Below are 230,686 nucleotides of genomic sequence, written 5' to 3' on the forward strand. Positions count from 1 at the left end.
TTGTAGTTGACTTTTGCCATTGTTTTACCTTTTTGGGGTTGCGCAATGAATATAGTAGCTTATGCTACCCTCTTATTAAACTCCTGCATGGTCCAGTTCTTCTCGTCTTTTTTGCCGCTTGTAGCGATATAGGCGACCGCGATAACCCGCTGGACCCGGGGGCAGAAAACTATGCAGGTTTAATCATGTCCAGCGACAGTTTCCCAATCTCTAGTTCTGCGGAAACCCCCTCCAGTGCAAGCGATTGCATAGGGGATGATTGCTTTGTGGACGTTTCCAGCAGCGCGAACGGAGATCTTTTTGAAAACTCCTCATCTTCGAGTATTCGAAATGTCGGAAATTCGTCGTCGTCAGTAAAGTCTTCAAGTTCAAGAGTCACGGCGTCCGTTTTGAACTGTGGCGACATCTGGTGCGGGTCAACGGCAACGGATGGCTTTTCGACAATCACCGCAACGGATGGAACGGTAATCGGTACAAACTGGTTTTATTATGATGACGAGGGCAATAGCGGCAATTCCTATTTTGACTGGCCTGCTACAGTTGAACTGGATGCGTCCGTCGGGTACAAATGGGAAGGCGTTGTTTTAGCCTGTAACGGGATTTGCGGTACGGCCAATCTCAAACCGGGCTACGAGTTTCCGTATGTGGGAATTGGAATTATCACACAGGACAACAGTACGGTAGATATCTCCAGTTGGGGTGGCATCTGTGTTTCTTACGAATCAGACGAACAGATAAACGTGGCTATCCACCCCGATGAAGCCGAACAGGAAAAAATGCAGTGGGACGACTACCGATTCACGGTTCCTGCGGGTTCGCATACCATAGATATTCCTTGGAGTAAGTTTTCACAGAGTGGATATGGTCCATCGTATAGCATTACGACATTGCTAACAAAAGTGCAGTCCATTGTTTTTGCGTATCAAGATTTGGGTACGGTATCTACCCATTTTAATATTGTGGGTGTCGGCAAAATGGGAACGTGCAATGATGTGAAGTCTTCAAGCAGCATGGAACCGCCGTCGTCCAGCAGCAAGGACGAACCAAAATCTTCCAGCAGCGAAACACCTGTAACATCTTCAGCGACGCCTACGCAATCATCAAGCAGCGCTGAAGCTCCGGTATCTTCTAGTAACACGGAACAGCCGCCACAGTCGTCTTCTGGCAATACGGAACCACCCCCGCCGTCATCAAGTAGCAATGATGAGCCAAAATCTTCCAGCAGCGTTGCCGCCTGGACCTGCGGCGACTCCACCATAACGCGCGGCGACCGTGAATATGCAACGGTCCTGATAAACGAACAGTGCTGGCTTAAAGAAAACCTGCAATACGAGCCGAGCTCCGGATTAACCCTTTGCTACGGTGGCGTTGCTGCAAACTGCGAAACATACGGACGACTGTATGATTACGAAGCGGCAGACCTAGCTTGCCCCACAGGCTGGCGGCTGCCGACGAAGACGGAACTTGAAGACCTGGCCGAATATTCCGGTGCCGATATGTACGATGCGGGAGCGCATTTCAAGGCAAACAGCGGCTGGACCGGCGAAAACGGCGACGACCTGCTCGAATTTACGGCACTCCCCGGCGGCAAGTGCAACGAGGAACAGACCTGTTCTAAAATCGGCACATCTGGCTACTGGTGGACATCTACCGAAAAAGTCAAGAATACGAGTCATTACGCACTTTACTTGAATGGTGACGGCAGTTCGTTTACCGCCGCGAACATCATGGACAACGACCAGTACATCTCCGTGAGATGCGTGAAGAAATAAGTTTAACAAGGAGCGACCCTATGAAATCCACAAAGAACACCCTGATGTCACTCTGGAGCCGTAAGGCGATAGAGTCCAAAATGATTGTGACGATTGCTTCCGTCGCATTCCTTCTCTCCGCTTGCGGTGAGAATACCACGACTGAAAAAATCGTCGAAGTCGCGGGCTCTGGCGTTGAAGTCGTGACCGATGTCTCGCAACTCCCACCGTGTTCTGCAACGAACGAGGGCGAACTGGTGTGGGTGAAGGGGGAAACGACCCCACGTATGTGTTCTGCTGGCTTGTGGTATGCCATTGCCGAAGGGAGCGTGGCTGCGACTTGCTCCACGGAACCCCTGCTTGATGGCAGTGGCGTGAAGATTCTTTGTGGTGGCGATTCCATTGGCGTTGTGCTCAACGGCAAGGATGGTGCGCAAGGTATCCAGGGGAAGCCGGGCGTTCAAGGCAAGCAGGGTGTTGCCGGTAAGGAAGGTGCGCCGGGTGCCGATGGTGCGCCAGGTGCCGATGGCAAAGATGGCATCGACGGTGTAAACGGAAGAGACGGTGCCGATGGCAGAGATGGCGTTGACGGTGAAAACGGAAGAGACGGTAAGGATGGCAATGATGGTGCGCCGGGCGCAGGCTGCTCGATGGAGACGATTGACGAACTGTCCGTGCGCGTAACCTGTGGCACGGAATCGACAGTCCTTTATGTCGGCGAATTGCCCGATACCACTGGGCAGGGCGAGGTTGTGCTCGACTCCGAGAAGATTGCGATTTCGCTGGATGAAGTTTCCGGCGTGACGCAGAAAGGGCCGTTTCTGATGGGTTCCAAGGTGCTTGTGCGCGAGATGGAAGATGGTCGCACGCTTACTCAGACCGGTAATTCATTTAATGGCAAGATTCTGAACGACAAGGGTGAATTCAAGATAAACGCCCGCATGCTCGTGAGCCAATACGTGATGCTCGAAGCGTCGGGCTACTACCGCAACGAAGTGACGGGCGAAAACTCGAATTCCGAACTGACCCTGTTTGCGATTACCGACGTGAATGACCGCAATATAGTGAACGTGAACCTGCTCACGCACCTGGAATACGAGCGCGTGGTTTACCTGGTGACGCAGAAGAAAATGAAGGTCCGTGCGGCCAAGAAACAGGCGCAGAAGGAAGTGTTTGGCTTGCTTGGCATTGATGCGACGGACTTCAGTAACTCCGAAGACTTGAATATTGCAGGGGCAAGCGACGAAGATGGAGCTTTGCTTGCGTTCTCCCTGATGTTCCAGGGCGACCGCTCCGTGGCGGACCTTACTGCTCTCTTGCAGACGGTGGCGAACGACATGGAAAAGGACGGGACATGGGACGACGAAAATACCCGCATGAAGATTGCGGAGTGGGCTGCCGATGCCGACAGCGCCGGACGACTCGCTACAATCCGTAACAATGTGAAAGGCTGGGGGCTTTCTAGCACTGTGCCGAACTTTGAACAGTACGTGCGTAGTTTCTGGTATGCGGAATACGGCCTTGGCAGCTGTACAACCGATAGCGTAGGCGTAGTGAAGGCTGCAACGGCAGGCAAACAGCAGTATTCGAGTACTCGCTATGTTTGCCGCAACAATGGTCGCTGGGAAGTGTCGGGCGACTTCGAGAAGGACACCTACGGCTGGAAAGACTCGACCGACGGTGCACTCAAGAATGGCTCTGTGACAGGAACAAAGTATGTATTCGACTCCACGGGTTCGTACAATGGCAGCATGGGTTGGCGAATTGCGAATGACGTGGAACAACTGTATGGTGGCTGCCGCAAGGCTGTTTATGGTGAAATTCGTCGCGATACGCGAAACGGCGGTTTCTTCCAGTGTCAGGAAACGAGCCACAGGTGGGAACTGGTGAACAACAACCTGCTTATCGATACCCAGCAATGGACCGAAGGCGAGGACGGCTATGCCAAATGGGGAGACTCCATCGGCGTTGTGACATACGGAAACAAGATTTGCTACGTGTATGATACAAGTGCCGCTTACAATGGCTGGCGTAAAGGCAACGACAACGATTGCACCTTGGGCCTTATGGGGTGCACGGCAGGCAGGGCTGGGCGCATGAACGAGGCTACGGATGGCAACTTCTACAACTGTGCGAATAACATCTGGACCAAGGTTTCGGACCGTGTGCAATACAATACCACCGGCTGGGCCTGCCTTGACAGCAACGCGGGCGAAATGAAACTAGGCCTTTACAATACGAATGTTTACTTTGTGTGCGACGGAAATGCCTGGCGCGAAGCGAAAAACGATGAGGAACTTTCTTGCAGGAACGATGGCCTGTGTGTCGCATGTACCGAGAATAGCCAGGGTGTGTTCTGGAAGCATGGCGGAAATCAGCTTGTTTGCGATGCAAAGACATGGCGCACGCCGAACTGTGCGGAAATTGCGACGGAAAGCCTGTGCACGGCAAACGACAGTGCCGTGGTATGGGAATGTGAAGACTTGGGCAACTTCAAGATAGACTACATCTGCTCGCAGGACCCTGACCAAAACAATAAACTTGTATGGCATCCTGTGCGGCATCCGTTTGAATATACTCTTGCCGATTGGAACAAGAAAAAGGCTGAATACTACACGGCAGAGAAACATCCGAACGCCACTTACGGAGCCGATTTTACGGACTCGCGTGATGGCAATGTTTACAAGACCGTTGTTATAAACGGCTTTAGGATGTTTGCGGAAAATCTTCGTTATGTGGACAGTAGCGCAAACGTGACCTTGAAGGGACAAACGATATGCTATGACAATAAGTCAAGAAATTGTGGCATCGGTGGAGCCTTGTATATGTGGGCCGCTGCACATGACTTGGACAAGAAGTGGAATAATGCCGAAGCAAGTAGCTTGATAGGTCTTCAGCATCAAGGAATTTGCCCAGAGGGTTGGCATGTCCCGAGTAGTATGGAATTTGTACTTACCATATCGGACGCAAAAGCAAGCCAAATGAGGGGATTTAGCGTGTTTGGTGAAGCGACTGATGCAAACGGATTCTCGGCGATGCCAGGAACAACCACCCGTCAAGTTGAATTGTATTATGGTTATAGAGATGCTCGCTTTTGGACGATTGATGGCCCTTGGTGGACTATACAAGCAGAAAAGAGTGCCAGAAGGGGGCGTTATGATTTCAACAACCATACAGCTCCAAGTTCTATTCGTTGCTTTGAAAATTATGCAGGGGCGCAGCCTATAGACTTGTATGAAAACGATAGTCGCTTAAATCAATGGAAGTCGTTGTATTATTCAAGTGAAACTAATCCAGATGCGGCCTATGCGGACGACCTTGTGGATGAACGTGATGGAAATGTATATAAGACTGTGGTGATTGACGGAAAACGCTGGATGGCAGAAAACCTGCGATATGCGGATACCCTCTCGACACCCAACTTAAAGGGGAAAATGAATGTTGTTAAGCCGTTCGTTAATGGTGTCGCTTATACTTGGCTGGCAGCGATGAATCTGGCTGAAATGGACCATAATCCGTCTAGTACCCAAGGAATTTGCCCGAGCGGTTGGCATATCCCTGACACCACCGAATGGCGTGCATTGGAAAACTTCGTGGGAACAGCAGGATCGCTACAGATGAAACATGTGCCGGTATGGAAAGATGCAACGGACAGGGTAGGCTTTTCGGCGTTCACATTGTATTTTGATTATGATGGTTTCTACTATTCCCGCGAAACATATTTCTGGCTTTCAACGGCTCATGACAAATACGACGATGGATATTATGCCGAAATAGGCGTTGATGAGATCAATGTAAGAAATAGTTCTGTTAGAGATCTTCGGTACATCCGTTGCGTCGAAGACACCTCCACAGAACCCTAACCAAAGGAGCAAAACATGACACCGCTATTCGTCATTCTCGTTGCTGTGGCATGGGTCGGCATTCTCGTTCTTCTTGTTTACGGGAAGGACGGTGTCTCCATGGATTTCAAGCTGCTTTCGGATATCTGCCACGACGACTTCGACGGAAGGCTTGAAAGTGCCCGCAAGCGGAATGACGAGTTCGTGCAGATTATGCGCGATGCCGATGCGAAAGTTCCAAAGGAACGGAACTTCTTCGGTTGGCGATTCTCCAAGGGAGGGCAGTCGCCTACGGATACGCTCCTTTCGGAAGCCCGCGAAAACCTGAAGAACTCGTTCGACCTTCGAGGTCAGGAAAACCAGTCCGTTTTCTCGATGACGGCGGTTTTCTTGGGCATGGTGTCGGCATTTATCTACCTCGCAAAGCAACTGATGTATATGGATTGCATTGGGTTCTTTGTGCTGTTCCTTTCGGTTGCGTTACCTGCGCTGTTCTGCATTGTCGTATCTGCGACCTTCTTGCTGGAATCGTTCAAGCTTACATACAAGATTCCCGATTCCGCCGATGACGGCGTAAGGTTTCTGTTGCAGGGCAAGGATGCCGATGGTCGAAAAATTCCCGATTCCGAAAGCCATGACCTTGCGTCCGAAATCAAATACAGGCTCATTGCCGAAAGTGCCGCTCGCTCGCTTGTCAACAGTGACTCAAATAAACTAAAATCACATTGCTGGGCCGCTTCACGCAAGTACATGAAAGTCGGCGGCATTTTCCTGCTCGCCATGCTCATAACCGCAGGGGCGTTTAAAATAAACGTTTCCCCTTCTGGCGAAATGCTCCGGCAAATTTTCGGCTGGTGCTAGCCCGATTTTACTCTTCCGCAACTTTCCATTCGCCGAGGGTGCGCCTTTCGGCGTCAAAGCTCACGCCAATCTTGAAGAGCCTTTTCGGCATTCCGTCCAAGGCTTGGTTTGCGGTATAGGGGATTAAATATCCTTTATCATCAATCTGTTTCAATGCGTCGTCTGCGGTGCCGTTCTTGTTTAATTTGAACTCGAACATATAGACCGCATCGGCAGTCTCGACAACGGCGTCGCTGCGGCCCTTAGAGAACTTCCGGCGCGAATTTACGCTGGAATAACGTCCGCAGAACCCTAATCTACGTTGTCACTCCGTAGTGCACGGCTTTCTTTTTCTGCCTGAATCTTCTGCGATTCCTTCAGCACTTCGTCCAACGTGAAATCTTCTTGCGTAAAGAAGAACGTATTCTTGCCAAGGTCCTTGAGTGAAGCCCCGAAGTGGTAGGCCGTATCGTCGATGAAAAGGAATCGGTCGTGCATTCCGTAACTTGGCAAAACTTGCATCGGACTGTCAGGATATTGTTCGTTGTAAGTGGCTAGGTCCATTTCAAGGACTTTGCTTTTGTCGTAGGTGTAGATTGTCACGGAAACGCCCTTTTCACGCTTGAGCATCATGGTCAACGTTTTTTCGGTCACGTACCTGTCGACAAGGACGATTCTTTTCTTTGCCTGACGAATCAGGTTACAGACAAATACATAGGCATCGAACTCCTGGTTGTTGTAGAAAAGGCCCTTGGACTTGAGCTCGCCACGGTCCATTGCCTCGAAAAGTTCGTCAAATTTACGGTCATGGTCAAGCAGATGCTCGTCATGACCAGTCAAGCGGCTGTCCTGTTCCAAATCCTTCGCTTCCACGTTTGAAAGCCGGTTGATAAGACCGCCGTTACCCATCATAAGGTGACGCAATTGCACGAAAGCCCGCATGATGGCGATATTGACCTTGATTGCAGACTCGCTTTTTAGAACCGAAGACAGCATCGCCACCCCTTGTTCGGTGAAGGCTAAAGAGCGGTATTTTGTGTGTTTTCCTTTTAAATTTTGCCCCTTTTTTTCTAAGGACGCATTTTGCGACCTTAGAAATTGCGATTCCTCTAAAGAGAGTTGTATGCAAAAATCTTCAGGAAAACGCTCAATATTGCGCTTTACCTGCTCATTTATACGCTTCGTTTCCACCCCGTAAAGCGTCGCCAAATCACGGTCAAGCAGAACCTGCTTGCCCCGAATGACCTGAATCATCTTTCCAACTCCCGACTCCACAAGCGGGTTAGGTGCGAAATCATCCGTTTTTTCTCTGTTTTTGCCCATATTTCCTCGTTTAAACAAAAAAAAGACCGCACCCATATAATCCTCAAATACGAGAATTGATGATTATATGAATACGGTCGTTGGCAGGTCTTGCCCGCCCACTATGTTTGCAGGGTAGAATATACAAAAAAGATGTGCAAGAAGACAAGGGGTAGACGTGGGGGAGAATTGATTGAGCGAATAATGAGTTTTCGTGCGGCAGATAATTCAGCAATCATTGCTTGCTAAATTTAAAAACGAGATTGCAAAGATTCAGCAGGCGCGGCTTTACGCTCTAGGCGTTCGCCTAATGTTTTTCTATATTTTCGCCTAATGAAATTACCTGTCGTATGCATTATCGGGCGCCCGAACGTGGGCAAGTCCTCGCTTTTCAACCGCATCCTGGGGCGGCGTGCCGCTGTCGTTTCTGACCGTGACGGCGTTACCCGCGATAGGCATTACCAGACGGCGAACTACAAGGGCCACGAGTTCACGGTGGTCGATACGGGCGGATTCTTGCCCGACGATTCCATCGACGTGCTGGCCGATAGTGTCCGTGCGCAGATTTTCAATGCGGTCGAGGAATCCGACCTCGTGCTCTTTATGGTCGATGTCCGCGTGGGCATTACCAAGCTCGACCAGCAGTTTGCGCGCCTTATCCGCAAGCTCGACAAGAAGGTGATCCTTGTGGCGAACAAGAGCGAGCAGCAGGGCGACCGCCAGGAATGCTACGAGTTCCTCAAGCTCGGTTTTGGTCAGCCCCGCACCATCAGTGCGCTTACGGGCTATGCCTGCCTCTCGCTCCTGGACGAGGTTGTCTCGATTCTCCCGACGCCGGTGCGTGGCGAACGCAAGGAAGAACGCCCCATCCGTTTCGCGATTCTCGGCCGCCCGAACGCAGGCAAGAGCACGCTGTTGAATCGCCTGCTGAACGAAGACCGCGCGGTGGTCTCCGACATTCCGGGTACGACCCGCGATTCCATCGACTGCGACTTCATTGTCGATGGCCAGAAGTTCGTGGTGACCGATACGGCGGGCCTCCGCAAGAAGGCGAAGGTCGAGGACGAAGTCGAAATCTTTAGCAACATGCGCACGCTCGAAAGCATCCGCCGCTCCGACCTCTCGGTACTGATGGTCGATTGCACCCGCGGGCTCGAGGTGCAGGATTTCCGCATCATTACCGAAATCCGCAAGGCGGGCAAGGGCCTGGTGCTCGTGCTCAACAAGTGGGATATCTACCCGGACAAGACGGAAAAGTCCTTCGACCGCATGGTGAAGGAAATGCTAGAACGCGAGCCGATGCTCGAGTACGTGCCGATTATCTCTGCAAGCGCCAAGGAAGGCCAGCGCGTGAACCGCATCGTACAGGCTATCCAGACTGTGTATGCGAACTGCCGCCGTGTGCTGGGCCGTGACCGCGTCGCCGAAAGTTTTGCGAACTTCTTGCAAGAGAAGGCGCCCCCGAGCCACAACGCCCGCGTGGTGTCGCTTACCCGTGCCTGCCAGGTGATGGTGGAGCCGCCCGTCATCGCTATCGAGACGCGCACGCCCGAACTGGTAGACGAATCGTACAAGCGCTACTTGCTCAAGAAGTTTTACGAGGAATTCCAGCTGCAGGGTGCGCCCCTGCGCCTGAATTTCGACCAGAAGTTAACCCTCAGAAAGGATGAAGAACTTGAACAGTTTACTGAGTCTTCCAATAGCGTACTTGCTGGGGTCGATCCCCAGCGCGATATGGGTAGCAAAGCTCGCAAAGGGAAAGTCGTTCGACATTAGGGACTACGGCTCCAAGAACGCGGGCCTTACCAACACGTTCCGAGTGCTCGGCTGGAAACCGGCGCTCCCCGTGGTGTTCATGGACTTGCTCAAGGGCTTCTTTGGCCCGTGGATTGCCATGCGCATGTGCGAATCCCAGGTCGCTGCCGGTGGTGCGGACTATTCCCACTGGGTTCCGCTTGTCGCGGGTATCCTCGTGATTCTCGGGCACAGTTTCACCTGCTTCGCGGGTTTCCGCGGTGGCAAGGGCGTGCTTGCGGCGCTCGGCGTGTTCCTCGCGCTCTGTCCGATTACCGCTCTCTCGGCTTTTGGCGTGTGGATAGTCCTCACGGCTTCGACAAAGTACGTTTCGGTGGGTAGCATCGGTGCGTGCGTCGCGCTCGGCGTTTTTGCCGTGATGGGGTACCTCAAGTTGCCCTTCCCGCCCGACGATATCAACCTCGGGCTCATGATTACCTGCCTTCTGGTGGCGGTTTTCGTGATTGTGAAGCACAAATCGAACATCAGGCGCCTTTTGAACGGCACCGAGAACGGTTTTGGCAGCAAGCGCAAGAAAGCGAAGGCATAAATATTGTAGATTGTTATAAGAATGATTGTCAGTGTCATTCTGAGCGCAGCGAAGCGGAGTCGAAGAATCTAAAAAGACCCATTCGACTTCGCCACGAAGTGGCTTCGCTCAGGGTGACACGCAAGAGATTAGGAAAGATAATATGAAGGTTACAGTTTTAGGTACTGGTGGTTGGGGCCTGACTCTCGGTCAGGTGGTCTATGAAAATAAGTGCGAAGTTTCGTTCTGGACAAACTCGCAGGCCGAAGTTGACCTGCTTTCGACGGAACATCAGTACAAGGACAAACTCCCCGGCGTAATCTTCCCGGCGGATTTCAAGTACACGACCGACATGAATGCCGCTCTCGACGGCTGTGACATGGTGCTCATCGTGGTGCCGAGCCAGTTTATGGGCGGTGTCGCGAAGAATCTGGGCAAGTGGACTCCGGCGAAGGGCAAGGAACCCATCGTCGTCTGTGCCACCAAGGGCATTCTCGAAGGCACGAACCAGCTGATGAGCGAAGTGCTGCTCTCGAACGTGCCGTGGCTTACCGAAAACAAGATGGTCGCCTTCAGCGGGCCTTCGCATGCCGAAGAGGTTAGCCGCCATATCCTTACCGCGATTGTGGCCGCCTGCGTGAACGAGGAATCCGCGAAACTCGTGCAGAAGGTGATGAGCTGCTCTTACCTGCGCGTTTACAGTTCTACCGACATCGTGGGCGTGGAACTCTGCGGTTCTGTGAAGAACGTGATTGCGATTGCCTCCGGCGTGCTCTACGGGCTCGAGGCGAGCGGCAAGTACAAGATTGGCGACAACACGCGTGCAGCCCTCCTTACCCGCGGCCAGGCCGAAATGTGCCGCCTGGGCAAGGCTCTCGGTGCAAAGTCCGAAACGTTTGCGGGCCTTGCCGGCATGGGCGACCTTATCGTGACCTGCCTCTCGCAGCACAGCCGCAACCGCTACGTGGGTGAACACATCGGGCGTGGCGAAACCATCGAGCAGGTTCTCGCCGGCATGAAGATGGTGGCCGAAGGCGTGCCCACCTGCAAGAGCACCAAGGCGCTTGCCGACAAGCTCGGTGTCGAGATGCCTATCGTGAACTCCGTGCATGCGCTCCTCTTCGAAGGCAAGAAGGTCGACGATGTCATCAAGGACATGTGGGGCCGCGAGCTCAAGGAAGAAGTCTGGGGCTAAACCCCTAGAAACGGATTGATGCGCCGAAGTGGGCGGCAAACCCGCTTCTGAATATTCCGCCGGATTCAAGTCCGGCGTTTTTGTTTTTTGCGGGCGTGGTTCCTTCCGGCGGTACCGTGCTGGCGCTTTTCGGAGGTTCTGTGCGCTCGGTATAATCGGACTTGAACGGGACGATTTGCGTCGCGCTGGCGAAAAGCGAAAGATTGCGGAGAATTCCCTGGGGTTCGCGCTCCAGCGTAATCCCGAGCCCGGCGACGAGCCCGTAGCTCTCGAGCATCCACGACATGGAATCATTTTGCGCGCTGTATCCTATGAACGATGTCGTTGAAGATGTCCTGTTGACTTCGATTTCGTCGTAGGTGTAGTATCCGTGCAAGTCGATGCGCGGGAAAACCTTCGTGTGCGTCGTGATGTTGAATTGCGGGTTAAAGTGCCCTCCCAGCGTAACTGCGGAAAGGTCGACGTCCGCATCCACCAGGAAGTTCTTCTGCAAGAACGAGAACGAAAGCGTCTGCATGATGGACACGGGAAGCAGGCGGTTCGGGGCGAACGTTTCGAAGAACCGTTTCTTGTTCTGCTCCATGTGGATATCGGCTTTGATGCCGCGTGCATCGAGCCCGAAGGTCTCCTTTTCCCACTGGACACTGCCGTAATGCAGGCTTACATCTAGCGGGACGAACATGAAACGCTTGGTGCTGTTGTCGCGCCAGGTGTTCCCGAAAATGTTCACGTCGGCAGAAGCTCCCGCATAGTAGAAATCGAGTTTGCTCGTTTCGAAATGGTGCGCGTATTGGGCGTTCCAGAGCCAGATGCGCGAGGAATCCTTGATAAAGTATTCCCGCTTTGCGTTGTACGGAGTCGTGCCGATGTGCTGCAGGCCTGCGGCAAGTTCGTTGCCTGCAAACCTTGCTCCGGCAGTAAATCCCTTGCGCAGGTATTGCGAATTCCAGTCGCCTTCGATCAGGTGGACCTCGTCGTTTTCGTTTTCGGATTCCCAGCGGATGGTCGCAAGGTCTGGAGCACCGCGCTCGACAAGTGCTGCCGCGTACAGCGAAGAATCCGCAGTGTGTATGGTGACGCTTGATTTTAGCGCCGGCAGGCTGCTTGCCGCTACGGAGAAAGTAATGTTCCGGAAGTTGGCCTGGATGCCCGCTGAACCGATTGTGCGGTTGCTGCTTAAAGAAAGTTCCCAGCCGTCTTTCCAGAGCCCGTCTATGCGGTAATGCGTGAACGAGGCGAAAACGGAATACTTGTCGGCATGCGCCGTGTCCGCGACATTGCAGAAAGTACCGCTCAGTTCTTTGGTATCGGCATCCAGCAAAAAAAGCCCGCCACAATGGGCGAGGCCTTTTGTATCACCATACGCCAATGGCGTTGCAAGGAGACTTGTCAAGCCTATGGCGCATAGCGATTTAAAGAAAGCATTCACTGCTGATTAATCGATGGCGAATTCGTTTTCTTGTTCGTCCCAGTATTCTTCATCTTCGTAGTATTCATCGAAGTCGTCGTCGATGGCGCCCTTGATGAATTCATCCCAGAAGGAGTCTACGGTCATGTCGGGGAAGATGCCGCCGAACGTGACATCGGGGAAGATGATAATCTTGCGGAGGTCTTCGAAGGTGTACTTCTCGATTTCGGAATCGACCATCTTGCCGTTGAGGAGGCCCTGGATAGTTTCGGTCTTGTTGCCGTCCTTGTCGGTAAAGTACCCGAAGTTGGGGACCTCGTTCTCGTAGAAGGCGACGGCGTACTTGATGGTGCCCTTGTCGTCCTTGCACATTCCTGCGGGGAGCGTCACATCGGGAATCTTCCATTCGGTTTTTGTTATTGGCTCGTCGCTATTAATCATGGTCCAGGGGTCGCCTTCCACGTAGCTGTTGACGACGAACTTGATCTTGCAACCGTCAGCATGGTAAGTGATTTCTGCCTTGATGCGCTCAGGTTCGTAGACATCCATGAAGATTGTTCCCGAGGTCTCGTCGTCTTCCCACCCGCTGACTTGGTTGCTTTCTATGTCGGGATTGAACTTGTAGTATTCCTGAGCCACGTAACCCTGCATGTACCTCTGGGCATAGGCTTCGTATTCCAAATTTTCGGACCAGTAGAAACCGCCGTCCGGGTTCACCCATTCGGACTTGTCGTTCACCACGTGGTACGGCAAGAACTTCTGGATGCCGTCGGTATTCTCGAACCACTTGTAAGGCACGAACTTGATGGTCTTGTCTTTGCCGTAGTGAATGTCGAAGCCGGTACGGAGCTGGGTCTTGATGGTGCTCAGGGAATCAATGATTTTCTGGGCGTCGGCGGTGCTCAGGTCGGCTTCTTCGCCGTCACCCACAATGTAGAGGTCGTTCTCCTGGGTTTTGAGGCCGTTCTTTGCTTCTTCGAGCCCGTACTGCAGGCCGAACTGCACGTAGCTAATCGCGCTGTCGATCATGTTCGGGATGTTCTTGTATTCTTTTTTCCAGGAATCATGGATGCTTGTAAACTTGCTGTCTTTCCCGATAAACTTGAACAGACGCTCGAAACCGTGGTTGTCGTAGTAGTTTACCTTGGCGCCTAATTCCATAAGGGAATCAATCCAGTCGTATTTGCCGTTCTCGTCGATGTTGAGGTTAATGCTGGCAACTGCAGTGAGTGTTGCCTTGGCGGCGTACAGTGCGGCTAGTACCGGTGCGAATTCACCGCGGTCGAGTTCAACGTTGCGTTCGTCGATGTTGTAGGTGCAGGTGAACGCGTCGTCGTTCGCGATGTTCGTCATGTAGCTGATGGCGGAATCCAGCGACGGGATGGCGGTTGCGATGGCGGCTTGCACGTCGCTCACCAAAATGCCGCGGAGTTCGTCGGTGGAATGGAAGGCGAGGTTGAAGGAAACCTCGGAAGAACCCATCATGTTGCGCGAGAAGAGCGATGCACCGGGCTTACCCGTGCGGGCGAGCAGCGTATCGACCAGGTTGTTGATTTTCTTGTTGTTCGCAATATCCGAGATGATGGATGCCGTGTAGGCGAGCTGCGCTTCGCAGTTGCCGGGATATTTTTTGAGGATTGCCTCGACGGAGGACTTTGTTGCGGCGCTCATTTCTTGAGCCTTGTTCAGGTCGCCATCCCCGAAGGTGGAATAGACATCGGTGAGGTCGCTCTTGATTTTCTCAATTGTCGCCTTGTCCGCTTCGTCCGTAATTTCTTGGCAGCCGGCGGTGACTTCGACCTTGGTTTCGATGGGGTCGCTGGATATGTCCTTGCTTTCGGGACTGCTGCTAGAGTCGTCGCCGCATCCGGCGAGAATTGATAGGCAGCCAAGTGTAAGGATTGAGAGTAATTTGACTTTGTTCATAAAAAAGATTCTCCTTGTTTCCATGAAAATATAAAAAAAGAATTGAATGTGCCACTAATTTTTTATGTGACGTAAAAAAAATTGCCGATTGACGGCGCGTTCAAGGCGATAAAAAGGTTACTTACGGATTTTTAGGAGCACGATTGCTCCCTGGGCTGCCTGGAATAGCAGTGGCAGGTAACTGAGCAGGGTGGATGCAAGTACTACGTCGGCAGGGATTCCGAGAAGCCCCGTGTAAAGGCTGACCTGCACGTTCTCGCGGATACCGATTCCGTTTATGGATATCGGGAGCATGGTAAATGTAACCATGATGGTGGTGAATACCGTTATGACGGCGATATCGACATCAATTCCTACGGCACGGAAGTAGGCGTAGTGGATAATGATGGTCACAATCTGCAACCATACGGAATCCAGTCCCGATAACCAGAACGCCTTCGGGTGGCTCCGGTAGATGGCGAAAGCCTGTTGCAACTTCAGCAGGAACGGAACTTTTTGAACAAGTTTGTCTGGAATTTTGATTTTATCCAGAAACAGGCTCCCGACAATGATAACCAGGGCTAATATGGCAACTGCGCTTACGGTGATGGTGTAATGGGCTGGAACCTGGTAGCGAATCAAGACGAACGGGATTGCGATGAAAAAACTGAGGAACATCGCGATCAGCCCCATGACACGGGATATCGCAATTGCCGCAACGGAGTTCGCCGTGTTCCCGAATTTGCGCCCGAATGCGACCGTCTTGACGGCGTCGCCACCGAACCCGCTGGGGAGCAGGTTGTTGAAAAAGTAACCTAGCGCAATGTAGGCGTAAAAAGTGCGAAATTTGACTTTTTTCCCGTCCTCGAGCAATAAACCGCGCCAGCGGTTTGCCTGGATAGCCATGAGAACGACGGTTAAAAACAAAATAAAGAGCAACCAGGGGAGTGCCGACGGCTTCCAGTTCGAAATTGCGTCAAAAAACGGGATTTTGTTCAGGATATATGCCAATCCCCCGACGGTAACGATGACTTTTATCGCCGTAAAAAGCATTTTTGTCATTTTTTTTCGATTGTCGGGTTGCATAAGCCTAATATAAAATATTATATTCAGTTGTAGGACCTTCCCATGAAGGGAAAGGAGGAAATAATGAAAAAATGGATTATGGTTCCTGCCGTGGCTTCGATGGCGATGGTTGGAATGTTCGGATGTTCGTCGGATTCGACGGACTCTAAATCTCCGGTTGCAATAGAGGGCGTGGAAGGGGCGTCCGGCGAGATTGCTCTTGTGAGTGCTTCGGATGCGAAGGCTCACATGGCTATGTTCAGGCGTTCTGTTGTGGATTCCTGGCAGTTTGAATCAGCTGAATCCGATAGCGCTTCTACGGGAGTCGATTCTGTTCTCCAGAACACGAACTTCGCAGTTGATGCTGATGTGACGGTCGAAGACGATTCTGTCTATACGGTTGCTTCTGCCGGTGTCGACGGCAAGGGCTTTGCCTGGATGGTCCAGGTTGAAAACGGTGCCGTCGTTTATTCCTGGCGCGAAAATGCCGAAAGCGAATGGCAGAAGTTCAAGACCGAAAAGCGCATTGAAAAACTCGAAAAGAACAATATCCGCGTCGAACTTGCGGGTAAGGTCGTTGTCATTTTTGTGAACGGCAAAATCGAAGGCGCCTTCCGCAACGAAAAGTTCGGCTCCTTCACGATGGAAGGCTTGTTCACGGTTGGTTTCGACAAATTCGATATGGGGAAGTGCCATTGCCATAACGGCCATGTGGAACAGGTCGATGTGGAAACGGTCAACGAGATTGAGGATACCCCGATTGATTCTATCGAAGTGGTTGAACCGGTTGAAACGCCTATCGATACTATCGCCGGCGGGAGCGACCCTGTTCCCGAGACGGTCTGGATTGCCGAATGGGACTTCAATGATGCCGAGAATGTCGGCCTCGACGTGACTGGTAACGGCCACAACGCGACCATCGGTGAAGGTTCGGTGGCTTCCACAGATGGAATTGCCGCTTTTGACGGCAAGTCTGGCTTTACCGTGGCCTTGGCCGACGATATCAAGATTAACGAGTTTGTTGTCGAGGCTCGCGTGAAGCCGACTCAGTTCGGTACCATGCAGAACATCATTGTGGCCGAGCCCCCCGGACGTGGTGTGGATGGCTGGCAGCTTCGCATTGACGAGGGTGTGCTGACGGTTCACCTGCGTGATGACGATCTCAACGGTGACGACTGGAATATCTTCCCGGGCAAGCGTATGACTCTTGGCGAATGGAATGTCATTCGTATGGAACGCAGTGCCGATAGTGTCAAGCTTTTCCAGAATGGCGAACTTACCGTTGCTGCCGCCTATACGGGTAATCTGACTCAGATGCGCTACGACTGGAGCATCGGTTTCGATGGTATGCAGCAGGCTTTCCACAACCGCTACTTCATCGGCGAAATGGACTATGTCCGCTTTGGAGCCTTTAACGGCTTTAGCGCAGGCGTGTTGCCGGTGAAGTCCAAGAGGCTTCTTGTGGCTTGGGAATTCAATGAACCTACGTTTATTGGCCTTGACCGCATGGCAAACAACTCTACGCACGATTTGGTGGGTAGCCCGAAGGTTGCCGATACGACGGTTGCGCTTGATGGCAGGTCTGGCTTGGAAGTTGGCCTCTCGAAGGTGTTCCAGCGCAATACGTTTGCGATTGAAACCCGCGTAAAGCCGACCCAGTTTGGTGAAATGCAGAATATCATTGTTGCCGAGCCTCCTGGACGCTATGGCGATGGCTGGATTGTCCGCCTCGACAATGGCGTGCTGACGGTGCATTTCCGCGACGAGGATACTGACGGCATTACCTGGAATATTCTCAAGGGCGAAAAGCTTGCTCTGGATGAATGGACCGACATTCGCGTGGAACGTGGTGCCGAATCCATCAAGGTGTTCCAGAATGGCGAACTGACGGCTGAAGCTGAGACGACGGGTGATATCTCGCAGCTCGGTTACGACATCGGTATCGGTTTCGATGCCATGAGGCAGGCCAAGCACGACCGCTTCTTTGAGGGTGAAATCGACTTCATCCGCTACTACGGGCTGTAATACCTTGTTAGACGTTTATTCTATATTTGAAGGGACCTGTTGGTCCCTTTCTTTTTTGGATAGTTATGAGCATAGATGTCGGCATAATCAATTATAATGGCGGTGAGGAACTTACTGCCTGTGTCAAGAGTCTGCTTGCGCAAACCGAACCGGTGCGCGTTTTCGTGTTTGACAATGCTTCTGCCGACAATTCTGTTCAACTCCTGAGGGAACAGGAACTTGAATGCAAGATTATCGAGAGTAAAAAGAACCTGGGGTATGCAGGCGCCTGCAACGGACTTTTGGACAACATGGATTCTGAAATCCAGGTGCTTTGCAATATGGACCTGGAATTCGACCCGGCTTGGGCAAAAAACTTGCTTGCGTGTTTTGAACGCCACCCGGAAGCGGGCTCGGTCGCAAGCCTCGTGATGGAAAAGAGCGGGGTAGTGAATGCGGTCGGCGTGCAGTTCGGCGCGGACCTTTTCGCAAAAAACGAAGCAAGCGGGTTGAATATTTCCGAAGCCGATGTGCGCGAGAAGGAAGTTTTTGGCTGCTACGGCGCAGTGATGAGTTTCCGTAAGGCGGCTGCCGGGGCTGCCGGCAAGATGGACGCAAGCTTCTTCCTGTTCTTTGAGGAAACGGAATGGTATTTCCGCCATAACCTCGCGGGGTTCAAGACGGTATTCTGCCCGGAGGCGAAGGTCTATCATGAACGCTCGATGACGACAGTGCGCTATTCCCCGCGCAAGTTGTTCTATTCCGAGAGGAACCGCTTGCGTACTGCGATTCGCTTGCTGCCATTTGCAGATATTGTGAAGTTGCCGTTCCGCGGGTTCGTGCGTTACCTGAACATGGCGAAGGGCGGCGTTCCCGGGCAATCGGGTGACGGGAAAAAACTCTCGAAGGTTGCCATTTGCGGGGCGCTACTAAAGGCTTGGTTGCAGGCATTGGCAATGCTCCCGCAGGAACTTTGTATTCGCAGGAAATACCGCAAACAGTTCGGCGATGTCGGCGCGAAGGTGCGTGCTATTCTTGAGATGTACCCGATTCGGCCCTGAAGTGGTCGTACATCTTCTTGAGCGTCGTGCGGATGTCGGTGCCTTTCCAATACTTTTTCACGCGGGAGTTGTCTGCGCAGAGGTATGGTGTTTCTACCGGACGAACCTTCTCGGGATCCACGACGATATCAATCTGCACCGGTGTGAGCTTCAATATCACGTTTTTGAGCAGGTCCTCGATTTTATTCGCGATGCCGGAACCCACGTTGTAGATGTCGAACTCGTTCTCGTTCTCGAGCAGCATGCGGTAGACATGCACGACGTCTTCCACATCAGAGAAATCGCGCCAAGCGCTCAGGTTGCCCACGAGAATCTTGCCGGGCTTGCCCGACTTGTCGATTGCGGCGACCTGCTTCACGAAACTCGGGAGCGCAAACGTAGTTGTCTGCCCGACTCCAGTGTGGTTGAACGAGCGCGTGCACACTATTTTTATCCCGTATTTCTTGCGGTAGAGCTGCGCGAAATTTTCCTGTGCAATCTTCGAGATGCCGTAGGGGTTGCTCGCTTCGAGCGGGTCCGTTTCCTTGAGCGGGGATCTGCCTTCGGGAATGGCGTATTCCTCGGCGCTCCCGATTAAAAGAGTCTTTGCCTGCGGAGCATGCTTGCGGATTGCTTCCAGCAGGTTGAGCGTTCCGTTCACGTTCACGTTGATGGTATCGGCGGGGCTTTTCCACGAGGCTCCCACCGAACTTATGGCGGCGAGATTCACGACGGCGTCGGGCTTGGCGCTTTCAATAAGCGCTTCCACCTGGCCTGCGTTCTGCAGGTTCACTTCGGGAAGGTCCACCTTCACGGTGGAATGTCCTGCGGATTCAAGTTCGCGGGCTAAGTACCTGCCGACGAATCCCGATGCCCCGACGATGACGACCTTCATCAAATCTTTCCTTCGGCAAGGAGCTTGATGTCGCTATCCACCATGCGCTTGACCAGTTGTTCGTAGCTGATTTCGGGTTTCCAGCCGAGAACCTTCTTTGCCTTGCTTGCATCACCGATAAGTAGGTCTACTTCGGCAGGGCGGAAGAATTGCGGGTTCACCTTCACGACAACCTTGTCGGTGCCCTTAAGTGTGGCGTATTCGTTTTCGCCTTCGCCGTGGAACTCAATTTCCATTCCGGCGGCCTTGAAGGCGAGTTGTACAAATTCGCGAACCTTGTGGGTTACGCCTGTGGCGACTACATAATCGTCGGCCTGTTCCTGTTGAAGCATGAGCCACATGGCGCGTACGTAGTCGGCGCTATGGCCCCAGTCGCGGCTGGCATCCATGTTGCCGAGTTCAAGCACGTCTTGCTTGCCGGCCTTGATCTTTGCGACGGCAATGGTGATCTTGCGGGTAACGAATTCGGCACCGCGGCGTTCGGATTCGTGGTTGAAGAGGATGCCGGAGCAGGCAAACATACCGTAACTTTCGCGGTAGTTCTTGATAATCCAGTGCCCGTAGAGTTTGGAAACCCCGTAGGGGCTGCGCGGGTAGAACGGTGTCGTTTCGTTTTGCGGAACGGCCTGCACTTTACCGAACATTTCGCTGGTGGATGCTTGGTATACGCGCGTGTCAGGCTTGCAGAGGCGAACCGCTTCCAGGAGCTTGGTGACGCCGATGGCGTTGATGTCGGCGGTAGAAAGCGGCGTTTCCCACGATGTAGTCACGAACGATTGAGCGGCAAGATTGTAAATCTCGTCGGGTTTCGCGATTTCCATGGCGCGCAGGAGCGATGCGGAATCGGTCATGTCACCAAAAATGAATGTAACCTTGCCCTTGAGGTGCTCGGCGTTGTTAAAGTCGAGTTTGCTCTTGCGGCGGACAAGTCCGTAAACTTCGTAACCCTTCTCGAGAAGGAATTCAGCCAGGTACGAACCGTCCTGACCGGTAATGCCTGTAATAAGTGCGCGTTTCATATGGTTAAATATAAATAAATATGAAATTACTAAATTGCGGGTATGGCTTTTGTTCATTTGCAAGTTCATTCCGAATTTTCCGTATTGAAGTCTTCTGCTCGCCTTGATGGCATTTTGGCTGCGGCCGCAGCCGAAAATGCCCCCGCCGTAGCCCTTACAGACCACGGCGCCATGTTCGGCATTCTTGAAATACAGACGCGCGGGAAGGACATGAACAAGGCTCGCAAGGAGAAGGGCCTCCCTCCGGTAAAGACTATTTACGGCTGCCACGTGTACGTGGATTCCCCGAGTGCAAGTGTGAAGGACCCGACCACTTATGAACGCCTGACCCTGCTTGTCGAAAACGAGAAGGGTTATTACAACCTGCTCCGTATTGTGAGCTACCGCTATGAGGAAAGCGACCGCTGGGCGGAAATTCCCTCGGTCCCGCTGGATGTAGTGAACCAGCACAAGGAAGGTCTGATTGCCATTGCGGGCGATTACTTTAGCCGTTATGGACAGAACGTGACATCGGGTCGCGAAGCCCAGGCTCGCGAGTACATGGACAATCTTGACAAGATTTTTGACCGCGACCATCTTTACCTGTCCGTATGCGATAACGGAATCCAGCAGCAGCGTGGTGTGAATGAATTCAATGTGAAGTTGGCGCAGGAGATGGGCCGCGAGGTTGTGGCGGTTGCCGACGTGCACTATATTAAGCCCGAAGATGCCACCGCGCACAAGGTGCTGCGCTGCATTTCGCTCAAGTGCACGCTGAATGACTTTACGGATGCGCGCTTCCCGACCGACCAGTTCTATTTCCGTACCGAAGAAGAAATGGTCAAACTCTTCGGGCATATCCCAGGGGCTATCGAGAATACGGTCAAGATTGCCGAGCGCTGCAACTTTACGGTCAAAACGGGCATCGGCGATGAATTCTGGCCCCGGTTCAAGATTCCGGAAGATTTCCTTGCATCCGAGGAATACCAAAATATTAAAGCAATCATGAAGGCCGAATACGATGCGGAGTACCCGGAAATTCATGAACGTGAACGGTTGGGGATAATCAAGGATAAGGCGAAAAAATTGATAGCCGCCTATTGCGCCGAAAAGGGCGTCGACGAGAAATCCTTGACCGATGAGGAAAAGGCCGAATTCCAGAACCAGGCTTCGCAGGAACCCTTTACCGACGAAGACAACAAGGCTTGGGAAAAGAATACGCACCGCTGGTGTAAACCGGGTGGCGACGCCGATATCTACATCACGCACCTGTGTAACGAACGCCTCAAATGGCGATTCCCCGACGAAAACTTCAAGTTCCCCGCGCGCGAGACCGATGTGGCCAAGCGCATGTACAAGGAATTGAACTGTATCCGCAACATGAACGTGGCGGGCTACCTGCTTATTGTGTGGGACTTCATCAACTGGTCGCGTGATAACGGAATTCCCGTAGGCCCGGGACGTGGTTCCGCTGCAGGCTCGCTTGTTACCTACATCATCGGCATTACGGATATTGACCCGCTCAAGTTCGATTTGCTCTTTGAACGATTCCTGAATCCGGAACGCGTGAGCATGCCTGATATCGATACGGACTTTGCGGATAGGGACCGCGGGCGCGTTATCCAGTACGTGACCGACAAGTATGGCTACGATTGCGTGGGACAGATTATTACCTACGGTATGCTCAAGTCGAAGGCGGTGATTACTGACGTTGCCCGCGTCTTGGGGCTCCCGCCTGCCGAGGCAAAGCAGATTACAAAACTGTTCCCGCAGAGAACGCTGAACTTTAGCCTTGAACAGGCCTGGACAGGTAAAAAGAAAAATAAGAAAGGGGGAGAGGATCCTCTTGAAGACGGCTATAGCTCGGAACCCCTGCAGGCGCTCGTCAACAGCCGCGCCAGTTACCAGAACCTCTGGGAAATTGCGAAAAAGTTGGAGGATTTACCGCGCCAGACGGGCGTGCATGCCTGTGGTGTGGTGATTACGCCGACTCCGATTTACAACCTGGCTCCGCTTTACCGTGCCGCCCCTGGCGATACGCCTGTGGTAATGTACGACAAGCACTACGCCGAAGACATCGGGCTTTTGAAGATGGACTTCCTTGGCCTGATTAACTTGTCCATCATTCAGGACACGGTGAGCATGGTCAAGAAAAACCGTGGGATAGACCTTGATATGGGCCATATTCCACTGGATGACAAGGAAACGTTTGACCTGCTCGGCAAGGGCATGACGACAACGGTGTTCCAGTTTGAATCTCCGGGTATGCAGAAATACCTGCGCGAACTGAAGCCGACGCGAATTTTTGACTTGATCGCTATGAACGCCCTGTACCGCCCGGGGCCTATCGACCAGATTCCGCACTTTATTGCACGTAAGAACGGCAGGGAAGAAATTGACTGCTATCACCCGGATTTGGAACAAGTTCTTGGTGAAACTTACGGCGTGATTGTGTACCAGGAACAGGTGATGAAACTTGCCCAGATTTTGGGCGGCTATACCCTGGGTGGTGCTGACAATATTCGCCGTATCATGGCGAAGAAGATGCCCGAAAAGATGGCGAAACTCGAGCCGGAGTTCTTCAGGAAGTGTGAAGAACGTGGTTACGACCATGCGGTTATCGATAAGATTTGGAAGGCGGTGCTCCCGTTCTGCGGATACGCGTTCAACAAGAGCCATGCCGCAGCGTACGCCTACGTGGCTTACCAGACAGCATACCTCAAGGCTCATTACGGTGCAGAATACATGGCTGCATCGATGACCTCAAAAATGGGCAAGACCGAAGATATCGTGACGATTATTCAGGAAAGCAAGCGCCTAGGAATCAAGGTGCTGACTCCCGATATCAATACGTCGTACGGTGTTTTTACGGCGAATCCCGAAGGCCAGATTCTGTACGGGCTCGCGGGTATCCGTAACGTTGGGCTTGCCGTAGTTGAAGATGTTGTTGCCGAGCGCGATAAACATGGCCCCTATAAGGATATTTTTGATTTCTGCAAGCGTGTCGCGGAATACCAGGGTTCGTTCAGCGAAAAGCATCCGCCTTTGAGCAAGAAGGTGCTGGAATGCCTTATCATGGCGGGTGCACTTGATTCGTTGCCGGGTAGCCGTGCTGCGTTAATGGCTACCGTCGACCGTGCCATAGAGGTTGCCGCCAAGCATCAGGAAGACAAGTCGATGGGGCAGATGTCCTTGTTTGACTTGGGGGGCGCTGGCGGTGCGGGATTGGAAAATACTGCAGAAGTCCTTGAAGAAGCGGAACCTTGGGGCGATATGGAAATGCTCGACAAGGAACGCAATGTGCTGGGCATGTGCCTCTCGGGGCATCCGCTGGATGAATTCCGCCCCGAACTGAAGGGATTTACGACTGTTTCGCTGAATTACGATGACCTGCGGAAAAAGGTCGGGTCGCGCGTGGCGGTCGGCGGCGTTGTCACGCAGATGCGCTCTATTGAGACAAAACGTGGCGATACGATTGGAATCGGCATGATGTGTGATTTCCATGGGGATGTGGAACTCTTCTTCAAGAAAGATGACTGGGAACGTTTCCGCGACAAGATTTCCGAAGGCGATCGCATTTTGGTGAAGGGTGAACTTGAATTCAAGCGTGACAAGGAGCGCAAGCCTACCGAGGAACTGCAGATTACTGTGGAAGAGGCGATCCAGTTCGACACCGTGCGCAAAAGCATGGTAAATTTTGTCCATATAAGCATGGAATCCGGAATGATAACGGAGGAATTCCTCCAGAAATTGGAAGAAGGCCTGGCCGGTTTTGAAGTCTTTGAAGAAACAGAGCACGGGTGCCGCCTGGTATGCCATGTGGAAACGCCATCGGGCTTTGAACATATAATAAAGTTGAACAAGTACAAGGTCTACTATACGGTGGAACTGCTGAATTGGCTCCGCCAAGATATGGGACTCACGAAGATTTGGGCATCTCCGAAAGAGAATCGGTAAAATGCAGGCCAGACCGTTCGTTCTCTTTTGCGCGGGTGAAGATTCCGGCGACGTGCTAGGCGAAACCCTTGTCCGCCCCGCAGTAGAAAGCGGAATGAACGTTCTTGGAGTAGGTGGCCCGCGCATGCAGCGTGCGGGCCTTGTGCCGGTAGGGGACTACGAAACCTTGCCCGTATCGGGTTTCGGTGACGTGCTCCCGCGGGTCTTTCGCCTGAAGAAAATATTCTCGCATTTGGAATCGCTCCTGTGGGAAGATTCCTGCGTAGCGCTGGTTTGCATTGATTATCCCGGGTTCAACATGAAGTTGTGCCGCAAGGCGCTCGCTTTAAAAAAGCCGGTCTTGTATGTGGCGCCCCCGCAGGTCTGGGCCTGGAAAAAGCACCGCGCCCGCCGCTTGAGGGGCGCGAAACTGGCGGTGCTCTTTAATTTTGAACGGCGTGTTTATGAATCCCTCGGGCTGGGTGCCGAGATTCTGGAGCACCCCTTCTTGCGGGCGGTGGGCGCGAGTGCAATCAGCCCGAAAGTGCGCGAAACCCGCCCGAATGACTCTGACGCGCGCGAAACCCGCCCGAACCAAGACGTAGTCGTATTGCCCGGTAGCCGCGAGTCGCAGGCTCTCCGCAACTTGCCCTTCTTTATGGAGGTCGTATCGCGGGTACACGCGCTTCACCCCGAAAGGAACTTCGTGCTTGTCGCATCCCGCGAATCGCTCAAAACGCAGTTTGAATGTGCGGCGGCAAAATTGTCCCCTGCAGGGAGTGTCCCTGCCTGGTTGCGCATTGATGTTGCCCCGCAAGAAGCCCGCGAACGCGCTACCTTCTACGCCCGCCATGCAGCTGCGCTCTGCATGCCGGGTTCTGCCACGCTGGAACTTGCACTTTCGGGCGTACCGCTCGTAGTTGCCGATGTGCTTGACCCGCTCACGTATTTCATCGGGAAACATTTCGTGAAAACGGATTATTTTGCCCTACCGAACGTGTTGCTCGGGCATTCCGCATATCCGGAATTTTTTTTCACGCGGGGTGCATCCCGCAAAAAAGATAATGCCGAACGTGTTGCGGAAGCTCTCCGGAAGGCACTCGAAAATCCGCCACGCTCGACGGTAGCAGACCTGGTAAAGACCTTCGCCGCTTCAACGAGCGCCGAATCGTTAATGACGGAATTTCTTTGCGAGTTCGTCGAGCGTGATACGCATTAGCGTAGGAGCGCCGTAAGGCGACTTCAGCGGATTTTCGGTCGCCATCAACTGCCCCACAAGCATCGCCATTTCTTCGGGCTTTAGCTTGTCGCCCGCCTGGTACGCGTTCGTCTTGGACCAGGCCTTTGCAAGAGTATCCTGTACCACCGAAGCGTCGCCCTTGTCGCCGCTTTCGGCGCAACTATCCAGGAATTCGTGAACCGCCTTTACGGCTCTAGATAACTTGAGTGCGCTCGGAATAGCTCGAATCTGGAAGGTGTCACCGCCGAAGGGCTCTACGAAGAATCCCAACTTGCGCAATTGCTCGTCGACGCTGGCAAAGATTTGCTTTTCGATCTTGCTGAATTCAATCAGTTCGGGGAAAAGCAGTTCCTGGCAATCAAGGTCTGCGCCCTTTTGTAGAATATTGAGCGCCTTCTCGTACAAGATGCGCGAGTGCGCCGCATGCTGGTCTATAATCAGCAGGCCTTCCGCGTCTTCGCCCGCAATGTAGGTGTCCGCAATCTGGAACAGGGTAGGAGCCTTCCACGGTTGCGGTTCCGGCTCTGGAACGGGGACGTTCCCTTCACTTGGTTCCAATGAAATGATTTTCCCCGCCTCGGGTTGCGAGAACAGGTCCTGCACGTCATCCGAAACATCGTAGCGGGTTGCCTTGCGGGTCTCCTGTATGCCTTGCTTGTAATTCGGAGCGACTGGCTTGTAGAGGGGTTGCGCGAACGAATTGTCCGGCAAATTTTGTGTATCGCCCGCCGAACTGGGAGGCGTGGTTGCGCTTACGTTGTTTGTACTTGGGGTGTTGAATTCTCCGCTCAGGTCAATAAACGGGGAATTTGCCTCCAAGTCCTTCTGGAACGTATCGCGAATGGCGTGGTTCACCACCAGGAATACGAGGTTCTGGTTCGCGAATCGCACTTCGCGCTTTGCCGGGTGGACGTTCACGTCGAATTCGGTATCGGGCATGTCGAGGAACAAGACCGTTACCGGCTTGCACTGCGCCCCGTAGGGCTCGTAAGCCTGCGAGACCGCTTTCCCTATCATTTTGTTTTCAATCGGGCGGTTTCGCATGAACAAAAACTGGTGGTGGCGTTTCCCCTTGGTTTCGGTCGTGGGGGAGATATATCCCGTAACATGGATGCCCGCCTCGGTATAGTCGACCGGCAATAGGCTCTTTGCAATCCCGGAGCCTATTGCCTCGGCAAGTCTCGAACGCAGTTCTCCGGGGACGCCTATGAACACGCTCTTTTCGCCCACCTTGTAATCAAAGCGTATCTCGGGGTGTGAGATGGATGTTTTTATGATTACATCGAGAATCTTTGTTCCCTCGGAGGTTTCGCTCCCGAGGAAGGTCCGGCGCACAGGCGTATTGAAAAACAGGTCTTCGATAAGGAATGTGGTGCCATGGCCTGCGGCGTAGGGTTCTTCGCTTTCGACTTGCCCGCCCTTGAGTATAAGCCTTCCTCCGTCGCCGTCTTCGGTAGAGGTCGAAATGGTCATTTTCGAGATGGCGGCAATCGATGCGACGGCTTCCCCGCGGAATCCATTTGTTTGCAGGTGGAACAGGTCGTCCGCCGTATACAGTTTGGAAGTCGTGTGCCTCAGGTAGCACAGGTCAAGGTCTTTCTTGCCCATGCCTTTGCCGTTATCTACAACGAGAATCTTCTTTTTGCCGCCTTCTTCGATTTGCACCTGTATACGGGTGGCCCCTGCGTCGATGGAGTTCTCTATAAGTTCCTTTACAGCCGACGCCGGACGCTCAATAACTTCGCCCGCAGCGATTTTATTGATTATTTCATCCGGTAAAAGGTGTATTTCAGCGGGTTTCATGGCACAAATATAGCCAAAACCATTATTTAGTGCTTGTTTTTTTGTTAAATTGTCATTGGATTCCGGTTAGGGGGTCTAACAAAAAGCGAGGTTAGAATAGTGATTTCGAATTTCTTCATGCAACTGATTCACATTGAACTGTTGACTTCATATTCTGTGAAGGATTTGCTCACGCTTATGCGACGTGACCCGAGGTTCGATGCCAAGTTGGTGAACGACCTGTTTTTTGAAGGTTCCCTTATCGATGAAAATTCGCACCGCTTTATTGCCGATAATATCGTTTCGTGGCTGTATGAGCGTGGCGAAAACCCGGATGAGTTTATTGAGCGGATTGTAAAGCGCTGTGCTGATTTTGAGGCTGTTCCGGCCCGTAGCGTGTTGCGCACCTACCTGCCGTTCGTGTCGCAGTTCTACCAGACCAAGGACGTCCGTGCGCTTTGCCTGGAAACTATTCCGAAGCGTTACCCGTTCCTCACGCACGCCTCTATTCTCAAGGATTCGACCGAAAACGACATGAGGAATATGTTCCTCGCCTTCCGGTTTGAAACTCCGGGTGCGCTAGTCTCGAACCCCATGCGCTGGATTCTCGGCATGTTCCGTGTAGGCCCGCTCCTCCTGAACACCCCTGCATATGAATACATGGAATACGAGGCTACCCAGACTTCGTTTATCGAGGCCCTTGAAGGCCGCGTCGAAGCAGAAATGAAGGATGGCAACGTCTACATTGGAAACAAACTTGTGGGTCGGACCGCCACCTTCGGTGAGTGCCTCGACAAGCTTGGATTTGAGTGGGAAAATACGCCTGAACGCGATGTGGGCTGTGTGCTCGCCCTTGAAGACCTGCGTGACGAAAAGACGAATTCCGTACTGCTCCGTAAGGGCTGCTACTATGGTACGCCGAGCAACATCCTCGATGTGCGGTTCAAGGCGAACGTGATTACCTCGGAACCGTTCCTCAAGTTGATGAGCACTGTGGTGAAGCAGGAATTTGATGCCTGGAAGCCGGTGCAGAAGGCACAGGAACAGCTGCTTGGAGCCATGAACGATTCCGTGGAAGTGGTTTACTACAAGAGCGACGACTCCATTTCGGTGAACCGCAAGCACCTGATGCGCAATGTGCCCGCGAGGATCCTGCGCAACTTGCTCCGCGAATACACCGCGACCGGCCGCGAAGAATATGAAAACCGCGAATTCAAGCGTGATCCGTCGATTTGCATGGACCCGCTCCGCCCGAACTTCGAAAGCCGCCTGAACCGCGTGATTGCGCATATCAACGGCACCGACGAGAAGGATGGCAACAGCGAGGGTGTCAAGAAGTACTTCGAAATTGAACGTCACCGCCGTGGTGGGTTCAGGTTCCTCCCGAAGTGCAAGATTGTGTTCCGCGAAGAATAATTTTACAAAAAAGTTTTGAAATCGCACTGAACTTTAGTTATATTTGTAAACGTTGGGATGGTTGAAAGGTAAATCCTATCTCTTTCCATCATAGCTCCCCTCCTGATGGGATTAAGGTTCCGGAAACCGCTCAATATTTTCTCCTTCTTAGGAAAGGGCCCCTCACGGGGCTCTTTCTTTTTTTTCGTAAAATGAAAAAAAGAAAAGCCCGTGAGACAAGTTTTGAAATGCTTGTATAAACTGCTGCTGGGAGGGGCCCCAGCTCGGAGTGGACGCCTACTCCCCAAAGAGGATAACTCAACTAAGCCACTAAAGTGGCAAGTTTCGTATAGGCGTCCGTGGCTGCACTCGGTCATGCCGGCCTGCAAGCAGACCGTCGCGACCCTCGTTTGCGCACTACTGCGAAGTCCGCTAAACTCAAAAAAATAGCCCGCATCGCTGCGGGCTATAAACGTTTTATACCAGAAATCCTAATAACCAATAACTAATGACTAATGACCAATGACCAATAACCAATAACTATTTATTAATGGCAGCCAAAAACGCGTCCTTCTTTTCTTGGAGGAATTCCTTGCTGTTGTACTTGCGGATGCGGCGGAGAGCCTGGTCACGCAGCTGGCGGACGCGCTCGTGCGAGATGTTCATGGATTCGCCCACTTCGCGCAAGGTCTGCGGGGCTTCCTGGTTGATACCGAAGATGCCGGTGATGACCTTCGCTTCGCGTTCGGGCAACTGTTCCATCAAGTCGCGGGCGAGCATTTCGACGCTCTGGATTTCGGAATCCGCTTCCGGGTTCGATGCTCCGGTATCGGGCAGAACTTCGGCGTACGTCGCCTTGGAGTCTGCCTTCAGCGGGCTATCGAAGGAAACGCCGCGCTGGCCAATCTGGATGAGTTCGCGAATTTCTTCGTTAATCTCTTTACCGCGGGACTGCTCGTGCAAAGCCTTGCGCACGCGGAGGTGCTGGTTTGCCGGCAGGCGGATGAGGTTACCCTGCTCGTTGATGGCGCGGGTAATGTAAGCCTTGATCCACCACACGCCGTAACTGATGAACTTGAGACCGCGGGTGTGTTCGAACGACTCGATGGCGCGCACGAGGCCCATGGCGCCTTCGCTCACTAGGTCCGGGAGCGGAATGGGGCAGCCGCGGTACTGGATGGCGACCTTCAGCACGAAACGCATGTTCGCGGAGATAAGTTTTTTGCGGGCTATCTTGTCACCTTCTTTTGCTTTCTGGAAAAGAATCTGCTCTTCTTCACGGGAAAGGGGAGCGGTCCTTCTAATATCTTCAAGGTAACGCTTGAGTGTGGTATCGGTGGAATCTATATGCATTTTATTTCCTTGCCCCTTAAATATCGCTTTTTTTATTAGCAAGTAACGTGCCAAAAGTGTAAAATTTTCGTGGGTTTTCAAAAAAATGTTTATTTGACGCGAAAAAAGACGGTTTAGGGACCTGTTTTTGACTATTTCTTGTTCTGTTTTCTAGAATTTAGTTATAAAATGTAACAAATGTCACGAATTTTGTAAATAGGGATGGCGGTAAATAGAGCAGAATCTATCTCATACAATACTCTCCTTCTGTTCTATTTTCGTATATTTTGCCCGTTATGTCAATTAAAGAACCCGATCAATCCGTATGGAACCGTTTTTGGCAGCGTAAAAACGACATGGACAAGGTGTATCCCTCGTCTCCGTCGGTGCTGAATGCTATTAAGAAGAACTTTAAGCTCCAGGGGCTAAAAATCCTGGAGGTGGGTGCGGGTACGGGTCGAGACAGTGCGGAACTTGCGAAGCTGGGGGCGGATGTCTACGTTCTCGACTTTGCCGAAAACAGCCTCAAGATTGTCGATGCGCTCCGTGCGCGTGAAAACCTTTACGATAACTTGAAACTCGTCCGTGGCGATGCGTTCAAGGCGCCCTTCCCGGACAACACGTTTGATTTGGTTTTCCATCAAGGGCTGGCCGAACACTTCAAGGATTCGCTCCTGCTCATCAAGGAAAATTACCGTATATTGAAACATGGCGGGTGCTGCCTTTGCGATGTGCCGCAGACGGTGCACCCCTACACGGTCATCAAGCATATCCTGATTGCGGTGGACAAGTGGTTTGCCGGCTGGGAAAAGCAGTTTACCATGGGACAGTTGAAAAAGCTCATGGTCGATGCCGGGTTCAAGTGCGAATATGCCTACGGCGACTGGATGCGCCCGAACCTGTTCTACCGCATGCTTCGCGAACTCGGGTTCAAGCTCGGGGTAGAACTCCCGAAGTACCCGCTCAACGGCACCGCGTACCAGAAGGCGAAGGATGCTATCCTTGATGCGCTGAAGTCTGTTCCGGTGATGCACTACACGCAGCTCTCTATTGGAGTCATTGGCCGCAAACCCTAATTTATGGCGCTCAACCCCAAAATAAAGTCGGCGCTCGTTTTTGCGCTCAAGCTCACGGTGACGCTTGTCCCTGCGTACTTTGTGTACCGGAACATCGTCGGTTCGCCGGATTGGGACAGCGGTGACTTGTACCGGTTGTTCTCGGCCAAGAGCGTTCTGCCGTTCGTGGTGGCGCTGGTGTGCCTTGCGGTTTCGAACTTCACGGCGTGCCTGCAGTGGAAACTTTTGCTCGAACGTCAGGGCGTTCACCTGGGCTATGCCCGCCTGCTCAAGCTCTACTACGTGGGCTTGTTCTTCAACAATTTTATGCCGGGGAACGTTGGCGGCGACGTGAAGAAGGTTTACGATATCCGCATGCAGGGTGGGCAAGATACGGTAGGCGCGGGCCTTACGGCGACATTCTTTGATAGGTTGTTCGGATTGTTCTTTGTGACGTTGTTCGCGCTTGCGATGGGGGCGCTGTTCTTTGTGCACGACGATGCGCAACGAGCCTTCGTGTGGCCGTCCATCTGGATTTTCCTCGGGTTTTGCGCCATGTTTGCGGGCCTTTGCAGCAAGCGGCTCGGGCACATTGCGACCAACCTCATGTCGCGCTTTTTGCCCAAGAGCGTGGGTGAGAGGCTGGTGCGCATGTTCGAGAGGTTCCGGCATTTCCGTTCGGTAAAACTTTGGGCGCAGATTTCGGCGTTGTCTTTTGCGACGCAGTCGCTTCGCATTCTGGTGCATTTCTTTTGCGGTATCGCCGTGGGCGTGGAACTTTCGGTTTCGTGGTATTTCTACTACATTCCGCTGGTTGCCATCGTGAGCGCTCTCCCGATATCGATTGGCGGGTTCGGCCCGCGTGAACTCCTGGCGCAGTCCCTGTTTGCCCGTGCCGGGGTGGCGAGTCTTGAATCGGTTGTCATCCAGTTGCTCGCATATTTCGTGAGCCTGGTCTTGAGTTTATTTGGCGCGTTCGTGTTCCTGTTGGGAGGAAACGCGAATAGTGCAGGCTGTCAGGACAAACAATCCTGATTTGATTTAGGTAGGGTGCAGGGGAAATAGCACCCAATCCATCGAGGTAATTATGGATGCCGAAGGCATCTTGCGTGGCCTGAATGCAGACCAGCGCGCGGCCGTATTGCACGACCACGAAAAAAATGCACAACTTTTGATACTTGCGGGAGCGGGGTCGGGTAAGACTTCCGTGCTTACCAAGCGAATCCAGTACCGCATTGCGATGGGCGTGAATCCGGAAAACATCCTCGCGCTCACGTTTACCGCAAAGGCGGCGTCTGAAATGCGGGAACGCGTGCAGAAACTTTTCCCGGGGGCGCCTGTACGGCTGTGTACGTTCCATTCGCTTGCTCTCTACATGCTCAAGCAAAACATCGGGGGCAAGTTCGCCTACGAGATGGTGGGGCTTAAGAAACCTCCCGTACCGCAGGATAGCCCCGCGGAAGACTTTGTGGAAAACCTGGTGCGGCAGAAAATCCCGGCGAAGGAACTCGACCGCGAACGCCTCTTTGACGATGCGTTCCCGTCGTCGCTCAGTTCTAGGCTCGACAAACTGCGCGCCTCCGTACTCGAAACCGGGCAGGTCGTATTCGAGGACCTCATTTACCTTGCGATTCGCCTGCTTGAAAATCATGAAGAGGCCCGTGCATATTTCCACAGGCAGTGGACAGAAATCCTTGTCGACGAATACCAGGACATAAACCCCTCGCAGTACCGCATGGTGAAGGCGCTCCTGGGTGACAGGAAAAGCCTGTTCGTGGTGGGCGACGACGACCAGGCGATATACGGGTTCCGCGGTGCAGACATCGGGAACATCAATCGCTTCTGCGACGACTTCAAGGAGAGTACCTTGATTCGCCTGGAGTGGAACTACCGCTCGACCTCGAACATATTGCACCTCGCTAACGCGATATTCGAGAACAAGCCTCTCCGGCTGCGGAAGGTCTTGCGCGCGGGCAACCCGAACGGCTCGGGCGGAAACCCGCTGTTCAGGGAAAACCGTGAACCCGAGGTGTGGGTGTCGGAAAACCCCATCGAGGAAATGATGAAGATTATCTGCAAAATCAAGGAACTGCGTGAAGCGTACGATCTCGCTTGGAAAAACTTCGCGATTCTCGTGCGTTATAACCGCCAGCGTGCCTATTACGAGGAAGTTCTGCGCGATGCGGAACTCCCGGTGGCGGGGAACGAAACCAGCGATGGGGAGGAGGTGGAAGACGGTATCCATATAGAGACAGTTCATGCATCCAAGGGTTTGCAGTACGCCGTGGTGTTCTACGCGGGCATTGCCGAAGGGCTTACTCCGGGGGAATGTACTGGCAGTGCAAAACAGCGCAAAAAGCAGTTGGACGAAGAACGCAGGCTCTATTATGTGGGCGTTACCCGTGCCGAAGCATACCTGATTTTGTTATATTGCAAACAGCGGTTTTGGAAGGGCAGACTCCGTAACTACAGAAAGTCCCGGTTCCTGCCCCGAAAAGACACCCTTATTCCGGAATTGAAAATGCCTGTTATTTTGTTCAAAATATACGTTGTCGTTGTGGTGCTTTCGTACATGTTTATCCACATTCTGGCTCTGCCGTTCGTGCGCATTGCCCATCGGGGTCAGATTGGCCTCTGGATAGACAAGAAAATCCAGAGCTTCGGCAGGTTCTGCATGAAGGTGCTCCGCATTGACCTTTCCATCGAGGACCAGGCAATCCTTTCGAAGGTGGACTGGACCCGCCCTGTCTTTGTGATGGGGAACCACAATTCGTATGCGGATATCCCGATTATCTTCCTCGCAATTGAACGCACCATCGGGTTTATCGCGAAGACGGAACTGCACATGATTCCCTTCCTCAACTTCTGGATGAAGGAAATCGGCTGTGTGTTCGTGAACCGCGAGAAGGGTGGCGGTGCCGCACTTATCCGCGAGGCGATGGCTCACGGTCGCGCTCCGAGGCTCTTTATATTCCCCGAAGGAACGCGTGGCAAGGACGAAAACATGGTGCCGTTCAAGAGCGGCGGCTTCAGGCTGGCGCTCGAGGCGGAAGCGACGATTTTGCCTGTGTTTATCAAGGGCTCCGGATTTGCGTGGGAACACCGTAAGGATGCAAAGCGCAAGAAGGTTTCGGTGAAGGTACTCGAACCGCTCGACGTGAAGGCGATGCTTGCCGAAAACGCGAAACTTGATGCCCGCAAGGACTTGATGCGCATTGTTCGTGAACGGATGGAAGCGGCGGTATGATAGGCGTTTTCGATTCGGGATTTGGCGGGCTTACCATACTCCGCGACCTGAAGAAGGCCTTGCCGGATTATGACTTTCTTTACCTGGGCGATAACGCGCGGGCGCCTTACGGGTCGCGCAGTTTCGAGACGATTTACCGCTATACGCTGGAATCGGTCCGCACGCTGTTTGCCCGCGGTTGCCCGCTGGTGATACTTGCCTGCAATACGGCGTCGGCGCGGGCGCTTCGGAGCATCCAGCAGCAGGTGCTGCCGTTCGAGTTCCCGGACAGGCGGGTGCTGGGCATTATCAGGCCCACGACCGAAGAGATTGGCAAGTTCAGCAAGACGGGCCACATCGGGATTTTTGCTACCGCGGGTACGGTTTCCTCGAACAGTTACGGGATAGAAATAAGCCACTTCTTCCCGGACATGAAGGTGACACAGCATGCCTGCCCCATGTGGGTGCCGCTGGTGGAATGCGGGGAGGCAGGTACCGAGGGGGCGGCCTTTTTCGTGAAGAAGGATGTCGACGCCCTGCTGGCACAGGACCCTGAAATCGATACGGTGCTTTTGGCCTGCACGCACTACCCGCTTTTGGAACGAGAAATTCGTGCCGCACTGCCACCGCAGGTTCGGCTCGTTTTCCAGGGCGATATCGTCGCGGGCAAGACGCTTGACTACCTCAGGCGCCACCCGGAGATGGAATCCAGGCTCACGAAGGGCGGAAAAACGACGTATTTGACCTCGGATACTGCCGAATTTTTCGAAAAAGGGGCGTTTTTGTTCGGAATTGACAGAATTTCGGCAGAATCAGTAGTCCTGTAACTTATAAAAATGTACATTGCAAATGTAACTAACGAACCTATTTAGGTCCGCTTGTGTTTTTTTTATCATAGTGAGTAGTAACATGCCGAAGACACAGATCAATCTCGAAGGTTGGCAGGACTACCGTGGCAATGCCGCCGGAAGCCTGCTTTACGTGGAAACCAGCCGTCAGTCCGAAATGCCGGTGCGCGACCAGCTCAACGAAAATGAAAAGGGTTTTCTTTACGAGCCGAACTACGAAACCAGCACTTATGGCCTCATGAGCTGCTACAATGTGAAGAACATCAACGCCATTGTGCGTGCCAAGAGCCGCTACATCCTTTTCGGCACCCGCTACGAAGGCCTTAGCGATTCCGAAAAGCGCAACAAGTACCTCATTATGGGTTACATGCGCATCGACAAGATCAAGGACGTGCGTACCCGCCATATCCAGCGCTTCATGTCTAACCCGGAACTTCAGGAACCGGAATGCATGCAGATGGAACACAACTGGGCAGTCTACGGCCCGATGCATTTCGTCTCGATGGACGATTCCTTCCTCGTGACCGACGAAATTCTGAAGGAATGGGGCTACAAGGGTCATGCGAGCCGCCAGCTGAAGGCCGTGTTCCAGAAGGAACACCTGGACCAGATCCTTTCGTACTTGGATTCCAAGGAAGACAAGATTGACGAATATATCGCCATCGTCGACGAATTCAAGGAAGCCCTCGAAGAAGGGTAATACGTTACTTGCGTAACGAAAAAAAACGGCCGCAAGGCCGTTTTTTTTGTGTGTGTAGTGAGAGATGTGTGATGTGTAATTATTCATTACACATCATCAATCATCCATTATCAATTTATTTAACGGTCTTCACGGTCGATGCATTCGTCTTCACGATATACATGCCCTTCTTGAGGTCGAGGCGGAGAGTTCCGTCCGCGTTCAGGGCCTGACCCTTGATCCCGCTCCAGAGGAGGTTGCCGTTCAGGTCGAACACCTTCGCTTCCTTGTTCAGGTCGCTTGCGGCGAAGTTCGTGCGCATACCCTTGATGGCGGAACTGCCTCCACATCCGGTAGCCACAATCTTTGCAATGTAGATGCCGGCGTTGTCGCTGTTGAACGAGAGCTGCGTGGAGCCGAAGGGGGCTCCGGTCGAGTCAATTTCGTTTGCGAGCGGGACGGATACTTCGGCCCAGGAGCCCGCGGGGGCAGAGTTGCCGTACTGGTAGTTGCTCCAGGTGCTGCCGCCCGCGCCGCCGATGTTCACGGAGGCGTCTTCGGCGTCGATGCTACGCATGGTGAACACGAGGTCCGTGCACTTGGTAAGCGGTTCCTTCACTGCTGGTGCATCGGGAATGGTGAAGAGGGCGTGCTGGTAGCCGCAGTCATCCTGCGCGCAGCCTGCGAGCGGAACCTTCACGTACTTGGAAATTCCGTCGAGCGCGGTCGTCTCGAAGGTGACCTTGCCGAGGGTCTCGTCGCTCTTCCAGCCCGCTGCGGAAGTTTCGTTCGCGTAGTCCACAATCACGAGAGAATCACCGAAGTTCTGGTTGGGGTCAATGTACGGGTCGTCGATGGGGGAGTCTTCGCACTGGAGCGCTGCCGTGTTGCTCGTGGTGAATACGACCGTGGTGATGGACTTTGCCGGGGCGTCGATGATGGCGCCTGCGGTGACGGTCTTGCTCTTTTCGCCGCTTTCGGTAGACTGCACGGCGTAAACCGGGTTGTAACCGTTCACGGAGAAGTTCAGGTTCTGTGCGGAACCCTTGTTGATGGCGATGACGGAGATGGAATCGCAGTCGGCGCTACGGAAGGCGACTGCATAGATGTCGCTACCGTCGGCGGTGCTGCTCACGACGCGCCAGCCCGGGTTCACGAATTTCGAGTAGTGGCGCATGGCGTGGTATTCGGGGTTGATGTAGAGCTTTGCCTCGGTGCAGCTGCTCCAGCCTTCGCCCGGGCAAACGCCGATGAGTTGGCCGTTCTGTTCACCCCAGAAGAGTTCCCAGGCGATGTAGGCGTTCAGCTTGCCGCTCGTAAAGCCGACCTGCATAATATGGGCGAGGCCGAGCATGTCCTGCTCGCGCACGGCGTTTTCCATGGTGCAGAATTCCGTCATGATGATGGGCTTGTTGTCGCTGCCATAGTTCTTGCCGATAGCGGTCATCGCCTTGCGGAAGTTCTCCGGGTTCAGGTAGTTGGTTCCGGAGTTGTCGTTGCCGTCACCCGCATGGTACAGGTGGTAGGCGTAACCGTCGAGGTTCTTGTCGTCGAGCGCCTTCGCGTACTTTTCGAAGTTGCTGTAGCCGATGCCGAGCGGTTCGGGGCCGATAATCTTCGGCGGGTTCGCTAGCGTGCTGATGGAATCGCGTACGGCCTGGAGTGCCTGCTTGTAACCGGCTATTTCGCCTTCGGTGGGGTCGAACAGAGTTTCCTCGTATTCGGCTTCCATGTCGGGTTCATTCTGCAGGCTGATGTAGTCCGGAGTGATGCCCGCGGCGGCGTATGCCTGCAGGCTCTTTTTCCACCAGCCGGCGAATTCGCTGTAGACGAACTTGCCGTACGGGTCGCTGCTCGAAGTCTTGAGCGTGTTTTCGCTTTTGGAATGCTTCTGCCCGTTATCGCTTCCGTTCACGCTGCCGCTCGGTTTGAGGTTGCCCGGAGCGGACCAGCTGGACATCTCGATCTTGAGGCGGTTGCCGAGGCGCTCCTTGCCGGCCTTCACGATGGCGGCATCGTCTGCAATGCTCTTGGAGTCTTCTTGCTTCCAGTTGCCGATGCGGAGCAGCGAGAGGTTGAGTCCGTTAAATGCCGTGTCGTAGAAGTCCTTCTGCATCGAAGAACTCATGGCGGTAATCCAGCTTTGGTAGTAGGCAGCGCCCGCACCAAATCCGACAATCTTTTGTGCCGTGCTGGCGGGATCTACCGTGATATTTGCGGCTGTCGCAAGCGATGCCGCAGCAAGGGCGACCGAGGCCGCCGTCAGGGATTTCTTAAACATACACACATCCTTTTTTTATAGTCAATAGTCATTGGTCTATGGTCATTGGCTTTTTTGTCGCGGCTGAGTCGCCTAATTACCAACTAACAACTAATGACTAACAACTAATAACTAGTAAGCTCCTTCGCCCTTGAACACGACCTTGAATGTCTTGAGGATAAGCTTGAAATCGTCTCCGAGCTTGCCGTCGCGACGGATGTAGTCGTTGTCGAGTCGCATCTGCCCTTCGAACGAGATGTTGCTTCGACCGCTTACCTGCCAGATACAGGTGAGTCCAGGGGTCACGGACAGGCGCATGCGGTGCCAGGGTTCGTATTCCGCCACCTCGGAAGGAATCGGCGGGCGCGGACCCACGATAGACATGTCGCCCTTGATAATGTTGATGAGCTGCGGGAGTTCGTCGAGGCTGAACTTGCGCAGCACGTGTCCGAACGGGTAAATGCGCGGGTCGTTCTTCATCTTGAACGTCTTGCCGCCAGTCTCGTTCTGGGCCATCAGTTCCTTTTTGCGCTCTTCTGCATCCACGTACATGCTTCGGAACTTGTACATGGTAAACAGTTTGCCGTTACGCCCCACGCGGGTCTGCTTGAAAATGACCGGCCCCTTGTGGTCGCTAATCTTGACTGCTGCGGCACAGAACAGGAGAATGGGGGAAAGGACTACCAGGGCTAGACTCGAGCAGGTGACATCGACAAGGCGCTTGATGGCGTGCCGGTACTTAATCTTGTGCGGGTGCTGCCAGATATGGTCGAGGTTCAGGCGCTCGAGCGAGAAGAAGCTTCCGTTGGTGCTGTTGAACTTCTTGAGGGCTTCGTCCATTTCCAGGTTGTCTTTTTCCTGGAGCCCGGTGTAGATGTATGCCTGGAATATGGGGCTCTTGGGCTTGTGGCGGAGAGCCTGGATAAGGCCCGCGTCGTTCAGCTTGTGGAGGATTTCCTTGCGGATGGATTCCAGCGTGTTCATGTCGGAATTCAGGAGGATAATCCCGATACCGCTCTCGTCGGTCAGGTACCCGAGCACGTCGATGAAGCGGAGGTGCGAGAACATGGTGAGCACGCTGATGCGCCAGGTCTTTTCCACGATGCGCGAGGGGCGGCCCCAGCCAAAGAAGTCGTACTGGTGCGAGTAAACCTTGATGAACAGGAAGGGCCTGCGGGTGCGGTTCGCCCTCAGGAATTCCTCGTTGAGGCGCGTCCTGAAGAGACGTGCCGGATAGACAATGTTCTTGAGCCTTTGCTCGTTAAGAATGTCGCTTATCGCCGGATTGGATATTTCCTGTTCCATGTAAAAAAATATAGTTATTTTGTGCTCCGGATAGGGTATGGAATCCGCAAGGTGGCTGTAGGCTACTAGCGTAAAATTCTATATTGTGTCTCCGAAAAAATCAAAAAATGGAGACGCAATATGCTGCGTATTGGCTTAATTGGTACTGGAACCGTCGGTGGCGGTGTCATTCAGATTCTGGAACAGAAGATTGCCGAGTACAAGGAAAAACTCGGTGTCGAACTCGAACTCGCCTGCATCTGCGCGAAGTCCGAGGAAGAAGTTGCCCCGTACAAGGCGAAGGGCTACAAGGTGTCTACCAACGCCGACGAGATGATTGCCGGTGACGGTATTGACGTGCTTGTGGAACTTGCCGGTGGCTACAACATGCCGCGCAAGTGGATTCTCGCTGCCCTCAATTCGGGCAAGCACGTGGTGACGGCCAACAAGGCCCTCCTCGCGAAGTACGGCCACGAGATTTTCCCGCTCGCTGCCGAAAAGGGCCTGCACGTGCTGTTCGAAGCAGCCGTGGGCGGTGGCATTCCCATTATCCGCAGCCTGCAGGAAGGCCTGCTCGGCTCTACGGTGGAACACCTGAGCTGCATCATCAATGGTACCTGCAACTACATCCTGAGCCGCATGGCTGACGAAGGCCTGGACTTTGACGTGGTTCTGAAGGACGCCCAGAAGCTCGGTTTTGCCGAAGCCGACCCGACCTTTGATATTGAAGGTATCGACTCCGCCCACAAGACTGCCTTGCTCGCTAGCCTCTGCAGCGGCAAGCGCGTGGACTTCGAAAAGATTCACGTGACCGGCATTTCGAAGATTACCGCCCAGGATATCGCGTTCGCCAAGGAACTTGGCTGCTGCGTGAAGCTCCTCGGCATCTACCACCGCGACGGTGACCGCGTGGATGCCCGCGTGCATCCGTGCTTTGTCTCTAACGAGAACCTGCTTTCGAACGTGAACGGCGTCATCAACGCGGTTTACCTCAAGTGCGACAACCTGGGCGAAACGGTCCAGACTGGCGCCGGTGCTGGCCGCCTCCCGACCGCATCCGCCGTCGTGGCCGACCTCGTTTCCCTGGCCCGCTCTGTGGATACGGGTAGCCGCAAGGCGCTCCCGATGGGCTGGTTCAACGTCGACAATTCTGCGACTCTCGTGCCTATCTCCGAGACTAGCGCCCGCTACTACCTGCGCTTCACTTCCCGTGACGCCTGCGGCGTGCTCGCGAAGATTACGAGCGTCTTGGCCGAAAATAACATCTCCATCGAGACGATTATCCAGAAGAACGTGAAGGACCCGGGCAAGGTCTCTATCGTGGTCATCACCGAAAAGACGCAGGACTGCAAGGCCTCGAAGGCGGTGGACGCCATCGACGCCCTGCCCGAAATCGTCGAAAAGAGCCAGGTTATCCGCTTCCTCGCCTAAGGCGTGGTTTCTGAAACCTGAATTTTGTAGTTTATTGGCGTATGTTCCGTGCAACTACATTGGAGCGCATCCTCCTAGTCCTTTCGGATTTTGTCGCTGTGTCGATTTGCTTTCTCGGCGCGTTCTGGGTGCAGTTCCATAGTGGTTGGATTGTCGACAAGTTCGACCCGACTAAGACATTCGACCAGTACTGGACCATGGGGCTTGCCCTCAATATCGGTTGGCTCGTGCTGTTTACCTGCGCGGGCCTGTACCGTTCATGGTTGCTCCTTTCGAGAACTCACCAGATTCTGCGTGTACTTCGTGCCGTAGTCATCGGTGTGGTGCTTATCATCATCGGGCTTTTCGGTACGGAGTTCCTGGGGAAGGTTTTCACGAACCAGCCTCTGAACGAAGGCTACCTGTATGGCTCCCGATTCCCGTGGATATTTATCTACGGCGGGCTTGCGATGGTGCTTGTGGCCGGTTTCCGCATGTTCATTTACTTCTGCTTGCGTGGCTTGCTCCGCTTGGGTTATGGCGCGAACAACATCCTGGTGCTCGGCGCGACCGAGGCGGGCCGCAAGGTGGCCGAGGACCTCAAGAACACTCCGGCGCGTGGCCAGCGGGTGGTGGGCTTTGTGGATGAACGCTACCAGGTCATATCGCACGACTTTGCAGGCTTCCCGGTCTTGGGCAAGTATTCCGACCTTGCCGCCCTCGTAAAGAAGTACAAGGTTACGGGTATCGTGATTGCGCACGAAAGTTCTTCCCCGCAAGAAATTATGCGCGTGCTGGTGTGGATTTGTGAACTTCCCCTGCATATCTATATTGTGCCGGAGCTCTACCCGGTGGTGAACGGGCAGTTCAAGGGTAACCTCGTCTATGGGTTTGAACTGCAGGAACTTTTCGCGTTTACCATGCCGCCCTGGCAGGTGCGGGTGAAGCGCATTATCGACGTGCTGTTTGGCGCGTTTCTGGGTTTTTGCTCCCTGCCGGTTTGTTTGCTCGCGGCTATAGCCATCAAGTTGGAAGACCACGGACCGGTTTTTTATTCGCAGGAACGCATCGGCCTGTATGGCAAGCCCTTTACGGTCTACAAGTTCCGCACCATGCGTACCGATGCCGAAAAGTTCGGCGCCCAGTGGGCAACGAAGGATGACCCGCGCATTACGAAGGTGGGCAAGTTCCTGCGCAAGACCCGTATTGACGAGCTCCCGCAGATTCTTTGTGTATTGAAGGGCGACATGAGCATGGTGGGCCCGCGCCCTGAACGTGCCGTGTTTATCAGCAAGCTTCGCGAACAGATTCCGTTCTACATCAGCCGCCTCAAGATGAAGCCGGGCCTTACGGGCTGGGCGCAGGTGCGTCACCATTACGATACGAGCATCGAGGACGTGCAGATTAAACTACAGTACGACATGTATTACTACGAGAACATGAGCCTGCTCTTGGATTTCCAGATTCTCGTGCGGACGGTCTACGTTGTGTTGACCGGTAAAGGAGCGCAGTAAAATTCGGAATTCGGATTTATGAATTAGGAATTAATTTATACTTTTTCATTTTGAACTTCGAATTCTAAATTAACCTTGACCGATCTTTTAATTAACCTTAACTCCGAATTCCTAATTCCTAATTAACTATGTACGGCGATAACTCGACTCCCAAATTTCCTACCGAAGATGCTCTTACGATGATTCGCCTCGCGCTTGCCGAAGACGTGCGCACGGGCGATGTGACCAGCGAATGGACCATCCCTGCCGACCAGAAGCAGCATGCCCGCCTGATTGCAAAAGAAGATGGCGTGCTTGCGGGCCTCCCGGTGATTGAACTCGTGTTCCAGGAACTCAAGGCAAACGTGAAGGTAACGCTCCACAAGAAAGATGGCGACGTGGTGAAGAAAGGCGACCTGATTGCCGAAATGGACGGCACGACGCACGAACTCTTGACGGGCGAGCGTACGCTCCTGAACTTTATCCAGCAGCTTTCCGGCGTGGCGACTGTCGCGCATACCTTCCAGGAAGCCCTGAAGGGCGGGAAAACCAAGGTGCTCGATACCCGCAAGACGGTTCCCGGTTTCCGCACGCTGCAGAAGTACGCCGTGCGCGTCGGTGGCGGTTCCAACCACCGCATGGGCCTCTTTGACATGGTGCTGGTGAAGGACAACCACATCGCTGCTGCAGGTGGCGTGCTCCAGGCGCTTGAAGTCGTGAAGAAGAACAACACGCAGGGCCTGATGGTCGAAATGGAAGTCGAAAACTTCGATCAGCTGCGCGCACTCCTGAATAAGGGGGTAGACGTCATCATGCTCGACAACATGAGCAACGAGATGATGGCCGAGGCCCTCAAGATTATCAAGGAAAGCGGTGACAAGTGCCTGGTGGAAGGCTCGGGCAATATGACGCTCGAACGCGCGAAGGAAATCGCGACACTCGGCCTCGATTACATCTCTGTCGGTGCGCTCACGCATAGCGTGAAGGCGCTCGATATCTCGATGCGCATTTAGTTTTTTGATTTGCACATGAAAAAGAGTTTGGATAAACCTGCACGGAAGTCGAATCGCGAAACTTTTAGCTTCGTCGTGGATGTGGGCAACTCCCACACGGTTTTGGGTATTTTCAAGGGCGACAAGGTGGTGGACCACTGGAGGCTTACTACCCGCAAGGAAACGACGAGCGACGAAGTGATGAACCGCATTGGCGGACTTGTGCGCTTTTCGAAAATCAAGCCGGCAGAAATTACGCACGTGGGCCTGTCGACGGTGGTGCCCGCGCATGAGCGCCCCTGGATCAAGGCCTTGCAGACGCTCCTCAAGCGCCCGGTGCAGGTGGTAAGTTCCAAGAACTGCCTCGGTTGCCCGATTGCCTACCCGAACCCGGCGTCGCTCGGTGCCGACCGCTTGTGCAACATTATCGCACTCCGTGACCGTGGCTACAAGGATGCCATCGTGGTGGATATGGGCACGGCAACGACATTTGACGTGATGAAGGACGGCGGCTTCGCTGGCGGTATAATTATTCCGGGCATTAGCGCGAGCCTCGACGTTTTGACCGAGAAGGCGGCGCGCCTGTTGCCGGTAAGCATCGAGTGGCCGGAACACGTTATTGCAAACAATACCGACGATGCCATCCGCGCGGGTCTTCTGTATGGTTTTATGGCGGAACTTGAAACCTTGGTGGCAAAGATCAAGGACGAAATGGGCAAGAAGAAGGTTCCTGTGTTTGCGACGGGTGGCTGGGGCCGCATGGTGATGGGGCACAGCAAGGTGATTGATACCTACGACCCGTACCTGACCCTGAACGGTGTGCGCCTGGTGGCGTTGCATGGCAATTCTGCCGCAGAACTGGAGCGAGACTCCGACGAGTAATTAAAGAGAGGTCCCTATGCGTTGCTTAGTTACCGGTGGTGCAGGATTCCTGGGTAGTCACTTGTGTGAACGTCTGCTGAACGACGGTCATGAGGTGATTTGCCTTGACAACTACTTTACGGGCCGTATGGTGAACGTCGCTCACCTGCGCGATAACCGGAACTTCGAGCTCATTCGCCACGACGTGACGGAACCGATTTTGCTGGAAGTGGACCGCATCTTTAATCTCGCGTGCCCCGCGAGCCCCATTCATTACCAGTTCAACCCGGTGAAGACCATCAAGACGAGCGTGATGGGTGCAATCAATATGCTTGGCATGGCGAAGCGCGTGAAGGCGCGTATTCTGCAGGCCTCTACCAGCGAAGTCTACGGCGACCCGGCGGTACACCCGCAGACCGAAGACTACTGGGGCAACGTGAACCCCATCGGTATCCGCAGCTGCTACGACGAAGGCAAGCGCGTTGCTGAAACGCTCTTTATGGATTACCACAGACAAAATAACGTGGACATCCGCATCGTGCGTATTTTCAATACGTACGGCCCGCGCATGCTTATGAACGATGGTCGCGTGGTGTCAAACTTTATTGTGCAGGCGCTCAAGGGCGAAGATCTCACGATTTACGGCGACGGCAGCCAGACCCGCAGTTTCTGCTATGTGGATGACCTCATCGAAGGTTTTGTGCGCATGATGAACCAGGACAAGATTATTGGACCCGTGAACATCGGGAACCCTGGCGAATTTACAATGCTTGAACTTGCGAAGGAAGTGCTTGACCTTACCGGCTCCAAGAGCAAGATTGTGTACAAGCCTCTCCCGGGTGACGACCCGAAGATGCGTCGTCCGAATATTGATCTTGCGAAGTCTGCCCTCGGTTGGGAACCGACAATCCCGCTGCGCCAGGGTCTCGAGAAGACGATTGTCTACTTCGAGGAACTGCTCAAGTGCGAACGCTAGCAGTTTGCAGATACTAGGACTTGTCATGCCCGGCCTAACCGGGCATCTTTATTTCTTTTAATAGGATTACTTACAGCCTACTACTTTGCAGATAGGGCAGTTTTCGGGCTTGTGACCCATTGCCTTGCAGTACGTGCGCCCAAAGTAGATAATCTGCAGGTGGCGCTTTTCCCATTCTTCCTTCGGGAAAATCTTCTTGAGGTCGGCCTCGGTCTGTTCCACGCTACTGCCGTCCGATAGTCCCCAGCGCTTGGCTAGGCGGTGGATGTGCGTATCGACGGGGAAGGCGGGAATCTTGAAGATGTGGCTCATCACGACGCTTGCTGTCTTGTGGCCTACGCCGGGGAGTGATTCAAGTTCTTCGAAGGTGCGGGGGACTTCGCCGCCGTATTTCTCGACGAGCGTTTTCGACAGGTTGTAAATGTTTTTGCTTTTCGTGTTGAAGAATCCGCACGGCTTGATGATTTCTGCAATCGCGTCGATGCCGAGCTTGACCATGGCGGCGGGCGTTTTCGCTTTTTTGAACAACACCTTCGTTACCTGGTTCACGCGGATGTCGGTGCATTGCGCGCTCAATACGACGGCGACAAGCATCGTGTAGGCGTTTGAGTAGTCCAGCGGAATCGGCGGGTTCGGGAAGAGTTCGTCCAGCTTTTCGCCGATGAACTTGATCTTGTCCGTTTTTTTCATGTCCTGCGCCTCCTTTCGTCTTTCGTCTGTAGCGAGCCGCATTGCGACGCAGCGTACTTTCGTCTAGTTTAGTCGCAGTCGCGCGTGAAGTCTTGTTGCATGTTGAAGCTGGGCATGTCGTCGGTCGGGTGGCCGACTTCGACGGCGGGGACGCCTGCGTATGTCGTGTGCGGGGGAACGTCGCAGAGCACCACCGCGCCCGCGCCAATCTTCGCGCAGTCGCCGATGTGGATGTTGCCGAGCAGCTGGGCGTGTGCACCGAGCATCACGCCGTTCCCGATTTTCGGGTGACGGTCGCCGGTCTCGTTGCCGGTCCCGCCAAGCGTCACACCGTGCAAGAAACTCACGTTGTTCCCGACAATTGCTGTTTCGCCGATGACGATGTTTGTAGCATGGTCAATCAGCAGGCCATGCCCAATTTTTGCGGCCGGGTGGATGTCCATGCCGAACTTGCGGCTCACGATATTCTGGAGCATCTTGGCGGGGAACGGGCGGTTCTCTGTCCAGAGGGCGTGTGCCACGCGGTAGGCCTGCAGGCCCTGGAACCCCTTGAACAGCAGGAGCGGTTCGAGGTAGCTGGTGCAGGCGGGGTCGCGGAGTACGGTCGCGTTCAAGTCCTTGCAGGCGGAAACGAGCAGTTCGGGGTACTTGATGTACAGCGCGTTGAACATCTTCTCGAGTTCCGCACGGTCGATGACTTCGCCCGCGAGTTGACAGGCGAGCGTTACGGATAGCATATCGGCAAAGTTCTTGCGGTTCAACACCTGCTCTTCGAGCATGAGCTTCGAGAGCGGTTCGTTGGCGGCTAGTTCCGAGGCCTCGTCGCGGAGGCGCTTTTCCATTTCTTCGACTGTCATAGCGAAAGCAAATATAGAAATTTGCGGGGGCAGGCGGGCTAGTCGACGAGTTTCAGGAGTGCGCGGGCCGGGATGTGGAACCATCCGGGCCTGAACTCGAGTTCGTAGCAGGCCTCGTAAACGGCCTTCGCTAGAATATACGGGGTGGCTGCGCGCTCGAGGGTGTCAAGGTCGATTTGCGCATTGCCTGCATCTACGTGCGCGGCTTGCGCGTAGCCTTCGAGGAAGGCCTTTTCGCATGCGGTGCAGTCGAACCCGGATGTTGCTCCCGCATACTGGAAACTGCGCAACATGCCTGCGACATCGACAAGTGGGGAGCGCAGTGCCCTGCGGTATTCGAGACTGCGGGTAGGTTCGCCTTCAAAATCGAGAATTTTGAAGGCCGGCGCGCTTGATGCCTGCTTGGCTAAAGACTGCGCGGTCGTTGCGGCGGATACCAGCACCTGCCCCAGGTGGTAATCCCCGTGGATGCGCTGCGGTGTGAACAACTCGCTGCCGGTTGGCGCTCCGAACGCATCTTTCGCCATGCGCTTGAGTTTCGGCAAAGTCGCTTTCACCTTTTCGGCGAGTTCGCGCATTTCATTGCCTGCGGAAATTTCTGTGTCTGCCGCATCTGTCGCGCCCGCCGCATCTGTTGCGCCTACGACCATACGGTTCAAAAGATGTTCCAGCTTGTCAAATGGAATTTCGGGATTTTGCGCGGGCGTGCCCGGGAGTCCCCTGAGGGCGTGGTGCATCTTCGCGGTCGCTGTCCCGAGAGCCTCGGCGCACGGCGCGTCCATCACGCTGTTGAAATACGCCCACGCATCCTGCATGCCGGTTGCACGTTCCTCGAGAATCCCAAGGGTGTAGTGTTTTCCCGTGGCATCTGCGTAGTAGCATGTGCCGTAGAGCTGCGGGCTCACACCGGAGCGTTTGCGGTCGAGTTGCTCCATGATTTCGACCTCGGGATGTATTCCCGGTAAAAGCCTGCGGTACAGCTTGAAAAAAAAGTGTTCGGAAGCGAATGCGGAATTGCTCTGCTCGGCATCGAGCGGGGCTATATCGAAAAGCTCGTGCAGGGAAACATCTACGGGGAAATTCTCTGTCTGCATGAACATAAACTCGCCGGACGTTCCTCTGTATCTTGCCTTCTCGCAAGAAAACACGTCGTAAAAAAAGTCGGCAGTGCGGGTCTCGTCTTCAATGATGGCGTAGAGGTCGGGCTCGCAGTTTTCGCTTGCGGCAAAGTTCACGCGGACGATGGAGAGAATCGTTTCCCCGATGGCGACGCGGTCCACGGTCTCGATGGATTCGATCTTGCGGCCCTTGCCCATGAACCAGCGCTTGCTTGCGATGTCTTGCATGCTAAACATGTGCAAAATTATAGCAATAAGCGTGAGAACTTGCCTGAAAGATGCTCCGAATTTTACCGCGGGGCATATAAATGCGTTTGAATCTTTTGTTTTATACGCCCCTTCAGTTGCTATTTAAGAGCAAAGAGGCTTCATCTGGATTGTTTTTGCATTCGGGGGCATATAAGAAGGGGATAATCCTTGTTTTTATATGCCCCAAAATCGCATCCTGTGTTAAAAACGAATTAGTTTTTATGTAAAATCGCAAAAAGGGGCGTATAAAAGGCGCGTGTTTGTTCCTTTTATATGCCCCGCGCTTTTTTCTTCAGCCAACAGGGGCGTATAAATGCATTTTTTTTGCGATTTATATGCCCGCCAGCCTATTTCCGTGCGGTCAGTGCGCTAAAGTACCCCTGCGAGCGGAGAGTCGCGAGAACTTTTAGTTTGTTTGCAGTCGTTTCTGCGGGCAACCCGTCAATAACGTACTGCGGAATCCGCTTGAGCGGCTTGAACTGCGGGGGCACATCGCTGTAATCGCACAGTTGCCATGCGCAAAGCAGTTTCCCGACGAATTCGTCCCACGGGAAAACGTCGGCAGGGGCAAGGTAGAAGCGTGCGGGCTTCTCGAAATCGCGGGCGTCTAGCAGGAGCGAGCCGTCCTTATAACATGCAAGAAGCGCAGCCTGCCTCTCTTTCATCTGGGTGGCGGGCTGCGCAGGAATAGTCAGAACGAGTTGCATTCGGCGCAGGCGTTATGCGGCGAGAACTTCACGCTGGATCTGGGAATACTGGTAGCCAGAAATGGATGTGATTTTGAGAATCAAATCCCGCGCGAGTCCTGCACGGATGAGGGCCCTAGCGTAATTCAGCTTGTTCATATCGGGAGAAGTCATAGGAACCTCGAAATAGATTGTGGAACTTATTTTCTAGTCAGAAAATAGTTTATTTTTTCAAAAAAAGAAGAGTGTTTTGAGCAGGTTTTTTGCGAGTGTAAGTTTGCTCACATTACACTTTTTTGTAGCGTTTTTGTAATTAATTGTGCGATAATGAGTTACAAAAAAAATGCTGTTTTTTGCGGAATTTAGCCGTATTCAAACTTTCGTGATTTTTGTCACGCTGATTTGTTTCGGTGTCGTCTAAATCTCTTTGAGCACTGGAAAAACCTTGCGGTATTTTAGCAGGGATTCCATGTCGAGCGACGCCGAAATTACACATTCTTTACCCGATTCCGCCTGCGCGATAACTTCACCTTGCGGGTTGATAATTTGTGAATTTCCTGTGTACTTTCCATCTGGCGAAACGCAGTTCACTGCGGCGACATACGCCTGGTTTTCGATGGCGCGAGCCTTGAGCAAAGTGTTCCAGTGATTGATTCTTGCTTCGGGCCAGGCGGCTTGCACCGTGAAGAGGATCGCTCCCGCCTTTACGGCATCGCGGTAGAGTTCCGGGAAACGCAGGTCGAAGCATATTGTCGGCGCGATGGTCCATTCGTTGATTTTGAATAAATTAATATTGTCGCCTGCGCAGAACTTTCCCTGTTCCATAAAGAATGGCTTGCGCTTGTCGTAATACGCATATTCGTCGGCGTTGCACGGCATATATACGCTCGCGTGATTCGTGAGCGGCGCCGTCCTAATATCGCAAGCATTCTTGACAGAAATCCCTGCACCCATGACCGCACATCCCGTGCGGACTGCTAGTTTGTACAAAAACTGCGCAGTCTCGCCTGCGCTTTCGCTTGAAAAATCCTCGGCGGCGCTTTCCGGGTGCAGCGGAAGGTAGCCTGTGGCGAACATCTCGGGCAACACGATGAGTCCCGCATTGGCTTTGCCTTCCAAAGAGTCGGCCTCCATGCGGATCCCTTGCGTGAGCGCCTCGACCTTGGCGAAGTTTTTCGCCTTGTCGTTCGGCGCGACTTCCATTTGCACTAGAAAAATCTCAAGCATACCGCGAGAAATATAAATTTTCCCGAACTGCAGCGTGTTTCCGGTGGTCGCACCACCCTATAAAATTCTAATTTAGTACATATGAGATTCCGTTCCCTGCTCCTTATTGCGCTGTTCCTGGTGACATCCCTTTTTGCGGCGACGCCTACGCCTGTCGTGGGTGTTGTGCTCGAGATGGGGTCTGACCTCCCGCTTGATGGCGTGCAGATTACCTACCGTTCGGGCAAGAAACTTGCAAAGACTTCTTCGGATGGCCGTTTCGAGTTTACCGTAGATTCCAAGAACGCTTCCCTCGTGTTCCAGAAAGAGGGCTATGACAGTGTGTACGTGGACCTGCAGGATTATGCGGATTTGCTCGATATGGTCGTGACGCTTTCGAGCGACTTGCGCGACTTGGGCTCGAGTACGATTGTCGGTGGCGGTGAACCTGTGAAGTGGGAACCGGAACGCAAGGTGTCGCTCGACAAGCTCGAAGATGCTGCCGGCATGCGTTTTGATATTACGGAACACCTGAGCCAGATGCCCGGTATTTCGGGCCAGAAGGATTTCAGCAGCGCTCTCTATTACGAGGGTTCCCGCGCGGGTGACGTGGCGTACCACCTCGGGCGGCTTCGCATACCCAACATGCGTCACCTAGATATCGGTTTCCCGGGCAACCTTTCGGTTGTGAACCCGCACATACTGAGCGGCATCGAGATTCACGACCACTACGGTAGCGGCCCGATTGGTCAGGGACTTGCGACCTCGGTGCAGTACATTCCCGAGCAGACGAAGGGCGAGTGGGGGCTCAAGGGCTCTGCGGGCCTTACGCTCCAGGAAATCCAGTTCGATTCCCCGTTCCTGTTCTGGGACAGTTTCCGCTTCGCCTTCCGCAGGCTCGATGGCGACATGCTCAAGAACTTGGGCGAGAAGTTCTTTACTGAATTCAAGAAGCGCGATGGTGACTGCGCGAGCGATTGCCGCGTGAAGTCGTCGGACCCGTTCGACCTTACGGCGATGGATTTCTACACGCAGTTGAATGGCTCTGATTCCATGGGCAACACGTGGGCGCTGCGAGCCCTCTACAGCATGGACGAATATTCCATAAGCCAGGATACCTCGACAGCGTACGATGAGGTGAATTCGGTCGATATTATCAGGGGCGAACAGACATACCTTGTCGTGGGTGCGGAATACGCCTCCAAGTTCGGCACGAGCCTGCATGCGGGTGTTGTGCGCGAGTACCTGAGCGATACAATCCAAGATACTACGGGTTTCAGGAGCAACGCCTCGACGAAGGAGATGGCCGCGTTTATTGATGCCTACGAGCAAACGCATACGACCTTCAGCGTGGGCGCCGACAAGCAGTTTAAGACCAAGTTGCTCGGTTCTGCCGTGAGCGGGGCGCTGCTTTACGAACATCATCTCCTTGACCGCAGTTACATTGACTTTGGCGGGTCGCAGCCCGATGACTACCAGACGGGCGTACTTTCGGGAGTGAGCCGTTTTGACTGGAAGGGCGACTACTCGCAGACGATATTCTCGCTTGGTGCGGTAGCCGATGCGATGGACCACAATGCACGCCCGACGGTGTCTGTCGATTTCGAGAAGAACCTGACCGAAAAGGATACCACGTACTGGCGAGTGTTCGGTAATGCCGCGTACCGTAGCGACTGGAAGCACCTTTACGATGACGGTGACCTTACGGGGCGCCTTGAGACGGGTGCGTCTGCAAAGCTTGGAATGGGCTACAATTCCAAGTACTTGCTTGCGCAGGCGAGCGGCTTTGGCCGTTACTACTTCGACCCGGTGATGCCTCTCCCCAAGGCTTATGCGCAGTATAAGGATATTACGCCGGTGGATTATGCCTGGGTGCTCGGCGCGAATGCCCGTATGGAATGGAAGACCTCGCACCACTTCTCGATGGCGACGAACGTGAGTTCCGTCTACGGTGAATACGAACTGGACGAGGGCTCGCTCCCGTGGGAAGCGAACTCCAGGCTGGATATCATTTCGCACTTCAGGTTCTACCCGCGCAAGGATTCGCTGTTCTCGATTATCCTCACGCACCATGCCGCGTTGCACCGCCCGCTGTACTATTACCGGATAACGCCGTCAGACCCGATGACACGCGAGAACGGAACCCGCATGCTTCGTGACCTGAACGAATTTACTGACATGTTCAGGACGGACATCCGCGTGAATCTTGACATCATTCGCGAGAAGGGTTTCTTCCGCAAGTCGCGCTTCTACCTGGAACTGGACAACGTCTTTGCGAATCTCGATGTGAGTGCGCTGAAGTTCCTCGGTTCCGAGAATGCGCGTGAACGCTCGTGGGTCACGCAAGATAACGACAAGAACTCGGAGAACGGCTTCAGGCTAGAACCCTTCATGGCGAAGGGCATGGGACTCTACTTCCAGTTTGGCGTCGAAGTCCAGCTGGGAATTTAGCGGCAATGAAAAGTGGTTTTTCGGTGTCGTCATGTCGCAGCCGAACTTGTTCGGCAAGGACATCCATTGCGTTTCTTTTAATTGCGGTTTTATGGGGGGCTGCCTTTTGCTTTGCCCACGAGACAGACATACCCTTTGAACCCAAGAAGCCGGAAAAGCCGCTGCGGTTCTGTACCGCCGCCAAGCAGTGGGTGGAATACGCGAGCAAGGATACGAACCTAGTCGAAATCACGAACATGAAGGGGCTGCGCATGGACCTGCGTTACGGGACTTTTAACAACGTAACGGGGCATGATATGTACTGCGGAATCCAGCGGGCGTTCGTGCACCGCGATGCCTTGCCGAAGTTGAAGCGTTCACTTTCACTTATCGCGAAGGAACTGCCCGGTTACACGCTCGTGATATTCGATGCGGCGCGCCCGATGTACGCGCAATCCGCGCTCAAGCAGGCGGTCGTGGGCACGCCGTATACGAACTACGTGTCTTCGGGAAAGACGGGCGGGCTCCACAATTACGGCCTCGCGCTGGACCTTTCGCTGGCTGATTCCACGGGCGTTTTGCTCGACATGGGAACAGATTTCGATTCGTTCGAGCGCTGTGCGGGCGAGGTGGGCGAGGCCGATGCCCTCAATAGCGGGCGACTCACGCAACAGCAGGTCGATAATCGCAAGCTCTTGCGCAGCATCATGAAGCGTGCCGGCTGGGTTTCGCTTTCAAGCGAATGGTGGCACTTTAACGCCTACACGCGGGCCTATACCAAGGAACACTACCCGCTGTTCCCGATGTAAACCGGCTATTGAATGGCTCGCCTATAATACGGGTTACTTTATCGCCATTGCCGCGTTTAGCAACTTGACGGAAACGCCTTTTGACCGGAGAAACTGGGCAATTTTTTTCTTTTCGGTCGCAAATTTCCTGTTAGCTCGTGCTTCTCCGCGCTTTTCTCCTTCAGCGCGCCCTTCCGCGCGTCCTTCAGCGCGTCCTTCCGCGCGTCCTTCAGCGAGTCCTTTGGCACGCCCTTCTGCAAGACCTTTCTCTAGTCCTTCTGCGCGGCCCTTGTTGCGTGCGTAGCTCATGCATGCGTTGTATTCATCCCTGTCAATCATACCCGTCGCGACCTCCGTAATAAACCTTGCCTTCGCCTTGCTGACCAGTAACTGCCTGTAGACTGCCCTCACGACCTTGTCTACGCCGTGCGGCATGGCATTTGCTGTCGGCATGTTCCTGAATAGTTCTATCCACTGGTTTTCCAGTGATTCGCCCTCCTGTGGGACATACCGGGTCAAGTCTATGATAATATACTTTTTCTTAGGATAGACCGTCAAGGGGTGGGGCTTTCCCACGTCGGCAGTGCGGAAAAGCGCCAGTTCTTCGCGAAAATGCCTGCAGAACGGCACCCTGAAGTTACAGATCCATATGGAATACACCGTCGGCATGAGGTAGGGGTGTTCTTCCCGCTGTTTCACGGTTGCCTCGGCATCCATCGCAATTTTTGCGTTGGCAGAAAGCAGCATGGAGTATAGCTCGATGCGATCTAGGAAATCCTCTTGAATTGCACGTTGCATCTCTACGTCGATGAACTTCCCGCACATTGTCCTTGCGTGTATGTCGAAACTGCCCGATTTCTCGTTGCCAGCCTGGTTTCGCAACTTGACTGTCGGCTTGAGGTGGTCGACGGACTTTATCCTGCGATCCCCTTCAAGGTGCAAGACCGCATTCAAGAAGTGGATGAGGTTCTTCTTGTTCTTGAAGATTTTCTTGAATACAGGGTCGTATGTCGGATCGAAGAATTTTTTCTTGCGGATCTCCGCTTCCTTCTCTCTAATTTTCTGTTGGCGAGTCTTTTCCATGCCCCTATAATTGCAAGAAGCGTGCCAATCAAGAAATGGCGAATTTGTACGAAAAACGGCATTCTCAGGAAGTGCGACCTGCTGATTAATCGCTTAAATCACTGATTTATGGATTTTAATCAGTAAGGGGCAATGTCTTGATGCTGGCGCGCTTGAGGCGGTCGTTCAGGGCGATGCCGATTCCCTTGTTGGGTATCGGGTCCACAAGAATCAAATCGTAATTGGGCGTATCCAGGTCGTGCATGTAGGCGTATAGCCTTGCGGTCGCCTCGGTCATGTCACCCGTTGCAGACAAGTTCACTGTGGCAGGAATCGCTCCGGCCTGGTTCCCGAACGCGATGCGCGCAGTATGCTCCGGCAGTTTGTAACCTGCGGGCACTTCTCCGAAATAGAGCGGCACCTGCGGGCGGTAATGCGTATCGCACTGGCCCGGCGCCTGCATGGCCTGCCCGGGCTTGCTTGTGGATTCCTTGACGGCGACTTCGCCGAGCACCGCCTTGAACATCTCGGGCGTAATCGCCCCCGGGCGGAGCACTGTCGGCACATCTCCGGCAAGCGAGATGATGGCGCTTTCGACCCCTACGGAGCACGGCCCGCCATCGACGATTCCCGCGATGCGGTCCGCAAGCTGTGCGGCTACGTGCTCTGCGGTCGTTGGGCTCACGTGCTTGAACAGGTTTGCGCTCGGGGCTGCAAGCGGGAGTCCCGATTTCTTGATAATCGCCTGCGCTACGGGGTGGCTCGGGAACCTTACCGCCACCGAGGGCAGCCCGCTCGTGCAAAGGTCGGGGATGCAGTCCTTCTTCGGGAGGATGATGGTCATCGGGCCTGGCCAGAAGGCTTCTGCCAGCCGGTATGCGCTTTTGGGAATGTCGCGGGCGACGTTCTCCAGTTCCGCGATGTCGGCAATATGCACGATAAGCGGGTCAAACGTCGGGCGCTCCTTGGCGGCAAAAATCTTCGCAAGCGCTTCGGGGTTGTATGCGTTCCCCGCAAGCCCATAGACGGTCTCTGTCGGGATGGCGACGACCTCGCCGGCCTTTAGCAGGTCGGCTGCTTCCGAAACGCTTGTCCAAGGAGGGAATTTCATTGCATTCCCAAAAATAGAAAATGGATGGTTGTTTTGCCATCCATAAAATATTGTAGTGATGTTTGCCGGGCGCGAGCCCTAGTGCTTTATGCCGGGGTGCTCGGTGCTGCAGGTTCGTCCTTGCGGCCGAAGGCAAACACCTTGTCGCATGCTCCGTTAAAGCGCTTCCAGATCTTATCGGACTGTTCGCGGGGAACCGCACCGACTTCCTTCCACAGTCTGCGCAGGTGCTTCACCTTGTTCATCGCGGCGGCGACGGTGGCCTCGCTCAGGTCGGTGAGCAGGTCTTCGGCCTGTTCGCACAGGAGCTGCTTCTTCTGGAGGTTGTTCTCGCGGGCCTGTTCCTGGATGTCGAGCTGGTCGCGGCGGCGGGTAAAGAAGTCGTCGCAGGCGCTACGGAATTCCTTGTGGATTTCGGAATCCTCGACGCCGCAAGATCCGAGTTCGCGCCATTCCTTCTGAATGTCGCGTACAGCATCGGCGAGCTGGTTAGAACCTGCGCTTTCGGCGAACTGCTTCACCTTGCCAATCAGTTCCAGCTTGCGGGCCTTGATTTTGTCGAGCTGCTTCTTGAGGCCTTCGTCGCTTGCTGCCATGGCGGTAATGAACAGGTTCATCTTGGAATTGTACCGCTCGTTGATAGCCTCGACGGATTCCTTCGGCACCATGCCGATGGCCTTCCATTCCTCGCGGATGGCCTTGATGGCTTCGGTCGTTTCTGCAGTTACGTTGTTTGTATCCATCGCGTCGAGCTTGTCGCAAAGGGCGACCTTCTTCGCTAGATTGGCCTGCTTCTCGTTGTCCATTTCCTCGAAGTGGCTTCGCTTCTTGTCGAAGAATGCGTCGCACGCACTGCGGAAGCGGGTCCAGATTTCCTCGGACTTGCTCTTGGGCACGGGACCGGTGGCCTTCCAGGCATCCTGCAACTGCTTGAGCTTGTTGGAGGTCGCGTTCCAGTCGGTAGATTCCTTGAGAGCCTCGGCTTCCTCGATGAGTTTCAACTTCTTCTCGAGGTTCGTCTCGCGGTTCTGGTCTTCTTGCTTGATGCTTTCCTTGTACTGGGCAAAGAATGCGTTCGATGCGGCCTTGAACCTTTCGATAAGCGCGTTCAGGCTTTCCTTGGGCACCATGCCGATGTTCTTCCAGTTTTCCTGGATTTCCTGCATGGCCTTGTACTTGTCCTTCCAGAAGATTGTGGTGTCGGCGACCAGGTCCTCGATCTTCTTGCAGAGTTCCTGCTTGCTTTCGAGGTTCTTCTGGCGTTCGACTTCACGTTCTTCGATAAACTGCGAGCAGTTGTCGCGAATCTGGGTAAACAGGGCCTGGAACTTGTCGCGGAATTCCGCGAACTTCGCAGGGGAGACGGGGCCGATGTTCTTCCACTTGTTGCTGAATTCGCGCAGCTTGTTGAGCACGTCCTGGCTACCGGGTTCCTTGGCGAGCATTTCCATCTCTTCGAGGATGCCTGCACGGTCCTTCTCGTTGTGCCAGGATTCCCACTGGCGCATTTCCTGGAAACGCTCGGTAGCGCTCTTGTACTCGAGCCACAGGTCGTGGTACTTGAACTTCTGTTCGCCCACGATGTTCTTCCATTCGGCGAACGTGTCGCGGAGCTTCTGGCTCAGGTTCTTGAAGTCTTCGTTCTCGTCGAAGCCCTTTACGCGCTCGATAAGCTTGCGGAGCTTTTCGGCGTTTTCTTCGTAGCGCTTCTGGGCGGTCTCTTCGAAGGCCGCAATCTTTTCCTTGAGCTTGTTGCGCAGGGCGTTGTAACTCTGGAGGTTCAGGTCGGAACCTTCGAGGAGCGGGAGCTTTTCCCATTCGCGCACGATGGAGTGCACGTGCTTCTGGGTCGTTTCCGAAACTTCGGAATCGGCGATGGCCTGCAGCATGTCAAGCAACTGCTTGCGGGCCTTGTCCTCGTCGGCGGTGTCAACTTCCGTTTCGGTAACTGCGGTGTCGGCCTTCTTGAGTTCCTGGCTCTTGAGGAGGGCGAGATTGAAGCGCTTTACCGATTCTGCATCCATGATGGACTTCTTCTCGTTCCATTCGGCAACGATTTCGGCGATGCGGTCTGCCTTTTCGCTTGCATTGTCAGAGGCGATGATGCCCTCGAATTCTTCAAGGAGGGCAGAAAGCTGCTGTTTGCTCGCCTCCTTCTCGGCATTCGCCTTTTCGGCGGCAGCGCGTTCGGCATCGGCTTCGGCGAGGAACTTCTTGTAGCTTGCGTAGATTTCGTCAAGGGTTGCCTGCTTGTCGCCCATGCCGAGGGTTTTCGCCTCGTTCATCAGGGCTTCGAACTGGTCCTTGACCTCTTGCGGGTTCTTTTTGCCGGCGAGCGAGTGCGCCTGCTGGATAAGCGCGTTCCTCTTGCCGTTGAGCAGGGCTTCGGCCCTCTTGCCGCCGTCTTCGACTTCCTTCTTGGCGCGGATCTTTTCGATGGCGATTTTCCTTACAGAGGAGTGCTTCGAGCTCTTCGAAATATCCGTGAGCGAGGATTCCGATTCAATGCGGTCCACTGCGGTCTTTGCAATTTCTTCCTTGGCATCCTTATTGGCGGCGTACGTGAGCACGTTGACCTTGCCCGTCTTCTTGATGAGTTCCAGGCGGAGCTCGGAGTTGGGCATGGATTTTGCAAGTTCTTCGGCATAGCGGGTGTCCTTGATGTCGTCTACGTACTTGAGTACTTCCGCGTTTGCCGGTTCACGATAGTCCTTGAGCATCTTGGTGACTTCTTCAAAATAACGCGATTCAGCCAAGCGACGTACACCTGCCTCGCTGTCCTTCTTCGAAATTGCCGAAAGGGACGGAATCAGGGTAAGTTTTTTAACGGCTGCGGTTCTAACGCTACTATCTTCATCCGAAAGGGCAATGCGTTCCAAGGTGCTCTGTTCGCGAACGTCCATGTCTTCGACAGCTTCGAGTCGCTTTTCAGGGTTGGAATTCTGCCATTTCGGTCTCAATGCATCCAATAAGCTCATAGGAATCTCCAGTAAGTTGGCGGGCCTTGATAAGGTCCGTGTATCATAATCTAAATAAAAAGATTACAAGTGGTTTAAGAAAATCTTGTTTTTTTGGCAAATAAACGGGTAGAAACGGGGTGCAGTTTACCTATCTTTGGGGGTAAAATGGCAAAACGCATACCCAAAACGGAAGCGCCCGAGCAAATTCGAGTGAAACACGCCCCGGAAACCCTGGAGCGGTTCTGCGAGGTGTATATCCCGCAGGCGCCCTCCGTCTATACTTACGGAGTTCCTTCCGGGCTGTTTGCCGGCCCTGAAATCCGGCGGGGGAGCGTGGTCTGGGTGCAGTTTGCCACCCGCAAGGCACCGTCGCTTGCGGTTGTCGCGAAGGTGCATACGGAAAGGCCCGCGTTCAACGTGCGGTGCGCCTACCCGCATGCGTCGGGCTACGTTTTTAACGAGCGGTACATGGAATCGCTCGAATGGGTGGCGCGTTACTATATAAGCACGCCGATGAAGGCGCTGGACGTGTTCTGGCCTGCCGATTTCGGGAAGTATCTCGATGCGCTTGCGGCAAGGCAAGCGGAGGCTGGCGAAGTTTCGGGCGAGGAAGGTGCGGCTGCCCAGATGCCCGCGCGCCCCGACGTGCCTCCGCTTACCGACGAACAGCAGGTGGCGCTCGACTCGCTCGTGTCCGACCTTTCGGGTACGGGCTTCCGGGGCTCGCTCTTGCATGGCGTGACCGGTTCGGGCAAGACGCGCGTGTATCAGGAACTAGCCTACGAGGCGTTGAGCCGCGGGTTGCGCGTCTTGATTCTCGTTCCCGAAATCGGGCTCACCCCGCAGACGGCGGGCCGGTTCGAGGACTTTTTGCGGGTGCCCGTGCACGTGCTGCACTCGGCGCTCTCCGCCCCGAAGCGGCGCGAATCCTTCGTCTCGATTCTGGAAGGGAGCGCGCGCGTGGTTCTCGGGACCCGGAGCGCGATACTTGCACCGTTCGATTTCGATGTCGTGATTCTCGACGAGGAACACGATTCCTCGTTCAAGCAGCAGGACCCCGCCCCGCGCTACCATACCCGCGAACTCGCGTTCCACCTGGCCTACAAGTACGGGGCGCTCGTGGTACTCGGGAGCGCGACCCCCTGCATCGAAACTTTCCATAACGCAAGTACAGATAAATTAAAATACCTCAAGTTGCAGAAGCGCGCGACGTCGGCGAGCCTGCCCGAGGTGAGCATCGTCGATATGGGGAAGGTCCGCCAGCAGAAGGGGATCCTCATGTCGCCCGATTTGCGCGACGCCCTCGTGAAGTGCGTTGCGGATGGCGACCAGGCGATTGTGCTCATGAACCGTCGCGGGTATTCCAAGGTCCGCATTTGCGGGGAATGCGGCGAGACGCTCTACTGCAAAAACTGCCATGTGCCGCTCGTTTACCACAGGCAGTACAATTCCCTGCTGTGCCACTACTGCGGGCTGCTTTACCCGGTGAACACGCCGTGCCGTGCCTGCGGGGCCGAAACATACGAGTTCGTGGGCGGTGCCATCGAAAAGCTCGAGGAAGAAATCCTGGAGTGGGTGCCGGATGCAAAGATTGTGCGCATGGACCGCGATACCACGCAGAACGTGGGCTCGGTCGAGAAAATTCTGGAATCGTTCCGGAAGGGCGAATACAACATCCTGCTCGGCACGCAGATGGTCGCGAAGGGCCACGATTTCCCGGGCGTGAAGCTCGTGGGCGTCGTGGGTGCCGACAGCGGTTTCGGGATGCCCGATTTCCGCAGTACGGAGAGGCTGTTCCAGTTGCTGAGCCAGACGGCGGGGCGTGCGGGCCGTGCCGGGGGTACGGGTCGCGTGCTAATCCAGACGCAGAACCCGAACGAGCCGGTGATGAACTTCGCGCTCCACCACGATTTTGCGGGCTTTGCCGAGATGGAAACCCGCGATCGCAAGGATGCATTCTATCCGCCGTTCTGCAAGATGGTGGAGGTCTCCTTCGGGAGCCGTGACGAGGGCGCCCTGCGCGATGCTGTCGCCCGCGTGGAAGCGCTTTGCCGCGCCGAAAAGAGCCTGATGGTCATGGGCCCGGTGGATGCGTTTATCCCCGTGGTGCAGAACGTTCGCTGGGTAAAACTGTACCTGAAGTCGAACGACCTCTCGGCGGTGCGCCGAATCCTTTCGCCTGTCGTGAACGCGCCGAAACCCGTGTTCCCCGGCGTGGATATCAAGGTGGAAATCGAATAAAGAAAGGGTCCCGGTAAAAACCGGAACCCTGTTTTGAAATTGCGCGCGATGTATTAGCCGCAGTAGAAGTACGTCTTCACGAGCTTCTGCATGGCGGTCTTGGACTTCGTGACCTGGGCGCGGAGCGTCTTGTCCTTGAAGGCCTTCAGCTGGTCGATGATGCCGTCGATCATGGCGGGGCTGAACACGCCGAATTCCTCGTACACCTTCCTCTGCTTGGCAAGGCAGTCGGCAGATGCCCAGCAGCTGTCGGGCAGAGTGTCGAGCTTGCTCAAGAGCTTTGCGTTTTCCTTCTTGTGGATGTTCACGTTCACGTAGGTCTGTTCGGCCACTTTCAGGCCGTCCTTGAGGCTAAGCCCGTAGCGGCAGGCGACGCAGAGGCCGGCCATGAGCAGGTACACGTTGGCACTGGCATCCGGGGAGCGCATTTCCACGGTCTGCTTCTGGTGCGTGTCGTAACTCGTGCCCTTCTCGTTCGGGTTCGCGATTTTGCAGAGGTCGGTCTTCGATGCCCAGCCGAGCGGTACGCGTACCAGCACGGAGCGGTTGCGGTCACCCCAGCACACGTTGGTCGGGGCTTCCTGGTGGGGCACCAGGCGCAGGTAAGATGTCGGGTTCTGGTTGCCGAACGCGGTAATGGACGGGGCGAGCTTCATCATGCCGGCGATGGCGCGGCGGGCGGTTTCGCTGATGACTCCGTTCTTGAGCATCTGGTTGTTGCCGTCCTTCATGATGCGCATGTGGATGTGAAGGCCCGAACCCGCCTTGCCAACGGTAATCTTCGGGGCGAACGTCACGTCGAGGCCGAGCTGTGCGCCGAGGTTACGGATAATCCACTTGGCGATGGTGAGCTGGTTGGCCGCGTCTTCTGCCGGGCAGGGGAGGAACTCGATTTCGTTCTGCTCGTAGAGCTTGCCGTCTTGCGTGAAGTTGCCCACTTCGCTGTGGCCGTACTTGATCTGGCCGCCGGCCTGCGCGATGTAGAGCATGCACTGCTGGCGGAACTCGTTGAACTTCGCGAACGGTGCGGATTCGTGGTAGCCCTTCTGGTCCACTGCCGGGAATTCGCCCATGTCGTCGGCAATCACGTAGTATTCCAGTTCGCCCATGGCCTGGAATTCCATGCCGGTCTCCTTCTTGAAGGCTTCGCATGCCTTGTGGAGCGTGTATTCCGGGGAGGATTCGAGCGGCTGTCCGTCCTTGTTGAAGAAACTGCAGAGCAGGCAGAGAGTCGGGAGTTCCGCGAACGGGTCCATGAATGCGGAGGAGAATTTCGGCACCACGTAGAGGTCGGAAGAAGAGGCTTCGATGTAGCTGAACAGCGATGAACCGTCTACGCGTTCGCCGCAGCTGAGGATTTCGTCTAGGTAGTCGGCATCGTTGATGACGAAGTTGAGGGTCTTGAGACGGCCGTCTCCGCCTGCATACATGAAGTTCAGGTGGCGGATGCCATTGTCGAAGATGTACTTCTTGATGTCTTCCTTGGTGAATTTGTCGCGGGGCTTCTTGAGGGCCGTGACGAGAGCGTTGGCAGAATAAGCGGTAGATGCCATTTATTTTTCCTTTTTTTTGATGTTTTTTTTTCACTTTTTGGAAATAATACTGTCTACAATCTACCATTTTTCTTACAAAAAAGAAAACACTATATGAAAAAAATTTCCATATAGTGTAAAATTACGTCATTTTGTAATTATTTACGCTAAAACGCCGAAATTGCCTACGAGGGAGAACCCCTCCCTAGTCGTTATTTTCTTTTCTTTTTGACCTTAGGCGGCGTGTAGTTGCTGCCAATCTGGCCGCCGTTGTTCTGCTTGCGGGCCATGTCGCCCACCTTCTTGAACATTTCCTTCATGTCGTCGTACTGCTTGAGCACGGCGTTCACGCGCGAAATCTCGGTGCCCGAACCCTTCGCGATGCGGTTCTTGCGGCTTCCGTCCAGAATCTGCGGCTTCTTCCTTTCCTTCGGGGTCATGGAGCTGAGGATGGCTTCCACATAAACTAACTGCTTCTCGTCAATCTGGTCGAGCGGTAGTTTGTTCAAACCCGGGATGAGCCCGAGGATATCCTTGATGCGGCCGAGCTTCTTGATGGTGCGGAGCTGGTTCAGGAAGTCGTTCAGGTCGAACGTGTTGTTGAGAATCTTCTTCTTGAGGTCCTTCGCATCCTTTTCGTCAATAACCTGCTGCGCCTTTTCCACGAGGCTCACCACGTCGCCCATGCCGAGAATGCGGCTCGCCATGCGGTCGGGGTGGAACAGCTCGATATCGGGGAGCTTTTCGCCCACGCCGATAAAGCATATGGGCACGCCCGTCATCTTCTTGATGCTGAGTGCCGCACCGCCGCGGGTGTCGCCGTCCATCTTCGAGAGGCACACGCCCGTAAACGAGAGGCGCTGCCAGAAGGTCTCGGCCACGTTCACCGCTTCCTGACCGATCATCGCGTCGGCCACGAACAGGATTTCGTCGGGGTGGACGGCTTCCTTCGCCTTCTCGAGTTCCTGCATCAGTTCTTCGTCAATTTGCAGGCGGCCTGCGGTATCGTAAATCACGAGGTCGAAGCCGTTGTCCTTTGCATACTGGTAACCGTGCTTGATGATTTCCACCGGGTCGCCCTGGCCTTCTTCGTAGACCGGGATGCCGATAGACTTGCCGAGCACCTGCAACTGCTTGATGGCTGCAGGGCGGTACACGTCCGCTGCCACGAGGAGCGGCTTGCGTTTTTTCTTGCTGCGCATCCAGAGGGCAATCTTGCCGGCGAAGGTTGTCTTGCCGGAACCCTGGAGGCCCGCCATCATGATGCCTACCGGAGCGGGGCCGGAGAGGTTGATTTCCTTGGTTTCGCCACCCATGACGGCCACAAGCTCGTCGTGGATGATTTTCACAATCTGCTGACCGGGGGTCACGGAATTGAGAACCTCGCTACCGAGGGCCTTTTCCTTGACGGCCTTCACGAAGTCGCGGGTCACGTTGAAGTTCACGTCTGCTTCGAGGAAGGCGCGGCGCACTTCGCGCAGCGATTCGGCGACGTTTTCTTCGGTGAGCTTGCCCTGCCCGCGCAGGTTCTTGAGAGTAGATTCTAGAGAGTCGGTCAGCTGTGAAAACATAGTGAGCGCAAATATAGAATATTAGACGAAAGACTATAGACGAAAGACGATAGGGTTGCCGGTATAAATGCTAAATTTGCCAGCCATGAAGCCGTTAAGTGAGCGCACAGAGACCTTTACCGATTCCGTTATCCGCAGAATGACCCGCATCGCGAACGCTTGCGGGGCGATAAACCTTTCGCAGGGTTTCCCGGATTTCGACCCGCCGGAGGCGCTGACGAGGCGCTTGGCCGAAATTGCCCCTGTGGGGCCGCACCAGTATGCAATCACCTTCGGTGCTCAGAATTTTCGCGAGGCGCTGAGCGACAAGCAGTTCCGTTTTGGCGGATTGCGTTACGATCCGCAAACGGAAATCGTCATTACCTGCGGTAGTACCGAGGCGATGATGGCCTCGATGATGTCGGTCTGCAACCCCGGTGACAAGGTCGTGCTGTTCTCGCCTTTTTATGAGAACTATTCTGCCGACACTATACTCTGCGGGGCGACTCCCGTATATGTGCCGCTTTCCCCGGTGGATCTGAGCTTCGATGCCGACGTCCTGGAAAGCGCCATGAAACAGCCGGGCGTGAAGGCTCTCGTGCTGTGCAATCCGGCGAACCCGAGCGGGAAGGTCTTTACCCGCGAGGAACTTTCGGTAATCGCCTCCCTGGCAGTGAAGTATGACCTGTACGTGATTACGGACGAAGTGTACGAGCATATCATCTACGCGCCTCACCGTCACACGTATATCTCGACGCTTCCGGGAATGTTCGAACGCACCATCGAGTGCAGTTGCCTGAGCAAGACTTATTCAATTACTGGCTGGCGTCTCGGATACGTGCTTGCCGCGGCCCCCGTGATGGACCGCGTCAAGAAAGTCCACGACTTTTTGACGGTCGGCGCCGCTGCCCCGCTCATGGAGGCCGCCGTGACAGCACTCCGCTTCGATGATTCGTACTACGCGGGCCTGCAGGCGCACTATACGCACATGAAGCAGCTGTTTACGGATGGTTTGCGGAACCTGGGGCTCCGCTTCTCCGAACCGCAGGGTGCTTACTTTGTCCTAATTGATATTTCTGAATTTGGATATGGCACGCGCAATTCCCGTGCTGGGTCAAACGTTCTTCTTGATGGTGGCAAGTTGCCCGACGAACAGTTCTGCATTGACATGGCGCAGAAGGTGGGCGTTGCCGCGGTGCCGGGTTCCAGCTTCTTTCGGGAACCGGTGGACCACCTGGTGCGCCTCCACTTTGCCAAGAAGGACGAGACCCTCTACGAGGCGCTGAATCGTCTTGAAAATCTTAAAAATCTGAAGCGATGATTGCTTGGGCGGTTTGCCCCAGGGAACCGCTAAAAAATAACCGGTATACAAAAATTTCAAAGGGTAGGTAAAGTAACTTTTATTGACATTTTGTGTACGAAAAATATAAGCAAATAAAAATAATGAAAACATATGAGTGTGCGATTTTCTGTTAATTTTCTATTTTTGGGCCATGAATTACAAGAATGAAGAAGTTTTCAACCGTGCGTTCCGAAAATTGATGCTTGAATTGCGTAAGAACATGCTGTGCTCGCAGACGGCCCTTTCGAAATGTGTAGGTGTTACGCGGCAGGCGATATCGATGATGGAATGCGGCAAGCGGTTGCCTTCGTTGCAAGGCTTTTGCGAACTTGCCCAGGGGGTGGGGCTGACTCCGGCTCAGCTCATGAACTGGCTGGAACGGATTTGCGAGGTGGAATCCAATGCTGCAAGGCCAGATGTCAGGAATATAAACATGGCTTTGGAGTATGTGAGAAACGCGAAAGAGAGCGCAAACTCGGCAAAATGCGTATAATTTTGAAACGTTGCTACAGAGTGTTTTATTTTTAAACACTCTTTTGCCTTCTTTTAGGCGATTTGAGGCGCCTTTTTACCATATAAATACAAACATCGTGCCTAAAACTAGGTTTGGCACACCTTTTGCTAATAATTGGGCGAACAAAAATAGTCCAGTTTGGACCAAGGTTTAAACAAAGGGCCCCGCGAAAGCGGCCGTCCGCAAAAAAGGAAAAGTAAAATGATCAAGCCTTTAGCAGATCGAATCGTTGTCAAGCCGGCAGAAGCCGAACAGAAGACCTCCTCGGGTCTCTTCATTCCGGATAACGCCAAGGAAAAGCCCATGCAGGGCAAGGTCGTGGCCGTGGGCCCGGGCCGCAAGAACGACAAGGGCGAAATCGTCCCGATGGAAGTCAAGGTGGGCGACGTGGTGCTCTACGGCAAGTACAGCGGCACTGAAGTCACTGTCGATGGTGAAAACTACCTCATCGTGAAGGAACCGGACGTCATCGCGACGCTCTAATCAAAAAAGTTTATAAAAAAGGAAAAACAAAATGGCAAAGCAACTCAAGTTTGATGTGGCGGCTCGCGAATCCCTCATGAAGGGCGTGGACAAGCTCGCCAACGCAGTCAAGGTAACTCTCGGCCCCAAGGGCCGTAACGTGATGATCGCCCGCTCCTTCGGTGCCCCGAACGTGACGAAGGACGGCGTGACTGTCGCTAAGGAAGTGGAACTGGAAGACGCCTACGAAAATCTCGGCGCCCAGATGGCCAAGGAAGTCGCGAACAAGACTTCTGATGCCGCCGGTGACGGTACCACCACCGCTACGGTTTTGGCCCAGGCCATCACCCGCGAAGGCCTCAAGAACGTGGCCGCCGGTGCAAACCCGATGGACATCAAGCGCGGCATGGACGCTGCGGTTGACGCCGTCATCAAGGAAATCGGCAAGATGGCCGTGAAGATCAACGGCAAGGAACACATTGCCCAGGTCGCTACCATCTCCGCGAACAACGACCCTGAAATCGGTGACTTGCTCGCCAACGCCATGGAAAAGGTCGGCAACGACGGTGTGATTACCATCGAAGAATCCAAGACCGCCGACACGGTGCTCGACGTGGTGGAAGGTATGCAGTTCGACCGCGGCTACCTTTCTCCTTACTTTGTCACCAACACCGACAGCATGGAAGTCTCCCTCGAGAATCCGTACATCCTGTTGTACGACAAGAAGATTTCTACCATGAAGGATTTGCTCCCGATGCTCGAACACGTGGCAAAGCAGGGCAAGTCTCTCCTCATCATCGCCGAAGACGTCGATGGCGAAGCTCTCGCAACGCTCGTCGTGAACAAGATGCGTGGTACCCTGAAGGTCGCCGCCGTCAAGGCCCCGGGCTTCGGTGACCGTCGCAAGGCCATGCTCGAAGACATCGCTATCCTCACTGGCGGTATGCTGGTTTCCGAAGACACGGGCGCAAAGCTCGAAGATGCTCCGGTCACCGTCCTTGGCCAGGCCAAGTCCATCACCATCACGAAGGACAACACCACGATTGTGGAAGGTGCCGGTGATGCTGCCTCCATCAAGGGCCGTATCGGTCAGATCAAGAAGCAGATCGAAACCACCACGAGCGACTACGACCGCGAAAAGCTCCAGGAACGCCTGGCCAAGCTTGCCGGCGGCGTTGCCGTCATCAAGGTCGGTGCCGCTACCGAAGTCGAAATGAAGGAAAAGAAGGACCGCGTCGACGACGCCATGCACGCAACCCGCGCTGCCGTCGAAGAAGGTATCGTTCCGGGTGGTGGCGTTGCCCTCATCCGTGCCGAGAAGGCCATCGACTCCCTCAAGTTCGATAACGACGACCAGAAGACCGGTGCTGCCATCATCCGCCGCGCCATCGAAGAACCGCTCCGCCAGATCGTGCAGAACGCTGGCCTCGAAGGCTCTGTGGTGGTGAACAAGGTCAAGGAAGGCAAGGACGCCTTCGGTTACAACGCGAAGACCGACACCTACGAAGACCTCATCAAGGCTGGCGTCATCGACCCGGCTAAGGTGACCCGCACGGCCCTCAAGAACGCCTCCTCCATCGCCTCGATGATCCTCACGACTGACTGCGTGATCACCGAGAAGAAGGAACCCAAGCCGGCTGCTCCGGCCATGGACCCGGGCATGGGTGGCATGGGCGGCATGATGTAATAAAGGTCGCTGAGCTTGTCGAAGCGCCGATAAAGATTCTCCTCCTAACAAAAAGCACTCGGTTCGAAAGAGCCGGGTGTTTTTTTGTTGCAGCGCTGATATATACTTGGCTTCGGATATGGCTTGCACGCTCACACGATCACTTCGTTTAAGTGTTCGCTTAGCGAGCCATATTCCTCCGCCAAAAATATGCGAGGGCTCCGGCAGAAATTTGTTTATTGCTATGACGCAAAAAACGGGACGTGTATACCGGGAGGAAAACCTTGTGACTGTTAGTCCCTGCGGTTTTCCTTTAAACTGCAGTTCTCTATTTAGGGGGAGGGATGCTTGAACGAGTTTTATATTTTGTTGCAGCGCTGATATATACTTGGCTTCGGATATGGCTTGCACGCTCACACGCACACTTCGTTTAAGTGTTCGCTTAGCGAGCCATATTCCTCCGCCAAGAATAAGTGAGGGCTCCGGCAGAAATTTGTTTATTGCTATGACGCAAAAAAACGGGATGTGTATACCGGGAGGAAAACCTTGTGACTGTTAGTCCCTGCGGTTTTCCTTTAAACTGCAGTTCTCTATTTAGGGGGAGGGATGCTTGAACGAGGTTTATATTTTGTTGCAGCGCTGATATATACTTGGCTTCGGATATGGCTTGCACGCTCACACGATCACTTCGTTTAAGTGTTCGCTTAGCGAGCCATATTCCTCCGCCAAAAATATGCGAGGGCTCCGGTCCTCCGGGGGAATGCGTTGCGCCGTTTGGCAGACCAAACTGGTTGCAGTTTGTAATTTGGTCTGCTGAAATTTCATTTGTCTGTAACAAAAGCATTGGTTTTGTAATTGTTGGGCAGACCAAAACGGACGCACACCTTTATTTGGTCTGCTGAAATAGCTTTTGCTTGTGGTAAAAGTATGCGTCTTTTTCGTTTTGGGCAGACCAAAACGGACGCATACCTTCATTTGGTCTGCTGAAAATGGAATTTACACTTGGTGAGAGCTTCTTTTTGCTGTAAATCGCGCTGCAGCACTTCGCACTTCTCGCGTTTCCTGTTTGATGCCTTGCTTATCGCAAGGCATCTTAGACAAGGGAAGGCTCCGCCCTCCCTAACACCCTCCTTTCCCAAAAGCTAATGACTATTGGAGGTCGCGTTGCAGGATTTCGCACTTCTCCCTTTTCCACTCTTCAAATGTGTCGTCGGCGATATGCTGCTTGGCTTCGCGCATCAGGTGCAGGTAAAAATGCAGGTTGTGGATGCTCGCTAGCGTGAACCCGAGCGATTCTCCGGCGTGGTGCAGGTGGCGCAGGTACGCGCGGCTAAAATTACGGCAGCAGTAGCAGTCGCAATTCGGGTCCACCGGCTTGTCGAATTCCTCGGCATGGCGCGCCGCCTTGTAGCGCAGCACGCCTTCGCTCGTAAACAGCATGCCGTTGCGCGCGTTGCGGGTTGGCATCACGCAGTCACACATGTCCACGCCGCGCTCGATGAGCTCCAGCAAGTTCCACGGCGTGCCCACGCCCATCACGTAGCGGGCGTGGTCCTGCGGCAGAATGTCGGTGCAAAAATCCGCAATCTCGTACATCGTCTCGGTGGGCTCGCCTACGGAAAGGCCGCCCATCGCAAAACCGTCGGGCCCGAGTTCCGCAATGCGTTCAATCGCCTGCTTGCGCAAGTTCTTGTGCATGCCACCCTGGATAATCCCGAAGAACTGCTGGTCGTACCCGTGGATGGGCAGGTGCTCCTTGAGCCATTGCATGGCTTCCGCGGTCCACTTGAGGGTGAACTTGAGGCTGTGTTCCGCCTCCTTCGCCGTACTCGGGAAGGGCGTGCACTCGTCGAGCGCCATGATGATGTCTGCGCCTATTTCGCGCTGGGCGTTCATGACGCTTGCGGGGCTAAAGAAGTGTTTTGAACCGTCAAGTATGCTCCTAAACTCGACGCCCTCCGGTGTAATCTTGCGCAAATCCTTCAGGCTCCATACCTGGAATCCGCCGCTGTCCGTGAGCACCGGGCCATCCCAAGCCATGAACTTGTGGATGCCGCCCGCCTTCGCGATGCGGGGCGTGGTGGGGCGCAGGTATAGGTGGTAGGTGTTCGCGAGGATGATTTCCGCCTTGATGTCCTTGAGCTGGGCGGGCGTGACCGCCTTGACTGTCGCCTCGGTGCCCACGGGCATAAAGATGGGGGTCGTCACGTCGCCGTGGTCGGTGTGGACCACGCCGAGGCGTGCCTTCGATTTCTTGGAAGTTTTCAGGAGTTCGAAACGGTTCATGGTTTGCGCATAAAGATAGATTTTTGCGGGCCGCCTGCGGGGCAAAATAAAAACCGTCGGGCTTGTACCCGACGGTTTTTAAGACTTGTAACCTTTCGATTAGAAGTTGAACACGGTCTCAACACCGAAGCGGAGAGCGGTGTCGTCATCGTTGTCGCCTATAGGAATGTCAACCATACCGAAGGCGGTGATGTCGAGGTTCTCGACCGGAGTCAGGTAGAGACGGCCACCGACGTCGATGGTCTTGGTGTCGTCGCGATCGTCGTCGAGGGTGTTGGTGTGGAATTCAACCGGGATACCGAACTTCATGAAGCCACCGACCTTGAGGGCGGGTTCTGCATACACGAAGAAGTATTCAGGAATTTCGGTAGACCAAGCATCACTAGCCGGAGCGTCGGTGTCGCTGATGAATGCGTAGAAGAAGGTGGTCTTGATCTGGAACATGGCCACGTCGAAGCTGGGTTCAGCCAAGATAGCGTGGGCGGTAGAGGTCCAATCCTGACCGTCGACGATGTCTTCGTCATCCAGGAGGTAGTCAGCATGGAAACCGTACACAGCGCGGAAGCTGAAGCCACCGATGTTGATGCCAGCGTCGATACCGGCATGCAGTTCGTTGTGCTGTTCCTGCTGGTAGCTCTTGTAGTCGAAGAACGGACGCAGGTGCTGACCGGCGTAGTCGAATTCGTATGCCACGTGAGCATTGTAGACCTTGCAGCCTTCATCTTCGGCCGGGTCGCCCCAAGCGCAGCGGTCGTTAGCGCCACGGCCAAAGCCGAAACCGAGTTCGAGACCGGCGAGGTCAATCTGCAGACCGCGAATGTCGTGTTCCTTCATGCCGGCGGCATTGTACTGCGGGTCATCGTAGCCGTAGTAGGCCTTGAATGCACCTTCCGTGAAGGTGAGGTCACCGAACTTCACAGCAAAGAAGTCGGCGGGCTTGTACTGGACGAATGCGCCGTTGTAGCCGACACCCGGATTGTCGATCGGGCCGTCAGCTTCGAGACCGACGTGTGCAGACCACTTGTCGTTGAACTTCACGTCGATATTGAAGTCGAAGGTGGTCCAGTAGCTGTGGTTGAAGTCGTCGTCGTTGAGGACGTCGCCAGAGTAAATATCGAATTCGGCAGAACCGGAGAACTTCACTTCCATCTGGGCGGCGGAGGTTTCTTCGTTCATGCTGGCCTTGAGCATCGCGAAAGCGTTGCCGGCAGCGTTAGCAACTTCACCCGGATTGGTGTTTTCGGCCGGCTTGGCATCTTCGGCCTTAGCTTCTTCAGCCTTCTTGGCTTCTTCAGCAGCCTTAGCTTCTTCAGCCTTCTTGGCTTCTTCGGCAGCCTTAGCTTCTTCGGCCTTCTTGGCCTCTTCGGCAGCCTTGGCCTCTTCGGCCTTCTTGGCTTCTTCAGCAGCCTTGGCCTCTTCGGCCTTCTTGGCTTCTTCAGCAGCCTTAGCTTCTTCAGCCTTCTTGGCTTCTTCGGCAGCCTTCACGGAATCAGCCGGGGCGGCAGCCTGTTCTGCGGGAGCCGCAGCCGGAGCGGCGGCAGGAGCCTGGGCAAACGCACCAGCGGCAGCGAGGCCGAGCACGATTGCGGAGAGCGTCATCTTCTTCATTTGTGTCTCCTTGGAAGAGATTGGTTTTGTGTTAACAGGTGTAAATTTAGTTAGGTTTGCCCCCCTTTGGCACATATTTTCTCAAAAAAAATGAAGAAATGTATTATTTTTGTAGCATTTTGCAGTTATGACGTGTTTTATGTCACGGAAAGTGGCAAAATGCATTTTTTACAATATGTATATTTGCTCGTAACTCGTTGAGTAGGTTAGAGATGCGTGAATCTTCCGACAGGCTGGAGTGGATTTCTTTTTTGCAGGTTTTTGCCATCATCCTGGTGGTAATCGGGCACTCTTTTTACCATCACGAGGACAACATCGTGTATGAGTGGATATACTCGTTCCACATGCCGCTTTTCTTCTTTATTTCGGGCCACCTTCTGCACGTTTCGGTAAAGCGTTCCGGCAAGCCCTTGGGCCAGTACTTTGGGCTGCGCGCCCTTGCAAAAAAGGCGAGGCGGTTGCTGTTGCCCTACTGGCTCATCAGTTCGCTCGTATTTGTCCCGAAGGCGTTTCTCGGGAATTTCGCGGGTCGTGAGGTCGATTTCTCGTGGGCGGGGTACGCGCACATGCTCTTCTACCCGAACGACAACGTCATTTCCATATACTGGTTCCTGCCGACCTTGTTCCTCGTGTTCTGCATTGCGTATGTGGGCGGGAAGGTTTCGCTGGTGCTAAAGTCGCGCTACTGGATTCTGCCGGTGCTGGTTGCGTCGTATTTTCTGGCGATATTTTTCCCGAGATATTCTTTAGAAATCCTGAACTATCCCGGAGTTATCGCCTTCCTGTTCTATTTCGTGATGGGTTACGCTTTTGATGTGGAATTCGTGCGTGCGCAATTGCTGAAGGATAACCGCGTGAAGCCAGTCCCTGCGATGGCCTTCGGCGTAGTGATGTGTATGGCGTTCTACGTGTATCCCGGGCATGACTGGAACCATCCGTTCTACGGATTTACGGGAATCATAATGAGCCTGTGCCTCGCGGGGCTTTACTGCCAGATGGGGCTGCGCTTCTTTAGGCCATTCTACGGTTCAACGTATGCGATATACCTGTTCTCGTGGTTTTTCCAGGTGGCAAGCCAGCAGGTGTTTCTTTCGGTTACGGGGGCGCACTGGGGGGTCGGGTCTGCGCTCGCCATGGTGACCGGATTCTTCGGGCCGTTCACGATATTCAAGTTGTGGGCGTGCCTGTCGGCTCGTATTGCCGCAAAGCGCGGTACTGCGGGCCGCTAAACGCAATTGTTCAGGTAAAAAGAAATCCCAGTCTTGCGACTGGGATCCTTTCTGCGGTCGGACAGACTTGAACTGTCATGGGATCGCTCCCACTAGCACCTCAAGCTAGCGTGTCTACCAATTCCACCACGACCGCGTGGTCCTTAGCGGAACGGCAACAAATTTAGATTGATTTGTGCCGTTTGTAAAGGGGTAGGGGTGAAAATTTTTGAAAAAAATCAAAAATTAAACGCCCGCGACCAGCTTGTCGAACACCTGCCCGCGCACCTTGTAGTTCTTGAACAGGCCAAAGCTTGCGCAGGCGGGGCTCATGATGACGGTCCCGCCCTTGCCTATGGCTAGGCTGTCGGCAAAGGCTTCCTCGAGGGTGGGGAAGATTTTTGCCGTGATACCCGCGGAATCGAGCCCGGCCTGCTTCAGGGAATCAAGCATGCGTTCGGCGGTGGCGCCGATGAGGGCGATACGCTTGAGGTTCGGGCGCTCCTTCACGAGGATGTTCGAGAGCTCGGTAAAGTCGGCGTTCTTCTCGGAACCGCCGAGGATAAGCGCGAAGGGGCGCGTCATACTGGCAGTCGCGGCAATCGTCGCGTCGGGGCGGGTGGCGTAACTGTCGTTGAAGAATTCAATCCCGTTCTTTTCGCCCTTGAATTCCATACGGAAGGGGAGGGTTTCGTAGGTCTTGAGCGCCTGGAACGCGTCGGCCACCCGAATCCCGAGTGCCTTGCACGCGAGGGTCGCCGCCGCCATGTTTTCCAGCTGGTAGATGCCGCGCACCTTGCAGTCCGCAAGGTACAGCTTCTTGCTGTCGATGGCGAGGGTGGCGCCTTCAATCACGGCATCCCCGTCACCGGCACCGTCGCCATCGGCGTGGCATACGGCATACTTTGTGCCGGCAGGGCTTTCCCCCGCAATTTTTGCCGAGGGTGCGGCATCCTTCAAGTACACGCAGGTCCCGGCACGCTTCTGCCAACGCACCAGGTTGGCCTTCGCGTCCCGGTATTCTTCCACGCTCTTGTGCCAGTCCAGGTGCTCGGTCGAAACGCGCAGAACAACGCCCACATCGGGCGAAAGCGAGAGAGTCATCAGCTGGAAACTCGAAAGTTCGAGAATGCTAATGCGGTCGGGCGTCTCTGTCTCGAGCAGGTCGAGTGCGGGCACGCCGAAGTTTCCGCCAATTTCGTTCTCTACGCCGCATTTCGTCAAGATGTGGCTAATCATGCTCACGGTCGAGCCCTTTCCGAGCGTTCCCGTTACGCCTACGACCTTCTTGGATTTAGTTTGTTCTAAAAACAGCTGGATCTGGCTCGTCATGATGCCGCCGTTCATCTGGAACTTGAACAGGTCCTGGCTCATGGGGTAAACGCCCGCGGAGCGCACGACGGTCACGCAGTCCTTGAGTCCGTCCAGGTAGCCTTCACCGCTGAATGTTTTTACGTTCACTCCCGCGGGAACTTCCGGCAAGTTTACCGGGTTCTTGTCCATTACGACTATGTCCTTGATGCCACTGCGAACCAGGTAATTGAATGTGCTCTGGCCCTCGACTCCAAAGCCGAGAACGCCTACGGGTGCGACCAATGTGTTCTGCATATTAGATACCTCTGGAGAAAAAGGTAGAAAAGGGTGTGTAATTTGAAATGTGTGGTGTGAGGTGTGTAATGAGAGTTGTTTAATATGAAATGAGGAATGTGTAATGGCTAATTCCAAATTCTACATCTCTCATCTCGCACTCCACATTTTCATTACGCCTTCGGCGCAATGAAAAATCCACCCCGCAAAAATGCAGGGCGGACTTCAATATGCGGTCAGGCTGGCTAGGCCCTGGGGCCTGCCTGCCAAACTTATTCAGCAGCCGGAGCCGGGACTTCGGTGGCCGGTGCGGCCGGAGCGTCAGCAGCGGGGGCTGCAGGTGCATCGACTGCCGGAGCGGCGAAGTCACCCGGGAGAGCCGGGACCGGAGCCTGCTGTTGGGCTGCGTTTTCGCGAGTCGCCTTCTGCATGGCAGATTCTTCGACCGTAACGTTCTTCTTCGCGGTGATGAGGCCGAGAGCGAACACGACGATGAAGAAGATGACAGCTACGACACGGGTCAGCTTCTGGATGAAGGTGGCAGCACCTGCTGTAGAGAATGCCGACTGGGAGGTCATGCCGCCGAGCCCTGCGAGGCCGCCCATCTTGTCGTTCTGCACGAGAACGAGGAGGGAGAGGAACAGGCAGAGGAACACGTGGATGACGATGAGAACCCAAAAGAGTGTTGTCATGGTGACGATTCCTTGGTTGGTTGAAAATTACTTGGCTTCGGCAGCGTCGATGATTTCCTTGAAGGTGTTGGCCTTGAGACCTGCACCGCCAATGAGACCGCCGTCGATGTCCTTCTGGGCGAGGAGGCCTGCTGCGTTGGCGCCCTTCATGGAGCCACCGTACTGGATGCGCATGCCTTCGGCAACAGCTTCACCGTAGATTTCCTTCACAACGGAGCGAGCGTAGGCCTGGGTGTCCTGAGCCTGTTCGTCGGTAGCGGTAACGCCGGTACCGATTGCCCAAACCGGTTCGTAAGCGAGAACGCACTTGGCTGCGTCTTCGGCAGAAACGTCCTTGAAGGCGCCCTTGATCTGGAGGCCGAGGACTTCCTTCAGGATGCCGCCGTTGCGCTGGTCGAGGGTTTCGCCAATGCAGATGATCGGCTTCAGACCGGCTTCGAGGGTCTTCTTGACCTTGAGGTTCACCGTTTCGTCAGTTTCGTGGAAGTACTGGCGCTGTTCGGAGTGGCCGATGATGATGTATTCGGCGCCGATTTCCTTGACCATGTCAACGGAGACCTTACCGGTGAATGCGCCCTGGTCCTTCCAGTGGATGTCCTGGATGGCGAGCTTCACGTTGGTACCCTTGATGACGTCGGCGACCTTGGCGGCAGCGAGGTAAGTCGGGGCGATGACCACTTCGGTCTTCTTCACGTCCTTGACGGCTTCCACGATATCCTTAGCGAGCTGAATGGATTCGCTAACGGTCTTGTTCATCTTCCAGTTACCAGCAATGATATACTGACGCATAATTAACTCCTTGAGAGGTTTAAAATTTAACGGGCGTAAATGTAGAAAAATTTATGGATTTGGGTAGGTAGGGTGGTGTTTTTAGGCTCCGAATATGCTATTTGTTGTCAAGTTCTAGCAAAAGGGAATCCAAGCGGTGAGTGTAGAGTTCGGCTCCTTCATCGCAAAGGTGCTGGGAGTCTTCGTTCATTCCATTGGCGTAGTCGTGCAGGCCGCCCTTGTTTTCGTCGAACAGAACAAAATTCGAATATGTTTGTTCCATCTTGACGAATTCTCCGATTAGAGAATCGGCTATATCGCGGTTCATGCCCAGGTAACCGAACATGGCGGAATTCCTGTATGCAGGAGACTGGGGGAGGATTGTCCCGATGACTGTTACACCTCGTTTGGCCGACTCTTCGATGATGGTCTTTAGGGAATTCATGGAGCCTGCGAGGATTTCTTGTCCGGGATCGCTAACGGTTGCACCAAAGGCTGCTCCTGGCCACGATTTTGAGCAAGTAGTGTGCAATTGGCCTCTAAGCTCAATAATATGGTCGGTACGATTTGATGACGGGTAGAGTATTCCGTCCTTCGCAGCCTCGTATAAAGGTGTAAGATCTTCTTCACCTACCCAGTAATTGTGGTTCTTGTCATATACAAATCCAGGATACAACAGGTACTTTGCATTGGCGTCGTTGTCGGCGAACCAGTTGTCGTCTTTGGCAGACGGTGTTTTCCACCAAAAATCCAAATCGAGAGAAACGACCAGATACTTCATTTTCTTGTAGTGGGGCATAATGTACTTCATCAGGAGGTCCTTGGACATGTGGATTGTACATGATGCAAGGCCCAAGTTTACCGCAGTGAATTTGCTGCTCAGTTTTGTGGGGTAAACCGCGTTTAGAGGGCGCGAAGACCCTATGACGACCACATTGGCGGAATCGGCGAACTGCCACAAGAGCTCCATCTTGTATCGTATGATGAAATCCTTGAACTGCGTGTAGCTGTACACATATATTCCGGCACTGTCGGGGTCCAGAACCAGGCTGTGCTCGCCTGAAGAACTTGTCGGGGCAATCTCGCTTGATGAACTCGTTTCTGTAAATTCACTTGAAGAACTGGTTCCAATATCTTCGCTCGAAGAACTTGTTAGGACAAACTCGCTTGAGGAACTGGTTTTGACATTCTCGCTGGAAGAACTGCTTTCAATATATTCGCTTGAAGAGCTGATTGGGGCAATCTCGCTGGAAGAACTTGTTTCGACATTCCCGCTTGAAGAGCTTGTCTGGACGCTTGTGCTGGATGATGATGCTTTGGGCGTTTCGCTTGATGAACTGGAAGATTGTTCTGCGACAAGGGGCGTAGAACGTTCTACCCAAAGAACCGGATGCCACAATTCATCGCTTTCAACAAGTTCAACAATTTTTTTCGTTTCCATGTCTATCAAGACGATTTTTTTGTGGGATCCGTTTTGGTCCGAAAGTGTTGCCACCGCCGCATTCTTGCCGGTCACCCATTCCGTATGGTCATAGGAATAGCCTGCCGGAGCAGCGACTGCGTCTACTAGATTTCCGTTGCTGTTCATTACAAGAATTTGTTCGTGAGTGCCGTATTTTTGGCCGACAAACTTTTGACCTGTAGAGCTTCCGAAATCGAGGAATAGAGTCCGGTTCGAACCATCGGTGGCAAGAGAAACGTTGCAGGCCTGCTCGTTGTTGTACCATACGTCATATTTAACCTTGTCGGGGTCGTCCCAGGTGGCAACGCGCAAGAGCTTCGAGCCTGTTACCGCAAGCCCCTCTGTTACGCCTCCGTTAAAACTACCCTTTAGCAATAGCCGTGGCGTGCCGAACTCCCCCCCTGCGAAGGGAACAATCCATGTGCTGTACCCTGCCCAGGTCAAGGAATCCTTGTTGCTTCCGGCGTCAGACACGTACACTAAAGCGGTATCGCCTGGTTCTAACACCCTGAATCGCGGAATGGCGGCGCTTTCAACGGGGAGCTTTATCTTTTCTGAACATGCGGAATCCAGGCGGCAAACATAAACTTCTGATTTTCCGGATATTCCTTCAATCTTGGTGCTGAATGCGATGTAATTGCCATCGGGAGATACGTCAGGGTGGAATGCGCCTGCGTCATCTTCAATTTCAATTGCCCTAGAAGCATTCTTGGTGTAATCGATAAAAGTCAGTTTGCCGGAAACGTCGTTTCTGAATACGAGCTTCGCCTTTGCCCTTCTGGCGTTTAAAGTTCCCAAAATGGATTCTATGGTAGCCACGATGTTTATCTTGACCGTGTTCACGGCTCCAGATGGATCTAGCCAAAGCGGTTTGTCGATGGCTCCAAGCACCAACCTGAAACCTACATAGTCGGCGCTGGAATTCATCGCAATGGGGTACACATCCCGACGAGTGTTGATGTTGATATCGTTGGGAGACAATCGGCAGTTTCCGCCCTTTATAATGTTTTCTTTTAAACTGTTGGGAGATGAGGCTCCAACATAGTTTGTCAGGGTGGTGTCCTTAAAATCCGCAAGCCATCCGTCTACCCATTCGGCGACGTTCCCTGTCATGTTGCAGACTGCATCTGGGTTTTCTTCAAGTTTGACGTGCAAACTGTCTAATCCGGGGGCGGTGCAAACCTCGTGGGGAATAGATGAAGAATTATCTGCATTCCAGGAATTTTCGACATCCCAGAATTTTTTTGCGACATACACCCACTCGGCTTCCGTTGGCAGTCGGTAGCCAAAAACCTCGTAGTGAGTGACTAGTCCTTCAAGGAAAACGCAACTTCCTGTGGGAGTGAAATTGGAATTTGTGTAGGTATATACGGTGTCGAGCCCCTTGCTTTTGCTTAATGCGTTTGCGTACAAAACGGCATCGTAGAAATTGACATTGACCTGCGGAAGATTCTTTTCGTTTTCCGGTATATCGCCACCCATGAGTGCTGCGTACTGTTCTCGGGTCACTTCGGTGCGGCCAATGTAGAAGTCGTAGTCCAGTTGGACCTCCATCGTGACGTTAGACTCGTCAGAGGCGTCCGTCAAGGATACCGTCTTGGGGCCTTTCTGCTTTACAAAACCTTCTATGGAGTATTCTGGTTTTTCGGAAGAACTGGACGATTCGGAGGAACTGGATGATTTCTGGTCTTCGTCAATATCTTCCGAAGGGCTGGAGAATTCCTGTTCATCATCGATGTCATTGTCGCTTTCACTGGATTTGACATTGGAACAGCTCGTCCAAAGGCCGAATGCCAGCAACCAAAAAAAGCAGAAAAAAACTGTCTTTCTCATTTCTATAAATTGCGCTAGTGTAGGCCAAAAATAAAAAAAGAGATTGATTTATATCAGTCTCTTTTTTGCAGAAATGCAGTGGTAAAGAATGTTAGTTGTAGTTGCTGGAACGGCTGGAAGTCGGTGCCGGAGAGCCACCGTAGCGGTCGCCTTCGATCTTTTCGAGGATCCATTCGTTCTCGTAGCCCTTCAAACGTGCCTGGTCGGGGTGCTTCCAGATGAGGCGCGTGATGAGCTTGCCTTCGGCGGTGTAGTATTCCCACACGCTGCTGGTGTCGGTCTCGACTTCGTGGTCAGGAGGGCCCCAGAGCAGGTTCACCATGTCGTTGGTCATGCCTTCTTCGATATAGCCCTGCTTGAACACGTCCTTGAGGCGCTTGTCGATACCCATGCTTTCCTTCGTGACGAAGTATTCGCGTTCGTATTCGTTCTGGCCTACGCCACGTTCGATAAGGATGGGGGACGAAGTCTTGTTTGCGCAACCCCAAAACAGCAGGCCACAGAGGGCGAGTGCACACAGATGAGAAAGTTTCATAGGGACTCCTATAAGATTTTGTGTCCACAAAATAAGAATTTATCGGGCAAATAGATGAAATATTTTTTAGATTTTACAATGAAATGAAGTTTTTTGGCCGCCATACGAGGATTTTTGCCCTTTTGCTGCTTTCTGCGGTCTCGTTTTCGTTCTCTCTCGGGTTCGACGCGAGTGTCAAGCAGGGCTTCCGCTATGGCCCGAACCTTTCCTGGAGCGTGATGGGGAATACCCCCTTCGTGTGGGGGCAGTGGCTCCCGCAATTGGAAGGGTCGCTCCGCTACACGTGGCTGGAGCCAATCGGACTGCTCGACTACGGTGCGCCGATGGAAAAGTCGCCTACATTCCTCCGGATGGAAGGCGCCCTTGAACTTTCCCCGTTCTTTGCGGGCTATGAGGCCGGCCTCGGGTTACGCCCCTTCAAGACCAACCCTCAGGTGGAGGTCGGGACAATCTACCGCAGCTACCTTTATCTGCTGAGTAACCAGGAAATGGTGACCGTCGATGCCGTAGAGGGTGGTAGAATCGCTGAAACCTGGAATGCCGACTACATTGTCGATAACGTCTGGGGCGAAGATGACGAGTTTGACTACGCACAGCTGTTTGACCTCTATGTGAAAATCGAGTATTTCCTGCCCAAGAATTCGTTTATCGGGTTCAATATGCACTATATCCTTTCCGATATAAGTACCGATTTCGAAGGCAAGAGTTACGACTACAAGATAAATATGCCCGTGTTCAGCCGCGATTTCGTGCTGGACTTTGAACTGTACGGGATGTTCAGTTTCAACAAGAATATTGCGGCCCTGTTTGAAACATCGTACTACCGGACGGGCACGCTACGCAACGGGAATACCGTGGAAAAAGAAGCGCTGAGCTACATGATGGCGAAGATAGGCCCGCTTTTTTCGTGGAAAGACGGTATGCGGAGCCTGACGTTCGAACTCGGTTTCTGGAAACGCAAGGAAGACCGTTTCTACGACGGCAACCTGGGGCAGGAATTCATTGCTCAGCTGAAGTATCAGGGCTACTTCTCGTTCCCGATCCGCCAGAACGTGCGGTAGTCGTGGCCTGATTTCAAGATGCTTTCGCGCAGGGGGTCCGTGTCGATTTCCTCGACCGGGTAGACGGAGCGCACCCAGAGTTTGCCGCGGTAGTTGAGGCCCGCGACCGTGATGAGCGAGGGAAGCGTGATTCCCGAATAGTCCTTCCAGTCGTCAATGCGCAGTTCGCGCTTCTCTTTTGCTGCCCCCCGCATGGTAATCAGGTGCGGGCTTGCAAGCGAGTCCAGAGTGACGCTCCACCACATGTTCGAGTATGCGGGCGAAAGAATATTCGGCTTCTGGATGCTCGAGTCCTTGCACATAAAGTACCCGTGGGCAAGGAGTTCGAGGTCATCGTACTTGACGGGCGTGTTCGCGATGTCTTCTTTCAGGTGGTGCATCGCCATCTGCCGTTTAATCTTGGGTTCCGAGAATTCAAGATACCTGCCGGTCTTGCTCGTGATGTACTTGAAGGAGGGCCTGTTCGGGATATGTACGAAGAACGTGTCCAGTTCCTTTGTCTCGTGGTGGCGCCACTCCAGGTCTATCCTCGCGCGGGAATGTTCCGGGTTGATGAACCAGCCCTCCAGGTTCACAATCATGTCTTTGTCGAGAAGCTTGTGAGGGCACAAATCCTGCGCGTGTGGTGCTACGGCCAGCACGAGGGTCGTAAGCGCTGTCAGGATATGCGCGAAGGATAAGTTCATGCGTCTAAAATAACAAAATTTTTGCGTGTGGTATGGTTGCGGATTTTTTGCAGGCGGTTTGTAATAAAAAAACTCCGTGCGCAAAAAAAAATCCGTGCCCTCACAATGGCTGAAGGAGGACACGGAGTTTGTTTCTCAACAGGAAGAATTTTTGTAGCGGGCGAGGGTCCGCTTTTTAGCTGCTAGCCTTCTTCGACGGCGTTGATTTCGCCGTCGTCTTCGGCCTCGAGGGCTTCGTTCTCGCCGAGCTTGAAGAGTTCAACGTCCTTCATGCTTTCGCGGATCTTCTGCTCAATCTCGTTGCAGAGTTCCGGATTGTCCTTCAGGAAGAGGCGGGCGTTTTCGCGGCCCTGGCCGATGCGTTCGTTGTTGTAGCTGAACCACGCGCCACTCTTCTGGATAATGTCGAGTTCGCAGGCGAGGTCGAGGATGGATGCCTCGCGGGAGATGCCGCAACCGTAGAGGATGTCGAATTCGCACTGGGTGAACGGGGCCGCGACCTTGTTCTTCACGACCTTCACGCGGGTGCGGTTGCCGATGACCTCCTCGCCGTCCTTGATGGCGGCGATGCGGCGGATGTCGATACGCTGGGTGGCGTAGAACTTGAGGGCGTTACCGCCGGTAGTGGTTTCGGGGTTGCCGAACATCACGCCGATCTTCATGCGGAGCTGGTTGATGAACAGCATGCAGGTATTGGACTTCGAGAGGATGCCGGTGAGCTTGCGGAGGGCCTGGCTCATGAGGCGGGCCTGCAGGCCAACGTGGTTGTCGCCCATTTCGCCGTTGATTTCGGCCTGCGGGACAAGTGCTGCCACGGAGTCAATCACGATGATGTCGATGGCGCCGGAACGCACGAGGGTCTCGGCAATGTCGAGGGCCTGCTCGCCCGTATCGGGCTGGGAAACGAGGAGGGATTCGATGTCGACACCGAGCTTGCGGGCGTAGACCGCGTCGAAGGCGTGTTCTGCGTCGATGAAGGCCGCAACGCCGCCAAGCTTCTGGGCTTCGGCGATGGCGTGCAGGGTGAGGGTCGTCTTGCCGGAGGATTCGGGGCCGTAGATTTCGATGATGCGGCCGCGGGGGAAGCCTCCCACGCCGAGCGCCATGTCGAGCTGGATGCAGCCGGACGGGATTACCGGGATTTCTTCGACGGGCTGGCTGCCGAGAGCCATGATGGAACCTTTACCATAATTCTTCTCGATCTGGGCGATTGCCGCTTCGACCGCTTTTGCCTTGTCGGCGGAAAGGTTGCTGGTGGGTGTCGTGTTCTTCTTTGCCATATTGGACTCCATTTTTTGTTTTTCTTGTCTAAATATACTATTTAGTGTTCACTTGTGCAAGTGCTTTTTTGTTTATTTAACAAAACAAATAGCCTGCACAACACCATATAAACGGATTTGAGCCTTATTTTGAGCCTATCCCCTGCGAAAATTTTACAAAAAGCCTCGTTTTGCACCGAGTTGTTACCATTTTTCCACGAAATTGACATCCATACGGTGCCGACGGGCTTGCCGGGTTCTGCCCCGCCGGGGCCCGCGATGCCCGAGGTGGAAACAGCCCACTGGCAGCCGAACTTTTCGAGCGCACCCGCGGACATCTCCCTTACGGTCTGCTCGCTCACTGCCCCGAACTGCTCGAGAGTCTCGTGGCTTACCCCGAGGAGCGCTTCCTTGACATCGTTCTGGTAGGCGACGATTCCGCCTGCAAGTACGGCTGAAGAGCCCGCTTCGTTCACGATGCTGCTTGCGACAAGCCCGCCCGTGCAGGATTCCGCGGTTGCCATCATCTCGCCGCGGGCGATAAGCTTTTCCTTGATGGCGTGGACCAGCTCGGCGATAGCCTCTTCAAGAAGGTTCTTGTCGATTTCCATACCTTCGATATTCGCTTCGTTGATGGTCTGTACGCTATTCATTTTCATACTCCGTAATATAGAATTTATTTGTGTCAAAAAATGACATTACAAAAGAAAAGTGAAATTTTTTTGCAAAATATAATTATCATGAAGCTCCAGTGCATGCCCCTTCCCGCGAACCATCGTCAATCATCAATCATCAATTATCAATTATCAATCAACTAATTACTATATTTCAAACAAATGTTAAACCGTCTGCTTGCCATATTCCTGTTTGCGTGCCTCGCCTTTGCGGGCATGGCCGTGGCGCAGGCCGATTCGACGGTTGCGGCAACTGTCCCGGCAGATACGTCGGCTGCTGAATCGGCGGAGGCGGATCCTGGCGAGGTGGCAGAAGAAGTGCCTGCCGATACGGCGTTCCAGTGCGACCCGCTGGTAAAGGGCAAGACGGGCATACGTTCCATCGACACGCTCCCCGTGAACGAATGGGACATCCCGACAAAGCGCAACTCGCTCGGGCTTACCATGCTCCTGAGCCTTTTCCCGGGCGGCGGGCAGTACTATACGGAACACTACGTGCGCGGCGGGTTCATTACGGGTATCGAACTCCTCCTGGTTTACGAGGTCTATTTCAACAAGTCGTGGCAGAAGGACCGCGTGCTGGAACAGGCGCAGCCTTTCCGCGATACCGTGTCGATGTATTCCAAGCTTATCCGCGAAACGCAGGACCGCGACAGCATTGCCTACTATCAGGGCAAGCGAAACGAGTATGCGAACCGCGTGCGTGAAAAGAGCGACAAGAAGATGGAGCAGGAAGACCTGCGCTACGCCGAGAATGCGTGGCTGTTCGGCCTTCACTTGTACGGAATGATGGATGCGTTCGGCATCTGGTACAACAATAATTACCGGAGCGTGGAACTCCGCGATATGAAAACTGCCCTGCTGCTCGGGCTTATCCCGGGGCTCGGCCAGATGTACAATGGCGAGTTTGGCAAGGCGGGGTTACTTTATATGGGACTCATCGGCGCGGCGGCGAGCATCCGCACCTCGCAGAACATGGTGGAATACTACCTCGACCGCAAGCACTTTCTGGAGAAAGAGAATTCCTCGTCCGAGGAACTTGACCGCGTGACCGAGCGCGTTACGTATTACCGCAAGAACAGGAACCAGTATATCTGGGGTGTAGCGCTTATCTACCTGTATTCTTTGGGCGATGCGGTTGTCGATGCCCTGCTGAGCGACTTCGATAACCCGATGCACTTTGCGCTGTTGCCGAACCTTACCGGTGGCGCGCAAGCCCTCTTTACGCTTGATTTTTAATTGTCGCCCTCGTCGTGACTTCGTCACACCGCAGTCGCGGAGCGACAAGAGTGTCTAATCATTCATGGACACACTTGTGCCTTCGGCACTTCGGTGTGACGAAGGCTGAAACATCAATCCATCACGAGCGGCGGCATCTTGATGCCTTCGTGCACGGTCGTGAATTTCCCGCGGAAATGCCCTTCGCTGTTGCGCGTGAACTTAAATCGCGTGACCATCGCGTAGCTGAACATCCCTTCGACAAAGACCTCGTCCGGAAGTCCGCACGCGAAGTGCTGGAGGGCTGCGATTACGCCCGCGTGGCTTACCCACAGGTATTCGCCGTTGTCGTCGAGCGTGTCAAGAAGTGACTCTACGCGCTTGTCCACGTCGTGGAAACTTTCGCCCGTGGGAAACCTGTACCCACGCCAGTCGCTTTTCCAGGCGGCCATCTCGTTGCGGGGGACGGCGGTGAGCTTCTGGCCTTCCCACGTGCCGAAGTTTATCTCCATGAGCCTGTCGTCTTTCTCGATGTTAAGCCCGGTGGCCTCCGAAACCTTCTCGGCGAGTCGCATGCACCGCAGGAGCGGGCTGCTGAAGAGTCGGGTCGGGTAGGCGCCAGCCTTCAGGTAGTCATCGATGGCGCTTTTCGCCTCGTCTTCGAATGAGGGGGATACGTCAAAGTCGAGTCGCCCGTAGCAGACATCTTTCGGGTTGTAGGGCTTGGTGTGTCGAAAAGTCCAAAGAATCATTGCTGCTTCGTCATCCCTGCGACCTGTGGTGAGCGTCGCCGAACCAAGGCGGGGATCTTTAGTTAAAAAAAGTGCAACCCGAGGGTTGCAAAAAAAAAGAAATCCTAGGCGACCTGAGCACATAAAAATTCACAAGTCCGTTGCTGCTTTCGCCCTGGCGAGTTGCCCGCAAATAGTCATTGCGCAGGGCCTAGGACCCTAAAATATAGTAAAATAAGCCATTTTTTGGAAGCCGGGATAGTCCAATTTGGAATGAAAAAAGCCCGAAAGGGGGCGTTTTTTGCCCCGAAATTGCAAAATGATGCGATTTAGACAACGGTTTGACTGAATTGGTAAAAATATCGTTACCTGTTATGTAAAATTCTGTATATATTACTTATGACGGATTGTAAAAAATTCGTTTCTTGTTGTATTCGGAGTTGACGATTTGATATAACGAACCCTGTTTTTTCAGGAGGCGATTATGTTGAAAGGGATGATAAATAAAGTTTACTTGGCCGTGGCCGTGCTCGGCCTGTTTGGCGGTGCTTTCGGCGCAAAGGTCGCCCCGCTGTATTTCGAAAGCCTCGGAAATTCGGCCGCGGAAAATGCCGATTCCCAGCAAGAGTACTGGGAAGGTTTGATGAAGTACAAGCTGTGGGGCTCTGAAGGATTGACGTTCAATAAGCATACGGTGCATATTGCGGATAAAAATGGCTATAACGGCACTGCAACGGGCGATATTTCCTTTTTCAACGGAGCTCATCATGTGGGCGGGCCGCTTCTTTCGGGAAAGGGGTTGCATCTCTCGGATGATGGCACGACTCCCAATAATGATACCCTGAGTGGAGGCCCGGTAAGGGTTCTTGGTGATTTTGCAATTGCAGATTGGGCGGCAAATTCTGGTCCGGTTTCTGGAGCCATCTATGAAGGACCTTATTGCGTGCAGGGCTCTATCAGAACACGTTCTTCGCAGGCTTACGATAATACACTGACCAACTGGGCTGCAATGGTCAAGGGCGGTGTCTATGGAACGTCGGGTGTGGTTGCTGCGGATGCTGCGACTGCCGATTCTACTTACACTTATAATGTTGAGGATCCTGAAACGGGTGACCTTGTCCCTGTTACGGAATACTACAAATATGTGGCCTATCCGTTTGCGGTGGGCACGTACCAGTCTTGCCCGGTGGAGGTCCCTCCGGTAGATACTCACTTGCGTGTGCCTCTTTGGCCTGAACCTGCAGAATGGGCTCCTGGTATCAATATGTCCAATGGTATTGACGAAGTTGCCTATATCCATGTTCCGCCGGAAAGCGCTTATATTAACGAATATGGCACGTATGACCTGTATATTGAAAATATCTATATGCACAACAGCGCACACAAGTACTTGTACGTTGTAATGCCGCATGGTGGTCGCCTTACAAGAATCTTTGTGCGCGATGGTTTCAATATTCAGCCGAGTGCAAACAGCGCGGTGATTCAGGTTGTCTATGTCGATAGGAACGCCGTTTACAATACGACCACCAAAGAGTGGGATGTGAGCGCTCTTGTCGATAGTAACTACATAAGCAATGCGAAATATGCTGGTAACCTGATGTTCTATACAAATAAGGATGTTCACTGGAAATCTATGGTCAAGCCGAGTTACCAGGGAACCTTCATGACGACAGGTAAGTTCACCATTGAAAACCACTTTACGCTCGCAGGCCAGCTTGTGGCTAATAACCTGTGGTTTGAATCCGACATCGTGGGCGATTTCCGCTATGTGCCGTTTGATCCTCCCATACTGAAGATTGACCCGGAAGTGCTCCAGAATGGCGCCTTCCCCGAAAACAATGACGATGCGGAAATCCCGATATCGCTCGATACCGTTACGAACACGTCTGTCGACTTTAACTACTGCTTCGATTTGAATCTTTCGACGGCGGAGTTGGCGGACTTCCAGAGGACATCGAAGGCACCGTTCCCGATTTGCGAATGGACCGAAACGATATGGGGTAATTACACTTATGCAGATGATGGTACAACCAAGTTGGATAGTGAGGTGGTGAATGTTATTGTCCATCATGACTCCGGCTATGTGGTTATCCCTGCACATCGCCTCACTCCCTATGATGCGAATAAGGCATACTTGAACGTGTTTATCGATGGCATCGGAGAAAGTGAAGAATACCTGCACATGAAGATATTCAACCTTGCTGGTGCGGTACTGGAAGGCAATGAACGTGAGGGTCACTTTACGTTGACCATTGTAGATGCGAATAACCCGCCGGTTGCTGGTGCTTCTAGCGTGACGGGTACCGAAGACGTGGCATACACTTTCAAGAAGAGTGACTTCGCGTACTCTTCGAGCAAGGGCTACGCGGAAACGGGCGTAGTTGTGGCCACGCTCCCGAACAAGGGCACTTTGACTTACAAGGGCGGCAATGTTACCGCGGGCCAGTTCATTCCGGTGGATTCCATCGGCGACCTCAAGTACACGGGCAAGAAGGATGATTTCGGGACTCCTGCTACCACGTTCCAGTTCAAGGTTCGTGACGAGATGAACTCCACCTCGGGTGCCGCTATCATGACGGTAAATCTTGCTGCGGTAAACGATAAGCCGAGTGCTACGGCGAGCGAATTTACCATTGTCGAAAATTCGGCGGTCGGTGCAAAAGCGACTGGGTCGCTCGTCGTGAAGGACGTCGATGACAACGCGTTCGTCTATACCTTGGTGGGCGGCGCGACCGACATATTCCAGATAAACTCTTCTACGGGCGAGATTTCTGTCAAGAAGGCCGTTCTCGACCACGAGACGAAATCGACATACACGGTGACGGTGCATGTGCGCGACATGGCTTCGACGACGACGCTTGCCGATACGCTTTCGTACAATGTCGCTGTGACGATTCGCGTGACGGACGTGAACGAAAAGCCTACCATTGTGGATGCGAACCTCAAGGTTCCTGAAATCTGCGATTCCGGTACGGTTGTCGGTCCGGTTGTCGCTACGGAACGTGATACGGCTGCTGCGTTCACGAAACTTACTTACACGATTGTCGAGAGCGGCGTGCCGTTCGTGATGGATTCTAACATCGTCAAGGTGAAGGATCCGAGCAAGCTGGATTATGAGACGGATTCCGTGCTCACGTTCCATGTGGTGGTGAACGACGGTCAGTACACCGATACTGCGGTCGTGACGGTGAAACTCACCGACGTGAACGAACCTCCTCACTTTGGGGACAACATTCCTGTGCTCACAGTGGACGAGAACGCTCCTGCCGACACTCATGTTGGTGTTGTGACAGCAAGTGACGTGGATGGTACGGAAAACCTGACGTATTCCATTATCGATGAAACGGGTACGTTCAAGATTGTTCCTTCTACGGGCGAAATCAAGGTCATTGCCGATAGCACCATCGACTTTGAAACCAAGTCCACGTACACGGTGAAGGTGGTGGTGACTGACAAGGATGGCCTTACCGATACGGCTACCGTGACCATCAAGGTGAATGACGTGAACGAGGCTCCCTCTATTGAGGATGCTGTGTTCGCAATTGACGAAAATCCCAGGAAGGGCGATTCCGCGGGGGCTGTCATCGCGTCTGATCTCGACACTGCGGCGCAGTTCCGCGTACTCACTTACGAGATTGTAGAGACGAATGTGCCGTTTGAACTCGATTCCAACATCATTCGGGTTAAAGAACCCGGCAAGCTCGATTACGAGACGGATTCCGTGTTCACGTTCCATGTGTTTGTTACCGACCAGGACGGCCTTTCTGATACCGCTACCATTACGGTGAACCTCAACGATACGCCGGAACCGCCGAAGTTTGACGACAAGACTCCCACGTTCGCTGTTGACGAGAACGTTCCTGCGGGTACATTTGTGGGTGTCGTGACCGCATCTGACGTGGATGACGACGATACGCTCACCTACAGCATCGGCGATCCGACCGATACCTTCATTATCGACGAAGTTACCGGCAAGATTACGGTGAAGGCCGACAGCACCATCGATTACGAGACGAAGAACGAGTACACGGTGACCGTGGTGGTGACCGACAAGTACGGCTATACCGATACGGCGACGGTGACTATAAAGGTGAATGACGTGAACGAGGCTCCGGATGTTCCTGACCAGACCATCACGGTGAAGGAAGATGCCGTTGTGGGCAGCGACGTGGGCAAGATTGCGGCTTCCGACCCGGATACCGCGAAGGCGTTCAGCACGCTGACCTACGAACTGGTGGAAGAAAGTGAACAGTTTAGCGTGAAGGAAGACGGTACGGTCGTGCTCAAGAAGGAACTCGACTACGAGACGGATTCCGTGTACGTGATCAAGGTGCGCGTGACCGACGGAGACCTTGCTGATACCGCCCTCGTGACGGTGAAGGTGGGCAACGTTGTCGAGAAGACCGAGCTGGAAATCACCCGTGCCGAGACGAAGGATTCCGTGTGGCTCAATCCCGATACGCTGTTCATCAATACGACTGACCTTTGCATCGAGTGGAAGGCCGACGGCAAGCTCATGGGCCCCGATTGCGACCTCGATCTCCATGAGGGCGAGAACGTTATCGTGAAGGAATACAAGACTCCGGGCAAGGATGTGCCGGGCGTGGATACGCTTATCGTGTTCGTGAGCAAGCAGAGTCCTGTCGTGACGGTGACGGCGGTTGTTGACGACGGCAAGAAGCCGAACATCTTCACGATTGTGGAAGAACAGCAGACAGCCGATACGGCGTTCTACGTGAATTCCAAGAAGAACGACATTCTGGTGAAGGTGAAGGATCCCGTGTCCGGCGCAAAGGATTCGTTCGTGGTCAAGCTTGACCTCGATACGATGAACATCCCGGCGAAGACGTTCACGAGTACGCTCGAGGGCTTTACCGGTGCGGGCCTTACCCTGAACGAGAATCCCGCTTCTGGCGCATCGCACACGCCTGTCAACGACGACAAGGTGGCGGTAAGCTACACCGAGGTTGTGAACGGCCAGGAACTCACCGTGACCTACTACACCGACAAGGACGGGAACATCATCGAAAGTGCCGACGGCGTGAAGGTGATGACCGTTGCCTACGTGACCGAAGTCAAGGGCCAGAAGGTCGTGATTTCGTACAACGTGGATGCCGTGACGGGCGAGGTTGTGAAGACTTCCGGCGGCTACGCGAAGCCGGAAAGTTCTTCCAGCGGTTCGGGCAAGTCTAGCGACAAGTCCGGCAGTTCGGGCAAGTCCGGTGACAAGGATGAGGGCAAGTCCGCTACGTTCGAGAACGCCGTGGTGTTCACCGTTACCTACGACTATGTGGACGAAGCCGGCAACACGGTTACCGTTGCGTACGGCGTGGATGCCGAGGGCAACCTCGTGAAGAACGAGGACGGAAACCTCGGTTACGAAGTGAGCTACACCTACACGAACAAGTACGGCAACTCTGCCACGCAGTCCGTGTTCATCGTGCTCGACCAGGTCCCGCCCAAGGTGGAAATCCTCTTCCCGCTGGAAGGCGACGTAATCTACTCGAACTTCGTGGACGTGAAGTGGACCGTGGATATCGGCGACGGCCGTGGCGCCGTGGTGCAGGACACCCTCATCACTCAGGGCCTCGTGAAGGGCGGCAACGCCATCGTGCGCTTCTACCGCGACAAGGCGGGCAACGAGGCGAGCGATACGGTGCGCGTCATCATGAAGAACGCGAAGGATGTGGATATCGCTATCGAGCAGGCGGTAACCGAAATCACCAAGGACAAGGTGGCTGAGTACTACGCGACGCACGAGCCCGCGGAAGGCGAGACCTACGCCGTTACCATCTACAATTCCAAGACCGAGAAGGAAGTGGAAACCCTCGTGGGTGGTGGATACAAGACCAAGACCGGCAGCGGCGAAGAACCGTACCCGGGACTCCCGGGACACCTGGGCCCGACTCTCGGAATCGAGACGAAGGTGCCCACGATAAATGCTGTGGGCGGCCTTGCTACCCTCGACGACATCGTCGGATCCGACGGCCTTGTGCCGCTTGAGGGCGTCGATGCCGAAGAGAGCGAGAAGGTGACCGTGGAAGAGTACGTGCAGCAGTACTGCTCGACGGAATTCGCGGAGAATGTGGGTGCCGACCTCTCGAAGGCGAACCTGTACTCGACAAAGATGTACGTGAAAATCTGGATTTACACGAGCCTCGGGCAGTTCGCTGACTACTACGCGTTCACCCAGGACCTGAACAATCCGGAATACGTGAACGACGCTGGCCTCCTGACCCTGTACTTCGAAATGAAGCCGGATAAGGACGGCAATGTGCGTGCCGAGTCGGGTAGGCTCTATGCGACGGGCGCGTACGTGTTCCGCACCGAGGTCGAGATGAAGTCGACGCTCCGCTGCTCGCTGCCTCCGTTCGTGAAAACATCTGGCGGAATGGAACCCGAGAAGCCCACGAACAAGGTCGGCTCGGCACGTACCGTCAAGGAAGACCTGCTGAAGAGCTTCGGCTACAAGCGCCCCAACATGAAGTAAAAGATTAGGGAGGGCGTAAAGTCATCCCCGCTATAGCCAAATGTCATCCCCGGCTTGACCGGGGATCTTCTACCACGGCCAACTCTTTCGGCCTTGTGGTTAATGTCATCCCCGGCTTGACCGGGGATCTTTTATTATACAGAGTCCTCTTCCTGCAAAAAATGTAAAAGTTCACGTTTGTAAATGAAAATTTTACAAAAATATGTGAGTTGCGTCACATTCGGGATGTGGTGTCCCGAAAATCGGTCCGAAATGTTCCATTTTTTTTGCATTCACTCTTTGAATGTAAGGTTTTTTTTAGTATTTTTACTCTTGTGTGGGGATTTGGTCGTAACCTTATCCTGTGGTGGATAATATGAAGAAGAAAATACTTGGAATTGTAATATTCCTAATTGGAATATGCGCCCCGTATGCCCTTGCTAAGGCAAGTGTAGCCCCGTTGCAGTTTACGGGAGTGTCTTCGGATTTGCAGCAAGATCGATGGGATTCCCTGATGAAGTATAAAATCTGGGGAACCGAGTACATTTCTATTCGAGAGAATGTGTCCATCTCGGATAGTATCGGTTATAACGGAACTACCGGTGATTTAACATTCGAAAACCAACTTCACCATCTTGGTGGGCCCACAGTTGTAGGTGGGAATATGACTTACACTAATGGGTCTTACGATACTTTGTCTGCGGGTCCTGTTCGTGTTATGGGCAATTTAAGAATTTCGAATCAGGATAACAATAGGATGCAGGGGGACTGGTGTGTAAAGGGTAGCATCACTCAACAATATAATAACGGCTCTCTTCAGGCGTGGGACAATCTTGTTACAGGAAAGGTCTATTCAGATGAATACACTCTGCCCAAATCTGGTGGAAGCTATTCTGCTTGTCCTAGTGATGTTCCTCCTTTGGAAGATTTGTTTGTGCCCACTTTGCCGACTCCGGGAAGTTGGGGCTCCTCGTTTATGATGACCTCAAATTATCAGGATGAAGTCAAGTATATCCATGTGCCTCCTGATTCCGTGGAAAGAAATGCTTATGGTACTTATGACATGTACATTACTGAATTCCGTGCAGGGGGCTCAACGGGGAAAAAATTATATGTGGTAATGCCTCCTGGTGGAAAACTGACTCGTATCTTTTCAAGGGACGGTTTCCTGTTTGATAATTCTGCAAACGATATGAAAATTCAGGTTGTATATGTTGCGGAAGGAACAAAGTTTGAAGGTGGCCAATGGGATTTATCAAATACGAATGATTTTTCGTATTTGAGCAATGCTGAATATTCTGGCAATCTCCTTTTCTATACGAGTAAAGATATCCAGTGGGATTATTGGAAGGACGCCTCGTTCCAGGGAACATGGATGACAACGGGTAAGTTGACTGTTGGTGGTCACTTTAAGTTGGCTGGTCAGCTTGTTGCAAATCAATTGCAATTCCAGGCGGACATTAAGGGTGATTTCAAGTACATGCCGTTTGATCCGCCTTGGATTGACATCAACCCTGAAGCGCGTAGCTGGGGAACGGTTTACGAGGGTGTTTCTGGTCCGCAGCCTCTTTCAATTGTCTTGAACGAACCCCCGACTACGGATGTCAGTTTCAAGTACTGCTTTGTTTTTGATGGTGACCAAGCGAACAACAAGGATACCGATCCGGATTCATTGAATGCTTGGGCTAGCCTTGCTGACGTTGTTACAAGTGCAATTCCGGTGTGTAATGGAACGTCCGTATATGAGACGGTTGAATTCCCCAAGGGACACACAGTACCAACGAAAACTGTTACTGTATCTGTCCAGAATGACCTTGTCGAAGAATGGACTGAATTCTTCAAGATTCGAGTGTTTGATATGGTGGGTGCGGTTCTTCCGAACAAGAAACGTGAAGGTGAGTTCCTTATCGAAATTGATGATGACGATAAGGCTCCTAAGGGTAAAGACACCGTCTTTGTTGGTGTCGAAGATACCGAAAGTCCGTTTGTGAAGTTCCCCGCGACAACAGGGAATGGAGCTGACTTGGATGAATTCCAGGTGAAAATAGAATCGTTGCCTATGAAGAATGGCAATGTTGTCGGAACGCTAATCTTTGATGGGACTGTTGTCGATGCCGATGCTATAGCGGCAGGCTTGATTATTTCAAGCGAAGATATAGGCAAGCTTGTTTATCTTGGCGAGGAAAACGCTTTTGGAGACAACAAGGCTTCGTTCACCTATAGGATCATCAGCAAAGATGTTTCCGCAGTTGCCGCCAACACGGTAACAATCAATCTGCAGGCTGTGAACGACAAGCCGATTGCTCACGATACGGTTTACACGATTAACGAAAATGTCGCTGCAGGTACGGCTGCTGCAGGCAAGATTCGCATGGAAGACGTTGACGATACGCAGTTCACTTACGCCTTTGATACGAACGATCCGAAGTACACCACCGTCAACAGCATATTCGCTATTGATGCAACTACTGGTGCAATTACCGTAAAGAACGCCGGCCTGGACTACGAAGCTCTGAACGCCGATACCACGATGGTAATCAAGGTCATTGTGACTGATGCAGCAATCACGACCAGTGGTTCGGGCAAACTTGCCGATACTTCTATAGTGACTATCAAGGTTGTCGATGTGAATGAGGCTCCGGTTGTTCGCGACACGGCCTTCACTGTGGATGAAAACGTTCCTGCTGGTACCGAAGTCGGTACATTGGAAGCGTCTGATCCTGATATTAGGAATCCGCATTTCGGTACGCTGAGCTTCACCATTGATGAAAATTCGAACAGTAGCACTGCGGACGATGTTCCGTTTGCAATTGACAACGATGGAAGAATTACGGTTACCGCTGATGACGCTCTTGATTTCGAAACGAAGCCCACTTGGGTAATTCATGTGACTGTTACTGACGGCTTCATCCCGCAGACGGTCGAAGTGGTTATCAATCTCAATGACCTGAACGAACCTCCGCACGTTGACGATATCCTTGACCAGTACAACGTTGTTGAAAACTCTGCAAACGGAACGCCTGTCACTTCTCCGTCTATCAAGATTACGGATCCGGATGCTGGCGATGGTCAGAGCACTTTGAGCGCAAAGATTGAAGGCTTTACCGCTTCCGATAAGATTGCGGAACAGCTCTTTAAAGCGACTGTTGCTACTGCTGAAGATGGCTCGTTGAGGATCATGATTGCTGTGGAGAGAAGCGACTTGCTTGACTACGAAGCCCTCCTTGCTGATGGGGCCGATACGGTAAGTTACGACATTCGCCTTATCCTTACGGACCGTGAAGGTGGTACAGGAAGCTTTGCCGACACTGCGTTTACCACGATTTATGTGACCGACGAAAACGAAAGGCCGACTGCTCAGGATGGCAACTTTACGATTGCCGAAAATTCTGATGCCGGTACGGTTGTTGGCCAGGTTGTTGCCTCTGACCCGGATACGGCCCATGCCGCATACGGTACGCTCTACTACAGCTTTATGACGGAAACGACTCAGTTCGTTATTGACGAGGCTACGGGCGTGATTACGGTTGCGGAAGGTGCCGTTCTTGACTACGAAACGACTCTTCCGGATCACAAGATAACGCTCCTTGTGGAAGTTACGGACCGTGGCACTGAACCGCAGATCGCAACAGTTGTCGTGACCCTGACCGATGTCAATGAACCGCCGATAATTATCGATGACGGCCTGGACTACGAGGTGGTTGAAAATACTGCTCCTGGTACAGAAATTGCCCGCTACGAAATCAAGGATGTGGATGCCATCGATGCAAACTTTGCAACGTCTCTGGTGGTTTCCTTGACGGATAACGCTTCGCACACTGTTAAGGCTCAGAACCTGTTTGAGACTGTTGTCAAGACTGAAGGCGGCAAGACCTATGCTGTGCTTCAGGTCAAGAGCGACCTGGATTTCGAAGATGTCTTTAACAAGAATGCTGATTCCTTGTTCAACGTGACCATTACGTTGAAGGACCAGCAGGGTGTTGCCGGTTGCAATACGGTAACTCTCCCGAAGAAGATTACGGTACGTGACATCAACGAAGCTCCTGTGATTCTTGAAACCCCGACTTACACGGTCAAGGAAAATTCCGCTGCGGGAACTTCTGTCGGCAAGGTTGATGCTGACGATGAAGATATTTGGTCTGAACTGACCTTCAAGCTGGTGAACATCCAGGGCGAAGGCGATGTGGCAAGCCTCTTCAAGATTGATAACAACGGTAATATTACGGTCGCTGCGAACGCCAATCTTGACTACGAGACCAAGAACGAATATAGGGTAAAGGTTGTCGTGACGGACAACGGCTCTTCGAAGGGATTCACGGATCTTTCCGATTCCGTTATCATTACCATCCAGGTAACCGACGAAGACGAAAAGCCGGGCTTTGACGACAAGTACCCGACATTCTCCGTGTACGAGAATTCCAAGGCTGGTACGGATGTTGGTACTGTTTCTGCAACGGATGACGACTGCAAGGACAACACTTGTGCAACCTTGACCTACACGCTCGTTGCCGATACGGTTGCTGCGAACGCGAATGACTATAAGGAATTCAAGATAGATGCCTCTACGGGCAAGATTACGGTTGCCAAGGACAGTACGCTGAACTATGAAGTGGATAGCCTCTACTACGCCCTCGTCGTGGTTTCTGATGGGACGTTGAAGGATACGGCCCGCGTGACCATCAAGATCAAGGATGCGAACGACAAGCCTGTAATCGAGAACAAGACCCTGACGGTTCCCGAAAACTCGCAGGCTGGCACTGTGGTCGGTACTGTTCCGGCAAAGGATGAAGATAAGTGGTCTAAACTTACCTACAGCCTTGCCGACGTGAACACGAATGATCAGGTGGCAAAACTGTTCACGGTCGATAATAATGGCGTCATCAAGGTTGCCAAGGATAGTACGCTCGATTACGAAGACCGTAACGAGTACCAGGTGCTGGTAATCGTTACCGATAACGGTTCAGACAAGGGCTTTGAAAACCTCTCTGATACGGCTATTGTAACTATCAAGGTCGGTGATGAAAATGAACCTCCTGAGTTCATTGACGACGGCAAGCCGAGCTACAAGGTTGCAGAAAATACTGCCGCTGGCACGGAAGTTGCTCGTTACGAAATCAAGGACCCGGATGCAGCCGACGCGAATTTCGCGACGACCCTGAAGGTCTCGCTTGCGGATGATGAACAGAACGCCATCCTGGCGCAGAACCTGTTCAACATCAAGGTTGAAACTAGGAATGATTCCACCTTCGCGGTGATTCGTGTTGCCAGTGTTCCGGACTTTGAAGCGATTAAGGAAGCTAACGGTGATACGCTGTTCAACGTGACGCTTACCTTGAAGGACCAGAACGGAGCCGCTGGTTGCAACGAGGTTACGCTCGAGAAGAAGATTTACGTCAGCGACGTGAATGAAAAGCCGGATGTTAAGGATGCCGAATTCGCTGTTGACGAAAACTCCAAGAAGGGAGATTCCGTTGGCGTGGTTGAGGCCAGCGATCCGGATAAGTTCAACCCGGACTTCGGTACGCTCTACTACTCGCTGCTCGATGCGACCGCCGGTTCTACACCCGGTGCCGACACGCTGTTCAACATTGATAGTACCGGTAAGATTACGGTTGCGGAAAATGCAACGCTCAATTACGAAGAAACTCCGGTTATCTACGTGAAGGTTCGCGTGACGGATAAGGAACTTTCCGACACGGCACTTGTTACCGTCAAGCTCAATGACGTTGATGAAAATCCGAAGATTATCATCGATGACGATGACGACGGTGACGACGATACCGATTCTCTCTGTGTCGCGTTCTGCGATACGACCAGCCGCGGCCACACCGACGATAGCACCCTTACCGTGTTTATCAACGAGAACAGTGCAGACGGCGCTAAGGTGTTTGCCTACGTGGTTTCGGACGAGGATGCCGGTGACTTGGCTAACCTCACGCCGAGCCTGAAGGATAACAACGGGACTGGTGTGGATAGCCTCTTCAAGGCCGCGATTGTGGTCGAAGGCGGCAAGACCAAGCTGGCCGTTATTGTGCCCGATGGTTCGAAACTTGACTTTGAAAAGGTCAAGCCGCTGCACGAGGTGACTGTGTATGTTACCGACCCGGATGGCCTGCAGGATTCTATTGTCCGCAGAATCCAGGTTATCGACGTGAACGAGGCTCCGACTGTTGAAGATGCCGTGTTTGCCGTGGAAGAAAATTCCAAGAAGGGCGACTCTGTCGGTGTCGTTGTGGCTAGCGACCCGGATGTGCTGAACCCGGAATTCGGTACGCTCTACTACTCGCTGCTCGATTCCACTGAGGGCGCGGCAAGCAAGTTCAATATCGATAATACAGGAAAGATTACGGTTGCCGAAAATGCCGGCCTCAACTACGAACAGGATTCCGTGTTCTACGTGAAGGTCCGCGTTACGGACAGCACCCTTTCCGATACGGCCCTTGTGACCATCAAGCTCAAGGATACCGACGAAACGCCGAAGATTATTGTTGACGACGATGACGATGGCGACGACGATACCGATACGCTCTGCATTGCTCATTGCGATACGACCAACCGCGGCTCGGGCGACGAACATGGCAAGAACATCTTGACCGTGGGCGTCAATGAAAATTCCCCGACGGGTACGGTTGTTATGGAATACTTCGTGTACGACGAAGATGCCGACGATGTTGATTCGCTTGTCCCGTCGCTGGGCCTGATTGGTACCAACGTGACTACGGGCGTGACTGTCGACGACATCTTTGAAATCAACAAGGTGAAGGATGGTGACCGCTGGAAGATTGTCGTGACGGTCAAGGATTCCGACCTTCTCAACTACGAAGAACTCCGTGCCGCGCAGTCCAGCAACGATCCGGAACCGCAGTACACTGTGGCTGTGATTGTCTCGGAACCGGATGGCCACAAGGCTGAACTGAAGGATACGATTATCCGCGTCATTGAAATCCGCGATATGAACGAATCTCCGCTCTTCACTGTGGAAACATGTGAAATTGCCGAGAACAACCAGATTGGCGATTCCCTTGGCCGCGTTGAACATCCGAGCGATATCGACTCGATGTCCAGGATTGTCGACTACTACGACAACCGCTTCAAGCTGGTCGGTGGCGATACGGCGCTGTTCGACCTGAGGTACGACGAGCCGATTGACGGCCGCCCGAACATCACGCTTGTGGCTAAGGTCGTGTTTGACTGCGAATCGGAACCGTACAAGGACAAGTGCGGCCTGGATAGCGCGTTCCACGTAGTGATTGATTACTTCGACAAGAACGATACGACCATCAAGATGACGAAGGATGTGCCTATCAAGCTTATCGACGTGAACGAGAAGCCGAAGATCACCACGGATTCTGTGGATGTCAAGGAAAATGTGGAGAAGGGCACCGTTGTTGATACCATCAAGGCTACTGACCCCGATGTGTACGACTCCGTGCTGACCTACACTCTGGTCGAAGACAAGAGCGGCTGCTTTGATGTTTCTGAACGTGGCGTAATTACGGTCAAGGTGGACAACTGCCCGGCTCTGGATTACGAGAAGAACCATGAACTCCCGATTACGGTGAAGGTAACCGACAACGGTACCGACGGCGAAGGCGATAATACCTTGTCCGATACCAAGACGATTATCGTGAAGATTACCGACGTGAACGAGAAGCCGGATATCCCGGACCAGACCATCACGGTTTCGGAAGATGCGAAGATTGGTACCGAGGTGGGCGAAATCGAGGCGACGGACCCGGATACCTCGAAGGCCTACGGTACTTTGACCTACGAGCTCGTGGAAGAAAGCGAGACGTTCGAGGTCAAGGAAGACGGTACGATTATCCTCAAGGATTCTCTTGACTACGAGAAGGATTCTATCTACACCATCAAGGTGCGCGTGACCGACAGCGAACTTTCGGATACGGCGACTGTCACTATCAAGATTGGCAACGTCATCGAAACGCCTGAAGTCGAGATTACGATTGCCGAGACGGTGGATTCGACCTGGAAGAGCCCGGATACGCTCTACATCAATACGACCGACCTTTGCGTCGAATGGGAAGCCCGTAACAAGAAGAGCGGCGCTACGCTGAAGGATACTACCGAATGCATGCTGCTCGAAGAGGGCGAGAACATTATTGTCAAGAAGTTCGAAGACCCGTCGATGGACTTCCCGGGCTACGATACGCTCGTGGTCTACGTGAGCAAGGCTACTCCGATTGTCTCTATCCGCAAGGCGGAAGACGATGCTAGCGTGCCGAACATCTTCACGGTGGTGGAGGAATCTGCGCAGGCCGATACGGCGTTCTATGTGAACGAACGCAAGAACGACATCATTGTTACGGTAACGGATCCGGAGTCTGGCTCTAAGGAAACGTTCACCACGAAGATTGAACTCGATACCGTGAGCGTGCCGAAGAAGACCTTTACGGGCACGATGTCCGAGATTACCGACTTTAGCCTTGCACTTACCGACAATCCCTCTTCGGGCACGAGCCGCACGCCCGTGAACGGCGAGAAGGTTGCCGTCTCTTACACGGAAGTGGTGAACGGCCACACGGTGACCGTGACCTACTACACCGATGACAAGGGCGAGATGATTGCCAATGCCGATGGCGTTGTCGAGATGACTGTTGCTTACAAGGATACTATCGGTGGCCACGAGGTGACGATTTCTTACCAGGCCGACGCTGTAACGGGCGCTGTCATCAAGACTTCTGGCGGCTACGCCAAGCCGGAAGATTCTGCTATCGAAAGCAGCAGCTCGGGCAAGGGCGGCTCCTCTTCTTCGGGCAAGGATGACAAGTCCAGTTCTTCGAAGGGCGGCGATAAGAAGTTCGAAAACGAGGTGGTTTACACTGTGTCTTACGAGACGGTTGACGAGGCTGGCAATGCGATGACGGTTTCTTATGGCGTGGATGCCGAGGGCAACATCGTCCGTAACGAAGACGGCAACATCGGCTACCTGCTGACTTACACCTACAAGAACAAGTTCGGCAATACCGGCACGCAGTCGCTGTTCATCGTGCTCGACCAGGTGCCGCCGAAGGTCAAGATTCTCTACCCGACCGAAGGCGAGGTCATCTACTCGAACTTTGTCGACGTGAAGTGGACCGTGGATATTGGCGACGGCAAGGGCCCGATTGTTCAGGATACCCTCGTTACGCAGAGCCTTAACAAGGGTGGAAATGTAATCGTTCGCTTCTACCGCGACAAGGCTGGCAACGAAGCTAGCGATACCATCCGCGTTATCATGAAGAACGCGAAGGACGTGGATATCGCTATCGAGAAGCCGGTTACCGAAGTCACGCAGGATCTTGTGGCCGAGTACTACGCTACTCACGAGCCGGAAGACAACCAGACCTTCGCTGTAACCATCTACAACCCGAAGACGGACAAGGAAGTCGAAACTGTCATCGGTGGTGGGTTCGATAACAAGCCGGGTACCGGCGATGAACCGTATCCGGGCCTCACGGGCCACCTTGGCCCGACTCTCGGAATCGAGACGAAGGTGCCTACCGTGAATGCTGTGGGTGGTCTTGCCACGCTCGACGACATCATCGGCAAGGATGGCCTTGTACCGCTCGAAGGTGTTGAAGCCAACTCCAGTAAGAAGGTCAGTGTTGAGGAATATGTTCGCGACTACTGTACCGACGAGTTCGCTGAGAATGTTGGCTCTGACCTTTCTCGCGTGAACCTCTACAAGACCAAGATGTATGTGAAGGTCTGGATCTACACGACCCTGGGCGACTTTGTGGACTACTATACGTTCACTCAGGAACTCGACAATCCGGACTACATGAGCGATGCAGGCCTCTTGACGCTGTACTTCGAAATGAAGCCGGATAGGGATGGCAACGTTCGCACTGCTTCGGGCCGACTCCTGGGTACGGGCGCGTATGTCTACCGCACTGAGGTCGAGATGAAGTCCACGCTGCGCTGCTCCGTGCCTCCGTTCACGCAGAACGCAAAGGGTGGCTGGGAACCGGAAAAGCCGTCCAACAAGGTGGGCTCGGCACGCTCTGTGAAGGAAGACATGCTGAAGAACTTCGGTTACAAGCGCCCCGAAAAGAAGTAACCTTGTCTTCGTGAAAATACTCCCCGCCTCGTGCGGGGATTTTTTATTATTGGAAATATGCTTATAGGTTGCCATCTTTCTAGTGCTGCAGGTTTCAAGGCGATGGGCGAGGACGCCCTCTCCATAGGGGCCAATGTGTTCCAGTTCTTTACTCGCAACCCGCGCGGCGGGAGTGCGAAACCTTTTGACAAGGCCGATGCCGACGCGCTGGTGCAGTTGATGCGCGAAAACAAGTTCGGGCCCGCGCTTGCGCATGCACCCTACACGCTGAACCCGTGTGCGGCGGACCCGGGGTTGCGTGACTATGCCCGCGACGTGATGAAGGACGACTTGTGGCGCATGGACCACTTTCCGGGAGCGATGTACAACTTCCACCCCGGGAGCCACGTGAAGCAGGGGGTCGAAAGGGGTATCGAGCTGATTGCGGAACACCTGAATGCGATACTGCGACCGGACCTGAAGACGCTTGTGCTCCTCGAGACGATGGCGGGGAAGGGGAGCGAGGTTGGCCGGACCTTCGAGGAATTGCGCGCGATTATCGACCGGGTGGAACTTTCGGACAAGGTCGGGGTTTGCCTCGATACCTGCCACGTGCACGATGGCGGCTACGACATCGTGAACCGCCTGGACTGGGTGCTGGAACAGTTCGACAAGGTAATCGGGTTAAAGCGCCTGCACGCCATCCACCTGAACGACAGCAAGAACCCGCTCGCAAGCCACAAGGACCGTCACGAGGTCATCGGTGCGGGCTTTATCGGGCAAGAAGCCCTGGTGCGCGTGGTGAACCATCCGGCGCTCCGCGACCTGCCGTTCTACCTCGAAACCCCGAACGAACTCCCCGGTTATGCGAAAGAGATTGCCCTGATGCGTTCTTTTTCGTCATTCTGACGCCCGAAGGGCGGAAGAATCTAGGTCTGGATCCTTCGGCTCCGCCTCAGGATGACGATTTAAACAAAAAAACGCATTTTTTTGCAAAAAATCCCCTTGACAACGGGCGAGTAAAATCTATATTTGGGGGCGTCTAACAGACGATGCTTCATAGCTCAGTTGGTAGAGCCCGCGACTGTTAATCGCGTTGTCCTTGGTTCGAGTCCAAGTGAAGCAGCTTAGAACCCCGTTCGAAAGAGCGGGGTTCTTTGTTTTCTTTTCTTGTCATCCCCGCTATCATTCTTGTCTTCCCCGGTTTAGTCGCGGCCCTCCTTTTTGTATATTTCATCCTATGTTCAAGAAGTTTTTTATCGCTATTCTCGCTGCTGCTGCTTTCACGCTCGCGGCTGACCCCGTCACTGTCGAAGCCCGCCTGACCGAAATCCCGGGCAAGATGCCGAGCAACGACCTCTACAGCTACGTGTACGTGTTCAAGTACAAGGTGCAGAAGGTGGTTTCCGGCAAGCTCGACGCGAAGGAAATCTTGGTGGGCGTGTACAACCCGCTTATCGCTCGCGGCAAGGTCAAGGACAAGATGGCCGACAAGAGCAAGGGCAACGTAGGCGAGTTCAAGGCGAAAGCCAAGCATACGCTTAAGATTGTGCCGCTTGAGGGCAACTGGGATGGCGCCGTGGAAGACGAGTACTTTGACGACGAATCCCCGCGCTACCTGGCCATCGAGGTGAATGAATAAATAGGGGTCAATAGTCATTGGTCAATGGTCATTGGTTCTTATAATCGCGGCTATGCCGCCTAACTTTAACCAACAACTAATGACTAGTGACTAATAACTACTTATGGTTTTCTCTTCCCAGATTTTTCTGTTCTACTTTTTGCCGACTTTTTTGGTCGGGTACTTTGTGCTGTTCCGTGCCGGGGTCAAGCATTCCGGCCTGAACTTCTTCATCACGATTTTCAGTTACATCTTTTACGGCTGGCTCGAGCCGTGGCTCGTATTCCTGATGTTCGGCTCGACGCTCGTGGTTTACGTGAGCGGGCGGTTCATCTCTGCGCCTGGCGCTAGCAAGCGGCAACGCAATTTGGCGCTCCTTGCGGCGATTGTCGTGAACCTCGGTGCGCTCGGGTTCTTCAAGTACTATATGTTCGGCATGGGTGTCATCAACGATGTGGTGGCAAAGCTTGGCTGCGAACCGTTCTCGGTGATGACGGTGCTTTTGCCGGTGGGCATTTCGTTCTATACGTTCCAGTCCATGAGCTACGCGATTGACGTGTGGCGTGGCACCGCCCCTCCGGTCAAGGACTTCGTGACGTTTGCCTGCTATGTGGCGTTGTTCCCGCAGCTTGTGGCGGGCCCGATTGTGCGTTACAATACGGTCGCAGAAGAACTTGCGACCCGCACGCATACGCTCGAGAACTTCGTTCGCGGCATCATGTTCTTCAGTTTCGGTTTTGCGGAGAAGATTTTCCTTGCGAACCAGGTGGGCATCATCGCCGACCGCGTGTTTGCGGCAGACGCTCCGGGCGTACTCAATACGTGGTGGGGTAGCCTTGCCTACATGTTCCAGATTTACTTCGACTTCTCGGCGTACAGCAACATGGCAATTGGCCTTGGCCTGATGCTCGGGTTCCATTTCCCGCGCAACTTCAACGGCCCGTACCGCTCGGGGAGCATTACCGAATTCTGGAAGCGCTGGCATATTTCGCTCACGAGTTGGTTCCGCGATTACCTCTACATCGCCCTCGGTGGAAACCGCGTGGGCAAGAAACGCCTGTACTTTAATTTGTTCATGGTCATGTTCCTGAGCGGCGTGTGGCACGGCGCGAACTGGACGTTCGTTTGCTGGGGCCTGTACCATGCCTTCTTCATGATTGTGGAACGTGCGAACAACAAGAACGCGCTTTACTACAAGGCGCCCCGCGTGGTGCAGATTCTTATTACGCAGGTGCTCGTGCTGTTCGGCTGGGTGCTGTTCCGCGCCGATAGCATTGGCGAGGCGTGGCGCATGTGGAAGGCGATGCTCGGGCTTATGCCGGTGAGCGGCGCCGACGCCATCCTTACGGCCGAAATCTTCACGCCCACGTGCATCGTGTTCATGGCCGTGGCAGCCCTGCTTTCGTTCTGGAAATTCCGCAGTTTCGACTGGTGCAACGAGGTGAAACCCTGGAAGGCTGCCGTCGCGCTCGGGCTCTTTGTGCTCGCGACACTTGCGCTCTTTACCCAGAGCTACAACCCGTTCCTTTATTTCCAATTTTAACACTTCGCGGCCAGCAACTGTCTAGGGTGTTGCCCCGCGTTATGTTATATTTTCATTGGTATTTTGGGATAAGACTGCATTTGGAGGATAAATGAGGCGTTCTTTTCTTGTTTCTTTTGCGATGTTTCTTGCTGTTGCGGGACTCTCCTTGATGGCATGCGGGGACGATGAGAGCAGTTTTGCCCCGCGCGACGACGAGTCGTCCAGCAGTATCGAAGACGTCACACCGCAGTCGAGCGAAGACGAGACAAGTGTGTCCAGTAGCTCTGCCAAGTCTTCTTCTTCAGTCAACGCGAAGTCGAGCGAATCAGCGAAGTCTTCTTCTTCCAGCGTCACACCGCAGTCGAGCTCTAGTGCGAAGTCCAGCAGCAGTGTGAAGTCTTCCTCGAGCGTCGCGTCTAGCAGTTCCGCGAAGTCCTCTTCCAGCGTCACTCCGCAATCGAGCAGTAGTGTGAACTCCTCCTCTAGCGTCACTCCGCAGTCGAGCAGTAGTGAGAACTCCTCCTCCAGCGTCACTCCGCAGTCGAGTTCAAGTGTTCCCAGTAGCAGCGGCTATGTCCCGTATGACCATATGGCTGATTTGGGTGATGCTATTCGTATCAAAAGCAGCGATTACAAGACCTTTGTTGATGAACGCAATGGTCGTAGCTACTACTACATTACGATAAACGGGAAAAACAAAAAAGGCGAGGCCGCTTCTGTGACCGTAATGGCAGAAAACCTCAATATCGGCAAGATGGTTGGTATTACAAAAGATCAGGCAAACGATACGTTAATCGAGCGTTACTGCTACGATAGGGATACCACAAATTGCGACCGCTACGGTGGCCTCTACCAGTGGGCCGAGATGATGCAACTGCCGAGCCGCTGCAATACCGAAAGCTGCGCCGATTTGATCCAGCCGAACCACCAGGGCATCTGTCCGGATGGCTGGCGGCTTCTGACTCAGGACGATTTTTACATTGTGCTTCATGCGGACAACAATAAGCACGGAATTCAAGACGCTCGAGCAATATCATTTGGGGGCTTTAATTACAGCGGCTATTCCCTCGTCGGTGCAGGGTATATTTGGGATCGAAGATTAACGCGTATAGGTGAGGCTACATATTGGTATTATCCCGACGAAGGTTCTTATTCTAAAAATGGTGAAGTAATTTCAACAGCGTTTGCCGCTGCAACATCTCGTTCGGGAGAGTACCTAACTGAGCAGGAAACGTACAAAACTCACGGTTTCTCCGTCCGCTGTACTAAGCTAGAGGAATAATCAACATTTTTGAAAATAATTACAACGCACCCCGAGGTGCGCTGTAATTGTTTTATCCCAAATGGAATTTTCTTCAAATTCCACACAAAAAGTTTTAACTAAAAAGGCGAAAATCATGTCCAAGAACGTCAAGTCCAACAACAAGAACACCAAGAAATCCGCTTCCAAGTCCAAGAAGTCCACCCGCAATATCTATAAAATCGAGTCTCTCGAACCGCGTTTGATGATGGACGCCGAACCGCTCGATTCGGCCCTCGAGCCCAACCTTGACATGGAGCAGTTCGACTCGTACGTGGATCAGATAAGCAATCTTTCGGATTCCATCGGTGAGAAGGCTGTCGAATCTCTTGGACAGTTCGACAAGATTGATTTTACCCAGTTTCACCTGGCGGACAAGGCTAATGCTGCTGTTTTAAACATCTTCCTGCAGTTTAATACGATACCCGCAATTCGCGAAGGCCGAAGTGACTAACTGATGCGACCGTTCGCGCTACACTCTGGTTTTTATACTCTGGTATGCGCTCACTCTCGCCACCACGCCTCGTTGATACAAGGCGCTTGTGGCTCACACACGAGGCTTTCGCAGTACCCGCTTCGAAACGTTCCCGCGATAAACAGTCTTATTCCGGAGCCTCTCTCATGATTCTTTGCGGAGAGAGGGCGTTTTGCAAAGCAAACACTTAAACGAAGTGAATGTGTTTGCGTGCGAAATGTCCCTCGAAGCAAACTATATTATGAAAAGCGTTTATGGACCCTATCGTCGTTTCACTCCTCCAGGGTGACAGATGAAGGTATGGAATTGGAGATCCCCGGTCAAGCCGGGGATGACAATTGGGGTTCAGAATGGCAATTGGGGCTGGGAACGCCCAAGAAAATGAAAATCCGGCGTGTTTTTTACTATCTTACCGGATATGAGTGAAAACCCGCAGAATGTAGAAGAGGCCGAGGAAGTCGAAGAAGAACTTCCGAAAGTGGAAAGCAGCGAGGACCTTGCCCGCATTATACAGGCTATCGTGTTCGCTTCGCCCGACATTGTGACGCTCAAGAAGTTGCGCGAGATTCTGGGCGACTTTCTGGATGCCCGTACCGTGTCGGATGCGCTCATTGCTGCGAACGATTCGCTGAACAAGATTAATTCCCCGTTCGAGATTGTGGAGCAGGCGGGCGGCTACCGTTTCCGCACGCGTGCGAAGTACTACCCGTGGGTGCGCAAGCTGTTCCCCGAGGCGAATGCGCGCCGCCTGAGCCAGGCCGCACTCGAGACCCTCGCGGTGATTGCCTACCAGCAGCCCATCACGAAGGCCGCCATCGAGCAGGTGCGCGGTGTGTCTTCTGTGGATGGCCCTATCAGGAACTTGCTCGACAAGGGCTTTATTGCATTGGGCGCGCGCGCCGAGACTGTCGGCAACCCCTATACGTACGTGACGACCCAGGAATTCATGAAGTATTTCGGCATCAACCGCATTCCCGAAGACCTGCCGCGCCTGCGCGAGTTCAGCGAACTCCTGGAAGCGGGCACGCTCGTGCCGCAGTACGCCAAGCAGGAATCCGAACCTACGGAACCTGTGCCTCCGGAAGATAACCCGGAACAGATTGAACTTTCGATGGGAGACCTGTAATGGCTGTCACCCCGTTGATGCAGCAGTATTACGAGATCAAGAAACAGAACCCTGGCTGCATTTTATTTTTCCGCATGGGCGACTTCTTCGAACTGTTCGAGGACGACGCCGTCATAGCATCGAAGATTCTTGGACTTACGCTCACGAGCCGCAACAATGGCGCCTCGGGTGCGACTCCCTTGTGCGGGTTCCCGCATCATGCCGCCGACCGCTACGTGCCGAAGATGGTGGCGGCGGGTTACCGCATCGCGATTTGCGAGCAGGTGGAAGACCCGAAACTCGCGAAGGGTATCGTGAAGCGCGATATCGTGGAGATTATCAGTGCCGGCACCGCGATGGACGAGTCGAACCTGAACGCGAAGGAGGCGAACTACCTGTTTGCCTACGTGCCTGCGGGTAACGATGCCGCGTTTGCCGTCGCCGACGTGACGACGGGCTACCTTGCCGTATGCAGGAGCAGCGTGCAGGCTTTCGAGTGCGAGTTCAGCCGCCGCATGCCCAAGGAAATCGTGGTGCCCGAGGGTGTCGAGATTCCCTCGAGCATTATGGACATGGTCAAGGCCGACAACGTGCTGGTGACGCAGATTCCCGAGTTCATGTTCGGGGAGGAGCAGAGCCGCGACGTCCTGTTTAGCCACTTCAAGGTGGAATCGCTGGTGGGCCTCGGGCTCGACGGCCGCGAATGCGAGACGGAAGTCGCGGGTGCCCTGATGGCCTACCTGATGGACCAGAAGAAGTCCGAACTTTCGCACTTTACGACGCTCGAGATCTTGAATCTCGACGACTACATGACGCTTGACCCGAGTACGCTCAGGAACCTGGAACTTACGCGCCCGCTGAATGCGGACGACTACTCGAGCACGCTCTGCTCGGTGCTGGACCACACGGTGACCGCGATGGGCGGGCGCACGCTCAAGGACTGGGTGAGCCACCCGCTGATTTCTGTTTCGCGCATCCAGGAACGCGAGGAGGCTGTTGCGGAACTGGTACAGAACCCGGTGGCGCTTGACGAACTGAAGGAATCGCTCACGAGCATCCTCGACATGGAACGCCTGATGGGGCGCGTGGGGAGTGGGCGTGCCAACGCGCGCGACCTTGCGGGCATGGGCCGTTCGCTTTCGCAGGCATCTAAGGTGGCCGACGTGCTCGAGGGTCTGCGGGCACCGATTTTTGAAGGCCTGCGCGAGACGCTTGAACACGCGCGCGGCCGCGGCGAGGAACTGTTGGCGCAATTCAACGAGGACTTGCCTCTCACGGTGCGCGAGGGCGGTATGATACGCCCTGGCGCGAACGCCGAACTCGACGCGATGAACGAGGACATCAAGGAAAAGCGCGAATGGATTGCCTCGCTGGAAGGCCGCGAGCGCGAACGCCTCGGAATCCCGAGCCTGAAGGTCGGTTACAACCGCGTGTTCGGCTACTACATCGAGATTACCAAGGCGCAGATGGCGAAGGCGACAAGCCCCATCCCCGAGGAATATATCCGCAAGCAGACGACGGTGAACGGCGAACGCTACATTACGCCCGAGATGAAGGAATGCGAATCCATCATCAGCAACGCCGAGGTGAACATCCACGAGCTCGAATACCGCATATTCTGTAGCCTGCGCGACCGCGTAGACGGCTGGCGTGCCGAACTCCAGGAAATTGCCGACGCGGTGGCGAAGGTCGATACGCTCTACAGTTTCGCGCGGGCGGCCCGCAAGTACAACTACGCGTGCCCCGAGGTTTTCGAGGGCTCGGGTATAGAAATCCGCGGCGGTTTCCATCCGGTGATTGTCGCCGTGAACCCGGATTTGGACTTTATCCCGAACGATGTTTCGCTTTCGCCCGATGGCACGCGCCTGATGCTCATCACGGGCCCGAACATGGCGGGTAAGTCGACTTACCTGCGCCAGACCGGGCTCATCGTATTGATGGCGCAAATCGGCTGCTTTGTGCCGGCGGAATCTGCCCGCATTGGGGTAGTGGACCGCATATTCACTCGCGTGGGGGCGAGTGACCGCCTGAGTCGCGGGCTCAGTACCTTCATGGTCGAGATGATAGAGACCGCAAATATATTGCGGAACGCGACTCCGCACAGCCTTGTGCTGCTCGATGAAATCGGGCGCGGCACGAGCACCTTCGACGGGCTTTCCATCGCCTGGGCGATTGTGGAGACCCTCCACGACGAGCCCGCACGGCAGGCACTGACCCTCTTCGCGACGCACTACCACGAACTCACCGGGCTCGTGGAAAGCCTCGAGCATGCGGGTAACTTCCAGGTGGCCGTGCAGGAGAAGGGCGACAAGCTGGTGTTCCTCCACAAGATTCTCGCGGGTGCCTGCGACTCGAGCTACGGCATCCATGTGGCCGAGATGGCGGGCCTCCCGAACAACGTTGTCCGCAGGGCGAGGAAGATTCTTCTCCGGCTTGAGAAGGAAAAGATTGACCCGAGTGACGGCGCCGTGAAGAAGAAGCAGAAGGAACACCCGCAGCTTGATATGTTTGCACCGCCCGACGAGAACACGCAGCTGTTGAAGGACGAAATCCGCAGGCTCAAGCCCGAGGAAATGACCCCGATGCAGGCGCTCCAGCGCTTGATGGAACTGAAGGAAGCGTACGGGAAATAGAACTTGGTCAATAGTCAATGGTCATTAGTTTTTAGAAAGGCGTCGAAGCCGCGATAATTCAACTAACAACTAATAACTAATGACTAACAACTAATAACTAAAGATGATAGACTTTGCTGCCATAATGGAACATGCCTTCGCGAACCGTCCGTACCTTTCGGACGTTCACGGCATAGAGCATTGGCACCAGGTGGAGGCCAACGGGCTCCTGCTTGCTGGCCGCGTTGCCGGCGTGGATGTCGAAGTCGTTCGCCTCTTTGCCATATTCCACGACAGCAAGCGCTTTGACGATGGTCACGACCCTGAGCACGGCGCACGCGGTGCCGAATTCGCGAAGGAATGCCGCGAGGCTAAGCTCTTCGAGATAGAAGACGAGCGCTTCGAGAAACTTTACCATGCCTGCAAGTTCCACACGCACGAACCGAAAAACGACGACCCGACCATCGCTTGCTGCTACGATGCGGACAGGCTCGACCTGGGCAGGGTTGGGATTCCGCTCGACCCTGAAAAGATGGCGACAGGTTTCGGGAGCAGGATTGCGAAACAGTCTTTGAAAGATCGCGTGTCGGTATTTGCCATGCGCGAGTGGATAAAAAATTTAAACTTGCCCTGAGAGGAATAATATGCGTTTGAAAGTTATTGCCTGCCTTCTGCTTGCCCTTTTTGCAAGTTCGTTTGCCGCCCCTTCGGCCAAGACTACGGCAAAGGCCCAGACTGGTAAGGTGGCTGCACCTTCCGAAATCAAGCCGCTCCCCCCGGCTGTGGCCGATTCGCTCAACTGGTTTGCCGCCCGCGAGATGGGCGGGGCCAACATGCCGTTTACGCGTGCGCACCTTGCGAAGGTTGCTGCCGGGAGTAACCGCGTGGCGCTCGTGTACTTTGCCACGTGGTGCGTGCCGTGCCGCGCCGGTATGAAAAAGCTTGTAGAATCTCGGCAGGAACTCGAACAGAACGGGGTGAAGGTTATCCTCGTGAATGCGGGTGAACGCGAGGAGGCCAAAATCAAGAAGATGGTCGAGACTCTCGGGGCTACGGTTTTCCCTGTGGTGCTCGACCCCTACAAGCGCCTTTCGGAAGGTATCGGGCTCATAAAGGAGGGCGAAAATATCGCGCTCCCTATGACGCTTGTCGTGGACAATGCAGCAAAGCCTGTGTTCATGATTGGGCAGGAAGGCTCGGACTGGCCGTCTGTTCTCTGGACAAAATAAGCCTTGGGGCTTGAAAAATCGCTTGTAAATTCTAAATTTACCTCCACGAAAAACATATGAATGCAATGGGCTCAAGGTGGGCCCTCTGGAGCATAAATGGCAATTAACTACCTGGATCTCCCTATCGGACGCAAGTACCCCTACGAGGTCGACTGCGTTGTGGAAATCGGCAAGGACACCAACCTCAAGTACGAATATGACGAACGCCTGCATGTGTTCCGCCTGGACCGTTGCCTGCTCAGCTCGATGAGCTACCCCTGTACGTACGGTTTTATCCCGAGCACGAAGGCCGACGATGGCGACGCGCTCGATATGCTTATCTACAGCCCCGCCTCGATGATGACGGGTACGGTCTGCACCTGCCGCGTGATTGGCGCGCTCGACATGACCGACGGTGGCAAGAAGGACTACAAGGTGCTGGGCGTGCCGGTGTTCAACCCGCGCCCCATCAAGGACATCGGCGACGTTGACCAGATGTTCCTGCGCATCACGAAGAACTTTTTCCAGAACTACAAGGAACTGGAAGGCAAGGACGTGCAGATTGGCGACTGGCAAGATGCCGCGTTTGCCCGCGAGCGCGTGATTGCCGCCCACAGGGCCTACTTCCAGAACCAGGTGCAGGTCCCGGAAACCTTCTACCAGGAACCGGAAAGCGCCGAGCATCTGCCTCCCGAGGAACTGATTTAGCCATTGTGCCGTTTGTCGGCGTAAGACGGAATTTTATCCGTTTTTTCGCGTGGATGGCGTTTGCGCTTATGTAAAAAAGAATATATTTTAGTTAAACAATAAATCCGAACCTTTTAGAAAGGAGAACAAATGAAGAAAATCGTTTTAGCCGCCCTCGCTGCGACTCTCATGCTTTCTTCTGGCGCATGGGCTGGTTTTTCCATCCATGTAGATAACAACAAGAAGAGCGAACGTCGTAATGATCCGCCTCCTCCGCCTCCTCCTCCGCGTGAACGCCTGGAATGCCGCTTCGAGAAGCCGGATTGCCGCCCGCGTGACCGCCACTACCGTGTGGACTACCGCAACCGTCGCCCGATGGTTGAAGGTGAATGCTACCGCGGCGATGCCGACGGCCGTTGGGACTACTACTGCAACGACGGTACCCGCTGGATGACTATTGACTTCCGTCGCAACCGCCCGGGTCGCGTGGATTGCCTTGACCCGCGCCGTGGCCGTTTCTTTGATGCCCGCGACGTGCGTGAATGCGTCCGTATCCACGACCGCTAGTCTAGTCTAAAATTTTTGGACAAACGAAAAACCTTCCCCCGCGGGAAGGTTTTTTCTATGTACCGGCAGGGGCCGTCATACGAGCCTTGCCCTAATTTTCATGCACCGAAGGTGCGCATGCTCTAACACACTGACACGTAGTTTAACATAAGCAAGGTGTGTTTGAGCGTGTCGGGAGGGTTTTAGGGAGGGGCCGCCATACGAGCCCCTCCCTAATCTCAAAAGCTTTTCCCGAGTATAGCAGAGACGTTCTTCAAGATGCCTTCCGCCACGTCGGGCTTGTTCATCGAGTAAACGTGCACGTTTGTAATCCCGTTCGCGTACAGGTCGATAATCTGGTCGCTCGCGTAGATGATGCCCGCCTGCTTCATAGCCTCGGGGTCGCTCCCGAACTTGTCGACCAGCGACTTGAAGCGTTGCGGCATAAAGGAGCCCGAAAGCTTGATGGCGCGTTCCACCTGGTTCGCGTTGGTGATGGGCATAATGCCGGGGAGCACGGGGCAGTTCACGCCCGCATCGCGCAGCTTGTAGAGGAAACTGAAGAACAGGTTGTTGTCGAACACCATTTGCGTGGTGAGGAAGTCCGCTCCCGCGTCGACCTTTTCCTTGAGGTGCTTGATGTCTTCGGCCTGGTTCGCGCTCTCGGGGTGCTTTTCGGGGTAGCAGGCCGCACCGATGCAGAAGTCCGCGTCGGCAGCCTTGAGTTCGCGGATGAGTTCCACTGCGTAGTGGTAGTCGCAGTTGTCGCGGCCCTTCTCGATGAGTTCCGGGGTGAGGTCGCCGCGGAGCGCCATCACGTTCTTGATGCCCGCCGCCTTCATGTCATCGATGCGCTGGTGCACCGTCTCCTTGCTGCTCGAGACGCACGTGAGGTGGGCGAGCATCGGGATGTTGAACTTTTCCTTGAGGTTCTTCGCGATATCGAGGGTGAAGTGGCTCACGCCGCCGCCTGCACCGTAGGTGACGCTCATGAATGCGGGGCCGAGGGCCGCGATGGATTCTGTTGCCGCCTTCACGTTTTCGAAGCTCGTTTCCTTCTTGGGCGGGAACACTTCAAACGAAAGGCTCATCTTGTCTTGCTTGAGGATGTCGATAATCTTCATATAACCTCACATTTTTAAACTTTTCTTGTCCGGACCACCATGCGTAGTCTATGCGAATATTTGAATATATGCAAATATAGATAAAGTACCATAAAATGTGCGTGTAATTTTTTAAAAATATACAGATAAGATTATTACAAACTTATATTTTAGGCATGATTAAATCATACAAACTCTCTCTCTGTCTTGTGGCAGCCCTGTCTGCCACGGTTTTCTGGGCCTGCAAGGATGAACCCGACCCCCGCACGGTTGCTGACAATAAGTCCGAAGCGGTCGATACAAGTAAAATCAAGGCGAAGGTGCGCAAGGTTCTTGGCGAAACGGACCTGCAGCGCAAGAATACCGAGAAATGGAGCAAGCTCCGGTTTGGCCAGGTCGTCTCCGAAAAGGATCGTATCCGTACCGGCGCAGAATCCGAGGCTGTCATGGCTATCAACGATGGTTCCTCGCTGTGGATTACGGAACTTTCGGACGTAGTTCTCGATGCAGAGATTTTTGACTCGCTCAATCACCAGGTATCTGTTCGCGTGAATAACGGTGCGGTGCTCTTTGATGTGCAGAAGCAGCCTACTGGCCGTACGGTCAACTTCACTACCGGCGTGGCGACGGCTGCCATCCGTGGTACGGCGGGCTTTGTCGCAAGCGTCAACGGCCAGATGGTCACATCGCTTAAGCAGGGCCTGGTCAGCGTGAACAGTATCGCGGGCAATACGGGCGAGGTCGTCCAGAACCAGACGCTCATTGTCGGCAAGAACGGCGTCATCAAGAACTTGAACCTGAAGAGCTCGGGTACGAAGGCGCTCTCCATGGAGCTTGCCAACGTGAACATCTGGGGCATGGGCCCTGAATCGGAAGAGTTCGAGAAGGCTCTTACCGACTTCGATAACGATTACGAAAAGCGCAGGGAAGAGTTCGCGAAGAAGGTGAACTTCAGGGCGAACCCGCTTCCTGACACCCTCATGCTTCCGAGCGTGACGTTGCAGGCCCGCGTGAACCCTGGTATCGTCGTTACCGTGATGGGCGAATCCGATACGGTGCCCGAAAGCGGTATCTACCAGCGTACGGTGGAATGGGCTGACGATTCTTACGGCCCCAAGCGTTTCTCGGTTACCTGTAGCGAAGGCGATATCGAAATTGAGTGCTTCACGTGGAAGTCCAACTACACGCCTCCGAGCAAGCCTGCGGGTGACGATGCCTCTGCGGGTGAGGCCAACGCGGATTCCATCGCTGCAGCAGAAGCCGCAGCTGCCGCTGCCGCCGAAAAAGCCGCCGCGGATAAGGCTGCTGCGGAAAAGGCCGCGGGCAAGAATGCTGCCGGCAAGAAGGCCGACCAGGCCGATGCTTCGTCCGCAAACGAAAAGAAGACCACCAAGAGCGTGAACGTGTCGCTGAAACTTGTCGGCGGGAAGACCGAAAGGAAGCACCTTGACCTGCCTGCGAGCGAGTACAAGACGAACCTCAAGTTCTCGCTTGCCGGCATCACGGATGCGGATATAAGCGAGATTGCTAGCGTTACCGTGAAGCGCAAGGGCGAGGTGGTCCAGTCGTTTAACAATATAAGTGGACTTAACTACGAAGTCCCCGTCTCTATCAAATTGAACACGATTGCGAAGTTCGATATCGAAATTGCCCTGAAGAGCGGCAAGAAGATCCGTACGACCAAGACCTACGAAGTGTTCTGCTTACGCCGCAACCACAGCGCCAAGGCGCGTAACTGCGTGCAGTACGACAAGGTCGATGGCGGTGGCTGTGATGAAAGCCATGCCGAAGAATACGAAGCAGTCAAGGATAATGGCACCTTGAAGGAAGACTAGCCAAGAAGAATTTATACAAAGGGATAACCATGAAAAAGAACATGATTCAACTGAAAGGATTGATGGGCGTGCTTGCGGGTGCTTGCTTGCTTGCTGCCTGCGCTTCGAACCCGCCTGCCAAGGAAGACAACACGGACGAGATTCGTGCCCGCGCCGATGCCGCCCAGCGTGAAATTTCGCGTGAGACGGGTGAGGTCGTTGCTGACGATGCTCCGGCTGCCGCCGCATCGTCGGGTACGGCTGCTTCTGCTGCCGAAGACGACGGAATCATTGTTTCGACCGTGAATTTCAAGACCCGTCCGACGGTGCTTGTTGCCCCGGCGATGGGCGCGAAGATGGCGGGCAGCATCGACGTGATTCGCAGGAATCCGCTTGCGAAGACTGCGATGGAAGTCATCAACGCCTACCTCACCAGCCGTGACTACACGGTCATCGGGCTCGAAAGCCAGTCCCAGCTCGACGAGGTGGTGCAGCTCCAGTCCGATATCGCGGGCAACAGCGAAGACCTGGCCTACGTGGCCGGCCTCTCCGTGGGTGCAGACATCAACATCACCTATGCGGGCAGCATCCAGGAAGACTACATCGTGATCGACCTGAACGCGAGCGAGGCCTCTACCGCAAACCTCCTGGCGAGCGAATCGATTCGCCTCAAGGATAACGGTGAAAGCCAGCGCGTGCTCGTGCAGAAGGCAATCCAGCTTGCCATCAAGAAACTCGAGAACAAGGTGCGTGGCCGCCTTGCCGAAGAGCAGGAAAAGGGTGCGCTCTACAAGGTCGTGGCCCACCTGACGGGCGACTTTACCGACGACCAGGCCGAAGAAATCTCGAACATGGTCTCCATCAAGATGAGGAAGAAGTTCAACAAGATGCAGGTGATTTCGATGAGCCGCAACACCTACGACTTGCTCATCTACGTGGACCCGAACAAGTACGAGGACGCCCAGATGGTTTACGGCGAGTTCGTGGAAAGCCTCGAAGGCCTGGCCAAGGTGCGCAAGCAGAACATCACCAAGAAGCTCATTATTCTCGAAATCCAGTAATCACGCGGGAGCGGAATTATGAATAAACTATTTACCGCGTCGCTGCTGTCGCTTGCAGTGTTTGCATCTTACGCGAATGCAGAAATACTGACTTACACGGCAACGTCCAAGAAGTCCCAGAAGGAAGCGGACATGCTCGCTCTCGAAGGGCTTGCAAAGCAGTTGCGTACGAAGGTTTCAAGCGAGTTCGCGACCGAAGTGAAGGAAGATGCGAAGGGCAACGTGACGTCGACTGCCAAGAGCACCAAGAATACTTCGACCAACATGGTGCTCAAGGGCGCGAAGGTGACCCCGGGACCCAAATCGGGTGGCAAGTTCCAGTCTACCGCGACAATGGATACCGAACAGATGGCATCGAAGATTCTTGTGGATATCGAATCTATCCGCAAGGAGATGCACGCGAAGGATTCCATAATCCGCTTGGACATGGTGGACGGTGACTACCGCAAGATGGGCGTCGATATGCTCGCGCTCGAAAAGCTGGCTGACCGCTACAACGAGAACCTCGAGGACCTGAGCTGCGTGCAGAAAATTCCCGATAACCTCCGGCTCGAAAGCACGATTGGCGAACTGACGGAATACCTCATCTCGGGTATGGAAAGCCTCAAGATGGAAACGGACCTCACGAGCGAAGCCCTGATTGTGACGGTGACGGACTTCAACGGCCCGGTGGTCGGGTTCCCGCTCGCCCTTACACAGGATAGCCGTGATATCGCTCACGAGAAAACGAACGAGGAAGGCGAGGCCGTGTTCTCGCTCGCCCAGGTGAAGAAACTCCACCCGAGCGGCGATGTGACCGTGCATGCAGACCTCTCGTTCAAGTACGTGCGCAAGTCCGCGGTGATTTCCAAGTCGGTGCATTACACCTCCGACGTGGCTGCCTGTGCCTACACGCTGGAATGCGTTGGCCCGACCGAGGCCTGCGGTGCGCTGCGTGGACATTTGATTGCATCTGGCATCTCGATTTCGGACAAGGCGAATCTCCCGAAGATGAAGGCTACGATTACCTCTGCCGACAAGATTAACTCGAGCAAGACCCTCTGCACGTCGCGCATTACGCTTGCGATTGAGGCGGGCAAGCAGTCCATCTCCGAGCAGGCTCAGGGCGTTGGCCGCGACGAGGGCATCGCCCAGGCGACCGCCGTGAAGAAGGTAAATGCGACCCGCCTGCACGATACGTTCGGGAAGGCCTGCAAGTAGTACCAAACACTCAATAAATCGCTACATCTGGTCCCAGTTCTCAGGTTCGAGCGGTTTATTTTCGTGGGCGCCTTTCGGCGCCGTTTATTTTATAATACTTAAGACGACGAACGAACGGTAAAAAAAAAGATCCGGTCATTCGACCGGGTCTCTTTTGCGTTAAAACCGCTTGGGCAGAGATTACTGCTTTTCGATTTCGGCGTCGAGTTCGGCGTAGGCCTTGTTGGCGGCAGCGCGGATCTTGTTGGCGACAGCGTCGTCGTACTGGCCGGCAGCCTGGAGGCTCTTGATGAGTTCTTCGACGAGGTTGGCGTCGAGAGTCATGATGCCGTAGATCTTGAAGTGACCGTCTTCGGTGGTTTCAACCTTCACGTCGACGAGGGTAGCGCCGCTCATGTGGGTGTTCACGACAGTCTTGGAGGTGGACTGGAAGTGTTCAGCAACCTGGTCGTTCACGTCTTCCTTGAAGTTCTTGATGAGAGCCTTGGTCTGGGCGTCGATTTCCTTGGCGAGGTCAACACGGGCATTCTGGTCGGCCTTTTCCATGGCAATCTGTTCATCGGTAGAAACACCGATACCCATACCGGCAGGAACGTGGTCCTTCAAGTAGGCTTTCTTCTTCATCTGCATTTCGACGAGAGCGCTTGCAGACTTTTCCTGCGGGGTCGAGCTACAACCGATCATGAGGAACGCGGCAAGAGCGGCGACGATCAACTTCTTCATAATAAACTCCTTGTTTAAGTTGTCCCCGTTATTGGGGTTGAATTGAAGTCTGTAACAAAAATATCTTAAAGAACGGATAAAGTCAAGATGAAAAAAAGATTTCTTACAAAAATATGATGAAAATCAAATTCTGGGGGTTAAATTGGCGAAATTTGCGTTTAAACGAACTTTCCAAGGGCGATAATTGCCGCAGTCCTGGCGCGCAGACGAGTGTTTCCGAGATTGATGAGTGTGGTCTTCCCCCGCTGGTATGACTTTATTCGTGAAATTTCTTTGTCCGAAAAGCCGCCTTCGGGGCCTACGAGCAGGGAGGTCCTTTGATCGAGGGTAGGGGCGTTTTTATCTCCGTTAATATCGCAGAGCACCAGGTCGCCTTCGTAGGTATCGAGCCAGCGGTCAAATTCGATGGGACCCTCGATTCGGGTCAGCCACGGCTTCTTGGATTGCTTGAGGCTGACGAGGCTCTTGAGTTCGGCACGCCGGACAAGCTTGTGCAGGTCGGAATTCTTGGGCTCCTGCGAAAAGTCCGTGCGTAGAAAGTAAATCGTGTCAATTTCTGTCTGCGCTGCATGGAACACGACTTCTTCGAGGGCGTCGTCCTTGAGGCATGCGATGGCGAGGTTCAGTTTCGGGCGTTCCCTGGATACGGTGTCGAACTTGTCGATGCGGACTTCGCAGGCCTTAGGGTCGGCTTTCACGATGGTCGCGTCGGCAAAGTGTCCGAGCCCATCGCAGAGTTCGAGCGTGTCGCCTGCGGTGGCACGGCATACCCGGACGGCGTGGCTGCTCTCGTTTTCGTCGAGCGTGAATGTGCCTACACCTATTTGCGGGCAGTAAAAACGGCTGTCTGGGGTTCTCATGGCATAGAATATAAAACTTTTTGCGGGTGTTTGCTACATTTATCGCATCGTGAAACACAAACCGGTAAAGGCAGTCGTATTTGATCTGGATGGCACGCTCTACCTGAGCGGACGCCCGTACCCGGGTGCGGTCTATGCGGTAAAACGCGTGGCCGCCCGCGTGCCGGTTTATTACCTGAGCAACAACACGAGCAAGTCGCCCGTTTTTTACGAGAACCGCCTGAACGTGATGGGGCTCCCGCTTCGCGACGATTCCATCATCTCGGCGCTTTACCTCTCGCTCGACGCGATTCACGAGAAGGGCATCAAGAATGTGTATTTTTTTGCGAACCCCGAAGTCTACGAGTGGTTTGCTGCACAGGACCCGAGCCTGAACCTGCAACCGTCGGTAGAGGATACGGAACTCGTTCTTGTTGCCTACCACAACAGTTTTGATTACCGCGAACTGTGCGAACTCAGTTTCCGTGTGCAGCGCGGGATTCCGTTCTGGGTGACGCACACCGACTTCGTGTGCCCCGATGCGAACGGCCCCGTGCCCGATATCGGAAGCTTTATGGCGCTTTTAAAAACGGCATACGGTGTAGAACCGGAGCGCAGTTTTGGCAAGCCGAACCCCGCGATGCTTGCGGGCGTGCTCAAGCATTATGCTCCCGAAGAAATCCTCTTCGTGGGGGATAGGCTCTACACGGACTTTGAACTGGCCAAACGCGCGGGTTGCAGGTTTGTACTGCCCCTGTGTGGCGAGACCAAGCGTGCCGATGTAGAAAAACTCGAGACCAAGCCCGAGTTTATTGTGGAAAGCGTCCGCGATATCGACTTCGACGCCTTTCTTGACGGCCGCGCCTAGGCCTGTTCTTGTTAGGCCTTCTGGCTGCCCGCCTTCTTGCTCTTTACGAAAGTGAATACGCCGAGCCCCACAAGCAGTATTGCCGCGAGCAGGCTCACCTTGATGCAGGCGTGGAACGGCTTGCTCCGGTATTCCATGCGCACTTCGGATTTGCCCTTCGGGATTTCGACGGCGCGTAGCGTGCCGAACGCCTTGTAGACCTTCGCGGGCTTGCCGTTCACGGTCGCGTTCCAGTAGGGGTGGTAGTTGCCTGCGACGACCATGAAGCCTGCGCGGTCGCTTTCTACCTGGAATACCTGCGTGTCCATCTTGGGGCTTGCGACAAGCTTTGCATACCCGTTTGCAATGCCACCTTCGCCAGCATGTTCGGGCGTTTCGGAGAGGATGACCTTTTCGCGGTAGGCATATCCGTTCCGGAGGGATTCGATTGCCTTCGCGTCGTCCATCGTTTCGGACTGCCCGTAGATGTAGGCTTCTCCCATGGCCGTCTTGATGGGCATGTACGTGGTACCCTGGCGGCTATCGAAGATGATGGCGCCCACGTTCATGAGGTCGAGGAACGGGTGGGCCGCATCGGGATTGTTGATGTTCAGGAGGTAGTTTGCGTTCTGCTGGCCGCCGCGGAACTCGCGGTAGGTCGCAAGTTCGTTATCGTGGAAACCGTCGGCATTGCGCATGTGGTACTGCGGGAACACGTTGCCACCGAGAGCCTTGTCGTGCGAGAGCGAAAGCACGCGCGGAATGTTGAGCGAATCGGCCTTGTAGGGAGCCTTGATGGCGGCAACGACACCGTTGTTCGGCTGCAGGTATTCGCCCGCGGGCACGTTCTGGATGAACGCCGCGTTGATGAAGAAGAGGTCTACCGCGGCGGCGACAGCGAGAATGCCTGCCTTGTACGCGATGGAACCGTTCCACTTGAATACGGCGAGAGTCGCCCCTGCAATCACGAGAATCAGGATGAATCCCGGAATCACGGTACCTGCGGTAGCGTTCATCACGATTTCGTTCAGCGGCTTGAAGTAGGGTGCAATGACCGGATCGTTGAGCAGGTTCTGCGCGCTTGCGAAGAATAGCCCGACAAGTACGGAGCATACGAGGAGGCTTGCCTGCACTATGCGCGGGGTGCCGGGAAGCTTGTCCTTAAAGGCACCGATGAAGTTGTCGAACGAAAATTCCTTGCCCTGGTCGTCGATGCTCATGATTCCGAGGCATGCGATGGCGTAGAGCACGCTTGCGACGAGTCCGAACGGCCCGATGAAGAGCGTCCAGTTGTAGCGGGCGAACACGAAAATCACGAGGAGAATTGCGAACATGGCGGAGCCGTGCAGGAGGGCGCGCATGTTGCGTGCACGGTCGGCCGCGTCGTCGGAGATTGCCTTGAGCACGGGGCCCGCCATCATCACGAGCAGGAGCGGGAGCCAGAACATTGCCATGCCCGGTGCGCGGAAATTCTTGACACCCGGGAGAATCGCGTACCAGAGCTTGAACAGCGGGGAATGCGCCCCCATGCCGTAACTGAGGGCGACGACTGCGCCCGTAAGCCAAAACGCGGCCCAGCGGCGTTTGCCCGGCAGGAAGAGGCAGAGGAACCCGAGGAAGGTGAGAAGTGCGCCCGCGTTGTTGTGGTCGAGTTTGAAGCTGTTGTGGCCCCAGTAGAACGGGCTTCCGTGGCTTCCCATTTCCGCCATCTTGCGGTAATCCTGCATGGAAACGTTCACGAACGAACTGCCCTCGAGATCTCCGCTCTGCGGGTTCTGCTCGTAGACGTCTACCCCGATGAATCCGGGAAGGACCATCTGCGCGAGTTCTTCCTGGTGGAGTGACCAGCTGGCGGCGTGCCCGATATTGGTATGGTCGCCTTCGCCGCGCACGGACTGCGTGGTAGTGTACAGGTAGGGCGGTACCAGCTGGAAGCAACTGAGCGCAAGCCCGAAGGCGAGGCCGGCGGCGGCGAGCCCGATGCGCTTACCGCGGGTCTTGAACGAATCGCAGTGGAAGAACGCCTCGTACAGCGTGTAGAAACCGGCGCCCCACAGGAACAGGTACGTGAGCTGCAGGTGGCTCCCGAGAATCATCCACGCGATGCTTGCCGCAAGCACGATGAGGTAGGGGAGGCTCCCGCAGCGGACCACCTTCCTGATGGCGAGGAGGGCGAGCGGCGCGATGGCGAATACCATCATCTTGCCGTCGTGACCGCCGTAGATGTACGTGAAGTATTCCGGAGAGAATGCGTAGAGGAACCCGAGGAGGGCGCCCCACCAGCGGTTGCCCGTGAGGTTCCAGGCCAAAAGCATGGCGCTCATGAATGCGACCCACACGGTAAGGATAAACTTGAAGCCTACCGCACGTGCCGGGTCCATCAGGAACTGTGTCCACACGAGCGGGTGGTAGGCATCGGCGAAAAGCGCGTCGATGGTGGGGACGCCACCCAGGCGGCTATCGTCCCATTCGGTGACGATGGCGTTCTCGGCACGCAGTATGCGGCTGCCGATGCCGTTCAGCTGGTCGCTGTTGAGCATGAGTTGCGAGTCGTCAAAAGCGAAACCGCGGAAAACGATGAGGAGAATTGCGAAGAAAAGCGCGGCCGATACCGCAAAGAAAACGGGCTTCTTGTTCAGGAAATTCATGCGTGGAAATATAAAAATACCGCAGGCGTGTATGCTTTGCGGTATGGCGAAAAACGTCGAACCTGCGGCTCGACTGCGCTATGTACATCTTGGCTAGTCGGCGGTGTTTTCGTCGACCTTGTTGTACTTGATGAGGCTGTAGATACCGAATGCGGAAATCACGCATACGGCGACGAACACGACAATCTTGATGATTTTTCCCATAATGACTTCCTGTTTAATTCCTATTCTAAAATACCTTTTTTTAGGTAAAAAGCAACTGTTTTTTCAAAAAAATGTTTAATCCTTCGTCAAAATCATGCAGATGACGGGGAGTTTCTTGTCCACCTCGTTCTCGCTCGGGATGATTTCGCTTTCGAGAATCTTGCAGTTGAATTCCTTCATGAAGAACTCGAGCTGGCCGCGGTCAAAGCCCAGCCAGATGTGGCCGTGCGTGGTACGGAAGGATTCTTCCTTGTGCTGTGCGAGGTCGAGGAAAGCGAGCGTTCCGCCCGGCTTGAGGATGCGAACAGCCTCCTTTAGGGCGAGTCGCGGGTCTGTCGCGTGATGGAGCACCTGGCTCATGAGCACGAGGTCGGCGTAGTCGTCGGGGAGGCCTGTCTTTGTCATGTCGGCGACTTTCGGCGTGATGTTCTTGATGCCTTTCTGCTTCAGGATTTTCGTAAGCCCGCTGATGACCTTCGGGTCGTAGTCGAGCGAGGTGACGTTCTTGCAGCGGCTTGCGAGCATGAGCGAGAGGTCGCCGCCTTCGCCGCAGCCGATATCGACCGCGTTCTCAAAAGGTATCATCAGCTTGCTGAACAGGCTGATTTGCGCCTTGAGGCTTCCGCCCGCCTGGTTCAGCTTGTGGATTTGCCCCTTGGTCTGGTCGGTGCGTTCTTCGAGCACCTGTTCGGCACGGCAACGCAGGATATCTTTGTCGGGAAGTTCGCCGTAGGCGTCGCGGATTACGGAAAGCACGCGGTTGCTGAGCAGGAGTTCTTCGCTCAGGCGGTAGTAGGCCTTGATGCCATCGCGCCTGTCCTTGAGGAGGCCGCAGGCGGAAAGCTTCGAGAGGTGGCGGCTCGCGTTGCTCTGGTGGATGTCGAGAATATCCTTGATTTCGTTGACGGTAAATTCCGCAATGTCGAGGAGCATCAGAATCTTGAGGCGCATCTCGTCGGAAATGGCGCCGAACAAATCCATCGTCGGGGTAATCGGTTCGCGTTGCATACGCTATGCAATATAATTATTTAACTTTGGATTGTGCCGGTTCGGATTTCGAAAATCATTTTTTTTGCGTTGATGGCGCTGGCTGTGGCTGGCGTGGCCGCTCCTTCGGGTGAACTTGCGCCGATGCCTTCGGGTGAACCTGCCCCGATGCCTGCTGATAAGGGTGGCGCCGGGACCCGCCACTACGTGCTTACGCTCGAAAAAGACCTGCCGCTCACGTTCTTTGCCGCCTTCGGGAGCATCTACGGTAATTACAGGCTTTCGCACATGTCGGTGACGGCCCGTGAGGACTTGCCGGCGCGTGAAGATCTTTTGCCCTGGGACCGCGCTGTTATGGGCCGCTACAACAAGACGGTCGATGACGTGAGCGACTGGTTTGCCGTACTCGGGGCGATGCCGCTAGCCCTGGGGGCTGCGTCCTGGTACCGGGGCGATGCCTGCGGGCGCGACCTTGCCGTATATTCCCTTATGTTTGCGCAGGCGCTTGCCTTGCAGAGTGCGCTCAACCTTACGTTTCGGTCCATGAAGTTCTGGCCGCGCCCTTACATTTATGCCGAGGATGGGGCGGGGGCGCGGGCCGCGGAAAGTGCCGAGGGCGAGGCCTACGGGAGCTTTTTTAGCGGGCATGCCTCGGCGGCGTTTACAGTGGCCGTGTTTACGGGCGAGTGGTTCTCGGAAATGTACCCGAATTCAGCCTACAGGCCGCTTGTGTGGGCGGGAACGCTCTCGCTGGCTGGCTTTGTGGGCGCGCTCCGTATCGCGGCAGGCAAGCACTACCCGAGTGACGTGGTCGTGGGGGCGCTCGCGGGTACCGGGATAAGCCTTGCTGTCATAAGGCTACACAAAAAATCGGTACGATTTGGCCCGGTTGCTCTTTCCGGGCTCTGGGCCGGGCCCGCCTCCGCCGGCGCCGCCTTCGCGTTTTAAAAGCGTCCACTCCGAGCTGGGGCCCCTCCCGCGTGTTTTTTATACCTGTTTTTTTCTTGGCAAAAAAACAGTTTTTTTTTCAAAAACGTTCCTTTTTTCATTTGCTTATATATATTATGGAAAAAGGTTTGTTACCCTCAGAGGTGTATTGATGTTTAGACTTGTTGGCCGTGTGGCTGTGGCCTTGCTTATTGTTGCAGAATTTTCGCTTGCGGATACCGTAATCAAGGATAACCGCGACGGCAAAATGTACAAGACTCTTGCGTCGGGCAATTTGAACTGGTTTACCGACAATCTCTCTTACAGAAAACTGGCCTCGTTTACTGATAAAGGCGGAGCGCCGTATTACAAGCAGTCGACCTGGAAAGCTGCATGCCCGGTCGGGACCCACGTGCCCGATATTCAGGAATGGACCCTTTTTGCGAAGGATCGCTTTACCGGCCCCCGTAAGCTTTCGAACGTGAAGTCCTTTGCGGGCAAGACGCGCGGTTTTTACGGCAACGAAGATGCAAAGAAGATTCAGGGTAAGGATGCCGCCTATTTTGCGGTGAGTGACCCCAATGGCGTGCGCGCGATGATGCTCGACGTGAAGCGCGGTAATGCGAAAATGGTGGAACTCCCGGCGGGTGCAATCACTACGGTGCGTTGCGTGAGCGAGAGAAACTTCTACGCCGAAAAGAACGTGGACGAGAAGAAGATGATTCTTACCGACCCGCGTGACGGCAAGAACTACAAGGTGGAACTCCGCGACAACAGGCTCTGGATGGTGACGAACCTCAAGTTCAGCCTAACGAGCGCAAGGCAGTGCCTGCTCGAAGACACCACGTTCTGCAAGAAGTTCGGGCGTTTCTACAACTACAACGACGCCAAGAAGGCATGCCCCGCGGGCTGGCACCTGCCCGATGACGGCGAGTGGCGCGACTTTCAGAAGGACCGTGAAAAGCTCAACTGGGAAACCATCGGTCGCGGCGGTTGCAAGGACTGGGACGGTTACTGCAACAGCGAACTGACCGGGCACTACTGGTCCTCGACTTCCATTATGAAGAACACCGGACGTTCCTGGGAATTCAGGCGGCAGGCCAAGAGCATTGACCGTACCGACCAGAATGTGCAGAAAGGTCTTTATGTTAGATGCGTAACGGAGCTAAACTGATGAACAAAAAAACTAGTTTGTTTAAAATGTGCGCTGCGATTGCGGTCGCGGCTTTCTTTACGGCGGGCTGTTCCGACGATTCCTCGGCGAGCTGTGCCGGGAGTTGCGTCGATAGCGGCGATACCATAGATATTCCCATTCCGGGTGGTGATACCGAGGGCGGTACCGGCGACGGTTCCGAATCGACCGAGGCGAAATCGAGTTCGAGTGTCAAGACGCCCGCGAGCAGTGCGGGCGAAACGGCTCCCGAAAGTTCATCTGCCGGTGAGTCGCCTGCGGCATCGAGCACCGCAGAACCTGTATCAAGTGCAGCAGAGCCGGCTTCGAGCGATAGCAAACCCGCAAGTTCCGAGACGGCATCGGAAGACTGGCGCGACTACTGCCTGGAGGTGGTAAACGCGAAGCGCGCGACGGAAGACCTGCCGCCCCTGGTGCGCGCGACGGAAGAACGCGAAAAATGCGTGGTGACGCAGGCTGCAGACGACATGGCTGCGAACAAGGGCCACGCGAATTTCGGTGACTGTGGCGAGTTTGCCCAGAACTCTGGCCCGAACGTTCAGACGCAGTACTACAGTACCGAGAAGAAGATTGTCGATACCTACGTGAACATGATGTGGGATGACGAGAAGAAGCTCGTGACCAGCGGGGAACGCGACCCGGACAACAAGGACGACTACCCCTACATCGGGCACTACCTGAACATGAAGAACACGAAGTACAAGTCGCTCGCCTGCGGGATTGCCTACAGTACGGACGGCAAGAAGGCGTGGTTCAACATGAACTTTTATTAAGCTCTAAAAAGGAGCCCCTTTGATATTCCGGTATAAAATTCATGCGGGAGGGGCCCCAGCTCGGAGTTGCGAAGGCCGCACGGGCCCCTCCCTGCACCCTTCCCATCCTTGGCCGACGCCTTCCACATGTTAAACTACATCGTTTATCTCAGGCAAGGCCCGTTTATTTCAAATACTAGATGTTTATAGAAAACAAAAAAAGGCCCCGGCGATTGCCGGAGCCTTTTAAGTTTTTGTGGCTTAGGGAGTAACCGCGAGCGGTCTGTTAACCTCTCTGGTTAACCTTGTCGCCGTACTTCTTGATGAGTTCTTCCTGGATGTTGCGCGGCACCGGAGCGTACTTTGCAAATTCCATGGTGAACTCGGCCTTGCCCTGAGTCATGGAGCGAAGGTCGGTAGCGTAACCGAACATTTCGGAAAGCGGAACTTCGGCGGTGATGGTCGTCGTGCCGAGTTCTTCGCTCGTACCGGTGATGGTACCGCGACGCTGGGAGACGTTACCCACAACGTTGCCCTGGAATTCGGTCGGGGTGGCGATTTCGACCTTCATGATCGGTTCAAGAATCTGGGGGCCAGCCTTGGCGAAAGCTTCGCGGAAGGCCATACGGGCACAAATCTGGAACGCCATGTCAGAGGAGTCCACCGGGTGGAACGCACCATCCTGAACTTCCATTTCGATACCCACGACCGGGAAGCCGATGAGGGAACCGGCCTGCATGCAGCTCTGGAAGCCCTTGTCGCAAGACGGGATGTATTCCTTAGGAATACGGCCGCCGACGACGGAGTTCACGAAGTTGTAGACCTTTTCCTGGTCGCCTTCGACAGGCATCGGGCGCATCACGCCGGACATCTTAGCGAACTGACCCGAACCACCGGTCTGCTTCTTGTGGGTGTATTCGAACTTGGCTTCGCGGGTAATGGTTTCGCGGTAGGCCACCTGCGGAGCACCGGTCTGCACGTCGACCTTGTATTCGCGGCGCATACGTTCGATGTACACGTCGAGGTGAAGTTCGCCCATGCCCTTGATGATGGTTTCGCCGGATTCCTTGTTGACTTCGACCTGGAAGGTCGGGTCTTCCTTGGTGAAGCGGTTGAGGGCCTTCGACATGTTGTCGAGGTCGTCGCGGTTCTTGGCTTCGATAACAAGTTCGATAACCGGGTTAGGAACGTGCATGGAAGTCATGTTGTAGTGGTTCTTGCCGTCGGTGAAGGTCGTACCGGAAGCACAGTCGATACCGAACAGTGCAACGATGTCGCCGGCGCCGGCTTCGGTGATGTCCACCATTTCGTCGGCGTGCATACGCACGAGACGGCCCACGGACACCTTCTTGCCGGTGGCCATGTTGGTGATCATGTCGCCCTTCTTGAGGGTGCCCTGGTACACGCGGACGTAGGTGAGCTGGCCGTAGCGGTCGTTCACGAGCTTGAACGCGTAGCAGACGAGCGGTGCGTTGTCTTCGCTCTTGAGCACGACTTCGGCTTCGTTGTTGTCGAGGTCGAGGGCCTTGTTTTCAACGTCGGTCGGGCAGGGGAGGTAGTCGATAACACCGTCGAGGAGCTTCTGCACGCCAATGTTCTTGTGGGCGGAACCCATGAACACCGGGGTGATTTCGAGGCGGATAGTGGCTTCGCGGATGGTCTTCTTGATGAGGGCCTTGTCGATCTGGTCCACACCGTACTGGCCTTCCATGGCCTTTTCCATGATTTCGTCGCTGTAGTCAGCGCAGCAGTCGATGAGCTTTTCGCGGTATTCGTTAGCCTGGTCGACGAGTTCGGCCGGGATTTCCTTTTCGATCATGTCGTCGCCGTTGGCGCCTTCGAAGTAGTAGGCCTTCATTTCGACGAGGTCGACCACGCCCTTCAGTTGGTCTTCGAGACCGATAGGAATCTGCATCACGCAGGGCTTGTGGTTGAGCTTTTCCTTGAGCATCACGGCCACGCGGAGCGGGTTTGCACCGGAGCGGTCGCACTTGTTGACGAACACGACGCGCGGCACATGGTAGCGCTTCATCTGGCGGTCAACGGTAATAGACTGGGACTGGACGCCTTCCACGCCGGTAAGAACGAGGATAGCACCGTCAAGCACGCGGAGAGAACGTTCCACTTCGATAGTGAAGTCCACGTGCCCCGGGGTATCGATGATGTTGATGGAGTCCTGTTCACCGCTCTTGGTGTGGGTCCAGTTTGCGAAGGTGGCGGCAGACTGAATCGTGATGCCGCGTTCGCGTTCAAGTTCCATGGAGTCCATCGTGGCACCGACGCCGTCTTTACCACGAACTTCGTGGATAGCGTGGATACGCTTTGTGAAGTAGAGGATACGTTCGGTAAGGGTAGTCTTACCGGAGTCGATGTGGGCAGAAATACCGATATTTCTGTGCTTTTCTATGTTTTTCATATTTTATTCCACTAATGGAGTTGATGTTTTAAAGTTTGCGCCCAAAGATAGAAAAAAATACCCCCGTTCTCAAGGGTGCGGGGGGCTGCTAGAGGCTTTACAGGGGCTATTTACTGCTTTTGGGGGCGTTTGCTGTGCTTGAAAACTTCGTATATGCCTACAAAGACGCATAATGCGGTTCCAAACCAATCGTAAAAGGACGTATAAGTCATCCAGGGACCGTAATTCATAAGGTAGCGCTGGGCAGCCCGGGTGGTGAATTTTGCCGATTCGAGGTTTTCGGCGAGGCCGCTTACGTTTATAGTAATATAGGAATGAGCGAGGACCAGCTGCAGAATCACGATATAGACGGCTGGCTTCACCGTGAGGTTCGCATCGTCGAGCGCCTTCCCGAGGGCCGGGAGGAGCAGCGGGACGAACGTGGCGATGTGCCTTGCCTCGCTATCGAGGGCAAAAAACACGAAAGCGAGCAGCACGAGCGCATGCCCGGGTGATTTTTCGGCGAAATTCCGGGTAAAGCCTTTCGCGAGGGCGAGAATGACCGGGATGAGCGCCCCCCAGTACACGACATGGCCAGCGAGGCTTATGAGCGGGTACTTTAGCGGGCGGACAATTATCTGGAGCAGGAACAGTTTGCCGTCGAAGAAGAACTCGTTGTTCGTGAACATGCGGAGCAGGAGGGAAACCGCGATGATACTGATTGCTACGCCGGCGAAAGCCTTCGGGCTGAACGCCTTCATGTAGGAACGCGCCGGATAGGGTAGGGTCGGAATCTTGAGGCAAACTGCAAAGAGGGTTGAAATCAGGGTGAACAGGACCAGGCTTATGGCGATGTTCCGCGGGCTAGGCGCGGTGAGCAGGAGCCCCTCCAGGTTTGCCTGCTTGTGGAATGCATAGAACAGCAGCACCAGCGCTCCGGCAACAAGCCCGTAGGCAATCGGGAGAATCTGGAAAATTTTGGGGAACGGAGTATCGAGGAGCCTCGGGAGGAACGCCTTGCCTGCAGGCGGTGTCGCGGTAGATGCGCCCAGCCGATGCGGAAACAGCAGGAGGAGCGCCATCACGTAGGTAATGGTGGGCCAGGTGACAAGCCCGAGAAGCGAAACGGCGAAGGCGCCTCGCTTGCTCCCCTTTATAAACAGGTAGTAGCTGGCAAACGCGATGGTGATGGCGTAGGGGTCAGTCTGGAAGGGCTCGTAGCCGTAGCCCTTGAGGGTCGCGAAGTTCAGGAAGAAAAGCGCGAATAGGATGACCGTAGTGATGGGTTTCCATTTCAGGAACTGCGCGAACTTGAAGAACAGGAACAGCTGGAACGCGAGATTCACGAAGAGCAGCACGTACATTCCGACAATCATGTGCGCATTGTCGAGCGGAATGCCTGCCAGATTGTAGACAACGTTCATCAGGCAGAAGGGGAAAATGCGCTGGATGCGGAAACTGTCGTAGCCCGCAGTGAAGAACGTGCCCGTGAAGTCCCGGAAGACCTCGCGGTAGAATTCCCCGTCGAACCCCGCGCCGTCGTTAACCGGGATGGTCTCCCCGAATACGGAAATCGCAACGAGGACCAGAAGGACTATCGTCAGGAGGGCGAGGGTCGCCTTTGCGGCGAGGTTCTTTTTCGCGGATTCTTTCACGACTATTAGGAGTCTGCGCCCTGTTCTTTGGAGCCTTGTTCTGCGGCGCTATCGGCGTCAACGACTTCGGCATCGGCGATGTCCTTGCCGTCCTGGTCGGCGAGCGCCTTGAAATAGGCGATGGCGGTCTTGCCGACTTCCTTCGTGTCTAAGTACGCGTACGCACCGTTCCCGATGGCGCCTATCGCGGGGATTGCCCGCAGGAGCGACTTGCTTACGAACTTGGAAGAAATCTTGATGCCGATTTTTTCGACAATCTTCTTGAGGGCGGTGGTGGAAAGCTTCTGTACCACGATGCGGCTCCCGGTACGGACAGCGATATCGCGCAGGAGCTGTGCCGCACTGTGCCGGAACAGGCACCAGACCATCGCCTCTCGGGTCAAGAGGGCAATTTTCCCGTAGCTTGCGGCGATATCTGCAACGAGCTGCGCCTGTATGCGCCAGATGGCGGCAATGTCGGGAATGGCTGTGAGGATGCCCGTGAAGCCAGCCGGGATAGAGAGCGTCGCGCTGATGGTCGCCGCCTTGAACGCCGCCTGCTGGGTGAGCATGTTCGCGCGGTTCTCGGGGTCGATTGCCGAAACGTGCAGGGAGTCCGGAATGTTTGTAATCAGGTCAAAAATGATATTGATGGCCTTTTCCTTCAGTTTATCCATGGTCTCGTTCTTGCTTTCGGACATACGGTACTCCTGTTTCTTGGAATTTTAACAAATCTTTTGGATTATGGCAAAAAATGCCGCATAAAATGCGGCAAAGAACAGTTCGTAAAGGCGAAAACGCACTCTAGAACAGTATTTTCGCGAACCTGCCGGTGATGCCTGCAAGTTTTTCGCCGCTGTAGTCGGCGATGGGGAAGCGGAGCACCTTGTTGCCCAGGGCGTACTTGATCATCTCGTTTATCCAGGCGCGTTCGCAGGTGATTTTCTCGAACACGAGCTCGGTGCCCTTTTCGCCCTCGTCAAATCCGTAGTAGCCTCTGAACAACGTTGTCTGCGATTCTCCGCGGAGGGTAATCCTTACTGTAGCGATACGCGATTCTGCGTCAATGGAGACTTCGTCGACTTCACCGAAACGCTGGACCGTCTCGTTCTTGCGGATGAACGATTCAACGGCCCTGTCGCGTATGTTACTGAGGATGGACATTAGCGCGGAAGCGTGAGAATCTCGATTCCGTTCTTTGTGCGGACGATGGTGTGTTCCCACTGGGCGCTGAGGCTGCCGTCGCGGGTGACTGCCGTCCAGCCATCCTTGAGGGTCTTGGTGCCCGGACGGCCCACGTTGATCATGGGTTCCACCGTGAACACGTTGCCCACCTCGATGTAGGGAGTGCGTTCGGAATTGCGGAAATGGAGAACGGTCGGTTCCTCGTGGAAACCGCGCCCGATACCGTGCCCGCAGTAGTCTTCCACCACGCTGAAGTCGTGCTCGTCGGCGATGTCCTGGATGGCGCAACCGATGTCGGAGAATCGCGCACCCGGTTCGCCTGCCGCGCGGATACCTTCTTCCATGCAGAACTTTGCCGTATCGACGAGTTCCTGCGCGAGGCTAGAAACCTTGCCGACGCAGAACATGGCGGATGTATCGCCGTGGTAGCCCGAAAGGATGGTCGTGATGTCGATGTTCACGATGTCGCCGTCCTTCAGGATGGTCTGTGCGTTCGGGATGCCGTGGCAAACGACCTCGTTGATGCTGATGCAGGCGTAGCGCGGGTAGCCGTGGTAGCCCATGCAGGCCGAAATACCCTTGTGCTGGCGGGTGTAGTCGCCGATGAACTCGTCGATTTCGAGAGTGGAAACACCCGGCTTGCACATTTCGCCCGCGCGGATAAGCGTTTCGGCGGCAAGTGCGCCGGCATCGCGGATGAGTTCGATTTCCTTTGCGGATTTAACCTTGATTTTTGCCATTTTATGCCTTCTTCCATGCAAATCGGTCGACGAGGTATGCGAGCAGCATCTGGTCTTCCACGGGGCCGTTCGCGAGTTCCTTCACGAGCGGGAGCATGCGGCTGATGCGTTCGGTTGCCTTCTGGCCTCCGAAGTGGTTCTTTTCCTGTTCGAGGCTCACGCGGGTGCGGTCGCTCACCTTCTTCGCGATTTCCTCGTTCGTGAGCGGTTCCATCTTGATGAAGTTGATGCCGAAGTCCGCCGCGGTCTGCTTGATTTCGATTTCTTCGACCGGAGTGATGAGCGAGATGCAGAGCCCGCTACGGCCGGCACGGGCGGTGCGCCCGCTGCGGTGCACGTACACCTCGTGGTCGGCCGGGTGGTCATAGACAATCACGTGGGTCACGTGGTCCACGTCGATACCGCGGGCGGCAACGTCGGTGCAGATGAGAATGCGGAGCTTCTTGTCGCGGAAGGCGTTCAGCGTCTTTTCGCGCATGGCCTGCGCCACGTCGCCACTGAGGGCGCCCACCTTGAATCCGTAGCCCGAAAGCACCTGTTCCAGGTAGCTCACGTCGCTCTTCTTGTTGCAGAAAATCATGCAACTGTCGGGGTTGTAGTATTCCAGCACCTTGATGGTCATGGAATCCTTGTCCATCACGTCGCAGGGGTACCAGCGGTGCTCCAGGTTGTTCGCAATCACCTTGTCGTAGCTGAGCGAAAGGAATTCGGCGCTCGGGCGCTGGAACTCGCGGGCGAGGCTCTTCACCGTCTGCGGGATGGTGGCACTGAACATGGTGCAAGAAATCATCTTGGGCAGGTACTTGCGGATTTTCTGCATGTCGGGGTAGAAACCCATCGAGAGCATTTCGTCGGCTTCGTCAAGCACGAGGTCGCGGATGTCGAGGAAGTCGACGTTCCCGCGCTGCACGTGGTCCATGAGGCGGCCCGGGGTGGCGACGATGATATGCACACCGTTCTTGAGGGCCCTGAGCTGCGGTTCGTAACTCACGCCGCCGAAGATGGCGACCGAGCGGATGCCCGTACCCTTCGCGAGTTTCTCGATTTCGTCCTGCACCTGGATGCAGAGCTCGCGCGTCGGCACGAGAATCAGGGCCTGCGGGAATATGTGGTCACGAACGATGACCTGCAAAAGCGGGAGCACGTAGGCGCCGGTCTTGCCCGAGCCCGTCTTGGACTGCACCAGCATATCGCGGGCGGCGAGCATGTAGGGGATTGTCTTCCTCTGGACCGGCATGAGCTGCGTCCAGCCGTGTTCCGCGAGAACCTTCTTCTGTTCTTCGGGGAGCATGTCAAATGTGTAGTCGGGGAGCTTGTGTTCCGGTTCGATGATGTTGACCGGGGTAAGGAACGGATTTACTTCTTCTTTCTTTTCTTCTGCTATAATATCGCTCATAGTGGGCACAAATTTAGTAAATGGCGAGCGCCGCGATAAAACAATTTATTGTTTTATCATGGCCGAGCCTAGCTAAATGCACTCCAAAGGAGTGCAAATTTAGCAATTTTTAAAGACTCCAGTGGTACTCTAGCCCGAGGCTTATGAACCAGTCTATGGTAGAACCGCCGATAACTGTGGGGGCTGCGGCCGCATCGGGTGTCGGGTCTACGTACATGTCGCGCCCGCGGCTTGCTATACCCGTGCGGATACCTACGCCATAGTGGCCAAAGAATACGAATTGTGCTCCGCCACCGATAAGCCCGCCCTTGTAGGCCTCTTCAAACTTGATGCGGACATTGTATGCCTTCGAGGGCTTGTCGACATCATCCTTGAGGGCGATGTCTTCCACAAAGAAACTGTATTGGAACCCGAGGAAGGCGAACAGGTCGATGTCGAGCCATTTCTTGATGTTGTAGGACCTCGCGAACATCGCGTTGAGCCCGATTTCGTGCTGATAGAAATCCCAGTGGTCGAGTTCCTCGTAGACGGTGTCGCGCGGGTCGGTCTTTACGCTGTGCTTGGCGAAGCGGTAGATGAGTTCAAGCCCGATGAACCCGTACCAGATGCCACCCACGTATGCGGAAAGTAGCGGGTCATCATCTTCGATAAAGTTCCAGAGGCTTACCGAGTCCTTGGTGATGCGGTAGTTGCGCACCTGGCTCTTGGTGTGGCTTTCGGTCCAGTCGTCGGGAGTGAGCGGGATGTGTGCCTGCGAGTAGCCAATGGAAATGCCCGCCCATGCACGGAAGTTGGGGACTTCCTTGTAGAAGTCGTCGGGCTCCTCGAGCATCTTCTGGCGTTCTTCCTTCGATAGCCTGCGTTTTGTCTTGCCACCAAAGAAGGTGGATGCAATCTCGTCGCCGAGCGCAATCTTGTCGTTCGTCTTGTTGACGCTCCCTGCAACCTTCGGGTTTGTCGAGGTTTCGTCAAAAATGGCAACGCTAATCGTGTTCCCGTTGTCGGCAAGATACAGCACGATGTTGTCTTCGATGGATTGCACTTTTGCCATGAGGGCGGGGTGCCGGATATGCAGGTATTCCTCGTTCAGCTTGGGGTCGATATTCTTCTTGAGCCAGACCGCATAGTGCATGGCGATGGAATCGCGTTCCCATTCACCGAACAGGCGGCACTTGGGTTCCCCGATGCTCGGGTTGTTGCGCTTGAGCGAAAGGCAGAGTTCTTTCGGGTCAACGGGGCTCTCGCTTTCCGGAGTCCATATCAGGATGTCGGGATTCTGCCACAGGGTCGGGCGCTTGTTGAAATAGATGTTGCCCGCAAAGCTCGTGGCTGCAATCGCGAAAATGCACGCTATGACGAGAGAGAACTTCTTCATTTCTGGACTCCCTCATACAAATTAATGCGAATTTTCTTTGCGGCTTCGGCAGCCGCTGCGCGCAGGTCTTCCATCGTGAGTTTTACGATGGGGCGCTGGATTTCGTCCACGGCGCTGAACAGCGGGCGCTGATTCTCGTTATCCCAGAGTGTGTACGAAAGTATGACGCTCAGGTTCTTCGACGTCTTCTTCTCGGCGCTTTCCTGCCGGATGAGGTCGTAGTCGTAGAAGACTTCGCGGTTGATGTCGGTCCCGATGATGAATTCGTGTACAATCAGGATGTATGGCGGAATGTTGCCCTGCGCATCCTTGACGCTCACGCCCTGTTCCGGGAAATGCCCCTTGATGAATACCTTGTCGTCGAGCTTCTGGCTTTCTTCGGGGAACTTCGAGACTGCGGTGTCGGAAATCTCCTGGAGTGCAGGGTAGGCACGCCTCATCTCGTCAAGGAAAACCTGGCGGGAGTACGAGGTCAACTGCACCTGTGCACTTTCGGGAGCGACTTCCAGTTTTTTCGCAAACCACTTCGAACGCGTGAGGATAAACGCGCTGCTCGTTCCGGTAATGGAAAGCGTGCTGTACGGCACCTGCCGGTAGAGCGGGTGGGCCTTGCTCCAATGGTAAGATGGCCCGCACCCGGTAAGGATGCAGGCTACCATACAAACTAAAGCAATACCCCTAAACAACTCTCACCTATTGCCTGTGGGGCTACTTCGCGCCCCATTTTTCGCGGTAGGCGTGCACGCGTTCGAGAATGCCCTCGGGTGCGTTAATCGCCTTGCGGTTCTCTTCTTTTTCGAGGAATGCGATGATGTCGTTTATGTCGATGATGGAGTGTGCCTCGATGCCGTATTCGTCTTGCACGGTCTGGAGTGCGGACTTGCCGTTCTCGAGTTTTTCCTTGCGGTCGACAGAAATGAGGAGGCCGATGACGTTCGCGTTTTTAATCTGGGAAAGCGCCTGCATCGTTTCGTTCACGCTGGTGCCCGCGGTAATCACGTCCTCGATAATCACGACGTTCGTTTTTTCGGCATACTTGTAGCCGACGAGCGAACCGCCTTCACCGTGGTCCTTGACTTCCTTGCGGTTGTAGGTGAACGTGAGGTTCTGGCCATACACGTCACTGAGCTTCATGGCGGTGGCGGCACAGAGCGGGATGCCCTTATAGGCCGGGCCGTAGAGGTTCTGGGCCTTGCCGTTGAAGTGGAGCATGTAGGTGCTCGCGTAGTATTCGGCGAGTTTCGAGAGTGTGGCCCCAGTGCGGAACTCTCCGGTGTTGATGAAATACGGGGTCTCGCGACCGCTCTTGGTCACGAAGTTGCCGAACTTGAGGGCGCCGGCTTCAACGAGAAAATGTACGAATTGATCTTTAATGTTCATGAAACTAATTCCTAATTCCTAATTCCTAATTCCTAATTCCGAATTCTCAATTACCCCGCTGCCCCGGTCAGGAGCGCGAAGATGCTGGAGAACACGTTCAGGTTTTCGGTCAGGACTTCAATTGCGATAAGGGCGGCGAGAACCACCACGCAGAGTCCGATGTAGAAATAGAACGACTTCTTGAAGCCCTTGATCTTGAGCTTGAAGATGAGCCAGATGACAAAGCTCAGGATGGCGCTGAAAATCCATGCGGCAGCGCCGTTCAGGGAAACGAGCCTGCTCACGCCGAAGGTGAGGGCGATGCCCGGCATAAAGAAGAAGCAGATGCACAGCACGCAGAGCAGCGCGAAGCCAACGTAGTGGGCAAAGCCGCGTTCACGCTGCACGATAACCTGGGTCTGGGTGACGGAGGGGGCTTCGGTGCCTGTCGAATCGGCCGGAGTTGCGGCTTCTTCGACCGGTGTGGCCTGTTCAACCGGAGCGGATTCCTGGACGGGAGCGCTTTCGACGGCAGCGTTTTCAACGTTTTCGTTATTGAGTTCTTCGGACATGGTTGTCTCCTAGGTTTAAAACTTAAAGAATGAACGTGCGGCCGGCATACACGAATACGCGGTGTTCGAGCCAGAGCTTGAGGGCTGCAGAAAGCGTGCGTTTTTCAATATCCTTGCCGAGTTCCACCAGTTCATCGATGCTGGCCGTTTCGGGCACGCGCTGGATATCCTGGCAAATGATGGGGCCCTGGTCCAGGTCTTCGGTCGCGAAGTGGGCCGTTGCACCGATAATCTTCACGCCCTTGTGCCACGCCTGGTGGTAGGGCTTTGCTCCCTTGAATGCGGGTAGGAACCCGTGGTGGATGTTGATGATGCGGTACTTGAATTCCTCGGTGAAGGCTTCGCTCAGAATCTGCATGTAGCGGGCGAGAACGACCGTGTCTGTCTTGGTTTCTGCGATGATTTCGCGGAAGCGGTTCTCGGGAATGCTCTTGTCCGGGTTGCTCGGCACGTAGTAGAACGGCACGCCGAACGTGCCCCCGACGGGGCCGAGGTCGGGGTGGTTACCGACGATGCAACTGAATTCGCAGGGGAGGTCGCCGTCGCGGTGCTTTAAAAGCAGGTCGTACAGGCAGTGGTCCGTCTTGGACACGAAAATGGCCACGCGCTCCGTCTTGGAGGTGTCGAAGAGTTTCCAGTTGAGTTCCAGGCGCGGGGCGAGCGTTTCCAGGTGCTTGTACACTTCCTGAATGTCCGCAGAATCCATGTCGAATACGGCGCGCAGGAAAAACGTCTCGATATCTTTTGCGGTATGTTGCTGGAGGTCGATAATGTTTGCGCCCGCCTTCGCGAGGACTTGCGTGGTGCCGGCGATAAGTCCCTTTTGGTCGGGGCAGTGAATTTGCAGTATATAACGGGTTGTAGCCATGCCTAAAATGTAGATAATTGTGCCTGAATCGCCTGTGCATTTATCTAAAAAATGCTAACATTGTTTGCAATATCAACCATTTAAAAGCAGGCAGAGAATGTTCTGTTCCAAAACAAAGTTTTTTGTATGTTTCGCCGTCCTTGCAGGAATGGCGTTTGCGGCTCCTCCCAAGACATGGGATGCAATCTACAAGGCGGAAGGCGAGGGTGACTACACCGCGGTAAAGATTGTGGGCAATATCCGCATGGGCAAGTACACCAACTACAAGGAAATTCAGCCCGTGTCGTTCAAGGTCGAAGACGGCATGTTCTCGTTCTCGGCTTCGGGCAACATGGTGGTGCCCGCAAACAAGATTGAGAAGGAAAACTTCTACCAGCAGTGCGACAAGTCGAAGGAAGCCTGGGTCTCTTACTTCAACAAGCCGATGACATTCGGCAAGGAAGAACAGATTGTGCATATCGCGGGCGTTGACCTTGCCTGCGGTGACGATGCATATGCACTGAGCGACTTACGTATAAAGTTCACGAACCCGAAGGCTCAGGAATACTGGGCCGCGAACATGGAAAAGTACGAGAAGTACAAGCGCGAACAGGTGGCGGAACTCCGCCGTGCCGAACAGCAGCACCACGCCGATATCCGCAGCATGTCGGGCTCGTTTACCGACCCGCGCGACGGCCAGACCTACCGCACCATCAAGGTGGAAGGCCGTGAATGGTTCGCGCAGAACGTGAATTACGAAGTACCGGGCCATTCCTGGTGCTACGAGGACAAGGAAAACTACTGCACCCGCAGCGGAAAGCTTTACGACCTGGAAGGCGCCCGCAAGGCATGCCCCGAAGGCTGGCACCTGCCGCGTGACCGCGAATGGATGGATATGATCGTTGGGCTTACCAAGTGCTACGAGGGCGTGGACAAGTGCGGAAAGTTTGCGGAAAAAATGAAGGCGACTACCGGCTGGCACGGTGGTGGCGGTACGGATGAATACGGTTTCTCCGTATATTCTTCGGGTTACCGCAAGGTGATTGGCAAGTCTATCGTGCGCTATGAAGAGATGGGCGAGTATGCCGGTTTCTGGAGCGCGCAGAACGGCCGCAACGAAACAATCTGGCTCTGGTCCATGGGCCGCATGAGCGACCAGATGGTGCGCCAGCTCGTGCCGAACAATTCGAAGAACAACGCCTACTCCGTCCGCTGCATCAACGGAAATTGACACTTTAGTGTCATCCTGAGCGAAGCGCAAGCGGAGTCGATATACGAAACTAGGAAACTTGTTTCCTTAGTTGAGTTAGGTTCGAAGGAGCAGGATCTAAAAAAGAGAGCCTAAAAAGGCTCTCTTCTTGTATGTATCAAAATGCGTCGCGCCGTAGGGCGGGGCGTATATTACATCTGCCTAATCGGGAAGAGCCCGAGCAGGTCGAGCACGTTCTCGAGCACAATCTGCGTGGCCTGAACCAGGAACAGACGGGACTTTTCTTCGGGGCTGCCGAGCACGCGGTCTTCGTGGATGAACTTGTGGGCGGCTTCTGCGATTTCGAGGGCGTACTGGGCGAGAACGCTCGGTTCGTCACCGGCGACGGCATCCAGAATCTTCTTGCCCTTCTTCGACAGGATGTTGATGAGGCTGTAGGCCGCATCGTCACCAAGTTCGGCGAAGTTCACGTCCTTGATTGCGGTTGCGAGGTCCGCGCGTTCAATGCCTGCCTTGCGCATGATGCTGCAGAGGCGCACGTGGGCGTTCTGCACATACGGACCGGTATCGCCTTCGAAGCTCATCACGGCATCCCAGTCAAAGCGCACATCCTTCAGGCGGCTGTTCTTCAAGTCGTTGAAGGTAAGGGCGCTAATGCCAATTTGGCGGGCGATGAGTTCCTTGTTTTCGAGGTTCGGATTCTTCTCGTTGATGAATTCGAGAATCTTCTTCTGGGCGGCTTCGATGACGTCGCGCAAGAGGCTTGCGGTACCCGTGCGGGTCTTGCCCTTTTCCCACTTGCCGTCCACCAGCTGCAGAATCACGCCGAACGGAATGTGGTACATGTCCTTGTACCATTCGCGTCCCATCTTCTTCAAAACGTGGAACACCTGCTTGAAGTGGAGCGCCTGTCCGAGGTCCACCACGTAAAGGCACTTGTCGAAGTTGTATTCCTTCTTGCGGTAGCAGGCGGCGGCGAGGTCGCGTGTGGCGTACAGGGTGGAGCCGTCGCTCTTGCGGATAAGGCAGGGGTTCAGGTCGAATTCGTCGAGCATCACCACGTCCAGATCCTGGCTCTTCACCATCAGGTTCTTTTCGCGGAGTTCGTCGAGAATGGCCGGAATCTTGTCTTCGAAGAAGGATTCTCCGGTGTAGTGGTCAAAGCCCACGCCCATCATGTCGTAGATGCGCATGAGTTCCTTCAGCGTTGCGGCGCGGAAGGCGGTCCAGAGCTTGCGGTAGAATTCGTCGCCCTGTTCGAGCTTGGTGAATGCGGCGCGCGCTTCGTCTTCGAGGCCAGGCTCTTCCTTAGATGCCTTGGAGAAGGCTGCATAAAGGATGTTCAGTTCCTTCACGGTAAGGCTATCGAGCGTGGCGTCATCCGTCGGGCGGTTCTCACGCAGGTACATCACGATGAGCTTGCCGAAAGCGGTACCCCAGTCGCCCAGGTGGTTGATGCGTTCCACCTTGTAGCCTGCGGCCTTGTAGATGCGGGAAAGAGAGTTCCCGATCATCGTGGAGCGCAGGTGGTGGAAGGCGAGTTCCTTGCCGATGTTCGGGGAACTGAAGTCGATACACACGACCTTCCCGTTCGGGGCGGCGTGCCCGTATTCCAAGCCCTTCGCGGCAATTTCTTCGAGAGTTGACTTCGCGAGGAATCCGCGGTCGATGAAGAAGTTCAGGTAGCCGTTCACGGCTTCCACCTTCGAAAGGCCTGCGGGGAGTTTCACCTGTGCGGCCAAATCTTCCGCAATCATCTTCGGGGCCTTGCGCATCACCTTCGCGAGCGAGAAACACGGGATGGTAAAGTTGCCGTGGCTGGTGTCAGGCGGCACGGAGATAAGCTTGAGTGCGGCTTCCTTCTCGAAGGAACCGGTGGCGGCGAGCGCTTCTGCGATTTCTTGCTCAAACGAGTTCATCTTCACTGCTCTTCTTCTTGGTGGTCTTCTTCACAAAGTCGTTTTCGTCGAGGGTTTCAATCTTGCCGTCGGCGTACAGGCGGTCAAGCGAAATCTCGCTCCTCTTTTCTTCTTCGAACAGGTGGACCATCAGGTCGAGGCCCGCGTCGAACACTGCCCAGCGCACGCCTTCCTTGTATTCCACGCCTACAGACGGGAGCTTGTTCGCCTTGAATTCCTTGCGCAGTTCGTTCAGAATCGCCTGCATCTGGGCTTCGCTCTCGCAGGTCGCCACAAGGAAGTAGTCGGTCACGTCCTTGACTCCGCGGAGGTCCATCAGCTGCACGTTCTGGGCGCGAAGTTCAAACAAAATGCTTGCGCCGACTTGTACGGACTGGGGAAGTTCTTGCTTCTTAGTTGTCATCTGTTTCTTCCTGTTCGGGTTTTATTATTTGTTCAAAATCCTTGCCGATGTAAACGGCCACGTCGACTACCGCCCTCTTGCTCACGACGGTAAGCACGTTCTTTGTCTTGAGGGTCTGTGCCAGCGCCTGTGCGCCTTCCCATTCGGGGTTGCGGAGCACGATGATGGTCTCGTCGTTATTCTGCAGGCGGTCGTTGCCGAAACTTACCACGTCGAAGCCGTTCTCGCGCAAGAAGGTGCGCATCTTTACGGCGGCACCCGGTATCCCGCAACTGTTCAGGACTTCGACATCGCCCTTGTAGGTGCGTTTTTCCTTCACGACGACCTTCTTTTCTTCGCAGCCCGAAAGCAGCAAAACGCTTATTGCCAGCGCGGCAAAAACGAGCGGGCGCAATCCCTTTCTAAAGATGTCGTGACGTGGTAAATGCACGCGTCAAAGATAGAAATTTTCAATAGGGCGAACCTTCTACCTGCAATAATAACCCGTTCTCCACGGGCATCCGTAGTAGTAACGGAGCGGGCCGTACGCCTTCCGGGCGTCGTTCTCGTTCACGAGCATCAGCTGGATGTAGGAATTCTCCGTGGGCTTGTATTCCAGCGCTATTGCGGGGAGCACGAATTCTACCTTGCCCTGGCGCACGTCTTCTTTTGCGATGGGCGCTCCGGAACTGAAATTCGCGTACAGTGGCATCCATAACCCGAAATCGGCATACAGGTGAAGGTCGGGTGTGAATTCGTAGGCGAGGTGGGCGAGGTAGCTCTGCTGGGCAAAACTGCCGAATGGCCCGCTGGTAAAACTTGCAGAATAGGTGAACCCTACGCTCAGGGCCTGGTCTATCGAGGATTTGCGCAGCAGGCGTTCTCGCGGGAAGTACGAGCGGTTCCAGGGAATGCCGTCGTCGGGAATCAGGTAAACGGTGTCGATAATCGAATCGCCGGCGGTGCCTGCTAATTTCGCAGTAGTGTCGCGCTCGGCTACGGCGGAATCAGCCTTTGCAGGAGTCTCTGCAGAAGATAAAACTGCTAGTGCAAATATGAGTGCGAATATCAACCGCATACAATGAATATAGCATTTAGGGCGGTCACTAGTCATTGGTCAATGGTCGTTAGAAAAGGCTTTTTGAAATAAAACAATCGGGTGGCGAAGCCACGATTATAAAACTAATGACTAATAACTAAAAACTAATGACTAGACGATTTCGTTCTTGGCGTTCACGTGGATAACAGTGGGCTTCCACGTCTTGGCTTCGTCTTCGCTCATGGTCGCGTAGGCAACGATAATCACGAGGTCGCCGGGCTGCACGAGGCGAGCTGCGGCACCGTTCAGGCAGATGACGCCCGAACCCGCGGGGCCTTCGATAACGTATGTGTCGAGGCGGTTCCCGTTGTTCACGTCGAGCACGCCCACCTTCTCGAAGGGGAGAATGTGCGCGGCATCCATCAGGTCGCGGGCGATAGTGATGGAACCCTCGTAATTGAGGTTCGCGTCGGTAACCGTGGCTCTGTGAATTTTGCTTTTGAGTAATTCTAGCTGCATGATGCGCTTAGAACTTGACCTGGAATGCTCCGAGCACGCCCTTTTCGGGGGTCGGGATGATTCCGAAACTGAAGCGGTTTGCGTCGGGGTTGCTATCCCACTGCGTGCCGAAGAATGCGTCGGCGAACGACCAGATGTGCGCTGCTGCGACACCGAGGAGGCCGTACCACCAGGCGGAGCTGCCGTCAATAAAGAGGTAGGTGGTGACACCGACGCTCGTTACCCACAGGGCGTCCATCCAGATAGCCTTCGTGGCCTGGCTGGATTTCCACTGGTAGTAGCTGGGGAGGAGCAGAGATACGTATGCAAGGCTCTGGTTGCCGGAACGGTGGCGGTAGGAACGGTCGATATCGGCATCTTCCATGCCTTGAGAGCGCTGGGAGAGCCAGTCTTCTTCACTTACGCCGAGCTTGTTCCAGGGCTTCTGGAGGTATTCGGATATGCGGACGCCGAGTTCAACGAGTCTAGTGAGCTTGTCGCGGGTGATGCCCTCTTCCTTGGCCTGCTGGAATTCCCATTGGGTCAGTCCGAGGTCTTCGTAACGGAAACCTTCCCACTGGTCACCGGAGGCCTTGGCCTCGCCAGCGGGTTCGTCGCTTGCAGATTCGTCGTCCCCGTATGAGTAGGACTGCTCGGTAGAATCGTCATTTGACGGTTCATCGTCGAACTGTGCGAAAGCCATCGCACCGACAAAGAACACTGCTAGAACAATCTTGCTCCAAATAGACATGTTTTACCTACTCCTATCCGTAATGCCGGGGGAGGGAATCGAACCCTCACACTCTCGCGAGTACCGGATTTTGAGTCCGGCGCGTCTACCAATTTCACCACCCCGGCTTAGGGGTAACACAAATATAGCACAGTTTTTGCCTTTTTTGTAGGGAAAAAGGCGATATTTGCTCAAAATAAGCGAATTTTCAGGCGAAAACGTGCCGATGCGTTGCATTATTTTTTCAAAATGGGCCTGAATTCGACGTTGAGCGGCGTGAGTTTGCTCGCTCCGAAGTCGACGGCCTTTTCCTTGGTCTCGAACTTGCCGGTCTGTACCAGGTAGAGCGTCTTGGTTTCGCCTACGCGTTCTTCGATGGTTCCTTTGATGCCCTGTTTTTTGAGGTTGTTGACCAGGAGTTCTGCGTTGCTCTTCACGCCGAACGCACCGAGTTGCAGAATCCAGTATTCTTTTTCTGGGGCGGGTGCGGCTGCGGGAGCGTGCTTTTCAGGTTGGACCGCCGGTGCCGGTGTCGCCTTTGCGGCAGTGTCGGCGGGGGCAGTTTTCGCGGGTTCTGCCGCGGGTGCCGTGGTTGCGTCGTTGGCCGGTTGTGCTGCTGCCTTCGGTTCAGTTGCGGGTTGCTCGGTTGCTGAGCCGGTCGAAGGGGTCGGATCCGGCGTTGGTGTCGAAGCATCCACGGCGGGCTCGCTCAGGCGCTTGCAGGTTTCGTCGAGGGTCGGGTTCTTCACCTTCGACTGCACTACGGTGCAAACCTTCTGCAGAACTATGGCCTGGTGCGGCTGGGAAGTCTCGATGGCGTGGATCAGGGCCTCGGCGGCCTTCTCGTTACGGCCCATGTACAGCTGGAACTGCGCCTTCGTCATCATGAGGTCGGCGTATACGGCCTTTTGCGGATTCGTCTTCTTGATGAGGCTGTCGAGCCTCTTGCCTGCGGTGCTGAATTCCTTTGCGGCGCCAATCTGCGAGAGCGCGAGAACGTTCCACAGGTAGCATTCCGTGCGGGTGGAATCGGGCTCGTTGGGGCATGCCTGCTCAAAGAGTCGCGCGGCATCTTTCCACTTGCCGGCCACGTACGCCTTCTGCGCATCGGCAATCGTAACGGTCGCCAGCGAATCGGCAGGGGCATTTGCTGCGGGTTGCGCAAGTGAACTTGTACTGCAAATCAAGAACAAAATAGCGGCAATCCCGCGAACATTCCAAAACTTCATCTTCATTACCTCACACCACAATTATCCATCATCAATTATCAATTACCAATTTCCCTCGAATCGTCCATCCGCGGATGTCGTCCAGCTTCACTTTCACGTAGTCGCCGGGCTTCACGATTTGGCCAACTTCCGGCTTGAACACCACCTTCTTGAAGTTGTCTGTGCGGCCCCGCAGTTCCGTCTCGTCGCGCACGGAGTTCTTTTCTACCAGCAGTTCCTCGGTGCGGCCCAGCATCATCTGGTTACGCTTGAGCGTGATGGCGTTCTGCAGTTCTACCAGGCGCATGTGGCGTTCCTGCTTTTCTTGCTCGGTGAGCGTCTCCGCTTCCTTGTACGATTCCGTGCCCTTGCGCGGGCTGTAGATGAACATGAAGGCGGAGTCGAACTGGCAGGTTTCAAAAGCCTTGAGCGTCTGTTCGAAATCTTCTTCCGTTTCGCCCACGAATCCGCAAATTACGTCCGTCGAAATCCCGTAGAACGGGTCCTTGCTTCGCAGCTGTTCGATAATCGAGAGATACTGCTCCATGTTGTGCTGGCGGCGCATCTTCTTGAGCATGGCGTCGGAGCCGCTCTGGATAGGGATGTGCGCGTAGTGGCAGACCTTCGGGTTGTTCAGCAGCACGTCGATGAGCTCGTTCGTGTAATGCCTCGGGTGCGGGCTCGTAAAGCGGATGCGTCGGATGCCACCGATTTCAGAAACCTTCGTAAGCAGGTCCGCAAAGTTCCCGCCTTCGGTCTTGTAGGCGTTCACCGTCTGGCCCAGCAGCGTCACCTCGGTAATGCCCCTGTCGGCCGCCTTGCGCACTTCGGCAAGCACGTCTTCCATGTCGCGGTACTTTTCCGGCCCGCGCAGGTATGGCACAATACAGTAACTACAGCGCTTGTTGCAACCGCGCTGGATGGCGACGAAGGTGGTGAAGTCGTTCTGGAGTTTCGCGTATTCGCCCAGGTAGTTCTCGCTCAGGTCCTCGTCGATAAACATCTTGTGGTGCGTCTGGTGCAGCGGACTTTTGGCATCGCCCAGCAACAGCTCCGGAATTTTCTTGTACTGGTCCGGCCCCACGATGTAGCTCACGTTCGGTAGCCTCTTCAAAAGTTCCGGCCCGCGATTCTTCGCCATGCAGCCGCATACCACGACTTTCACATCGGGATTCTTTTTGCGCAAGTACTTGAGCTTGCTGATGTTGACGATGGCGGTTTCCTCGGCCTTCTCGCGCACGCTGCAGGTGTTCACGATGATAAAGTCGGCATCTTCCTGGTTGCTCGTCTCGACGCAACCGCACATGTCGAGCTCCTGGGCAATCATCGCCGAGTCATACTCGTTCATCTGGCAGCCGTAAGTGGCCAAGTGGTATTTTTTCATGCGGGTAAAGATAGAATTTTTAGACTTCTAGCCCTGCCTGCACCATGTATTTTTGTGCGAATGCGTTTGCCTCGTCGTCCTTCTGCTGGTTCTTGTTGCCGTAATAGACGTTCTTGATGAAGATGTCCTTCTTGCCGTGGAGTACGATGTGGCCGAGCTCGTGGAAGAACGTGAACCAGAACGCGTTGCGGTCCTTGAAACGGTCGTGCAGCTGGATTACGGGGATGTCCTTGTACCAGCGGGCCATGCCATGAATTGGCGCCGACTTGAAGTTCTGCGCGTAGAGCACCTTGATTCCGAACTTTGCGCCCAGTTCCTGCAACTTGTGCATGCCGTCGTCAATGAAATCTTCGCCCACCTTCGGCTTGGGCAATGCCTTCTTGCGGCGTAAATCTTCCCACGCGGCAACGTCTTTTTTGGCCAGTTCCACGAATTGCGGCATCGCCTTCTTGATGGCGGAACGCACCTTCTTGTCGTTCTGCTTTTCCATCTTGATTTCGTCGGCGAGGATTTCGCCGCGGCGCATCCACACGGAGGCCGCGTACGGGTCTTCGGTTTCGGCCAGCGAAATGCGGAAGGCCACCTTCAGGCGGTTCTTGTAGTAGTAATTTTCCCACGCCTTGGGGCTAGCCACCCCGAAGAACTTGAGGATGGGCGACACGCCGTCTTCCTTGTTGTTGAAGTCCTTGATCCATGTGCGCGGATTGAGTTCCCCGATAGGGAAGAACTTGCGCCAAACAACACTTTTCTTGAGGGATTTCTTGATTTTTTCTCGCCAGAGATCCCGTTCGTACAGCTTTTGTGCTTCTAGCCAACAATACTGAGGAATTCCTGTACCAAATTCAAGGCTGTAGGCCATTTCGACCGTCACCCTGCACTTGGCTTTGAGCAATTCGTTCACCGTCTTGGGGGTGTAGCCGATTCGGGCGGCGAAATCGTTAACATCCACATTCATTTCTTGAAGTTTTTCTTCAAGAATTTCTCCAGGGGAAGTTGCTCCCCACAAAATGAGTTCTTTTTCTTCTGCCATATTATTCCTCTCTATTTATGATAATCTACAATTTCTACGACTTCGGCCTCGGTAACTTCAGCCCAAATAACAACTTTGTTCGGTTCTGCGCCCCAAATAATCAATCGGTATGGTTGATCAAGGTCGCATGCCCATTGGCCCTTGCGGTTGCCTACGAGTTCATGGAAATGTCCTGGAAGCGAAGGCAGAGCGGCAAAATTTTTAGCTAAGTGCAAGGAGAAGATTCGATTCCTGTAGCATTTAGCCCGTTTTTTGCCCATTCGCCGTATTGCATAAGCCTCATCCATTGTGCAAAGTTCTAAATCCTTATCTCTAAACTCAACTTTCAAGAAACCTCCGCCGTTAATCAAAAATCTCTTTTTTTAATATAATAAAAATTTTTAAGAAACGCAAGGGGTGCCTTATTTTTACAAAAATGACCAAAATCATGATGCTCCTGGGCCTGAACCAGGCATGGAGCATGAGCCAGGGCAAGGTGAACGTGGATATCGCCGAACGCGTGGTGATGACCCCGTACACCGCAAAGAGGCTCGCCATCATGCTTGCCGCGACGCTCAAGGCCTACGAGGCCAAGTTCGGCACCATCGATATCGGCGTGCAGACCGACGCATCGAAGGCTCCCGCAGCCAAACCCGCCGCCAAAAAGGCTTAAACTTTAATAATTTTGGGATAGAAGGAACGAAGAGTATGTCTATCGATAGAAAAGCACCATTGAGTAGATTGGTTGGGGCTGTGGCAGCATTTGCCATGGCTTTTGCGCTTGCCGCCTGTGATGATGACGAGAGCAGTTTCGTGCGGCCCGGGGATGACTCCTCGTCGAGTGTCTGCGAGGACTGCGACGATGCCAGCAGCAGCTCGGTAAAGTCAAACTCTTCGTCCAGCGCGAAGTCCTCTTCGAGTGTCAAAGCGAAGTCAAGCAGCTCCGTGCGCTCGTCATCCTCGGCTCCGGTCGAGGATCTATCTAGCAGCAGCGTGCGTTCGTCATCCTCGGCTCCGGTCGAGGATCTGTCGAGTAGCAGCGAGACAAGTGTGTCCAGTAGCAGTGCAAAATCTTCCAGCAGCTCTGCAAAATCCAGCAGCAGCGCGAAGTCTTCCTCCAGCGTCACGCAGCAGTCCAGTAGCAGTGAATATGTGCCGTTTGACCATTCGAAGACACTTGGATATCAAAAATTTGAAGAAGATGGGTATAAGACTTTCACTGACCCGCGCAATGGCCGCAGTTATTACTACATAACGATTTATTCGGAATATAAGGGATATTCTGTTACCGTGATGGCCGAGAACTTGAACATTGGCGATATGGTGCCTGGCGAAAATGACCAGAACGACGATTCCAAAATCGAACGCTACTGCTACAACAATGATACCACCAGGTGCGACGAATTCGGTGGCCTATACCAGTGGGCCGAGATGATGCAGCTGCCGAGCCGCTGCAATACCGAGAGCTGCGCCGACCTTATTCAGGAAAACCACCAGGGAATCTGCCCTGATGGTTGGAGGTTGTTTACGTATGATGATTATTGTGTTGTGATGGGGTATGAGGATATCAATAATGACGGCGTAAAGGGGCTGCGCTCTACATATGGTTTCAGCGGAACGAATAGCAGCGGATTCTCGCTGACCGGCGCCGGCAAGAGAACCAAAAAGGGGGGGGTTGAACGCTTAAAAAAAGTTGCTTATTGGTTCTATCCACAAGAACATGAATATAATGAACGGTTATATGTACACAATGGCTATATTGCTGCAGATTTAGCCGATGCTCCGCAAGCAAATGATGGAGATGAAAAAGTTTTTGGATTCTCTGTCCGCTGTACTAAGCTAGAAGAATAATCAAAATTTTTGAAAATGATAACAACGCACCCCGAGGTGCGCTGTAGTTGTTTTACCTTAAACGGAATTTTTCACGAATTCCACACGAAAAGTTTTAACTAAAAAAGGCCAAAATCATGTCCAAGAACGTTAAGTCCAACAACAAGAACACCAAGAAATCTGCTTCCAAGGCAAAAAAGTTCACCCGCAACAATTACAAGATCGAATCCCTCGAACCGCGCCTGATGATGGATGCCGAACCGCTCGACCCGGCGCTCGAATCGAACCTTGATATTGAACAGTTTGACTCGTATGTGGAGCAAATCGGGAGCCTCTCTGATGCCATTGGTGGCAAGGCTGTTGACGCCCTTGGACAGTTCAACAAGTTTGATTTTACCCAGTTCGGTTTGGCGGACAAGGCCAATGCTGCCGTTGAATTTGTAAGCGATTCCGCGGAACAACTCAAGTCCGATTTTGCAGACAAGGTAAACAATACCCTTGAAAAAGCCCTCAAGGACCTTGAAAAGAAATATTATGCAGATGAAGTAACGATGGATGAAGGAAAAATCAAGCTTGCCGACTTTGTACAGGATTATGTTGCCGAAAAAGCAGAAGGTACCGGCCTGACTTTCGCTGTAGAAGGCTCCAAGCTAGTTGTCAATTACGACATTGAATACGCGAAGAACGTCACCGGCATGGGCTTCGACTTGGCCGATGGAAGACTTGATCTTACAAGCGAAGGAACTGCCCTCAATACGTCGGCCAAGCTCAAGGCCGTTATCGATTTGGACAAGGGCGGAAACGGAATAATCTTGGATGAAGCCTCCGACGTGGGCGATTTTATCGTATCCGTCGAAGAATTGAAGGTGTCCGTGGACAACCTCGGCATGAAGGCCAAGTTCATGAACATTGTGCTTGAGGAGGTCGATAAGGATGGAGAAGAAGGTCCCGAGCTGAGCATTAGCTACGCTTCCGGTTCAGACGTCAGCCAGAGTGTCAACCTGGAATTCGGCCTTGTTAACTCCGGTGAATTGCCATTTGGATTCAAGGATGGCGAACTGCTGACTGTCGCGACTGTTGAGGGAGAACTGGCGACGAATATCCCGGATATCCAGATGATAGGCAATGGATTGAGCGGCTTGTTTAGCGGAGACGTTCTCAAGAACCTGCCTTTTGTCAAGGAATCCTCCTTTACTATAGGCGAACAGCAGTTCAACTTGCCACAGTTAATCGAAAAAATCAATGACCTGTGGACCAAGGTGTCCATCGCGTTGACCAGTGCTGTCGAACCGGTGCAGTATTTCAAGGACAGGGTCCAGTTGAATTTGAACACACTAAAGTCAAACCTCCAGACAACCCTTGGTGAAACGTATGAGGAATGGGCGGGACTCCTGGATAAATTGATGGTGAAGGCTGCTGGAAATGGAAATGAATTCTATTCGCTTATCGGCGATCCGACAGAAGCCTTGCATTTGATGAATCTGAAGAATGGTACGGAGCTTTCCTTCGTGATTGCTCCGAAAAGTCTCTCGTTGGATTCTCTTGATGTCGGGCTCACGACTTTCGAGAGCCTTTCTGCGGATTTTGCCCTTGCGTTTAATGTGAAGGTGAATGTCAAGGAAGATTCTTCGATTTCTTTTGCCGCAGTCTCTTTGGATGAATGCTCTTTGAAAATGGGTGCGCCTTTGCCGGAATCCATGTGGGATTCAGTCCCGGTACAACTGAATGGCGCAAAATTCAACTATGACGTGAAAGTCAATGCAGCCGATACTCTGGAGCAGAACATCTCTTTCGATTATGATAGCGTCGATTTGGTCGTTGGCGAAAATAAGTTGTACAGTTCCTCTAGCGGCTCGATTATATGCGCAAATCCCGGTACGGATGAGCAAAAGTGGAGCTTCAATCTAGATACGGGGATAATTCGAGACCTCCCGTTTGTCTTTGAGAGCGAAGATGCCTTCAAGAACGGCAAGAATCCAACTGTCCGCTTCGACAACGACGGCCTTCAAGGGAATAACAAGTTACTACTGCATAAATAATTTTTTATGGAGGGGTGTTCTGATTTGAGAAACCTGGATAAAAAATTTATATTTCTCGTTGTAGGAGAATTTCATGATTTGTCCGAAATGCGGTGAAGAATACGAAGATGACATGCAGTGTTGCTTGTGGTGCGATGCGCCGAATCCGAATTATGGTCGCGTCGAGGAAGCCGAACGTAAAGTAGGTTCTGTCCAGAAACGGAATCAGGGTGAAATAAACGGCTTTGATTATCTTGAGCATTCCGATGAGGTGGACTTTGCGCAAAGAACCTCTGGTTATGTTGTGTTTAAAATTGCCAAGTTTGAATTTGTTAAAACCGTTGTGGGAATGCTCTTCTGTCTTGGTCCATTTTTGTTTTCTGTTGCGGCGATGTTCTTTGTCGAAGAGCTGAAGTCTTTCTGGCCGTTATGGTTGCTTGTGAGTGTGTGTTTTGCTATTTGTATTTTCGTTTTGTCAAGAACGGTTCTTGCCGTAAAATGGTATAAGGATAAATTCGTTTTAAAGACACTCTATGGAGAAACAGAACTCTCGTTTGATAAATCGGTGTTTGCGGAGTTTGGATACGAAGACGACAAAGGCTTTAGCGTTTGCCTGAAAAAGGGAAAATGGAGTTTTGTACTTCGTGAAAAGGCGTTTCCAGAAGTTACAAAGATGTTGTGCAGAATTTACGACGAGTTAAATCCGAAAGACCTTGTGTTGGGCGAAAATGGTTCGGTTTATGCGGAATTCAAACCGCTGAAGCGCCCCGTCGCCATGGGCTGGTATATCGCCGCCTTTCTTTTCAATATTTTTATAGGTCTTGGTGATATTTTGGTTTCGGACTCGGGCAATGCTGCGTTCGCTTTTTTATTTGCCGCCGTAGTCCTTATCTGTGCGTTTTATCATTTGAGTGATGTTTTTAAAATTCGGTGGTACAAGGACAAGTTTGTGCTTTGCACCCGTTTCGGAGAAAAGGCGTTCTCGTTCGACAAGTCGGAACTGCAAAAGACCAAGCGCGATGAAAAGGGCGCTTTGAAGTTCTTTTTCAAGAAAGACCGAGGGTCTTTTGTTGTGGATGAACGCGTCTTTCCCGAAGTAGCGGCAATGATGAAAACGCATTACGGCGTGGAGTGATTCTGCGATGTCCCTGTTGCTTGCCCTTTTGTTCCTAGCCCTATTTGTGAGTGCGATTGTCCGTGGGCAGTTCTCTTACGGCAAGGCGGATTACAGTTTCCGGGAGCACCCGGTGCAGTTTGTAATCGTACTGGTGTTCATCTTGGGCGTGTCGGCACTTTGCTTTTACCGTTTCTTGGTCGAAATGGAATTCTTGCGGTAAAAAGATTCCTATATTTGGCTCCGCCATGCTTCATCACAAATCCCTGATTGTTTTTGACCTGGACGGCACGCTGTTCAATACCCTCGGCGACCTTGCCGTGGCGGTGAACTATGCGCTGCGCCATTTCGGCCTGCCGGAACATGACGAACAGCGGGTGCGGACCTTTATCGGGAACGGCTCCATGAAGCTGATCGAGCGGAGTATGGGGGAGGCGGCCCTCCCGGAAATCATTGCCCGCACGGGCGTTACAGTCGAAATGGTTCACAAGGTCTATTCGGATTTTTACTGGGAACACTGTACTGAGCGCACGCTCCCGAATCCGGGCGTTGTTGAATTCTTGCGCAGTACGACTGCCCGTGTGGCCATGCTTACCAACAAGCCGGAGCGCCCGACATTCAAGTTGCTGGAATATTTCCACCTTCGCGACCGCTTTGAATTCGTGCTCTGCGGCGACACCACGCCCGAACGCAAGCCTAGCCCCGCGGGCCTGCTGAAAATCATGGAATCCGCAGGGGTTTCTCCCGCCGAAACGGTGATGGTGGGTGACGACCAGCCCGACATTCTGGCCGCCCGCAATGCCGGTGTCGACTGCATTACGTTGTTCTGCGGGTTCGGAAAGCCGGTGAATTTGCTCCCGCTTGCCCCGGAGAATGTGGTCGAAAGCTACGCCGAAATGTGCGAATTACTTTGTTCTTTAACGCGTTGATGCTCTTGTTTTGGGGCGCGCCTTCGCACAGCCTTGTAAAAAATTGTATAGTTGTGCTTGGTATGCTTTATAAGTTTTTATGCCTCGTGACATTCGTATTGGTGATGGCTCTCGGCCTTGTCGCCTGTAGCAATTCTTATAGTTCCTTTGCGGATGTTTCGGAAGAAAATTCTTCGTCAGAAACCTTTTCGAGTTCATCGTTTGTAGTTTCGTCAAGTTCCGTCTCTTCCAGTTCTACAGTAAGTTCGTCAAGTTTTTCTGATTCCTCGGATGTTGTTTCGTTTACGGCGCTTGTGACGGATACTTTCGAGGTGTTTGCCTTTGGGTCGTTGAATATCGATATTGTCGCGGATTCGTTCTTGACCAAGTTCGATTACGGGGACGTTGTTTCGGTGATGGTGCCTGGGTACGATACGCTGGACGTTCCCGTGGTTGCGAGCTATGGCGATGTGTTTCCGGGCGAATTCTTTTTGTATGTTTCCTCGGGACTGAATTATCTCAAGCTTGAAGCCCGTTATGGACAGATGGCGGAGGTCATTGGTCTCGGGCGTGGTGCAGAATTCCCGATAGAAGTTGCCATCCGGATGAAGGAGAAGGGCGGATATGCGGAACATCTGGGAAACTTGAATTCACTTGCAATTTCCTATTCCATTGAGGCGTATCCGGAGCTTTCCGTCGCGGACTTTGCGAATTTCAGGATGGTGCGAACGACGGGAATGGGCGAGGGTCGGCTTTACCGCTCGTCGAGCCCGGTGGACCCCTCGATTGGGCGCAATAAGTATGCGGATTCACTTGCGGCGGTCGCGGGAGTCAAGACCTTCGTGAATCTTGCTAATAGCGAGGAATATGCGGAATCGTACAACGGCTTTGCGCAGTCCTATTATGCGACGCGGAACGTTGTTTACCTTGATGTGCTGCCGGGCTTTGCGAACACGCCGTTCAAGGAGGGCTTCGTGAAGGGGCTCCGCTACATGGTAGAACATGATGGCCCGTACCTATGGCACTGCACGTACGGCATGGACCGCACCGGGTACTCGATAGCCGTGCTAGAGGCCCTGATGGGAGCGACCGCCGAAGAAATCAAGGCGGATTACGCTGCGACGCACAAGAATTTCTACAGCGTGAGTGGCGGCAGGCAGGTTGCCTTGACCGCGAAGCAGGCGGAACTCATTCAGGCGATAATCGTGAGGCTCATGCGGAATGCATACAAGGTGGAGGGAGTCGACATCTCGGATTTCGAGAATGCTGATTTGGCGGCCGCCACCGAAAAGTACCTGCTCTCGCTTGGCTTGGAACAGCATGAAATTGATTCGCTCAGGGCGCGACTGAAGTAAGAATGTTTTCGGGATGGAATTCCTTCGCAGACAATGGCCCGCATAGATTGTGTTTTGCTATATTCTTGCCTATGATTTCAAGAATTTTTAAACCGGCATTCATCGCGGCGCTCGCTTTTGCCGCGGCCTCCTTTGCCGACGAGGCCATCCGCTTTGTTCCCGAGGTTTTCCCGATGGGCGAGGTTGCTCAGGGCGACCAGAAACACTACGTGCTGCAGGGCGCGAACACCACAGGTGCAGAGATCGTGCTCGAAAACGTGTTCGGGCAGGGCATCGGCATGTCGAATTTCAAGTTCCCGCAGAAAATTGCCCCGAATGCGACCGTCACCATCGAGTTCGATATGGACTTCGCTGGCATGGAAGGGAAAATTGACCCGACGGTCGTGCTTGTTGCCGCCGGCGGTAAGCCCTATACGGCGAACCTTTCGGGCGTGGTGAAGGCTCCCGTGTTCTTCGGCGAGAAGCTTTTCGATGCTGGTTTCTACAAGGCGGGCGAAAAGCGCGAATGGACGTTCTACGTGTGGGAGACCGACAAGAAGGCTCGCCCCGATATAGAACTTTCGCCCGAGTCGGCGAAGCAGTTTGCGATGAAGTCTAAACCCGTGATGCTCAATGTCGACAAGCTCGACAAGATCAAGGAAGGCGGCAAGGTTCCCGGAATCAAGGTGACTCTCTCGACGAAGGGGCTTACCCGCGAGGGCTGGGAATTAAAGCAGAAGAGCATCCGGAAGATAGTCTCCTTCAAGAGCAAGAAGTACCCGAAGGCGACTCCGGAAGTGCTCATCGTCGGCTACTGGAACGAGTAGTCCGGCCCCGAAATGGCGAAAATTTTGCCTTTTTCGGGCTTTTGCCTTGAAAAATGCCCCGAGTTTAACTAACTTTGGCATACTCTTACGAGAGACCTCGGGATGTAGCTCAGCCTGGTAGAGCGCTTGAATGGGGTTCAAGAGGTCGCTGATTCGAATTCAGTCATCCCGATAGAAAACGCCGCTGTTTCAGCGGCGCTTTTCTTTTTTGCCCTACGACTCCGGTTTCCAGACAATCACCTTGTTGCGCCCGGTTTCCTTGCCTTCGTAGAGCGCGCGGCCCGCCATCTGGATGCTCTTGTCTACCCCGAGCGCGTGGTCGTATTGCGCGACGCCGAGCGTGATGGTCACCTTGATGGAAAGTTTCCCGAATATGACGGTCGTGTTCTCAATTGTCTTGCGGAAACGCTCGGCGACAATCTTCGCCCCTTCGAGGTCGGTTTCCGGGAGCAGCGTGAGGAATTCCTCCCCGCCGTATCGCGCGAGCACGTCGTACTTGCGTAGCAGGTTGCGGATTGTGGCCGAGACGTGCTTGAGAACCTCGTCGCCGCAGGCGTGCCCGTAGGTGTCGTTCACGTTCTTGAAATGGTCTATATCGATGAATATGAAGCAGAAAGGTTTCTTGGAGCGGGTCACGCGCTGTATCTCGTTGTCGATGGTCCGCAACATGTCGCGCCGGTTCGGAAGTCCGGTGAGTTCGTCGGTCCGCGAAATCAGGTCGAGTTTCTTGTTCGCTTCCTCGAGTTCCTTCGTGCGTTCCTGCACTTCCTGTTCAAGCATCTCCCTATGCGCGTTCAGTTCCGCAATCTGTCGCTTGATGGTATGGTGCATTATGTTGAAGTGCTTCGCGAGGATTCCTATTTCGTCTTGCCTGTTGCCCACGTCGATATCCGGAGCTTCCATGTCGCCTTCCGAAATCTCTATGGTGTGCTGGACGAATCGCCCCATCGGGAGCACCAGCTTGCGGTAGAGCCAGAAAGAAATGAGCAGTATCGCGATAAGCGCCGTGGCGAGCATGACCTTGCTCACGAGCAGGAGCGAAGCCACCTGTTCGTCGATTTCGGACTTGGGCTGCAGCGACAGCAGGCCGAAATCGTACGAGGCGTCGTACACGTAGTTTGCAAGGTAGGCCTGGTTATCGGAGAGCGTGTAGAACTTGATTCCCTTTGTCTCGTCTGCCTTCGGGTCGAACCCCTTGATTCCGATTTCTGCAATCTTGTGAGGCTCGGTAAGCCAGGTCTCCAGGTCGGGGTGGAACAGTATTTCGCCTTCGGAATTGATGACGATGTAGTACCCCTTCTTGCCCACCTTGCTTTCGGAAAGGATTCTCCAGAGCCTCTGCGCCGAGAAACTGGCCACGAGACTCCCGTTGCCCTTCGCGTTGTCCGAGACGACTGTCGCGAAAGCGCGCTTGGGCCGCATGTTGTCCGAGTCACGGTACCAGCCCGAAATAAACGGCCTGTGCGGTGTAATCTTGCTGAAGTCTACGGGATACTTGGTGGGGGCAGACGCAATCATCGCGTTGTCGCAGATGAGGCTGTCGTTACGGTCGAACAGGGAAACTTTTTCGCCCGATATGAATAGCGGGGAAATGTTGTAGCTCTTGAGGTAGCTGGTCGATATGGCCGGGTCCATGCTCTTGATTTCGGATGCCTTGGCGAGCAGGGTAAGCTGGTTGCCGAACTGGAACAGCTCGTTGTGGAGGGTCGACGACATCTGCTGCAGGTGGATGATGTTGGTCTCGTCGGCGGACTCGAGCGTCATCTGGGTCTGTCGCTTCGCGAAATAGTACGTGCCGCCGATGGTGACGACCGCCATTGTGCTTACCAGGAGCAGCAGGCTCTTGACGATGATGCTCTTGGAGAGTTTTAGGATTTTCTTTTCGCTCATGGTTCTAGTTTAACTTTTTCTCTTGCGCGTGTACGAAAAAAGGAAACTCAGGACTAGTACAAAGAAGAATATAAAGAAGGTCGGGTTGACTCCGTTCCCTTCGGCCTGCCCGGCCTTTTTGTCGGAGGTGTCCCTTGGGGCGCCCTTGTTCATCGCCTTTGCCCAGATTTCCTGGAATTCGGCGTAGGTCGTCGTGCTTGTAGGCGTATAGCCGAGCTGGTTATTGATGGTATCCGAGTAGCTCTTGAATATCTGGTAGAGTTTCTCCTCGGAGTAGGGGACGGGGAGTTCCAGGTGGTCCCATACGGCGCTGAACATGCAGACGAGCGACTGCTCGACTTCGCCCCATTCGGGGAGTGCCGGGTAGGTCTTGCCGGTTTCTAGCTGCGTTACGAGGCTCTTGTACGCTTCGTCTTCGGCCCAGGATGCAAGAACCGCCTTGGATGTGGGTAGGAACCCGATTTGCTTAGTGTAGTCGTCCAGGCTGTTGTCTTCGGTCAGGTAGAGCAACAGCTTGGCAGCTTCCTTGTTCGTGCTTTTTGTGGGAATGGCGAGGTTTGATCCTCCGATAAAGCTCACGCTGCCCGTGGTTCCCTTCGGGAAAGGTAGCACAATTACGCCGTCCGCCCCGATACGCGAATTCGAAAGCCCGCCCTGCGAACTGTGGATGCGCGTCTGCATCACGACTTCTGCCGTACTTACGATGAATGCAAGCTCGCCGTTGTTGAACTGCTGCGCGATTTGCGCGGAGTTCGCTTGCAGCGCGTCGGTAGAGACCAGCGAGTCGACGACGAACGATATGTACTTGGCTATCCCTTCGAGCGTTTGCGGTGCAAGGATGTTCGAGCACCACTTGCCGTTGTTGTCCTTCTTGACAAAGGAGCCGCCGTAACTCCACACCCAGGGGGCGAAGTTGTGGGGAATGTTCCAGTCGCTCTTGCCGGGGAGCGCGTAACCGCGAATCTTTGCACCGTCTTCGAGGATTTCCTTGCCCTCGTTCACCTTGCGGATGGCGTTCGTGAAACCCTTGTAGCTCTCGATGTCGGCGGGCGAAATGCCGTACTTTTCCATGATGCGCTTGTTGCCGAGCACGGGGCGGATGTCTATGAACCACGGAACGGAATAGATGTTCGTGTCGGAATCGATGTGCGACGTGTACCACGAGACGGGCACGAACCGATTTGAATCAATCTTGTCGAGGTAGGCGTTCAGGGGCTTGATTTCGCCGCGTGCGGCAAAGTACGGGACCCACGTGGACCCGAGCTGCAGTACGTCGGGTGTGCCGTTCCCGGTTTCGAGCATGGTAGAAATGCGGTTCCAGGCTTCTCCCCAGTCGAGCACGGTCACCTTTGTCGGGATACGAGTCTTTTGCGTGAACTTTTCGAGCTGTTGTTCCAGTTTCTCTTGCGGGGTGGCGCCGTTGGGCATAATCCAGATGCTGAGCGTATCGGCGGCGATGGCCGGCGAGAGCGATAAGGCAAGTGCGAGAGCCGTACCTTTAAGGGAAAAATTCATACTCCTATCCTTTTTTTTTCGGGAAAGCCCCGATAAATGCGTGTACCCTTGTTCAAATTAAATAAAATTTTGTACTTTCTTCGCAAAAAATTCGTAAAAAGGGGAGTGTTTATGCTTGTTGCTTGCGGGATTGCAGAACGGGAAGGGAAGTTGCTTGTGTGCAAAAGGCCTTCGGGCGTGCCTTACGCGGGTGCCTGGGAGTTCCCTTCCGAGGAACTCGCGGAAGGGGAAACTCTTGAAAATTGTGTAAAAACGGCGTTTTTTGACCGTATTTCGGCTGTTTTGGCCGAGAATCGTGCCATTTTCGCGTTCAATTCTGCGTGTGTGCCCGGGTGCCGGCTTTTTACATTCAAGGTAAACTTTTTTGAAACAAAAATGAGCCTAAATGGCTACGAAGATGCCCGTTGGGTGCGAAAAGAGAAACTTTGTAGGCTTCGGCTGCACCCCGACAGTGTGATAATAGTCAAAGAAATTGAAAATTTTTCGTGAAAATTCGTGCAGAAACATATTTTTTATTTATATTTCTGCTCAGTCGTAATTACGATAAAACCAAATCCTTAAGGAGTAAAAAAATGAAAAAAGGTATCGCTGCTCTCGTTTGCGCTGGCATGATCACCCTCACGGGCTGCTATGGCAGCAACGCTTGCTTCGAAAAGCTTCACAAGTGGAACGGCACGCTTGGCAACAAGTGGCTCAACTCCATCGTTCACTTCTTCCTGCAGATTTTCGGTGTGTACTGGATTTGCCTTGGCCTCATCGACGGCCTCGTGCTCAACACCATCGAATTCTGGACTGGCTCCAACCCGCTCGCTGCTGGTGACTCCTACTTCGAACAGGATGCCCAGGGCAACTCCATCGCTGCCGTGAAGAACGCCGATGGCTCCATGAGCGTCGAACTCACCTCTGCTGCTGGCGAAAAGGCTAGCCTCACGCTCCAGCGCGACGAAAACGTTGTCCGCGCTCTCGACGCCGAAGGCAACCTCGTTGCTCAGTACGACATCGCCAAGTAATTTCTACTTCGGAAATGTTTTGGGACCCTGGCACCTGCCAGGGTTTCTTTTTTATAACCGCTCGTTCGTCGTCTTGGGTTGAGAACCTCCGGTTCCTCACTCGCTCTTGCCAACACGGCACGCTTGCGCCGTGCCGCTTATGGCTCACATTATACTGCTTATTGGCCTGTTTTTTAATAAAAAGTGCAATTTTTGCGTTGTAAACCGCTTTTTTCTTGAATTTTAATGTATTTTGGGGGTATGGCAAGGCGTTTTGCAAAAGTTGGACGCTTGGTTGCGGTATTGCTTACTGCAATCTGTTTCTGCGCGTGCGTCGAGGATGACGTGAACCGCGGGAACGAGGCGCTCCGCATTGGCGACTACGACCGTGCCGTGGCGAACTTCTCGAAGGCGCTCGACATGCAGCCGGCGAATCGCGACGCGCGCTATGGCCTTGCGCTGGCCTACTATTCCATTGCCGAAGAGAACGAACGCCTGAAGGTCCCTGTTCTTGAAACCTGGCAGCGCACCGTGAACGAATTCCGCATCCTTTCGCGCGTGGATTCTAGCGGGCGCATTTCCGGAACGTATTCCACGAGCCTGTTCTACCTGGCGCGCGCGACGCTTGCAAGCAACGGACATGCCGATGTGCTCCCGCTACTCGACAAGTCTATCGCTCTCGATAGCGCGAACTACTTCAGTTACAACCTGAAGGCGCTTGTGCTCGGGAATCTCGGGCGCACCGAGGAAGCAAAGAAGATTTTCGTCTTTATCGTGACGAAGAACCCGAAGTTCGCCTCGGCCTACTTGAACCTGGGCAATATCTACTGGACCGAGGGCGACATAGAATCCGCGTGGGATATATGGTCGATGGGGCACGAGGCGCTGCCCGAAAATGCGGGGCTTGCGCGCTGGACGGCTGTTGCAGAAGATTCACTCAAGGCTCTTGCCATTGCGGGTGAACTATGAGCGTGCTTGCCGGAGTGAACCGTTGTGCATTGTTGCACGAGGGTGGCGAGGCTCAGGTCTACGCGCTTGAATCGGATGGCAAGAAGTATGTGCTCAAGTGGTATGCCGATGGCGTTCAGATTGATTCCCGTGTGGTAGAAGCTCTCCTGCGCGAACGCATTCCGGGCGTCTACCGCCTGATGGAAGCGGGCAAGAAGGCGGGCCGTCACTACCTGGTGTACGAGTTTATCGAAGGCGTTTCGGTTGCGGATCTCGCGAGCAATCCCCCTGCGGGCAATCTCCCTGCGGGCCCCTTCGCAGCAAAGGATGGTTGCGTTCCCGCGCCGGTAGCAATTTCGCTTGTACGTAACCTGGCGCAGTCGCTCGCGCAACTTTCAAAAAACGACGTTCACCACGGGGACCTGAGCCCCTCCAACGTGCTCGTGACGGCGGACGCTGCTCCGGTGCTTATCGACTGCGGGATAGTGGGCCCGGGTGCCCTCGCGTATGCCGCGCCCGAACGCATCCAGGGCAAGCCTGCCACGGTAAAGAGTGACATGTACAGCCTGGGGCTATTGCTCTACCGGCTTGTTGCGGGCGAGGACCTGCTGCACTGCGATTGCTTCGATGGCTTTGCACAGGCCGCGGCGGAAATAGATGCGGTGGATGTGACCGCGCTCCTCTACGGCAAGGGAATGGATGCGGAAATCCTTTCCACACTAGCTCCCTTGTGGAAGGCAACGCTACGTGCCGACCCTGCCGAACGTGCCGAAGATTTCGAGGAACTCGACGAACTGTTTGAGATTGCCTTTGACGCCGCCTCCCGCGGGTCGGTCACCTGGGAAACCATTCGTGATGCCTTTACCAAGAACATTGCCGCGAAAATCGGAACGAATTGTCGCGACGCGGGTGCGGAATGCGGCTTGCCTCCCGAATTTGCAGTGACGAAGCCCACAGGTCACCGCAAATTCGCTGTTTTTGCGGGGGTATTAGGATTTATATTGTTTGTGTTGGTATTGTTTTTCGCGCTTGCTCCCAGGCAACCGTCTATCGATGAGACTGGTGCGAAGATACTTTCCAACTCGAGGTCTCTCGAAGGCGCAACCGGGCTGGTTGCAGATTCTTCGGGCGATGCGGGCCGGATTTCGGGCGAGGTGCTGGAATCCCTGCCTGTGCCGGAACAGCCCGAATGACGTAATGGAGTAATTAGGTATGAAGACAGAAACGATGCTTGCAACGGAAAAGATGCTGGACGTGGTGAAGACCCTCCTTGACGAGGAACAGCCCGAAAGTCTTTTCTCGAAGATTCTTGAAGTGGCGAAAAGCGTGCTCCGTGCGGATGCCGCTGTGTTGGATATTTCGGGCGAGACTCCCCTCCACTTTTCGAACCCGGAGCAGGTGAGCATTTCTATTTCGGCGGTGAGGCAGGCGAAGAGCGAACGGCGGGCGGTGGTGTGGAACCAGCTCGACGACGATACCGCAGACCTTTCGAAGTCTATTGTGCAGAACCAGCTCACGAGTATCATGGTTTCCCCGTTCCGCACTCCCGATAGCGAATCGGGCTACCTGTACCTGCAGCGCGCCGCACGCGAGGAACCCTTTACCGAAGAAGACAGCGCCCTGTTCGATTCGTTCGTGGCGGTGTGCGAAAAGTTTGCCTTTGCCGCCTACGACCGCCTGCGCGACAAGGAATCGCTCGATGTTTTGAAGAACGTTGTACGTAAGGACGGGATTGTCTATTCGAGCAAGGCCATGGCAGACCTTGTCGCCCTGGCCGAAAAGCTTTCTACGCTTCCGCTACCCGTGATTATCCGCGGCGAAACCGGTACGGGCAAGGAAGTGTTTGCACGCTTTATCCATAACCACAGCCCGCGTGCGGAACGCCCGTTTATTGCGGTAAACTGCGGGGCCATTCCCGAAAACCTGATAGAATCCCTGCTGTTCGGGCATGCGAAGGGCTCGTTCACCGGGGCGATTGATACCCGCAAGGGATTTTTCGAGGAGGCTGACGGCGGCACGATTTTCCTCGACGAGATTGGCGAACTGCCGATGAACATGCAGGTGAAGCTCCTGCGCGTATTGCAAGAAAAGCATATTACCCGCGTGGGCGATAACCGCGAGATTCCGGTGAACGTGCGCGTGATATCTGCGACGCATGTGGATTTGGAAGAGGCCGTGCGTGAAAAACGTTTCCGCGAGGACTTGTACTTCCGCATCCAGGTGATGCCGCTCCAACTGCCGCCCCTGCGCGAACGTGGCCAGGACGTTATTTTGCTTGCAGAAGAATTTATCAAGCGCTACGGTGCCGAGTACGGCCGTGGCAGGTTCAAGATGAGCCGCAATACCGAAAAGGCGCTGCTCGGTTACCACTGGCCGGGCAACGTGCGCGAACTCGAGAACCGCATCCAGAAGGGCCTGGTGCAGGCGGTTCACGGCGTTATACAGCCCAAGGATATCGGGCTCGACGAGGTGCAGAAGGAGGCGAAGGAAAGCCCCCGCACACTCAAGGAAGCCCGCGAGACCGTGGAACGCGAGGTCATTGGCCGCGCCCTGCAGGATAGCAATGCGAACCTGACTCTTGCCGCGACAATCTTGGGCATCGACCGCAAGGTGCTGCGCGAAATCATGGAACGCCTGGGTATAAAAAAGGAAGATTTCAAGAATTAAGGGTCTGAAAACCAAAAAACGGAACAAAAAGTACTATAGGAGCAAAAAGTCTCGAAATTTTACTTTGGGTGAACGCGAATTTTATGTATATTATTTGCTAGAATGCTCGAAATGAGCAGTAAATAAAGCCCAAAGGAAAACTGGCACGGTTTTTGCTAAGTAATGAGTATGAAACACGCAACTTTCATATCGATTATAGGCCTCGCGGCGACGCTTTCGTTCGCCCAGGGCTTTGCAGCGCCGGAATCCAGTGTTCCGACCCCTGCCGAAAGTGCGGAAATTTCTAATCAGACCCCGGACTTAGGCGCTAAAGAAAGCGCAGAATGGCAAAAAATGCGTGCAGAACGCAAGCAGGCCCGCGAACAGATCCTTTCCAAGCTGAAGGAAAGGTCCAATGTCGAAAAACAGGGCATTCGCCAAGACGTTTCGAAAAAACGGAACGAAAAATCTCGCTTTGAGGGAAAACCGCAAAAGAATGAACCTCGCGAGCGTCAACCGTTTTACGATAGACCCGATTCTCCGAATATGAATCCGATGCGAGGTAACACTCCGCCTGTACTGCCGCCCCCCTGGTGGTGGCAGCCTCAGCCGGTACCACCTCAGCCGTAATGCGGTCCCTGACATTATTCCTCGTGTTGTTAGCGTCTGCGCTTTTTGCGCAGACGCAACAAGACATTTATAGGCAGGCGCTTGAAGCCGAAGAGGCGGGGGACGTTTCCAAGTCTATTGAACTGTTCGAGAAGGCTCGCGATGCGGGTGGCGAGTACACCGAAGAAATCAGCGAAATCCTGGAAGCCTACGAGGAGGCCCTGGGTGGCGATGCGGATACTTCGGAGGTGTCTTTCCGTTTCTTGGGCAACTTGGGCTTTTACGGTCTGCACTATGCCGAATATGGTTCTACAAAAGACGTTTCCGAAAATGGCGGCGACTTGTTCGCCTCGGTAAGCGGGTACTTGGATTTTTCTACGGGCAACTGGATTCATTCCTTTGGCGTTGCGTTTGTTTCGGATTGGTTTGTGACGAACGAAGACATGCCCGTGCTCGATACAAACGACTGGACAATGGCTCCGGGGCTGGAGTATTCGCTTGTCGGGCAGCGCCTGCTCCTGGATATCGGGGTGGATTTCAATATTACGAGCGAAGGGGATTTCAATCCGGCGGGTTACGGCTGGGTGGAATTTGACATCGCGCGATATACGGCTCAGCGTTTTGGGGTGGCGGGATCCATTTACTACAGGAAGGATGGCCCGGCGACTGCGGGCGTGTTCGGTTCCTGGCACCGCTCCGAAACCCAGGGGCTGAACGGCTCTGCCTACCTGGGTGCGAAATACGAGGCCGACTACCTTCTCGACATTCTGGATTATGTCGGTAGTTCGCAAGAGGATTGTGAACGCGATGCTTGGGGCAACTGCATTGACCAGACATTCCCGACAATAAATTTTGAAGAGGTCGTGGCGAAGTGTGTGGCCGAAAACGGGGATTCGCTCTGCTGGGATCCGAACGTGTTCCAGCCGTATATCGATGCCGCGTATGCCGAACTTGACCAGACGGAAGACCTTTCTTTTGACAGGTACTGGAGCCGCTGGATTGGCCCCTCGTTCCAGTTGAGGCTTTCTTACTTGTTCAAGACGAAGATTTCCGTAGAGACGAAGTTTGACTTGTTCTATGCGTTCCTGGTGGATGGCGCCTCCGCGGAATACGAGAAGATGGGTAAGTTCTCGGGGAAGTGGGGGCTCGTGTTCAACTGGAACCCGAACTGGCTCACGCTTTATTTGGGGGCGGAGCAGACGTACTTGCGGTACGTGCTGCCGAATTCGCTCAAGGACTATTTCCCCGAGACATGCCTGCTGACCTCGCTTAAGGCGGGAGTAAAAGTGGAGTTTTAAGAAAATAAAAAAGGCCGGTTTATACCGGCCTCTTTTGCGTGGAGATAGTGGGAGTCGAACCCATGACCTACAGATTGCGAACCTGTCGCTCTACCAACTGAGCTATATCCCCGATTGTGTGCCAAATATATTTTTTATTGACTGTTTCGTCAAGCGAAAACGGGGGTAAACCGCAAATTTTTTGCCCTGGGGGAGGCTCGACCTTGCGTGGAGGTTCAGGCGCTGGCACCTGCGTTACAGAAGGATTATCTCGCGCTCGAGGGTAATCCCGAACTTTTCGCGGACCTTCTGCTGCACGAGTTCTGCAAGTGCGGAAATATCCTTTGCGGTTGCGCCACCGGCGTTCACGATGAAGTTTGCGTGTAGCGTGCTGACTTCGGCGCCGCCGATGCGTGTGCCCTTGAGGCCTGCCGCCTCGATGTAGTAGCCGGGGGCGATTTGCGTAGGCGTGTCTGCGGCGCCTTGTGCGAGCCTCTTGAAGGTGGAACCCGCGTTGGGCATGTTGAGGGGCTGTGTCGCCTTGCGTTTTGCCATGCATTCGGCAAGTTCCGCCTCGAGACGCGCGACGGTTTGCTCCTGCGATTCTCCGGTGGGATTGTTGCCCGCGGTGGCGGGGTCGAACGCGAACGTCGCCGAAAGGATTGTTTCTGCGGAACCATTCCGGGCAAGTTCCTGGAATAAACTGTGCCTGTACCCGAAGGCGCATTCACCTGCGGTACGCACTCGCGTGTTGCCTGCGGTATCGAGGCTTGTGACCTGCGTGCAACAAGTCCCGATTTCTTGCCCGTACGCGCCCGCGTTCATGTAGATGGCGCCCCCGAGGGTCCCGGGGATTCCCGCGAGCTTGTGGATACCGGAAAGCCCCTGCTTGAGAGTCGCGCGGGCGAATTTCCCGAGCGGGCACCCTGCACCGACCCGGTAGGTTCTGCCGTCTGGCGAATCGATGGCCGAAAATTCCCCCGCAAGCGTTATTATAACGCCGGCATATCCCTCATCACTTACGAGGACGTTCGTGCCGTTCCCGAGAATAAAGTGGGGCATGTTGCCCCTGCGGGCAAGCGCGAGCGCCTCTTGCAGGTCGGCTACACATTCCGCTTTCACGTAGTAACGAGCGGGCCCGCCCACGCGGAATGAGGTGTGTTTGCTCATCGGTTCGTTTTCAAGAACGTGCATGCCGTAAATATAGTTACTATTATTCCTGCAAATGACCAGCGAAGAACTGAAACAATTCAAGGCGTCGCTTTCCATTACCTCGGTTGCCGGGGCTCTGGGCATCGATGTCGAGCGGGGCAGGTTCCACTGCTTTTGCCCGCAACGGCATGCGAACGGCGACCGTACGCCTTCGGTCTCGATATCCGAGGACCGCGGGCTGTTCCGTTGCTGGGTGTGCGATGATATCCGTGGCGACGTGTTTGACCTGGTGCAACAGTACAGGGGCTGCTCCTTTATGGAGGCGCTCGACTGGCTCAAGGAAACCTACCCGTTCCTGTTGCCCGGTGGAAAAAGGGCACAGGAAGGTTCCCCGAAAAAACGCACGGTGCAGGCGGTGAATGCGGTAGAGCGCAGTTCCCGCGTTCAGGAATCCCGTGGGCAGGAATCTCGCGAAGAGGACTTGCAGCCGCTTCTGGAAGAAAAACCCAAGGAACTCATTCCCGAGGACGAACGCAAGAAGGTGGTGCTCTCGTTTTTAAAGATGCTTGCGCCGGTGGACGGTACGCCTGCGGCGGCCTACCTCATGAAGCGTCGCATATACAAGCCTGTGTGGGATAGGATGCTCCTCCGGACCATTACCGACTACAATGCGCTGAACCGTCAGCTCAAGGAAACCTACAGTCTGGAAGTGCTCCAGTACGTAGGGCTGTTCAACGAGAAGGGTAACCTGCGCTATTACAAGCACCCGCTGATTTTCCCGTACCTCGATACGCTCCGTAGGGCTTCGCATTTCCAGGCGCGCGCCGTCGATTCGAGCGTCGAGCCCAAGGAACTTCACCTGAAGGGCACGATTCCGTTCCCGTACAACATGTCTGCGCTCGACCAGAAGCGTGGCTGGATTTACCTGTGCGAGGGCGTTATCGACACGCTCACGATGCTGCAGCAGGGTCTGCAGGCGGTAGGCATTCCCGGCGTCCGCAGTTTCAAGGTGCAGTGGCTCCCGCTGTTCAAGGAAAAGAACGTGGTGCTGTGTCTCGATCACGACGAGGCGGGCCGCAAGGGCATGGAATACCTGCAGCAGGTGTTCGGCAATGCGGGTATTCGCACGATTATCCTGGGCGATGGTCTCGAGAACATTCCTGCGAACATGAAAGAAGGCGAAGATGTGAACGAGTGGTTCGGCGGGAAAAAGTAATTTATCTATATTGTAAAGACCATGCTCCAGAAGATTTCGATTGTCGCCCGTATATTTGTTGTTGTATTGTTTATCTATTCGGTATTGTTCTCGATTGTGGGGACGGTATTCGTCATCAAGGCGCATTCCTATATATTCGGGGCGATAGATGAAATCCATGCGATGCGCGAGTCCGAACCGCAGATGAGCAGGTTCATGCTCGACCTTGTGGATTCGAACCCGAAGGTGCAAATCAAGCACAGCTTTGTCCCGCTGGATTCCATCAGCAAAAAGTTGCAGCATGCGGTCATTGCCGTAGAGGACCCGAGTTTCTACTACCATCCGGGAATCGATATCCGGAGCATCGTTACCGCAGTCGACGCGAACGTAACTTCGGGCAAGTTGCGCTACGGGGGCTCGACCATCACGCAGCAGCTCGCGAAGAACCTCTTCCTTACGGGCGAACGCACGTGGGAACGCAAGGTGCGCGAACTGGGGTACGCATTCCTGATGGAATACGACCTCGGGAAAAAGCGCATTCTGGAACTGTACCTGAATTACGCCCAGTGGGGCAAGGACATTTTCGGGTGCGAGGCGGCGAGCGAGGCGTATTACGGCGTGCACTGCTCGCAACTCGATAGCACGCAGGCGCTGAACCTTGCGGCAATGCTTGTCGCGCCCTGCAAGTACAAGCCCGAATCGGAAGATTCCACGATGGTCCGCAGGCGTAGCGTCATCCACCAGAATATCCGCTACGTGAAGGAACCCGAAACCGAAAAGCGGTAACGGTTGCTTAACCGAGTACCCGCCGGATTTCAGCCTCGTCGGTAATTCCCCTTTCTGCTAGTTTGTCTGCATATTCGTGCAATGAACCCTGCACGAACGTTCCGTCGGGCCGGAGCAATTCGACTGCGGCGATTCGCCCTTTGTATCCGCCGGGCGACTTCTTGCGCAACAGCCTCTGGGCGGCAATCCCGAGGACGGATTCCCGGATGGCTTCGGGCAATACGCCCAAATCGCGTAGCCTGTCGATTGCCGCCTTCGCGCTATTCGTATGGAGCGTAGAAAGCACGAGGTGGCCCGTCTCCGCCGCCTGTATGGCGATTTGCGCGGTTTCCTCGTCACGGATTTCCCCGATGAGGATAACGTCCGGGTCCTGGCGCAGTATCGACCGCATGGCGGTAGCAAACGTGAATCCGCACTTCGCGTTCACCTGCACCTGGTTCGCCCCCTTCAGCGGGTATTCTACCGGGTCCTCGATGGTCGTCACGTTCACCTGCCGGTGCAGTATCTCGCGGAGCCCTGCGTAGAGCGTGGTGGTTTTCCCGCTCCCTGTGGGCCCGGTAATCAGGAACAGTCCCTGCGGCTTGTTGAATATCTCGCGGAAGGCGTGCAGGATTTCGCCCGTAAACTCGAGACTGTCGAGCGTCTGCCCGCTATCCTGTGATTGCAGCAGGCGGAGTACGCACTTTTCGCCCGCCTGTATGGGGAGCGTGCTCAGTCGGATATTCACGTTCTGGTAGATTCCCTGGAACGTGAAACTCCCGTCGTGGGGGAGGCGCCTTTCGGTAATGTCTACGTTTGCGAGTAGCTTGAGCCGGATAAGCACGGGTTCGGCGAGCCATCCCGGCAGTTCGCGGTAGTCCTCGAGCATTCCGTCGATGCGGAACCGCACGCGGAACGTATTTTCACCGGGTTCCAGGTGGATGTCCGACGCCTTCAGTTCCTGCGCCTTCTCGATAAGCGAATCCACCAGGTTGATGATGGGCTCCGATTCCCAACTATTGCTCTTGATGCCCCCGGGTTTTGGCGCCTCGGGAATGCTTATGCAGTCCGCGCCCCCGCATGCCGCCTGCTTTATCATCTGGCGGATTTCCTTTTCGCTGTGCTGCTCGGGTATAACCCGGCACCCCGATTCTATGCGAATGCGCTCGAGCGCAAGTTCATCGTATATGTCTGGAACCGCCACGCGATATATGCCTGCCTCGCGTGACACTCCCCAATAAATAAGTGGTGTCATGGGGGAGAATGTACAAAATGCGCACCGGGAAAACCAGTGTCGCAGTTATTCATCAGTTGGAAAGAAATATAAAAGCCCCGATATAGTTCAAATAAAGAAATTATTTAGCAGAAAAATAATTTTTCTACTAAATAATTTTCAAAAAGGCGTAAAAAAGCCCCGATAACTAGTGTTACGGGGCAATGGGGCTTACTTGAGCGTCACGCTACGGCTTATTCCGTTCACTCGGACGATGTAGTTGCCCGGAGTTTGCAGGGTGATACTCATCGTTGCACTGGCAATTGGCTTGGCAGCAACCATGTGACCAAGCGCATCAAAGATGCGGACAACGCCACCCTGCGTGTTAGAAAGCGTGAGCGTCATGCCGTTTACTGAGAGGTTGAACATAGGCTGAACAGTATTCCAAACAATATCCGTCCCCTTCGAGGAACTGCTCTTCGCTTTTGAGGAACTGCTATTTGCCTTCGACGAAGATGACGATTTCGCAGAGGAAGAAGACTTCGCGGAAGAACTGCTTTCCGCCCCCGATGACGAAGACGCGATCATGCTTGAAGAACTTACCTCGTCACCCAGAGAACTCGAAGAGTTCGAAGCAATCTCGGAACTGCTACTGGATTCAATTTCCGACGAACTGGATTCGACATAGGAACTACTAGATTCAACAGTAGCTGAACTAGAAGATTCAGCACTAGAACTACTTGACAATCCATATTTTGAGTAGAATTCTTCGCAGGTTCCCTCGCTCACGAGAATCGGATAATTGCCCTCGCAGTATTGCCAGATTCCGCTATCGTCATCAAGACCAGCATTTGTATTCAACGTTTCTACAAATGCAGGCGATTGCATGACCGCGGTGGTTTTGCCAAGAATATTCGTTTGTGTTGAATTTCCATCAAGTTTTCCAACAGCATGCATCGTATCAGGAGTTGAAACGGTAATATCATAATAAACATTGTTTAAACGGCTATACGACGCTTCACAAGTAACACCACTATACATATGATTTTTAGCATTTTTTACAGTTTTCAGGATTCCATAAGATGAGTTTATTCGGGAATTACCATAAGACTCACCCTGTATACTGGCTACAAGAGGTGACACATATAGAAAATTTTTACTTCCAATATTTACGCCCTTTCCTATTGTTAGATTTGACCTTGAATTATTCAAATCACACAAATATGCAGAACCCACAATTCCACCAACATAAATACTATAATAGGTTTCACTATTATTGGGAAAAACGAGTGAATCTATTCGCATGTTTGCGTATGAGCCTGAAATGATTCCTCCTTCCGTTGAACCAGACGTATATCCGTTCATATGTCCGACAATTCCACCAACATATCCATAACTAGTTCCCTTTACCACAAGAGTATCTATAATGGCAATATTATTGATAATTTTCGCATTCTCGCTTGCCCTAGCAGTAATTCCGCCCACACTCACTTGAAAACTATTTGAACTAGTATTTTTTATTTCAACCGCCCCACGGAACAAACAATTTTCTATGGTGCTATTTTTTCCTGTATATAGAGCAATTCCGCCAAAATAACCTTTGTCCACAATTACTATATCAGCAGGTTTAAAAGAACTATTTTTTATGGTTCCATAATTATCAGAAACAATGCCAGCTCTGTTTGATCCCTTTTTTATTTCATTAAACCCAATATTTGTGTAATCACTGGAATAATACGCCCCCAACAATCCACTACTATTACATTTTTCAATAAGTCCTCTATTTGTATATGCTATGCCAAAATTCTTCGCGAAACTGTTTTTGATTATCCCATAATTCAAATACGCAAATCCTGCAATTTGTTTTGCACCATCATTATTTTCATTACATTTTTCTATTGTGCCGTAGTTTCGTGCCACCCATGTAACGATATCACTTTTCTTTACAGAAAAATTCTTGAGAACAAAATTTTCTCCAGTATAACCAAATATTGCACCTTTGGAATACAAACCATAGATTGTATAGCCAGCCCCATCAAAAATACCATCATAAACATTTGTATTTGAAATACCAATAGTAGATAATGAAATCTTACTAGTCAAAGAATCATCATCCATAAAATGGATATCATTTCCAAGTATCGCATTTATCTTATTTTCCCCTTTTTCATTCACCTGATACGCAAACCAAGCCAGTTCACTCGGGCTTGTGATAACATAATACTCAACGCCGTCAACTGTTTTCGAAGAAGGCTTTGAAGTAGAGCCGTCCCAGTCTTCGGCAAAAGCCGTGCTGAATAGCCCTGCCAGCAGGCAGAGGATGATTGCCTTGAAAGCCGAGAAGCGGCGGAAACAGGAGGGGCGGGTCTGGGTGGTCATAGGCGGCTCCTTGAGCAGGTTACTCCTAAATATATATTATCATTGGCATTTTGTAAAGAAAAAATATACATATTGCACCTTTTAGTCCTTTTTGCGCACGAAAAATCCCGCCGGTTAGGGCGGGATTTCTGAAACATTGCTTGTGCGGGCTTATGCCGTCGCGTGCTTGTTCATTTTTTTCTTGATCTTGCTCGCGCCTTTCTTCGCTTTGTGGAAGATGGCGTTCGGGAGCCAGAAGAACGTGGGCACGAGGTACATCGTGAGTATGGCGGACACGAGGAGGCCACCCACGGATGCGATACCCATCGGCTGCGTCATGGCGGCCACGTTACCACCGAGCGCGAATGCGAGCGGGAGCTGTGCCACGATGGACGCAAACGTTGCAAGCACAATCGGCTGGAACTTGTTCTTTGCAGCAGTCATCATTGCCGAACGCCTTCCCATGGCACCGCTTCGCAGCAGCCTGTTCGATTCGTCAAGCAATAGAATAGCGTTGTTCACCACCACACCGATAAGCATCACTATGGCCATGAGGGCAATCATCGAGAGCGCCTTGCCGGTAAAGACGAGGGCGAGTAACACGCCGATAGCACCCATCGGGATGGTCATCATGATAATGAACGGCTGTGCGAAACTTTCGAGGAGCGCGATAAGCAGGATGTAGGTGAGGAGGATTGCCATGACGATGGCCACCTTGAATTCCGCCACCATGTCGTTCTGCATGTCGGCCTGTGCACCGAAACTGAAGGTAATGCCTTCGGGAAGTTCGCTCTTCATGCTTTCGGCGAGTGCGCCCACCTTGCCCATAATTTCACCGGTAGTGTGGCCGGGCAAGAGGTTCATGGAAACGTCGACACGGGTACGCTTGCGCTTGCGGTCGATTCGGGTCGGGCCCGCACCGTCTTCGATATAGAAGAGTTCGCTTGCGTTCAGGTAACCCTTCGGGGTCATAATCGGCAGGTTCTCGATGTCGGTATGGCTCTGGCGGTCCTTTTCCATCATGCGCACGTACACATCGTATTCTTCACCGTCTTCGGTATATTGTCCCGCTTCGTAGCCGCTCACCGCGATGTAGTTGTAGGTGGCGACGGTCTGGAGCGTAACGCCGTAGTCGGCGAGTGCCTGGCGGTTCGGAATGAGGCGAATTTCGGGCTTACCCGCTTCGTAACTCGTCTTGAGGTCAACAATGCCGCTGATGGAATCCTTGATGCGGTCCATAATCAGGTTGGACGCCTTCACGACGGAATCCGCATGCAGGCCGTTCACTTCGAGCACCACGTCGCCCGCGGAGTTGTTGTTCATTTCGGAAGCGGATGCGGACTTGATGGAAATGTAGGCGTCGGGGATGTCGGCGAGGTAGGGGCGCAGGGAATCGACAATCTGGTCGGTGCTGCGGGTACGGCCTTCCCAGTCCTTCAAGAGCTTCACGCGCATCGTTGCCTGGTTGACCGTCGTCATGCCGTTGGAACCACCGACGTTCATGCTGTAGTGCACAATTTCGGGGACACCCTTGATGCGGCTTTCGATGATTTGAGCAATGCTGTCGGTCGTCTCGATGTTGGTGCCCACGGGCATTTCGAGCTTGACGCTAATCATGCCCTGGTCCTGCTTCGGCATAATTTCGACCGTGAGGGCGTTCTTGGCAAGGAAGCCGACGACAGCGATTGTGCCCACGAGAGCGAGGACCTGGAAAATCACGCCCGGAATGGAGAGGCAGAACGAAAGCGTCTTGAGGTAGATGAAGCGGACGCCGTTCAGGGCCTTCGGGAAGATGCCCAGCGCGCTTGCGATAATGCCGGGCTTTTCTTCGATGATGTTCCCGAATTCATCCTTCTTCTTGCCCTTGAACAGGTAGGCGGCCATGAGCGGTGTCAGCGTGAAGGTCACGAGGAGCGACACGAACGTGGCGAACACCATGGTAAGGCCGAAGGTGCGGAAGAAGATACCGGCGATGGACTTCATGAATGCGATAGGCACGAACACGCAAACGTTGGTGAGCGTGGATGCCATAATGGCGACCAAGATTTCGGAGGTTCCCTTGTAGGCGGCTTCCTTGGGTTCAAGCCCGAGTTTCAGCTTTTCGTTGATGTTCTCGAGCACCACGATGGAGTTTGTGACGAGCAAGCCCACCGATGAAGAAAGTGCCATCAAGGACATCATGTTGATGCCGAAGCCTGCGAAGTACATGAGGGTAAAAGCACCGATCACGGAGATAGGCATCGTGAGGGCAGCGATAATCATCGTCGAGAACTTGCCGAGGAACAGAAGCAGGAGGCCTGCGGTAAGCGCGATGGCGATGATGATGTTCTGGATAACGTTGTCGATAGATTCGCTCACGGCTTCGGACTTGTCGTACACCAGGTGCAGTTCGAATCCTTCGGGGAGGGTCTTCTGGATTTCGTTCATGCGCTTGATGACGCCTTCGGAAACCTTCACCACGTTTGCGTCGGAACGTTTCTTGATATCGAGCGATACGGAGTTTTGCCCGTTGAAGCGCGATGCGGAAGTGATGGTCTCGATGGTATCTTTGACAACTGCGATTTCGGAGAGCTTGATAACGCCCTTCGCCGTCGGGATATCCATGTTGCGGATTTCGTCGAGGGTCTGGAACTTGCCCGAGGTACGCACGCTCGTGTTCTTGTGCTTGCCGATAACTTCACCGATAGGGAAATTGACGTTCGACTGCCCGAAGAGCCCCATGATGGTCGCAATATCGACATTGCGGTCGAGCATCTTGTCCTTGTCAATCTCGATGGAAATCTGGCGAGTGGTACCACCGAACACATCGACGCTAGCCACGCCGGAAACTGCGGTAAAGAGCGGTTCGATATCGTCTTCCACCTTCTGGCGGAGTTCCGTGGAGTTGAGCGGTCCGGTAAACGAGATGGACATGATAGCGGCGCCGTTGATATCGACTTTCGCGATAATCGGGGCCTGCACGGCATCGGGGAAGTTTACCGATGCAAGGTCAATCTTGGAACGCACGTCGTTTGCGGCCACGTCCACGTTGACGCCCATGTTGAACATGGCGACGAGAATGCCGTAGTTCTCAAGGCATATGGACTGCACGTAGTCGATACCGTCAACAAGTTCCACCTGGTCTTCGATGGGCTTGATGATGGTGGATTCGATTTCTTCGGGGCTTGCGCCCTGGTAGATGATGGTTGCGGTGACCACGGGGACGTCGAATTTCGGCATCAGGTCGACCACCATCATGCTGTAGGTGTAGAGACCGAAAACCACCACGGTCAAGATGACCATGAGCATGGTAATCGGTTTGTAGATACTGGCCTTAATCATTCAGCAAAACTCCCTTATTCGACAATCAGGACCTTGTCGCCGTCGCTCATGCGGTTCTGGCCTTCCACCATGACGGTCTCGTTGTCTTCCAGGCCTTCGGTAATCTGGATGTCGTCCTTGGTCTGCACGCCGAGCTTCACGATCTTGCGGCGGGCCTTGCCTTCGTTGTCGACAGTCCATACGGCGTTCACGCCATTGCGGTAGACAATCGCCTCGTTCGGGATAACGATGCCGCTCACTTCGCGTGCGTCGAGTTCCGCGGTCACGTACATGCCGGGGAGGAGCTTCTTGTGCTTGTTGTCGAAGGTGACTTCCACCGGGAAGAATCGGGTCTGCGGGTTGGCGGCGAGCGGGATAAGCGTCACCTTGCCCTTGATCTTTTCGCCGGCGACGGTGACCGTTGCGGTAGCGCCCTTCTTGAAGTAACCGATGTCGTTACTCGTGACGTTCAGCTTGAGGATAACCTGGTTGAGCTTCGCGATGGTGCAGAACACGCCGCCAAGTCCCGGAGTCTGGCCCACCTTGTAGTTGAGCTCGGTCACCACGCCTGCAGCCGGTGCGAGAATCTTTGTGGCGCGGCGGGCGGTCTCGAGGTTCATCTTGGCAATCTTCAACTGCATTTCCTGCGTGTCCATGTCCTGCTGGCTGATGCCGCCCTTGGCATGGAGTTCACGCATGCGCTCGGTCGCCTTCTCGAGGAGGGCCACCTGTTCTTGTGCCTGCTGGTACTGCGTGTTGTCGCCGGTAAAGATGTATTCGGCGAGCACCTGGTCTTTTTGCACGGAGGAACCCACCTGCACGTTAATCTTTGCGAGCGGGTCGCCCATCTTGGAGATGGCGTAGGACTGCTGCATGCCTTCGATAGAACCGCTGAACTTGCGGACATCGCTGAGTTTTGCCGCGGTTGCCTTCACGACGCGTGCGGGCTTGCCCTTTTCCTTCTGGATTTCCTCGATGGTAGTGGGCTTTGCTTCGGCTTTTTCGTCTTTCTTGAGATCGCAGCCGACAAGAAGAAGCGAAATGGCTGAAAGGGTGATGACTGTTTTCGTGATCTTGTTCATATTCTGCTTCCTATTAATATTCTCCGGTGGCCTGCAGGAGGGCGTTGTATGCCTTGTTCCATTCGACGATGGAATTCATGTAGTCGAGCTTTGCGGTGCGCAGGCTGTTTTCTGCCGTCAGGAGGTTCAGCTGCGTTTCGCGCCCGAGCTTGTAGGCGTCGTTCGTGAGGTCATAGTTCTTCTGCGCCAAGTCAACCTGGCGCTTTGCAATTTCAATCTGGCTGTTCGCGTCCTCGAGCGTGTTCGCGCAGGATTCAATCTGCATGCGGAACCCGCGCTCGGCGGTTTCCTTCTGGATTTGCGTGCTGCGGAGGCTCGATTTGGCCTGCGTGACGCTCTCGCGGGTCTTCATGCCGTTGAAGAGGTTCATTGTGACGTTCAGTGCCACGTACTTGCTGAGCTTATCCCACTTGGGTGCATCCCAGTCGAAGAAGTCGTTCTTGTTGTTTGCGTACTTGATGCCGCCAAGGAGCACGACTGTCGGCTTGTAGCCGCCTTCCTCGATTTCGATGTTCAGGTTCTTCATGTTCTCGGTTTCTTCGAGCATCACGAGTTCCCTGCGGCGCTTCTTCACGTTCGCCATGCTGGTGTCGGGGTAGGTGTAGCCTGCCGCGGGGTCGCGCAGGTCGCCCTGGAACTGCACGTCGCTTTCCCATTCGAGGCCCATGGTGTTCAGGAGGGCGTTACGGGCGAGGATGCGCTTCTTTTCGGTGCTTGCAATCTTGGAGTTCAGCTGGTCCATCGAGAGCTGCACGCGGATGAGGTCAAGTTCCGTGGCGAGCCCGCTCTTGAGGGACTGTTCCACGAAGTTCAGGTTTTCCTGGAGCATGTCCTTGGAGGCGTACATGATGCTGATTGCGGAATCGAGATAGATGAGCTGGTCAAATGCGTTCGCGACATCGTAGCGGACCTGGGCCTTCTTGTTTTCGAGATTCACTTCGCTTACGCGCTTGTATGCCTTTGCAATCTCGATGCCGGTACCCACCTTGCCCTGGGCGTAGAGAATCTGCGTGGCCGTGATGCCTACGCTGGATTGCCAGCGGTAGCCCTGCGACTTCATACCGTAAATGAGCCCGTCCACGGCGGGGCCGATAACCTGCTGGTCGTAGGCGTTTGCCATGGGGTTGCCGTTCTCGTCGGTACCTGCTGCCATCTGGGCGGCGGCATCGGTAAGGTCGGTGCTTTTTTCGACATCGTCCAGGCCGAAAATACGGGTAACAGTTGCACTCAGGTCGATTGTGGGGTAGGCGTTGCCGTAGCCGGCGGTTACCTGGGAGCTGGCGCTTTTCAGGTCTTCTTCGGCAGACTTGACGTCCGAAGATTTTTCAAGAGCAATATTGATCGCTTCTTCGCGGGTGTACGTCTTGCCCGCCCACGATGGTATCGCGAGGCTCAGGGCAAGTGCCGATAAAAGGGCGAAATTCCTTGACATCTAGTACTCCTATACTACAAGGTTGCGCCAAATTTAGCAAAAACCGCACTATATAATAAGGGAGAGGGGTTGTATTTCTAGATGAAACGACCATTTTAGGCGATAAAAGGAACGGCCCTAAAAAACAAAACACGTGCTTATCTGTGCACGTGTTTTGCAAAAAAATATGGATGTGTCCGGATTACATCAGGCCGGGGATTTTCATGCCGCCGGTGATGTCGTTGAGGCTCGACTGGGCCGCTTCGTCCTTCTTCTTGATTGCTGCGTTGATGGCAGCCATGACGAGGTCTTCGAGAGCTTCCACGTCGTCCTTGTCGACGGCGTCGGGGTTGATCTTTATCATGGTGAGGATTCCCTGGCCGTTGATGGCCACCTTCACCATGCCGCCGCCCGCCTCGGCATCAAAACTCTGCGTCTTAAGGTCGTTCTGGGCCCTGAGCATCTTGCTCTGCATTTTCTGGAGGTCCCGGAGCATCTTGTTCATGTCCATAGTGCGTTTCCTTCTAGTTGTCGGTGACCTCTTCACACGACTCGCTTGTCGGGAGGTCAACCTGCTTGTTTAACTGTTTAGAATTTAAATATTGTCCGCCGAAGATTTCGACCATCTTCCTGAGAAGTTCGTCCTTATCCATGTCTCGCTCAAAGGGGTTTTTCTGCGCGTTTGCACGGGCGATGAGTTCTTCGTTGGTAAAAGTCCTGAGCCGAAGCCTAAGATCGACCTGGGTCTGGAGTTTGTCCTGGAGGATAGTCTTTAGGCGCGCGAGGTATTCCGGCTGTTCCTGTATTTGCTGGTAGCCCCAGGGAACGCTCTGCTCGTTTTCGCATACGTAGGTAAGGAACAGCGGGAACGGGGTCAGCTTCTGGTCGCCCGATTCAAGAACGGAACCGTTTACGGCGGCAGAGAACTGCAGGTCGCCGCAGTTCGCGAGCGATGCCGATATGGAGGGCCATGCGCTGGTAATCTCGAACCGCGTGTACGGTGCGGGCGATTCGGGGAACGTCTCGTATGAAGCGGTTTCCTCCGCTTGGGGAAGAACCTCGAGAATTTTACCTACTTTTTTTTTTGTCGCCTCGTCGGCGGCGGATTTGGGGTCGTTTATGGCGGCTAGTGCGCGTCGTAGATCGGTCAGCCGGTCTAGCCATGCCATGCGCGCGAAAGTCGTTTCTACCAGGAGGCGCGGGTTCGTGCTGTAGCGGATTTGCGCCTGCAGGTCGATAAGCATCTTGGAAATGCGCAGCAGGTCGCCGTTCGAGAGGCCCTTTGCGGTTTCCTTGAATTTCTCGTAGAGTTCCGCCGAAATGTTCAGTTCGTCGGGCGTGAAGGCGTCGAGCCTGCTGTAGATGAGGTTGCGCAGGAACTTGCCGAACCCGTCGAGGAGGGGGGCAAACTCAATACCGCGGTTGACGGCCTTGTCGACCATCTGGAAGCAACCCTTGAGGTCGTGGTTCTCGATGGCCAGGATGAGCTCGAAGAACAGTTCCGTAGGCGGAATGCCGAGCACGGAGCGCACGGAATCGGCGTCCATCTCGCTGCCGGTAAACGCGTATGCCTGGTCAAAGAAGGTAAGGCCGTCGCGCATGGAGCCATCCGCCTTCTCGGCGAAAATATTGAGGGTTTCGTCGGAGGCGTTGATGTGTTCCTGCTCGCAAATGTAGCGCAGGCGCGAGGCAATCTGGTTGATGGTCAGGCGCTTGAAGTCGAAGCGTTGCACGCGCGAAAGGATGGTCGGCAGCAGCTTGTTCACTTCGGTGGTCGCGAAGATGAAAATCACGTGCGGAGGGGGTTCCTCGAGGGTCTTCAGGAGCGCGTTGAACGCACCCGGAGAGAGCATGTGGACTTCGTCGATGATGAAAATCTTGTACTTGCCTATAACGGGCGGGTACTGCACGCGGTCAATCACGTCGCGGATGTTGTCGACGCCGGTGTTGGAGGCCGCGTCTATTTCGTAGATATCCATCGGGTTGCCGCCCGCGATATCCTTGCAACTTTCGCACTTTCCGCAGGGGTGCAGCGGGTCGCCGCCGGTGCAGTTGAGCGTGCGGGCGAGGATTCTGGCACTGGTGGTCTTGCCTACGCCACGGGTCCCGGTAAAAAGGAATGCGTGGTGGAGACGGCCCCCTTCGATTGCGTTCTTGAGGGTCTGTGCGATATGTTCCTGCCCGACCATGTCGTCAAAGGACTGCGGGCGCCACTTGCGGGCCATTGCTACGTATGCCATGCGCTTGAATATAGAAAAAATAATTAAAGGGGTTATTAGTCAATAGTCGTTAGTCATTGGCTAAATAAAGCCACCTATTTTTAAAACTATTGACTATTGACCAAGGACTAATGACCTATTTTTAAATTAGTATCTTTTCAAATAAAACCACGAGGTACACGATGAATCCGAATTTGGCGTTATTGATTCTTTCTTGGCAGGTGGCATGCCTGTACCATGAATCCGAGACAGAGAAATTGCTGCCCGGTTCTACCTCCGCGACCGAGGCGGAAAGCGATGCGCTCGATGCCATTCACGACGAGGTGACCCCGGATGTCTCGTGGGACGATTTCAACAATACGTATGCAAGTTTCAAGACGGCGAAGGAGCGCGCGGCGGCTTGCGTCGAGGTCCTCAAGGGGCAGTCCGGCGAGTTCCGTAGCCTTGTTCTGGAATCGATGCTCCGTGTAGCGAACGCTTCGCGCGAAAACGACAACGAGACCAACGTTTCGCCCGAGGAAATGGACTTTATCCAGCAGATTAGGGAAGCGCTGGAATAAAAACCGGTTTGCTAGCGGCGTAAAAACGCTGTAAATTCTGAAAAAAGAAACCGCCGAGGATGCCTCAGCGGTTTTAATCTTTATATAGGCGCAGTTTAGCGGAGTGCGATGTCGCCGTTCGCGACGAGCTTGTCACGCAGCTTGTTGTGCGCCTTGTTGACTTCGTCGTCGGTGAGCGTGCGGTCCATGGCCTGGTAGGTGAGGCTGTAGACCATGTTCTTCTTGCCGGCTTCGATCTTGTCGCCTTCGTAGATGCTCTTGAGGGTAATCTTCGCGAGGTTCTTGGGGTTCAAACCCTTGATGCGGGCGACGATGTCCTCGTGGGTCATGGACTTCGCCACTTCGAGCGAGATGTCGCGGCTAGACGGCACCTGGCGGCTGAAGGCTTCGAACACGATCTTCTTGTGGGTGGCGTGTTCCATCTTGTCCATGTCGAGTTCCATCACGTAGGTGGTGTAGCTGATGTCGTTCGCGGCCATCACGGAGGGGTGGAGTTCGCCCATGGTGCCGAGCACCACGCCGTCGGCGAGGATTTCGGTCTGCTTGCCCGGGTGCAGGAAGATTTCAGGCTTGGCGGGCACGCGGAATTCCACCACGAGACCCACGCGCTTGAGGAAGCTCTGCACGAATCCCTTGAACGCGGCAAAGTCAATCTGGGCGGGCTTGTCGTTGAGCGGGTTCACGTCGAAGTTGCCTGCAATCGTGAGGGCGACGAGGTTCGATTCGTCGAAGCCCGGGTCGCGGACGTCCTTGCGGTCGCGCTTGAACTGGCCCTTGGCCACTTCGAACAGGCGCACGGAACCGGGGCGATTCTTCTCGTTTTCGGCAACGCTCTTGAGGAGGTTGGGGAGGAGGCTCGTGGGAACGGCGCCGAGTTCTTCGGAGAGTGGGTTCAGGAGCAGTGCGGGCTTGCTGCGGCGGTCGTCGCTTTCGGGGCCGAAGAGGGCCTCGGTGCGGGCCTTGCTCGTGAAGCGCAGGCTCAGGCATTCGTGCAGGCCCATTGCGGAGAGCGTCTTGCGAATCTTGCGGTTCAGAACTTCAATCGGCGGAAGCTCGTTCGGCTGCATTTTGAAGGAGGGCAGCGTGTACGGGATGTTGTCGAACCCGACGAGGCGGGCGACTTCTTCGATGAGGTCCACTTCGCGTTCGAGGTCGGGGCGGAAGCTCGGAATCTTGAACGTGATGGAATCTGCCGTCTTGGAAACGACTTCGAGGGCGATGCCTGTGAGGAACTTTTCCACCTGGGCCATTTCAAGCTTCATGCCGATAACGCGTTCAGCCTGCGCGATGCGGAGCGTTACCACGTTGCATTCCTTCTTGTGGTCGTCGCCGGTGTATTCGACAGTGCCCTTGAGAATACGGCCGCCGGCCACTTCCTGGATGAGTGCGCAGGCGTACTTGCTGTATTCGTCCTGGGTCGCGAAGTCGATTTCGCGTTCAAAGCGGTAGCTCGAGTCCGTGGAAATGCAGAGGCGTTTCGCCTGCTTGCGGACGACCGTCGGGTTGAACCAGGCGCTCTCGAGGAACACGTTCTTGGTGGCATCGACGATTTCGGATTCGACGCCGCCCATCACGCCGGCAACGCAGGCCGGACGGTCGCCGTCGCAAATCACGAGGTCGTTTTCAACGAGTTCATGGGCGGTGTGGTCAATCGTTTCAATCTTTTCGCCCTTCACGGCGCGGCGCACCTTGATCTTGTTGCCGTGCAGTTGGTCCATGTCGAAGCTGTGGAGCGGCTGGCCCACGTCCATCAAAATGAAGTTCGTGATGTCGACGACGTTGTTGATGCTGTTCATGCCCACGGCGTGCAAAAGCTTCGCAAGCCAAGCCGGGGACTTTTCGACCTTCACGTCCTTGATGACGCGGCCCACGTAGCGGGAGCAGCCGCAGCCGGGGACCACTTCGAGGCTGATGGCGGAACTTGCCGGTTCGGCGTCCTCGTTCAAGGTGTAGGCGAGCGGCTTGAGCGGGCGGTTGAACTTCGCGGCCAGTTCGCGGGCCACACCGCGGTGGCTCAAAGCGTCCGGGCGGTTCGGGGTCACGTTCAGTTCATAGCACACGTCGTAGAGGCCGAGGCTCACGAACGGGGTGCCAGCCGGGATGCTGTCATCCAGGACCATGATGCCCGCGTGGTCGTCGCTGAGGCCGATTTCGTCTTCGGCGCAAATCATGCCGAAACTTTCCACGCCGCGGATCTTGGACTTCTTCATCTTGAGCGTGCCGCCATCGGGGAGCGGGAGTTCCGCGCCAATCGGGGCGAGAACCACGGTCTGGCCTGCGGCTACGTTCGGGGCGCCGCACACGACCTGGAGCGTTTCCTTGCCGTCGTTCACGGTGGTGATGTGCAGGTGGTCGCTGTCCGGGTGGGCTTCGCAGGTGAGGACCTTTGCCACCACGAGCTTCTCGTAGACCTTGCCCGGTTCTTCCATGCCTTCGACTTCGAGGCCAATAGAGGTGAGCGCCTTTGCAACTTCTTCCGCAGATTCCGGAAGATCAACGTGACGTCTGAGCCAATTCAAAGAAACTTTCATTTTTTCCTCTTTGGCACGAGGACTGCAACAACGCGTCAATCCATACGGATAAACGTGGCAACGTCGCAAAATCCGTGCCCGCTTAAATTTTCGTCGGGAAATTTAGCAAAAAATGAGTTTTATGACATTGCGGGGCATGAATTTTCTAAATTATAGCGCGATGAAATTTGTGAAGTGCTTATTGTTTGCATTGAGCCTGTGTTCGCTTGTTGCCTTGACGGGTTGTGACCTGCCGTTCAAGTTGCCGTTCGACTTGCCCTTTGGCAAGGAAGACCCGGTCGTTGTTTCCGTGGGCAAGGTGAACCTGACGCAGTCCAAACTCTTGAGCATGGTCCCGAACTGGAACTCGCTGGATGATCGCGCACGGCTCGCCTTCCTCGAACACTGGATAGACGAGGAGGTTGCCTACCAGGAGGCCATGGATGCCGGGATTATGTCGGATTCCGTGCTTTCGGGCCAAATCGAGAGTACCGTGCGCAAACTGGTGGTGGATTACTACCTGCAGACGTTTGCCGATACCATGCTGATAGGCGATGCCGAGAAACTGAGCTACTATCAGGAACACCGCGAAAACTACCTGCGTGGCAAGACCTCCATCTCGGGTGCGATTCTCTACTTTAAGACGTGGGCGAATGCCGATGCGTACTACAAGGAAATGAAGTCGCGGGCCCTGAACGTGGTACCTGCGGAAAACCCGCTGATAAGCGAAATCGTGAAGTTCGATACCGTGACAGCCTCGCCGGATACGTGCATGATCAAGGAAATCGAGACGTTCCCGATAGGCAAACTCTCGGTAATGCGCTACTGTGGTGGCGCCCTGAAGATGGCGATAGTTACGGAAAGGCTCGATTCTGCGGAGGTGAGGCCCTACAAGGACGTTGCCGAGGATGTTTCGAACATGGTTTGGCTCGAACACCGCAATACGGTCATGGAGCGCCTGAAGAAAGAATGGAAAATGAAACGGCCGATTTTCTCGAAATCTACCGTGTTCTCTGAAAAGGAAAGCGAATGAAGAAGTTTTATCTAGTTGTTGTCGCCCTTGCGGGGCTTGTCGCTTCGGCTTTTTCTGCCCCGGTCCTCATGGAAGGGATTGCGGCGATTGTCGACGGGAAGCCGATTATGCGCTCGGAGTTCTTGAACAACCTGTACCATTTCCAGGAAACGCCCGAAGGCGCTGCGATGACCGAGGAACAGCAGAAGCAGTATGTGCTCGACAAGCTGATTGAAGAAAAGGTTTTGCTGAGCCGCATTGACCGCGATTCCATCGTGGTGAGCGATGCGGAAATCGACCAGCGCGTGACGGCGCACCTGAGCCAGCTTGCGGCAAGCCAGAACGTGAATATGGCGACGCTCGAGAAGGCCATCCGTTCCCAGCTTGGGGTGAGCATGGCGCAGTACCGCGAACAGCTTGCGAAGCAAATCAGGAGCCATGTGGAAACGCAGCGCGTGCGCCAGCGCCATGTGGGTGCGGTAAGCCCGACCAAGAAGGAAGTGGACTTTTTCTACCAGACGTACAAGGATTCGCTCCCGAGGCAGTACAACTGCGTGCAGCTGAGCCATATCCAGCTGAAGATTGAACCGGATTCCGCCATCGTGGATTCCGTGAAGCGCCTGGCGGAGAATCTCGTGGATAGCCTGAACCTGGGTATCAAATTCGAACTGCTTGCGAAGAACCATTCGCAGGATTCCTCTGCCGAAAAGGGAGGTGACCTCGGTTACTACAGGCGTGGACTTTTGGACCCGGCTTTTGAGCGCACGCTCGACCTGCTGAAGAATGGGCAGTATTCCTCCACTCCGGTCAAGACGGACCGCGGCTGGCACATTGTCCGTGTGATTGGCCGTAAGGAAGACGGCGTGCGTTCTGCACACATTCTGCTCCGCACGATTCCGACGGCAGCGGATTCTGCACGCGTGCTGCAACTGGCGGATTCTCTCCGTGCCTCCATCAAGACGAAGGACGATTTCTCTGCGGCTGCGAAGAAGTTCAGTACCGACAAGTCGAGCAACTTTGCGGGCGGCCTGCTGGGCTGGTACCAGAAGAACGAGATGGAACCCGCGTACGTTGACCCCGTTTCTAACCTGAACGTGGGCGAAGTCTCGGAGCCTGTGGAAATTGACGGCTCGTACCACCTGTTCCGCCTGGATGATTCTCGCCAGATTCGCGAACTTACGCTCGAGGAAGACTACGGCAAGATTGAGGCTATGGCGGCAAACCACCTGGAAAACGAGAAACTGAACGCCCTCCTCAAGAAGTGGCGCGAGGAAGTCCACATCGAAATCCGCATGACGGAATAGTTCTCCGGTTTTGGCGAGGAGCTCGGACCATCATGATTCATTTCACCCATGTGACAAAGTCCTACGAGGATAACTGGAAGGCGCTGAACAATGTCACCTTCCGTATCAATAAGGGTGAGTTCGTGTTCCTGACGGGGCATTCGGGTGCGGGTAAGTCGACCGTGCTGAAGTTAATTTATATGGACGAACGCCCCGATATGGAGCGTGGCGGCCAGGTAATGGTGAAGTTCACCAGCGACTGCATTTACGACAGCAAGAGTTCCCCGGACAACAGGATACAGGCGTTCCGCCGCAAGATGGGAATAATTTTCCAGGATTTCAAGTTATTGCCCGACAGGAACGTTTTTGAGAACGTTGCGCTGGCACTCCGCATCGTAGGGACCCCGAGCAGCAAGATAAATGCGGCCGTTTTTGACGCGCTTGCCCTGGTGGGGATAAGCCAGAAACGATTTGCGATGCCCTATACGCTTTCCGGTGGTGAACAGCAGCGTGTGGCTATTGCCCGCGCGATGGTGCATAACCCGTACTTGCTCTTGGCGGACGAACCGACCGGTAACCTGGACCCGAAAAACGCTGACGAGGTGTTCAAGATTTTCAAGGAAATCAATGCCCGCGGCACCACCGTGGTGATGGCGACGCATAACCCGGACTTTTACCTGAATAGCCCCTTCCGCCGCTTGGTGCTTGATCACGGCGAACTCTTGAACAGAGATTTGATCTAATTGCGCTGGTTATTTTTGTAAACGGAAAAGACATCAAGGCCCTTTCTTTTGGGCTGTGAAAAATTTATTCTTAGGGCATGAAATTCAGTGTCCGCTACAACCATGTCGGCTATGCCCCCAAGGGGCCGAAGGTTTTCCTGCTTGCATGCGATGTGGCGGATAATCCCCTGAAGGGGATGCAACCGTGGTTTGAGGTATATACCGAGAGGGGAGAACGCGTGTTCGGTGCCTCGATGGCCGAGAAGGGCGCCTGTTCATATACAGACGAATTTGTATGGGAAGGCGACTTTTCGGAAATTGCAAGGGATGGGAATTACCGTATTGCGGTGATGGATGCGAAGGGGAATATCCTCGCTGAATCCAAGATTTTTGAAGTGTCGGACAGGCTCGCGCTAGAGCAACTTTCATCTACTCTCAGGTCGTTCTATTTCCAGCGCTGTGGTGTGGAGTTGACTCCGGACCGTGCTGGGAAATGGGCGAGACCCGCCGCGCATCTGGACGACAACATCGAATTCCACCCGAGCATGGAACGTGCCGGAACGTGGAATGCTCATGGCGGCTGGTACGATGCGGGCGACTACGGCAAGTATATCGTGAATGGGGGCGTTTCGGTGGCGACGCTCCTTCTTGCTGCCGAATTCGCGGACGACCGCCCGATGGTAGCGAGCAATGCTGACTTTTTTGACGCGGGATCGTTCCGTGCGAACTTGCTTGAGGAAATCCGGTTCGAACTTGAATTTTTTCTCCGCATGCAGGACGATGACGGCGGCGTGTTTTTCAAGGTGTCGCCGGTGCGCTGGGACGGCTTTGTTTCGCCGTCGCAGTCCGATGCGTCGCAGAAGCGCCAGATTCTGGGGAAATCGACCACATCGACACTGAATTTTGCAGGTGCTCTTGCGCAGGCGCATCGCGTATTTGCCCGTGCGTATCCCGGATTTGCGAAGCAGTGCCTGGATGCATCCCTCCGTGCTTACCGCTGGGCCGTCGAGAATCCCGATGTCACTTACCCGCACAATACCGAGGGTAGCGGCGGGTATGGTGACGAGCGCTACGATGACGAGTTTTTTTGGGCGCGCGCGATGCTGTACCGCGAAGAGCAGGTCGCTGGTGCGGACCTTAAGGAACTGCTCCTCCGTGACATGGAAAAATGCCCGCCCGATTTGGGCATGAGCTGGCGCGATACGCAAAACTTGGGTTGGATTGCGCTTGCCCTGCAGTCGCAGGACCTGGATTTGCAGGTGCGGGCCCGCAATACGCTGAAGGGCGTTGCGGACAAAATCGTGAAACTTGCCGGTGAGGACCCGTACGGGCTTTCTATCCGCAAGTTTGTATGGGGCTCGAACGGCGAAATTGCAAACCATGCGCTTACATTGTTCCTTGTGGATGAATGGTTCCCGTCGAAAGTCTATGCGGACTGTGCAAGGCGCATGCTTGACTTTATTTTCGGGAAGAATCCGGTGGACCGTTGCTTCGTGACGGGCTCCGCCTGGAGTTCCCCGAAGTTCATCCATCATCGCATAAGCCATTCCGACGGTATCGAGGACCCGATTCCCGGGCTTCTCGCGGGTGGCATCAATGCCGACAGGCAGGACATGCACCGTTTCCCGCATTATCCGGGCCCGCAGCCGGGACTCTCGTACACGGACGAACGCTGCTCCTTTGCGAGCAACGAGACCGCCATCAACTGGAATGCCCCGCTGGTTGCTGCACTCAGTTTCTGCTGCTAATTTTTAACCGACGCCTGTTGCACAACATTTAATTTGTTTATATATTAAAACCTGATGAAGTTAATCAGGTCCAGATTTGCGATATTTTACGCGCTTGTTTTGGCGTGGCTTGCATTCTGTTGCATGGCTTGTGACCCGGATTGGGAAACTGACCCTGAATACTCGACCGACATTGCCGCATATAAGCCCGACAAGGTAGATTCCCTGGAATTGCGGATTACGTACCAGGCCGGAGATATCGTCTGGGCGGATACGTCCATAGAATCGGACTCTTCAATCGGGATTACTTGTAGGTCTTTCTGCGATAGTTTGTTCTCGCTTGGCCGTGAGAATAAAGTTTCTGTCGATATTTCTTTCTATTGCGGTGACAAGGTCGTTGCGCTACCCACGTACGAGATTGACAGCCATTCGAAATACTGGAAGCCGGATGACCTCAATTTCCGCTTTGTGGAATTTGACGAGCGCAGTGTCGCCGGAGATTACGAGTTCGATAAATTCATGCCGCCGGAGGATACATCCTGTGGCAAGTTCGTGAATTACGCAGCCCTGAGGTTGAAATGTTCCAACGGATGGTGCAATTAGTAGCGTGCTTGGCCTGTGCGGCGCTTGCCATTTCGGACGATTCGGTACTCCCGTATTTCGAAGTATCCCTGGGTGGCCATTATACGAAATCTGGTTACGAGACGGAATCCTCTATCCATTGGTATCACGACAAGGACCGCGACGAGATGGTCTATGACGAGGACCTCACTTACGATATCTACTCGTTTGAAGGGGGCGGCCCGATACTCGATGTGCAGGCGGGGCTTACTCTGGGCAAGCGGTTCATTTTCCTTTTTGATTTGGGCCTTGCCGTATCGATAGGCGATTCACGCTACAAGTTCTATTCCCGCGACAAGGAGGAATACGATAGGACCGAAGTCATGGTCCGCCCGATCTTTGGCTTTGGACTAAAGGTGTACCCCTTCCAGACAGAATCTTCATTTTTATACGGGACTTTTATTGGGGCGACACTTTCGTTCATGTTTACCGACAACTTATGGGAAGACTACGGAATGGCATACTGTAATTTCGAGGTCGGTGGCAAGTTCGAGGTAGGCAAACTCTGGAAGGTGTCGGAACATTACTTCATCGGCTTTACCCTGAATATGGGAATATATGAAAACGCGACTGGCTCGAATTACGAATACGGTGATGAGAACTTCCGGATAGGGAAGAACCCGAAACGCGACCCTGTTGAAGAAATAAATAACCTCCATCTAGGGATTTCGCTGACTGCCGCTTGGAAGTAGCGCTGTTTTAACGGGGCTTGATTTCCCTGATTTCGCCTGGCTTTAAATTGCCCAGTGTGTATTTGTCGAACTGGATGCGCATGAGCCGCATGACTTCATAACCCAGGTGGGCGAGCATGCGGCGGATTTCACGGTTCTTGCCTTCGGATAGCGTGATTTCGAGCCAGCAGTTCTTTTCGCCTTCGCTGTGGAGGGTCGCGCGATCGGCGTGCATGAACTCTTTGCTCTCGCCGAAGACGCGGGGCGGTACATTGAAGCCTTTTTCCATTTTTGCAAGGTCGTCAGCGGTGGGGTGGCCTTTGACCTGCACGCGGTAGATTTTTTTGTGGCTTGCGTCGGTAAGAACGCGGTCCGCCCAGGCTGTGTCATTCGTAAAAAGCAGCAGGCCTTCGCTGGCGGCGTCGAGGCGGCCCACCGGCGATATGTGCTGTACGGGCCTGCCGGGGAACATCTTGGAGTATTGCTCGCGGAACAGGTCCATCACGGTCATGCGGCCATTCTCGTCGCTTGCAGTAGTGACGATTCCGCGCGGTTTGTTCATCGCGAAATAGAACTTCTGGGCGGCCTCGACAGGAGTGCCATCTATTGCGATTTCGTCATTCTCGTAGGCGGGCGTTTCGGGATCGCGTACGATTTTACCACGCAAAGAAACCCGGCCCTCGCGGACCAGGTTTTCTGCGACGCTACGGCTACAGAACCCGCGCTTCGAGATGACTCGCGCGACTCCGTGAGGTTTGATCCTGTTATTTTGATGGTTTGCACTCATCTAAATTGTCATGCCCGCCTCCGGGCGGGCATCTCCCTTTGTTGGTTTGAAATGGAGATTCCCGCCTTCGCGGGAATGACATAACCAGTGATTTACTTCCCGAGGTATGCCTTGATGTTTTTGAGGCATTTTTCGTTCTGCGCTTCGGTGCCCACGGTAATGCGGAGCACGTCGCCCATGGCAGGCTGCGGGCGGATGATGGTGCCCTTCATCTGCAGGAACTTGAACGCGTCCATCGGGTCCTTGAAACCGCTCACGGCGATGAAGTTCGCGTGGCTGTCCACGTAGGGGAGGCCGAGTTCCTTGAAACCGGCCTTGAGCTGTTCGAGGCCCTTCTTGTTGAGCTCGCGGACCTTGTTCACGAATTCCTGGTCGTCGATGGCGCCGATGGCGGCCGCCTGGGCGATGCTGTTCACGTTGAACGGTTCGCGGATGCGGTTGATGAGGCCGACGATTTCGGGACGGGTGATGCAGTAGCCCACGCGGAGGCCCGCTAGACCGTAAATCTTGCTGAAGGTGCGGCAGCAGATGATGTTCCTGCCGGCATCGATGCGGCTCTTGAAATCCGGGACGAGCTCCGGTGTGTCTTCGATGAATTCGGTGTAGGCTTCGTCCATCACGAGCACGCAGGTTTCGGGCAGGCTGTCGGCGAAGTCGAGGATTTCCTTGGCGGTGAGGTCGGAGCCCGTCGGGTTGTTCGGGTTCGCGAGGAACACGATGCGGGTCTTCTCGTTCACGGCGGCGCGCATGGCCTTGAGGTCGTAGTTGTAGGCCGGGGCCGGCATGTCGACTTCGATAATCTTCGCGTTCATGGACATGGTGGCGAGCTTGTAGACGGCGAAGCTGTGCTTGCCCATGACGGCTTCGGTGCCGGGGCCGAGGAACACCTGGGCAATCATGTCCAGGAGCTCGTTGCTGCCGTTACCCACTGCAATCTGTTCGCGCTTCACGCCGCGGAACTCTGCAATCTTTCCGATGAGGTCGTAGCTGCCGCCGTCCGGGTAGAGGTTCACTTCTTCGAGAGCCTTGCGGGCCTCTTCCATGCCCTTCGGGCTCGGACCCACGGGGTTCTCGTTACTCGCGAGTTTGTCCACGTCTTTCGGGTCGAGGCCAAATTCGCGGGCGGTGTAGGCGATGGGTTTGCCGGTCACGTAGACGGGCTGCTTCAAGATGTGCTGTTGTGCGAGTTCGTTGATATCCATTTTTAGTTCTTAGTTATTAGTTGTTAGTTATTAGAAATGCTGGTCACGGGATGTGTCATCCTGAGCGGAGAGCCGAAGAATTTTGTCCCGGTGTTATGTTCTGCATAGAAAAATAGCAAATGCGATTTGAAAAAGTTATATTGATGGTATGAACAAGTCGTTTTTCAAGTTTTTTCTTGCCGGTTTTGTCGCGATTTTCTTCACGGCGTGCACGACTTCGCTTTCTGCAGAAGATGAAGAAGAATCTTCGTCCAGTGTAGAAAAAGTTTCTTCCAGTAGCGTAGCGGAATCATCTAGCGCAACAGAAAAAAGCATCTACGAAGCGGTGGAGGAATCTGGTCTGTACACGACAAAGGATTCCGTTGCGGCATACCTGTGCAAGTTTGACAAGTTACCCGCGAACTATGTCGGCAAGAGTGAAGGCAAAAAGCTTTACGAGTCCAAGACGGGCAACACCTTTGAAAAGTGGAATTTCAACCCGTGGACCACGATCGGCGTGATGATTGGCGGCGACAACTTTGACAATTTAGCCTCGAATCCGGACAATTACCACGCAACGTTGCCCGAAGGTTCCTATCGTGAAGCCGATGTGGATTATTCCGGTGCAAATCGCGGAACCAAGCGGCTCGTGTATCAGCCGGACTGCGTAATCTACTACACGTCAGACCACTACGATACTTTCTATAAATTGGAAATTAAGTAGGGGACGGCGCGAGGGAAGTTAAAAAATCCGACAATTCGCGGTTTATGCGGTCGTTCAGGGCGTCCGCTTCTTGCACGGTGTGGTACTCGTCGCCTGCAAAGTCACGGGCGCGTTCGCCGCAGATGTCTACGCCGATAATCTTGTGGTTTGCTGCGAGATTGGCGATGATTTCTTTGAGTGTCGCTATATCCAGCGAACCCTGGTCCCAGTTCGTGGCCGCGTAGGCGGGGGAGAGGGCGTCCTTGTCGATGGAAATATAGATTCGGCCTTCTGTCATCCCCGACTCGGTCGGGGATCTTAAAGATTCTCGCATTCGCGAGAATGACGTGGTTGTTCGCGAGAATGACGAGGATGTTCGCGAGAATGACGAGGGTGTGCCGGTTTCACGTACTTCGCTTTCTTTGATGAAAGTTACTTTGTCTAAAACACTGGCATCACCTGCCTGCGAAAGCTCTGTGCGGATTTCATCTACGAGGTGGTCGGCAACCCCGATAATGACAACGTTGTTTATAAACTGGTTTTCGTCTAGAACCTTCTTGACCCAGCCACCGCAACTGAGAATATTCCCGAATCTCGGGGCCTGCATGTCGGGATGGTGGTCAAAAACGACAAGCGAAAACGGTTCTTGGACCATGTCGGTCCAGATTTTACTCATGTAGTGGTAATTCCCGTTGTCGAAGAAGTGAATGCCACTCGCATCCGTGATGCCAGCAGAGGCGATTTGCTTGCGGATGGCGGTCACGGCCTCGTCGTCGCAGTAGCAGTCGGTGCCCGGAATGTCGGAACAGTCTATCCAGCGGATTTTTGCGTCCGGCCCTGCGGAACTTTGAACCGCGTCTTTTCGCAGCCCCTGCATAAAGGGCTGCTCGGCGTAGACTCCGGTAAAGTCCTGAATGATGCGATTAGTTCGCGGCATGTCCCTAATATACAAAACAAGGGAATTTTTTTGGTGGCATGTTTCTTACTTGAACCGCTTGCAGAACGTGCATTTTTGGCAGAATGGGTGGCGCAGTTCGTGCTTTTCGAACCCTTCGCGCAGTTTGCGGGCGAGGGGCGAGCCGAGAATTTCGGCGAGGCCCTGGTCGACGATGTTCCCGAGGGTGATTTGCCCGCTGTAGTCGAGACAGCAGGCGACGACGCGCCCGTCGTGGAGTATGGCTACGTGCGTATCGAGGGTATGGCATGTGCCTGCGACCGGTTTGTTCGTAGATCCTTCGACGTCGCACCTGTCGGTGCTCTGCTCAGGATGACACTCGCTTCTTTCGCTTTTGATATGACGTGCGGGCCACTCGAATCTTGAATCTTCGTGCAGGTAGAGCCTGCCCGCGATAGGGAAACTCTTGTGCCTGCTGCAGAAATTCCCCGGAGCGACCTGCGTGTTGAACGTCTCGTTTATGCGAGAAATCGCGAACTCGTTCCAGTCTCCGGCGGTTGCTGCACCGATGTTCCAGAGTCGCAGGTTGATGTACATGTCGGGCCTTGCGATGAGCGCGATTCTGCAAAAATCGAGAACGTCCCCGAGATGCTCGCGGGCGTCATCTGGCGGGAGTTCCGCATACGCGTGCGTCGAGAAGTTTACCTGGCGCACGGCGGGGCAGTTCAATATGTGGTGGGCGACTCGCCTGATGGTCGTGCCGTTCGTGGTGAGCGTGGCGGTAAGGCCCGCGGCCTTTACTTCCCTGAGGAAGAGAGCAAAACCGGGATGTAGCGTGGGTTCGCCCAGAACGTGCAAATAAACGTTCTCGATTCCTGCTTCGACAGCCCCCGCGATACACTTCTTGAAAAGTGCACTCGGCATGAACGTGTGCGATACGCCCGAGCCGGCCTCGTACCTACAATCACTGCTGGGGCAAAAGCTGCAACGCAAGTTGCAGGCGTCCGTTATCTCGATATAAACGCTTTTCACGAGAGGGCCCTCATCTCAATAATTGCTTCTTGGTATTCGCTCAGTTTTCCGGCCTTCTGAATTTTCTTGAATACTTTTTTGGGGAGGCTGGGCTCGATGTATTCCCAGAAACTTTGAACGTGCGAAAGAATTTGGCTGTCGCCTTGGTATGTTTTGCAAGCGTACTCGAAAATGATTTCGTGCATTTGGAGAAGCTTGTCTGTAAATTCTTTTCCTGTTATGTTCGCTTTCCCTGCTTTGTATTCCGCTGCGAGGCTTGGCTGCGCAAGTAATCCGCGACCAATCATTATGCCTGCGAGCTTAGGATAGCGACATTCCATTTCGCAGATTTGCGAAACGCTCGATATGTCTCCGTTGTAGACGAGTGGATGGTGGCATTCGCTGTAAAATTTCTCAAATGACTTGATATCAATTGCGCCCTTGTATTGCTGTTTGCCGAGCCGCGGGTGGAGTGTGATTTGCGTGAGCGGAGTATCGTTTAAAATCGGGAGGAGCGCGAAAGCCTCGTCTGGGGAACTTTGCCCGAGCCGCATCTTGACGGAAAATCTAGCGGTCTCTGTTGCAGACTGCCGCGCGATTTCGCCCATAATTGCTTGGACGGTTTGCGTGTCGCCTAGCAAACCAGAACCGCGATGGCGGTTGACCTGCATGGGGAAAGGGCAACCCATATTGAAGTCGATTTGCGTGAATCCCTTTTGCAAAAGGACTTCGGTGAGAACCTTGAATTCATCTACGCTGTTCGCAATAATTTGCGGCACGGTAATTGCGCATGCCGGCTTTTCTGGGTTGGAATGCTGCGGGTTGGAAACTTCCAAATCCCGCAAGTCCTTTTCGCGCGGCTTCCCGTTTTCTATGCGCAGGAAGGGCGCGTAATAAGCATCGACTCCGCCAAAGATTTCTGCATGGGCTTTACGGTAGATGCCCGTTGTGTAACCTTGTAACGGTGCGAATAAGATTTTCATTGTGACACGATTCTTGCGAACGTTTTGAAAAAATGGCGAGGCCTTTATTTCCCGAGCGCCTTTTTCAGGGCGCGGATGGCGTTTCCGCGGTGGCTGATGGCCTTCTTCTCTTCGAGTTCCATCTGCGCGAAGGTGCGTGTCTCGCCGTCGGGAACGAATAGCGGGTCGTAACCGAAGCCCATGTCGCCTACGGGGGCGTAGTTGATTTGTCCGCGGCATTCGCCCTCGAAAATCTGCGGCTCGCTCACGACGAAGTCGCCGACCCGAGTTCCGGCGCCGTTTAATGTTGCGCCGTTTAAGATCGGGGCGTCAACCCGCTTTACAGTCTGGTACGAGAGTGCGCAGAAGTAGCGTGCCCTGCGGTCTTCGATGCCTTCGAGCTTTTTCATCAGTTTGTCGTTGTTCGCGCCGTCGTTCCCGTGGTCACCGCAGTAGCGGGCGCTGTAGATTCCGGGGGCTCCGCCGAGTGCGAAAACTTCCAGGCCGGAGTCATCGGCAAGTACCGTCGCCTCGATGCCGCGCTTGGCAAGCCACAGTGCGGTCGTGTTCGACTTGATGATGGCGTTTTCGGCAAACGAGTTGCCGTTCTCGATGATTTCCTCGTCGAATCCGATATCTTTCAGTGTCTTGAATTCGTAGTGGTCGGTGCCGAGGATGTGCGCAAAGTCCCTAATCTTGCCGGCGCTCGCCGTCGCGATAACAAATAAGTGTTTCATTCCCGAATATCTCTCGTCTTTCGTCTATAGGCCTGCAAGGCCGTTCTTTCGTCTGTTAGTAGTGTTCCGGCTTCATCACGATAAGGATGGCGTCAACGACGACGCCCACCCCGCAGAGGCCTGCGGTGCAGAGCCAGAGAATGCCTGTCCAGATTTTACCTTCGTAAAAGCGGTGCAGGCCCAGGTAACCGAGCAGAATGCAGAGGGCGAGGGCTATCCATTTGTTGTGTTCACCTTGTGCGGGCATAGTTGTACCTCTTTTCTTGAAGTTTTGTTTGCTGACAGGAAAAATTTAGCAAAAATACGGTTTCTATGTTGCTATATTCTTTCTGTTGGTTTGACTGTATCTAGGAGTGTTCGCCGGTCATGTTTTTTTCTCCGGGTCGCAAGATTTTTCTTTTTGTGCTGGGTAGCCTTCTTGCTATCCTGTGCTCTTGTGATTCTTCGGGGCGTAGCCATGGGGCGGATAGCATCACCCGCCCGCAACAGAGTGCAACTTCAAAAAAATTCTCCGGGATGCGCATTGTAAAGCCCGGTGAAGGCCGTATTGCTTTAGGCACGAACGATACGCTTGCTCCGGCGAAGGAGCGCCCCTCCATGAAGGTCGAACTGACCTATGATTTCTATATGGGGCAAGCCGAGATTACCCGTCGCGAATACAAGATGATGATGGATTCGGTGGAAGTGCCTGCCAAGTGGAACCAGAAAAGAAAGTTCACGCTGGATTCGCTGAACTATCCGGTAACAAACGTCACGTATTACGATGCCGTGTTGTATGTGAACGCAAGAAGCAAGTTCGAAAAGTACGATACAGCCTATACCTACAAGTCGGCGACATTCAATGAAGAAGGCAATTGCACCGGTCTTGAAGGACTCGTGTTCCATCCGGAACTGGATGCATACAGGCTGCCGACCGAGGCGGAATGGGTGCTCGTGGCAAGCAGGAGGTGGAATCCCGAAAAGGGCTGGAATGCAGAAAATTCTGGGCACGGACTGCATCTGGTTTGTACGGCGGACGAAGTATCCGAACTGGATTCCGCTGCGCGGGACAGCGACTTTTGCGATATGGCAGGCAATGCGCTTGAATGGGTGAACGACTGGATGGGCGCGTTCGTGGATTCTGTGGTGGTCAACTATGTCGGGGGTTCCGATGGCGGTTCGATTGGCGAAAAGGTGGTGAAGGGTGGCAGTTACAACGACAAGCCGAAGGGCATGAAGATATATAACCGCGGGGATATCTATACGGTTACCGGCAGTTCCCGGGCCGATTACGTGGGCTTTCGCGTTGCGTACGGAAAGATTCCCGATGCGCTGTGGGTGAATGGAGACGGTTCCCTTACCAGCAGCCGCGTGAATGTGCTCACGAAGGCTTCTACGCTCGGTACGGTTTTGGGCACGAGCAAGGCGAAACTGGCCTTTCGCAACGACCTTACCGGAAACCTGACCTACGTCGATTTTGCTATAGGAGGCACGTCTGCGGTTGAAATCCGGGATACGCTGACGGTTTATCATCCGGAAATTTCCCCGAACGGGAAACTTGTCGCGTTCTGTACGGGGCTCGAAGGAATTGACGGGAAGTCGCAGGTGTATGTGCGTCACCTGAATCCGTCGGGTTCTAATCTCGTGAAGTTGAACGCGGAATCTGCGGCAATCCCGCGTTGGCGCGTTCTCGAGAACGGGGACACGGTAATTGTCTACGTGACCAGTGCGGGCAACAACAAGGATGATGCATCGTTTAAGTCGCAGAGTACGTGGCAGGTCAAGTTTGCGAACAATAGGTTTGGCACACCACAGAAACTTTTTGACGGCGCTTACCACGATGGCGTGAGCAAGGACGGGCGGCTGGCCGTTACCGGGGCGAGGCTTTTGCGTGCGCGGGTTGTGCCTTCGGGCTCGGCGGATGCCGGCGATGCGCTCGATACTGTCTGGTACGGCGGGGAACAGGCCTGCAATGCAAGCCTTTCGCGGGACAATTCCAAGCGCACCCTGTTCCTTGATTTTGGCGGGAAGACGGGCAAGGAATTTGCGGGAACTGATTACGGTACGCACGAGATGCTCCTTGTCGTAGACAGTACGGGAACGCTCGTTCGGGGAATCCCCGCTCCGGCCGGGACCAGTTTTGACCATGCAGAATGGGTGGCCCGCTCGGACAATTCGCCGAAGCTTTCCTCTGACGTGGCGGTCGTGACGCTCGTGAACGGGGAAGGGGCTCATTCCAAGATTGCACTCCTTAATCTTGCCGATTCTGCTTTGCTCGAGGTTGCCTCGGGAATGGAACTCTGGCATCCGAATATGTGGGTGTACGGGAGTTCTGATGCGGAGAGAAATTCCGTTTCGGCGGATAGCGCTGGCGTCTACTATGACCCGGAAGGGGGCTACGAGTATGCGACCTCCGCGGTAGAACTCGCAAGCAAGATGTCTAAGTTCTGGTCGGTGTACAAGGATGTCGAGTACGTGGCATTCGGCAGTTCCATGACGCTGAATGCGCTTATCGACGATTCGGTGAAAACCTACAGGACGCTCAATATGTCTTACACGCTGGGCGATGTATTTGGGGCGATTTACCTGCTGAAGAACTATGTGCTCCCGTACGCATCCTCGTTGAAGGTCGTGTCGATGGAACTGACTCCCGGGTTCCTTTTCCATCTGGAAGAGGACATGTGGGAAGACCTCTACGACAATTCCCCCGGGTTTGCCTACGACGAAAAGCATCTGGACGCGCAGTTCGATGCCATAGTCAAGAGTGCTACTGAACAGGAATTCACGAAGGACATGTTCTCGTCGTCGTATATCGAGGGGACATACCTGTTGCCCTCGGCTGGCTGGAAGGAACCGACGTACATCGATGATATCGCGTGGATGTACACGACGAATTCGCATTTCAAGGTGGATTTTGAAACGTTCAAGGGCCTCAAGAAGAATATGGAAACTCTTGGGATAAAGTTCTTTGTCAACATAACCCCGCGAAGCCCGATGTACCGGGAAACGGAAGCCTACGACTACTTTGGCCCGCGCTGGGCCGTCGCGGAATCCATCATATCGATGTTCAAGGAAAGCGGGTTTATCGTGTTTGACGAATACAGGATGGGCGAACACGACTATACCGATGACATGGCGTTCAATGCGACGCACCTGAGCGAACTCGGTGCAAGGCAGTATACGGCTCGGTTAGATTCGGTTCTGACAAAACTGGACTCGCTTCGGGCGGAACTTGATGCGAAAAAGTGATTCGCGAAGTTCCGGAGGAAAGTTTTTTGGTTGAACAAAATCACATTTTGCCCTTTATTTTGACAGAATCACAAAAAAAAAGGTTGCAAAAAAAGGCGAGAACTTGTAATTTAGATAAGTCGCGTAACGACAAGGAGTGTTTATGAAATGTTTGGTAAAAATGGGCCTCGCGGGCCTTATGGCTTTTGGACTTTCGCAGGCGGCGGTGAACTTCCCGTATCCGCAGATGTCGGATTATGGCGGAAACGCGACTCTTTTGAGCGACAAGGCTGCCGCCTCGGAACAGCTGAAAAAGCAGTTCGCTGCCTGGATGAGGGACATGTACAACGAACAGGGCGATATCGCCGGTGTGCGTTCTGATCCTGGGTCCAACCAGTATTTTTCGGAAGGTGTCGGCTACGGCATGCTCCTGATGGTCTATTTCAGTGACAATACTACGAGTTACCAGAGCCAGTTCGACAAGATTTGGAATTTCTACAAGAAGTTCCAGAACGAGAACGGACTCATGATTTGGAAAATCGGTAATCTTTCGGAATCGTGGGATGCGGGCAACGGTGCCGCTCTGGATGGCGATATCGATGCCGCAGCAGCCTTGGTGATGGCATACTACCAGTTTGGCGACGAGAAGTACAAGGAAGACGCCAAGAAACTGATTCAGGCCATGAAAAAGTCCGAATTCGAAAGCAACGGCTTGCATATGCCTGGTGACAAGTGGGGCGATGCCGCCTTAAACCGCAAGAACCCGGGTTACTTCGACCCGGCCTACATGCCGCTTTTCGCCGCCGTTGATACGGAAAACGCCGAGTTCTGGAGCAAGACCGCCTACGACGCCAACATGAAGCTTTACGAGGCGAGTTCGGGCGAAGTGAATACGGGCCTTGTGGACGACTGGACTGACAAGAACGGCAAGAGTGAAGACGATTACTACAGCTACGATGCATCGCGCGCCCCGTGGCGTAACGCGAAGGCTGTCTGCTGGCATGGCGACCAGCGTGCTCTTGCAATAGACAAGAAGATGGCTGAGTTCGTGTCGACTGTTCCTGCATCGAACATGAAGGGGCCTGTACTTCGTTCTTCCGGCAGTCTCGGCAACGATCACAACAGTACGTTCGTGACATCCTTGATGACGGCTCTCATCTCGGATGCCAAGTACCAGTCCAAACTTGACGAATACTGGAAAGAAGCGGTGGCGCTCGGTGACGAGAATTACTTTAACCAGTCGCTCAAGCTCTTGAACGGCCTCTTGGTTTCGGGCAACATGCCTAACCTCATGACGGCGGGCTCGAATCCGCCGCCGCAGAGTTCCTCGAGCGCGGAACCTCCGCAGTCTTCTAGTTCGAGCGAGATGAACGTGGATTTGAGTTCCAGTTCCGACGGGAGTGTCGCTGTTCCTGAGGCCCGCTTGCCCTCGGCGGTAGGAATGTCGCAGCAGGGCCGCGCACTGCATGTGAATGCTGTGGGCCACGTGCGTGTGGATATGTTCAGCGTGACGGGAACCGCGGTAAAGACTCTCTGGAACGGGAATGTTTCTGGCAGTATGGAGATGAGCCTCAAGGGAATCCCTGCAGGCATATATGTGCTGCGCGTTCAGACTGCGGGTGGCTCGCACATGAAAAAAATCCGCCTGGAGTAGATACTTGCTTAGGAATTTTGCCGATTCCAAAGAAAAAATGCGCTTGCCGTAAAGGCGGGCGCCTTTTTTTTTCGTATTTTTAGGGCATGAATAAGATTGTGAAGATTTGCGCCTGTGCGGCATTTGCTGCAACTTCTGTTTTTGCCCAGCAGGGCGCCCCGACAGGGGCTGCCGTTGACCCGACTGCAGATGAGCAGAAAGCCCTCAATGCCTTGAAGGGAAAACTCGAAGGGGCGATTGTCTGGGCGACGAGCCGTGCAAACTCGCATCACGATATCTGGATTATGAATGCCGACGGCACGAACCCGCGTGCCTTGACGCAGGGCGATAATGTGGACTGGTTCCCGAGGATTTCTCCGGATGGCGCCACGGTGATGTTTAACCGCAGCAAGGGCGGCTGGGTTCCCGAGAACGACGCGAACTATCCTGAAAAGTGGGACCTGTGGATGGTCGACATCTCTGGCGAGAACGCCCGCAAGGTGGTGGACAACGCCACATGGGGCACCTGGAGGCCCGATGGCAAGTCCATCGTGTTTAGCCGCGCAGGGAAGGTCTTTACGATGGACCTCGCTAGCAAGGCTGAAAAGATGATTCTGGATGGCGAGGCCGCCTTCAAGAAGTCTGGCGTGATTCTGCAGGAACCGAACATGAGCCCCGATGGCAAGTATTTGGCGATTACGCTTCGCGGTTCCATGCGTGAGACGGGTGTGTGGGACCTGGAAAAGGCCCAGTGGACCAAGTCCGGCGACGGTTGCCAGATTGACTGGAACTTCGACGGAAGCAAGATTTACCGCGTGAACCCGACGGGTAACGGCGGCACGGCCGCCCCGAGCGAAATTTTGTGGTTCTCTGCCAAGGACGGCAAGCAGATCGAGAAGGTCGGTTTCTTCGGCATCCCGAAGAACGTGAAGTTGATGGACTTGCCCGGCCGCCGTAGTCACGAATACTTCCCGCGTCTTTCGCCCGATGGTAAGTGGCTCGTGTGGGGTGCTACCGACAAGGGCCACGACCACGACTTGTTCGACTACGAACTATATATCTGGAAGATTGGCGAACCGGTAGAGACGGCGACCCGCATTACCTACCACACGGGTAACGACCGCTGGCCCGATATTTGGTTCGGCAAGGTGCCGGTGAACGCTTCGACAGGCTCAGCGACCGGAGCGACAAAGGCTGTCGAGACTGCGGCCCAGGCTGCGGTCGGTGCCGCCGTTGCGGGTGGCGTGAGCGAAGCCAAGATGGATGAACTTATTCAGGCCATTGACCGTCTGACCGAAGCGGTGAAGGCGTTGAACAACGAGAAATCGTCAGCCCCTGCCGCAACGGCTCCGTAGGCAGAATGCCATAATGGCGAACGCACCGGCGACGTTCATGCTCGCCTTGCGGCCAGCCATCGGGATGGTCACCTTCATGGTCGCCTCTGCCATCAGTTCGGGGGCAATTCCCAGTTCTTCGTTCCCGAGGATAATCAGGCCTTTTTCGGGCCACTTGACATCGTTTATGCTCGGGATATTTTCGCCGGTTTCGAGCGCAATAATCTCGTAGCCGTTTTCCTTGTGCCACTTGACGCAGTCGAAGGGGCTGTCCCAGCGCTTGATGGGAATCCATTCCTGGCACCCGCGGGCAGCGCTCTTGACGGTCACGTGGTCGGGCCCGCAGCTGTAGCCGCTCAGGTGGACTCCTTCGAGCCCGAAGCAGTCCGTGCTCCTGATGATGGAACCTACGTTGAAGGCGCTCCTCAGGTTATGTACCAGCACGGCAAACTGTATCGGTTTTTCGTTCGCGACATCGCGGTCCCCCGGTTCCTGCTCTAGGTAAACATCGCGTTCGAACCCGAGGCCCGCCCGCGTGCGGAATGTCTTGTACAGGTCAATCATCTGCGCCTGGTTCTTGCCCGTGAGGCATTCTGCTTCGGGGAGTTTCATCCATCCGGCGTATGTCTCGTATTCACGCCTAGCGCGGGGCACGTCGTCGCCCAGTTGCAAGATGATGACGCGCAGGAGTTCCGCCATGCGCTTGGCCTTGGATGTCTCTTTCATCGCGAGGAATTTCGGTTCCGTATACATCGGGGAATAAACTAGAAAAAATGGGAGCGCGGTGTGTGTGTTCGCCTGCTTTGTTGCCCCTATTCTTTGTATATTTTAGGGTATGCGTTTTTTAGTTCCGTTTGTTGTTTTTTGTCTTTGCTTTTTGTGTTCCTGTTCCAATTCCGTTTCTGAATGGGAACGCGAAGAACAAAACAGGATTTCTCCGCTCGATTCCTTTGAACTCAAGGATATGTCGCTCGTCCGTTCATTCGGGAAGAAGGTTTCTATCGGGACGGACAATTCGTCTGCGTCGCTGAAGGACCGCCCTTCGATGCGCGTTGTTTTTGATTACGACTTTTTTATCGGGACCCACGAGATTACTTGTGCCGAAATGGGCCGCCCCTGCGAGGACTCTCTGCCTGCAACGAGGGTTACTTATTTCGATGCGGTGCTTTATGCCAACAAGCGCAGTATTGAGGAAGGCTTCGATACGGCGTACAGTTATACCGGGGCTACATTCGACGCGTTCGGTTCGTGCATGAATCTGGACGGGCTGGTGTTTTCGCCTTCGGTGATGGCGTACCGATTGCCGACAGAGGCGGAGTGGGTCTATGCGGCGGAACGCAACTGGAATCCGGAGAAAGGCTGGCACAACGGCAATTCCGGTTTTGAACTGCAGAACGTGTGCACGTCGTTTGTTGGCGAGGATAGCCTGTGTGACATGGCGGGCAACGTGATGGAATGGGTGAACGACTGGTTTACGCCCTTGCGCGATACGACAGTCCGCAATTTCGTAGGAGCCCCTGATGGCGGGACACTCGGGGAACGGGTCGTGAAAGGTGGCAGTTACAGGAACGCCGTTGGCTCGATTAACCGTTATTCGCGAGGTGACATCTACACGGTCACATCTGCATCGCAGTCTGATTACGTCGGGTTCAGGCTTGCGTTCGGTGCAATCGAATCTCCGGTATGGTTGGGCAAGGATGGCAAGCAGGTGAATTCGGTAGTGTCGGTGCTTGCGGGGGCGATGGATATCCGCAGGTGGGCGGGCACGTTCAAGGCGAAACTTGCGTTCCGTAACGACGAAACGGGCAACCTTGCGTTTGTGGACTATACTCAGGGTGGTTCCGTGGTGACCGAAATTGAGGATACGCTCAATGTTTACCATCCGGATATTTCACCCGATGGAAACTGGGTGGCGTTCTGCACGGGCCTTGAAGGCGTTCGTGGTAAGTCTAGCGTGTATGTGCGTTCGCTGGATTCCATAGGCTCGGGGCTTGTGAAGCTTGATGTGGAAAATGCGGCGATTCCCCGATGGCGCGTGCTTGAATCGGGCGATACGGTGATTGTTTACGTAACCGATGCGGGCAACAACAAGGACGAATCTGTATTTAAGCAGGCGAGTACGTGGCAGGTTCGCTTTTCGAAAGGAAAGTTCGGTACGCCCGAAAAATTATTCGGCGGTGCTTATCACGGAGGCGTGAGCGATGGCAATTCCTTTGCGGTAAGTGGTGCGAGATTATTGCGTGCGCGCGTGGCGGGGGTCGATACCGTTTGGTACAACGGCGAACAGGCGTGCAATGCTTCGCTCAGTAAGGACAATTCCAAACAGACGCTGTTCCTGGATTTTGCCTCGCGTACGGGTACTGACTTTGTAGGGAAATCCTACGGTGCGCACGAGGTCGCCTTCGTGGCGGATAGTGCGGGTCGCTTGGTGCGCTACGTGATGGCTCCCGAGGGCTATGCCTTTGACCATACCGAATGGATGCAGGGGACAAACCACATGTTTGTCGCCTCGCTTACCGATGCAAACGGCAGGCATGCCCGTATCGCGATGGTTGATTCGTACAGTGGCAAGTCAGTCGTTCTCCTTGAAGGCGAAGAAATCTGGCACCCCGCCTTCTGGGCTTTGCCGATGGATGTTTCGGGCGAGTCATCGCTCAATCCGGACAGTGCCGGTCTCTACTTTGTGGAGGGCAAGGAAAATCACGTGTTGGCCGGCAAGATGCACATGTTCTGGCACAACCACGATTCCATTGAGGTTGTTGTGTTTGGTAATTCCCGCATGTTGTTTGGCGTGAACCCCATGCAGATGGAAGATTACTACGTGTTCAATTTCGGAACGGTCCCCTGCGACATGAACGCTTCGTACTACATGTTCTCGAACTATGTGTTGCCACATTCCCCGAACCTGAAATTCGTTGTGGTCGGGATTGACCCTGATATGTGGTGGATTGATGATACGGAATGGAATATCGACAACAATATCAAGTACGTGCCCGGCTTTGCCTACGATGCCTATCACGGTTTTTGGAAGGAGGGCGTGAGCGATGAATTTGTACAGATGGTGGATAACAACTTCCGCGCGGACAACGATTACAACAATGCTGCCCCTTATCGTGGGTGGATTCAGCTTATCGGGGAACATGGCTGGGACAAGGATTTGTCGTCGACGGAAATCGTGAACGATACCACGGATAGCGACCTTTCGAAAACGCTTGACCAGGAACTGGAAATGCTCGTGAACCTCGTGAACATGGCGAAGGACCGTGGAGTGAAGGTTCTGGGTGTGACTGCCCCGCTATGCCCCTGCTACAAGAAAACGGGAGCTTACGGGCGCTACGGGCTCAGACGCAGCCAGGCGAAGGAATTCTTCGAAAAAATTCATGCATACGATGCTCGCGAGGACTATTTCAGGTTCCTTGACGAGAACAAGATGGGCGACCACGATTATCCGCTCGAAGTAGGGTTTGATTACGACCACATCAACTACGTGGGTTCTGCGATTCTTACATCGCGTGTCTATTACGTGCTAAGACAGATGGAGTGATTGCGGTGAAAGGGGTGTTGGTTTTTCTGCTGTTTGCTGCGTTCGTGGTGCTTGGGGCGTGTTCGAATTCCGCAAGCGCTTCTGGTGAGCGGGAAGGGGCTGCCCGCAAGTCCCTGCTGGATTCGTTCGACCTTGCCAGCATGGTGCCGGTTTACGCACTCGGTGAATCCGTTACCCTGGGGACGGACGACTCTAACGCTCTTGCGCATGCGCGGCCTGCGATGCAGGTGTCGTTCGATTACGATTACTTTATCGGTAAGCGCGAGGTTACCTGCGCCGAAATGGGCAAGGACTGCGGAGATTCGCTCCCTGCGGTAAACGTCACTTACTACGATGCCGTCTTGTATGCCAACCGCCGGAGTGTTGCCGAAGGGTTCGATACGGCCTATACCTACACCGGGGCCACGTTCGATAACGAGGGCTCGTGTGTGAATCTGGAGGGGCTCGTGTTCCTGCCGACGGTAAGCGCGTATCGCCTTCCCACGGAAGCGGAATGGGTGTATGCGGCAAGTGGTGGGTGGAAGCCCGATTCGGGCTGGAATGCGGACAATTCTGATTACCGTGCACATGAGGTCTGCAGCGCGTTTATCGATGGTAATGGGGTCTGTGACATGGCGGGCAACGTGATGGAATGGGTAAACGACTGGTATGTGCCGTTCCGTAAGGAACCGGTTGCGGATTATGTCGGCGGGATTGATGGTGGTGTGCTTGGCGAGCGTGTCGTGAAGGGCGGAAGCTACAGGAATTCTGCCGCATCGATGCATCTGTATTCCCGTGGCGACATCTACACGGTCACGTCTGTTTCGAAGGCGGAGTATGTGGGGTTTAGGCTAGCGTTTGGCCCGATAAGGAGTCCGATGTGGTTGAACAGAGATGGACAGCAGAAAAGCATCATCGTGTCGATTTTGGCAAATTCGATGGATATGCGTCATGAGTTGGGTACGAATAAAGTAAAAATCGCGTTCCGCGATGACGAAACGGGAAACCTCGCCTTCGTGGACTATTCGGGCGATAATCCACGCGTGGTAGAAATTGACGATTCTATAGAAGTGTACCATCCGGATATATCGCCCGACGGGAACCGCGTTGCTTTCTGCACGGGGCTTGAAGGTGTATCGGGCAAGTCAAGCGTGTATGTACGAACGCTTGATTCTATAGGTTCGGGGCTCGTAAAGCTCGATGTGGAAAATGCGGCGATTCCCCGATGGCGCGTGCTTGAATCGGGCGATACGGTGGTTGTTTTCGTGACCGATGCAGGCAACAACAAGGATGAATCTGCGTTTAGGCAGGCGAGCACGTGGCAGGTTCGTTTTTCGGATGGCAAGTTCGGTGAGCCCGAGAAATTGTTCGATGGCGCGTACCACGGGGGTATAAGCCGGGATGGAAAACTTGCCGTGAGCGGAGCGAGACTCCTGCGCGCCCGCGTTTCTGGGCATGATACGCTCTGGTACAACGGCGAACAGGCGTGCAATGCAAGCCTTTCGCACGATAAGTCGAAACGAACCCTCTTCCTGGATTTTGCGGGAACGACGGGCCGCAAGTTTGTGGGGGAAGACTACGCGACGCACGAGGTGATTCTTTATGCCGATAGTACGGGAACGCTGGAACGTTTTACGAAGGCTCCTGCACCCTACACTTTCGACCATACAGAATGGATATACGGTGCAGATTCCCTTGTGGTGGCGACACTGGTGGATGTCGATGGCGCGCATCGCAAGGTGGTTGCCTTGAACGCATTCACGGGCAATGTGCTCGAAATGTTGTGCGGCGAGGAACTCTGGCACCCCGCCGTATGGGTCAATGCGTATGATCGTGCGGTCGTCAATCCCGATTTGGATATCGATAGCGCGGGAGTTTATTTCACGCCGCAGATGGAATTCTACGGGCTGGAATTGCGTGTAAAGATGGAATATTTCTGGAAATCCCGCGATAGCGTTACGGCAGTGGTGCTCGGGTCCTCGAGGGCGATGTTCGGCGTGAACGCATCTTACGTGCAATCGGAAAATCTCCTAAACATGGCTTTTTCTTCGGGAGACATTTTCGGAATGGAATTCCTGACGGAGCATTACGTGTTCAGCCATTTGCCAAAACTCCGGTTCCTGGTACTTGAATTCTCGCCGGATTTCATGTGGGTGACCGAGAATTCGTCGTGGAACTCGATTTACGAGAATTCCCCGGGGCTCAGGTACGACGAATCTCACGGTTTTTGGGTGGATTCGCTCCCGAAGGGCTTTGAAATGCTTGTTGAAAAATCGTATAAGGCACGGCCCGGCCAGATGTTGCCCTACAGTTTCGATGAATTTCTGTTGCCCTCGGGTGGCTGGGGTGAACCTTCGGTATCGAACGATTCTACACTGTTCCGCCTGGATTTGCCCGCTGTCGTAAACAACATGGCTACGCTCGAAAAACTGGTAGGGGAGGCTCGTGCCCGTGGTATAGAAGTCGTGCTGCTCGTGACACCGCAAAATCCGCGCTATGCGAAAACGGGCGCGTATGGTGTTTATGGGGTGCGCCGCTCGGTAGCGCAGGAACTTCTGGAGCGCGCGAAGGCGCTGGACGTGCTGTTCCTGGATGAAAACAAGATGGGTAATCACGACTACAAATCGAGCATGGCGTTCAATACCGACCATCTCGGTCGTGAGGGCGCAAAGCAGCTTTCGGAACGCCTGGATTCGTTGTTTAAAACGCTTGAATAGGGGTGTTTTTCGGCCTTCGAAAACGGGCTTTTTTTCGGGGTGAAATTTCTTTCATTTTCCTTATATTTTTGGGGATTTTTCTATATTTCGGGCTGTATGCAAAGCCCTCGAAAACCGCGTATCCTCATCACGAACGACGATGGGGTGAATAGCGCGAATATGCACGCTTTGGCGCGTGCTCTTGCTCCCTGTGGGGAGGTTTTCGTGTTTGCCCCGCAAACGGAACAGAGCGGCGTTTCTCACGCATTTACGTTGCGTCGCCCGCTCTGTATCGAGGAATGCCATTCTGCGGGCGATTATAGGGTGTTTTCGGTCGATGGGACCCCTGCCGATTGCGTGAAGTTTGCCCTCGGGCACTATGCCGCTTTTGGCCTGGAACAAACCGAGGGGGCCGGTCCGGGTAAGTTCGACGTGTGCTTTTCGGGCGTAAACATCGGCGAGAATTCGGGCGTGTCCGCGCTTTATTCGGGCACGGTCGCCGGAGCGCGCGAGGCTGCCCTCTGGAGTGTTCCGGGAATAGCCCTCTCGCTGCATGGCGGCGATGCGCTTTTGCAGGAATCGATTGATTTTGCCGTGCGGGTCGTGCGCGAGGGAATGTTCAGGAATATCCCCGCGGGAGTGTTCTGGAACGTGAACTTCCCGAAGGCTCATGTTGACGGATTCAAGGGCGTTAGGCCTGCATGTATGGCGTGCGGCATGTTTACGGACCACTACACGAACGAAGGCCGCCTGTGGCAGCTCGATGGCGAAAAACTCTGGGACAGGCAGCCCGACTGTACGGACGATTACCTGCTCCACCAGGGCTACGCGACGGTTACGCCGCACCGCATCGACCAGACCGACGAAGAAAGTTTGAAAAAGATAAACGAGATGTTGGCCGGAAACGGCTAATCACCAAGAGGATAACGAATGTCAGAAGAATTGGTACCAGGAACGCAGTTCAAGAGCCTTATCGAAAAGGACATGCAGGATTGCTATCTCCGCTACTCCATGAGCGTCATTGTGGCGCGTGCGCTCCCGGACGCACGAGACGGCTTCAAGCCGGTGCACCGTCGCGTGATGTTCAGTATGCACAAGCTGGGCGTGGTGCCCAACAAGCCGACGGTGAAGAGCGCGCGTATCGTGGGCGACGTGATTGGTAAGTACCACCCGCATGGCGACTCCGCTGTTTACGAGACTCTCGTCCGCATGGCGCAAGATTTCTCGCTGCGTTACCCGCTGGTGTTCGGTCAGGGTAACTTCGGTAACATCGACGGCGACGGTGCCGCCGCAATGCGTTACACCGAAGCGAAGATGAACAACATGGGCGCCCTGATGCTCGAAGACCTCGAGAAGGACACCGTGGACATGGGCCCGAACTTCGACGAAACCCTCGACGAACCGCTGGTGCTCCCGTCCGTGCTCCCGAACATGCTCGTGAACGGTACTACGGGTATCGCCGTGGGTATGGCAACCTCGATGGCCCCGCACAACCTGCGCGAAATCGCGAACGCTATCCACGCGGTGGCAGAAAACCCGGAAATTACGGGCGAAGAACTCTTGCAGTACGTTTCCGGTCCGGACTTCCCGACGGGTGCAATCATTTGCGGGCGTGCGGGTATCCGCGATGCCTACCTCACGGGTCACGGCCGCGTGCGTGTGCGCGCCCGTACCGACATCGAGATTGATTCCAAGGGCAAGCCGCGCATCATCGTGACGGAAATCCCGTACATGGTGAACAAGTCCGAACTCTGCAAAAAAATTGCGGACCTTGTTCGCGAAAAGCGCGTGGACGGCATCACCGACATCCGCGATGAATCTGCGAAGGATGTCCGCATCGTGATTGAACTCAGGCGCGATGCGGTGGGCGAGGTTGTCCTCAACAACCTGTTCAAGTACACGCAGTTGCAGACCACCTTCAGCATCTACAATCTGGCTCTCGTGAACAACTTGCCTAAGTTGTTGACCCTCAAGGACTTGGTGCAGATCTACATTGACCACCGTATGGACGTGGTGACCCGCGCTACGCAGTTCGACCTGAAGAAGGCGAAGGCCCGCCTCCACATTATCGAAGGCCTGCGCATTGCGACCCAGAACATCGACGAGGTCGTGCAGATTATCAAGTCGAGCAAGACGACCGAAATCGCGAAGCAGAACTTGCAGGAACGTTTCAGCCTCGACGAAATCCAGTCGCAGGCGATTGTCGACATGCGACTTGCCCAGTTGACGGGCCTCAACCTCGAAAAACTGGAAGCGGAATACAACGAGCTCATCGCGACGGTTGCCGACCTCGAAGATATCCTCGCCAAGCGCGAACGCCGCATTGCGATTATCCTCAAGCGCCTTGACGAAGTGGTGGACAAGTTCGGTGACGAACGCCGCACCACCATCGGCGAATCTGTGGACGACAGCGACTACGAAGACCTGATTGCCGAAGAGGAACAGGTGATTACCTTGAGCAAGGAAGGCTACATCAAGCGCCTCCCGATTGACACCTTCAAGACCCAGAGCCGTGGCGGCAAGGGCATTATCGGTGCCGGCCTCAAGGAAGAAGACGACGTGGACCAGATCTTTACGGCAAGCACGCACAGTTACCTGCTCGTGTTTACCAACAAGGGCCGTGCCTACTGGACGAAGGTCTACCGCCTGCCCGAAGGCACGCGCAACGGCAAGGGCCGCCCGATTGTGAACTTCGTGGGCCTCACCGAAGGCGAAAAGGTGCAGGCCATTGTGCCTGTGCGCAAGTTCGGCGGTTTCTTCTGCCTCGTGTTTGCGACCAAGAAGGGTATCATCAACAAGATGGACCTTACGCTGTTCAGCCGCCCGCGCAAGGCCGGCGTGAACGCCATTACCCTCGACGAGGGTGACGAACTCGTGAAGGTGCAGCTCGTGGGCATGAGCGAAGAGGAATACAAGGCCTCGCTCAGTGCGGGCGACGATCAGGCCACTGAGCTTGCCGAAGGGCCTGAGACAGAGGTTCCTGAAGCGGATGATGCCGACGATCTCGAAGGCCGCCCGATTCCGAAGGACCTGCTTATGCTTGCGACCCGCAACGGCCAGGCTGTCACGTTCCCGATTACGTGCTTCCGCCCGATGGGCCGCGGTACGCATGGTGTTCGCGGTATCAAGCTTGCCGAAGGAGACGAGGTCATTTCGCTCCTGTGGCTCAAGGAAGGCAACAAGGTGCTTACCATTACCGAGAAGGGCTACGGCAAGCGCAGTGAACCGGGCACCTACCGCGTTACCAAGCGCGGAAGCAAGGGCGTGAAGAACCTCAACGTTACCGACAAGATTGGCCCGGCCGTGTTCGTGGATAGCGTTGCCGACGATTACGACCTGATTATCACGAGTAAGGAAGGCCAGGTTATCCGCATCAAGGCCGATTCCATCCGCCTCACGGGCCGCAATGCCCAGGGCGTGAAGGCGATTAGCCTGCGTGACGGCGACATGGTGCAAGACGCCACCGCGCTCCCGAGCGTCGAAGACATCGAACAGGATAGCGCCGAGGCGAAGGAAACCTTCGACCATGTGCAGGGCGTGGAAGTCGATGATGATTCCGTCGAGAAGGTCGACCCCGCTGATGCCGCTCCGGAAGCTCCCGCCGAAGAATAGCTCCGGCAATACATATAACATATATTAACAAAGGCGCCTCCGGGCGCCTTTTGTCGTGAAATAAGTTTACAAAAACTGCCCGAATTTTGACAAATTCGGCGTTGAAATTTACAACAACGCTTTGTATATCTTGTGTAAAAGAAAAGAACGTTTTCAATATAAATTACAGATAAGGGATCGCATCGATTCTTTATAGGAGTAATTATGAAGAAATGTTCTTTGGCCGGTATCGGCCTTGCCATGACGCTGGGGTTAGCGGTATCGGCTTTCGCTGCTGATGCCTGCAACGACAACATGGGTCATACAGGAAACGGCTCACAAGTGAGCGGCAACAGGGTGGGTTCTATCAATGGGACCCCTTGGGGCTACGAACAGTGGTATCAGGGTGGCAACGCCTCGATGACCTACTACAGCAATGGTACGTTCAAGGCCAACTGGAGTGGTTCTAGCGACTACCTGACTCGCGTGGGCTACCAGTACAACGGCAACGGCATCAGCCACAAAACAAAGAACTTTGCGGTCGACTACAAGTACACCAAGAGCGGTAACGCCCAGTACGGTTACATCGGCGTTTACGGCTGGACCAAGAACCCGGAAACGGAATACTACATCGTGGACGACTGGTTCAGTAAGCCGAGCGAACAGTATGTGGGTGAAAAGTTCGGCGAAATCACGGTGGATGGCGCCAAGTACTCCATACACGCCTTCCTCCGCCAGCAGGAACCCTCCAAGTCGGGCACTTCTACGTTCGTGCAGTTCTTCAGCATTCGCGAGACTCCGCGTCAGTGTGGCCATATCGACATTTCTGCCCACTTCAAGAAGTGGGATGAACTCTTCACCGGCCAGCAGAAGCAGCTTCGCGGTTCGAAGGGCGGTGGATCTGCTTCGCTCAAGTTCGGTAACGTGACCGAAGTGATGCTCATGACCGAAGCGGGTGGCAATGCTACGGGTTCCGTGGACTACACTTACTTCAATATGGTCGACAATGCCACGTCGTCGCCGACTTCTAGCGGTTCTGCGCCGAAGTCCAGCTCATCTGTGGCAAAGTCTAGCTCTTCTCAGGGTGGTGGCCAGACGGTTGTGACTGATGTTTGCAAGGCCACAGATATGGGCCATCCTGGCAATGGCAACAATGTGAGCGGCAACAAGGTTGGCTCCATTAGTGGAACACCCTGGGGCTACGAACAGTGGTATCAGGGTGGTAACGCCTCGATGACCTACTATAACAACGGTACGTTCAAGGCCAACTGGAGTGGCTCTAGCGACTACCTGACTCGCGTGGGTTACCAGTACAACGGCAACGGAATCGACCACAAGTCGAAGAATTTTGCAGTCGATTACAAGTACACCAAGACAGGTAACGCCTCTTACGGCTACATCGGCGTGTATGGTTGGACCAAGAATCCGGAAACCGAATACTACATCGTGGACGACTGGTTCAGTAAGCCGAACGAACAGTATGTGGGTGAAAAGTTCGGCGAAATCACGGTGGATGGCGCCAAGTACTCCATCCATGCGTTCCTCCGCCAGCAGGAACCCTCCAAGTCGGGCACTTCTACGTTCGTGCAGTTCTTCAGCATTCGCGAGACTCCGCGTCAGTGTGGCCATATCGACATTTCTGCCCACTTCAAGAAGTGGGATGAACTCTTCACCGGCCAGCAGAAGCAGCTTCGCGGTTCGAAGGGCGGTGGATCTGCTTCGCTCAAGTTCGGTAACGTGACCGAAGTGATGCTCATGACCGAAGCGGGTGGCAATGCTACGGGTTCCGTGGACTACACCTACTTCGACATGACCGACAAGTACGAGGCTCCGAAGTCCAGTTCTTCTATAGTCAAGTCCAGCTCCAGCGGCAGTGTTAAATCCAGCTCTAGCCGTGGCGGGTGGAACTGGGGCCGCAGCAGTAGCGCTACGGATGCTCTCCCGTTCATGACCCAGGCTCTCGCGACTATGGATGGTCAGTTCATGGTGTTCGACATGCAGGGTCGCTCTCTTGGCGCAATTGATGTGCCGGCCGGTTCTACGGTTGCATCTGCCATCAAGGCGAAGTTCAAGAATACGGGCATCTACCTTGTGAAGCAGGGCAAGACCTTCCTCCGCGTGAAGGTGACTCCGTAAAAAACGCTTAATCTTCAGATACTCCTGAACGAGATTCCCTGCGAAAGTGGGGAATTTCCGCTAAAAACGGCAATTTTTTGCTCGTTGCGCGTTGTTTTTTGCAACAACGCCTTTTTATTGATTGTATTCCAATTTGGAGTGTACAGATATATCTTTAGGGCAGAAACCTAAACATTCAGGAGTTAGAAAATGAATAGGAGCTTTAATAAAATTATCAAGATGGGGATTGCCATAGCAGCAATTTCGTCATCCATTTCCTGGGGGCAGACTACCCTTAACTGCTCTAATGGCACGTCCCAAAAGTTTGGTAGCGGCTCTGGCTATGATTACGAACTCTGGAGCCAGAATGGTGCCGGTAACGCAACTATGACGCTTCACCCAAGCACCGAAAATGGTGGTGCTTTCGAAGTTGAGTGGAGTGGTACTATCAATATGTTGGCCCGTTCCGGAAAGCGTTGGGGGTCTAACTCCAATGTTACCGTACAGAATGTGGGTAATATTACCGCCGAATTTGAAGTGGAATGGAGCTCCTCCGACAACGTGAAATATGTCAGTGTCTATGGTTGGGGCTATTACGACCAGCAGGACATTCCCAGTGGTTTCAGCAATGAAATTGAATACTACATTGTCCAGGATCGCGGAAGCTACAATCCTACCTCGGGCGGTAAAAAGTTTGGTTCTGCAACTATCGATGGTATTAGCTACGATTTCTATACGACCGACCGTATTCAGCAACCTTCTCTTTCGGGCACCAGCACCTTTAAGCAGTATTGGTCCATCCCGTCGAATCCGAGCCAGCATCGCACCAAGGGAACCATTTCTATTTCCAAGCACTTTAGCGAATGGGCTAAAGCGGGTATGAAGATGGGTAGACTGTATGAAGTTGCTTCCATGAAAATTGAATCCTACACCGGAAATACGGGCTCTGCAAAGGGTTATGCTAAAGTTAAGAAGAACCTGCTGAAAATTGGTGGCAGTGCCGATGAACTTGCCCTCAATGTAACTGCATCTCCGGCTGCTGCAGGTACGGTGACAAAGAGCCCCAGCGCTAACTATTATGCTCCCAAGACAACTGTACAGCTCACCGCCAAAGCCAACGAAGGCTGGAAGTTTGTGGGTTGGGAAGGTGCTGTTACCGGCACTACCGAAACCATTTCTGTAACCATGGACAAGGAAAAGGATGTGGTCGCCAAGTTTGAATTGGTCGGCGAAACCACAGTGAACCTTCTTAAGGATGGTGATTTCCCGAGCGGCAGCGTGATTTCTACAAACAACGATGCATCTTGGTTCCTGGGTCAGGGTACAAACTGGGGTAACTCTGCTGCAAAGACATCTGTTTCTGGTGGCACGGCTACGGTTGACGTTACCACTATTGGTACAGAAAGTTACCAGCCGCAGCTTGTTCAGTACAATCTGGCTCTTGATAAGGGCATGAAGTACAAGTTGTCCTTTAAGGCTAGCGCTGATGTAGATCGCAAGATTGAAGTTAATTTCCAACAATCCGTAGACCCCTGGGGTGCATACGCCACTAAGGAATTTGACATCACCACTACGGAACAGGAATACACATTTATCTTTGCTATGGAAGAAGATTCTGATGATGCCGCTCAGTTTGCCATCAATTTGGGACAAGCTACAGGTACAGTCAAGATTAGTGACGTCAAGCTGGTGTTCACCACTGCTGAACCGGGTTCCGAAGGTGGTGAAGGCACGACTGTGATTGCCCGACCGGTCAGCATGAACAACATCGCCCGTACCGTGCAGGTGTTCGACATGCAGGGCAAGTCCCTCGGCAAGGTGGAAATCTCCGTTGGCACGAGCGTTAACGAGGCTATCGCCGCCAAGTTCCAGAAGTCCGGCATCTATATGGTGAAGGATATCCAGGGCTTCAAGAAGGTGCGCGTCATTAACCGCTAGCAGATGTCATCCCCGCGAAGGCGGGGATCTTCTCAAGTTCTTTTTTATCCCCGCCCTGTGGCGGGGATATAATTTTTTAGCACCGTAAGGTGTGCTCAAAGACACTTGTGTCGCATTTCCCTATTGACTTGCCCCCCTCTAAAAGTTAAATTAAGTCTAGTAGATTTTTTTATTGCGAGGTTTATCTGTGAAAAAGATATCCATCTTTGCCCTGGCGTTTTTCGCCATTTTTGCTTTGGCTTCCTTCGGGTTTGCCTACGACCTGACTGGCAACGGTTACGGTGCCGTGCAGAAGGCCCGCCCCTCCATCGCCTTCGTGCTCACCACCTGGGAAAAGAAGGGCGCGGAAGTCACTACCGAGGTGACCCACTCCGAAAGCGAGGAAACCGTTTCGGAAAGTTCTGCCGAAGACGAATCGGGCAAGTCCACCAAGGCACGTGCGAAGACGACTGCAGTAACGACCGAGGCAACCTACAGCGAGGATATCTGGACAAAGATTCCCGACGCCCAGATTGTCGACAAGTTCCAGCAGCAGTTCGTGAAACAGCAGTTCAACGTGAAGTCTTCCGACATGGCCCGCAACATTGCCCTGGCGCCCTCGCTTGCAAAGACCGGCGTGAACCCTTCTGACCGCGCTGCCGTCAAGAAGTATGCCGAGAAGGAAGGCGTAAACTTCGTTGCCCGCGGTGAAGTCGCGGTGACCAGCTACATGAAGGTAAAGGGCAACAAGATTAAGGCCTCGCTCCAGATTGGGGTCGAGGTTATCGATGTGAATTCGGGCGAGGTGATTGCCGCGTTCTCGAACGGCGTGCATACCGTTGCCACAAGCAAGGAAGTTGCCCGCAATGGCGGCATTAACAAGGCTGCCGTCATTGCTGCCCGCACGCTTTCGGAACAGGTGATGGAAGCCTGGATCAATGCGGCCGACAACGGCTCGCAGTTTGTGGTGGAACTTCGCAAGATGAAGTCCGCCCGCAGCCAGAAGATTCCGTTCGAGAAGGCGCTCAAGGGCGTCGTTACCATCAATTCGCAGACCCAGCCCGCAAAGGATGTGGTGACCTACTCCGTGACGTTCAAGGGGTCTAAGGGCGATCTCGGCACGGCGATTCTCGAGGCGATTGGCGACAAGCCCGGCTTCGACGAGAAGTCCTTCGACGGTCCGCATGATATCGACGGTAAGGTTGTTTTTGAATTCTTGAAGTAGGCGAGCGAGCCTGACTTGCAAAGGAGTTTTTAAATAATGAAGAAGATTTGGCTTTCCGCAATCGCTTCCGCTGCGTTTGTGTTTATGTCGTGCGCCTCTTCTGGCCCGCACGTGGATGCCTTTAACCGCGCGCAGAAGGCGTACAATGACGGTAAGGATGACAAGGCTATTGCCGAGGCTCTCGAGGCCCTGAAAATCAAGCCCGACTACAAGCCCGCCATCGAGTTTTTGAACAAGACGTTCGACGACGTGATTGCCGCAAAGAACGATACGATTGCGATGTTCAAGAAGCGCGACGACCCGAACCCCAAGCGCTGGGACAAAATCGTGTTTATGGAAGAGCAGAAGGCCGATTACGCGAAGCAGCTGAAGCTTATTGCCCGCCGTAACGACAAGCTCAAACTGAGTGTGGAAGTCAATCCCGAAGATATCAAGGTCGCCCGCGACAGTGCTGCCGCATCGCACTATGCCGCAGGTCTCGAAAAGATGAACGGGCGAGGCAAGGCTGCCCAGCAAGAAGCCGCAGTCCACTTCCGCAAGGCATTCACCTACCATGCCGACTACGAAGATTCCAAGCAGCTCTATGCGGAATGCAAGAAGCGCGGCACGGTGCGCGTAGCGGTTGACCCGTTCAACAACGACTACAGTGGCCGCATGGATGCCGCCCTGATTGCCGAACTCCAGAAGAACAAGGAAGCCTCCGAGTTCCTGCAGTTCCTGACGCGCGCCGACCTGGACCGCATTCTCGAGGAGCAGACGCTTGCATCTTCGGGCGATTTCAAGGAAGGCGAGGGCGATGAAATGATGGGCAATCTCCGTACCGCGGAATTCCTCATCGCGGGTTCCATCGAGAAGCACGTGTGTTCCGACGACGAAAGTGCGGTGGAACGCGACCGTGAAGAGAAGGAAAATGCCGCCCGAGTGAAGGTCGGCAGCCACCAGGAATGTGAAAGGCTCAAAAACGGTAAGCGCCGTTGTTACGACGTGAACGACTATGCCAACGTGTATGCCACAATCATTACCGACTCGCTCACGAAGAAGGCCTCGACCTCTGGCTTTATCCAGATTCTCGACTTCAAGACGGGCGAAGTCAAGAAGAAAACCGACGTGCGCGTAGGCGTGATGTCGTCGGGTATAGTGGCGGGCTGTTCCGGCGACCCGCGTGCGTACAAACCCATCTGCAAGCACACCGAAATCACGCTCCGCTCTTGCAGCGAGATGAACGACCAGATGACGGTCGATTTTGCGCGCAAGGCCGTGGCCGAGATAACTAAAGTTACCAAGGAACTGACCAAGTAGTGCGGTTCGGGGTAGATTATTTCTAATTTTTGATAAATAACACCTATATAAGGAGAAAATCCGATGAAAAAGATGTTCCTCGCTCTCGCTGCGGCAAGCCTTGTCAGCACGATGGCTTTTGCACAGGACGACTACGACTACGGTGACGATTACGGTACCGAAGCCTCCACCAGCAGCGATGACGGCTACACCGATATGGACAGTGGCGACAAGGCCACTACCGAAGAAAAGCCTGCATCTGATGTTGAATACAAGAACATGGACGAAGGCAAGAAGGTAAGCCGCGACGAAGGCACGAAGCCGGCATTCTTCGACAGGCCGTTCAACATGGCCGCACACATTGGTTTGGGTTTGGGTTCCTTCTGGAATGTCCCTGACCAGTTTGACAATGAGCAATGGCGTGAGTTTGCTAATGCGGACTCTAATCCGTACGACGAATGGCTCGGCTACAGCGTGTCCTTCGGTATGGCATTCAACTATCGCATTATGGAAATGTTGAGTGTATCTCCGGAATTCAACCTCGGAATTAGGGGCTTTGTCCGCAACCTGGACTCCTACTACAGCTGGTGGTACGATACCTATGTTGATGTTAACGAAGATATATTTATGTTCGATATCGAACTTCCGATTCTGCTTCGTGTGATGCCTGTTCATCAGGTTTATTTCGAAGCCGGTCCTCAGTTTACGCTGAAACTTGTGGCGAACCACTCTATTGATTACGTTGATAGCTACAGCGACGAAACGATTTACAGCGATGACAAGGGCTCTTGGGATTGCTCTACGTTCTTTGTCTCCCTTGTTGTCGGTGGCGGCGCTACTCTAGACATTGACGGAAAGCTTTTCGATATCGGTATCCGCTTCATTATGGATATGACCAAGTTGCAGAAGGACGATACGGACTACATGGATCTCAATGGTTCCACTTTCAAGGACGAAACCAAGATGTGGACACTCCAGTTTGTTGTCAAGTACTGGATCTAACCCCAAAAAAATTTGAACAGAGAAGCCCCGCAGTAATGCAGGGCTTTCATTTTATCGGGGGGCGACATCTGCTTTTGCTGCAAAAAAATCCCCGCTTGCACGGGGATTAAATGTGTTTACGCGGCTATCAGAAGCCGTTTGATTTTTACTTGATCGTCGAGGTGAGGCGGAAGGCGAGGCCCACGTCGCTCATCTCGTTTTCGCTGTAGACGCTGAACTGGAGCCTCGAAGATCCAATCTTCTTGTTCCATGCAACCGTCCATGCCCAGTCGTCGTAGGTGTGCTCGGTTACGGCGTACAGGTTGTCGCGCTTGTTGATGTATTCCCATTCCACCATGAGGTTGCTCATGAGCGTGCTCAAGATTCCGCTCTTCGGGGCGAAATCGACACCCAGGTAGAACGGCTGGAAGTATATGCCCGGCAGGTAGTACTTGGTTTCGGGGGCGATGTAGTTGCTTGCGTCCGTATTCAGGTCGTCGTCCTGTGTGTACACGCAGGCATATTCGCCGTACACGCGGAACATCGGGAGGACGTTGTAGCTTGCGTAGGCTGCCACGCGGTGAGTTACGTAGGCGGTGTTCTGCAGGACGTCGATGAGGTTTCCGCGGTAGGCGACCTTCACTTCGAGCGGGAAGGTAAACTTCATGTCTTCTTCCACGCGCAGGTAGCCGCGGTTAGCGTTGCCGTCCTGCGTGGCGAGCATGGCAGTGAGGTTGCTGAGCCCGTGGTTCCAGCCGAGTTCAAGGGCGTTGTGGCTGTAGTCGCGCATCCAGAGACCGCGCTTGGTCAGGTCCTTGTCTACGTAGGTACCGAAGTGGGTGGACTGCGACCAGTCTGTCTTCCAGCGACCAATCTTGAGGTTGAGCTTGTCGCTGTCGCCCAGATTCCACTTGTAGTTCACCCAGTAGAGATCGGCGAGAATCTTGTCGTACATTTTGCCGTCAATCTTGTTGCCGAATTCCGGCGCGAAGATGCGCAGCATGATAAGCCCGTCGAGGTTTTCACTCTTGTACTGGCCGCCCACGTTGGCGCGAATCCAGCCGCTGCTGAAGTTGTGGTCTTCGTCGGCGATGGACTTGGTAACCTGAGTCTGCACGTTGCCCTTGAGGCCGAACTCGCCGTCGATGGCGAATGCGGAGGTGGCGAGCCCCATGGTCAGGAGTGCTGCCGCAATCTTTAGGTGTTTCATCGTTTCTCCTATGATGGCCACGCGGTTCCCGTGGCTCCTTATTGTTTCCGCGCGTAAAGATAGAATTTGGCACCTGTTTTGGAAATGCCCTCTTTCCCCATTTGTCGCGTTTTTTTTATCTTTGTCGCGGATTATTGATTATGGATGAGGTGTGTATGCCCGTTTTTTTCCGCTTGACTACTGCTCTCTGCGCGTGTGCCGCAATTGGCCTTATGGCTCCGGCCCTTTCTGTTGCCGGTGAACTTGCTCCCAACAAGACGCACGCAGTTCTGAATGTCACCTACACGAATTACGACGATGTTCCGCAGGCAAGGAAAAAGCTTGTGTTTCAGGGCCAGAAGAAGCCCAAGAACAAGATTACCGTAGTTACCGACATGTACGGCGAGGCCGCCTTCATGATTCCGCGCGAAGATTCCTACACGGTGCTCTGCGAGAGCCTTACGGGACCGTTCGAATGCGGTACGACGCCGTATGTTTCTCTGACGGCGAGCACGGGCGGCATTACGGTGCTTTTCGACGATACGCGTGCGGAACTGACGGGCGTGAACTTCAAGGCGGGCAGCGCGGAACTTATCCCGAACTCGCTCAAGACTCTCGACAACGCCATTGCGGGGCTCAAGAGGAATGCGAAGGCGAAAGTCGAAATCGAGGGTCACACGAGTAGCGAAGGCAGTGACCAGCTGAACCAGAAACTTTCTGAGGACCGTGCGAACAGCGTGATGGAATACATGATTCGCAAGGGAATTTCTAAGGACCGCGTGACTGCGGTGGGCTATGGCTCCAGTCGCCCGAAGGCGGACAACGGCACCGAGGCGGGCCGCAAGCAGAACCGCCGCATCGAAATCCGCGTCGTGAACCCGGACGAAGTGAACGCAAAAAGCGAGTAGTAAAAGCGGGCCCGGCCCTAGATGGAGCGGATTCCGTCGTCGCTTATCGTAATTTTCCCTTCGCGGAAGAGCCCGCCGATAATCTTCTTGAAGGTCTTTTTAGAGATGCCGAATTCCTGGCGTATGGTCTCGGGGTCGGTGTGGTCGCCGTAGGGCAAAAAGCCGCCGGCTTCTGCTAGTTTGTTCAGAATGGCGCTCGGGGCGTCGCTGTTGATTACGCCCTTGTAGCCCACGGGCGTGAGGTTCAGCGTAATCTTTCCATCATTTGTGATGCGCTGGATAAACCCGGGCATGGTATCGCCGATGTATATGCGCTGCATTCCCGGGGTAAGCATGAGCCTTCCCGTGTAGCGGTAATCGACCAGGAAGTCGACGTATTCGCGGGTCACCTCATAGGCGGCAAGTTCCACGCGCTGGCCCACGTGCAGGTCCTCGGTGTCGTAGTCGATAAACGTCTTGATTTTTTCGGTGGCGACAAGTCTTCCGCTCTTCTCGTCCACAAGAATGTAGACCACGCAGCGGTCGCCTTCCACGAGCTCGCCGAGCTGCTGCTTGTAGGGGAGGAACAGGTCCTTGTTTAATCCCCAGTCCAGGAACGCGCCCACGCGGTTCACGTCCTTGACGGTAAGTACCGCAAATTCGCCCGCCTGCGCGAACGGCTTGTCGAGAGTCGCAATGGGGCGGTCCTCGGAATCCATATAGACGAAGACGTCAATGATTTCGCCCTCTTCGAGCGTGAACTGGTTCTTGTTTCCGGGGAGGAGCACGCGGCCTCCGGTCTCGAGTTCCAGGTAGAAACCCTGGGGCATGACTGCATCGACGCGCGCGCGGTTAATCTTTCCGATTTCCATATTGGCCTTTCCGTTCTGGTGCCCGACGTTGTTATTTCGCGGGGTTATGGTCGCGACCATCCGCGACATCAAAAATATAGGATTTTACGGGGACGTGCTCGGGGCTATCTCGGCGAGAGGCAGAACCTTGCAGTGCCGCACGAACCGGAGTGTCTCCTTTTCGCCCTTTTCGGCAAGAAGGCGCAGCAGGTACAGGAGTTTCCGGTAGGTATTTTCCGTCATTTTCTCCTTGGCGGTGCTTTTCTCGAGGTACTCGAGCGGGGAACGCTGCGTGTAGCCTGCCTTGTTGTAGGTCTTCGAGGCGGCGATGCGGTCGCAGAACATTTCCTTGATGTAGCGGTCGGGCATGTCCATCGGCACTATTTTCTTGGTGGCGAGTTCGTAGTCGTACCAGAATTCAAAGTGGTGCTTGTTCCTGCCCTTGTGGTGCATCCACGCGAGGCTCATTCCCGTATCGCGGCGCTCCCCGTTGTTCGGGGATTCCTTGCCGCTGTAGTAACGCGCTCCCGGAATGAACTCCGTAGGCGAATATTTCGAGAGGTCGTGGAAGAGTCCCTGGAACCCGATTCCCGCCTTGAAGCAGAGGCGCACGACCTCGTTCCTGTGCTTTGTGATGGTGATAAAGTGGCGTATTGGGTGGAACATGCGAAAAAGATAAAAAATGCCGACGGGCGGGCAAATAGAAATTATATTTCAGTCATGAATTCCTCAGTTGATTTTATCGGCGATATACACGGGCACTGCACCGAGTTGCGGCTGTTGCTGGCAAAGCTCGGGTACGAGGAATCAGGAGGCGCATTCCGCTATCCGGGTGGAGAGCGCTCTGTCGTGTTTTTGGGCGACTACATCGATCGCGGGAGCCAGTCGCGCGAAGTGATTGACCTGGTGCGGGCCATGCGCGACGCAGGTTCGGCGGTCGCCCTGATGGGGAACCACGAATTCAATGCGCTCTGCTTCTGGCAACTGAACGGCGCCGGCGGCTCTCACGTGATACACTGCATCCCCGGGGGCTACCTGCGCGAGCACAGCTTCAACAAGGTGGCAATCCACACGAGGACGGTTGAAAGCTACAAGGGGCGCAAAAAGGAATTCGAGGACATGCTCGACTTCTTGAAGACGCTTCCGTTCTTTATCGAAGAGGATTCGTTCCGGGCCCAGCACGCCTGCTTTGACTTGGGTGCCGCACGTACGCTGGATGCCGCGGGCATACGCAGCTTTACCGACGGGAATTTTGACGAACTTATTGCACGCGCGAACGACCAGTTTAACGAATACGATGATTCACTCTTTGATCCGATAAACTACTTCTTGAAGGGGCCCGAGATGAACTTGCCCGACGGGATTACGTTCCGCGATGGGGAAGGCGTGCTCCGCAAGCGGGCGCGGGTAAAATGGTGGATTGACCCGAAGGGCTGCAGTCTGCGGGAACTTGCCTTCCAGCCGGGAGTGGAACTGCCGGCCTGCGATGCGCCCGCGGAAGTCCTTGGGCATGGCTATTACGGCGAGAACGAACGGTCCGTGTTCTTCGGACACTACTGGCTTACTGGCCTCCCGAAGCTTATACGCGACAACGTGTGTTGCCTGGACTACAGTGTGGCGGGTTACCGTGGCGATGGACGGCTTGTCGCTTATCGTTTTGATGGCGAACAGAAACTCGACGAAAGCAAGTTCGTTTGGGTGGAGGCTGTTTAGACGAAAGTGGAAAGACGAAGAACGAAAGAATTTTTGAAAAAGTTGGCTTCGCTGAAGGTGACTGTGGTTTTGCTTGTCGCGTTCCTAGTGCTCACGTTCTGGGGAACCCTGGCGCAGGCGAATGCGGAGGCGGCGGGTTATCCGGCATCGATCGCGGTAGATCGCTTCTTTGACAGTTACTTTATATGGGCACTGGGCATTGTGCCGTTGCCCGCGTTCAAGAGTATCGCAATTCTTGCGTGCGTGAACCTTGTCGCTAGTATGGTTTTCCGGATGCCCCGAGGCTGGAAGAACGCGGGCCTCTGGCTCATGCATGTTGCCCTGCTCGTGTTGCTTGCGGGTGGTGTTGTCGGGAGTGAAATCAAGCGGGAGTACAACGGGTTCGAAGTGCTTTTTTTGAATTCGGTAGAACTCCCTGATTCTAGCGGAACTGCGCAAAAGCTCAAGTTCTATGCGGCAGACGATAGCCTGGGCGCAGAGCCCGCGAATCTGGATGAATCCGTTTTGCTCGCGGGTTGGCCCTACTACGTGCATTTCCGGGGTGACCTGCCTATGTCGAAGGACAAGGTCATCTCGATGTACAAGGTTTATTACGACCCGTTTCACTTTGTGCCGTACGCATTCATGGTGCTGTTCCTGTTGGGAGCGGTGTTCCATTATGTGGTGCAGGTGCGCAGTGCGCGGAAGAGCGTTGCGCAAACGTCGGCGGCTTGTATGGGCGCAAAAATCGTGCCGTTGCTGGCACTTGTGATGTTTGCGATGCTGATGAATGCACGTGCGGATGAGATCCCGAGTGATGCCTTGGTACGGTTCTCGGTGGGGCGTGACGCCCCGGTGATTGTGGATGGCGTAGTGCGCCCGTTCGATTCGTTTGCCCGCGGTTTCCTCGATGATTTGAGCGGGCGCGTGACATTCAAGTGCGGGAATGTACCATACTGCGAAAGGCTGGAGGTGCGAAAGCTCTCTGCCGAGAACGTCGTGCGTCTGATTCTGAACAATCCCGAAGAGGCGAAAAACCTTGCTCTGTTCAAGGTCTTGCGCAGTGATGTGCTGGAAGCCTTGCGTTTGCCGGCTGATTCTCGCTATGTAAGTTATGCGGAGTTGGCGCCATCGCGGAACTTGCTGGAACTCTATGCGAGCCGGGATGACAGCCATCCGGCAACATCCGAAATGAAGCGGCTTTATGCGAATGTGCTGCAATATGAAGCGGTGAAAAATGGAACTGCGTTTTCCATTGTCGAGGAATCTTCTTCGGAGTCGGTGACGGTTGATGAAAACCGGCTTGCGGCGGAAGTGTTTTACCACAAGGCGAATTTTGCATTGATTGCCTTTATCTTGGCGTTTATCGCCTGCCTGCTTGCTTCGTTGAATATGATTTTCAGGTCGCGGAAGTTGGATGTTGCCGCAAATTTGGCCTGCATCGCGACGGCAGGAATACTCTCGGTTCTGTTTGCCTTGCGCACGTATGTAGCTGCCCGCGTTCCGCTTTCTAGTTTGTACGAAATCGTGTTGCTCGTGGCTATGCTATTGATGGCGTTCGAATCGGGTGCGTTTATATTCTGTAAGCGCCGCACGTTCTCGCTCATGATTCCCGTGACGTTCATGGCGGCTCTCCTTTTGTTCTTCGCAAAATTTGTGCTGGAACCGGGCGATACCTTCCGGCCGATTCCTGCCGTATTGAATTCCTCGGTTTTCCTCACGATACACGTGTTCACGATTGCGCTCGGATTTGCGGGCATGCTTCTTTCGGGAGTTGTCGCGCACATGGCGCTGTTCCGCGCATCTTCAGAACGGACCCCGCTCGATTCGCTCCTGTATGGCACGCTCGTCTTTGGCGCGGTATTCACGATGCTTGGTACGCTCCTGGGCGGCGTGTGGGCCGATTTCGCATGGGGTCGCTTCTGGGGGTTCGACCCGAAGGAATGTGGTGCGCTTTTTGTAATCCTGTGGGCGATGCTCCTGCTTCATTTGCGTGTTGGCCGCCTGGTGGATACGCACGGATTTGCCTTGCTCAACTGCTTCAACGTAATCGTGACGTTCCTTTGCTGGTTCGGCGTGAACTTGCTCGGGGTTGGCCTGCACAGTTACGGGTTCCAGGGTGGAACCGCCATGTGGCTTGCCATATTTGTGGCGGTCGATGTGCTGCTTATCGTGCTTATTGAACGTCTTGTCGCGCGACGCTCCTGAAAAAAACTCTGCACCGGAGTAATTTTATATATTCGTGCCAAAAGGAGGCATGGAACATGCAGATTGTAACGACAGATTTTATTACGGGCAAGAAAATTGAGACTATCCAGGTGGTGAAGGGCAGTGTCGTGTTCAGCAAGAACGTGGTGCGCGATATCTTTGCGGGCCTCAAGACGATTATCGGTGGCGAAATTGCCGGTTATACTGAGATGCTGAACGACGCCCGCAACATCGCGATGCAGCGCATGATAGAGGAAGCGTCCCGTATCGGTGGTGACGCTGTGGTAAACGTGCGGTTTGCGACGTCATCTGTCATGGCGGGGTCGTCAGAAATTATCGTGTACGGGACTGCCGTGAAATTCAAGTAAAGTTTGTTAAAGTGTTTGCTTCAAGAGTCTATTCACACGTTCACACATTCACTTCGTTCGAGTGTTCACTTTGTAAATAGCCCCTCTACGCAAAGAACACAACATTTGCTCCGGCAGAAACTAGTTTATCGCAAGGGATTTGCAATAGGCGGGTTCTGCAGAAGTCCTTGTGACTGTTAGTCCCTTCGGACTTCTACGAAAATCAATAGGGATTTAAACATCGGAGAGGGTGTTATTCGTATAAGGCCTTCACGAGGCCTGTTTTTTTTGAAGGATGTGCTTCAAGAGTCTATTCACACGTTCACACATTCAAGCAACAGCAAATTGCTAGCGGGTTTGCCGTTCACGAATTTCGTTTATTGCAATATTCGGTTTACTTGCTTCTCTTTGCTCGAACGGCAAGTCTTACGCCGTCGGCGGCGCTCGTGACGATTCCGCCGGAATAGCCCGCGCCTTCGCCGAGCACGAATAGCCCCTGCGTGTTGACACTTTCGAGCGTGTCGTTGTTGCGCGTGATGCGTACCGGCGAACTCGTGCGCGATTCGGGGGCGACAATCAGCCCCTGCTCGATAAATCCAGGAATCTTGCGGTCAAAATTCTGGAAACCTTCGGCGAGCGAACTGCAGATTTTCTTGTCGAGCCAGTCCCACATGTTGCAGGTGACAAGCCCGCAGGGGTAAGTCGTTTTGGGCAGGTTGCGGTCTGCGTGGTGGGCGAGGAACGCCTTGATGGTCTGTGCGGGGGCTGCGTAGCTTTTGCCGCCCACGTCAAATGCATCACGCTCTGTCTTGCGCTGGAAATCGAGCCCGCCGAAGGTCGTTTCGCTCGCCTCTACGGGTACGACAATCGCACCGTTTGCGGTGTGGCCGTTGCGGCGGCTGTAGCTCATGCCGTTGGTGGCGAGCGTTCCCGGTTCCGATGCGCAGGGCACCAGCACGCCACCCGGGCACATGCAGAAACTGTAGGCGCTGCTCGTCTTGTTTAGTGTCGGGGTGGCGAGAAAATATTCTGCGGCTCCCGTGAGGCGCGTGTCGACGCCCTTCCCGAGCTGGCGCAGGTTGATAAGTGCCTGCGGGTGTTCTACGCGTACGCCCATCGCGAACGCCTTGCTTTCGAGCGCAACCCCGCGGGCTGCCAGGAGTTCATAGATCCCGCGGGCGGAATGCCCCGTGGCAAGGACCAGCGCCTCGCACTTTTGCCAGCGGGCGGCGCTGTTTAATGCCGGCGCGCTGTTTAACGCGTGCGTCGAACCCGCTACGCTGTTTAACGCGTGCGTCGAACCCGCTACGCCGTTTAATGCCTGCGACACACTTGCAACATCGCGCATCTTGATTGCGGCAATGCGCCCATCTTTTATCTCCACATCCTCAAGCGCGGTATTGAAGTGTATCTTCCCGCCGAGACGCGCAATCTCCGCGCGAATCTGGCGCAGCATCAGCACGAGCCTGTCGGTACCGATATGCGGCTTCGCGAACGTCACGACGTTTTCATCCACGCCGAATTCCACCATGTCGCGCAGGACTGTTTCCGAGAAGATATTGCGGCTGCGGGTATTGAGCTTGCCGTCGCTGAATGCGCCGGCCCCGCCTTCGCCGAACAGTACGTTGGAATGCTCGTTGAATTTCCGTTCGGCGAAGAACCTGCGGATGTCGCGGAAACGCTCCTCTACGGGTTTGCCCTGCTCGTACAAGTCTACGGTAAATCCGCGACGCAGCAGGTGGAGGGCTGCCCACAGCCCTGCGGGGCCCGCCCCGATAACATCCACGTGACTTGCCATCGGAACACTGCCTGTAAGCGGGTCGCTTTCGAGAGTTTCGCGTTCCCGTGAAGCCGCAATTAGCCCGCGGGCCGCATTGCCCGAAGCTCGCAGCGGGCGTTCCGTTTCAAAAATTACGTTGTAGCTCCAGTGGGGTGCGCCCTTCCGGCGGCTGTCCAGCGCGAACCGCTCCACTTCCAGGTTGAAAATCTGTTCTGGGTTCAGGCGAAGTTCACGCGCCAGCGCACTGCGTACTTCGCCCTTCTTTTCGAGGGCGACAGGCAATTCTCTGTAGCGGTACGTGAACATCAGTGTCAAAAATAAAAAAAGCGAGCCCTTCGGCCCGCTTCAAGAATTCCCTTTATTCGTTAAAACACGCCGTGAGCAACAAAGCCCCAGTTATTAAACTGGGGCGGTTCGAGAGTGAGCGCTAACCGGAGTAATTTAATACCCTAGTTAAGCGCGAACGGTCAGTATACAAAATGTGCGTTCACGCCCAGGTAGATATCGTTGTATTCGTTGCTCAGGTTGTCCGGGCGGAAGTAAATCGCCGTGCCGGTATACCATTCCGTGTAGAAGCGCTTGTTGTGGTTCACGCGCAGGTTCACGCCACCGAGGATGTCGGTTTCGGTCTCGTCGTACGATTCGTCTTCTTCTTCCCAGTCGGTAGTCATGTAGCGGAAGCCTGCGTTCACGCCGAGCACAAAGAAGTTGTTCTTGAACGGCATCTCGAATTCGTCTTCGATGGTGATTTCGAATTCGCTCATGTCGTCGCGGTTGTAGCTCTTGAAGCGCGGAGTGAGCGAGAACCTGTTCTGGAGAATCGGAAGCGTCGTAGTTACCGACATGGGGTAGGTCTGTTCAAAATAGTCAGAGCCGCCGAAGTAGTAACCCAGCTTGTCCCATGTCGTGTTTTCGAGATCCATGTCCTTGATCAGGCTATCCCTGTGGAACTTGGAACCGTCGGTACGGTATGTCCACTGTCCTCCGACCTTGAACACGGAATTGTATGCGCGGATCGATGTTCCCAGATTCCAGGTGTGCTTGAAGAGTCGTTCCTGGAATCGTGTCGCAAGGAACGGCTCCTTGGCCAGGGCCACGTATTCGCTCCAGCGCTCGGCATCCACGTATGACGTATCATCGACATCGACAATCATCGTTGTGTCACGTCCCTTGCGGGCATTGAACCAGTCGTCCTTATAAATGCCGTCTTCGAGCGTGTAGTTGTAGTGCAACTGGAACGGCCTGTATTGGGTCTTGTATTCGAAGTTGTAACCCACGCTCACGTCCACATTCTTGTTGATCTTGAACGAGTTGTCGATGCCTGCGTTTTGGATGTACTTGGTGCGGTCGTTGTCAAGTTCGTGCTCGTCGAACCACTTGGAGTCCTCGTCGGGGAACAGGCCCCAGTGGGTACCTTCGCCAAGCCCGAAGATGTTCGTCTTGTTGCCCTTGGCTGCGTTCTCGACGTTAATCTGGTACGAAATTCCCAAATCCCAGAAGCCGAGAATGTCCTGCTCGATGCGGCCTCCGAATTCACGCGTGTCCGAAAGCTGGTTCGGGGAGCCAGCACTGTAGAAGTCTTCGCCCACGTACTTGATATGGCCATTGATGCTGGTCTTGTAGATGTTCCAGTTGAGCGATGCGCCAATGGCGAAGTTCTGGCTGCCCCAGTTGAGCCCGAGTACGCGGTCTTCGTCGCGGTCGTCTTCTTCGTCTCTCTGCACTTCCTTTGCTTCGCGGATAAGCGCACGGAGGGAGTCGCGCATTTCGCTCCTGCTGAGGGTCGTGTTGTCGCCGAAGATGTTTGCGAGTTCTGCATCGGAAAGCGAGTTGATGCGGTTCTGGTTCTGCATCAGCTGGCGCATGGTGCTGTACGAAACCGGAGTGATTCTCGCGTCGCTGAACACCTTGTTGATGGCGCGCTGGCGTGTTACGTCGGCGGTGTCGGCACGGCCCACTGCAATCTGTCCGTTAAGTTCGATATCGCCAGGGAAGAATAGCCAGTTACCGTCGGCGTAGAGCGTGAACGATTCCTGCATCGGGTCGCTCGTTGTCCACTTCTCGCTGGCACCGTC

The 230,686-nt window shown here is 54.1% G+C and carries 175 protein-coding genes, 5 tRNA genes, 1 other RNA gene and 1 pseudogene (1 of these 182 cut by a window edge); 95 read left to right on the forward strand and 87 right to left on the reverse strand.

Annotated elements, in window-relative coordinates; translation table 11 throughout:
• Positions 1-185: 185 nt before the first annotated feature.
• The 3 genes from BUB22_RS16010 to BUB22_RS01475 are packed head-to-tail and all read left to right on the forward strand — an operon-like array spanning position 186 to position 6,454.
• A complete protein-coding gene (locus BUB22_RS16010; RefSeq protein ID WP_139258661.1) occupies positions 186-1,772 on the forward strand; it encodes an FISUMP domain-containing protein in 1,587 nt (528 codons plus the stop codon).
• Positions 1,773-1,792: 20 nt separating this feature from the next.
• Positions 1,793-5,614, forward strand: coding sequence for an FISUMP domain-containing protein (locus BUB22_RS01470; protein ID WP_073113627.1), 3,822 nt, complete (start codon positions 1,793-1,795; stop codon positions 5,612-5,614).
• A gap of 15 nt (positions 5,615-5,629) precedes the next feature.
• Positions 5,630-6,454 (forward strand): hypothetical protein, encoded by an 825-nt coding sequence (locus tag BUB22_RS01475; protein WP_073113628.1) that lies wholly within the window; start codon positions 5,630-5,632, stop codon positions 6,452-6,454.
• A 7-nt stretch (positions 6,455-6,461) separates the two neighbouring features.
• On the opposite strand, the pseudogene BUB22_RS01480 reads toward BUB22_RS01475, so the two are convergent.
• Positions 6,462-6,737: pseudogene (locus BUB22_RS01480) on the reverse strand (PD-(D/E)XK nuclease domain-containing protein); the annotation flags it as partial.
• 8 nt (positions 6,738-6,745) lie between these two features.
• A complete protein-coding gene (locus BUB22_RS01485) occupies positions 6,746-7,792 on the reverse strand; it encodes an ORF6N domain-containing protein (RefSeq protein ID WP_371586726.1) in 1,047 nt (348 codons plus the stop codon).
• Positions 7,793-8,068: 276 nt separating this feature from the next.
• Between BUB22_RS01485 and der the strand changes: the two genes are divergently transcribed.
• From der to BUB22_RS01500, 3 genes are all read left to right on the forward strand, one after another.
• The gene (gene der / locus BUB22_RS01490; RefSeq protein ID WP_073113630.1) at positions 8,069-9,511 is read left to right on the forward strand and encodes a ribosome biogenesis GTPase Der; all 1,443 of its coding nucleotides are present in this window, start codon (positions 8,069-8,071) and stop codon (positions 9,509-9,511) included.
• Positions 9,444-10,079 carry a glycerol-3-phosphate 1-O-acyltransferase PlsY gene (gene plsY / locus BUB22_RS01495; protein WP_175547210.1) on the forward strand — a complete coding sequence of 212 codons (636 nt, stop codon included), beginning with the start codon at positions 9,444-9,446 and terminating at the stop codon, positions 10,077-10,079. Before der ends, plsY begins: the two co-directional genes overlap by 68 nt.
• A gap of 142 nt (positions 10,080-10,221) precedes the next feature.
• Positions 10,222-11,253: an NAD(P)H-dependent glycerol-3-phosphate dehydrogenase gene (locus BUB22_RS01500; protein ID WP_073113632.1), complete on the forward strand. Its 1,032-nt coding sequence runs from the start codon at positions 10,222-10,224 to the stop codon at positions 11,251-11,253.
• Between the two features lie 4 nt (positions 11,254-11,257).
• Here BUB22_RS01500 and BUB22_RS01505 read toward each other — a convergent pair whose 3' ends face one another.
• The 3 genes from BUB22_RS01505 to BUB22_RS01515 form a co-directional block, all read right to left on the reverse strand.
• Complete coding sequence (locus tag BUB22_RS01505; protein WP_073113633.1) at positions 11,258-12,574, reverse strand: hypothetical protein; 1,317 nt, start codon at positions 12,572-12,574, stop codon at positions 11,258-11,260.
• Between the two features lie 114 nt (positions 12,575-12,688).
• Complete coding sequence (locus BUB22_RS01510; protein ID WP_139258662.1) at positions 12,689-14,587, reverse strand: hypothetical protein; 1,899 nt, start codon at positions 14,585-14,587, stop codon at positions 12,689-12,691.
• A 117-nt stretch (positions 14,588-14,704) separates the two neighbouring features.
• Positions 14,705-15,628 carry a lysylphosphatidylglycerol synthase transmembrane domain-containing protein gene (locus BUB22_RS01515; protein ID WP_073113635.1) on the reverse strand — a complete coding sequence of 308 codons (924 nt, stop codon included), beginning with the start codon at positions 15,626-15,628 and terminating at the stop codon, positions 14,705-14,707.
• 87 nt (positions 15,629-15,715) lie between these two features.
• Between BUB22_RS01515 and BUB22_RS01520 the strand changes: the two genes are divergently transcribed.
• On the forward strand, positions 15,716-17,656 hold the full coding sequence (locus tag BUB22_RS01520; RefSeq protein WP_073113793.1) for a LamG-like jellyroll fold domain-containing protein: 1,941 nt from the start codon (positions 15,716-15,718) through the stop codon (positions 17,654-17,656).
• A gap of 65 nt (positions 17,657-17,721) precedes the next feature.
• Positions 17,722-18,696: a glycosyltransferase family 2 protein gene (locus tag BUB22_RS01525; RefSeq protein WP_073113636.1), complete on the forward strand. Its 975-nt coding sequence runs from the start codon at positions 17,722-17,724 to the stop codon at positions 18,694-18,696.
• Here BUB22_RS01525 and BUB22_RS01530 read toward each other — a convergent pair.
• Complete coding sequence (locus tag BUB22_RS01530; protein WP_073113637.1) at positions 18,665-19,570, reverse strand: GDP-mannose 4,6-dehydratase; 906 nt, start codon at positions 19,568-19,570, stop codon at positions 18,665-18,667. The two genes, BUB22_RS01525 and BUB22_RS01530, sit on opposite strands and share 32 nt — an antisense overlap.
• Positions 19,570-20,589, reverse strand: coding sequence for a GDP-mannose 4,6-dehydratase (gene gmd / locus BUB22_RS01535; protein ID WP_072813590.1), 1,020 nt, complete (start codon positions 20,587-20,589; stop codon positions 19,570-19,572). Before gmd ends, BUB22_RS01530 begins: the two co-directional genes overlap by 1 nt.
• A 42-nt stretch (positions 20,590-20,631) precedes the next feature.
• Between gmd and BUB22_RS01540 the strand changes: the two genes are divergently transcribed.
• Complete coding sequence (locus BUB22_RS01540; protein WP_073113638.1) at positions 20,632-24,525, forward strand: DNA polymerase III subunit alpha; 3,894 nt, start codon at positions 20,632-20,634, stop codon at positions 24,523-24,525.
• A 1-nt stretch (position 24,526) separates the two neighbouring features.
• On the forward strand, positions 24,527-25,723 hold the full coding sequence (locus BUB22_RS01545) for a lipid-A-disaccharide synthase (protein WP_073113639.1): 1,197 nt from the start codon (positions 24,527-24,529) through the stop codon (positions 25,721-25,723).
• On the opposite strand, the gene mutL is transcribed toward BUB22_RS01545, so the two are convergent.
• On the reverse strand, positions 25,676-27,547 hold the full coding sequence (mutL, locus tag BUB22_RS01550) for a DNA mismatch repair endonuclease MutL (RefSeq protein WP_073113640.1): 1,872 nt from the start codon (positions 27,545-27,547) through the stop codon (positions 25,676-25,678). The genes BUB22_RS01545 and mutL overlap by 48 nt on opposite strands.
• A 99-nt stretch (positions 27,548-27,646) precedes the next feature.
• Between mutL and BUB22_RS01555 the strand changes: the two genes are divergently transcribed.
• Positions 27,647-28,942: a hypothetical protein gene (locus BUB22_RS01555; protein WP_073113641.1), complete on the forward strand. Its 1,296-nt coding sequence runs from the start codon at positions 27,647-27,649 to the stop codon at positions 28,940-28,942.
• A 519-nt stretch (positions 28,943-29,461) separates the two neighbouring features.
• Here BUB22_RS01555 and BUB22_RS01560 read toward each other — a convergent pair.
• Positions 29,462-30,274, reverse strand: a complete 813-nt coding sequence (locus tag BUB22_RS01560; RefSeq protein ID WP_072813607.1) for a sigma-70 family RNA polymerase sigma factor — start codon at positions 30,272-30,274, stop codon at positions 29,462-29,464.
• A 275-nt stretch (positions 30,275-30,549) separates the two neighbouring features.
• On the opposite strand from BUB22_RS01560, the gene BUB22_RS01565 reads away from it, so the two are divergent.
• The 5 genes from BUB22_RS01565 (at position 30,550) to BUB22_RS01585 (ending at position 36,082) form a co-directional block, all read left to right on the forward strand.
• A complete protein-coding gene (locus BUB22_RS01565) occupies positions 30,550-31,329 on the forward strand; it encodes a class I SAM-dependent methyltransferase (protein ID WP_073113794.1) in 780 nt (259 codons plus the stop codon).
• 3 nt (positions 31,330-31,332) lie between these two features.
• Complete coding sequence (locus tag BUB22_RS01570) at positions 31,333-32,343, forward strand: lysylphosphatidylglycerol synthase transmembrane domain-containing protein (protein ID WP_073113642.1); 1,011 nt, start codon at positions 31,333-31,335, stop codon at positions 32,341-32,343.
• A gap of 52 nt (positions 32,344-32,395) precedes the next feature.
• Positions 32,396-34,555, forward strand: a complete 2,160-nt coding sequence (locus BUB22_RS01575) for a UvrD-helicase domain-containing protein (protein ID WP_073113643.1) — start codon at positions 32,396-32,398, stop codon at positions 34,553-34,555.
• On the forward strand, positions 34,552-35,361 hold the full coding sequence (gene murI / locus BUB22_RS01580; RefSeq protein WP_072813613.1) for a glutamate racemase: 810 nt from the start codon (positions 34,552-34,554) through the stop codon (positions 35,359-35,361). The genes BUB22_RS01575 and murI overlap by 4 nt, the downstream gene beginning before the upstream one ends.
• Before the next feature lie 82 nt (positions 35,362-35,443).
• A complete protein-coding gene (locus BUB22_RS01585) occupies positions 35,444-36,082 on the forward strand; it encodes a hypothetical protein (RefSeq protein ID WP_073113795.1) in 639 nt (212 codons plus the stop codon).
• A 115-nt stretch (positions 36,083-36,197) separates the two neighbouring features.
• On the opposite strand, the gene BUB22_RS01590 is transcribed toward BUB22_RS01585, so the two are convergent.
• The gene (locus BUB22_RS01590) at positions 36,198-38,342 is read right to left on the reverse strand and encodes a glycosyl hydrolase (protein ID WP_073113644.1); all 2,145 of its coding nucleotides are present in this window, start codon (positions 38,340-38,342) and stop codon (positions 36,198-36,200) included.
• Positions 38,343-38,453: 111 nt separating this feature from the next.
• On the reverse strand, positions 38,454-39,626 hold the full coding sequence (locus BUB22_RS01595) for a sugar transferase (protein ID WP_073113645.1): 1,173 nt from the start codon (positions 39,624-39,626) through the stop codon (positions 38,454-38,456).
• A 120-nt stretch (positions 39,627-39,746) separates the two neighbouring features.
• Between BUB22_RS01595 and BUB22_RS01600 the strand changes: the two genes are divergently transcribed.
• The 5 genes from BUB22_RS01600 (at position 39,747) to BUB22_RS01620 (ending at position 45,337) form a co-directional block, all read left to right on the forward strand.
• The gene (locus tag BUB22_RS01600) at positions 39,747-41,036 is read left to right on the forward strand and encodes a homoserine dehydrogenase (RefSeq protein ID WP_073113646.1); all 1,290 of its coding nucleotides are present in this window, start codon (positions 39,747-39,749) and stop codon (positions 41,034-41,036) included.
• Positions 41,037-41,077: 41 nt separating this feature from the next.
• Complete coding sequence (locus BUB22_RS01605) at positions 41,078-42,529, forward strand: sugar transferase (RefSeq protein WP_072809680.1); 1,452 nt, start codon at positions 41,078-41,080, stop codon at positions 42,527-42,529.
• A 128-nt stretch (positions 42,530-42,657) separates the two neighbouring features.
• The gene (nadC, locus tag BUB22_RS01610) at positions 42,658-43,521 is read left to right on the forward strand and encodes a carboxylating nicotinate-nucleotide diphosphorylase (protein WP_072809683.1); all 864 of its coding nucleotides are present in this window, start codon (positions 42,658-42,660) and stop codon (positions 43,519-43,521) included.
• Between the two features lie 15 nt (positions 43,522-43,536).
• Positions 43,537-44,382, forward strand: coding sequence for a type III pantothenate kinase (locus tag BUB22_RS01615; protein ID WP_073113796.1), 846 nt, complete (start codon positions 43,537-43,539; stop codon positions 44,380-44,382).
• 16 nt (positions 44,383-44,398) lie between these two features.
• Positions 44,399-45,337, forward strand: a complete 939-nt coding sequence (locus BUB22_RS01620) for a UDP-glucuronic acid decarboxylase family protein (RefSeq protein ID WP_073113647.1) — start codon at positions 44,399-44,401, stop codon at positions 45,335-45,337.
• A 66-nt stretch (positions 45,338-45,403) separates the two neighbouring features.
• Here the strand turns inward: BUB22_RS01620 and nth are convergent, their stop codons facing one another.
• The 6 genes from nth to BUB22_RS01645 form a co-directional block, all read right to left on the reverse strand.
• On the reverse strand, positions 45,404-46,027 hold the full coding sequence (gene nth / locus BUB22_RS01625; protein ID WP_073113797.1) for an endonuclease III: 624 nt from the start codon (positions 46,025-46,027) through the stop codon (positions 45,404-45,406).
• Positions 46,028-46,095: 68 nt separating this feature from the next.
• Positions 46,096-46,884 (reverse strand): serine O-acetyltransferase, encoded by a 789-nt coding sequence (gene cysE, locus BUB22_RS01630; protein ID WP_072809692.1) that lies wholly within the window; start codon positions 46,882-46,884, stop codon positions 46,096-46,098.
• A 38-nt stretch (positions 46,885-46,922) separates the two neighbouring features.
• Complete coding sequence (locus BUB22_RS01635; protein ID WP_073113648.1) at positions 46,923-48,239, reverse strand: phosphotransferase; 1,317 nt, start codon at positions 48,237-48,239, stop codon at positions 46,923-46,925.
• A 359-nt stretch (positions 48,240-48,598) separates the two neighbouring features.
• Positions 48,599-48,958 (reverse strand): hypothetical protein, encoded by a 360-nt coding sequence (locus BUB22_RS01640; protein ID WP_073113649.1) that lies wholly within the window; start codon positions 48,956-48,958, stop codon positions 48,599-48,601.
• Between the two features lie 12 nt (positions 48,959-48,970).
• Positions 48,971-49,111, reverse strand: a complete 141-nt coding sequence (locus BUB22_RS16550) for a hypothetical protein (protein WP_175547209.1) — start codon at positions 49,109-49,111, stop codon at positions 48,971-48,973.
• A gap of 243 nt (positions 49,112-49,354) precedes the next feature.
• Positions 49,355-50,164, reverse strand: coding sequence for a nitrilase-related carbon-nitrogen hydrolase (locus BUB22_RS01645; RefSeq protein ID WP_073113650.1), 810 nt, complete (start codon positions 50,162-50,164; stop codon positions 49,355-49,357).
• 81 nt (positions 50,165-50,245) lie between these two features.
• On the opposite strand from BUB22_RS01645, the gene BUB22_RS01650 reads away from it, so the two are divergent.
• Together BUB22_RS01650 and BUB22_RS01655 are read left to right on the forward strand one after the other, a co-directional pair.
• Complete coding sequence (locus BUB22_RS01650; protein ID WP_073113651.1) at positions 50,246-52,594, forward strand: peptidase associated/transthyretin-like domain-containing protein; 2,349 nt, start codon at positions 50,246-50,248, stop codon at positions 52,592-52,594.
• A 5-nt stretch (positions 52,595-52,599) separates the two neighbouring features.
• Positions 52,600-53,382: a M15 family metallopeptidase gene (locus BUB22_RS01655; protein ID WP_083535332.1), complete on the forward strand. Its 783-nt coding sequence runs from the start codon at positions 52,600-52,602 to the stop codon at positions 53,380-53,382.
• Between the two features lie 33 nt (positions 53,383-53,415).
• On the opposite strand, the gene BUB22_RS01660 is transcribed toward BUB22_RS01655, so the two are convergent.
• The 3 genes from BUB22_RS01660 to BUB22_RS01670 all read right to left on the reverse strand — a co-directional run bounded on the left by BUB22_RS01660 (position 53,416) and on the right by BUB22_RS01670 (position 58,512).
• Positions 53,416-54,444 carry a PD-(D/E)XK nuclease family transposase gene (locus BUB22_RS01660; RefSeq protein WP_073113652.1) on the reverse strand — a complete coding sequence of 343 codons (1,029 nt, stop codon included), beginning with the start codon at positions 54,442-54,444 and terminating at the stop codon, positions 53,416-53,418.
• Positions 54,445-54,559: 115 nt separating this feature from the next.
• A complete protein-coding gene (locus tag BUB22_RS01665; protein ID WP_073113653.1) occupies positions 54,560-55,534 on the reverse strand; it encodes an L-threonylcarbamoyladenylate synthase in 975 nt (324 codons plus the stop codon).
• A gap of 86 nt (positions 55,535-55,620) precedes the next feature.
• The gene (locus BUB22_RS01670) at positions 55,621-58,512 is read right to left on the reverse strand and encodes a DUF349 domain-containing protein (protein WP_073113654.1); all 2,892 of its coding nucleotides are present in this window, start codon (positions 58,510-58,512) and stop codon (positions 55,621-55,623) included.
• Positions 58,513-58,659: 147 nt separating this feature from the next.
• Between BUB22_RS01670 and priA the strand changes: the two genes are divergently transcribed.
• A complete protein-coding gene (gene priA, locus BUB22_RS01675) occupies positions 58,660-60,735 on the forward strand; it encodes a replication restart helicase PriA (protein WP_073113655.1) in 2,076 nt (691 codons plus the stop codon).
• A gap of 53 nt (positions 60,736-60,788) precedes the next feature.
• Here priA and BUB22_RS01680 read toward each other — a convergent pair whose 3' ends face one another.
• Complete coding sequence (locus tag BUB22_RS01680; protein ID WP_073113656.1) at positions 60,789-62,288, reverse strand: glutamine synthetase family protein; 1,500 nt, start codon at positions 62,286-62,288, stop codon at positions 60,789-60,791.
• A gap of 191 nt (positions 62,289-62,479) precedes the next feature.
• A complete protein-coding gene (ffh, locus tag BUB22_RS01685) occupies positions 62,480-63,838 on the reverse strand; it encodes a signal recognition particle protein (protein ID WP_072809714.1) in 1,359 nt (452 codons plus the stop codon).
• A gap of 85 nt (positions 63,839-63,923) precedes the next feature.
• On the opposite strand from ffh, the gene BUB22_RS01690 reads away from it, so the two are divergent.
• The 4 genes from BUB22_RS01690 to groL all read left to right on the forward strand — a co-directional run bounded on the left by BUB22_RS01690 (position 63,924) and on the right by groL (position 67,822).
• Positions 63,924-65,138, forward strand: a complete 1,215-nt coding sequence (locus BUB22_RS01690) for a pyridoxal phosphate-dependent aminotransferase (RefSeq protein ID WP_073113657.1) — start codon at positions 63,924-63,926, stop codon at positions 65,136-65,138.
• A 172-nt stretch (positions 65,139-65,310) separates the two neighbouring features.
• A complete protein-coding gene (locus tag BUB22_RS01695) occupies positions 65,311-65,652 on the forward strand; it encodes a helix-turn-helix domain-containing protein (RefSeq protein WP_139258663.1) in 342 nt (113 codons plus the stop codon).
• Positions 65,653-65,874: 222 nt separating this feature from the next.
• Positions 65,875-66,156 (forward strand): co-chaperone GroES, encoded by a 282-nt coding sequence (groES, locus tag BUB22_RS01700; protein WP_072809723.1) that lies wholly within the window; start codon positions 65,875-65,877, stop codon positions 66,154-66,156.
• Positions 66,157-66,187: 31 nt separating this feature from the next.
• Positions 66,188-67,822, forward strand: coding sequence for a chaperonin GroEL (gene groL / locus BUB22_RS01705; RefSeq protein WP_072809725.1), 1,635 nt, complete (start codon positions 66,188-66,190; stop codon positions 67,820-67,822).
• Positions 67,823-68,950: 1,128 nt separating this feature from the next.
• Here groL and tgt read toward each other — a convergent pair.
• Together tgt and BUB22_RS16555 are read right to left on the reverse strand one after the other, a co-directional pair.
• Positions 68,951-70,087, reverse strand: a complete 1,137-nt coding sequence (tgt, locus tag BUB22_RS01710) for a tRNA guanosine(34) transglycosylase Tgt (protein ID WP_073113659.1) — start codon at positions 70,085-70,087, stop codon at positions 68,951-68,953.
• Positions 70,088-70,186: 99 nt separating this feature from the next.
• Positions 70,187-71,695: a hypothetical protein gene (locus BUB22_RS16555; protein ID WP_175547211.1), complete on the reverse strand. Its 1,509-nt coding sequence runs from the start codon at positions 71,693-71,695 to the stop codon at positions 70,187-70,189.
• 212 nt (positions 71,696-71,907) lie between these two features.
• On the opposite strand from BUB22_RS16555, the gene BUB22_RS01725 reads away from it, so the two are divergent.
• Positions 71,908-72,924 (forward strand): acyltransferase family protein, encoded by a 1,017-nt coding sequence (locus tag BUB22_RS01725; RefSeq protein ID WP_073113660.1) that lies wholly within the window; start codon positions 71,908-71,910, stop codon positions 72,922-72,924.
• Positions 72,925-72,976: 52 nt separating this feature from the next.
• Here the strand turns inward: BUB22_RS01725 and BUB22_RS01730 are convergent.
• From BUB22_RS01730 to BUB22_RS01755, 6 genes are all read right to left on the reverse strand, one after another.
• A tRNA-Leu gene (locus tag BUB22_RS01730) sits at positions 72,977-73,060 on the reverse strand.
• An 89-nt stretch (positions 73,061-73,149) separates the two neighbouring features.
• Positions 73,150-74,511 carry a UDP-N-acetylmuramoyl-L-alanine--D-glutamate ligase gene (gene murD / locus BUB22_RS01735; protein WP_073113661.1) on the reverse strand — a complete coding sequence of 454 codons (1,362 nt, stop codon included), beginning with the start codon at positions 74,509-74,511 and terminating at the stop codon, positions 73,150-73,152.
• A gap of 251 nt (positions 74,512-74,762) precedes the next feature.
• Positions 74,763-75,182 carry a preprotein translocase subunit SecG gene (gene secG / locus BUB22_RS01740; RefSeq protein WP_073113662.1) on the reverse strand — a complete coding sequence of 140 codons (420 nt, stop codon included), beginning with the start codon at positions 75,180-75,182 and terminating at the stop codon, positions 74,763-74,765.
• A gap of 27 nt (positions 75,183-75,209) precedes the next feature.
• On the reverse strand, positions 75,210-75,971 hold the full coding sequence (tpiA, locus tag BUB22_RS01745) for a triose-phosphate isomerase (RefSeq protein WP_072809737.1): 762 nt from the start codon (positions 75,969-75,971) through the stop codon (positions 75,210-75,212).
• Positions 75,972-76,068: 97 nt separating this feature from the next.
• A complete protein-coding gene (locus BUB22_RS01750) occupies positions 76,069-79,245 on the reverse strand; it encodes a TIGR02171 family lipoprotein (RefSeq protein WP_073113663.1) in 3,177 nt (1,058 codons plus the stop codon).
• 91 nt (positions 79,246-79,336) lie between these two features.
• Positions 79,337-79,780, reverse strand: a complete 444-nt coding sequence (locus tag BUB22_RS01755) for a hypothetical protein (RefSeq protein WP_072809742.1) — start codon at positions 79,778-79,780, stop codon at positions 79,337-79,339.
• A gap of 83 nt (positions 79,781-79,863) precedes the next feature.
• Between BUB22_RS01755 and BUB22_RS01760 the strand changes: the two genes are divergently transcribed.
• Positions 79,864-80,841, forward strand: a complete 978-nt coding sequence (locus BUB22_RS01760) for a hypothetical protein (RefSeq protein WP_073113664.1) — start codon at positions 79,864-79,866, stop codon at positions 80,839-80,841.
• Here BUB22_RS01760 and BUB22_RS01765 read toward each other — a convergent pair.
• The 3 genes from BUB22_RS01765 to BUB22_RS01775 all read right to left on the reverse strand — a co-directional run bounded on the left by BUB22_RS01765 (position 80,805) and on the right by BUB22_RS01775 (position 83,445).
• On the reverse strand, positions 80,805-81,527 hold the full coding sequence (locus BUB22_RS01765; protein ID WP_073113665.1) for a hypothetical protein: 723 nt from the start codon (positions 81,525-81,527) through the stop codon (positions 80,805-80,807). The two genes, BUB22_RS01760 and BUB22_RS01765, sit on opposite strands and share 37 nt — an antisense overlap.
• A 182-nt stretch (positions 81,528-81,709) precedes the next feature.
• Entirely contained in the window at positions 81,710-82,807 is a 1,098-nt protein-coding gene (gene recA / locus BUB22_RS01770; protein WP_073113666.1) for a recombinase RecA, read from the reverse strand.
• A gap of 41 nt (positions 82,808-82,848) precedes the next feature.
• Positions 82,849-83,445 carry a CinA family protein gene (locus BUB22_RS01775; protein ID WP_139258664.1) on the reverse strand — a complete coding sequence of 199 codons (597 nt, stop codon included), beginning with the start codon at positions 83,443-83,445 and terminating at the stop codon, positions 82,849-82,851.
• A gap of 177 nt (positions 83,446-83,622) precedes the next feature.
• On the opposite strand from BUB22_RS01775, the gene BUB22_RS01780 reads away from it, so the two are divergent.
• Complete coding sequence (locus BUB22_RS01780; protein ID WP_073113667.1) at positions 83,623-84,699, forward strand: DUF5683 domain-containing protein; 1,077 nt, start codon at positions 83,623-83,625, stop codon at positions 84,697-84,699.
• A gap of 113 nt (positions 84,700-84,812) precedes the next feature.
• On the opposite strand, the gene BUB22_RS01785 is transcribed toward BUB22_RS01780, so the two are convergent.
• Positions 84,813-85,430 carry a histidine phosphatase family protein gene (locus tag BUB22_RS01785; RefSeq protein ID WP_073113668.1) on the reverse strand — a complete coding sequence of 206 codons (618 nt, stop codon included), beginning with the start codon at positions 85,428-85,430 and terminating at the stop codon, positions 84,813-84,815.
• 99 nt (positions 85,431-85,529) lie between these two features.
• Positions 85,530-85,626: signal recognition particle sRNA small type (gene ffs, locus BUB22_RS01790), an RNA gene on the reverse strand.
• A 267-nt stretch (positions 85,627-85,893) separates the two neighbouring features.
• On the opposite strand from ffs, the gene BUB22_RS01795 reads away from it, so the two are divergent.
• The 14 genes from BUB22_RS01795 (at position 85,894) to BUB22_RS01865 (ending at position 113,017) form a co-directional block, all read left to right on the forward strand.
• Positions 85,894-91,899 carry a cadherin repeat domain-containing protein gene (locus tag BUB22_RS01795; protein WP_083535333.1) on the forward strand — a complete coding sequence of 2,002 codons (6,006 nt, stop codon included), beginning with the start codon at positions 85,894-85,896 and terminating at the stop codon, positions 91,897-91,899.
• Positions 91,900-93,157: 1,258 nt separating this feature from the next.
• Entirely contained in the window at positions 93,158-101,938 is an 8,781-nt protein-coding gene (locus BUB22_RS01800; protein ID WP_175547212.1) for a cadherin repeat domain-containing protein, read from the forward strand.
• A gap of 57 nt (positions 101,939-101,995) precedes the next feature.
• A complete protein-coding gene (locus tag BUB22_RS01805) occupies positions 101,996-102,826 on the forward strand; it encodes a deoxyribonuclease IV (protein ID WP_073113671.1) in 831 nt (276 codons plus the stop codon).
• A 144-nt stretch (positions 102,827-102,970) separates the two neighbouring features.
• Positions 102,971-103,043 (forward strand) — tRNA-Asn (locus tag BUB22_RS01810).
• A gap of 114 nt (positions 103,044-103,157) precedes the next feature.
• Positions 103,158-103,559: a hypothetical protein gene (locus tag BUB22_RS01815; RefSeq protein ID WP_073113672.1), complete on the forward strand. Its 402-nt coding sequence runs from the start codon at positions 103,158-103,160 to the stop codon at positions 103,557-103,559.
• 139 nt (positions 103,560-103,698) lie between these two features.
• Entirely contained in the window at positions 103,699-105,081 is a 1,383-nt protein-coding gene (locus BUB22_RS01820) for an MBOAT family O-acyltransferase (protein WP_254794591.1), read from the forward strand.
• Positions 105,082-105,172: 91 nt separating this feature from the next.
• Positions 105,173-106,345, forward strand: coding sequence for an FISUMP domain-containing protein (locus BUB22_RS16200; protein WP_139258665.1), 1,173 nt, complete (start codon positions 105,173-105,175; stop codon positions 106,343-106,345).
• 115 nt (positions 106,346-106,460) lie between these two features.
• A complete protein-coding gene (locus BUB22_RS01835; RefSeq protein ID WP_073113676.1) occupies positions 106,461-106,817 on the forward strand; it encodes an LEPR-XLL domain-containing protein in 357 nt (118 codons plus the stop codon).
• Positions 106,818-107,256: 439 nt separating this feature from the next.
• Positions 107,257-107,964: an SMC-Scp complex subunit ScpB gene (scpB, locus tag BUB22_RS01840; RefSeq protein WP_073113677.1), complete on the forward strand. Its 708-nt coding sequence runs from the start codon at positions 107,257-107,259 to the stop codon at positions 107,962-107,964.
• Entirely contained in the window at positions 107,964-110,576 is a 2,613-nt protein-coding gene (gene mutS, locus BUB22_RS01845) for a DNA mismatch repair protein MutS (protein WP_073113678.1), read from the forward strand. The genes scpB and mutS overlap by 1 nt, the downstream gene beginning before the upstream one ends.
• 103 nt (positions 110,577-110,679) lie before the next feature.
• Complete coding sequence (locus tag BUB22_RS01850; RefSeq protein WP_073113679.1) at positions 110,680-111,189, forward strand: HD domain-containing protein; 510 nt, start codon at positions 110,680-110,682, stop codon at positions 111,187-111,189.
• Between the two features lie 10 nt (positions 111,190-111,199).
• Positions 111,200-111,784, forward strand: a complete 585-nt coding sequence (locus tag BUB22_RS01855; RefSeq protein WP_073113680.1) for a TlpA disulfide reductase family protein — start codon at positions 111,200-111,202, stop codon at positions 111,782-111,784.
• A 96-nt stretch (positions 111,785-111,880) separates the two neighbouring features.
• Complete coding sequence (locus BUB22_RS01860; RefSeq protein WP_072809781.1) at positions 111,881-112,471, forward strand: inorganic diphosphatase; 591 nt, start codon at positions 111,881-111,883, stop codon at positions 112,469-112,471.
• A gap of 129 nt (positions 112,472-112,600) precedes the next feature.
• Positions 112,601-113,017 (forward strand): hypothetical protein, encoded by a 417-nt coding sequence (locus BUB22_RS01865; RefSeq protein ID WP_072809783.1) that lies wholly within the window; start codon positions 112,601-112,603, stop codon positions 113,015-113,017.
• Positions 113,018-113,235: 218 nt separating this feature from the next.
• Here BUB22_RS01865 and metF read toward each other — a convergent pair whose 3' ends face one another.
• A complete protein-coding gene (metF, locus tag BUB22_RS01870) occupies positions 113,236-114,120 on the reverse strand; it encodes a methylenetetrahydrofolate reductase [NAD(P)H] (protein ID WP_072809785.1) in 885 nt (294 codons plus the stop codon).
• 155 nt (positions 114,121-114,275) lie between these two features.
• Here metF and BUB22_RS01875 point away from each other — a divergent pair, with 155 nt between their 5' ends.
• From BUB22_RS01875 to BUB22_RS01885, 3 genes are read left to right on the forward strand one after another with little or no spacing between them, the layout of a single operon-like run.
• A complete protein-coding gene (locus BUB22_RS01875) occupies positions 114,276-115,934 on the forward strand; it encodes a FecR family protein (RefSeq protein ID WP_083535336.1) in 1,659 nt (552 codons plus the stop codon).
• A gap of 29 nt (positions 115,935-115,963) precedes the next feature.
• Positions 115,964-116,974, forward strand: a complete 1,011-nt coding sequence (locus BUB22_RS01880; protein ID WP_073113682.1) for a hypothetical protein — start codon at positions 115,964-115,966, stop codon at positions 116,972-116,974.
• Positions 116,975-116,992: 18 nt separating this feature from the next.
• Positions 116,993-118,174: a hypothetical protein gene (locus BUB22_RS01885; protein ID WP_073113683.1), complete on the forward strand. Its 1,182-nt coding sequence runs from the start codon at positions 116,993-116,995 to the stop codon at positions 118,172-118,174.
• Between the two features lie 180 nt (positions 118,175-118,354).
• Here BUB22_RS01885 and BUB22_RS01890 read toward each other — a convergent pair whose 3' ends face one another.
• The gene (locus BUB22_RS01890) at positions 118,355-118,897 is read right to left on the reverse strand and encodes an LPP20 family lipoprotein (RefSeq protein WP_072809794.1); all 543 of its coding nucleotides are present in this window, start codon (positions 118,895-118,897) and stop codon (positions 118,355-118,357) included.
• A 158-nt stretch (positions 118,898-119,055) separates the two neighbouring features.
• Complete coding sequence (locus tag BUB22_RS01895) at positions 119,056-119,757, reverse strand: RsmE family RNA methyltransferase (RefSeq protein WP_073113684.1); 702 nt, start codon at positions 119,755-119,757, stop codon at positions 119,056-119,058.
• A gap of 49 nt (positions 119,758-119,806) precedes the next feature.
• Between BUB22_RS01895 and BUB22_RS01900 the strand changes: the two genes are divergently transcribed.
• Entirely contained in the window at positions 119,807-120,604 is a 798-nt protein-coding gene (locus BUB22_RS01900) for an HAD-IIA family hydrolase (protein ID WP_073113685.1), read from the forward strand.
• Positions 120,605-120,615: 11 nt separating this feature from the next.
• Here BUB22_RS01900 and BUB22_RS01905 read toward each other — a convergent pair whose 3' ends face one another.
• Together BUB22_RS01905 and BUB22_RS01910 are read right to left on the reverse strand one after the other, a co-directional pair.
• Complete coding sequence (locus BUB22_RS01905) at positions 120,616-123,231, reverse strand: YfhO family protein (RefSeq protein WP_073113686.1); 2,616 nt, start codon at positions 123,229-123,231, stop codon at positions 120,616-120,618.
• A gap of 279 nt (positions 123,232-123,510) precedes the next feature.
• Positions 123,511-124,443, reverse strand: a complete 933-nt coding sequence (locus tag BUB22_RS01910; protein WP_254794592.1) for an ArsR/SmtB family transcription factor — start codon at positions 124,441-124,443, stop codon at positions 123,511-123,513.
• A gap of 72 nt (positions 124,444-124,515) precedes the next feature.
• On the opposite strand from BUB22_RS01910, the gene BUB22_RS01915 reads away from it, so the two are divergent.
• The 3 genes from BUB22_RS01915 to BUB22_RS01925 all read left to right on the forward strand — a co-directional run bounded on the left by BUB22_RS01915 (position 124,516) and on the right by BUB22_RS01925 (position 127,314).
• A complete protein-coding gene (locus BUB22_RS01915; RefSeq protein WP_073113687.1) occupies positions 124,516-125,370 on the forward strand; it encodes a phosphatase PAP2 family protein in 855 nt (284 codons plus the stop codon).
• A 151-nt stretch (positions 125,371-125,521) separates the two neighbouring features.
• Positions 125,522-126,523, forward strand: a complete 1,002-nt coding sequence (locus BUB22_RS01920) for an FISUMP domain-containing protein (protein WP_073113688.1) — start codon at positions 125,522-125,524, stop codon at positions 126,521-126,523.
• Positions 126,523-127,314 carry a CAP domain-containing protein gene (locus BUB22_RS01925; RefSeq protein ID WP_175547213.1) on the forward strand — a complete coding sequence of 264 codons (792 nt, stop codon included), beginning with the start codon at positions 126,523-126,525 and terminating at the stop codon, positions 127,312-127,314. Before BUB22_RS01920 ends, BUB22_RS01925 begins: the two co-directional genes overlap by 1 nt.
• A 265-nt stretch (positions 127,315-127,579) precedes the next feature.
• Here BUB22_RS01925 and fusA read toward each other — a convergent pair whose 3' ends face one another.
• From fusA to purU, 11 genes are all read right to left on the reverse strand, one after another.
• Positions 127,580-129,709, reverse strand: coding sequence for an elongation factor G (gene fusA / locus BUB22_RS01930; protein WP_073113690.1), 2,130 nt, complete (start codon positions 129,707-129,709; stop codon positions 127,580-127,582).
• Positions 129,710-129,819: 110 nt separating this feature from the next.
• On the reverse strand, positions 129,820-131,343 hold the full coding sequence (locus BUB22_RS01935) for a hypothetical protein (RefSeq protein ID WP_073113691.1): 1,524 nt from the start codon (positions 131,341-131,343) through the stop codon (positions 129,820-129,822).
• A gap of 5 nt (positions 131,344-131,348) precedes the next feature.
• Positions 131,349-132,023 (reverse strand): EcsC family protein, encoded by a 675-nt coding sequence (locus BUB22_RS01940; RefSeq protein ID WP_073113692.1) that lies wholly within the window; start codon positions 132,021-132,023, stop codon positions 131,349-131,351.
• Positions 132,024-132,126: 103 nt separating this feature from the next.
• Positions 132,127-132,486 (reverse strand): hypothetical protein, encoded by a 360-nt coding sequence (locus BUB22_RS01945; RefSeq protein ID WP_072809819.1) that lies wholly within the window; start codon positions 132,484-132,486, stop codon positions 132,127-132,129.
• Entirely contained in the window at positions 132,486-133,247 is a 762-nt protein-coding gene (map, locus tag BUB22_RS01950) for a type I methionyl aminopeptidase (protein ID WP_073113693.1), read from the reverse strand. Before map ends, BUB22_RS01945 begins: the two co-directional genes overlap by 1 nt.
• Position 133,248: 1 nt before the next feature.
• Entirely contained in the window at positions 133,249-134,643 is a 1,395-nt protein-coding gene (locus BUB22_RS01955; RefSeq protein WP_072809825.1) for a DEAD/DEAH box helicase, read from the reverse strand.
• A 109-nt stretch (positions 134,644-134,752) separates the two neighbouring features.
• Positions 134,753-136,018: a globin family protein gene (locus BUB22_RS01960; RefSeq protein ID WP_073113694.1), complete on the reverse strand. Its 1,266-nt coding sequence runs from the start codon at positions 136,016-136,018 to the stop codon at positions 134,753-134,755.
• Positions 136,015-136,677, reverse strand: a complete 663-nt coding sequence (locus tag BUB22_RS01965; protein ID WP_073113695.1) for a hypothetical protein — start codon at positions 136,675-136,677, stop codon at positions 136,015-136,017. Before BUB22_RS01965 ends, BUB22_RS01960 begins: the two co-directional genes overlap by 4 nt.
• A gap of 49 nt (positions 136,678-136,726) precedes the next feature.
• The gene (gene pyrE / locus BUB22_RS01970) at positions 136,727-137,398 is read right to left on the reverse strand and encodes an orotate phosphoribosyltransferase (RefSeq protein ID WP_073113696.1); all 672 of its coding nucleotides are present in this window, start codon (positions 137,396-137,398) and stop codon (positions 136,727-136,729) included.
• Between the two features lie 50 nt (positions 137,399-137,448).
• On the reverse strand, positions 137,449-137,949 hold the full coding sequence (locus tag BUB22_RS01975) for a hypothetical protein (RefSeq protein ID WP_073113697.1): 501 nt from the start codon (positions 137,947-137,949) through the stop codon (positions 137,449-137,451).
• A gap of 22 nt (positions 137,950-137,971) precedes the next feature.
• Positions 137,972-138,817 carry a formyltetrahydrofolate deformylase gene (gene purU, locus BUB22_RS01980; protein ID WP_072809838.1) on the reverse strand — a complete coding sequence of 282 codons (846 nt, stop codon included), beginning with the start codon at positions 138,815-138,817 and terminating at the stop codon, positions 137,972-137,974.
• Positions 138,818-138,914: 97 nt separating this feature from the next.
• On the opposite strand from purU, the gene BUB22_RS01985 reads away from it, so the two are divergent.
• Positions 138,915-140,027, forward strand: a complete 1,113-nt coding sequence (locus BUB22_RS01985) for a fibrobacter succinogenes major paralogous domain-containing protein (RefSeq protein ID WP_073113698.1) — start codon at positions 138,915-138,917, stop codon at positions 140,025-140,027.
• A 170-nt stretch (positions 140,028-140,197) separates the two neighbouring features.
• On the opposite strand, the gene argS is transcribed toward BUB22_RS01985, so the two are convergent.
• The 11 genes from argS to BUB22_RS02040 all read right to left on the reverse strand — a co-directional run bounded on the left by argS (position 140,198) and on the right by BUB22_RS02040 (position 148,525).
• Positions 140,198-141,925 (reverse strand): arginine--tRNA ligase, encoded by a 1,728-nt coding sequence (gene argS, locus BUB22_RS01990; protein WP_073113699.1) that lies wholly within the window; start codon positions 141,923-141,925, stop codon positions 140,198-140,200.
• Positions 141,912-142,328: a ribosome silencing factor gene (gene rsfS / locus BUB22_RS01995; protein ID WP_072809845.1), complete on the reverse strand. Its 417-nt coding sequence runs from the start codon at positions 142,326-142,328 to the stop codon at positions 141,912-141,914. Before rsfS ends, argS begins: the two co-directional genes overlap by 14 nt.
• Positions 142,318-142,758: a LytR C-terminal domain-containing protein gene (locus BUB22_RS02000; protein WP_254794593.1), complete on the reverse strand. Its 441-nt coding sequence runs from the start codon at positions 142,756-142,758 to the stop codon at positions 142,318-142,320. Before BUB22_RS02000 ends, rsfS begins: the two co-directional genes overlap by 11 nt.
• A 36-nt stretch (positions 142,759-142,794) precedes the next feature.
• On the reverse strand, positions 142,795-143,385 hold the full coding sequence (locus tag BUB22_RS02005; protein WP_073113701.1) for a hypothetical protein: 591 nt from the start codon (positions 143,383-143,385) through the stop codon (positions 142,795-142,797).
• A gap of 132 nt (positions 143,386-143,517) precedes the next feature.
• The gene (panD, locus tag BUB22_RS02010) at positions 143,518-143,865 is read right to left on the reverse strand and encodes an aspartate 1-decarboxylase (RefSeq protein ID WP_073113702.1); all 348 of its coding nucleotides are present in this window, start codon (positions 143,863-143,865) and stop codon (positions 143,518-143,520) included.
• Between the two features lie 7 nt (positions 143,866-143,872).
• Positions 143,873-144,595, reverse strand: coding sequence for a hypothetical protein (locus tag BUB22_RS02015; RefSeq protein ID WP_073113703.1), 723 nt, complete (start codon positions 144,593-144,595; stop codon positions 143,873-143,875).
• 23 nt (positions 144,596-144,618) lie between these two features.
• A tRNA-Leu gene (locus BUB22_RS02020) sits at positions 144,619-144,702 on the reverse strand.
• A 108-nt stretch (positions 144,703-144,810) separates the two neighbouring features.
• On the reverse strand, positions 144,811-145,809 hold the full coding sequence (locus BUB22_RS02025) for an SPOR domain-containing protein (RefSeq protein ID WP_073113704.1): 999 nt from the start codon (positions 145,807-145,809) through the stop codon (positions 144,811-144,813).
• Positions 145,810-145,834: 25 nt separating this feature from the next.
• Positions 145,835-147,166, reverse strand: a complete 1,332-nt coding sequence (gene miaB / locus BUB22_RS02030; RefSeq protein ID WP_073113705.1) for a tRNA (N6-isopentenyl adenosine(37)-C2)-methylthiotransferase MiaB — start codon at positions 147,164-147,166, stop codon at positions 145,835-145,837.
• Positions 147,167-147,185: 19 nt separating this feature from the next.
• Positions 147,186-148,196 (reverse strand): ImmA/IrrE family metallo-endopeptidase, encoded by a 1,011-nt coding sequence (locus BUB22_RS02035; RefSeq protein ID WP_073113706.1) that lies wholly within the window; start codon positions 148,194-148,196, stop codon positions 147,186-147,188.
• Between the two features lie 11 nt (positions 148,197-148,207).
• Positions 148,208-148,525 (reverse strand): type II toxin-antitoxin system RelE/ParE family toxin, encoded by a 318-nt coding sequence (locus tag BUB22_RS02040; protein WP_073113800.1) that lies wholly within the window; start codon positions 148,523-148,525, stop codon positions 148,208-148,210.
• An 86-nt stretch (positions 148,526-148,611) separates the two neighbouring features.
• Between BUB22_RS02040 and BUB22_RS02045 the strand changes: the two genes are divergently transcribed.
• From BUB22_RS02045 to BUB22_RS02085, 9 genes are all read left to right on the forward strand, one after another.
• A complete protein-coding gene (locus BUB22_RS02045; protein WP_073113707.1) occupies positions 148,612-148,848 on the forward strand; it encodes a DUF3467 domain-containing protein in 237 nt (78 codons plus the stop codon).
• 80 nt (positions 148,849-148,928) lie between these two features.
• Entirely contained in the window at positions 148,929-150,026 is a 1,098-nt protein-coding gene (locus tag BUB22_RS16015) for an FISUMP domain-containing protein (RefSeq protein WP_175547214.1), read from the forward strand.
• A 116-nt stretch (positions 150,027-150,142) separates the two neighbouring features.
• Complete coding sequence (locus tag BUB22_RS02055; RefSeq protein ID WP_073113709.1) at positions 150,143-152,044, forward strand: LEPR-XLL domain-containing protein; 1,902 nt, start codon at positions 150,143-150,145, stop codon at positions 152,042-152,044.
• A gap of 73 nt (positions 152,045-152,117) precedes the next feature.
• On the forward strand, positions 152,118-153,158 hold the full coding sequence (locus BUB22_RS02060; RefSeq protein WP_073113710.1) for a hypothetical protein: 1,041 nt from the start codon (positions 152,118-152,120) through the stop codon (positions 153,156-153,158).
• Between the two features lie 7 nt (positions 153,159-153,165).
• Entirely contained in the window at positions 153,166-153,360 is a 195-nt protein-coding gene (locus tag BUB22_RS02065; protein ID WP_073113711.1) for a hypothetical protein, read from the forward strand.
• Positions 153,361-153,385: 25 nt separating this feature from the next.
• Positions 153,386-154,066, forward strand: coding sequence for an HAD family hydrolase (locus tag BUB22_RS02070; protein WP_073113712.1), 681 nt, complete (start codon positions 153,386-153,388; stop codon positions 154,064-154,066).
• An 86-nt stretch (positions 154,067-154,152) separates the two neighbouring features.
• The gene (locus BUB22_RS02075) at positions 154,153-155,400 is read left to right on the forward strand and encodes a tyrosine-protein phosphatase (RefSeq protein ID WP_254794594.1); all 1,248 of its coding nucleotides are present in this window, start codon (positions 154,153-154,155) and stop codon (positions 155,398-155,400) included.
• A gap of 71 nt (positions 155,401-155,471) precedes the next feature.
• Entirely contained in the window at positions 155,472-156,206 is a 735-nt protein-coding gene (locus tag BUB22_RS02080) for a hypothetical protein (protein ID WP_072809878.1), read from the forward strand.
• Between the two features lie 98 nt (positions 156,207-156,304).
• A tRNA-Pro gene (locus BUB22_RS02085) sits at positions 156,305-156,378 on the forward strand.
• A gap of 41 nt (positions 156,379-156,419) precedes the next feature.
• Here BUB22_RS02085 and BUB22_RS02090 read toward each other — a convergent pair.
• Complete coding sequence (locus BUB22_RS02090) at positions 156,420-158,096, reverse strand: sensor domain-containing diguanylate cyclase (RefSeq protein WP_073113714.1); 1,677 nt, start codon at positions 158,094-158,096, stop codon at positions 156,420-156,422.
• A gap of 9 nt (positions 158,097-158,105) precedes the next feature.
• A complete protein-coding gene (locus tag BUB22_RS02095; protein ID WP_073113715.1) occupies positions 158,106-159,611 on the reverse strand; it encodes an extracellular solute-binding protein in 1,506 nt (501 codons plus the stop codon).
• Positions 159,612-159,659: 48 nt separating this feature from the next.
• Here BUB22_RS02095 and BUB22_RS02100 point away from each other — a divergent pair, with 48 nt between their 5' ends.
• From BUB22_RS02100 to BUB22_RS02130, 7 genes are all read left to right on the forward strand, one after another.
• Positions 159,660-160,100, forward strand: coding sequence for an NUDIX hydrolase (locus BUB22_RS02100; RefSeq protein WP_139258666.1), 441 nt, complete (start codon positions 159,660-159,662; stop codon positions 160,098-160,100).
• A gap of 83 nt (positions 160,101-160,183) precedes the next feature.
• On the forward strand, positions 160,184-160,621 hold the full coding sequence (locus BUB22_RS02105) for a DUF3332 family protein (RefSeq protein ID WP_072809886.1): 438 nt from the start codon (positions 160,184-160,186) through the stop codon (positions 160,619-160,621).
• A gap of 240 nt (positions 160,622-160,861) precedes the next feature.
• Entirely contained in the window at positions 160,862-161,569 is a 708-nt protein-coding gene (locus BUB22_RS02110; RefSeq protein ID WP_254794595.1) for a tetratricopeptide repeat protein, read from the forward strand.
• The gene (locus tag BUB22_RS02115; protein WP_073113718.1) at positions 161,566-162,741 is read left to right on the forward strand and encodes a protein kinase domain-containing protein; all 1,176 of its coding nucleotides are present in this window, start codon (positions 161,566-161,568) and stop codon (positions 162,739-162,741) included. Before BUB22_RS02110 ends, BUB22_RS02115 begins: the two co-directional genes overlap by 4 nt.
• Positions 162,742-162,760: 19 nt before the next feature.
• Positions 162,761-164,215 carry a sigma-54 interaction domain-containing protein gene (locus BUB22_RS02120; RefSeq protein ID WP_072809892.1) on the forward strand — a complete coding sequence of 485 codons (1,455 nt, stop codon included), beginning with the start codon at positions 162,761-162,763 and terminating at the stop codon, positions 164,213-164,215.
• A gap of 168 nt (positions 164,216-164,383) precedes the next feature.
• Positions 164,384-164,824 (forward strand): hypothetical protein, encoded by a 441-nt coding sequence (locus BUB22_RS02125; RefSeq protein WP_139258667.1) that lies wholly within the window; start codon positions 164,384-164,386, stop codon positions 164,822-164,824.
• 23 nt (positions 164,825-164,847) lie between these two features.
• Positions 164,848-166,101: a hypothetical protein gene (locus BUB22_RS02130; protein WP_143151889.1), complete on the forward strand. Its 1,254-nt coding sequence runs from the start codon at positions 164,848-164,850 to the stop codon at positions 166,099-166,101.
• Positions 166,102-166,140: 39 nt separating this feature from the next.
• Here the strand turns inward: BUB22_RS02130 and BUB22_RS02135 are convergent.
• Both BUB22_RS02135 and murB read right to left on the reverse strand, forming a co-directional pair.
• Positions 166,141-166,213 (reverse strand) — tRNA-Ala (locus BUB22_RS02135).
• A 122-nt stretch (positions 166,214-166,335) separates the two neighbouring features.
• The gene (gene murB, locus BUB22_RS02140; protein ID WP_073113720.1) at positions 166,336-167,274 is read right to left on the reverse strand and encodes a UDP-N-acetylmuramate dehydrogenase; all 939 of its coding nucleotides are present in this window, start codon (positions 167,272-167,274) and stop codon (positions 166,336-166,338) included.
• Between the two features lie 31 nt (positions 167,275-167,305).
• Here murB and BUB22_RS02145 point away from each other — a divergent pair, with 31 nt between their 5' ends.
• Both BUB22_RS02145 and mtgA read left to right on the forward strand, forming a co-directional pair.
• On the forward strand, positions 167,306-168,448 hold the full coding sequence (locus tag BUB22_RS02145; RefSeq protein WP_073113721.1) for a toprim domain-containing protein: 1,143 nt from the start codon (positions 167,306-167,308) through the stop codon (positions 168,446-168,448).
• Positions 168,449-168,469: 21 nt separating this feature from the next.
• Positions 168,470-169,213 (forward strand): monofunctional biosynthetic peptidoglycan transglycosylase, encoded by a 744-nt coding sequence (gene mtgA, locus BUB22_RS02150; RefSeq protein WP_073113722.1) that lies wholly within the window; start codon positions 168,470-168,472, stop codon positions 169,211-169,213.
• Between the two features lie 7 nt (positions 169,214-169,220).
• Here mtgA and BUB22_RS02155 read toward each other — a convergent pair whose 3' ends face one another.
• The 7 genes from BUB22_RS02155 to dnaX form a co-directional block, all read right to left on the reverse strand.
• Positions 169,221-170,447 (reverse strand): GspE/PulE family protein, encoded by a 1,227-nt coding sequence (locus BUB22_RS02155; protein ID WP_083535339.1) that lies wholly within the window; start codon positions 170,445-170,447, stop codon positions 169,221-169,223.
• 189 nt (positions 170,448-170,636) lie between these two features.
• Entirely contained in the window at positions 170,637-172,784 is a 2,148-nt protein-coding gene (locus BUB22_RS02160; RefSeq protein ID WP_073113724.1) for a hypothetical protein, read from the reverse strand.
• 150 nt (positions 172,785-172,934) lie between these two features.
• On the reverse strand, positions 172,935-176,084 hold the full coding sequence (locus BUB22_RS02165; RefSeq protein ID WP_073113725.1) for an efflux RND transporter permease subunit: 3,150 nt from the start codon (positions 176,082-176,084) through the stop codon (positions 172,935-172,937).
• A 14-nt stretch (positions 176,085-176,098) separates the two neighbouring features.
• Entirely contained in the window at positions 176,099-177,145 is a 1,047-nt protein-coding gene (locus BUB22_RS02170) for an efflux RND transporter periplasmic adaptor subunit (protein WP_073113726.1), read from the reverse strand.
• 13 nt (positions 177,146-177,158) lie between these two features.
• Positions 177,159-178,577, reverse strand: coding sequence for a TolC family protein (locus BUB22_RS02175; RefSeq protein ID WP_073113727.1), 1,419 nt, complete (start codon positions 178,575-178,577; stop codon positions 177,159-177,161).
• Positions 178,578-178,758: 181 nt separating this feature from the next.
• The gene (locus BUB22_RS02180; RefSeq protein WP_072809918.1) at positions 178,759-179,067 is read right to left on the reverse strand and encodes a YbaB/EbfC family nucleoid-associated protein; all 309 of its coding nucleotides are present in this window, start codon (positions 179,065-179,067) and stop codon (positions 178,759-178,761) included.
• A 13-nt stretch (positions 179,068-179,080) separates the two neighbouring features.
• Entirely contained in the window at positions 179,081-180,796 is a 1,716-nt protein-coding gene (gene dnaX, locus BUB22_RS02185; RefSeq protein WP_073113728.1) for a DNA polymerase III subunit gamma/tau, read from the reverse strand.
• A 161-nt stretch (positions 180,797-180,957) separates the two neighbouring features.
• On the opposite strand from dnaX, the gene BUB22_RS02190 reads away from it, so the two are divergent.
• Entirely contained in the window at positions 180,958-181,335 is a 378-nt protein-coding gene (locus BUB22_RS02190; protein ID WP_073113729.1) for a hypothetical protein, read from the forward strand.
• Positions 181,336-181,430: 95 nt separating this feature from the next.
• Here BUB22_RS02190 and pheT read toward each other — a convergent pair whose 3' ends face one another.
• Positions 181,431-183,866, reverse strand: a complete 2,436-nt coding sequence (gene pheT / locus BUB22_RS02195) for a phenylalanine--tRNA ligase subunit beta (RefSeq protein ID WP_073113730.1) — start codon at positions 183,864-183,866, stop codon at positions 181,431-181,433.
• A gap of 160 nt (positions 183,867-184,026) precedes the next feature.
• On the opposite strand from pheT, the gene BUB22_RS02200 reads away from it, so the two are divergent.
• The 6 genes from BUB22_RS02200 (at position 184,027) to BUB22_RS02225 (ending at position 189,902) form a co-directional block, all read left to right on the forward strand.
• The gene (locus tag BUB22_RS02200) at positions 184,027-184,878 is read left to right on the forward strand and encodes a hypothetical protein (RefSeq protein ID WP_139258668.1); all 852 of its coding nucleotides are present in this window, start codon (positions 184,027-184,029) and stop codon (positions 184,876-184,878) included.
• On the forward strand, positions 184,875-186,161 hold the full coding sequence (locus tag BUB22_RS02205; RefSeq protein WP_073113732.1) for a peptidylprolyl isomerase: 1,287 nt from the start codon (positions 184,875-184,877) through the stop codon (positions 186,159-186,161). Before BUB22_RS02200 ends, BUB22_RS02205 begins: the two co-directional genes overlap by 4 nt.
• A gap of 32 nt (positions 186,162-186,193) precedes the next feature.
• A complete protein-coding gene (locus BUB22_RS02210) occupies positions 186,194-186,883 on the forward strand; it encodes a cell division ATP-binding protein FtsE (protein WP_072809933.1) in 690 nt (229 codons plus the stop codon).
• A 77-nt stretch (positions 186,884-186,960) separates the two neighbouring features.
• Positions 186,961-188,610, forward strand: a complete 1,650-nt coding sequence (locus BUB22_RS02215) for a glycoside hydrolase family 9 protein (RefSeq protein ID WP_073113733.1) — start codon at positions 186,961-186,963, stop codon at positions 188,608-188,610.
• A gap of 54 nt (positions 188,611-188,664) precedes the next feature.
• Entirely contained in the window at positions 188,665-189,192 is a 528-nt protein-coding gene (locus tag BUB22_RS02220; RefSeq protein WP_073113734.1) for a hypothetical protein, read from the forward strand.
• Positions 189,180-189,902 carry a hypothetical protein gene (locus tag BUB22_RS02225; protein ID WP_139258670.1) on the forward strand — a complete coding sequence of 241 codons (723 nt, stop codon included), beginning with the start codon at positions 189,180-189,182 and terminating at the stop codon, positions 189,900-189,902. The genes BUB22_RS02220 and BUB22_RS02225 overlap by 13 nt, the downstream gene beginning before the upstream one ends.
• Before the next feature lie 7 nt (positions 189,903-189,909).
• Here the strand turns inward: BUB22_RS02225 and BUB22_RS02230 are convergent, their stop codons facing one another.
• Together BUB22_RS02230 and hisC are read right to left on the reverse strand one after the other, a co-directional pair.
• Positions 189,910-190,668, reverse strand: coding sequence for a pseudouridine synthase (locus BUB22_RS02230; RefSeq protein WP_073113736.1), 759 nt, complete (start codon positions 190,666-190,668; stop codon positions 189,910-189,912).
• A 92-nt stretch (positions 190,669-190,760) separates the two neighbouring features.
• Positions 190,761-191,870 (reverse strand): histidinol-phosphate transaminase, encoded by a 1,110-nt coding sequence (gene hisC / locus BUB22_RS02235; RefSeq protein WP_073113737.1) that lies wholly within the window; start codon positions 191,868-191,870, stop codon positions 190,761-190,763.
• A 148-nt stretch (positions 191,871-192,018) separates the two neighbouring features.
• Between hisC and BUB22_RS02240 the strand changes: the two genes are divergently transcribed.
• A complete protein-coding gene (locus BUB22_RS02240) occupies positions 192,019-192,573 on the forward strand; it encodes a ribonuclease domain-containing protein (RefSeq protein ID WP_073113738.1) in 555 nt (184 codons plus the stop codon).
• Here BUB22_RS02240 and BUB22_RS02245 read toward each other — a convergent pair.
• Genes BUB22_RS02245 through BUB22_RS02265 form a run of 5 tightly spaced genes read right to left on the reverse strand, consistent with a single transcriptional unit; the run spans position 192,566 to position 196,404 of the window.
• Entirely contained in the window at positions 192,566-193,489 is a 924-nt protein-coding gene (locus BUB22_RS02245; RefSeq protein WP_073113739.1) for an arginase family protein, read from the reverse strand. The two genes, BUB22_RS02240 and BUB22_RS02245, sit on opposite strands and share 8 nt — an antisense overlap.
• A gap of 45 nt (positions 193,490-193,534) precedes the next feature.
• Entirely contained in the window at positions 193,535-194,479 is a 945-nt protein-coding gene (locus tag BUB22_RS02250; protein ID WP_073113740.1) for a radical SAM/SPASM domain-containing protein, read from the reverse strand.
• On the reverse strand, positions 194,476-195,441 hold the full coding sequence (locus BUB22_RS02255) for a tRNA-dihydrouridine synthase family protein (RefSeq protein ID WP_073113741.1): 966 nt from the start codon (positions 195,439-195,441) through the stop codon (positions 194,476-194,478). Before BUB22_RS02255 ends, BUB22_RS02250 begins: the two co-directional genes overlap by 4 nt.
• A 44-nt stretch (positions 195,442-195,485) precedes the next feature.
• Positions 195,486-196,157, reverse strand: a complete 672-nt coding sequence (locus BUB22_RS02260) for a non-canonical purine NTP pyrophosphatase (RefSeq protein WP_073113742.1) — start codon at positions 196,155-196,157, stop codon at positions 195,486-195,488.
• A gap of 55 nt (positions 196,158-196,212) precedes the next feature.
• Complete coding sequence (locus BUB22_RS02265) at positions 196,213-196,404, reverse strand: TM2 domain-containing protein (protein WP_072809959.1); 192 nt, start codon at positions 196,402-196,404, stop codon at positions 196,213-196,215.
• A 155-nt stretch (positions 196,405-196,559) separates the two neighbouring features.
• Between BUB22_RS02265 and BUB22_RS02270 the strand changes: the two genes are divergently transcribed.
• From BUB22_RS02270 to BUB22_RS02280, 3 genes are all read left to right on the forward strand, one after another.
• Positions 196,560-199,385 carry a TIGR02171 family lipoprotein gene (locus tag BUB22_RS02270; RefSeq protein WP_175547215.1) on the forward strand — a complete coding sequence of 942 codons (2,826 nt, stop codon included), beginning with the start codon at positions 196,560-196,562 and terminating at the stop codon, positions 199,383-199,385.
• Between the two features lie 142 nt (positions 199,386-199,527).
• A complete protein-coding gene (locus BUB22_RS02275; protein ID WP_073113744.1) occupies positions 199,528-201,018 on the forward strand; it encodes a glycosyl hydrolase family 8 in 1,491 nt (496 codons plus the stop codon).
• 86 nt (positions 201,019-201,104) lie between these two features.
• Complete coding sequence (locus BUB22_RS02280) at positions 201,105-202,352, forward strand: TolB-like translocation protein (RefSeq protein WP_073113745.1); 1,248 nt, start codon at positions 201,105-201,107, stop codon at positions 202,350-202,352.
• Here BUB22_RS02280 and BUB22_RS02285 read toward each other — a convergent pair.
• A complete protein-coding gene (locus tag BUB22_RS02285; RefSeq protein WP_254794596.1) occupies positions 202,326-203,057 on the reverse strand; it encodes a TrmH family RNA methyltransferase in 732 nt (243 codons plus the stop codon). The two genes, BUB22_RS02280 and BUB22_RS02285, sit on opposite strands and share 27 nt — an antisense overlap.
• A gap of 109 nt (positions 203,058-203,166) precedes the next feature.
• Between BUB22_RS02285 and BUB22_RS02290 the strand changes: the two genes are divergently transcribed.
• From BUB22_RS02290 to BUB22_RS02330, 9 genes are all read left to right on the forward strand, one after another.
• The gene (locus BUB22_RS02290) at positions 203,167-205,875 is read left to right on the forward strand and encodes a TIGR02171 family lipoprotein (RefSeq protein WP_073113747.1); all 2,709 of its coding nucleotides are present in this window, start codon (positions 203,167-203,169) and stop codon (positions 205,873-205,875) included.
• A gap of 5 nt (positions 205,876-205,880) precedes the next feature.
• Positions 205,881-208,571, forward strand: a complete 2,691-nt coding sequence (locus BUB22_RS02295; protein ID WP_073113801.1) for a TIGR02171 family lipoprotein — start codon at positions 205,881-205,883, stop codon at positions 208,569-208,571.
• A gap of 96 nt (positions 208,572-208,667) precedes the next feature.
• On the forward strand, positions 208,668-209,462 hold the full coding sequence (gene surE, locus BUB22_RS02300; protein ID WP_073113748.1) for a 5'/3'-nucleotidase SurE: 795 nt from the start codon (positions 208,668-208,670) through the stop codon (positions 209,460-209,462).
• 18 nt (positions 209,463-209,480) lie between these two features.
• Positions 209,481-212,162, forward strand: a complete 2,682-nt coding sequence (gene gyrA / locus BUB22_RS02305; RefSeq protein ID WP_073113749.1) for a DNA gyrase subunit A — start codon at positions 209,481-209,483, stop codon at positions 212,160-212,162.
• Between the two features lie 204 nt (positions 212,163-212,366).
• Entirely contained in the window at positions 212,367-214,277 is a 1,911-nt protein-coding gene (locus tag BUB22_RS02310; RefSeq protein WP_083535341.1) for a glycoside hydrolase family 11 protein, read from the forward strand.
• Positions 214,278-214,496: 219 nt separating this feature from the next.
• Positions 214,497-216,194: a glycoside hydrolase family 11 protein gene (locus BUB22_RS02315; protein WP_256374620.1), complete on the forward strand. Its 1,698-nt coding sequence runs from the start codon at positions 214,497-214,499 to the stop codon at positions 216,192-216,194.
• A 187-nt stretch (positions 216,195-216,381) separates the two neighbouring features.
• On the forward strand, positions 216,382-217,398 hold the full coding sequence (locus tag BUB22_RS02320; RefSeq protein ID WP_073113752.1) for a hypothetical protein: 1,017 nt from the start codon (positions 216,382-216,384) through the stop codon (positions 217,396-217,398).
• Between the two features lie 36 nt (positions 217,399-217,434).
• Positions 217,435-218,697, forward strand: coding sequence for a CsgG/HfaB family protein (locus tag BUB22_RS02325; protein ID WP_073113753.1), 1,263 nt, complete (start codon positions 217,435-217,437; stop codon positions 218,695-218,697).
• Positions 218,698-218,760: 63 nt separating this feature from the next.
• Positions 218,761-219,678: a porin family protein gene (locus tag BUB22_RS02330; RefSeq protein WP_073113754.1), complete on the forward strand. Its 918-nt coding sequence runs from the start codon at positions 218,761-218,763 to the stop codon at positions 219,676-219,678.
• Positions 219,679-219,823: 145 nt separating this feature from the next.
• Here the strand turns inward: BUB22_RS02330 and BUB22_RS02335 are convergent, their stop codons facing one another.
• Positions 219,824-220,867: a hypothetical protein gene (locus BUB22_RS02335; RefSeq protein WP_073113755.1), complete on the reverse strand. Its 1,044-nt coding sequence runs from the start codon at positions 220,865-220,867 to the stop codon at positions 219,824-219,826.
• Between the two features lie 155 nt (positions 220,868-221,022).
• Here BUB22_RS02335 and BUB22_RS02340 point away from each other — a divergent pair, with 155 nt between their 5' ends.
• On the forward strand, positions 221,023-221,754 hold the full coding sequence (locus tag BUB22_RS02340; protein ID WP_073113756.1) for an OmpA family protein: 732 nt from the start codon (positions 221,023-221,025) through the stop codon (positions 221,752-221,754).
• A 17-nt stretch (positions 221,755-221,771) separates the two neighbouring features.
• Here the strand turns inward: BUB22_RS02340 and BUB22_RS02345 are convergent, their stop codons facing one another.
• On the reverse strand, positions 221,772-222,674 hold the full coding sequence (locus tag BUB22_RS02345; RefSeq protein WP_254794598.1) for a CvfB family protein: 903 nt from the start codon (positions 222,672-222,674) through the stop codon (positions 221,772-221,774).
• Between the two features lie 15 nt (positions 222,675-222,689).
• Positions 222,690-223,250, reverse strand: a complete 561-nt coding sequence (locus tag BUB22_RS02350; protein ID WP_073113757.1) for a DUF5662 family protein — start codon at positions 223,248-223,250, stop codon at positions 222,690-222,692.
• A 54-nt stretch (positions 223,251-223,304) separates the two neighbouring features.
• Between BUB22_RS02350 and BUB22_RS02355 the strand changes: the two genes are divergently transcribed.
• From BUB22_RS02355 to BUB22_RS02365, 3 genes are read left to right on the forward strand one after another with little or no spacing between them, the layout of a single operon-like run.
• Positions 223,305-224,297 (forward strand): metallophosphoesterase, encoded by a 993-nt coding sequence (locus BUB22_RS02355; RefSeq protein WP_073113758.1) that lies wholly within the window; start codon positions 223,305-223,307, stop codon positions 224,295-224,297.
• Positions 224,298-224,330: 33 nt separating this feature from the next.
• Positions 224,331-226,484 carry a cytochrome c biogenesis protein gene (locus BUB22_RS02360; RefSeq protein WP_073113759.1) on the forward strand — a complete coding sequence of 718 codons (2,154 nt, stop codon included), beginning with the start codon at positions 224,331-224,333 and terminating at the stop codon, positions 226,482-226,484.
• A gap of 56 nt (positions 226,485-226,540) precedes the next feature.
• The gene (locus BUB22_RS02365) at positions 226,541-226,852 is read left to right on the forward strand and encodes a YbjQ family protein (RefSeq protein ID WP_073113760.1); all 312 of its coding nucleotides are present in this window, start codon (positions 226,541-226,543) and stop codon (positions 226,850-226,852) included.
• Between the two features lie 373 nt (positions 226,853-227,225).
• Here the strand turns inward: BUB22_RS02365 and BUB22_RS02370 are convergent, their stop codons facing one another.
• A complete protein-coding gene (locus BUB22_RS02370; RefSeq protein WP_073113761.1) occupies positions 227,226-228,917 on the reverse strand; it encodes an NAD(P)/FAD-dependent oxidoreductase in 1,692 nt (563 codons plus the stop codon).
• 161 nt (positions 228,918-229,078) lie between these two features.
• Positions 229,079-230,686, reverse strand: the 3' end of a protein-coding gene (locus BUB22_RS02375; protein ID WP_073113762.1) for a right-handed parallel beta-helix repeat-containing protein. It continues 1,947 nt past the right edge of the window; only the last 1,608 of its 3,555 coding nucleotides appear in the window; its start codon lies off the right edge, out of view — the gene reads right to left on this strand; it ends in the stop codon at positions 229,079-229,081.

The sequence above is a fragment of the Fibrobacter sp. UWCM genome, assembly GCF_900129735.1.
Classification (GTDB): Bacteria; Fibrobacterota; Fibrobacteria; order Fibrobacterales; family Fibrobacteraceae; genus Fibrobacter.

What these genes read in the sequence shown, in the direction of transcription:
- BUB22_RS16010 (WP_139258661.1), top strand. Translation starts at nt 186, where the DNA reads ATGTCCAGCGACAGTTTCCCAATCTCTAGTTCTGCGGAAACCCCCTCC.
- BUB22_RS01470 (WP_073113627.1), top strand. Translation starts at nt 1,793, where the DNA reads ATGAAATCCACAAAGAACACCCTGATGTCACTCTGGAGCCGTAAGGCG.
- BUB22_RS01475 (WP_073113628.1), top strand. Translation starts at nt 5,630, where the DNA reads ATGACACCGCTATTCGTCATTCTCGTTGCTGTGGCATGGGTCGGCATT.
- BUB22_RS01485 (WP_371586726.1), bottom strand. Translation starts at nt 7,792, where the DNA reads ATGGGTGCGGTCTTTTTTTTGTTTAAACGAGGAAATATGGGCAAAAAC.
- der (WP_073113630.1), top strand. Translation starts at nt 8,069, where the DNA reads ATGAAATTACCTGTCGTATGCATTATCGGGCGCCCGAACGTGGGCAAG.
- BUB22_RS01500 (WP_073113632.1), top strand. Translation starts at nt 10,222, where the DNA reads ATGAAGGTTACAGTTTTAGGTACTGGTGGTTGGGGCCTGACTCTCGGT.
- BUB22_RS01510 (WP_139258662.1), bottom strand. Translation starts at nt 14,587, where the DNA reads ATGAACAAAGTCAAATTACTCTCAATCCTTACACTTGGCTGCCTATCA.
- BUB22_RS01515 (WP_073113635.1), bottom strand. Translation starts at nt 15,628, where the DNA reads ATGACAAAAATGCTTTTTACGGCGATAAAAGTCATCGTTACCGTCGGG.
- BUB22_RS01520 (WP_073113793.1), top strand. Translation starts at nt 15,716, where the DNA reads ATGAAAAAATGGATTATGGTTCCTGCCGTGGCTTCGATGGCGATGGTT.
- BUB22_RS01525 (WP_073113636.1), top strand. Translation starts at nt 17,722, where the DNA reads ATGAGCATAGATGTCGGCATAATCAATTATAATGGCGGTGAGGAACTT.
- BUB22_RS01530 (WP_073113637.1), bottom strand. Translation starts at nt 19,570, where the DNA reads ATGAAGGTCGTCATCGTCGGGGCATCGGGATTCGTCGGCAGGTACTTA.
- gmd (WP_072813590.1), bottom strand. Translation starts at nt 20,589, where the DNA reads ATGAAACGCGCACTTATTACAGGCATTACCGGTCAGGACGGTTCGTAC.
- BUB22_RS01540 (WP_073113638.1), top strand. Translation starts at nt 20,632, where the DNA reads ATGGCTTTTGTTCATTTGCAAGTTCATTCCGAATTTTCCGTATTGAAG.
- BUB22_RS01545 (WP_073113639.1), top strand. Translation starts at nt 24,527, where the DNA reads ATGCAGGCCAGACCGTTCGTTCTCTTTTGCGCGGGTGAAGATTCCGGC.
- mutL (WP_073113640.1), bottom strand. Translation starts at nt 27,547, where the DNA reads ATGAAACCCGCTGAAATACACCTTTTACCGGATGAAATAATCAATAAA.
- BUB22_RS01560 (WP_072813607.1), bottom strand. Translation starts at nt 30,274, where the DNA reads ATGCATATAGATTCCACCGATACCACACTCAAGCGTTACCTTGAAGAT.
- BUB22_RS01565 (WP_073113794.1), top strand. Translation starts at nt 30,550, where the DNA reads ATGTCAATTAAAGAACCCGATCAATCCGTATGGAACCGTTTTTGGCAG.
- BUB22_RS01570 (WP_073113642.1), top strand. Translation starts at nt 31,333, where the DNA reads ATGGCGCTCAACCCCAAAATAAAGTCGGCGCTCGTTTTTGCGCTCAAG.
- BUB22_RS01575 (WP_073113643.1), top strand. Translation starts at nt 32,396, where the DNA reads ATGGATGCCGAAGGCATCTTGCGTGGCCTGAATGCAGACCAGCGCGCG.
- murI (WP_072813613.1), top strand. Translation starts at nt 34,552, where the DNA reads ATGATAGGCGTTTTCGATTCGGGATTTGGCGGGCTTACCATACTCCGC.
- BUB22_RS01585 (WP_073113795.1), top strand. Translation starts at nt 35,444, where the DNA reads ATGCCGAAGACACAGATCAATCTCGAAGGTTGGCAGGACTACCGTGGC.
- BUB22_RS01590 (WP_073113644.1), bottom strand. Translation starts at nt 38,342, where the DNA reads ATGTTTAAGAAATCCCTGACGGCGGCCTCGGTCGCCCTTGCTGCGGCA.
- BUB22_RS01595 (WP_073113645.1), bottom strand. Translation starts at nt 39,626, where the DNA reads ATGGAACAGGAAATATCCAATCCGGCGATAAGCGACATTCTTAACGAG.
- BUB22_RS01600 (WP_073113646.1), top strand. Translation starts at nt 39,747, where the DNA reads ATGCTGCGTATTGGCTTAATTGGTACTGGAACCGTCGGTGGCGGTGTC.
- BUB22_RS01605 (WP_072809680.1), top strand. Translation starts at nt 41,078, where the DNA reads ATGTTCCGTGCAACTACATTGGAGCGCATCCTCCTAGTCCTTTCGGAT.
- nadC (WP_072809683.1), top strand. Translation starts at nt 42,658, where the DNA reads ATGTACGGCGATAACTCGACTCCCAAATTTCCTACCGAAGATGCTCTT.
- BUB22_RS01615 (WP_073113796.1), top strand. Translation starts at nt 43,537, where the DNA reads ATGAAAAAGAGTTTGGATAAACCTGCACGGAAGTCGAATCGCGAAACT.
- BUB22_RS01620 (WP_073113647.1), top strand. Translation starts at nt 44,399, where the DNA reads ATGCGTTGCTTAGTTACCGGTGGTGCAGGATTCCTGGGTAGTCACTTG.
- nth (WP_073113797.1), bottom strand. Translation starts at nt 46,027, where the DNA reads ATGAAAAAAACGGACAAGATCAAGTTCATCGGCGAAAAGCTGGACGAA.
- cysE (WP_072809692.1), bottom strand. Translation starts at nt 46,884, where the DNA reads ATGACAGTCGAAGAAATGGAAAAGCGCCTCCGCGACGAGGCCTCGGAA.
- BUB22_RS01635 (WP_073113648.1), bottom strand. Translation starts at nt 48,239, where the DNA reads ATGTTTAGCATGCAAGACATCGCAAGCAAGCGCTGGTTCATGGGCAAG.
- BUB22_RS01640 (WP_073113649.1), bottom strand. Translation starts at nt 48,958, where the DNA reads ATGCAACTCGTTCTGACTATTCCTGCGCAGCCCGCCACCCAGATGAAA.
- BUB22_RS16550 (WP_175547209.1), bottom strand. Translation starts at nt 49,111, where the DNA reads ATGACTTCTCCCGATATGAACAAGCTGAATTACGCTAGGGCCCTCATC.
- BUB22_RS01645 (WP_073113650.1), bottom strand. Translation starts at nt 50,164, where the DNA reads ATGCTTGAGATTTTTCTAGTGCAAATGGAAGTCGCGCCGAACGACAAG.
- BUB22_RS01650 (WP_073113651.1), top strand. Translation starts at nt 50,246, where the DNA reads ATGAGATTCCGTTCCCTGCTCCTTATTGCGCTGTTCCTGGTGACATCC.
- BUB22_RS01655 (WP_083535332.1), top strand. Translation starts at nt 52,600, where the DNA reads ATGAAAAGTGGTTTTTCGGTGTCGTCATGTCGCAGCCGAACTTGTTCG.
- BUB22_RS01660 (WP_073113652.1), bottom strand. Translation starts at nt 54,444, where the DNA reads ATGGAAAAGACTCGCCAACAGAAAATTAGAGAGAAGGAAGCGGAGATC.
- BUB22_RS01665 (WP_073113653.1), bottom strand. Translation starts at nt 55,534, where the DNA reads ATGAAATTCCCTCCTTGGACAAGCGTTTCGGAAGCAGCCGACCTGCTA.
- BUB22_RS01670 (WP_073113654.1), bottom strand. Translation starts at nt 58,512, where the DNA reads ATGAGCTTATTGGATGCATTGAGACCGAAATGGCAGAATTCCAACCCT.
- priA (WP_073113655.1), top strand. Translation starts at nt 58,660, where the DNA reads ATGGCAAAACGCATACCCAAAACGGAAGCGCCCGAGCAAATTCGAGTG.
- BUB22_RS01680 (WP_073113656.1), bottom strand. Translation starts at nt 62,288, where the DNA reads ATGGCATCTACCGCTTATTCTGCCAACGCTCTCGTCACGGCCCTCAAG.
- ffh (WP_072809714.1), bottom strand. Translation starts at nt 63,838, where the DNA reads ATGTTTTCACAGCTGACCGACTCTCTAGAATCTACTCTCAAGAACCTG.
- BUB22_RS01690 (WP_073113657.1), top strand. Translation starts at nt 63,924, where the DNA reads ATGAAGCCGTTAAGTGAGCGCACAGAGACCTTTACCGATTCCGTTATC.
- BUB22_RS01695 (WP_139258663.1), top strand. Translation starts at nt 65,311, where the DNA reads ATGAATTACAAGAATGAAGAAGTTTTCAACCGTGCGTTCCGAAAATTG.
- groES (WP_072809723.1), top strand. Translation starts at nt 65,875, where the DNA reads ATGATCAAGCCTTTAGCAGATCGAATCGTTGTCAAGCCGGCAGAAGCC.
- groL (WP_072809725.1), top strand. Translation starts at nt 66,188, where the DNA reads ATGGCAAAGCAACTCAAGTTTGATGTGGCGGCTCGCGAATCCCTCATG.
- tgt (WP_073113659.1), bottom strand. Translation starts at nt 70,087, where the DNA reads ATGAACCGTTTCGAACTCCTGAAAACTTCCAAGAAATCGAAGGCACGC.
- BUB22_RS16555 (WP_175547211.1), bottom strand. Translation starts at nt 71,695, where the DNA reads ATGAAGAAGATGACGCTCTCCGCAATCGTGCTCGGCCTCGCTGCCGCT.
- BUB22_RS01725 (WP_073113660.1), top strand. Translation starts at nt 71,908, where the DNA reads ATGCGTGAATCTTCCGACAGGCTGGAGTGGATTTCTTTTTTGCAGGTT.
- murD (WP_073113661.1), bottom strand. Translation starts at nt 74,511, where the DNA reads ATGCAGAACACATTGGTCGCACCCGTAGGCGTTCTCGGCTTTGGAGTC.
- secG (WP_073113662.1), bottom strand. Translation starts at nt 75,182, where the DNA reads ATGACAACACTCTTTTGGGTTCTCATCGTCATCCACGTGTTCCTCTGC.
- tpiA (WP_072809737.1), bottom strand. Translation starts at nt 75,971, where the DNA reads ATGCGTCAGTATATCATTGCTGGTAACTGGAAGATGAACAAGACCGTT.
- BUB22_RS01750 (WP_073113663.1), bottom strand. Translation starts at nt 79,245, where the DNA reads ATGAGAAAGACAGTTTTTTTCTGCTTTTTTTGGTTGCTGGCATTCGGC.
- BUB22_RS01755 (WP_072809742.1), bottom strand. Translation starts at nt 79,780, where the DNA reads ATGAAACTTTCTCATCTGTGTGCACTCGCCCTCTGTGGCCTGCTGTTT.
- BUB22_RS01760 (WP_073113664.1), top strand. Translation starts at nt 79,864, where the DNA reads ATGAAGTTTTTTGGCCGCCATACGAGGATTTTTGCCCTTTTGCTGCTT.
- BUB22_RS01765 (WP_073113665.1), bottom strand. Translation starts at nt 81,527, where the DNA reads ATGAACTTATCCTTCGCGCATATCCTGACAGCGCTTACGACCCTCGTG.
- recA (WP_073113666.1), bottom strand. Translation starts at nt 82,807, where the DNA reads ATGGCAAAGAAGAACACGACACCCACCAGCAACCTTTCCGCCGACAAG.
- BUB22_RS01775 (WP_139258664.1), bottom strand. Translation starts at nt 83,445, where the DNA reads ATGAAAATGAATAGCGTACAGACCATCAACGAAGCGAATATCGAAGGT.
- BUB22_RS01780 (WP_073113667.1), top strand. Translation starts at nt 83,623, where the DNA reads ATGTTAAACCGTCTGCTTGCCATATTCCTGTTTGCGTGCCTCGCCTTT.
- BUB22_RS01785 (WP_073113668.1), bottom strand. Translation starts at nt 85,430, where the DNA reads ATGATTCTTTGGACTTTTCGACACACCAAGCCCTACAACCCGAAAGAT.
- BUB22_RS01795 (WP_083535333.1), top strand. Translation starts at nt 85,894, where the DNA reads ATGTTGAAAGGGATGATAAATAAAGTTTACTTGGCCGTGGCCGTGCTC.
- BUB22_RS01805 (WP_073113671.1), top strand. Translation starts at nt 101,996, where the DNA reads ATGCTTATAGGTTGCCATCTTTCTAGTGCTGCAGGTTTCAAGGCGATG.
- BUB22_RS01815 (WP_073113672.1), top strand. Translation starts at nt 103,158, where the DNA reads ATGTTCAAGAAGTTTTTTATCGCTATTCTCGCTGCTGCTGCTTTCACG.
- BUB22_RS16200 (WP_139258665.1), top strand. Translation starts at nt 105,173, where the DNA reads ATGAGGCGTTCTTTTCTTGTTTCTTTTGCGATGTTTCTTGCTGTTGCG.
- BUB22_RS01835 (WP_073113676.1), top strand. Translation starts at nt 106,461, where the DNA reads ATGTCCAAGAACGTCAAGTCCAACAACAAGAACACCAAGAAATCCGCT.
- scpB (WP_073113677.1), top strand. Translation starts at nt 107,257, where the DNA reads ATGAGTGAAAACCCGCAGAATGTAGAAGAGGCCGAGGAAGTCGAAGAA.
- mutS (WP_073113678.1), top strand. Translation starts at nt 107,964, where the DNA reads ATGGCTGTCACCCCGTTGATGCAGCAGTATTACGAGATCAAGAAACAG.
- BUB22_RS01850 (WP_073113679.1), top strand. Translation starts at nt 110,680, where the DNA reads ATGATAGACTTTGCTGCCATAATGGAACATGCCTTCGCGAACCGTCCG.
- BUB22_RS01855 (WP_073113680.1), top strand. Translation starts at nt 111,200, where the DNA reads ATGCGTTTGAAAGTTATTGCCTGCCTTCTGCTTGCCCTTTTTGCAAGT.
- BUB22_RS01860 (WP_072809781.1), top strand. Translation starts at nt 111,881, where the DNA reads ATGGCAATTAACTACCTGGATCTCCCTATCGGACGCAAGTACCCCTAC.
- BUB22_RS01865 (WP_072809783.1), top strand. Translation starts at nt 112,601, where the DNA reads ATGAAGAAAATCGTTTTAGCCGCCCTCGCTGCGACTCTCATGCTTTCT.
- metF (WP_072809785.1), bottom strand. Translation starts at nt 114,120, where the DNA reads ATGAAGATTATCGACATCCTCAAGCAAGACAAGATGAGCCTTTCGTTT.
- BUB22_RS01875 (WP_083535336.1), top strand. Translation starts at nt 114,276, where the DNA reads ATGATTAAATCATACAAACTCTCTCTCTGTCTTGTGGCAGCCCTGTCT.
- BUB22_RS01880 (WP_073113682.1), top strand. Translation starts at nt 115,964, where the DNA reads ATGAAAAAGAACATGATTCAACTGAAAGGATTGATGGGCGTGCTTGCG.
- BUB22_RS01885 (WP_073113683.1), top strand. Translation starts at nt 116,993, where the DNA reads ATGAATAAACTATTTACCGCGTCGCTGCTGTCGCTTGCAGTGTTTGCA.
- BUB22_RS01890 (WP_072809794.1), bottom strand. Translation starts at nt 118,897, where the DNA reads ATGAAGAAGTTGATCGTCGCCGCTCTTGCCGCGTTCCTCATGATCGGT.
- BUB22_RS01895 (WP_073113684.1), bottom strand. Translation starts at nt 119,757, where the DNA reads ATGAGAACCCCAGACAGCCGTTTTTACTGCCCGCAAATAGGTGTAGGC.
- BUB22_RS01905 (WP_073113686.1), bottom strand. Translation starts at nt 123,231, where the DNA reads ATGAATTTCCTGAACAAGAAGCCCGTTTTCTTTGCGGTATCGGCCGCG.
- BUB22_RS01910 (WP_254794592.1), bottom strand. Translation starts at nt 124,443, where the DNA reads ATGCAACGCGAACCGATTACCCCGACGATGGATTTGTTCGGCGCCATT.
- BUB22_RS01915 (WP_073113687.1), top strand. Translation starts at nt 124,516, where the DNA reads ATGGCGCTGGCTGTGGCTGGCGTGGCCGCTCCTTCGGGTGAACTTGCG.
- BUB22_RS01920 (WP_073113688.1), top strand. Translation starts at nt 125,522, where the DNA reads ATGTTTAGACTTGTTGGCCGTGTGGCTGTGGCCTTGCTTATTGTTGCA.
- BUB22_RS01925 (WP_175547213.1), top strand. Translation starts at nt 126,523, where the DNA reads ATGAACAAAAAAACTAGTTTGTTTAAAATGTGCGCTGCGATTGCGGTC.
- fusA (WP_073113690.1), bottom strand. Translation starts at nt 129,709, where the DNA reads ATGAAAAACATAGAAAAGCACAGAAATATCGGTATTTCTGCCCACATC.
- BUB22_RS01940 (WP_073113692.1), bottom strand. Translation starts at nt 132,023, where the DNA reads ATGTCCGAAAGCAAGAACGAGACCATGGATAAACTGAAGGAAAAGGCC.
- BUB22_RS01945 (WP_072809819.1), bottom strand. Translation starts at nt 132,486, where the DNA reads ATGTCCATCCTCAGTAACATACGCGACAGGGCCGTTGAATCGTTCATC.
- map (WP_073113693.1), bottom strand. Translation starts at nt 133,247, where the DNA reads ATGGCAAAAATCAAGGTTAAATCCGCAAAGGAAATCGAACTCATCCGC.
- BUB22_RS01955 (WP_072809825.1), bottom strand. Translation starts at nt 134,643, where the DNA reads ATGAGCGATATTATAGCAGAAGAAAAGAAAGAAGAAGTAAATCCGTTC.
- BUB22_RS01960 (WP_073113694.1), bottom strand. Translation starts at nt 136,018, where the DNA reads ATGAAGAAGTTCTCTCTCGTCATAGCGTGCATTTTCGCGATTGCAGCC.
- BUB22_RS01965 (WP_073113695.1), bottom strand. Translation starts at nt 136,677, where the DNA reads ATGGTAGCCTGCATCCTTACCGGGTGCGGGCCATCTTACCATTGGAGC.
- pyrE (WP_073113696.1), bottom strand. Translation starts at nt 137,398, where the DNA reads ATGAACATTAAAGATCAATTCGTACATTTTCTCGTTGAAGCCGGCGCC.
- BUB22_RS01975 (WP_073113697.1), bottom strand. Translation starts at nt 137,949, where the DNA reads ATGTCCGAAGAACTCAATAACGAAAACGTTGAAAACGCTGCCGTCGAA.
- purU (WP_072809838.1), bottom strand. Translation starts at nt 138,817, where the DNA reads ATGGCTACAACCCGTTATATACTGCAAATTCACTGCCCCGACCAAAAG.
- BUB22_RS01985 (WP_073113698.1), top strand. Translation starts at nt 138,915, where the DNA reads ATGTTCTGTTCCAAAACAAAGTTTTTTGTATGTTTCGCCGTCCTTGCA.
- argS (WP_073113699.1), bottom strand. Translation starts at nt 141,925, where the DNA reads ATGAACTCGTTTGAGCAAGAAATCGCAGAAGCGCTCGCCGCCACCGGT.
- rsfS (WP_072809845.1), bottom strand. Translation starts at nt 142,328, where the DNA reads ATGACAACTAAGAAGCAAGAACTTCCCCAGTCCGTACAAGTCGGCGCA.
- BUB22_RS02005 (WP_073113701.1), bottom strand. Translation starts at nt 143,385, where the DNA reads ATGCGGTTGATATTCGCACTCATATTTGCACTAGCAGTTTTATCTTCT.
- panD (WP_073113702.1), bottom strand. Translation starts at nt 143,865, where the DNA reads ATGCAGCTAGAATTACTCAAAAGCAAAATTCACAGAGCCACGGTTACC.
- BUB22_RS02015 (WP_073113703.1), bottom strand. Translation starts at nt 144,595, where the DNA reads ATGTCTATTTGGAGCAAGATTGTTCTAGCAGTGTTCTTTGTCGGTGCG.
- BUB22_RS02025 (WP_073113704.1), bottom strand. Translation starts at nt 145,809, where the DNA reads ATGAAGATGAAGTTTTGGAATGTTCGCGGGATTGCCGCTATTTTGTTC.
- miaB (WP_073113705.1), bottom strand. Translation starts at nt 147,166, where the DNA reads ATGAAAAAATACCACTTGGCCACTTACGGCTGCCAGATGAACGAGTAT.
- BUB22_RS02035 (WP_073113706.1), bottom strand. Translation starts at nt 148,196, where the DNA reads ATGGCAGAAGAAAAAGAACTCATTTTGTGGGGAGCAACTTCCCCTGGA.
- BUB22_RS02045 (WP_073113707.1), top strand. Translation starts at nt 148,612, where the DNA reads ATGACCAAAATCATGATGCTCCTGGGCCTGAACCAGGCATGGAGCATG.
- BUB22_RS02055 (WP_073113709.1), top strand. Translation starts at nt 150,143, where the DNA reads ATGTCCAAGAACGTTAAGTCCAACAACAAGAACACCAAGAAATCTGCT.
- BUB22_RS02060 (WP_073113710.1), top strand. Translation starts at nt 152,118, where the DNA reads ATGATTTGTCCGAAATGCGGTGAAGAATACGAAGATGACATGCAGTGT.
- BUB22_RS02065 (WP_073113711.1), top strand. Translation starts at nt 153,166, where the DNA reads ATGTCCCTGTTGCTTGCCCTTTTGTTCCTAGCCCTATTTGTGAGTGCG.
- BUB22_RS02070 (WP_073113712.1), top strand. Translation starts at nt 153,386, where the DNA reads ATGCTTCATCACAAATCCCTGATTGTTTTTGACCTGGACGGCACGCTG.
- BUB22_RS02080 (WP_072809878.1), top strand. Translation starts at nt 155,472, where the DNA reads ATGATTTCAAGAATTTTTAAACCGGCATTCATCGCGGCGCTCGCTTTT.
- BUB22_RS02090 (WP_073113714.1), bottom strand. Translation starts at nt 158,096, where the DNA reads ATGAGCGAAAAGAAAATCCTAAAACTCTCCAAGAGCATCATCGTCAAG.
- BUB22_RS02095 (WP_073113715.1), bottom strand. Translation starts at nt 159,611, where the DNA reads ATGAATTTTTCCCTTAAAGGTACGGCTCTCGCACTTGCCTTATCGCTC.
- BUB22_RS02105 (WP_072809886.1), top strand. Translation starts at nt 160,184, where the DNA reads ATGAAAAAAGGTATCGCTGCTCTCGTTTGCGCTGGCATGATCACCCTC.
- BUB22_RS02110 (WP_254794595.1), top strand. Translation starts at nt 160,862, where the DNA reads ATGGCAAGGCGTTTTGCAAAAGTTGGACGCTTGGTTGCGGTATTGCTT.
- BUB22_RS02115 (WP_073113718.1), top strand. Translation starts at nt 161,566, where the DNA reads ATGAGCGTGCTTGCCGGAGTGAACCGTTGTGCATTGTTGCACGAGGGT.
- BUB22_RS02120 (WP_072809892.1), top strand. Translation starts at nt 162,761, where the DNA reads ATGAAGACAGAAACGATGCTTGCAACGGAAAAGATGCTGGACGTGGTG.
- BUB22_RS02125 (WP_139258667.1), top strand. Translation starts at nt 164,384, where the DNA reads ATGAAACACGCAACTTTCATATCGATTATAGGCCTCGCGGCGACGCTT.
- murB (WP_073113720.1), bottom strand. Translation starts at nt 167,274, where the DNA reads ATGCACGTTCTTGAAAACGAACCGATGAGCAAACACACCTCATTCCGC.
- BUB22_RS02145 (WP_073113721.1), top strand. Translation starts at nt 167,306, where the DNA reads ATGACCAGCGAAGAACTGAAACAATTCAAGGCGTCGCTTTCCATTACC.
- mtgA (WP_073113722.1), top strand. Translation starts at nt 168,470, where the DNA reads ATGCTCCAGAAGATTTCGATTGTCGCCCGTATATTTGTTGTTGTATTG.
- BUB22_RS02155 (WP_083535339.1), bottom strand. Translation starts at nt 170,447, where the DNA reads ATGACACCACTTATTTATTGGGGAGTGTCACGCGAGGCAGGCATATAT.
- BUB22_RS02160 (WP_073113724.1), bottom strand. Translation starts at nt 172,784, where the DNA reads ATGACCACCCAGACCCGCCCCTCCTGTTTCCGCCGCTTCTCGGCTTTC.
- BUB22_RS02165 (WP_073113725.1), bottom strand. Translation starts at nt 176,084, where the DNA reads ATGATTAAGGCCAGTATCTACAAACCGATTACCATGCTCATGGTCATC.
- BUB22_RS02170 (WP_073113726.1), bottom strand. Translation starts at nt 177,145, where the DNA reads ATGAACAAGATCACGAAAACAGTCATCACCCTTTCAGCCATTTCGCTT.
- BUB22_RS02175 (WP_073113727.1), bottom strand. Translation starts at nt 178,577, where the DNA reads ATGTCAAGGAATTTCGCCCTTTTATCGGCACTTGCCCTGAGCCTCGCG.
- BUB22_RS02180 (WP_072809918.1), bottom strand. Translation starts at nt 179,067, where the DNA reads ATGGACATGAACAAGATGCTCCGGGACCTCCAGAAAATGCAGAGCAAG.
- dnaX (WP_073113728.1), bottom strand. Translation starts at nt 180,796, where the DNA reads ATGGCATACGTAGCAATGGCCCGCAAGTGGCGCCCGCAGTCCTTTGAC.
- BUB22_RS02190 (WP_073113729.1), top strand. Translation starts at nt 180,958, where the DNA reads ATGAATCCGAATTTGGCGTTATTGATTCTTTCTTGGCAGGTGGCATGC.
- pheT (WP_073113730.1), bottom strand. Translation starts at nt 183,866, where the DNA reads ATGAAAGTTTCTTTGAATTGGCTCAGACGTCACGTTGATCTTCCGGAA.
- BUB22_RS02200 (WP_139258668.1), top strand. Translation starts at nt 184,027, where the DNA reads ATGAAATTTGTGAAGTGCTTATTGTTTGCATTGAGCCTGTGTTCGCTT.
- BUB22_RS02205 (WP_073113732.1), top strand. Translation starts at nt 184,875, where the DNA reads ATGAAGAAGTTTTATCTAGTTGTTGTCGCCCTTGCGGGGCTTGTCGCT.
- BUB22_RS02210 (WP_072809933.1), top strand. Translation starts at nt 186,194, where the DNA reads ATGATTCATTTCACCCATGTGACAAAGTCCTACGAGGATAACTGGAAG.
- BUB22_RS02215 (WP_073113733.1), top strand. Translation starts at nt 186,961, where the DNA reads ATGAAATTCAGTGTCCGCTACAACCATGTCGGCTATGCCCCCAAGGGG.
- BUB22_RS02220 (WP_073113734.1), top strand. Translation starts at nt 188,665, where the DNA reads ATGAAGTTAATCAGGTCCAGATTTGCGATATTTTACGCGCTTGTTTTG.
- BUB22_RS02225 (WP_139258670.1), top strand. Translation starts at nt 189,180, where the DNA reads ATGGTGCAATTAGTAGCGTGCTTGGCCTGTGCGGCGCTTGCCATTTCG.
- BUB22_RS02230 (WP_073113736.1), bottom strand. Translation starts at nt 190,668, where the DNA reads ATGAGTGCAAACCATCAAAATAACAGGATCAAACCTCACGGAGTCGCG.
- hisC (WP_073113737.1), bottom strand. Translation starts at nt 191,870, where the DNA reads ATGGATATCAACGAACTCGCACAACAGCACATCTTGAAGCAGCCCGTC.
- BUB22_RS02240 (WP_073113738.1), top strand. Translation starts at nt 192,019, where the DNA reads ATGAACAAGTCGTTTTTCAAGTTTTTTCTTGCCGGTTTTGTCGCGATT.
- BUB22_RS02245 (WP_073113739.1), bottom strand. Translation starts at nt 193,489, where the DNA reads ATGCCGCGAACTAATCGCATCATTCAGGACTTTACCGGAGTCTACGCC.
- BUB22_RS02255 (WP_073113741.1), bottom strand. Translation starts at nt 195,441, where the DNA reads ATGAAAATCTTATTCGCACCGTTACAAGGTTACACAACGGGCATCTAC.
- BUB22_RS02260 (WP_073113742.1), bottom strand. Translation starts at nt 196,157, where the DNA reads ATGAAACACTTATTTGTTATCGCGACGGCGAGCGCCGGCAAGATTAGG.
- BUB22_RS02265 (WP_072809959.1), bottom strand. Translation starts at nt 196,404, where the DNA reads ATGCCCGCACAAGGTGAACACAACAAATGGATAGCCCTCGCCCTCTGC.
- BUB22_RS02275 (WP_073113744.1), top strand. Translation starts at nt 199,528, where the DNA reads ATGAAATGTTTGGTAAAAATGGGCCTCGCGGGCCTTATGGCTTTTGGA.
- BUB22_RS02280 (WP_073113745.1), top strand. Translation starts at nt 201,105, where the DNA reads ATGAATAAGATTGTGAAGATTTGCGCCTGTGCGGCATTTGCTGCAACT.
- BUB22_RS02285 (WP_254794596.1), bottom strand. Translation starts at nt 203,057, where the DNA reads ATGAAAGAGACATCCAAGGCCAAGCGCATGGCGGAACTCCTGCGCGTC.
- BUB22_RS02290 (WP_073113747.1), top strand. Translation starts at nt 203,167, where the DNA reads ATGCGTTTTTTAGTTCCGTTTGTTGTTTTTTGTCTTTGCTTTTTGTGT.
- surE (WP_073113748.1), top strand. Translation starts at nt 208,668, where the DNA reads ATGCAAAGCCCTCGAAAACCGCGTATCCTCATCACGAACGACGATGGG.
- gyrA (WP_073113749.1), top strand. Translation starts at nt 209,481, where the DNA reads ATGTCAGAAGAATTGGTACCAGGAACGCAGTTCAAGAGCCTTATCGAA.
- BUB22_RS02310 (WP_083535341.1), top strand. Translation starts at nt 212,367, where the DNA reads ATGAAGAAATGTTCTTTGGCCGGTATCGGCCTTGCCATGACGCTGGGG.
- BUB22_RS02315 (WP_256374620.1), top strand. Translation starts at nt 214,497, where the DNA reads ATGGGGATTGCCATAGCAGCAATTTCGTCATCCATTTCCTGGGGGCAG.
- BUB22_RS02325 (WP_073113753.1), top strand. Translation starts at nt 217,435, where the DNA reads ATGAAGAAGATTTGGCTTTCCGCAATCGCTTCCGCTGCGTTTGTGTTT.
- BUB22_RS02330 (WP_073113754.1), top strand. Translation starts at nt 218,761, where the DNA reads ATGAAAAAGATGTTCCTCGCTCTCGCTGCGGCAAGCCTTGTCAGCACG.
- BUB22_RS02335 (WP_073113755.1), bottom strand. Translation starts at nt 220,867, where the DNA reads ATGAAACACCTAAAGATTGCGGCAGCACTCCTGACCATGGGGCTCGCC.
- BUB22_RS02340 (WP_073113756.1), top strand. Translation starts at nt 221,023, where the DNA reads ATGCCCGTTTTTTTCCGCTTGACTACTGCTCTCTGCGCGTGTGCCGCA.
- BUB22_RS02345 (WP_254794598.1), bottom strand. Translation starts at nt 222,674, where the DNA reads ATGTCGCGGATGGTCGCGACCATAACCCCGCGAAATAACAACGTCGGG.
- BUB22_RS02350 (WP_073113757.1), bottom strand. Translation starts at nt 223,250, where the DNA reads ATGTTCCACCCAATACGCCACTTTATCACCATCACAAAGCACAGGAAC.
- BUB22_RS02355 (WP_073113758.1), top strand. Translation starts at nt 223,305, where the DNA reads ATGAATTCCTCAGTTGATTTTATCGGCGATATACACGGGCACTGCACC.
- BUB22_RS02365 (WP_073113760.1), top strand. Translation starts at nt 226,541, where the DNA reads ATGCAGATTGTAACGACAGATTTTATTACGGGCAAGAAAATTGAGACT.
- BUB22_RS02370 (WP_073113761.1), bottom strand. Translation starts at nt 228,917, where the DNA reads ATGTTCACGTACCGCTACAGAGAATTGCCTGTCGCCCTCGAAAAGAAG.